General features: G+C 69.9%; 186 protein-coding genes, 2 tRNA genes, 17 pseudogenes and 1 riboswitch (2 of these 206 running past the window's edge). Of the genes and pseudogenes, 93 read left to right on the top strand and 112 right to left on the bottom strand.

All coding sequences use genetic code 11. From position 1 onward, the window contains the following. The 6 genes from OG507_RS37820 to OG507_RS37795 form a co-directional block, all read left to right on the top strand. Positions 1-417 carry the final stretch of an iron-siderophore ABC transporter substrate-binding protein gene (locus OG507_RS37820; RefSeq protein ID WP_327371611.1) on the top strand. The gene continues 633 nt to the left of window position 1, outside the view, so only the last 417 of its 1,050 coding nucleotides appear in the window; the start codon falls outside the window, past its left edge; it ends in the stop codon at positions 415-417. Between the two features lie 17 nt (positions 418-434). Then, on the top strand, positions 435-1,472 hold the full coding sequence (locus tag OG507_RS37815) for a FecCD family ABC transporter permease (protein WP_327371610.1): 1,038 nt from the start codon (positions 435-437) through the stop codon (positions 1,470-1,472). Then, the gene (locus tag OG507_RS37810; RefSeq protein ID WP_327371609.1) at positions 1,469-2,533 is read left to right on the top strand and encodes a FecCD family ABC transporter permease; all 1,065 of its coding nucleotides are present in this window, start codon (positions 1,469-1,471) and stop codon (positions 2,531-2,533) included. The genes OG507_RS37815 and OG507_RS37810 overlap by 4 nt, the downstream gene beginning before the upstream one ends. A gap of 149 nt (positions 2,534-2,682) precedes the next feature. Next, entirely contained in the window at positions 2,683-3,537 is an 855-nt protein-coding gene (locus tag OG507_RS37805; protein ID WP_327371608.1) for a YndJ family protein, read from the top strand. Beyond that, positions 3,534-4,064, top strand: a complete 531-nt coding sequence (locus OG507_RS37800; protein ID WP_327371607.1) for a DUF1990 family protein — start codon at positions 3,534-3,536, stop codon at positions 4,062-4,064. Before OG507_RS37805 ends, OG507_RS37800 begins: the two co-directional genes overlap by 4 nt. Positions 4,065-4,101: 37 nt before the next feature. After that, positions 4,102-5,538 carry a lipase maturation factor family protein gene (locus OG507_RS37795; RefSeq protein ID WP_327371606.1) on the top strand — a complete coding sequence of 479 codons (1,437 nt, stop codon included), beginning with the start codon at positions 4,102-4,104 and terminating at the stop codon, positions 5,536-5,538. Here the strand turns inward: OG507_RS37795 and OG507_RS37790 are convergent. From OG507_RS37790 to OG507_RS37780, 3 genes are all read right to left on the bottom strand, one after another. Beyond that, the gene (locus OG507_RS37790; RefSeq protein WP_327371605.1) at positions 5,516-7,882 is read right to left on the bottom strand and encodes an alpha-L-fucosidase; all 2,367 of its coding nucleotides are present in this window, start codon (positions 7,880-7,882) and stop codon (positions 5,516-5,518) included. The genes OG507_RS37795 and OG507_RS37790 overlap by 23 nt on opposite strands. A 244-nt stretch (positions 7,883-8,126) precedes the next feature. Then, on the bottom strand, positions 8,127-8,303 hold the full coding sequence (locus tag OG507_RS37785) for a hypothetical protein (RefSeq protein ID WP_327371603.1): 177 nt from the start codon (positions 8,301-8,303) through the stop codon (positions 8,127-8,129). Positions 8,304-8,650: 347 nt separating this feature from the next. Continuing rightward, complete coding sequence (locus tag OG507_RS37780; protein WP_327371602.1) at positions 8,651-10,135, bottom strand: SDR family NAD(P)-dependent oxidoreductase; 1,485 nt, start codon at positions 10,133-10,135, stop codon at positions 8,651-8,653. Between the two features lie 306 nt (positions 10,136-10,441). On the opposite strand from OG507_RS37780, the gene OG507_RS37775 reads away from it, so the two are divergent. After that, the gene (locus OG507_RS37775) at positions 10,442-10,897 is read left to right on the top strand and encodes an ATP-binding protein (protein WP_327371601.1); all 456 of its coding nucleotides are present in this window, start codon (positions 10,442-10,444) and stop codon (positions 10,895-10,897) included. A 41-nt stretch (positions 10,898-10,938) separates the two neighbouring features. Here OG507_RS37775 and OG507_RS37770 read toward each other — a convergent pair whose 3' ends face one another. Both OG507_RS37770 and OG507_RS37765 read right to left on the bottom strand, forming a co-directional pair. Beyond that, positions 10,939-13,296: a GH92 family glycosyl hydrolase gene (locus OG507_RS37770; protein ID WP_327371600.1), complete on the bottom strand. Its 2,358-nt coding sequence runs from the start codon at positions 13,294-13,296 to the stop codon at positions 10,939-10,941. A 130-nt stretch (positions 13,297-13,426) separates the two neighbouring features. Next, positions 13,427-16,036 (bottom strand): PA14 domain-containing protein, encoded by a 2,610-nt coding sequence (locus OG507_RS37765; protein WP_327371599.1) that lies wholly within the window; start codon positions 16,034-16,036, stop codon positions 13,427-13,429. Between the two features lie 417 nt (positions 16,037-16,453). On the opposite strand from OG507_RS37765, the gene OG507_RS37760 reads away from it, so the two are divergent. After that, complete coding sequence (locus OG507_RS37760; RefSeq protein WP_327371597.1) at positions 16,454-17,596, top strand: DMT family transporter; 1,143 nt, start codon at positions 16,454-16,456, stop codon at positions 17,594-17,596. Here OG507_RS37760 and OG507_RS37755 read toward each other — a convergent pair. Next, positions 17,566-18,834, bottom strand: coding sequence for a transglycosylase family protein (locus tag OG507_RS37755; RefSeq protein WP_327371596.1), 1,269 nt, complete (start codon positions 18,832-18,834; stop codon positions 17,566-17,568). The two genes, OG507_RS37760 and OG507_RS37755, sit on opposite strands and share 31 nt — an antisense overlap. A 219-nt stretch (positions 18,835-19,053) precedes the next feature. Between OG507_RS37755 and OG507_RS37750 the strand changes: the two genes are divergently transcribed. After that, a complete protein-coding gene (locus tag OG507_RS37750; RefSeq protein ID WP_327371595.1) occupies positions 19,054-20,325 on the top strand; it encodes an alpha-L-fucosidase in 1,272 nt (423 codons plus the stop codon). 2 nt (positions 20,326-20,327) lie between these two features. Here the strand turns inward: OG507_RS37750 and OG507_RS37745 are convergent, their stop codons facing one another. The 8 genes from OG507_RS37745 to OG507_RS37710 all read right to left on the bottom strand — a co-directional run bounded on the left by OG507_RS37745 (position 20,328) and on the right by OG507_RS37710 (position 31,323). Next, positions 20,328-21,122, bottom strand: coding sequence for a helix-turn-helix transcriptional regulator (locus OG507_RS37745; RefSeq protein WP_327371594.1), 795 nt, complete (start codon positions 21,120-21,122; stop codon positions 20,328-20,330). 53 nt (positions 21,123-21,175) lie between these two features. Continuing rightward, a complete protein-coding gene (locus OG507_RS37740) occupies positions 21,176-22,351 on the bottom strand; it encodes a hypothetical protein (RefSeq protein WP_327371593.1) in 1,176 nt (391 codons plus the stop codon). A gap of 138 nt (positions 22,352-22,489) precedes the next feature. Next, on the bottom strand, positions 22,490-25,357 hold the full coding sequence (locus OG507_RS37735) for a hypothetical protein (RefSeq protein WP_327371591.1): 2,868 nt from the start codon (positions 25,355-25,357) through the stop codon (positions 22,490-22,492). 46 nt (positions 25,358-25,403) lie between these two features. Then, the gene (locus OG507_RS37730) at positions 25,404-26,291 is read right to left on the bottom strand and encodes a glycoside hydrolase family 16 protein (protein ID WP_327371590.1); all 888 of its coding nucleotides are present in this window, start codon (positions 26,289-26,291) and stop codon (positions 25,404-25,406) included. A 31-nt stretch (positions 26,292-26,322) separates the two neighbouring features. Then, entirely contained in the window at positions 26,323-27,993 is a 1,671-nt protein-coding gene (locus tag OG507_RS37725; RefSeq protein WP_327371589.1) for an extracellular solute-binding protein, read from the bottom strand. A gap of 74 nt (positions 27,994-28,067) precedes the next feature. Then, a complete protein-coding gene (locus tag OG507_RS37720) occupies positions 28,068-28,973 on the bottom strand; it encodes a carbohydrate ABC transporter permease (RefSeq protein WP_327371588.1) in 906 nt (301 codons plus the stop codon). Beyond that, entirely contained in the window at positions 28,973-29,959 is a 987-nt protein-coding gene (locus OG507_RS37715) for an ABC transporter permease (RefSeq protein WP_327371587.1), read from the bottom strand. Before OG507_RS37715 ends, OG507_RS37720 begins: the two co-directional genes overlap by 1 nt. Positions 29,960-30,186: 227 nt before the next feature. Continuing rightward, a complete protein-coding gene (locus tag OG507_RS37710) occupies positions 30,187-31,323 on the bottom strand; it encodes a substrate-binding domain-containing protein (protein ID WP_327371586.1) in 1,137 nt (378 codons plus the stop codon). Positions 31,324-31,461: 138 nt separating this feature from the next. Here OG507_RS37710 and OG507_RS37705 point away from each other — a divergent pair, with 138 nt between their 5' ends. The 3 genes from OG507_RS37705 (at position 31,462) to OG507_RS37695 (ending at position 35,017) form a co-directional block, all read left to right on the top strand. After that, positions 31,462-32,523: a hydroxyacid dehydrogenase gene (locus tag OG507_RS37705; RefSeq protein ID WP_327371585.1), complete on the top strand. Its 1,062-nt coding sequence runs from the start codon at positions 31,462-31,464 to the stop codon at positions 32,521-32,523. Then, positions 32,520-33,791, top strand: a complete 1,272-nt coding sequence (locus OG507_RS37700; protein ID WP_327371584.1) for an alpha-L-fucosidase — start codon at positions 32,520-32,522, stop codon at positions 33,789-33,791. The genes OG507_RS37705 and OG507_RS37700 overlap by 4 nt, the downstream gene beginning before the upstream one ends. Positions 33,792-33,913: 122 nt before the next feature. Further along, entirely contained in the window at positions 33,914-35,017 is a 1,104-nt protein-coding gene (locus OG507_RS37695) for a substrate-binding domain-containing protein (protein WP_327371583.1), read from the top strand. Between the two features lie 16 nt (positions 35,018-35,033). Here the strand turns inward: OG507_RS37695 and OG507_RS37690 are convergent, their stop codons facing one another. Beyond that, a complete protein-coding gene (locus OG507_RS37690; RefSeq protein ID WP_327371582.1) occupies positions 35,034-36,167 on the bottom strand; it encodes a glutathione-independent formaldehyde dehydrogenase in 1,134 nt (377 codons plus the stop codon). A 166-nt stretch (positions 36,168-36,333) separates the two neighbouring features. On the opposite strand from OG507_RS37690, the gene OG507_RS37685 reads away from it, so the two are divergent. The 4 genes from OG507_RS37685 (at position 36,334) to OG507_RS37670 (ending at position 40,516) form a co-directional block, all read left to right on the top strand. Then, positions 36,334-36,525, top strand: a complete 192-nt coding sequence (locus OG507_RS37685) for a hypothetical protein (protein WP_030931808.1) — start codon at positions 36,334-36,336, stop codon at positions 36,523-36,525. Between the two features lie 405 nt (positions 36,526-36,930). Then, positions 36,931-38,373, top strand: coding sequence for an NADP-dependent phosphogluconate dehydrogenase (gene gndA / locus OG507_RS37680; RefSeq protein ID WP_327371581.1), 1,443 nt, complete (start codon positions 36,931-36,933; stop codon positions 38,371-38,373). Between the two features lie 272 nt (positions 38,374-38,645). Beyond that, positions 38,646-39,719, top strand: coding sequence for a Dyp-type peroxidase (locus tag OG507_RS37675; protein ID WP_327371580.1), 1,074 nt, complete (start codon positions 38,646-38,648; stop codon positions 39,717-39,719). After that, a complete protein-coding gene (locus tag OG507_RS37670; RefSeq protein WP_327371579.1) occupies positions 39,719-40,516 on the top strand; it encodes a family 1 encapsulin nanocompartment shell protein in 798 nt (265 codons plus the stop codon). The genes OG507_RS37675 and OG507_RS37670 overlap by 1 nt, the downstream gene beginning before the upstream one ends. A 7-nt stretch (positions 40,517-40,523) precedes the next feature. Here OG507_RS37670 and OG507_RS37665 read toward each other — a convergent pair whose 3' ends face one another. Next, the gene (locus OG507_RS37665) at positions 40,524-41,972 is read right to left on the bottom strand and encodes a M64 family metallopeptidase (protein ID WP_327371578.1); all 1,449 of its coding nucleotides are present in this window, start codon (positions 41,970-41,972) and stop codon (positions 40,524-40,526) included. Positions 41,973-42,120: 148 nt separating this feature from the next. Here OG507_RS37665 and OG507_RS37660 point away from each other — a divergent pair, with 148 nt between their 5' ends. Further along, positions 42,121-43,533, top strand: coding sequence for a tetratricopeptide repeat protein (locus OG507_RS37660; protein WP_442811077.1), 1,413 nt, complete (start codon positions 42,121-42,123; stop codon positions 43,531-43,533). Between the two features lie 105 nt (positions 43,534-43,638). Here OG507_RS37660 and OG507_RS37655 read toward each other — a convergent pair. After that, positions 43,639-43,824: pseudogene (locus OG507_RS37655) on the bottom strand (alpha/beta fold hydrolase); the annotation flags it as partial. Between the two features lie 73 nt (positions 43,825-43,897). On the opposite strand from OG507_RS37655, the gene OG507_RS37650 reads away from it, so the two are divergent. Both OG507_RS37650 and OG507_RS37645 read left to right on the top strand, forming a co-directional pair. Further along, entirely contained in the window at positions 43,898-44,386 is a 489-nt protein-coding gene (locus OG507_RS37650; protein ID WP_327371577.1) for a MarR family winged helix-turn-helix transcriptional regulator, read from the top strand. A gap of 2 nt (positions 44,387-44,388) precedes the next feature. Further along, positions 44,389-44,835 carry a hypothetical protein gene (locus OG507_RS37645; protein ID WP_327371576.1) on the top strand — a complete coding sequence of 149 codons (447 nt, stop codon included), beginning with the start codon at positions 44,389-44,391 and terminating at the stop codon, positions 44,833-44,835. A 372-nt stretch (positions 44,836-45,207) separates the two neighbouring features. On the opposite strand, the gene OG507_RS37640 is transcribed toward OG507_RS37645, so the two are convergent. The 3 genes from OG507_RS37640 to panD are packed head-to-tail and all read right to left on the bottom strand — an operon-like array spanning position 45,208 to position 46,701. Then, the gene (locus OG507_RS37640; protein WP_327371575.1) at positions 45,208-45,834 is read right to left on the bottom strand and encodes an aspartate/glutamate racemase family protein; all 627 of its coding nucleotides are present in this window, start codon (positions 45,832-45,834) and stop codon (positions 45,208-45,210) included. A gap of 51 nt (positions 45,835-45,885) precedes the next feature. Next, the gene (locus OG507_RS37635; RefSeq protein ID WP_327371574.1) at positions 45,886-46,245 is read right to left on the bottom strand and encodes a GNAT family N-acetyltransferase; all 360 of its coding nucleotides are present in this window, start codon (positions 46,243-46,245) and stop codon (positions 45,886-45,888) included. A 30-nt stretch (positions 46,246-46,275) separates the two neighbouring features. Next, positions 46,276-46,701, bottom strand: a complete 426-nt coding sequence (gene panD / locus OG507_RS37630; protein WP_327371573.1) for an aspartate 1-decarboxylase — start codon at positions 46,699-46,701, stop codon at positions 46,276-46,278. Positions 46,702-46,917: 216 nt separating this feature from the next. Here panD and OG507_RS37625 point away from each other — a divergent pair. Continuing rightward, positions 46,918-47,074, top strand: a pseudogene (locus OG507_RS37625) (transposase); the annotation flags it as partial. An 18-nt stretch (positions 47,075-47,092) separates the two neighbouring features. Here OG507_RS37625 and OG507_RS37620 read toward each other — a convergent pair. From OG507_RS37620 to OG507_RS37610, 3 genes and pseudogenes are all read right to left on the bottom strand, one after another. Then, a pseudogene (locus OG507_RS37620) lies at positions 47,093-47,458 on the bottom strand (transposase family protein); the annotation flags it as partial. 193 nt (positions 47,459-47,651) lie between these two features. Continuing rightward, the gene (locus tag OG507_RS37615) at positions 47,652-49,076 is read right to left on the bottom strand and encodes a family 1 glycosylhydrolase (RefSeq protein ID WP_327372231.1); all 1,425 of its coding nucleotides are present in this window, start codon (positions 49,074-49,076) and stop codon (positions 47,652-47,654) included. 76 nt (positions 49,077-49,152) lie between these two features. Further along, a pseudogene (locus tag OG507_RS37610) lies at positions 49,153-49,383 on the bottom strand (group II intron maturase-specific domain-containing protein); the annotation flags it as partial. A 232-nt stretch (positions 49,384-49,615) separates the two neighbouring features. Here OG507_RS37610 and OG507_RS37605 point away from each other — a divergent pair. Then, positions 49,616-50,239 (top strand): annotated as a pseudogene (locus OG507_RS37605) (oxidoreductase); the annotation flags it as partial. Positions 50,240-50,517: 278 nt separating this feature from the next. On the opposite strand, the gene OG507_RS37600 reads toward OG507_RS37605, so the two are convergent. Both OG507_RS37600 and OG507_RS37595 read right to left on the bottom strand, forming a co-directional pair. Then, positions 50,518-52,929 (bottom strand): proprotein convertase P-domain-containing protein, encoded by a 2,412-nt coding sequence (locus OG507_RS37600; RefSeq protein ID WP_327371572.1) that lies wholly within the window; start codon positions 52,927-52,929, stop codon positions 50,518-50,520. 123 nt (positions 52,930-53,052) lie between these two features. After that, entirely contained in the window at positions 53,053-54,660 is a 1,608-nt protein-coding gene (locus OG507_RS37595) for a phospholipase A2 (protein WP_327371571.1), read from the bottom strand. 431 nt (positions 54,661-55,091) lie between these two features. On the opposite strand from OG507_RS37595, the pseudogene OG507_RS37590 reads away from it, so the two are divergent. The 4 genes and pseudogenes from OG507_RS37590 to OG507_RS37575 all read left to right on the top strand — a co-directional run. Then, positions 55,092-55,394 (top strand): annotated as a pseudogene (locus OG507_RS37590) (transposase); the annotation flags it as partial. Positions 55,395-55,622: 228 nt separating this feature from the next. Then, complete coding sequence (locus tag OG507_RS37585; protein ID WP_327371570.1) at positions 55,623-56,189, top strand: IS110 family transposase; 567 nt, start codon at positions 55,623-55,625, stop codon at positions 56,187-56,189. Then, on the top strand, positions 56,155-56,667 hold the full coding sequence (locus OG507_RS37580; RefSeq protein ID WP_327371569.1) for a transposase: 513 nt from the start codon (positions 56,155-56,157) through the stop codon (positions 56,665-56,667). Before OG507_RS37585 ends, OG507_RS37580 begins: the two co-directional genes overlap by 35 nt. Positions 56,668-56,708: 41 nt before the next feature. Further along, the gene (locus OG507_RS37575; RefSeq protein ID WP_327371568.1) at positions 56,709-57,659 is read left to right on the top strand and encodes an IS3 family transposase; all 951 of its coding nucleotides are present in this window, start codon (positions 56,709-56,711) and stop codon (positions 57,657-57,659) included. Between the two features lie 73 nt (positions 57,660-57,732). Here OG507_RS37575 and OG507_RS37570 read toward each other — a convergent pair whose 3' ends face one another. From OG507_RS37570 to OG507_RS37560, 3 genes and pseudogenes are all read right to left on the bottom strand, one after another. Further along, entirely contained in the window at positions 57,733-58,710 is a 978-nt protein-coding gene (locus OG507_RS37570) for a hypothetical protein (RefSeq protein WP_327371567.1), read from the bottom strand. A 373-nt stretch (positions 58,711-59,083) separates the two neighbouring features. Further along, a pseudogene (locus OG507_RS37565) lies at positions 59,084-59,548 on the bottom strand (IS5 family transposase); the annotation flags it as partial. Between the two features lie 168 nt (positions 59,549-59,716). Continuing rightward, positions 59,717-61,083, bottom strand: a pseudogene (locus OG507_RS37560) (IS1380 family transposase). A gap of 357 nt (positions 61,084-61,440) precedes the next feature. Between OG507_RS37560 and OG507_RS37555 the strand changes: the two are divergent. The 5 genes and pseudogenes from OG507_RS37555 to OG507_RS37535 all read left to right on the top strand — a co-directional run. After that, positions 61,441-61,662: pseudogene (locus OG507_RS37555) on the top strand (IS110 family transposase); the annotation flags it as partial. A 374-nt stretch (positions 61,663-62,036) separates the two neighbouring features. Continuing rightward, positions 62,037-62,282 (top strand): annotated as a pseudogene (locus tag OG507_RS37550) (FAD binding domain-containing protein); the annotation flags it as partial. 131 nt (positions 62,283-62,413) lie between these two features. After that, positions 62,414-64,464, top strand: a pseudogene (locus OG507_RS37545) (xanthine dehydrogenase family protein molybdopterin-binding subunit). Between the two features lie 71 nt (positions 64,465-64,535). Continuing rightward, complete coding sequence (locus tag OG507_RS37540; protein ID WP_327371566.1) at positions 64,536-65,519, top strand: XdhC family protein; 984 nt, start codon at positions 64,536-64,538, stop codon at positions 65,517-65,519. A 306-nt stretch (positions 65,520-65,825) separates the two neighbouring features. Further along, positions 65,826-66,365: a 2'-5' RNA ligase family protein gene (locus tag OG507_RS37535; RefSeq protein ID WP_327371565.1), complete on the top strand. Its 540-nt coding sequence runs from the start codon at positions 65,826-65,828 to the stop codon at positions 66,363-66,365. A gap of 327 nt (positions 66,366-66,692) precedes the next feature. On the opposite strand, the gene mmsB is transcribed toward OG507_RS37535, so the two are convergent. From mmsB to OG507_RS37505, 6 genes are all read right to left on the bottom strand, one after another. Further along, on the bottom strand, positions 66,693-67,949 hold the full coding sequence (mmsB, locus tag OG507_RS37530; RefSeq protein ID WP_327371564.1) for a multiple monosaccharide ABC transporter permease: 1,257 nt from the start codon (positions 67,947-67,949) through the stop codon (positions 66,693-66,695). 4 nt (positions 67,950-67,953) lie between these two features. Continuing rightward, the gene (gene mmsA / locus OG507_RS37525) at positions 67,954-69,495 is read right to left on the bottom strand and encodes a multiple monosaccharide ABC transporter ATP-binding protein (protein WP_327371563.1); all 1,542 of its coding nucleotides are present in this window, start codon (positions 69,493-69,495) and stop codon (positions 67,954-67,956) included. Positions 69,496-69,577: 82 nt separating this feature from the next. Continuing rightward, positions 69,578-70,681 carry a multiple monosaccharide ABC transporter substrate-binding protein gene (gene chvE, locus OG507_RS37520; protein WP_327371562.1) on the bottom strand — a complete coding sequence of 368 codons (1,104 nt, stop codon included), beginning with the start codon at positions 70,679-70,681 and terminating at the stop codon, positions 69,578-69,580. 57 nt (positions 70,682-70,738) lie between these two features. Further along, the gene (locus OG507_RS37515) at positions 70,739-71,704 is read right to left on the bottom strand and encodes a hypothetical protein (RefSeq protein ID WP_327371561.1); all 966 of its coding nucleotides are present in this window, start codon (positions 71,702-71,704) and stop codon (positions 70,739-70,741) included. 202 nt (positions 71,705-71,906) lie between these two features. Continuing rightward, a complete protein-coding gene (locus OG507_RS37510; RefSeq protein WP_327371560.1) occupies positions 71,907-72,962 on the bottom strand; it encodes a zinc-dependent alcohol dehydrogenase in 1,056 nt (351 codons plus the stop codon). Further along, a complete protein-coding gene (locus tag OG507_RS37505) occupies positions 72,959-74,113 on the bottom strand; it encodes a mandelate racemase/muconate lactonizing enzyme family protein (protein ID WP_327371559.1) in 1,155 nt (384 codons plus the stop codon). The genes OG507_RS37510 and OG507_RS37505 overlap by 4 nt, the downstream gene beginning before the upstream one ends. A 216-nt stretch (positions 74,114-74,329) precedes the next feature. Here OG507_RS37505 and OG507_RS37500 point away from each other — a divergent pair, with 216 nt between their 5' ends. Next, positions 74,330-75,106, top strand: coding sequence for an IclR family transcriptional regulator (locus OG507_RS37500; RefSeq protein WP_327371558.1), 777 nt, complete (start codon positions 74,330-74,332; stop codon positions 75,104-75,106). Further along, on the top strand, positions 75,103-75,951 hold the full coding sequence (locus OG507_RS37495) for an SMP-30/gluconolactonase/LRE family protein (RefSeq protein WP_327371557.1): 849 nt from the start codon (positions 75,103-75,105) through the stop codon (positions 75,949-75,951). Before OG507_RS37500 ends, OG507_RS37495 begins: the two co-directional genes overlap by 4 nt. A gap of 19 nt (positions 75,952-75,970) precedes the next feature. On the opposite strand, the gene OG507_RS37490 is transcribed toward OG507_RS37495, so the two are convergent. After that, positions 75,971-76,885: an AraC family transcriptional regulator gene (locus OG507_RS37490; RefSeq protein ID WP_327371556.1), complete on the bottom strand. Its 915-nt coding sequence runs from the start codon at positions 76,883-76,885 to the stop codon at positions 75,971-75,973. Between the two features lie 62 nt (positions 76,886-76,947). Between OG507_RS37490 and OG507_RS37485 the strand changes: the two genes are divergently transcribed. Next, on the top strand, positions 76,948-77,955 hold the full coding sequence (locus OG507_RS37485) for an SDR family NAD(P)-dependent oxidoreductase (RefSeq protein ID WP_327371555.1): 1,008 nt from the start codon (positions 76,948-76,950) through the stop codon (positions 77,953-77,955). Positions 77,956-78,036: 81 nt separating this feature from the next. On the opposite strand, the gene OG507_RS37480 is transcribed toward OG507_RS37485, so the two are convergent. The 4 genes and pseudogenes from OG507_RS37480 to OG507_RS37465 all read right to left on the bottom strand — a co-directional run bounded on the left by OG507_RS37480 (position 78,037) and on the right by OG507_RS37465 (position 81,184). Beyond that, positions 78,037-78,765, bottom strand: coding sequence for an SDR family NAD(P)-dependent oxidoreductase (locus OG507_RS37480; protein WP_327371554.1), 729 nt, complete (start codon positions 78,763-78,765; stop codon positions 78,037-78,039). Continuing rightward, positions 78,708-78,875, bottom strand: coding sequence for a hypothetical protein (locus tag OG507_RS37475; protein WP_327371553.1), 168 nt, complete (start codon positions 78,873-78,875; stop codon positions 78,708-78,710). The genes OG507_RS37480 and OG507_RS37475 overlap by 58 nt, the downstream gene beginning before the upstream one ends. A gap of 153 nt (positions 78,876-79,028) precedes the next feature. Beyond that, a complete protein-coding gene (locus OG507_RS37470; protein ID WP_327371552.1) occupies positions 79,029-80,201 on the bottom strand; it encodes an XdhC family protein in 1,173 nt (390 codons plus the stop codon). 332 nt (positions 80,202-80,533) lie between these two features. Next, positions 80,534-81,184, bottom strand: a pseudogene (locus OG507_RS37465) (FMN-dependent NADH-azoreductase). Between the two features lie 123 nt (positions 81,185-81,307). Between OG507_RS37465 and OG507_RS37460 the strand changes: the two are divergent. After that, positions 81,308-81,679 (top strand): winged helix-turn-helix transcriptional regulator, encoded by a 372-nt coding sequence (locus OG507_RS37460; RefSeq protein WP_327371551.1) that lies wholly within the window; start codon positions 81,308-81,310, stop codon positions 81,677-81,679. A gap of 50 nt (positions 81,680-81,729) precedes the next feature. On the opposite strand, the gene OG507_RS37455 is transcribed toward OG507_RS37460, so the two are convergent. Together OG507_RS37455 and OG507_RS37450 are read right to left on the bottom strand one after the other, a co-directional pair. Then, entirely contained in the window at positions 81,730-82,911 is a 1,182-nt protein-coding gene (locus OG507_RS37455) for a HupE/UreJ family protein (protein WP_327371550.1), read from the bottom strand. Between the two features lie 117 nt (positions 82,912-83,028). Beyond that, positions 83,029-86,919 (bottom strand): metallophosphoesterase, encoded by a 3,891-nt coding sequence (locus tag OG507_RS37450; RefSeq protein ID WP_327371549.1) that lies wholly within the window; start codon positions 86,917-86,919, stop codon positions 83,029-83,031. 505 nt (positions 86,920-87,424) lie between these two features. Here OG507_RS37450 and OG507_RS37445 point away from each other — a divergent pair. After that, the gene (locus OG507_RS37445) at positions 87,425-88,219 is read left to right on the top strand and encodes an SDR family NAD(P)-dependent oxidoreductase (RefSeq protein ID WP_327371548.1); all 795 of its coding nucleotides are present in this window, start codon (positions 87,425-87,427) and stop codon (positions 88,217-88,219) included. Positions 88,220-88,304: 85 nt separating this feature from the next. On the opposite strand, the gene OG507_RS37440 is transcribed toward OG507_RS37445, so the two are convergent. Continuing rightward, positions 88,305-89,300: an aldo/keto reductase gene (locus OG507_RS37440; protein WP_327371547.1), complete on the bottom strand. Its 996-nt coding sequence runs from the start codon at positions 89,298-89,300 to the stop codon at positions 88,305-88,307. Between the two features lie 96 nt (positions 89,301-89,396). Here OG507_RS37440 and OG507_RS37435 point away from each other — a divergent pair, with 96 nt between their 5' ends. The 4 genes from OG507_RS37435 (at position 89,397) to OG507_RS37420 (ending at position 93,990) form a co-directional block, all read left to right on the top strand. Next, positions 89,397-90,098, top strand: coding sequence for a TetR/AcrR family transcriptional regulator (locus OG507_RS37435; RefSeq protein WP_327371546.1), 702 nt, complete (start codon positions 89,397-89,399; stop codon positions 90,096-90,098). A 138-nt stretch (positions 90,099-90,236) separates the two neighbouring features. After that, complete coding sequence (locus OG507_RS37430; protein ID WP_327372230.1) at positions 90,237-90,740, top strand: (2Fe-2S)-binding protein; 504 nt, start codon at positions 90,237-90,239, stop codon at positions 90,738-90,740. An 11-nt stretch (positions 90,741-90,751) separates the two neighbouring features. Beyond that, on the top strand, positions 90,752-91,747 hold the full coding sequence (locus OG507_RS37425) for an FAD binding domain-containing protein (RefSeq protein ID WP_327371544.1): 996 nt from the start codon (positions 90,752-90,754) through the stop codon (positions 91,745-91,747). Next, positions 91,744-93,990, top strand: a complete 2,247-nt coding sequence (locus OG507_RS37420; RefSeq protein WP_327371543.1) for a xanthine dehydrogenase family protein molybdopterin-binding subunit — start codon at positions 91,744-91,746, stop codon at positions 93,988-93,990. Before OG507_RS37425 ends, OG507_RS37420 begins: the two co-directional genes overlap by 4 nt. An 88-nt stretch (positions 93,991-94,078) precedes the next feature. Here OG507_RS37420 and OG507_RS37415 read toward each other — a convergent pair whose 3' ends face one another. Next, positions 94,079-94,606 (bottom strand): DoxX family protein, encoded by a 528-nt coding sequence (locus tag OG507_RS37415; RefSeq protein ID WP_327371542.1) that lies wholly within the window; start codon positions 94,604-94,606, stop codon positions 94,079-94,081. A 238-nt stretch (positions 94,607-94,844) separates the two neighbouring features. Between OG507_RS37415 and OG507_RS37410 the strand changes: the two genes are divergently transcribed. Beyond that, positions 94,845-96,860 (top strand): NADPH-dependent 2,4-dienoyl-CoA reductase, encoded by a 2,016-nt coding sequence (locus OG507_RS37410; RefSeq protein WP_327371540.1) that lies wholly within the window; start codon positions 94,845-94,847, stop codon positions 96,858-96,860. A 62-nt stretch (positions 96,861-96,922) separates the two neighbouring features. Beyond that, positions 96,923-97,462, top strand: coding sequence for a PadR family transcriptional regulator (locus OG507_RS37405; protein WP_327371539.1), 540 nt, complete (start codon positions 96,923-96,925; stop codon positions 97,460-97,462). A gap of 68 nt (positions 97,463-97,530) precedes the next feature. On the opposite strand, the gene OG507_RS37400 is transcribed toward OG507_RS37405, so the two are convergent. Then, a complete protein-coding gene (locus OG507_RS37400) occupies positions 97,531-98,496 on the bottom strand; it encodes a hypothetical protein (protein WP_327371538.1) in 966 nt (321 codons plus the stop codon). Next, positions 98,493-99,374, bottom strand: a complete 882-nt coding sequence (locus OG507_RS37395; protein ID WP_327371537.1) for a phosphatase PAP2 family protein — start codon at positions 99,372-99,374, stop codon at positions 98,493-98,495. The genes OG507_RS37400 and OG507_RS37395 overlap by 4 nt, the downstream gene beginning before the upstream one ends. Before the next feature lie 161 nt (positions 99,375-99,535). Between OG507_RS37395 and OG507_RS37390 the strand changes: the two genes are divergently transcribed. The 5 genes from OG507_RS37390 to OG507_RS37370 all read left to right on the top strand — a co-directional run bounded on the left by OG507_RS37390 (position 99,536) and on the right by OG507_RS37370 (position 103,847). Beyond that, a complete protein-coding gene (locus tag OG507_RS37390; RefSeq protein WP_327371536.1) occupies positions 99,536-100,159 on the top strand; it encodes a TetR/AcrR family transcriptional regulator in 624 nt (207 codons plus the stop codon). Positions 100,160-100,427: 268 nt separating this feature from the next. Next, positions 100,428-101,261, top strand: a complete 834-nt coding sequence (locus OG507_RS37385; RefSeq protein ID WP_327371535.1) for an SDR family oxidoreductase — start codon at positions 100,428-100,430, stop codon at positions 101,259-101,261. A 21-nt stretch (positions 101,262-101,282) separates the two neighbouring features. After that, positions 101,283-102,296: an SPFH domain-containing protein gene (locus tag OG507_RS37380; protein WP_327371534.1), complete on the top strand. Its 1,014-nt coding sequence runs from the start codon at positions 101,283-101,285 to the stop codon at positions 102,294-102,296. Further along, positions 102,293-103,192, top strand: coding sequence for a hypothetical protein (locus tag OG507_RS37375; protein WP_327371533.1), 900 nt, complete (start codon positions 102,293-102,295; stop codon positions 103,190-103,192). Before OG507_RS37380 ends, OG507_RS37375 begins: the two co-directional genes overlap by 4 nt. 154 nt (positions 103,193-103,346) lie before the next feature. Further along, positions 103,347-103,847 carry a nucleotide triphosphate diphosphatase NUDT15 gene (locus tag OG507_RS37370; RefSeq protein ID WP_327371532.1) on the top strand — a complete coding sequence of 167 codons (501 nt, stop codon included), beginning with the start codon at positions 103,347-103,349 and terminating at the stop codon, positions 103,845-103,847. On the opposite strand, the gene OG507_RS37365 is transcribed toward OG507_RS37370, so the two are convergent. Both OG507_RS37365 and OG507_RS37360 read right to left on the bottom strand, forming a co-directional pair. Further along, positions 103,822-105,000, bottom strand: a complete 1,179-nt coding sequence (locus OG507_RS37365; protein ID WP_442811076.1) for a PP2C family protein-serine/threonine phosphatase — start codon at positions 104,998-105,000, stop codon at positions 103,822-103,824. The genes OG507_RS37370 and OG507_RS37365 overlap by 26 nt on opposite strands. 124 nt (positions 105,001-105,124) lie before the next feature. Continuing rightward, the gene (locus OG507_RS37360; protein ID WP_327371531.1) at positions 105,125-106,093 is read right to left on the bottom strand and encodes a DUF4331 family protein; all 969 of its coding nucleotides are present in this window, start codon (positions 106,091-106,093) and stop codon (positions 105,125-105,127) included. 148 nt (positions 106,094-106,241) lie between these two features. On the opposite strand from OG507_RS37360, the gene OG507_RS37355 reads away from it, so the two are divergent. Together OG507_RS37355 and OG507_RS37350 are read left to right on the top strand one after the other, a co-directional pair. Next, positions 106,242-107,018, top strand: a complete 777-nt coding sequence (locus OG507_RS37355) for a metallophosphoesterase family protein (RefSeq protein WP_327371530.1) — start codon at positions 106,242-106,244, stop codon at positions 107,016-107,018. Positions 107,019-107,085: 67 nt separating this feature from the next. After that, positions 107,086-107,778: a formylglycine-generating enzyme family protein gene (locus OG507_RS37350; protein ID WP_327371529.1), complete on the top strand. Its 693-nt coding sequence runs from the start codon at positions 107,086-107,088 to the stop codon at positions 107,776-107,778. Positions 107,779-107,847: 69 nt separating this feature from the next. Here OG507_RS37350 and OG507_RS37345 read toward each other — a convergent pair whose 3' ends face one another. Further along, positions 107,848-109,065, bottom strand: a complete 1,218-nt coding sequence (locus tag OG507_RS37345) for a cytochrome P450 family protein (protein WP_327371528.1) — start codon at positions 109,063-109,065, stop codon at positions 107,848-107,850. 1,019 nt (positions 109,066-110,084) lie between these two features. Between OG507_RS37345 and OG507_RS37340 the strand changes: the two genes are divergently transcribed. The 4 genes and pseudogenes from OG507_RS37340 to OG507_RS37325 all read left to right on the top strand — a co-directional run. Continuing rightward, positions 110,085-110,810 carry an alpha/beta fold hydrolase gene (locus OG507_RS37340; RefSeq protein ID WP_327371527.1) on the top strand — a complete coding sequence of 242 codons (726 nt, stop codon included), beginning with the start codon at positions 110,085-110,087 and terminating at the stop codon, positions 110,808-110,810. Between the two features lie 76 nt (positions 110,811-110,886). After that, positions 110,887-111,741: an alpha/beta fold hydrolase gene (locus tag OG507_RS37335; RefSeq protein WP_327371526.1), complete on the top strand. Its 855-nt coding sequence runs from the start codon at positions 110,887-110,889 to the stop codon at positions 111,739-111,741. Positions 111,742-111,907: 166 nt separating this feature from the next. Next, positions 111,908-112,048: a hypothetical protein gene (locus tag OG507_RS37330; protein WP_327371525.1), complete on the top strand. Its 141-nt coding sequence runs from the start codon at positions 111,908-111,910 to the stop codon at positions 112,046-112,048. 194 nt (positions 112,049-112,242) lie between these two features. Further along, positions 112,243-112,621 (top strand): annotated as a pseudogene (locus OG507_RS37325) (transposase); the annotation flags it as partial. 164 nt (positions 112,622-112,785) lie between these two features. On the opposite strand, the pseudogene OG507_RS37320 reads toward OG507_RS37325, so the two are convergent. Together OG507_RS37320 and OG507_RS37315 are read right to left on the bottom strand one after the other, a co-directional pair. Further along, a pseudogene (locus tag OG507_RS37320) lies at positions 112,786-113,091 on the bottom strand (GNAT family N-acetyltransferase); the annotation flags it as partial. A gap of 278 nt (positions 113,092-113,369) precedes the next feature. Further along, entirely contained in the window at positions 113,370-113,768 is a 399-nt protein-coding gene (locus OG507_RS37315) for a VOC family protein (RefSeq protein ID WP_327371524.1), read from the bottom strand. Between the two features lie 93 nt (positions 113,769-113,861). On the opposite strand from OG507_RS37315, the gene OG507_RS37310 reads away from it, so the two are divergent. Then, the gene (locus OG507_RS37310; RefSeq protein ID WP_327371523.1) at positions 113,862-114,851 is read left to right on the top strand and encodes a helix-turn-helix transcriptional regulator; all 990 of its coding nucleotides are present in this window, start codon (positions 113,862-113,864) and stop codon (positions 114,849-114,851) included. Here the strand turns inward: OG507_RS37310 and OG507_RS37305 are convergent. Continuing rightward, a complete protein-coding gene (locus OG507_RS37305; protein ID WP_327371522.1) occupies positions 114,753-115,166 on the bottom strand; it encodes a hypothetical protein in 414 nt (137 codons plus the stop codon). The two genes, OG507_RS37310 and OG507_RS37305, sit on opposite strands and share 99 nt — an antisense overlap. A gap of 420 nt (positions 115,167-115,586) precedes the next feature. After that, positions 115,587-116,558, bottom strand: coding sequence for a pirin family protein (locus OG507_RS37300; protein WP_442811075.1), 972 nt, complete (start codon positions 116,556-116,558; stop codon positions 115,587-115,589). A 117-nt stretch (positions 116,559-116,675) separates the two neighbouring features. Between OG507_RS37300 and OG507_RS37295 the strand changes: the two genes are divergently transcribed. After that, positions 116,676-117,164 (top strand): carboxymuconolactone decarboxylase family protein, encoded by a 489-nt coding sequence (locus tag OG507_RS37295; RefSeq protein ID WP_327371521.1) that lies wholly within the window; start codon positions 116,676-116,678, stop codon positions 117,162-117,164. A 1,112-nt stretch (positions 117,165-118,276) separates the two neighbouring features. Here the strand turns inward: OG507_RS37295 and OG507_RS37290 are convergent. Next, on the bottom strand, positions 118,277-119,644 hold the full coding sequence (locus tag OG507_RS37290) for a dihydrolipoyl dehydrogenase family protein (protein ID WP_327371520.1): 1,368 nt from the start codon (positions 119,642-119,644) through the stop codon (positions 118,277-118,279). A 243-nt stretch (positions 119,645-119,887) separates the two neighbouring features. Between OG507_RS37290 and OG507_RS37285 the strand changes: the two genes are divergently transcribed. The 3 genes from OG507_RS37285 (at position 119,888) to OG507_RS37275 (ending at position 121,893) form a co-directional block, all read left to right on the top strand. Continuing rightward, positions 119,888-120,466, top strand: coding sequence for a Dps family protein (locus OG507_RS37285; RefSeq protein WP_327371519.1), 579 nt, complete (start codon positions 119,888-119,890; stop codon positions 120,464-120,466). Between the two features lie 153 nt (positions 120,467-120,619). Then, entirely contained in the window at positions 120,620-121,492 is an 873-nt protein-coding gene (locus OG507_RS37280) for a LysR family transcriptional regulator (RefSeq protein WP_327371518.1), read from the top strand. 278 nt (positions 121,493-121,770) lie between these two features. Further along, positions 121,771-121,893 carry a hypothetical protein gene (locus OG507_RS37275; protein WP_327371517.1) on the top strand — a complete coding sequence of 41 codons (123 nt, stop codon included), beginning with the start codon at positions 121,771-121,773 and terminating at the stop codon, positions 121,891-121,893. 250 nt (positions 121,894-122,143) lie between these two features. On the opposite strand, the gene OG507_RS37270 is transcribed toward OG507_RS37275, so the two are convergent. Further along, a tRNA-Pro gene (locus OG507_RS37270) sits at positions 122,144-122,217 on the bottom strand. 50 nt (positions 122,218-122,267) lie between these two features. After that, entirely contained in the window at positions 122,268-124,901 is a 2,634-nt protein-coding gene (locus tag OG507_RS37265; protein ID WP_327371516.1) for an ATP-binding protein, read from the bottom strand. A gap of 109 nt (positions 124,902-125,010) precedes the next feature. On the opposite strand from OG507_RS37265, the gene OG507_RS37260 reads away from it, so the two are divergent. The 3 genes from OG507_RS37260 to OG507_RS37250 all read left to right on the top strand — a co-directional run bounded on the left by OG507_RS37260 (position 125,011) and on the right by OG507_RS37250 (position 126,922). Further along, a complete protein-coding gene (locus OG507_RS37260; RefSeq protein WP_327371515.1) occupies positions 125,011-125,526 on the top strand; it encodes a DUF309 domain-containing protein in 516 nt (171 codons plus the stop codon). A gap of 22 nt (positions 125,527-125,548) precedes the next feature. Further along, entirely contained in the window at positions 125,549-126,304 is a 756-nt protein-coding gene (cobF, locus tag OG507_RS37255; protein WP_327371514.1) for a precorrin-6A synthase (deacetylating), read from the top strand. Between the two features lie 105 nt (positions 126,305-126,409). After that, positions 126,410-126,922, top strand: a complete 513-nt coding sequence (locus OG507_RS37250) for a hypothetical protein (RefSeq protein WP_327371513.1) — start codon at positions 126,410-126,412, stop codon at positions 126,920-126,922. Between the two features lie 7 nt (positions 126,923-126,929). Here OG507_RS37250 and OG507_RS37245 read toward each other — a convergent pair whose 3' ends face one another. The 3 genes from OG507_RS37245 to OG507_RS37235 are packed head-to-tail and all read right to left on the bottom strand — an operon-like array spanning position 126,930 to position 131,048. Beyond that, positions 126,930-128,162: an FAD-dependent oxidoreductase gene (locus OG507_RS37245; protein WP_327371512.1), complete on the bottom strand. Its 1,233-nt coding sequence runs from the start codon at positions 128,160-128,162 to the stop codon at positions 126,930-126,932. Continuing rightward, positions 128,159-129,595: an NAD(P)/FAD-dependent oxidoreductase gene (locus tag OG507_RS37240; protein WP_327371511.1), complete on the bottom strand. Its 1,437-nt coding sequence runs from the start codon at positions 129,593-129,595 to the stop codon at positions 128,159-128,161. Before OG507_RS37240 ends, OG507_RS37245 begins: the two co-directional genes overlap by 4 nt. Positions 129,596-129,614: 19 nt before the next feature. Beyond that, positions 129,615-131,048: an FGGY family carbohydrate kinase gene (locus OG507_RS37235; protein ID WP_327371510.1), complete on the bottom strand. Its 1,434-nt coding sequence runs from the start codon at positions 131,046-131,048 to the stop codon at positions 129,615-129,617. Between the two features lie 442 nt (positions 131,049-131,490). Here OG507_RS37235 and OG507_RS37230 point away from each other — a divergent pair, with 442 nt between their 5' ends. Both OG507_RS37230 and OG507_RS37225 read left to right on the top strand, forming a co-directional pair. After that, on the top strand, positions 131,491-132,498 hold the full coding sequence (locus tag OG507_RS37230) for a hypothetical protein (protein ID WP_327371509.1): 1,008 nt from the start codon (positions 131,491-131,493) through the stop codon (positions 132,496-132,498). A 103-nt stretch (positions 132,499-132,601) separates the two neighbouring features. Next, on the top strand, positions 132,602-134,131 hold the full coding sequence (locus OG507_RS37225; RefSeq protein WP_327371508.1) for an amino acid permease: 1,530 nt from the start codon (positions 132,602-132,604) through the stop codon (positions 134,129-134,131). A 94-nt stretch (positions 134,132-134,225) separates the two neighbouring features. On the opposite strand, the gene OG507_RS37220 is transcribed toward OG507_RS37225, so the two are convergent. Next, positions 134,226-134,993, bottom strand: coding sequence for a sulfite exporter TauE/SafE family protein (locus OG507_RS37220; protein WP_327371507.1), 768 nt, complete (start codon positions 134,991-134,993; stop codon positions 134,226-134,228). Between the two features lie 168 nt (positions 134,994-135,161). Between OG507_RS37220 and OG507_RS37215 the strand changes: the two genes are divergently transcribed. The 6 genes from OG507_RS37215 to OG507_RS37190 all read left to right on the top strand — a co-directional run bounded on the left by OG507_RS37215 (position 135,162) and on the right by OG507_RS37190 (position 142,700). Then, positions 135,162-136,337, top strand: a complete 1,176-nt coding sequence (locus OG507_RS37215) for a substrate-binding domain-containing protein (protein WP_327371506.1) — start codon at positions 135,162-135,164, stop codon at positions 136,335-136,337. A gap of 102 nt (positions 136,338-136,439) precedes the next feature. Further along, a complete protein-coding gene (locus tag OG507_RS37210; RefSeq protein ID WP_327371505.1) occupies positions 136,440-137,798 on the top strand; it encodes an ABC transporter substrate-binding protein in 1,359 nt (452 codons plus the stop codon). A gap of 71 nt (positions 137,799-137,869) precedes the next feature. Beyond that, positions 137,870-138,874, top strand: coding sequence for a carbohydrate ABC transporter permease (locus OG507_RS37205; RefSeq protein WP_327371504.1), 1,005 nt, complete (start codon positions 137,870-137,872; stop codon positions 138,872-138,874). Further along, positions 138,871-139,737 carry a carbohydrate ABC transporter permease gene (locus OG507_RS37200; RefSeq protein WP_327371503.1) on the top strand — a complete coding sequence of 289 codons (867 nt, stop codon included), beginning with the start codon at positions 138,871-138,873 and terminating at the stop codon, positions 139,735-139,737. The genes OG507_RS37205 and OG507_RS37200 overlap by 4 nt, the downstream gene beginning before the upstream one ends. A gap of 24 nt (positions 139,738-139,761) precedes the next feature. Next, positions 139,762-140,802 carry a hydroxyacid dehydrogenase gene (locus OG507_RS37195; RefSeq protein WP_327371502.1) on the top strand — a complete coding sequence of 347 codons (1,041 nt, stop codon included), beginning with the start codon at positions 139,762-139,764 and terminating at the stop codon, positions 140,800-140,802. Further along, complete coding sequence (locus OG507_RS37190) at positions 140,799-142,700, top strand: DUF2264 domain-containing protein (protein WP_327371501.1); 1,902 nt, start codon at positions 140,799-140,801, stop codon at positions 142,698-142,700. Before OG507_RS37195 ends, OG507_RS37190 begins: the two co-directional genes overlap by 4 nt. A gap of 45 nt (positions 142,701-142,745) precedes the next feature. Here OG507_RS37190 and OG507_RS37185 read toward each other — a convergent pair whose 3' ends face one another. The 7 genes from OG507_RS37185 to OG507_RS37155 form a co-directional block, all read right to left on the bottom strand. After that, positions 142,746-143,378, bottom strand: a complete 633-nt coding sequence (locus tag OG507_RS37185; RefSeq protein WP_327371500.1) for a LutC/YkgG family protein — start codon at positions 143,376-143,378, stop codon at positions 142,746-142,748. After that, on the bottom strand, positions 143,375-144,916 hold the full coding sequence (locus OG507_RS37180) for a lactate utilization protein B (protein WP_327371499.1): 1,542 nt from the start codon (positions 144,914-144,916) through the stop codon (positions 143,375-143,377). Before OG507_RS37180 ends, OG507_RS37185 begins: the two co-directional genes overlap by 4 nt. After that, positions 144,913-145,680, bottom strand: a complete 768-nt coding sequence (locus OG507_RS37175) for a (Fe-S)-binding protein (protein ID WP_327371498.1) — start codon at positions 145,678-145,680, stop codon at positions 144,913-144,915. Before OG507_RS37175 ends, OG507_RS37180 begins: the two co-directional genes overlap by 4 nt. Before the next feature lie 153 nt (positions 145,681-145,833). Next, entirely contained in the window at positions 145,834-146,568 is a 735-nt protein-coding gene (locus OG507_RS37170; protein ID WP_327371497.1) for a FadR/GntR family transcriptional regulator, read from the bottom strand. Positions 146,569-146,684: 116 nt separating this feature from the next. Then, positions 146,685-147,731, bottom strand: a complete 1,047-nt coding sequence (locus OG507_RS37165) for a S66 family peptidase (RefSeq protein ID WP_327371496.1) — start codon at positions 147,729-147,731, stop codon at positions 146,685-146,687. A gap of 128 nt (positions 147,732-147,859) precedes the next feature. Then, on the bottom strand, positions 147,860-148,639 hold the full coding sequence (locus tag OG507_RS37160; protein ID WP_327371495.1) for a crotonase/enoyl-CoA hydratase family protein: 780 nt from the start codon (positions 148,637-148,639) through the stop codon (positions 147,860-147,862). Beyond that, positions 148,636-150,168, bottom strand: a complete 1,533-nt coding sequence (locus OG507_RS37155; RefSeq protein WP_327371494.1) for a class I adenylate-forming enzyme family protein — start codon at positions 150,166-150,168, stop codon at positions 148,636-148,638. The genes OG507_RS37160 and OG507_RS37155 overlap by 4 nt, the downstream gene beginning before the upstream one ends. A gap of 78 nt (positions 150,169-150,246) precedes the next feature. Here OG507_RS37155 and OG507_RS37150 point away from each other — a divergent pair, with 78 nt between their 5' ends. The 3 genes from OG507_RS37150 (at position 150,247) to OG507_RS37140 (ending at position 152,259) form a co-directional block, all read left to right on the top strand. Further along, positions 150,247-150,840, top strand: coding sequence for a TetR/AcrR family transcriptional regulator (locus tag OG507_RS37150; RefSeq protein ID WP_327371493.1), 594 nt, complete (start codon positions 150,247-150,249; stop codon positions 150,838-150,840). 70 nt (positions 150,841-150,910) lie between these two features. Beyond that, on the top strand, positions 150,911-151,798 hold the full coding sequence (locus tag OG507_RS37145) for a DUF2510 domain-containing protein (RefSeq protein WP_327371492.1): 888 nt from the start codon (positions 150,911-150,913) through the stop codon (positions 151,796-151,798). 122 nt (positions 151,799-151,920) lie between these two features. After that, complete coding sequence (locus tag OG507_RS37140; protein ID WP_327371491.1) at positions 151,921-152,259, top strand: hypothetical protein; 339 nt, start codon at positions 151,921-151,923, stop codon at positions 152,257-152,259. Here OG507_RS37140 and OG507_RS37135 read toward each other — a convergent pair. Beyond that, positions 152,195-152,827, bottom strand: coding sequence for a class I SAM-dependent methyltransferase (locus OG507_RS37135; RefSeq protein ID WP_327371490.1), 633 nt, complete (start codon positions 152,825-152,827; stop codon positions 152,195-152,197). The two genes, OG507_RS37140 and OG507_RS37135, sit on opposite strands and share 65 nt — an antisense overlap. A gap of 498 nt (positions 152,828-153,325) precedes the next feature. On the opposite strand from OG507_RS37135, the gene fusA reads away from it, so the two are divergent. After that, a complete protein-coding gene (gene fusA / locus OG507_RS37130) occupies positions 153,326-155,425 on the top strand; it encodes an elongation factor G (protein ID WP_327371489.1) in 2,100 nt (699 codons plus the stop codon). A 96-nt stretch (positions 155,426-155,521) separates the two neighbouring features. Here fusA and OG507_RS37125 read toward each other — a convergent pair whose 3' ends face one another. The 3 genes from OG507_RS37125 to OG507_RS37115 all read right to left on the bottom strand — a co-directional run bounded on the left by OG507_RS37125 (position 155,522) and on the right by OG507_RS37115 (position 160,542). Further along, positions 155,522-156,868, bottom strand: coding sequence for an SGNH/GDSL hydrolase family protein (locus OG507_RS37125; protein ID WP_327371488.1), 1,347 nt, complete (start codon positions 156,866-156,868; stop codon positions 155,522-155,524). A gap of 278 nt (positions 156,869-157,146) precedes the next feature. Continuing rightward, positions 157,147-158,601 carry a glyceraldehyde-3-phosphate dehydrogenase gene (locus OG507_RS37120; protein WP_327371487.1) on the bottom strand — a complete coding sequence of 485 codons (1,455 nt, stop codon included), beginning with the start codon at positions 158,599-158,601 and terminating at the stop codon, positions 157,147-157,149. A gap of 126 nt (positions 158,602-158,727) precedes the next feature. Next, a complete protein-coding gene (locus OG507_RS37115; RefSeq protein ID WP_327371486.1) occupies positions 158,728-160,542 on the bottom strand; it encodes an ABC transporter ATP-binding protein in 1,815 nt (604 codons plus the stop codon). 370 nt (positions 160,543-160,912) lie between these two features. Here OG507_RS37115 and OG507_RS37110 point away from each other — a divergent pair, with 370 nt between their 5' ends. Beyond that, positions 160,913-161,062, top strand: a complete 150-nt coding sequence (locus tag OG507_RS37110) for a hypothetical protein (RefSeq protein ID WP_327371485.1) — start codon at positions 160,913-160,915, stop codon at positions 161,060-161,062. Here OG507_RS37110 and OG507_RS37105 read toward each other — a convergent pair. The 3 genes from OG507_RS37105 to OG507_RS37095 all read right to left on the bottom strand — a co-directional run bounded on the left by OG507_RS37105 (position 161,039) and on the right by OG507_RS37095 (position 164,110). Continuing rightward, positions 161,039-161,518: a hypothetical protein gene (locus OG507_RS37105; protein WP_327371484.1), complete on the bottom strand. Its 480-nt coding sequence runs from the start codon at positions 161,516-161,518 to the stop codon at positions 161,039-161,041. The genes OG507_RS37110 and OG507_RS37105 overlap by 24 nt on opposite strands. A gap of 314 nt (positions 161,519-161,832) precedes the next feature. Beyond that, on the bottom strand, positions 161,833-163,341 hold the full coding sequence (locus OG507_RS37100; protein ID WP_327371483.1) for a DUF4246 domain-containing protein: 1,509 nt from the start codon (positions 163,339-163,341) through the stop codon (positions 161,833-161,835). Between the two features lie 695 nt (positions 163,342-164,036). Continuing rightward, positions 164,037-164,110, bottom strand: a tRNA-Pro gene (locus OG507_RS37095). A gap of 127 nt (positions 164,111-164,237) precedes the next feature. Here OG507_RS37095 and OG507_RS37090 point away from each other — a divergent pair. The 4 genes from OG507_RS37090 (at position 164,238) to OG507_RS37075 (ending at position 170,506) form a co-directional block, all read left to right on the top strand. Next, the gene (locus OG507_RS37090; RefSeq protein ID WP_327371482.1) at positions 164,238-164,939 is read left to right on the top strand and encodes a transketolase; all 702 of its coding nucleotides are present in this window, start codon (positions 164,238-164,240) and stop codon (positions 164,937-164,939) included. A gap of 58 nt (positions 164,940-164,997) precedes the next feature. Next, entirely contained in the window at positions 164,998-165,900 is a 903-nt protein-coding gene (locus OG507_RS37085; protein WP_327371481.1) for a transketolase family protein, read from the top strand. Positions 165,901-166,151: 251 nt separating this feature from the next. Next, the gene (locus tag OG507_RS37080) at positions 166,152-169,634 is read left to right on the top strand and encodes a ThuA domain-containing protein (protein ID WP_327371480.1); all 3,483 of its coding nucleotides are present in this window, start codon (positions 166,152-166,154) and stop codon (positions 169,632-169,634) included. A gap of 14 nt (positions 169,635-169,648) precedes the next feature. Beyond that, the gene (locus OG507_RS37075) at positions 169,649-170,506 is read left to right on the top strand and encodes a sugar phosphate isomerase/epimerase family protein (protein WP_327371479.1); all 858 of its coding nucleotides are present in this window, start codon (positions 169,649-169,651) and stop codon (positions 170,504-170,506) included. A 61-nt stretch (positions 170,507-170,567) separates the two neighbouring features. On the opposite strand, the gene OG507_RS37070 is transcribed toward OG507_RS37075, so the two are convergent. Continuing rightward, on the bottom strand, positions 170,568-171,515 hold the full coding sequence (locus tag OG507_RS37070) for an NAD-dependent epimerase/dehydratase family protein (protein ID WP_327371478.1): 948 nt from the start codon (positions 171,513-171,515) through the stop codon (positions 170,568-170,570). Positions 171,516-171,659: 144 nt separating this feature from the next. On the opposite strand from OG507_RS37070, the gene OG507_RS37065 reads away from it, so the two are divergent. Beyond that, a complete protein-coding gene (locus OG507_RS37065) occupies positions 171,660-172,385 on the top strand; it encodes a TetR/AcrR family transcriptional regulator (RefSeq protein WP_327371477.1) in 726 nt (241 codons plus the stop codon). A gap of 139 nt (positions 172,386-172,524) precedes the next feature. Here OG507_RS37065 and OG507_RS37060 read toward each other — a convergent pair whose 3' ends face one another. Genes OG507_RS37060 through OG507_RS37050 form a run of 3 tightly spaced genes read right to left on the bottom strand, consistent with a single transcriptional unit; the run spans position 172,525 to position 175,273 of the window. Continuing rightward, positions 172,525-173,355 (bottom strand): ABC transporter ATP-binding protein, encoded by an 831-nt coding sequence (locus OG507_RS37060; RefSeq protein WP_327371476.1) that lies wholly within the window; start codon positions 173,353-173,355, stop codon positions 172,525-172,527. Then, complete coding sequence (locus OG507_RS37055; RefSeq protein WP_327371475.1) at positions 173,352-174,371, bottom strand: ABC transporter substrate-binding protein; 1,020 nt, start codon at positions 174,369-174,371, stop codon at positions 173,352-173,354. Before OG507_RS37055 ends, OG507_RS37060 begins: the two co-directional genes overlap by 4 nt. A gap of 38 nt (positions 174,372-174,409) precedes the next feature. Then, positions 174,410-175,273: an ABC transporter permease gene (locus OG507_RS37050; protein WP_327371474.1), complete on the bottom strand. Its 864-nt coding sequence runs from the start codon at positions 175,271-175,273 to the stop codon at positions 174,410-174,412. A gap of 245 nt (positions 175,274-175,518) precedes the next feature. On the opposite strand from OG507_RS37050, the gene OG507_RS37045 reads away from it, so the two are divergent. Continuing rightward, positions 175,519-176,541, top strand: coding sequence for a LacI family DNA-binding transcriptional regulator (locus tag OG507_RS37045; RefSeq protein ID WP_327372227.1), 1,023 nt, complete (start codon positions 175,519-175,521; stop codon positions 176,539-176,541). A 235-nt stretch (positions 176,542-176,776) separates the two neighbouring features. On the opposite strand, the gene OG507_RS37040 is transcribed toward OG507_RS37045, so the two are convergent. The 7 genes from OG507_RS37040 to OG507_RS37010 form a co-directional block, all read right to left on the bottom strand. Continuing rightward, entirely contained in the window at positions 176,777-177,364 is a 588-nt protein-coding gene (locus OG507_RS37040) for a GAF domain-containing protein (RefSeq protein ID WP_327371473.1), read from the bottom strand. Further along, complete coding sequence (locus OG507_RS37035; RefSeq protein ID WP_327371472.1) at positions 177,361-178,011, bottom strand: GTP-binding protein; 651 nt, start codon at positions 178,009-178,011, stop codon at positions 177,361-177,363. Before OG507_RS37035 ends, OG507_RS37040 begins: the two co-directional genes overlap by 4 nt. Next, positions 177,989-178,360: a DUF742 domain-containing protein gene (locus OG507_RS37030; protein ID WP_327371471.1), complete on the bottom strand. Its 372-nt coding sequence runs from the start codon at positions 178,358-178,360 to the stop codon at positions 177,989-177,991. Before OG507_RS37030 ends, OG507_RS37035 begins: the two co-directional genes overlap by 23 nt. Before the next feature lie 2 nt (positions 178,361-178,362). Continuing rightward, on the bottom strand, positions 178,363-178,797 hold the full coding sequence (locus OG507_RS37025) for a roadblock/LC7 domain-containing protein (RefSeq protein ID WP_327371470.1): 435 nt from the start codon (positions 178,795-178,797) through the stop codon (positions 178,363-178,365). A gap of 7 nt (positions 178,798-178,804) precedes the next feature. Next, on the bottom strand, positions 178,805-180,877 hold the full coding sequence (locus tag OG507_RS37020; protein ID WP_327371469.1) for an ATP-binding protein: 2,073 nt from the start codon (positions 180,875-180,877) through the stop codon (positions 178,805-178,807). Between the two features lie 405 nt (positions 180,878-181,282). Further along, positions 181,283-182,476 carry an MBL fold metallo-hydrolase gene (locus OG507_RS37015; RefSeq protein WP_327371468.1) on the bottom strand — a complete coding sequence of 398 codons (1,194 nt, stop codon included), beginning with the start codon at positions 182,474-182,476 and terminating at the stop codon, positions 181,283-181,285. 98 nt (positions 182,477-182,574) lie between these two features. Further along, entirely contained in the window at positions 182,575-183,033 is a 459-nt protein-coding gene (locus OG507_RS37010; RefSeq protein ID WP_327371467.1) for a PPOX class F420-dependent oxidoreductase, read from the bottom strand. 406 nt (positions 183,034-183,439) lie between these two features. Here OG507_RS37010 and OG507_RS37005 point away from each other — a divergent pair, with 406 nt between their 5' ends. The 3 genes from OG507_RS37005 (at position 183,440) to OG507_RS36995 (ending at position 189,237) form a co-directional block, all read left to right on the top strand. Continuing rightward, a complete protein-coding gene (locus tag OG507_RS37005; protein ID WP_327371466.1) occupies positions 183,440-184,651 on the top strand; it encodes a Glu/Leu/Phe/Val dehydrogenase dimerization domain-containing protein in 1,212 nt (403 codons plus the stop codon). 165 nt (positions 184,652-184,816) lie between these two features. Beyond that, on the top strand, positions 184,817-188,545 hold the full coding sequence (locus OG507_RS37000; RefSeq protein ID WP_327371465.1) for a S8 family peptidase: 3,729 nt from the start codon (positions 184,817-184,819) through the stop codon (positions 188,543-188,545). 80 nt (positions 188,546-188,625) lie between these two features. Next, positions 188,626-189,237 carry a TetR/AcrR family transcriptional regulator gene (locus tag OG507_RS36995; RefSeq protein WP_327371464.1) on the top strand — a complete coding sequence of 204 codons (612 nt, stop codon included), beginning with the start codon at positions 188,626-188,628 and terminating at the stop codon, positions 189,235-189,237. A 6-nt stretch (positions 189,238-189,243) separates the two neighbouring features. Here OG507_RS36995 and OG507_RS36990 read toward each other — a convergent pair. Continuing rightward, a pseudogene (locus tag OG507_RS36990) lies at positions 189,244-189,498 on the bottom strand (DUF6745 domain-containing protein); the annotation flags it as partial. 98 nt (positions 189,499-189,596) lie between these two features. After that, positions 189,597-190,640, bottom strand: a complete 1,044-nt coding sequence (locus tag OG507_RS36985) for a helix-turn-helix transcriptional regulator (protein WP_327371463.1) — start codon at positions 190,638-190,640, stop codon at positions 189,597-189,599. Positions 190,641-190,740: 100 nt separating this feature from the next. Here OG507_RS36985 and OG507_RS36980 point away from each other — a divergent pair, with 100 nt between their 5' ends. The 3 genes and pseudogenes from OG507_RS36980 (at position 190,741) to OG507_RS36970 (ending at position 192,768) form a co-directional block, all read left to right on the top strand. Further along, entirely contained in the window at positions 190,741-190,935 is a 195-nt protein-coding gene (locus tag OG507_RS36980; protein WP_327371462.1) for a hypothetical protein, read from the top strand. A gap of 410 nt (positions 190,936-191,345) precedes the next feature. Beyond that, positions 191,346-191,780, top strand: a pseudogene (locus tag OG507_RS36975) (STM4012 family radical SAM protein); the annotation flags it as partial. Positions 191,781-191,889: 109 nt separating this feature from the next. Then, positions 191,890-192,768 carry an STM4011 family radical SAM protein gene (locus tag OG507_RS36970; protein WP_327371461.1) on the top strand — a complete coding sequence of 293 codons (879 nt, stop codon included), beginning with the start codon at positions 191,890-191,892 and terminating at the stop codon, positions 192,766-192,768. Positions 192,769-192,832: 64 nt separating this feature from the next. On the opposite strand, the gene OG507_RS36965 is transcribed toward OG507_RS36970, so the two are convergent. The 3 genes from OG507_RS36965 to OG507_RS36955 form a co-directional block, all read right to left on the bottom strand. Next, the gene (locus OG507_RS36965; protein WP_327371460.1) at positions 192,833-193,678 is read right to left on the bottom strand and encodes an SGNH/GDSL hydrolase family protein; all 846 of its coding nucleotides are present in this window, start codon (positions 193,676-193,678) and stop codon (positions 192,833-192,835) included. Positions 193,679-193,865: 187 nt separating this feature from the next. Further along, on the bottom strand, positions 193,866-194,747 hold the full coding sequence (locus OG507_RS36960) for a M23 family metallopeptidase (protein ID WP_327371459.1): 882 nt from the start codon (positions 194,745-194,747) through the stop codon (positions 193,866-193,868). Positions 194,748-194,750: 3 nt separating this feature from the next. Then, a riboswitch (cyclic di-AMP (ydaO/yuaA leader) is annotated at positions 194,751-194,907 on the bottom strand. Positions 194,908-195,194: 287 nt separating this feature from the next. After that, positions 195,195-197,300, bottom strand: coding sequence for an alpha-galactosidase (locus OG507_RS36955; protein WP_327371458.1), 2,106 nt, complete (start codon positions 197,298-197,300; stop codon positions 195,195-195,197). Between the two features lie 213 nt (positions 197,301-197,513). Here OG507_RS36955 and OG507_RS36950 point away from each other — a divergent pair, with 213 nt between their 5' ends. Next, the gene (locus tag OG507_RS36950; RefSeq protein WP_327371457.1) at positions 197,514-198,326 is read left to right on the top strand and encodes a tyrosine-protein phosphatase; all 813 of its coding nucleotides are present in this window, start codon (positions 197,514-197,516) and stop codon (positions 198,324-198,326) included. Between the two features lie 23 nt (positions 198,327-198,349). On the opposite strand, the gene OG507_RS36945 is transcribed toward OG507_RS36950, so the two are convergent. The 19 genes from OG507_RS36945 to OG507_RS36855 form a co-directional block, all read right to left on the bottom strand. Further along, positions 198,350-198,517 (bottom strand): DUF6126 family protein, encoded by a 168-nt coding sequence (locus OG507_RS36945; protein ID WP_327371456.1) that lies wholly within the window; start codon positions 198,515-198,517, stop codon positions 198,350-198,352. Between the two features lie 33 nt (positions 198,518-198,550). Further along, positions 198,551-199,159: a helix-turn-helix domain-containing protein gene (locus OG507_RS36940; RefSeq protein WP_327371455.1), complete on the bottom strand. Its 609-nt coding sequence runs from the start codon at positions 199,157-199,159 to the stop codon at positions 198,551-198,553. A 78-nt stretch (positions 199,160-199,237) separates the two neighbouring features. Further along, entirely contained in the window at positions 199,238-200,635 is a 1,398-nt protein-coding gene (locus OG507_RS36935; RefSeq protein WP_327371454.1) for an aspartate aminotransferase family protein, read from the bottom strand. Beyond that, positions 200,632-202,533, bottom strand: a complete 1,902-nt coding sequence (dxs, locus tag OG507_RS36930) for a 1-deoxy-D-xylulose-5-phosphate synthase (protein WP_327371453.1) — start codon at positions 202,531-202,533, stop codon at positions 200,632-200,634. Before dxs ends, OG507_RS36935 begins: the two co-directional genes overlap by 4 nt. Positions 202,534-202,559: 26 nt before the next feature. Continuing rightward, the gene (gene ispG, locus OG507_RS36925) at positions 202,560-203,726 is read right to left on the bottom strand and encodes a flavodoxin-dependent (E)-4-hydroxy-3-methylbut-2-enyl-diphosphate synthase (protein WP_327371452.1); all 1,167 of its coding nucleotides are present in this window, start codon (positions 203,724-203,726) and stop codon (positions 202,560-202,562) included. Positions 203,727-203,730: 4 nt separating this feature from the next. Then, positions 203,731-204,750 carry an adenosyl-hopene transferase HpnH gene (hpnH, locus tag OG507_RS36920; RefSeq protein WP_327371451.1) on the bottom strand — a complete coding sequence of 340 codons (1,020 nt, stop codon included), beginning with the start codon at positions 204,748-204,750 and terminating at the stop codon, positions 203,731-203,733. A gap of 5 nt (positions 204,751-204,755) precedes the next feature. Then, on the bottom strand, positions 204,756-205,415 hold the full coding sequence (locus tag OG507_RS36915; protein WP_327371450.1) for a phosphorylase family protein: 660 nt from the start codon (positions 205,413-205,415) through the stop codon (positions 204,756-204,758). Continuing rightward, positions 205,415-207,415 (bottom strand): squalene--hopene cyclase, encoded by a 2,001-nt coding sequence (gene shc, locus OG507_RS36910; protein ID WP_327371449.1) that lies wholly within the window; start codon positions 207,413-207,415, stop codon positions 205,415-205,417. Before shc ends, OG507_RS36915 begins: the two co-directional genes overlap by 1 nt. Before the next feature lie 107 nt (positions 207,416-207,522). Then, positions 207,523-208,626, bottom strand: coding sequence for a polyprenyl synthetase family protein (locus OG507_RS36905; protein WP_327371448.1), 1,104 nt, complete (start codon positions 208,624-208,626; stop codon positions 207,523-207,525). After that, positions 208,623-210,011, bottom strand: a complete 1,389-nt coding sequence (hpnE, locus tag OG507_RS36900) for a hydroxysqualene dehydroxylase HpnE (protein WP_327371447.1) — start codon at positions 210,009-210,011, stop codon at positions 208,623-208,625. The genes OG507_RS36905 and hpnE overlap by 4 nt, the downstream gene beginning before the upstream one ends. 118 nt (positions 210,012-210,129) lie before the next feature. Continuing rightward, the gene (gene hpnD / locus OG507_RS36895) at positions 210,130-211,050 is read right to left on the bottom strand and encodes a presqualene diphosphate synthase HpnD (RefSeq protein ID WP_327371446.1); all 921 of its coding nucleotides are present in this window, start codon (positions 211,048-211,050) and stop codon (positions 210,130-210,132) included. Between the two features lie 29 nt (positions 211,051-211,079). Beyond that, positions 211,080-212,000 carry a squalene synthase HpnC gene (hpnC, locus tag OG507_RS36890; RefSeq protein WP_327371445.1) on the bottom strand — a complete coding sequence of 307 codons (921 nt, stop codon included), beginning with the start codon at positions 211,998-212,000 and terminating at the stop codon, positions 211,080-211,082. A 443-nt stretch (positions 212,001-212,443) separates the two neighbouring features. After that, positions 212,444-213,229, bottom strand: a complete 786-nt coding sequence (locus OG507_RS36885; RefSeq protein ID WP_327371444.1) for an ABC transporter ATP-binding protein — start codon at positions 213,227-213,229, stop codon at positions 212,444-212,446. Then, entirely contained in the window at positions 213,222-214,151 is a 930-nt protein-coding gene (locus tag OG507_RS36880) for an ABC transporter permease (protein ID WP_327371443.1), read from the bottom strand. The genes OG507_RS36885 and OG507_RS36880 overlap by 8 nt, the downstream gene beginning before the upstream one ends. A gap of 107 nt (positions 214,152-214,258) precedes the next feature. Then, positions 214,259-215,131, bottom strand: coding sequence for a glycosyltransferase family 2 protein (locus OG507_RS36875; RefSeq protein ID WP_327372226.1), 873 nt, complete (start codon positions 215,129-215,131; stop codon positions 214,259-214,261). Between the two features lie 8 nt (positions 215,132-215,139). Next, positions 215,140-215,925 (bottom strand): CDP-alcohol phosphatidyltransferase family protein, encoded by a 786-nt coding sequence (locus OG507_RS36870; RefSeq protein ID WP_327371442.1) that lies wholly within the window; start codon positions 215,923-215,925, stop codon positions 215,140-215,142. Beyond that, the gene (locus tag OG507_RS36865; protein ID WP_327371441.1) at positions 215,903-216,964 is read right to left on the bottom strand and encodes an iron-containing alcohol dehydrogenase family protein; all 1,062 of its coding nucleotides are present in this window, start codon (positions 216,962-216,964) and stop codon (positions 215,903-215,905) included. Before OG507_RS36865 ends, OG507_RS36870 begins: the two co-directional genes overlap by 23 nt. Next, on the bottom strand, positions 216,952-217,689 hold the full coding sequence (locus OG507_RS36860; RefSeq protein ID WP_327371440.1) for a phosphocholine cytidylyltransferase family protein: 738 nt from the start codon (positions 217,687-217,689) through the stop codon (positions 216,952-216,954). The genes OG507_RS36865 and OG507_RS36860 overlap by 13 nt, the downstream gene beginning before the upstream one ends. After that, positions 217,686-219,464: a DUF5941 domain-containing protein gene (locus OG507_RS36855; protein ID WP_327371439.1), complete on the bottom strand. Its 1,779-nt coding sequence runs from the start codon at positions 219,462-219,464 to the stop codon at positions 217,686-217,688. Before OG507_RS36855 ends, OG507_RS36860 begins: the two co-directional genes overlap by 4 nt. 273 nt (positions 219,465-219,737) lie before the next feature. On the opposite strand from OG507_RS36855, the gene galE reads away from it, so the two are divergent. The 4 genes and pseudogenes from galE to idi all read left to right on the top strand — a co-directional run bounded on the left by galE (position 219,738) and on the right by idi (position 223,676). Then, entirely contained in the window at positions 219,738-220,754 is a 1,017-nt protein-coding gene (galE, locus tag OG507_RS36850; RefSeq protein ID WP_327371438.1) for a UDP-glucose 4-epimerase GalE, read from the top strand. Positions 220,755-220,892: 138 nt separating this feature from the next. Continuing rightward, positions 220,893-221,834, top strand: coding sequence for a cation diffusion facilitator family transporter (locus OG507_RS36845; RefSeq protein WP_327371437.1), 942 nt, complete (start codon positions 220,893-220,895; stop codon positions 221,832-221,834). A 209-nt stretch (positions 221,835-222,043) separates the two neighbouring features. Next, positions 222,044-222,832: pseudogene (locus tag OG507_RS36840) on the top strand (class I SAM-dependent methyltransferase); the annotation flags it as partial. 250 nt (positions 222,833-223,082) lie between these two features. Beyond that, the gene (gene idi / locus OG507_RS36835) at positions 223,083-223,676 is read left to right on the top strand and encodes an isopentenyl-diphosphate Delta-isomerase (protein ID WP_327371436.1); all 594 of its coding nucleotides are present in this window, start codon (positions 223,083-223,085) and stop codon (positions 223,674-223,676) included. A gap of 39 nt (positions 223,677-223,715) precedes the next feature. On the opposite strand, the gene OG507_RS36830 is transcribed toward idi, so the two are convergent. Continuing rightward, positions 223,716-224,171, bottom strand: coding sequence for an ATP-binding protein (locus OG507_RS36830; protein ID WP_327371435.1), 456 nt, complete (start codon positions 224,169-224,171; stop codon positions 223,716-223,718). Positions 224,172-224,448: 277 nt separating this feature from the next. On the opposite strand from OG507_RS36830, the gene OG507_RS36825 reads away from it, so the two are divergent. Next, entirely contained in the window at positions 224,449-225,219 is a 771-nt protein-coding gene (locus OG507_RS36825) for an enoyl-CoA hydratase/isomerase family protein (RefSeq protein ID WP_327371434.1), read from the top strand. A gap of 11 nt (positions 225,220-225,230) precedes the next feature. On the opposite strand, the gene OG507_RS36820 is transcribed toward OG507_RS36825, so the two are convergent. Together OG507_RS36820 and OG507_RS36815 are read right to left on the bottom strand one after the other, a co-directional pair. Then, positions 225,231-225,866, bottom strand: a complete 636-nt coding sequence (locus OG507_RS36820; RefSeq protein ID WP_327371433.1) for a DJ-1/PfpI family protein — start codon at positions 225,864-225,866, stop codon at positions 225,231-225,233. 57 nt (positions 225,867-225,923) lie between these two features. Beyond that, complete coding sequence (locus tag OG507_RS36815) at positions 225,924-226,898, bottom strand: GlxA family transcriptional regulator (protein ID WP_327371432.1); 975 nt, start codon at positions 226,896-226,898, stop codon at positions 225,924-225,926. A gap of 134 nt (positions 226,899-227,032) precedes the next feature. Between OG507_RS36815 and OG507_RS36810 the strand changes: the two genes are divergently transcribed. Both OG507_RS36810 and OG507_RS36805 read left to right on the top strand, forming a co-directional pair. Then, positions 227,033-227,896, top strand: a complete 864-nt coding sequence (locus OG507_RS36810) for an SCO6745 family protein (RefSeq protein ID WP_327371431.1) — start codon at positions 227,033-227,035, stop codon at positions 227,894-227,896. 131 nt (positions 227,897-228,027) lie between these two features. After that, positions 228,028-230,415 (top strand): Tex family protein, encoded by a 2,388-nt coding sequence (locus OG507_RS36805; RefSeq protein WP_327371430.1) that lies wholly within the window; start codon positions 228,028-228,030, stop codon positions 230,413-230,415. A 221-nt stretch (positions 230,416-230,636) separates the two neighbouring features. Here OG507_RS36805 and OG507_RS36800 read toward each other — a convergent pair whose 3' ends face one another. Continuing rightward, a protein-coding gene (locus OG507_RS36800) for an MFS transporter (protein WP_327371429.1) crosses the window boundary here: on the bottom strand, positions 230,637-230,686 show its 3' end. It continues 1,402 nt past the right edge of the window; the window shows 50 of its 1,452 coding nt (coding positions 1,403-1,452); its start codon lies off the right edge, out of view — the gene reads right to left on this strand; the stop codon is at positions 230,637-230,639.

Below are 230,686 nucleotides of genomic sequence, written 5' to 3'. Positions count from 1 at the left end.
AACTACAAGTTCTCGTACATCTACAACACCGGCCCCGGCACCCTCGGCGTGTTCAAGCCCGACGAGCAGCGCGTCAAGATGGTCTCCTCCCTCGGCCTCACCGTCGACCCGGTGGTGAACACCTTCAAGGAGACCGAGGGCACCGACTCGGCGCTCATCGGCCTGGAGAACGCCGAGAAGCTGAAGGACAGCGACCTGGTCTTCACCTTCTACATGGATGACAAGTCCCGCAAGGAGATCGAGGCCCAGCCGCTGTACGCGGCGATCCCCGCGGTCAAGAGCGGCGCCGTGGTCGCCGGCAAGGACAACTCCTTCGTCACGGCCTCCTCGATCATCAACCCGCTCACCGTGCCGTGGGTGATCGACCGCTACCTGCCGCTGATCGACAAGGCCGTCAAGGCCGCCGACAACGGCTGAGGCCGACCACCGCATACATGGCCACCACCACGCACGCACCGCCGAGCGGTGCCGGAACCTCACGGTCCGGCACCGCTCGGCGGGCGTATTCCCTCGTCCTCGCGGTCGCCGTCCTCGTTCTCGCCGTGTTCGCGAGCGTCATGTTCGGCAGCCGTACCACCTCGATCAGCGATGTGCTCAACGTCCTGTCCAGCGCCGCCGATCCGAATGTCACCACCATCGTCGAGAGCCGCTACCCCAGGACCGCGCTCGGGATACTCGCCGGTCTCTGCCTGGCCGTCGCGGGCACGCTCATGCAGGGCGTGACCCGCAATCCGCTGGCCGACCCCGGTCTCCTCGGGATCAATGCGGGCGCCTCCGCGAGCATCGTCGCCGCGACGGCCTTCCTGGGAGCCTCGGGCAGTACGGACACCATGTGGTGGGCGCTGCCCGGTGCGCTGATCGCCGGTCTGCTCGTCCATGCCATCGGATCGGCGGGCTCGGGCAGCGGACCGATACGGCTCGTGCTCGCCGGCGCGGTGCTCTCCGCCGTCCTGATGGCGTTCATCCAGGCGGTGACCCTGAGCCGGCCGCAGGTGTTCGACAGCTACCGTTACTGGGTCGTCGGCGCCCTCGGCGGCAGGGACTTCGACGTCTTCCTGTCGGTTCTGCCGTTCGCCGCGGTCGGCCTGGCGATAGCGGCGGTGCTGGGGCCCGGCCTCAACGCGCTCGCGCTCGGCGACTCCACGGCGGCGTCCCTCGGATCGAATCCCGCCCTGGTGCGGGCGGGCGGGCTGCTCTCGGCCACGCTGCTGAGCGCCGCGGCCACGGCGGCGGTCGGCCCGATCGCCTTCGTCGGCCTGGCCGTTCCGCATGTGGTGCGGGCCCTGGTCGGCGTCGACTTCCGTGTGCAGATCGTCTTCTCGGCGCTGGTCGGTCCCGCGCTGCTGCTCCTCGCGGACGTGGTGGGCCGTGTGGTCATGCAGCCGCAGGAGCTGATGGTCGGTGTCGTGACCGCGTTCATCGGGGCGCCCGCGCTGCTCATTGCCGTACGCAGGATGAGGGGCAACGCATGACGTCGCATCAGGCCGGATTCCGTACCTCCCCGCCCAGGGGGTTCCTGACGATCGGCCGGATTGTGGCACTGCCGCTGCGGCGGGTGTCCCTGCTGACGGCGGTCGTCCTGTTCGTGCTGCTCGTGGTGACCGCCGTCGCCACGCTGTCGCTGGGGCGGCTGGGCATTCCGCTCGCCGAGCTCACCGGGGCGCTGACGGGCGGCGCCGAGGGCAAGAACGCCTTCGTCCTGGAACGCCTGCGCGGCCCGCGTCTGGTCGTCGCCATCGGCACCGGCGGGGCGCTCGGTCTCTCGGGGGCGCTGTTCCAGTCCGTCACCCGCAATCCGCTCGGCAGCCCGGATGTGATCGGGCTGGCCTCCGGCGCCGGTGCGGGCGCCGCGATCACCGCGCTGATGTTCCCGGACACCGTGCCGGTGGCCCTCGGCGCGTTGATCGGTGCCCTCCTTGCCATGGCCCTGGTCTATGTGTCGACCGGCACCGGATTCCGTAACCCGGCCCGGCTCGTCATCGCCGGGATCGGCGTCGCCGCGATCGGCACGGCGGTCACCCAGTACATCGTCTACGCGATGGAACGGGACCGGGCCGCCGTGCTCACCGCCTATGTCAACGGCAGCCTGTCGGCACGGTCCTGGGACGACGCCACCACCATCTGGCTCGTGCTGCTGGTCGCGGCCCCGCTCACCGCCCTGGTCGCACGGCGGCTGGACATCGGGGAGATGGGCGACGACATCGCGGGCGCGCTCGGATCCGAGCCGCGCCGTACGAAATCGATCGCCATCGTCCTCGCGATCGTGCTCTCGGCGGGAGCCGTCAGCGTCGCCGGGCCCATCGCGTTCATCTCGCTGACGGCCCCGCAGATCGCGAAGCGGCTCACCAGGGTATCGGGACCGCACCTGCTGCTGTCGGCCCTGGCCGGCGCGCTGCTGCTGGTGCTCGCGGATCTCTGCGCCCAGCAACTGCCGCTGTTCGAGAACCTGCCCGTCGGCATCTACACGATGGCCATCGGGGGCGTGTACCTCGGCTATCTGCTGGTACGGGAGTGGCGCCGGGGAGTTCTCTGACCCACCGGCAGCCGCCGCCGACCCCCTTCACCGGCTCACCGCCCGTCCCCTTTCCCCCCTCGCCCCACGGCCTCCCTTGAACGTGTTCAAGGGAGGCCGTAGAGTCATCTCCGAGCACAGTTGAACACGTTCAAGTCGGGGGGTTGGCGATGTCCGTACTGGTAGCTCTGATCGTGATGCTGGGCATGCTGGTGGTGGTCCCGATGGGGCTGCGACTGGCCGGAGCGACCGAGCTGGACCGGATGCGCCGCATGTGGCCGCTCTTCGCCGTGCCCGGTGCCGTATCGCTCTGGCTGCCGCGCGGCGTGCCCGCCACCGCCCTCGCCGCCTGCTATGCGCTCGGGGCCGTACTCCTCGCCTTGCACGCCCCACCACGGCTGCTCCGCACCCTCGCGGCGCGGGGAAGCCGCGCCGTGGCGCCTGCCGAGATCGCGCTGGTCACCGCTCTGGTCACCCCGTCGATCGCCGCCCTCGCCCTGGTCGCCGAACGTTCGGGGCACACACTCTTCGGCTTCGGGCTCGGCATCCTGGCGCTGACCGTGCCGCACTTCCACTTCGCCGGGTTCGCCGCCGCGCTGGTCGCGGGGCTCGTCTGCCGGATCGCCGACAGCGCCGCGGGCCGGTTCGCCGCGCTGAGCGTGCCGCTCGGCACCCTGCTCGTCATGATCGGCTACTTCATCGGGGACTGGGCCGAGCTGGCCGGGGCAGTCGTTCTGACGGCGGGAATGTGGACAGTCGCCCTGCTCACCTGGCAGTCGGTCCGCGTCGCGCGGCGGGACCGGATCACCCGGCTGCTGCTCGCCACCTCGTCCGTCGTACTCGTGGTCACCATGGTGCTCGCACTGAGCTGGGCGCTCGGCGAGGCCACCGGGCTCCCGCACCCCACACTGACCTGGATGGCCGCCACCCATGGTCTCGGCAACGCACTCGGCTTCGCACTCTGCTCCGTACTCGCCTGGCGCAGGCTCCAGAACCCCACCGACCACGAAGGCAGGACCGCATGAGCCCCCTCACCTACCCCGAGGCCGGAGCCACCCGACTCGGCCCGCTCCCCGACGGCTACCACCACCTCCACCACCGGACCCGGGTCGGTCGCGGCCGGGCCGACTTCGAGGCAGCGGGCGCGGCGGTCACCGGGTGGCGCATGCACCGCACCAGCGGGGCCCGGGTCCGCGCCTCCGCGGCCCGCGCCGGGGCCGGAGTGCTCCTGCGGGTGTCGCTGGGCATCGGCCCCTTCCGGTTCACCGCACCCTGCCAGGTCGTCTGGGCGGTGTACGGGAAGGACCGCATCGGATTCGCCTACGGAACACTCGTCCGGCACCCCGAGTCCGGGGAGGAGTCCTTCGTGGTGGAGCTGGCGGACGACGGGACGGTGTGGTTCACCGTCATGGCGTTCAGCCGGCCGGCCGCCTGGTACGCCCGGCTCGCGGGGCCCGTCGTACCGGTACTCCAGAAGGGATACGCCCGCCGGCTCGGCACCACGCTGCGCCGGATCGTCGAACACTCCCGGCACTGCACGGCGCACGCCTGAGGGGCTGAGCCGCGCCACCGGGCCGATACTGGAGTCGATGGAGTGGTTCACCGCAGACGGGTACTGGCTCAGCCGGCTGATCTTCCAGCGGGCGCTGGCCGGCATCTACCTGGTCGCGTTCCTTGCCGCCGCGCTCCAGTTCCGGGCGCTGATCGGCGAACGCGGCATGCTCCCGGTGCCCGACTTCCTGCGGCGTACGGACTGGCGCAGCGCGCCCGGCCTCTTCCGGCTCCACTACTCCGACCGCTTCTTCGCCCTCGTCGCCTGGACCGGCTGCGCGCTCGCTGTCGCCCTGCTCGCGGGCGCGGACTCCTACGTTCCGCTCTGGGCGGCGATGGTGCTCTGGGCACTTCCCTGGGCGCTGTATCTGTCGATCGTCCAGGTCGGCCAGACCTGGTACAGCTTCGGCTGGGAGTCCCTGCTGCTGGAGACCGGCTTCCTGGCCGTCTTCCTCGGCAACGCGCACACGGCCCCGCCCGTACTGGTGCTGTGGCTGCTGCGCTGGGTGCTGTTCCGGGTGGAGTTCGGCGCCGGACTGATCAAGATCCGCGGCGACGAGTGCTGGCGCAGGCTGACGTGTCTGTACTTCCACCATGAGACCCAGCCGATGCCGGGACCGCTGAGCTGGTTCTTCCACCGGCTGCCGAAGCCCGTCCACCGGGTGGAGGTCGCGGCCAACCATGTCACTCAACTCCTCGTGCCGGTTCTCCTCTTCACTCCGCAGCCGGTGGCGAGCGCGGCCGCGGGGCTGATGATCGTCACCCAGCTGTGGCTGGTCGTCTCGGGGAACTTCGCCTGGCTGAACTGGCTGACGATCGCCCTCGCCCTGTCCGCCGTCGACTGGTCGCTGGTCTCCGAGCCGCCCGCGCAGTCCGCGCCGCCGCTCTGGTACGAGATCGTCGTCATCGCGGTCACGGCGCTGGTCGTGTTCCTCAGCTACCGCCCCGCGCGCAATCTGGTCTCCCGCCGTCAGGTGATGAACCGCTCGTTCGACCCGCTGCATCTGGTCAACACCTATGGTGCTTTCGGCAGCATCAGCCGGGTCCGGCTGGAGGTGGTGGTCGAGGGCACGGACGAGCGGGAGCTCCACGACGGCACGCTCTGGCAGGAGTACGGCTTCCGCGGCAAACCGGGCGATCCGCACCGGCTGCCCCGCCAGTTCGCCCCGTACCATCTGCGGCTCGACTGGCTGATGTGGTTCGCGGCGCTCTCCCCGGCGTACGCACGCGCCTGGTTCGGCCCGTTCGTGGAGCGGCTGCTGGAGAACGACCGGGACACGCTGCGGCTGCTGCGTCACAACCCGTTCCCCCGGACACCTCCCGCACATGTCCGCGCCAGGGTGTACCGCTACCGGTACACGACCTGGCGCGAACTGCGGGCCACCGGACGGTGGTGGCACCGCACCTATGTGCGGGAGTTCATGCCCCCGGTCTCGCTCGGGCCCTCCTGGCTCAGTCCGACCAGGCGATCTTGAACACCCAGGCGTGCTTCCCGGTCCTGCGGGCCGCCGCCGGTACGTCGATCACCAGCGAGCCGCCCGTGGTGCGCCAGCTGAGCGGCCGGTCGTGGCCGAGCAGGGTGACCCGGTCACCGCTGCGGACCGGCACCGGGGCCTCGACGGTGAGGGTCGAGCCCGGCTGTGCCAGGGAGTGGATGTAGAACGCCTTGTCCGGCCGGACGGTGAACCTCAGATCCTCGCCGAGCTGCGGCATCCGTGCCCAGTACGTGGTGTCGTAGATCGCCTCCCCGTTGGTCTTCAGCCACTCCCCCGTCTCGCGCAGCCTGCGCTGCATGATGTCGGGGATCGTGCCGTCCGCCTTCGGTCCGATGTCGAGCAGGAAGTTGCCGTTCTTGGAGACGATGTCGACGAGCGAGTGCACGATCTCCTCGGCACTCATGTACTTCTCGTCCGGTGTCTGGGCGTTGTAGCCGTAGCTGAACGGGTCGAGGCCGCGGCTGGACTCCCACTTCGCGGTGACGATCTGGTCGTACGTCGTGTACTCGGGCGTCGTGAAGTCGTGCGGCCCGATCCCGGAGCGGTTGTTGACGGTGACCTCGATCGGGCGGGCCCGGTTCTTGGCATGGTTGAAGTACTCGGCCAGCACCCGGTGGCTGTCGTTGTCGCCGCCGATGTCGCACCAGAGAATCTCGGGGTCGTAGCCGTGGATCAGCTCCAGCATCTGCGGGCCCTGGAACCCGGTGACATAGTCCTTGCCCGCCGTGTATCCGGTGTACGGGACCGGCTCCAGGGTGTACGGATTGCGCGGGGCGTGGCCCATCCACGGGTTGTCGGGGTTGAACCACTCGGGCATCGAGAAGTACAGCCCTCGGTGCAGCTGCGGGGTGTAGCGGCGCGAGGCGTCGAAGAGCTCCTTGATCAGATCGCGCTTCGGCCCCATCTTCACCGAGTTGCGGTCGGAGAGCTTGGTGTCCCAGAGCGCGAAGCCCTCGTGGTGCTTGGAGGTGAGGACGTGGTACTGCGCGCCCGCGTCCCGGAAGAGTTCCACCCAGGAGCGCGGGTCGAAGCGTTCGGCGCGGAACTGCGGGATGAAGTCGTCGTAGGCGAAGGACTCGCCGTAGGTGTCGCGGTGGTGGGTGTGGGTGGGGTTGTTGGGGTCCTGCATCTGATTCCAGTACCACTCGGCGTACTGCGTGCCGACCGGAGCCCAGGCCGGTACGGAGTAGACCCCCCAGTGGATGAAGATGCCGAACTTCGCCTCCTGGAACCAGTACGGCGCCTGATGGGTGGTGAGGGAGTCGTCCGTCGGGGTGTAGTCGGGGACGCCGAGGGTGAGCGAGCGCCGGACGGTGGCGGCCTGCTGTCCGCGTCCTCGTGCGACAACGTTGCCGTCGCGGGCGGTGCCGGGTGCGGTGCCCGGTCTGTTGCGGATGCCGATGCGGACGCGGGCCTGGTCGCCCGGGGCGAGCCGGGTGATGCGGGCGGGTGCGACGGTACGGGCTCCGGGCACGTCGACCGAGAGGGTGAGGCCGTCGGCGGCCAGGATGCCGACCGTGCCGGCGTTGACGACGGTGGCCTCGACGCTCTGGGCGCCGGAGTCCAGCAGCGAGGTGGTGCAGTGGGCGTCGCGGAGTGTCAACGCCCTTCCCTGGGCGGCCGGTTGGAGGGAGAGCGCGAAGATGTGCAGGGACGACTTGTTGGCCTCGGCGGGCTGGGTGGTGGGCAGGGTGAGTGCGACGGCCTCCTTGGCCGGGTCGAGCGCGATCTCGCTGATGGCCATGGAGACCTGGTGCTGGTCCTTGTCGCCGCCCGGCGTGTAGCGGTACGCGGCGGTGAGGGCGCCGCTTCCGGAGTACCAGTCGGGGCCGCCGAGGACCGGGGTCGATGTGGTGCCGTCGGCGTAGTGGACCGTGGCCTTCCCGGATGCGGCGCCGTAGCTGCACGCGGTGAGGACGAGGCCGCTGAGATAGCGGCCGGGCGGGAGGTCGATGCGCTGGCCTAGGGCGACGATGTTGTTCTTGGCACCCGCTCCGGAGGCGGGGAAGAGGAACGCGGTGCCGTCGATCTCCCGTTCTCCGGCGGGGAGTTCCTCGCCGGGGAAGGTGTAGCCGGAGCCGTCGAAGTCGCCGCCGCGGGCATCGGCGGTGTCGATGCCGTCGTTGTCGAACCACTGGTCGAGGGGGACGGTGACAGCGGCGGGGACGGGGCCCCAGTCGCTGTCCTGCGCACCGGTCTCAGGGTGTACCTGCACGGCTCCGGCTCGCGGGGCCGCATCGGCGGTGGCGGGGGTGAGCAGGGCGGCGCCGACTGCCGCCCCTGCCGTCATTCCGAGTACATGGCGCCTGGGAAGTTCGGTCATGACGTCCGATGATTGGAGTCCGACGCGAACCTGTCAATGCAATCTTCCAGACAGAAGGAAACCCTTTTCCCGCAACCATCCGATGACTGGGAGGACTTGAGGCCGGCGCCGGGCAACTCCCGGGCTGCGGACGCCGCAAACGGCCGAGCTCCGGCCCACCCCTCGCGAGGGGTGGGCCGGAGCTCGGCCGTAAAAACGTGAAGCTGTGAAGCTGTGAAGCCGTGCGGGCCCGAGACCGGGAAGGTCAGTCGATGCCGGGCAGGATGTGCGGCTCGGCGAGGTCGTCCTCGTAGCCGGCCAGCCGGATCGGTGCGGACCTGGCCCAGACCTCGATGTTCCGGAGCTTCTCGGGCCCGCGAGCCCGTTCTCCGGACCGCTCGGCCGGTTGCTTCTCGTCCTTCGTCAGTTCTGGTGTTGTCACCGCGCACTCCTTCGTGTCGCGTAACCCCCGGCGTCGCCGACGCTCCGGCCTCATTGCCGGAAGTCGACCACCCGCGAGGGCAGGGGCAAGAACAGTTCGGTCGCGGTGGCGCCGGGTACGGGGCGGGACGGCGACTCGGTTGGCAAGCCTGTCCCAGGACGGTCGAGGAGGTTTCGTGGACTCCTCGATGACGTCCGTTCGCATCAGAGTAACCAAATGAGCGCGTTCCCGCTCGATGGAAGGTGTGCGCTGGATCACTTTCGGCCATCGAGCATGGAAAAGACCCGGCCGGGAACGAGTCCCGGGCCGGGTCCACGGCGCCGCACGAACACTGCGCAACCGGTTGACTACCAGTTGGCGGGCGCGTAGTCCTTGAGGAAGCAGCCGTACAGGTCCTCGCCCTCCTCGCCGCGCACGATCGGGTCGTAGACGCGGGCGGCGCCGTCGACCAGGTCGAGCGGGGCGTGGAAACCCTCCTCGGCAAGGCGGATCTTGTCCGGGTGCGGGCGCTCGTCGGTGATCCAGCCGGTGTCGACGGCGGTCATCAGGATGCCGTCCTTCTCGAACATCTCCTGGGCGCTGGTGCGGGTGAGCATGTTCAGCGCGGCCTTGGCCATGTTGGTGTGCGGGTGGCCCGCGCCCTTGTAGCCACGGCCGAACACGCCCTCCATCGCGGAGACGTTGACCACATAGGCACGCTTGGCGGCGGTCGCGGCCATCGCCGGGCGGAGGCGGCTGATCAGGATGAACGGCGCGGTGGAGTTGCAGAGCTGGACTTCCAGCAGCTCGATCGGTTCGACCTCTTCGACCGTCTGGATCCAGCTGTTGGTGTCGTGCAGGTCGGGTACGAGACCGCCCGCGTCGATCGCCGTTCCGGCGGCGATCCGCTCCAGCGAGGCGGAGCCGGTGACCAGGGCGAGCCCGGTGACGTCCTGCGCGCTCAGGCCCTCCTTGCGTGCGGCCGGCAGGGCCGCGACACGGTCGACGGTGCCGCTGCCGAAGGTGCCGATGACCTCGGCGGCGGGCAGCTCACCCGCCGGGAGCGGGGCGGACTCGGCATTGACCAGTTCGCTGTACGCGTTCGCGGAGCGGCGCACGGTCTGTGCCGCGTTGTTGATCAGGATGTCCAGCGGGCCCTCGGCCGCGACCGAGTCGGCGAGCGCGACGACCTGGGCGGGGTCGCGGAGATCGATGCCGACGATCTTCAGCCGGTGGATCCACGCGTCGCTGTCCGGCATCGCCTTGAAGCGGCGGATCGCGTCGTTGGGGAACCGGGTGGTGATGGTGGTGTGCGCGCCGTCGCGCAGCAGCCGCAGCGCGATGTACATGCCGATCTTGGCCCGGCCGCCGGTGAGGAGGGCGCGCCGGCCGGTCAGGTCGGTCCGCGCGTCGCGGCGGGAGCGGTTCTTCGTGGCGCACTGCTGGCAGAGCTGGTGGTAGAAGGCGTCCACCTCGACGTACCGGGTCTTGCAGATGTAGCAGGACCGGGGGCGCTGGAGAACGCCCGCGATCTCGGCACGGGCCGTGGACGAGGGCAGGACGCCCTGGGTCTCGTCGTCGATGCGGTCGGCCGAGCCGGTCGCGGTGGCCTCGGTGACGGCCTTGTCGTGCGCGGTCTTGGCGGCGCGGCGCTCCTGACGGCGGCGCTGCTTCACGGTCCGGTAGATCCCGGCCGTGGCGCGGCGCACGGCGATGGCGTCCGGGTGGTCGACCTCGATCGCGTCGAGTTCGTCGAGCACGCTCAGGCAGACGGCCAGCCGCTCCGGGTCGATACCGGGACCGAACTCCTCAGTACCGGGAGCGAGCTCCTGGCTGTCCTCTGTCACCGTCATTGCCGTTCCTCTGTCGCTTGTCACTCGTGGCGCCGACCGCACACACGGTCCTGCCGGGCCGAACGCCCCGATCAAGTCTGCCATGCACCGGATGCTGCTCCGTTCGCGTGACTTCCCAGGTGTTCGCCGCCCTTCGCGGGCGCTCATGTGCATGGCCGGCGTCCCTGTGCGGCTGCCCGTTGTGAGACGCTCGCTCACGCGCGCCGGAGATCTGCCGGGTTTTCCCGGAGTGGGACCGTTCGTCGCGGGTAGGCGGACGTCGGACAGCTGTCATCGAACACCCCTGCGTCGCCCGGGCTGGAGCACATGAAGGAACAGGTCACCTCGCGAGCGGCCGGCCGACCCTGCGCGGGCCGGCCCATGGAGGTTCTGCACAGCGCCGAGGTGTTCGACGGACGGCCCGGCTGCATCGCGCAGGCCCGGGCCCTGGCCGACCGCTTCCTGGTCCGGCTGGCCGCCGAGCGGCTCGCGGTGTTCGGCGACCGCACCCGGGGCGATCTGATACTGGCCGTGAGCGAACTGGTCACCAATGCGGACCGCTACAGCCAGGGCCCGTATCTGCTGGAGCTGGAGGGCACCGCGGAGCGCGTCAGCGTCACGGTGTACGACTCCAGCACGGCCCTGCCGCTGTTCTGCTCGCCCGACCCGGCGCGCCCCGGTGGCCACGGCATGGAGATCGTCGTGGCGCTGTGCGACCGGCTGACCGCGGAGCGCGTGCCGGTGGGCAAGCGCATCCGGGCCGAGTTCGAGCTGAGCAGCTGAGCTGTGGGGCGGGCGGGACGCCGCCCGCCCCACGACCACGGTCAGCCCAGTGCGGGCGGGGCGTCCGCGGCCGAGGTGCCCCAGGCCGACGGCTCGCTGCCCACCGTGAAGGAGAGCGAGCGGGCCGAGCGGATGTCATCGGTGGTGAGGTAGGTGCGGGACTGCGCCGTGCCGTCGAGCCGGGCCGACTGGATGTAGCGGTCGGTGCCCGAGGTGCCGGGTGCGCTGACGGTCAGCGATCCGCGCGGGTAGTAGCGGCGGTCGAGCGCGATGTCGACGCGTTCGAAGGCGGGCGTGGACAGTCCCCAGGTGTCGGTGCCCGGCTGGACCGGGAAGACGCCGATGGAGGACAGCACCATCCAGGCGGACATGGTGCCGAGGTCGTCGTTGCCCGTCATGCCGGTCGGGGTGTCGGTGAACAGGGTGAGGGCCGCGTGCACCACATCGGTGGTCTTCCACGGCTGGCCGGTGGAGAGATAGGTGTACGGGGCGATCAGATCGGGCTCGTTCTGCGGGTTGTACTTGTCGGCGTTGTAGTACGCGTACGGGCCGTTGACCCAGACCTCGCGGGCGGTCCTCGCAGGATCGGCGAGCAGCTTGTCGTACGCGAAGAAGGAGTCGAGCCGCTGGTTGGCGGCGTCCTTCCCGCCGATCAGGGAGACCATGCCGGGCAGGTCCTGCGGTACGAGCCACTGGTACTGCCAGGACGTGCCCTCGTGGAAGCCCTCGCTCTGGGCCGGGTCGGCGGGTCCGGTGAAGGCCCCGGCGGCGTCGCGGGCGCGGAAGAAGCCGGTCGTGGAGTCGAAGATCTTCCGGTAGTTCTGGGCGCGGTCCTCGTAGCGCTTCGCGTCGGCGTCATGGCCGAGGTCGCGGGCCATCTCGCCGAGCATCGCGTCGGAGAGGGCGTACTCCAGGGTGGCGGAGGCGCCGTGGTCGAAGTCCGAGTCGCCGGGCTTGGCGTGCGGACGGTCCTTGATGTACGGGGCGAAGCCGTCCTTCAGATACTGGACGTTGGCCTCACGGCCGACGGGTGCGGAGTCGGTGGGCGGCACACCGTCGGCGTTCTTCTTCAGGGCCCGGTACGCCTCTTCCTCGTACCCCTTCAGCAGCCCCTGCTGGTAGGCGTTGGTGAGGAAGGGGGTGACCGGGTCGCCGGTCATGATGTTGGTCTCGACCGTGCCGTAGCCCCACTTGGGCAGCCAGCCGCTCTCGGCGTCGATGCGCAGGACCGAGATCGCCATGTCGCGCGATTCGCGCGGGGCGAGCAGCGAGAGGAGCTGGGCCTGGGTGCGGTAGGTGTCCCAGAGGGACCAGTTCTGGTAGTAGGTGAAGCCCTTGACGTGGTGGATCTTCTGGTCCCAGCCGGTGTAGCGGCCGTCGACGTCGCTGCCGATGTTGGGAGCGAGGAAGGACCGGTAGAGGGAGGAGTAGAAGGTGCGGCGGAGGTGGTCGCTGCCGCCCTGCGCCTTCACGCCTTCGAGCCGCTTCTCCCAGGTCTGCCGGGCGGCGCGCTCGACCCGGTCGAAGCTCCGGCCGCCCTCGGCGCGGAGGTTGAGCGCGGCGCCCCTGGCGTCGACGTAGCTCAGGGCGGTGGTGGCCTCGACGGTGCGGTCCTCGGTGGTGTCGAAGCGCAGCCAGGCGCCGTTGCGGGCGCCGGTGGCCGAGGACTCCTTGGAGCCCTCGGTGACGGTGTCGCCGTTCCAGGTGCCGGAGGTGGTGAACGGCCGGTCGAAGCGGGTGATCGTGTAGAGCGTGTACGGCTTGGTGTCCTGGCAGAAGCCGCTGCCGGTGATCGCGGTCCGTACCGTCCGGCTGTCGAGGATCTCGACCCTGGACGAGAGCGTCCGGTGCAGCGACTGGCCCGCGTTGAGCAGGACGTTGGCCTTGTCGGTGGCGGGGAAGGTGTAGCGCTGTACGCCGGTGCGCCTGCTCGCGGTGAGTTCGGCGTCGATCCCGGTCTTCAGCCCGACGCGGTAGTAGCCGGGGCTCGCCTTCTCGTCGTCGTGGCTGAACTCCGCCGCGTACTTGGCGTAGTCGGTCTGCGTGATGTCTCCGGTGGTGGGCAGGGTCGGCAGATCGCCGCCCAGGCCGCAGCCGACGCCGGAGAGATGGACGGCGGAGAATCCGCGGATGTGGTTCTCGCCGTAGTCGTAGCCGGTGTTGTGGCCGGTGTCCGGGGAGAGCTGCACCATGCCGAAGGGCACGGAGGCGCCGGGGTAGGTGTTGCCCTCGTTCTGGGTGCCGATGAACGGGTTGACCAGGTCGGTCAGTTGTCCGTCGGTACGGGGCGCGGCCTGGGCCGTGGCCCCGGTGGTGAGGACACCGCCGAGGAGCGCGACGGCGGCGAGTACGGCCGCCGGGCCGCGCAGTCGCGGCCGTGGGGTCCGAGTCCGGTGCATGGGGTACTCCTCCTTGGACAACGTTGTCAGAGCGCGATCATTCTTGGTTCCGGGGTGGTGCGCGTCAAGGGTTCGGACGAACACGCTCCGGCCCGTCCCGGGCGGGACGGGCCGGAGCACCGTGCACGGGTCAGGCGGCGGGGCAGCCCGCCACGACCGGTTTCGACGCATCGCGGACGAGTGCGTCCTGCGCCGCCCTGATCCGCTTCACATCGGGTTTGACGACCCGTCGGTCATAGGTGAGGAGCCCGTTCAACTCCCCTTCGACGTCCGAGATCTGGGTGTAGACGGCGCCGTTGCTGCCCATGCAGGCGAGCCTGCGCACCTCGTCGAGCTTGACCAGATAGTCGTCGGTGTACGTGGCCGGGTCGACCGCGATGTACGACTGCTGTACGGCCCAGGCGTGTCCCGGAACGGCCAGGCCGAGCCCCCCGTACTCGCCGCTGACCAGGGCGCGTTCGCCGTCCGGCTGGGGAAGCGCGGGGCTCGGGTAGCCGTGCGCGTCGGCGATGTCACCGTTGCCGCCGTCCACCGCACCGCAGCAGTTGAGGCCGCTCATGTTGTTGACCAGCCGGGTCGGGTCCCAGGACTTGGCCTGGTCGGCGATGCGGGCCTGGTCGTACTGGCCCCAGCCCTCGTTGAAGGTGACCCACATGACGACGGACGGATGGCTGGAGTGTTCGTCGATCATCTCCTTCATCTCTCGCTCGTACTCGGCCCGGGCGGCGGTGGACGGGTTGACCGTGTTCATCGCCGGCATGTCCTGCCAGACCAGCAGGCCCAGCTTGTCGGCCCAGTAGAACCAGCGGTCGGGCTCGACCTTGATGTGCTTGCGGACGGAGTTGAACCCCATCGCCTTGTGCATCCTCAGGTCGTACGCGAGGGCCTCGTCGGTGGGCGCGGTGTGCAGCCCGTCGGGCCAGAAGCCCTGGTCGAGGGTGGCCATCAGGAAGACCGGCTTGCCGTTGAGTACGGTGCGCGGGGTGCCGTTCACCTTCTCGACGGCGATGGACCGCATCCCGAAGTAGCTGCCCACCCGGTCCGATCCGACGCCGACCTTCAGCTTGTACAGATGCGGATCGTCCGCGGACCACAGATGCGGATTCGGCACGCGCACGTTCAGCGGCGATCCGGTGCGGCCGGCGGCCGTCCCGACCTTGCGCCCGCCGTCGTACACGGTCGCCGTGACGGGCACCCCGTCCCGCACCCCGCGCACCTCGACGGCGAGCTTCCCGCCCGGGACGTCGGGGGTGAGCTTGAGCGAGTCCGCGTGGTCGGCGGCGACCGGCTCCATCCACACCGTCTGCCAGATCCCGGATGACGGGGTGTACCAGATGCCGCTCGGGTCGAGGCGCTGCTTGCCCATCGGCGGGTTCTCGCCGTTCGCCGCGTCGGTCGGGTCGTAGACGCCGACGATCAGCTCCTGGGTGCGGCCGGGCTTCAGCGCGTCGGTGATGTCGGCACTGAACTTGTCGTAGCCGCCCTTGTGTTCGGCGACCTTCGTGCCGTTGACGTACACCTCGGACTGCCAGTCGACGGCCCCGAAGTTCAGCTGAAGCCGCTTGGCCGAAGCGACCTTCCAGTCCTTGGGGACGGTGAAGGTGCGGCGGTACCACATCCGGTCCTCGTGCCGCTGAATCCCGGAGAGCTGCGACTCGACCGGATACGGGACGAGGATCTTCTCACCGAGCTTCCTGCCGACCGGGGGCTGCTCCCCCGCCTCGGCCGCGGCGAACTCCCAGGAGCCGTTCAGGTTCTGCCAGTCGTCACGGGTGAGCTGGGGCCGCGGGTACTCGGGCAGCGCGTTGCCCGGACCCACCTCGTCGGCCCACTCGGTGCGCAGCTCGTACGTGGAGCGGTTCGGCCCGCTGGACCAGAAGGCCCCGACGGCCTTCTGGTCCTCACCCGCCAGCGCCCCCGCGCCGTCGTAGCGGATGTCGGCAAGCCCCTTGGCGTTTCCGGCCTTGTTGCCGACGACGGGTTCCTTGAGCGCGACGGTGAGGCTGCGCGGGTCGGCCGGGTCCGCCTCGACGCTGCCGAGCGGCCACTTCGCACCGCCGATGACGGCGTCGAGGTGGTTCACCAGCCCGGCGGGCAGCGGCGCGAGCTTCTGCGCGAAGTCCAGCTTGAGGGTGCGGCCGTCGGCGAGCACGGTGGCGCCGATGGCTCCGTCGTACGCGAAGCCGTCGGGGAGCCGGAAGGCCGACTGCGGCACCGGCACCTTGCTGCCGCCGGGTTCGGTCCACTTGAGATGGAGGTTGGAGCCTCCCTGGTGCTCGAAGAACTCGACCTTGAGGTCGTACGCCTGGCCTGCGGTCAACTCGACCGGCTGCGAGGTCTGTTCCTTCTCCCAGTCGTCGACCCAGTGGTCGATGACCGGCTTCCCGTCGACCCAGAGACGGAAGCCGTTGTCCCCGATCATCGAGAAGACATGGGAGCCGGTCTTCTCCGGCACGATCTTCCCGGTCCACCGGACGCTGACGTCGTCGTTCTGCCCGGTGGCCGAACTCAGCCGGGACTCAAGCGTCGGGAAGTCGATGTCCGGGTCGAATCCGGTGGCCTTGAGCTGCCCGAAGTCAAAGGCACCGGGTGCGGACTGGGTGTAGTACTCGCCCTTCAGGCCATGCACTTCGACGGCACTCCCGGGGTCCGGGGCGGCCGAAGCGGTGGGCACGGCGTACAGGCCCGCTGTGCCGAGAACGGCAGCGAGCAGTAGAACCAGTTTCTTTCTGATGCGCACGGATCCTCCTTGCTGAGGAAGGGTGGCGGCTCGTTGCAACAGGATGTACAACGTTGGAAGGAATGGCCGTTGGCATGACAGCACGACACCCGATCCGCTGTCCAGGTGCATGACAAAGCAAGGCGAGAGCCGCCCCGACCACCGACAACCACAGACGCAACACCCACCCGACCGGCCGCCGCGCCGGTCACAGGCCTGCTCCGGAGACCGGGGAAGCGGCCGGTCAGGGCCGCCGGGAACCCGCCACTCACCGTGACTCCTCGCAGTCACCTCTCGGGAGCTCTCCGGAGTTCACCGAAGGGAGGACTACCGTCGGGAGGAGGACATCGGGACCACTTCCGTACTACCAAGGCAGTACGCGGGATTGCCGCCTCAAGGACGACGACGCGGCCGCTTTGAAGGGACATCGTGGTGTACATGAGTTCCCTCGCGCTGTCCGTGCTCCTGTCACTGGTCTCCGCGGTCGCCTACGCGGCCGGGGCGATCGTCCAGGAGCGCGTGGCCACGGCTGGAGACGGCCGCTCGCTCGCTCCCCTGCGCAACCGTGTCTGGTGGGGCGCCGTGGCGCTCAACGGCGTGGGCGCGGTCCTGCATGTCGCGGCCCTGGCCTACGGCCCGCTCAGTCTCGTCCAGCCGCTCGGTGCGCTGACCATCGTCTTCGCCCTGCCGATGGCGGCGCTCTTCGTACGCCGCCGGGCAGGGGCCGGCCCGGATCAGCTGACGCTCGCCGGTGTGACGATCGGTGGCGTCGCGGTGCTCCTCCTGATCTCCAAGGGCTTGCACCGGCCGGTGGTACGGAGCGTGATCCTGGCCGGGGCCGCGGGCATCGCCTTCGGTATCGCCTCGGTGTTCACGAAGACGGTGGCTGTGCAGTGGACCTCCGGCGCGGCGGAGGCCGGAATGCCTGCGCTGCTGGCGATCGCCGGTTTCGCGACTGCCGGGCTGCTGCTCTCCCAGGCCGCGTACCGGGGCGCCGGGCTGACCGCGCCACTGGCCACGGTGACGGTGGTGAATCCGGTGATAGCCGCGGCGGTCGGCATCACCATGTTCGATGAGCAGTTCCGGTACGGCACGGCGGGCACCATGCTCGCGCTGGCCTCCGGCGTGGTCGCCGCGGGCGGGCTGATCCTTCTCACGACGGAGCGGCTCGGCGCGGAGCAGCGGGCCGGGCAGCCGGCCGGGAGTGAGCGCCCCGCCGTTCCGGGGGACGGGACGCAGGGCCCGGAAGCGGAACCCGGCGTCGGAGGTGCCGCGGAACCGGCCCCAGATCCGGTGCTGCCGGCCGGGACGCGGACGGTCGTCGTCCGGCCCGAGCTCGTACCGACGACGCCCGCCGGGGCCGTCGAAGCCATTGCGGAAACGTTCTCGCAGGCCCGGCCGATGCCTGTGACGCTGCCGCAGGAGCGTCGGCTCGGGCAGATGGAGTTCGGGCCCGGGCGGTCGTCCCGCACCGACACCGCACCACGGCGGGGCGGCGTTGCCGCGGGGCCCGTCGCACCGGCGGATGCGGCCGGGCCCCGGGGGACCGTTCAGACGCTGACGCCGCCCGCCCTGAGGTAGGCCAGGGGGTCGATGTCGGATCCGTACCCGGGGCCGGTACGGATCTCGAAGTGCAGGTGCGGACCGGTGACGTTCCCGGTGGAACCCGACCGCGCGATCCGCTGACCCGCGGCGACGTGCCGGCCCTCGCGCACATGAACCGCGGACAGATGCGCGTACTGGCTGTACTTGCCGTCGCTGTGCCGGATGACGATCTGGTATCCGTACGCCCCCGCCCAGCCCGCCGAGACGACCGTGCCGGAATCGACGGCCTTCACCGACGTGCCCGTCGGGACTGGGAAATCGACACCGGTGTGATAGCCGCTTGCCCAGGCACCAGCCTGGTGGTACGGGGTGCCGATGCGCGCCGCGACCGGTGCCACGAGGCCGCCGGAGTGCCTCTCCACCCGCTCCGGCTTGTGGCTCCCGGCCTTCTCGACCTGCTTCGGGTGCTGTTTGTGCTGCTGCTTGGGCTGATGTTTCGGCTCTGCCTTGCGGTGCGGGGCGGCCTGCGCACCCGGCCTCGCCTTCGGCTTCGCTGCCGCCGTCGAGCCCGTCCTGGAGTCCGTCTTGGGCGCCCGGGCCACGTCGAGGCTCAGACGCTGCCCGGGAAGGATGAGATCCGGGTCGTCCCCCACGATCTCGCGGTTGGCCGCGTACAGGTTCTGCCAGCCGCCCCGGACACGCTCGGTCGCCGCGATCGCGGAGAGCGAGTCGCCACGGGCCACGGTGTACGCATCGCGCTTGCCGGGCACGGTGGTCGGCGTGGCGGGCGCGGACGTCCGCTTCGTCTTCGCCTCCGGCTTCCCCGCGGCGGCCTTCCCGGGCGCCTTCGCCCGGCTGGTCCCCTGCGACTGCGGCTCGATGCCGGGGGCGTCCCCGCCCCGGGTCAGCCCCGCCCGTGTCGAGCAGTGCGGCCAGGCGCCGGGCCCCTGCCCTTCGAGCACCTTCTCGGCAATGGCTATCTGCTGGTCCTTGGTGGCCAGATCGGCGCGCGGGGCGTAAACCGTACCGCCGTACGCCGCCCACGTCGACCGGGTGAACTGCAGACCGCCGAAGTAGCCGTTACCGCTGTTGATGTGCCAGTTGCCGGTGGACTCGCAGGCGGCTACCTTCTCCCAGACATCCGTCGACGCGGCGCCTGCCGAGGCGGTGGCGATGAGCGGGAGCGCGATGCCCGCGCCTCCGGCGGTGACCGTGAGCGAGGCACGGTTGAGCCGGCTGGGCTGATATCTGCGGTGCCGTCCGTTCGCGGCCATGACTTGGCTCCCCCACTGGCAGTAGGACACGTCGCAAGCGCCCAACTTATGGGCAGGCAAAGGCCGATGACAAGAGAGCCGCAACAGCCCACCCAACACGGGCGGATCGGCCGACACCGCCTCGCACATCATTCGTCGGTCACCCACAGGGTGAAAACGGACCAGCAGTGGTGACTGCGCCCCACGCGCGGACGGGGCACCCCCGCCTAGCTTGATGGCATGCCGATGCAACCCTGGTTCTCCGATGCCAAGCTGGGCATCTTCATCCACTACGGGATCTACGCCGTCGACGGCGTGCCCGAGTCCTGGTCCTTCTACTCCGGAAAGGTCCCGCACGAGCAGTACATGAGGCAGCTCGACGGCTTCACCGCCTCCAAGTACGACCCGAAGGCCTGGGCCGAGCTGTTCGCCCGCGTGGGCGCCAGGTACGCGGTGCTGACCGCCCGCCACCACGACGGCGTCGCCCTCTGGGACACAGCACACGGCGACCTGAACGTCGTACGGCACACGCCCGCCGGCCGCGACCTCCTCTCCGGGTACGCGGAAGCGCTGCGTGAGCACGGCCTCAAGGTCGGCCTGTACTACTCGCACTCGGACTGGAACCACCCCGACTACGCGAGCACGGTGCACACCGACCCGCCGAACGAAGAGGTCGTCGGCAACCGTTACGCCTCGGCCGCGCCCGGAAAGGAGGACCCCGAGGCCTGGGCCCGCTTCCTCGCGTACCGCAATGCCCAGGTCGGCGAGCTCGTCGAGCGCTTTTGTCCGGATCTCCTGTGGTTCGACGGCGAGTGGGAGCGCAGCGAGCAGCAGTGGAAGATGCGGGAGCTGTCCGAGGAGATCCTGGCGGGCAACCCGGACACCGTCCTCAACGCACGGATGCTGAGTTACGGCGACTACGCCACGCCCGAGCAGGGCGTGCCGCTGCGGGCCCCCGACGGGCCGTGGGAGCTGTGTCTGACGGTCAACGACTCCTGGGGCTACCAGCACCACGACAACAACCACAAGTCGGTGCGCCAGTTGGTGCGCTACTTCACCGAGACCATCGGCACGGGCGGCAATCTGCTCCTCGACGTCGGCCCGATGGAGGACGGCACGATCCCGGCCGAGCAGGTCGAGCGCCTCGAAGGACTCGGCCGCTGGATCGACAGGCACCGCGGCGCCGTGTACGGCACGGTGGCGGGGCTCCCCGCGGGGCACCACTACGGTCCGAGCACCCTGTCCGCGGACCGCCGCACCCTCTATCTGATCTGCTTCGACACGCCGCGCGAGAGCATCGCACTCCGCGGTCTGCGGACCCCGGTCAAGCGCGTGAGCGTGGTCGGCCCCGGCACCGGGCTCGGCCACCGGATCATCGGCGGCCTGGGTGAGGTGCCCGGAGTCCTGTGGATCGACGCCCCGACGGACGCGGATGTGGACGAGTACGCCACCGTGCTGGCCGTGGAGCTCGACGGTGAGCTCGACCTGTACCGCGGCACCGGCCGCGACTGAGGTCAGCCTCCGGCGCGGACCGCGCGCGGTGACGCGCCCAGTTCGCGCCGGCACGCCTTGTTGAAGGCCTGCAGATCGCCGATGCCGACCGAGGCCGCGATGGCGGGGATCGACAGCGTCGACTCGCGCAGCAGGTGCCGGGCCTGCTCCATCCTGCGCCGCCGGATGTACGCGACGACGGTGGCGCCGGTCTCCGCCCGGAACAACCGGATGAGGTGGTTGTGCGAAACCCCGGCGGCCTCGGCGACTTCGGGCACGGAGAGCGGCCCCGCCAGGTTGGCCTCGACATGGGCGACGGCCGCGGCGACCGGGCTGTGCGCCCGCTCGGCATCCCCCTCGCGGGTCGCCGCGAGTGCGGCGACCCGCCACAGAGCGGCCCACACCTCGGCGGAGGCCCGGGCGTGGCTGCGCGGCGCCACCGCGACGGCCTGTTGCAACAGGCCGGACAGCATCGGCGCCTGCGCACCGGCGCTCTGCATCACGGGTACGGTCAACCGATCGCCGGTCCGCGGAAGTTCCAGGTGCGCGTAGAGATGTTCGGACCGCCCTCGGTAGCGGTAGCGCACCAACGCCCCGGGCGGCGTCAGGCTCACGTACCCCGGCCGGATCTCGTGCGCCTCGCCGTCGACGGTCAGTTCGCCCGCGTACCGGTACAGATGCAGTTGCCACAGATCCGGCAGCCGGAACACATCACGCAGGCTCTCCGTTCCGTGCACACCGACGCCGACGCTCGCGACACGGGGCGGCTCGTCCAGGCACACCTGGACGAGCGACCCGGTCATCACAGCTGTGCGCATGATGAAAAACTACCAGCAGGGCTTCGCCTCGATCCGGTTGCTCCGGGCTGCGGTCATTGGACGATCACCGCCCAGCGGGTGTCGCTGAGGCCGGTGCGGATGTGCAGCAGCGCCGTACCGGCCGTCTGCGTCGATGCGATCGCCATGGGCAGGGACGTGGACCAGCTCGCGCCCGGTGCGAGCGAGGGCACGTTCCAGTACTGCCAGCTGCCGGAGAAACCCGCAGTGCCGGCGAAGCTCTGCATCTGGGTGGCGGCGGTGGTGGAGCCGGAGGTGTTGGTGAGGGTGACCGGCACGGTGGTGGTGGTCCCGCGGGTCACTGTGCAGTTGCCGCTCGGTGGTGCGGCCGTGGCCTTCAACGGACCGCTGCTGCTGGTGCCGGTAATGACCCCCATCTCGTACGAATGCTGTGAGATCCATGCGCAGGCATTGGCGTTCTCGACGCTGGGCTCCCAGATGACAACGCCGTCCGCCACTGCCTTCACCTTGGCGAACATGTGCGCCCAGGTGCTGCCGGGCACATAGCTCTCCGACTGGAAGGACGTCGGGTTGACGTACGGGTAGATCGGGTGGCTCGGCGCCATGGCCCGGTCGCGGGCGACGGACTGGTCGAGATTGCTGTCCCAGCTGGTCAGCGCCTGGCCGTCGTAGAAGTACGCCCTGGGTGCGAAGCAGTTGAGCAGGCTGTCCGTGTGCAACTGCTTGATCAGGTTCTGGTTCTGGGTCAGCCAGTCGTAGCCGTAGTGGCAGACCGGCGCCTGTGGGGCGGCGGTGTGGGTCCAGGTCAGCAGCTGACGCCAGAGGTTGTACGCGTTGGTCGCCGCCTGGCCCGTCGGTACCTGGGTGAGCTCGATCGACTCGAAGTCGAGCACGACCGGAGCGGTGGCCGCACCACCGAACTGGCTCGCGCCCATGTACTCCTTGACCTTGGCCTCGTACGTGGCCTCGGACGGGAGCGCCCCGCCGTTCGAATAGCAGCCCGCCGTGTCGCAGGTGAAGGCGAAGACGTCGTACACGACTGTGGAGCGGGTCGAGCCGTACTGCTCCAGGGCCGGCCGGTTCGCGCCGCGTTCGTTGACGAAGACGGGGAAGCTCGCCGCGGCGGCCGCCGGCGTGCTGATGGCGGGCACCGCGGCCACCAGCAGGGCGGCCGCGAGGACCGTGGCCCTGCGGATGAGCGTGGGTATGCGGACGAGACGCCGGATTGACCGGAAGTTGAGGATCTGCAACTTTCCTCCTCGTGTTGGGGTGGGGGGACACCGGCCCGCCGCCGACGACGGACCGGTGGATCGTGGGGGATCGAATCCCGGTCCTGATTCCGCGGGAGCCGCCGATCGTCAGGTATCGGTGACTCCCGCGGAGCTTCGTCAGCCCCCGGCCGGGCTGAAGCCCTTGAGAGCGCCGAGGTCGTAGGTGGTGTCACCGATCGTCAGTGCGTCGCCGACCGTGGTGGCCGTGGGTGGGGTGCCCTTGCCCACGGCCAGAACGATCTTGAAGTCGGCGCCGGTGCCGCTGCGGGTGACCTTGAACGCTCCCTTGTCGGTGGAGAGTTCGGCTCCGTCGGGAGCCAGGACCCAGCCCTTGAGGTACCCCTCCCCCTTCTTGAAGAGGAAGGTCTTCACGCCCGACTCGCTCGCACCGAAGGTGATCGCCGTGCCGGCCTCGGGGGACAGTTGCCAGTCGTAGCGGTGCGAGGCGGAGTCCGCGAACACGTCGTGGACGGCGATGACGGAGTCCGCTCCGCCGACCGGGCGCAGGTCGACCGCCAGGTCGCGGTGGGCCTTGGCCAGCTCGTAGTTGAGGTGGCCGTCGAGCGAGACGAAGCCGCCGCCCTGGCCTGCGTATGCCCGGGACTCCAGGGTCTCGCCCTTGCCCGCGATGCTGTCCGTGCTGCGCTTCTCGGGGAAGCCGTCGATCAGCGGCTTGGAGAACAGCTCGCGCTTGGCGTAGTCCTTGGCGGGCTGCCTGGCCCAGGTCACGTCCTGGCCGACCAGCGACAGGGCGAAGGTGTCGAATCCGCCCCAGCCGATGTGGTTGTCGTTGCGGTTCTGGGCGCCGACCAGCACGTCGTCCCTGTCCTGGTAGCGGCTGCGGAAGAGGTACGAGCCGCCGTGGTCGTCGAGCAGCGCCTGACGAACGGCCGCCGGGCCCTCGTCGGGGTCCTGCGGGGTCACCCCGTACGGGTAGTCCAGCAGGCCGTAGGCACCGCCCCCGCCGCCGACCGTCTTCTCGTACTGCCACAGCCACGCCGCCCGTTGATCCGCGGGTACCTGGGTGAAGATCAGGCCCGCGATGGGCACGGCACCGGTGGCGGAGGCGACACCCCACTGCAGCCGGGCGCCGTCGGGCTGCGCCGAGGCGCTGTGCATCACCAGACCGGCAAATGCGGGCCGCTGCCACTTCGCCCTGAGCACCCCGATCCCGGCGTCGATGGAGCCGACGACACCGGGCGCTCCGACGCCGAGTCCGTACCCGAAGTAGTCCAGGCCCTCCTGGTCCCAGCCCGCGTCGGAATAGGCGGTGTCCAGGTGCCTGCCGAGCGCGTCGATCAACTGCGCAATGCGGTACTCCTGCAGATCGAACGGGCCGTCGCCGCGCACCGCGAGTCGCAGGGACAGCTCGGCGCCGCGCACCACCGCGGTCCAGTTGCTCTGCTTGGTCGGCAGGTCGAAGTTCGGGTGGTACGAAACCTCCAGATAGGCGGCGACGCGTTGCAGCACCCTCTGTGCCTCGGCGCGCTGGCCGGGTGTCCAGCCCTGGTAGGCCCAGTCGTATGCGGCGGCCAGGGGCGCGGCGGCGTTGGCGGTCTCCAGAGCGGCGGCTCCGGCGGCCGAGGTGCCGTTGACGTACGGCATGGTCCGGCCGGACTCGATGAGCGCGTCGTACGCGGTCTGCGCGTAGGCCGGGTCCTGGCTGACCTGGTAGAGGACCGCGGCGTCCTGGGCCCAGGACGCCTGCGCCTCGCCCGGGCGGTAGTTGTAGGCCGGCAGGCCCTTGGCGACCCGGTTCACGATGCTGTCGTACGTCGACTTGGGGGTGCCGTCCTGCTGGATCGCGGCGCGGATCGCGGCGAGCCTGTCGTCGCTGACCCCCATCCGCGGGTGCTGCAGGCTCGCGGCGCTCGCGGTGGCGAGGACCTTGCCGCCCCGTCCGACGACCGCGAACCCGGTGGCGCCGCGTCGGTCCCTGTCCGGCAGCGTGGTGCCGCCGGTGGTGGTGTTGCCGCTGTACGTACCGACCTTGCGGGCCTTGTGGAGCTTGCCCTCGGCGACTTCGGGGCCGCCCGCGTACAGCGTCACCGGGCCCTTGGTTCCGGCCTTGAGCCGCCACGCGAGGCGGACCGCCCGGCCGTGCTCGGTCGCCGTCAGCACATCGGTCTGCTGCTCGTCCAGGAAGGCCGGGGGCGTGGTGATGGTCTCGGGACCGGTGGTGGCCAGCTTCGTGCCGTCCGCGGCGAGGGCGACGGCCTTGTAGGTGTAGCGCCGGCCGGGCCGGGCCGAACCGTCCTCCGCGGTCCACGCGCCGGGGACCTCGCGGATCAGTGTCCTCTCGCTCGGAATGAAGTCCGCGCGGGTCGAGCGGTGCACCTCGTACGAGGCCGGGGTGCCGTCGGTCGCGGCGAAGTGCCAGGTGAGCTGCACGGCGCCGGTGGGCTGCACGTTGGCGCCCACGGCGTTGCCCGCGATGCGCTCGACCTCGACGTTGTCGATGAGCATGCGGCCGGTGGTCTGTTCGAGGGCGAGGAGCAGATTGACGGCCTTGGTGCCGGGCCGGGCGAGGACCACGGCGTTGGCCCTGCGCCAGCCCGTGTCGCCGGTGATCCGGCCGATGACGGCGTCGTGGCCGAAGTTGCGGGCCCACAGGTCGCCGCCGTAGCCGGAGAGGCCGGCGGCGCGTTCGTCGAAGGTGATCCGGTACGCCTGGAGGGTGGTGCTGTCGGCGATGGGGATGTCCTGGCCGACCGCGGCCTTGTCACCCGGGTCGCCGAGGTCGAGGGCAAGGGCCCGGCTGCCGTCGGGGCCCGCGCCGTCCACGATGGTGGCGCGGCCACTGGCCCGGTTCTCGCTCTGCGGCCAGCCGACGATGCTGCCGTCGGCGGCGACCTGCTCGAAGTCGCCGTTGGTGACGAGTCCGGCGGCGTACGAGGGTGCGGGCACGGCCACGGCGAGGGTGCCGGCGAGGGCCGCGCCGACGATGGAGATGCGGGTCAGGCGTGGCGAGGCAGATCTGGGCATGGATCCTCCGGTGCGGAATTTCCTCGGGGGGTGTGGGGACTGTGCGCTACTGCCAGACGCGGATGTAGTCGACGTACATGTTGGAGCGGTAGTCCAGGGGCGCGTCGTAGATGCTGCCGTCCGCCCATTCGGCGGCCTCGTGGGAGATGACCGGGAACATGGGCACCTGGCTGATGAGGGCAGGATCGTTGATCGTGTGGACCACGCCGCCGTCGTAGCGGTAGATGATCTGAGCCGGTTTCCACTCGATGGCGTAGGTGTGGTAACCGCTGTGCAGGCCAGGTGCGCTGACATTGACGGAGGACGCCTTGTGGTCGGCGCCGTAGCCGTCGTAGTGGATGGTGTTGCCGTACGCGTCGGCCTTCTGGGTGCTCTCGATGACGTCGTACTCGCCGCCGTCACGCGCCGTGCCGTCCACGCCGCCCGTGCCGCCGGTCGGCATCAGCCACAGCGCGCCGAAGTGGTCGTCGGTGGGCGGCATTTGAGCCCGCCATTCCACGGTTCCGTAGGTGAAGTCGAATTTTCCGCGGCCCTCGATCTCACCCGTGGCGTACTGGTCCTCGCCCGGCCGGGAGAGCGAGATCCACAGATTGCCGCCGTTGACCGAGTCCGGGTTGGGGTTGACCCTGACGTTGGACGGCTTCCAGTACGCGTCGAAGTACGTGCCGGTTCGGCGCAGGGCATCGACGGAGCTCCACTTCGAGGAGTCGAGCGAGGTTCCCGTGAACTCGTCGCTGAAGACGAGCGTGCCGTGCGAGCTGCCGCCATTGGGCCGTACACCCGCCGGGGTGCTGGGGTCGACGAGGGCGGTGGAGGAAGTCCCGGCCGCGTCCGCGGCCGGGGCGCACAGCAGTGCGGCAGTCAGCAGTCCTGCGACGGCAAGCGCCGTCGGGGCGTGGAGGATGCGGGGGGAGGCAGATCCTGTGGTGTTCACTCAGACTCCTTTGTGTGAGTGATGCGGGCGGCTATGCCTCGGCCGAGGCATACGCCTTGGAGAATTCGTCGGCGGCCCGGTCGCCGCCCCTGGCCTTCCAGTCCTTCGCCATGGAGTCCAGGTACGAGAGGGGCTTGCGGCCCATGACGACCGCCTTGATGGCGTCCTCCTTAAGAAGCAGCAGCTCGTTGTACTTGGCGAGCCAGGTCCTGGACAGCAGCCCCACCGACGGGTCGGCGATGCCGATCTCGGCGATCTCGGCCTGGAAGGCGTGACGGCGTCCGACGGCATCGGCGCCGCCGGTGACACCCGCGGGCATGAAGAGCACCTGCTGGCCGGTCGCGATGAAGGCGATGCCCAGGGTGTCCTTGTTGTCGCCGTCGAGGGCGAGCTGGGTCTGGACCGGGCTGCCGTCGTCCCCGCGGGTGAAGTGGGTGCCTTCGGCGCCGTAGTTGACGAGCTCCCACTCCTTGGTGCCGAACGGTGCGGCCAGGAAGTCCATCACCCGCAGCAGCAGCCTGATGCGCGCCTTCGGGGCCTTCTTCAGCACGGTGAAGTAGTCGGCGCCCGGCGAGAACCAGTGTCCGGGCCGCGCCCCGTTCGACGGCTTGAAGGGGCGGACCGTGTCGAGTGTGAATCCGTCCTTCACAGCGATCTCGAAGCCTGTGAAGGAGACATTGGACTGCGACACGCTCGCGGTGACGCCGGTCTGGAAGTCGGTGCTCAGCGTGGCGTCGTGGGACAGCGGGTCCGCCCGGAACGCGCCCGCCTTCTGCCACTTGGCCAGCTGCTCGATACCGGCCTTGAATTCATCGGACTCCACGGCGCCGGTGAACTGGCCGTCCTTCACCGACCACCAGTTGGGTGCCCCGAACGCGGGTGCCACGGTGTTGTATCCGAACGCGCCCGTGCCGGCCGCGCCCATCGCCCACTTCTGCCTGCCGGAGATCTGCGCCAGGCCCTCGGTGAAATCGTCGACCGCGATCCCGGCCGTCTCCGGCACCCAGATCCCGGCCTGCTTGAACCGCTCCACATTGGCGTAGAGGGAGTGGCCGATGCGTGAGCGCTCGACCGGGAAGCGGTAGAGCCTGCCGCCGATGTGCCCTGCGGCCTTCCACGCATAGGTGGGGATGGCGGCCAGGTTCGGGTATTCCCTGACGGCGTCACCCGACAGGAATTCGGTCAGGTCCTGGCACTTGGCCGCGATCAGCTCGGTGGGGTCGGGCAGATTCTGCGCGACGGCGATGATGTCCGGCAGTTCACCGCCTGCGACCAGGGTCGCGAACTTCTGCTGGCTCTCCATGGCCGGCACCACGACGAGGTCGAGGTCGACGCCGAGCTGCTTGTTCAGCGCCTGCCAAAGCCGGTGCTTCTCCTTGGCCTTCGGCGGCGCGCCCCAGGTGATCGTCCATACCGTCACCCTGGAGCCGTCGCCCGGCTTCTCGGCGACCGACTGCTTCAGCTCGCTCGGATACGCGGTGTACCCGGGCTGTACGCCCTTCTCGCTCGGGGCAAGGTCCGGCTCCGGTGCGTCCGGGTGCGGGACGTAGTCCGGCCACGGTGCCAGCTTCTTCCCCTCGTTGCTCAGGGCCCCGCCGTCCGCCGAGGCGGAGCAGGCGGACAGTGATGCGCCGGTGGCGGCCAGCGCCGTGCCGATGCCTATCGTGCGCAGGACAGTTCTGCGGGAGATGCCGGAAGACATGACGAACCGATCCTTCATGAGGAGCCCCGGACAGGGGCGGGGTGGGCCGATGGCTGAGGAAGCGCGGGAGTCGGTCAGCTCTTGACGGCGCCGGTGAGGACGCCCTTGGTGAAGTAGCGCTGGATGAAGGGGTACACGCAGAGGATGGGCACGGTGGCGAGCACCACGACGGCCATGTTCACGGTCTGCGGGGCGAACTGGATCTGCTCGCCGACGCCGCCCTGGACCTGGATGAGGCTGTTCTGGCTCTGCACGACATAGGTGCGCATCCAGGTCTGCAGAGGCCACATCGTCGACTGGTCGGTGTACAGGATCGCCCGGAAGAAGTCGTTCCAGTAGCCCACCGCGTAGAACAGCCCGACCACCGCGACGACCGCTTTGGAGAGCGGAAGGACGATCGTCAGCAGGATCCGCAGCTCACCGGCGCCGTCGATCCTGGCCGACTCGAAGAGTTCGGCCGGGATGCCCTGGAAGAAGCCGCGCATCACCACGAGGTTGAACGCGCTGATCAGGACGGGGAGGAACAGTGCCCAGTAGGTGTTGCGCAGATGCAGGCCGTTGACCACGAGGAAGCTGGGGATCATTCCGGCCGGGAAGAGAAAGGTGAACAGGATCATCAGCATCACCGGCTTGCCGCCGACGACACCGGGGCGGGCCAGGGCGTACGCCAGCATCACGGTGCACGCCAGGCTGAACGCCGTACCGACCAGGGTGATCAGGCCCGAGACCGCGAGCGCCCGCAGGATCTGTCCGCCGGAGAAGACCAGTTCGTACGCCCTGAGGGTCCATTCGTCCGGCCAGAGCGCGTAGCCGCCGTTGGCGATCACCTGCTGGTCGGGGGCGAAGCTGGTCGCGACCACGACCCAGAACGGGACCAGCACCACCAGGACGGTAACGATCAGGGCCAGTCCCCTGGCCCCCCGGGTGACCGGCTTCGGTCTCTCCATCCAGGCCGGGCGCTCCGTGGCAGCAGCACTCATCAGCGGTACACCCCCTGCTCACCCATGCGGTGGGCGATCTTGTTCGCGGCGAGGACGAGACATGCACCGATCACGCCCTTGAACAGTGCGGCGGCAGCGGCCACCCCCCAGTTCTGGTCGCGGATGCCGTGGTAGAAGACGTAGGTGTCGATGACCTCGGAGACATCGGGCCCGAAGGCGTCACGCTGCAGCAGGATCTGCTCGAAGCCGACCGAGAGGATGTCGCCGAGCCGGAGGATCAGCAGCAGAAAGATCACCGCGCGCAGCCCGGGGAGCGTCACGTGCCAGAACCTTCGCCACGGACCCGCCCCGTCCAGGGCCGCCGCCTCGTACAGGCCCTCGTCGACCTGGGCCAGCGCGGCGAGGAAGATGATGGTGCCCCAGCCGCACTCCTTCCAGATCAGCTCCAGCACCATCAGGGGCTTGAACAGGTCCGGATTGCCGATGACGTCGACCAGGTGACCGTCGGATCCGCCCAGCGCGCCGTTGAGCACGCCGTCCGCCCCCAGCACCTGCTGGAAGAGAGCGACCACGATCACCCATGAGATGAAGTGCGGCAGATACACCACGCTCTGTACGAACCTGCGCACCCGCCCCTGGACCAGGCTGTGCAGAAGCAGTGCCAGCGCCAGCGGGACGGGGAAGTAGAAGACGAGTTGCGCCAGCGAGATGACCACGGTGTTCGACGCCGCGTGCCAGAACGCCGGCTCCCCGAACAGGGCCTGGAAGTTGGCGAAGCCGACCCACGGGCTGTCCTTCACTCCGAGGAACGGCATGTAGTCCTTGAACGCGATGACGTTCCCGAACAGAGCCAGATACTGGAAGACCAGGAAGAAGAGAACGCCCGGTGCCATCAGCAGCAGGAGTGCGCGGTCCCTGCGTATCCGAGTCCACAGACCGGCTGTGGGCGGACTGCTCGTTGCGGGCCGGCCGAGGGCTGTCCGTATTCGCCGGCGCGCCTCCGGTTCCTTGACCGCCACCGACATGCTGCTCCCCTCTCCATGCGTCCGGCGTACTCCGCGTGCCCGGCCCGGCGCACACGTCGGCCCAGGGGGCATGGCGCGTGAGGGGTACGGGAGCACAGGAGCCGCTCGCCGCGCGCTCCGGATGTCGTCCACGTTGCGGCGACGTTCCGAATACTGGCGAGCGTTCCGATCGCAGTCAAGAGGCGAGGATCGAAGTTTCGATCCTTCGATCATTTCGATCGAATTAACTAACGCTTCAGCTCGACTCCACAGGACTGCCGCACACGGAGCTCGGGCAGCAGGGCCAGGTGCCGTCTCGCATCGGTCCGCCTCCCCTGCCGACGCTCCCGTACGCGCCGGAGAAGCAGTTGCACGGCCTCCCGGCCGACCTCGTACTTCGGCGGTGCGACCGCCGTCAGCGGGAGGTCGGAGAGGGCCGCCACATCGTCGTCGTACGCGACGAGGGCCAGGTCCTGCGGTACCTGGAGCTGCGGTTCGAGGCCGCGCAGGATCTGCAGCAGGAGGATGGCATCCGTGTCGCTGAGCACGACCGCCGCACTCACCTTCCCCGCGTCGACGGCCCCGACCAGCCTCTTCGCCGCCCGCTCCAGGCGGTCCCTGTCGAGCGCACCCGCGTACAGCTCGATCGGTTCGATCGGGGGCCGGGCGATCCCGGCGGACCGCAGCGCCGCCTCGTACCCGGCCCGCACCTGCACACCCGTCGCGCTGGTCCCGGCCAGCAGCGCGATGTCGCGGTGCCCGAGCGAGACGAGATGACGCACCGCGAGCCCGACTCCGGCGTAGTGGTCCGAGCAGACGGAGTCGAACTCGGCGGCCTGCGTACCGGCGGCCGCGCGGCGTTCGAGCATGACGGTCGGGACGCCGAAGTCGAGGTCGGGGGCGTCCTCCTCGGAGCCGTCCCGCATCCACCCGGGAGTCAGCAGCAGCCCGTCCACACCCGAGTCCAGGAGCCTGCGCGCCTGTTCCTCGTCCTGGCCAGGAACATAGCCCGAGAAGCCGAGCACGAGCCTGCCGCCGGCCGACTGGACCTCCTCCCGCACACCTCGGACGATCTCCCCGAAGTAGTACTGAGACTGCGGAACCACCAGGCCGAGGGTGACACCCGCGCCGGCGGCCAGGCCCTGCGGCCCCGCTTCCGGAATCGGCTGCGGCCCCGGCACGGACGCGGCGGCCGACGCACCGGGCCATGAGACCGCACCCCGCGTCCGGTCCAGCCGCCCGGCGGCGGCGAGAGCCTCCACATCGCGGCGCAGGGTGACCGTGGACATGCCCAGATGGTGTGCGAGGTCGGTGACCCTCAGGCTGCCGTGGAGACGGACCAGTTCAAGGATCCGCTCATGGCGTTCGTCGACCGTGTACCGCACACCGGGCTCCTGCGCTGGTAGAGACGTCATTCGTACCGCTCAGACTACTCCGGCGATCATGAAGATCGGGTTGAGCTATTTTCGCTTCTTCGATCATTCGATCTTGACGATCGAAATAGTGATCCCTAGGGTCGTCGCATGACCGCCCCGACCACGGACTCCGACGAGTCGTCCTTCCCGGGTCCGCAGCCGCTCCGACGCCCGCGCACCCTGCTGGCGATGGACCCCTCCGTGACCGCAACGCTTCTCAGTCCACGCACGCTCCACAGGCTCGCGCAGACGGCGGAGGTGGACCGGGAACTCATCGTCGACGACTTCTCCCGGGCCGACGCGCTCGCGGCCCTGCGCGACACCGAGGTGCTTTTGACCTTCTGGGGCTGCCCTCCCGTCGACGACTACGTTCTGACCGCGGCGCCCCGGCTGCGGGCCGTCGTCCATGCGGCCGGCTCGGTCAAGTCACATGTCACCGAGGCGTGCTGGGAGCGCGGAATACTCGTCTCCTCGGCGGCGGCGGCCAATGCGTTGCCCGTCGCCGAGTTCACCGTGGCCACGGTGTTGCTCTCCAACAAGCGCCTGCTGGAGGTGCGCGAGGCCTACCGCCGGATCCGTGGGGAACACGACTGGCGCGAGGCCTTCCCCGACGTCGGGAACTACCGCAGGACCGTCGGCATCGTCGGCGCCTCGCGCATCGGCCGTCGGGTGCTCGAACTCCTGCGCCCGTACGACCTTAAGGTCATCGTCCATGATCCCTATCTGGGCGTGGCCGATGCCGACGCGCTCGGCATCCGCACCGTCGGGCTCGACGAGCTCTGCGCGAGCTCCGATGTGATCAGCGTGCACGCCCCCGATCTGCCGGAGACCCGCCGCATGATCGACCGCCGCCGGCTCGGCCTCATGCGGGACGGAGCGACGCTCATCAACACCGCGCGCGGCTCGCTCGTCGAACATGACGCGCTCACGGAGGAGTTGGTGTCCGGTCGGCTGAACGCCGTGCTCGATGTCACCGAGCCCGAGGTGCCGCCCGCATCATCTCCTCTTTACGAACTCCCCAATGTGCTGCTCACCCCGCACTTCGCCGGCTCCTTCGGCAACGAGGTGCAGCGGATGGCCGACTCGGCGGTCGACGAGATCGCCCGGTACGCGGCCGGGCTGCCGTTCGCCCACCCCGTGCACCGCGACGAGCTGGAGCGTACGGCGTGACGATGCAGCCCTGGTTCCCCGAGGCCAAACTCGGGATCTTCGTCCACTGGGGGATCTACGCGGTCAAGGGGGTCGCGGAGTCCTGGTCGTTCTTCGGCGGAGACATCTCCCACCAGGAGTACATGGAGCAGTTGGGAGGCTTCACGGCATCGCGCTACGACCCGGACGACTGGGCGAAGCTCTTCGCCGGGGCCGGTGCCAGGTACGCCGTGCTGACCGCCAAGCACCACGACGGCGTCGCGCTCTGGGACACCCGGCAGACGGACCTGTCCGTCGTCCGGCGCAGTCCGGCAGCCCGTGATCTGGTCGGCCCGTTCGCCGAAGCGCTGAGCCGTCAGAACCTGCGTGTCGGCCTCTACTTCTCGCACAACGACTGGAGCCATCCCGACTACCCCAGCGTCCGGCCCGCGCAGCCGCACAGGCCCTGGGTCGACAACCGCCGCGCGATGCCGGCGCCCGGCCAGGAGGACCCGGAGCGCTGGGAACGCTACCTGGAGACCGTGCACCGCGGGCAGATCCGCGAGTTGATCCAGGAGTACCGGCCCGATCTTCTGTGGTTCGACGGCGCCTGGGAGCGCGACGAGCGGCAGTGGCGGATGAAGGAACTCCGCGAGGAGATCCTCCGGCTGAGCCCCCGGACCGTGCTCAACGGCCGCATGCTCGGCCACGGCGACTACGCCACCGCGGAACTGGGCGTGCCCATCCGGCGCCCGGACGGCCACTGGGAACTCTGCTACACCATCGGCGACATGTGGGGGTACCAGCCCCAGGACGTCAACCACAAGTCGGTGCGCGAGCTGGTGCGGGTCTTCACCGAGACCATCGGCCACGGCGGCAATCTACTGCTCAACACCGGCCCGCAGGAGGACGGCAGAATCCGGTCCGAGCACGCCCGGCGACTGGAGGGCCTCGGCCGCTGGATCCGGCGCAACCAAGAGGCCGTGTATCCGACGGAAGGCGGTCTCCCGTACGGGCATCACTACGGTCCCTCGATGCTCTCCAAGGACCGCCGCACGCTCTTCCTCGTCTGCTTCGACGCGCCCCGTGCCTTCGTCGAGCTCCGCGGCCTGCGCAACACCGTCAAGGGCGTCTCCGTGCTCGGCACCGGCGAGCGGCTCGGCCACCGGGTCGTCGGCGGCTTCCCCAGCCGCGGTGTGCCGGGCGTGGTCCGCATCGACGCACCGGGTGTCTGTGACCCCTACGCCACCGTGCTCGCCCTCGAACTCGACGGCGAAGTCGACCTCTACCGCGGTCACGGCGAGGGCTGACCCGCGCCGGTCTCCCGGCGATCGCGCTGAACGCAATCGATCGAATCGACCGCGGGCCTACAGTGACCGGCGTGGAGTCACGCTCCGCGTTCACCCGGCCCGCCACGCCAAGGGGAAGCCCGATGCGACTGCATGTCGACCAGCGCCACGCGCGGGTGCTCGAACTCGTCCGGGAGCGCGGCAGCCTCCGGGTCACCGAGCTCGTGGCCGAAATCGGGGTCTCCGCAGTGACGTTGAGGCGTGACGTGGAGATCCTGGCGGCCCAGGGACGGGTGCGGCGGCTGCACGGCGCGGTGGCCTGGCCGGGCGAGCGGACCGCCGGGGCTCCGGTGAAACCGGCGCCCGCCGAAAGGGCCGTGATCGGAATGATCGTGCCGACCACCAACTTCATCTTCGCGGACATCGTGCGCGGGGCCCGTGAGGCCGTGGAGTCCCGGGGCGGCAGGCTGGTCCTGGGCATGTCGGGGTACGTCGACACCGAGGACCCGGTGCGGGCGGAGCATCTGCTGGCGGTCGGGGCCGAGGGGCTGCTCGTCGCGCCCAGCTGGTTCGGCGGGGTGCCCGCCGACGGGCAGGAGAGGTGGCTGCTCAAGTGCCCGGTGCCCGCCGTGCTCGTCGAGCGCTCGGCACCGGCGGGCAATCCCGCGGCAGGGCTGGACCGGGTACGTACCGACCGGGCGCACGGCGCCGCGGTGGCGGTCGGTCATCTGGCGGAACTGGGCCATCGGTCGATCATCGCGGTGCTCCAGGAGGGGCCGCACGCCGCGCAGATCACCGCGGGATATCTGGCCGCGTCGCAGTCGCTGGGGCTCGCGCCCGTGACGGGATCCCCGGTGGTCCGCGCCCATGGCGAGTACGAGGGAACGGTCGGCCGGCTGGTGCGGGCCGTCCGGGAGGAGGGTGTGACGGCCGCCCTCGTCCACAGCGACGAGGACGCGATCGTGCTGGTGCCCGGGCTGCGGGCGCGGGGCGTCAGCGTGCCGGGTGATCTGGCGCTGATCGCGTACGACGACGAGGTGGCGGGTCTGGCGGAGGTGCCGCTGACGGCCGTCGCACCGCCGAAGCGGGCGGTGGGCGAGCTGGCCGCGAAGCTGCTGCTGCAGCGGCTCGACGAGCGCGGATCGGAACGGACCCCGGCACCCCGCCAACACCTTGAGCTGCTTCCGGAGTTGCGGGTCCGCGCGTCGTGCGGACCCGCCCCGACGCCAAGGAGAGCCGTCCGTTGATGTGACGGACGCTTCCTCACGGATGCAGCACGACCTTGGTGTAGCCCTCGATCCGCTTGTCGAACTTGTCGTACGCCGACGACGCCTGGTCCAGGGGCAGTTCATGCGAGACGACGAAGCTCGGCGTCGCCCGGCCCTCGATGATCATGTCGCGCAGGTACCGGTTGTAGCGCTTCACGTTGCACTGCCCCGTACCCATCCGCAGGCCCTTTTCGAAGAGCTTGCCGATCGAGACGAGGAGCATGCCGTGCTTGGCCTGCTCGTCGGGGCCTCCGGGGTCGGACGGGACGTAGAGGCCCGGCACGCCGAGCGCTCCGGTGGCGCGGACCGTGTCGACGAGCGAGTTCAGGACGGTCGCCGGTTCCTCGCGGTCCGTGCCCTGCGCCGTCGCCTGGTAGCCGACGGCGTCCACGCCCTTGTCCGTGCCGATGCCCTCGGTCCGGTCCTTGATCTGCTGCACGGGATCGCCCTCGGCGAAGTTGATCGGAATCGCGCCGATCTCCCGGGCCTTCTCCAGCCGCTCGGGGACCCGGTCCACGACGAACACCTTCTTCGCGCCGCGCAGCAGGGCCGAGTAGGCGGACATGAGCCCGACCGGCCCGCCGCCGTACACGGCGACGCTCTCGCCCGGGCGGACGTCGGCGAGTTCACAGCCGTGATAGCCGGTGGGGAAGATGTCGGCAAGCAGCATGAAGTCGGTCTCGTGCTCGTTCCCCGGCGGCAGCTTCAGGCAGTTGAAGTCGGCGTAGGGCACGCGCAGGTATTCCGCCTGGCCGCCCGGCCAGGGCCCCATGGCGACATAACCGTAAGCACCGCCGGCGAAACCGGGATTGACGGTCTGACAGAATCCGGTGAATCCCTCGACGCAATTGATGCAGAATCCACAGGCGACATTGAAGGGCATGACCACTCGGTCGCCCTCCTTGAGCAGGGTGACGCCCTGGCCGATCTCCTCGATGATTCCCATGTTCTCGTGGCCGAAGACGATGCCGGGCTCGGCAGCCGTGCGGCCCTCGTACATGTGCAGGTCGGAGCCGCAGATCGCGGTGGATGTGATCCGTACGATCACATCGTTCGGGTGCTGGATCCTGGGCTTCTCGACGTCTTCGACCGCCACGGTGAACGGTCCCTTGTACACGACGGCCTTCATGGCTGCCTCCTCCGCTCGGCAAAGCACATACGGTTTTCGCGTGACCCATCTCTCATGATTCTCCGGCCGGCACCAACAGACAAGCCGGTAATCTCGGGAGAAATATCCATCCCATATCCGCCCCGGTGTTGCACCGGAAAATGGAAAAGGAAAAGGAGGGCGGGAAGTGGCAGCACAACGGCTCGGGACCCTACTCGTCCCGGTACCCGGTCTGTCCGGTACCACCTACCCGCCCGGAACCACGGTGACGGTCCGTGGTCGTGGCGCGACTGTCGATGCCTTCGTCAACGGAGACTGGCTTCCGCTGTCGTGGTGGGAGTTCTCCGACGGCCTCCGCGAGGACATCGCCGACCGCTGACCCCGGAACACGGCTCGGTCGCGGTCGAAGGCCGTAGGCCGGCAACTTGCCGCCCTGGCAGGTGAGTCAGGGCCTTTCGTTCGGATCGGGCCGGGCTCCGGGGCCATGGCGACCGCCCGTGCGAGCCCGGCATCGACCGAGAGCCCCCCCTGCCCCGTGGCGTCCGCGGCCCGGCGGTGGTGTCACCACGATCTCGGGGTCGACCCCGGACAGTGGTCCGTCGGCATACGGCGTGCGGTCCGTGATGCCATCGTGTCGCCAATGTGGCTCAGTCGACTCTTCCTGGGTCCGGAATCGGGGCGGCGCCCCTGTGGCCTCGTACGGCCCACGCTGAACAGGCCGCCCCCTCTCGCCGTATCCATACTGGAGATTCCGGCATCCCCGACACAGATTGCAGAGCGACAGATGAGCGGCACTGCGCAGATCGGCGTCACAGGACTCGCGGTCATGGGCCGCAATCTCGCCCGTAACTTCGCCCGCAACGGCTTCACCGTCGCCGTGCACAACCGGACCACCGCGAAGACGGACGCCCTGGTCAAAGAATTCGGCGACGAGGGATCCTTCGTGGCCGCGCGCACGCCGCAGGAGTTCGTCGCGGCGCTGGAGCGTCCGCGCCGGCTGGTCATCATGGTGAAGGCGGGCGATCCGACGGACGCCGTGATCCAGGAGTTCGCGCCGCTCCTGGAGGACGGCGACGTCATCATCGACGGCGGCAACGCGCACTTCGAGGACACCCGCCGCCGCGAGAAGGAGCTGCGCGAGCACGGCATTCATTTCGTGGGCGTCGGCATCTCGGGCGGCGAGGAGGGCGCGCTGAACGGGCCGAGTATCATGCCGGGCGGCTCGTCCCGGTCCTACGAGTCGCTGGGGCCGCTGCTGGAGAAGATCGCCGCCAAGGCGAAGGACGGCACCCCGTGCACCACCCACATCGGTCCCGACGGGGCCGGGCACTTCGTGAAGATGGTCCACAACGGCATCGAGTACGCGGACATGCAGCTGATCGCGGAGGCGTACGACCTGCTGCGCACCGTGGCGGGCTACTCCCCCGCGAAGATCGCCGAGACCTTCCGCAGCTGGAACACCGGCCGCCTCGACTCCTACCTGATCGAGATCACGGCTGAGGTCCTCGCCCACACGGACGCGGCCACCGGTAAGCCGTTCGTCGACATCGTGCAGGACCGTGCCGAGCAGAAGGGCACGGGCCGCTGGACCGTGCAGATCGCGCTGGACCTGGGGGTGCCCGTCTCCGGCATCGCGGAGGCCGTCTTCGCCCGCTCGCTGTCCGGCCACGCGGATCTGCGCGAGGCGGCGAAGGACCTGGCGGGCCCGTCGCCCAAGGCCCTCGGCGAGGCGGAGGCGGCCGCCTTCGCGGACCGGGTGGAGCAGGCTCTGTACGCGTCCAAGATCGTCTCGTACACGCAGGGGTTCCACCAGATCCGGGCGGGCAGCGAGACGTACGACTGGAACATCGACCTCGGCGCGGTGGCGTCGATCTGGCGGGCCGGGTGCATCATCCGGGCCGCGTTCCTGGACCGGATCCGGGCGGCCTACGACACCCGCCCCGACCTGCTGAGTCTGCTCTCGGACGCGCAGTTCGCCGAGGAGATCGGGGCGGCGCAGGACGACTGGCGCACGGTGGTCGCCGAGGCGGTGCGGCAGGGGGTGCCGACGCCCGGGTTCGCGGCCGCGCTCTCGTACTACGACGGGCTGCGCGCGGACCGGCTGCCCGCGGCCCTCACCCAGGGGCAGCGCGACTTCTTCGGTGCGCACACCTACCGGCGCACGGACCGCGAGGGCTCCTTCCACACGCTCTGGGGCGGCGACCGCTCGGAGGTCACAGCGGGCTGACGAGTGGGACACCTCTCGTCCGGCCCGCTGGGCTGCCCGGCGTAGCGCTGATCGATTACGCCGAGGACCCGCCCATCGACCGACGCTCCTGGCGGCACGCCTTCGGCGGGCACCGTGTCGCCCGGGCGGGTGCCCCGGGGTGCGGCGGCGCCGCGCGTGTGCGTAAGTAGCAGCGGGCCCTCTTGTCGCCCCGCCCCCGTGAGCCCGCTGCCGTCACATTGATCGTGGGCCCACTGCCGTTCCGCACCGCTGACGCCCCATGGAGCCCTCGTATGCCCGACGCAACGCCGGATCCGGCCGCGGCCCAGCCCGTCGTCGCGCCGCTGACCAGCGCCGCCCTGATCCTGGTCGCCACGATCGAGTCCGGCGGTGAGCCCGTCGTACGCGAAGTGCTGCCGGATCTGGTGGCGATCGCCCGCTCCATCGGATTCCGGTTCCCGGGCGCCGACCTGGCCCCGGTGATCGGCTTCGGCTCCGAGGCATGGGACCGGCTGTTCGCCGGGGAGCGGCCGGCGGGGCTTCACCCGTTCCAGGAACTGCACGGCCCCCGCCACCACGCCCCCGCCACCCCGGGGGATCTGCTGTTCCACATCCGGGCCGAGCGGATGGACGTCTGTTACGAGTGGGCGGCGCAGCTGCTCGACCGCCTCGGCAGCGCGGTGAAGATCGTCGACGAGACGCAGGGGTTCCGTTACTTCGACCACCGGGATCTGCTCGGCTTCGTCGACGGCACCGAGAACCCCTTGGGTGCAGGCGCGCTGTCGGCGGCCCTGGTCGGCGACGAGGACCCGGGGTTCGCGGGCGGCAGCTACGTCATCGTGCAGAAGTACGTACACGACCTCACGTCCTGGAACGCGCTGAGCACCGAGGCGCAGGAGCGGGTCATCGGCCGTACGAAGTTCAACGATGTCGAGTTCCCCGACGACATCAAGCCCGCCGACTCCCATGTCGCTCTCAACACGATCACCGAACCGGACGGCACATCGCGCGAGATCCTGCGGGCCAACATGCCGTTCGGCAGCTTCGAGCAGGGCGAATTCGGCACGTACTTCATCGGCTACGCCGCCGATCCGGGCGTGACCGAGCAGATGCTCCGCAATATGTTCCTCGGCAGTCCGCCCGCCACGCACGACCGCATCCTCGACTTCTCGACCGCGGTCACCGGCACGCTCTTCTACACCCCCAGCGCCGACTTCTTCGACGCCCCGCCGCCTTCGCCCGCCGCGACCGCGGCCGAGGCCCTGCCGGCACCGGCGTCCGCGCCGGTGGCGGCACAGGCCCCGGTCCCGGCCGGTCCGGGCGATGGCTCGCTGCACATCGGCAGCCTGCAAGAAAGCGCCCAGTGATGAACAACCTCCACCGCGAACTCGCCCCTGTCACGGAATCCGCCTGGGACCAGATCGAAGAAGAGGCCCGGCGCACCTTCAGCCGCCATGTGGCGGGCCGCCGTGTCGTCGATGTCGCCGGCCCGGACGGCCCCGAACTGGCGGCCATCGGTGACGGGCATCTGCGCGACATCGATCCGCCGACGCCGGACGTGATCGCCCGGGCCCGCACCTCGGTGCCCGTCATCGACTGGCGGGTGCCGTTCACGGTGACCCGGGCGGCCGTGGACGACGTCGAGCGCGGATCCGACGACAGCGACTGGCAGCCCGTCAAGGACGCGGCCCGCACCTGTGCGTTCGCCGAGGACATGGCGATCATCGACGGGTATGCCTCGGCCGGGATCACCGGGCTCCGGGACGGTTCCTCGCACACCCCGCTGCCGCTGCCGGCCGACGCCCGCGACTATCCGGCCGCCGTCAGCCAGGCGCTGACCCAGCTGCGGCTGGCCGGTGTCGACGGACCGTACCGGCTGCTGCTGGGTGCCGACGCCTACACCGAGGCGACGGAGACCTCGGACCACGGATATCCGGTGGCGACCCATCTGGCCCGGCTGCTCGACGACCAGATCCTGTGGGCGCCCGCCGTCGCGGGCGGTGTGCTGCTCTCCACCCGGGGCGGCGACTTCGAGCTGAGCCTGGGGCAGGATCTGTCGATCGGCTACCAGGACCACGACGCGACCAGCATCCGGCTCTACTTCCATCAGTCGTTCACCTTCCGGATGCTGACGCCCGAGGCCGTGGTCCCGATCATCGCCTGACCGGCTGCTACCGGTGCCCGGTCGCCCTGATGCTCCAGGTGAGGGTGTCGGTGGCCAGGGCGCGGACGGCGGGGTCGCGGATGGCCGCCGTACGGTCCACGGCCTGGGCGGTCACCTTGTGGCCGCGGCCGTCCGCGTGGACCCCGAGCGAGGCCGCGGTGACGGAGGTGCGTCCCCGGGCGAAGACCCTCTCGACGCCGTCCACGTACCAGCGCAGTTCGGTCCTGGCGAGGCCGGTGCCGGTGCCGGGCCGGTGCGCGTGGGGCTTGGCGCCGACGGTCCCGAGAGCGGCCCGGGCCACCGTGATGCGGCGACCGGGTCCGACGGTGACGCCCGTGTCGACGGTGCTGCTCAGTGCGTTGCCCGCGCGGTAGAACCCGGCGATCATCGCCTCGCGTCCCGGCAGGTTGAACTCCGTGTTGCTGAGCTCGCGCATGATCGATGACGTGGTCGGGCGGTAGATGCCGAACGGGTAGTAGGCGCTGCCCTCGTACGTGCCGACGGTGCCGCCCGCCGGATCGCTCTGCCCCAGCCAGCGGTACCACTTGGCCTGCTTCTCGGTGAGCTGCTCGGCTGTGTGGGTGGTGGAGTTGATGCCGCCCGGCTCGCCCCCGGTCCAGGTGCCGTACGCGTCGTAGGTGTACTCGTCTTCGAGCAGGCCCACCGAGTGCCCGATCTCATGAGCGGCGATCAGACCGGACGAGGCGTGGTCGGAGGAGAGCGTGGAGACTCCGTTGAAGGGGTAGCCCTCGGCCTGGAGCCCGGAGTAGCCTGCGCCGCCGTACTTGGTGGAGTTGGCGATGACGACCACGAGATCGGCGGCCGGGGCCATCGCGGCGTACGCGTCCACCTTGTCGATGTCGGTGCAGATCAGCCGCTCCGTGTCCGCGCACCAGAAGTAGCTGCCGAGTGCGGTGTCCCTCACCGTGTCCGCTCCGGGGTCGCCGCTTATGCCGGACTCGTTGGAGACCGCGTCGACGGTCCACACGTTGAACAGGCCCTGATAGCTCTTGTACGGCTCCAGCGCGGTGATGCCGACCCACTTGGCGGTGGCGTCCGCGTGGAAGTCGCCCTGCTGGCCGGCCGTGTAGCCGTCGCCGATGATCACGACGTCCAGGCGGTCGTCGGTGGGGCCGGTCACGGACTGCTTCCCCACCGTGCCGTCGAGGGCGGCCTCGGCGGCGCTCAGCGGGGCGGCGGCGCTAGGTCCCCGCTGCGCGGGCGCGGCGGGGACCTCCACGGTCCGGCCCGGGCCGCCGGGGTCGGGGAAGTACTCGGCCTCGATGCGTCGGCCACCGTCGGTGTCGGTGGGGGTGGCCGACGCGGGGGCGGCGGTCGCCGCCAGGAGGCCGGCGAGAGCCAGTCCCGCCACCGGTCCTGCTGTTCGGCGCGCGTGGGGGCGTATGCGCATGGGGAACTCCTTCGGGTCCTGCGGCAGGACCGTGACATAACTCATGGGGTAAGCAGACTTAAGGTGGCGCTTAACCTAGAAGGATGCGGGCCCTCGAACAAGGCCCGGGAACCGAGTGGTTGAGACTCGTAACCAGGCGTTTACGATGCACGGACCGCATTCCGAGGCCGGGCGAGACAGAAGGGGCTGCGCGATGAGCGAGAAGCGCACGACGGGACGAGGTACCGGAACGGACCCCGCGCACGGACCGGAATCCCCGCACGGCCCGCACGGCGACCCCGGAGCTGTCGGGCGTCGCGTACAACGCCTGCGTACACAGCTCGGATTGACGCAACGCCAGCTCGCCGAACCCGCTTACACCCCCGCCTACATCTCCACCCTGGAGGCGGGCCGGGTCCGCCCTTCGGAAGCGGCCGTGCGCCACCTCGCGGAGCGGCTCGGCGTGACGTACGAGGAGCTGGCGACGGGACGCCCCGCCCATCTCGCCACCGATCTACGGCTGAAGCTCGTCGAGGCCCAGCGGACGCTGGCCACCGGCGCCGCCGAGGACGCCGCGGCCGCCTACACCCGGCTGCTCGCCGATGCCGACCGGCACGGCCTCGACGGCGAACGCGCCACGGCCCGGCTCGGGCTCGGCCAGTGCGCGCTGGAGACGGGCGATCTGCCCGTGGCCCGTGGGCACTTCGAGGCCGCGGAGAAGCTGCTCGCCGACGCACCGCTCCCCCGGCGCGCCCCGGCCATCCGCGGCCGGGCCGTAGCCCACCTCCTGGCCGGTGAACTCCGCTACTCCTGCTACCTGCTGGAGAGCGCCATCGACGAGCTCAACGCCTCCGGACTGCAGGACCCCGGCGCACTCCTGCTGCTGTACACGGCCGCGATCGCGCCGTACATGGACATGGGCGCCCATGCCCGCGCGGCCCAGGCGGGCGAACTGGCGCTGGCTCTCGCCCCACAGGTGTCCGATCCGGAGCTGATCGCCGGGCTGCACCGGAGCGTCGCCCGCACGCTCATAGCGGCGGGCCGCACCGCGGAGGCGGACGCCTCCCTCGCCAAGGCGGCCGAGATCTACCAACAGCTGCAGATCCGTACGGAGTTGGCGCACTGCCACTGGATGCGCGGCTATGTCCACGCACAGGACGGTGATCTGTCCGGCGCCGAGACCGAACTGCGGGCCGCCCGCGACATGCTGGCATCGAAACGGGCCGCCCTGTACACGTCGCAGGTCGAGGTGGAGCTTGCCGATGTGCTGCGCCGGCGCGACAAGACGGCCGAAGCCCAGGAGCTCCTGCACCGCCTCCTCGGCGAACTGCACCCCGAACGGGGCTCGGTCCACGCCGCAGGCGCGCACCGGCTGCTCGGCCTCATCCACGAGGACCGGGGCGAGCTCGATTCCGCCGAGGAGCACTACGTCAACGCGCTGTCCCTGCTGGAGCGGGCGGGAGCCGCGGGTGATCTCGCGGACATCTGCAGGCTCCTGGGCGATCTGCTGCGGCGCCTGGGGCGGACCGAGGCGGCGATGGACGCCTACCGGACGGGGCTCGGACACCGGGCCGCTCCCGGCAGCACCACGCTGGGACCGGCGCCGGTGCGGCCGCCCACCATCTGAGCGCCGTCCGGGTCGGTTCAGCACATCGGTCCGCCGCGATTCGGTGAAGCGGGCCGATGCCCACTCAGCGGTGCGCGTCGCCTCGGGGTCGAAAGCGCCGCCGGACGCGTAGATGTCCGCGACCTGGCGATCACAGCGGTATGTGGCCGGGTCTGCCGGGACGGCGGAGTCACCGGTGCCCCGCAGATCGAGCATGATCAGCCGACGCCGCTTCGACAGTCCATCGAGATCGCCGAGGTGCGCGGTGGCGCGCATGGGTCCGCCGGGAAGGCAGAGCAGCGGCTTCAGCACGCTTCCCGCGCATCCTGCCCTCGCTCAGGGGATTTAATAGCCATGTATATAGTAGCCATGTACTCTATCTGTCATGAGCAACGCTCCTGCGGGACCGACCCCCGGCTTCCTGGTCTGGCGCCTGTCGATGAAGTGGCGGGTGGCCGTCGACCGGGCGATCGGCCCGCTCGGTCTGACACATGCGCAGTACTCCCTGCTGGGGTCACTGCTCGGGATGCAGCGGTCGGGGCTGCGGCCCAGTCAGCGCCGGCTCGCCGACCACACCGGGCTCGAACCGCTCTATGTGTCGAAGCTGGCCCGCACCCTGGAGACCGCCGGTCTCGTCGAGCGCACCCCCGATCCCGGTGACACCCGGGCAGTTCAGCTCTCCCTCACCGAGGAAGGGCACAGGGTCACACTCCGCGCGGTCGATGTCGTACGAGAGCTCCTCGACCAGCAACTGGCCCCGCTGGGCGGGCTGGACGGTGCGGACACCGGGGCGTTCATCCGCACATTGACAACGCTTCTGGACGTACCGGTCCCCGCAGTTGCGAATAAGTCGAAAGTTCCGGACAAGGAGTAGCCATGACTGCCACACCGACCGTCAACGGCCAGGTCATAGGCCAGGCCCACTACGCCACCCGGGCCGTTCTCGAACGGCTGCTAGCCACCACCGAGACCACCTTCCACCAGTCAGTGGCGCTGAACGTCATCGCGGACAACGGCGAGTCGATCGAGCGGGACCGGCTCGTCGACCGTATGACGGGCACGCTGAAGATCGAAGCGGAGGTCGCGGAAGCGTCGCTGGCCGAGCTGACCGCGGCAGGGCTGCTGGAGGAGGATGTGGCGGACGGCGCACCGCGCATCGGCTTCACGCCCGCGGGCCGTGACCGGCAGCAGACACACAGGGCCAAAATCGCCGAGATCACGGCCCGGCTGTACGCGGGCCTGCCTGCCGAGGATCTGGCAGCGGCAGGCCGCGTACTCACCGAGGTCACCGCGCGGGCGAACGCCGTCCTGGCCGGCGGCTGAGAAGCACCGCCCCACCGGACGGAGCCGCCGCGGCGCGTCGGGCGTCGATCATCCGGCCCACCGCGGTGACTGCTCGGGTTCCGGCATCGGCTCGGGCGTGGGCGGCTTCGGAATCGGATCCGGCGCCGGGCCGGGCGGAACGGGTCCGGGCGGCGGAGGCGGCGGTTCCGGCAGCGGTGACGGAGGCCCTGGCATCGGTCCCGGTGTGGGAGCCGGTGGCACGGGGTCGGGGTACGGATTGGTCATCGGGGGCCTCCGGGCGGTTCGGGGTGGATCTCTCATCCACCGTCCCCCGGAGCGGCTGCCCGCGCCTGGTGAGTGCGCACGCGCGGGTTCCGAATGATCCGCCGGGGCCCGAGCCCGTACCGCAGGTCAGCGCGCGACGGCTGCCGCGGCGGCGAGGCCCGGCCGAGGGCTGGAGAGCACCGGGATCCGAGTGGCCGTCCGGGTGACCGCACCGGCCATGGACGTCTGCGCCAGCACGATCACATCGGCGTCCCTCACCGCGTCGGCCGCGGCCGCGACCAGGTCCAGACAGCCGTCGCGGTCACCGGCCTCGAAGCGCGCCCAGGCGCCGTCGACCACGACGGTACGGACCTCGACGGACCGGTCCCCCGCCTCCTCCGCGAGCAGCGCGAGGGTCGGCGCCAGGGTACTGGCGAGCGCCGCGAGGACCACCACGCGTTCCCGTTCCGCCGCTGCGGACGCCATCGGGCGGTCGACACGCAGCACGGGGACGCCGATCGTCTCCGCGGCCGACTCCGCGACCGCGCCGATCGTCGAACAGGTGCAGAGGATGGCGGACGCACCCTCGGCGACGGCTCCGGCGAGCAGCGCCCGGACATCGTCCGCCACCGCTTCGGGGCCCGATTCCCTGGCCCGGGTGAGCAGGTCCTCGTGCACGAGATGGCGCAGGGCGAGTCCGGGATGGTCCGTGTCCCGGAGCGCGTCGAAGACCGGGACGTGGGCCGGGGAGGTGTGCAGCAGGGCGAGTGTCACCGGCCGAACGGTACAGCGCCCGGCCGGTTCGTGGATCACTGCAGTACGTATCTACAGCTCCGGGCGGGACTTCAGCTGCAACTTCGCCTGCTCCACCAGTTCGGCCGGGGGTTCGGGAGCCAGGTCGGGGTGGCGCTGCGCCCACTTCGCGGCGTACGGGCAGAGCGGGACGACGGGAACGCCCTCGCGGCCCGCCATGGCGTAGAACTCCTCGACGAGGGCGCCTCCGATGCCCTTGCCCTCGTGGCCGGGCTCGACGACGGTGTGCACGGCGACGAGCGCGGCGGGGTCGCCGTCCATCACGAAGTACGCGATGACTCCGGCGGCCTTGCCGTTCTCGTACGCGAGCAGATTGCCGCTCGCGCGGTCGTCGCGGATGTCGAGTTCGAGCCGGTCGGTCTGTTCTGCCATGGCGGGTGCTCCCTCAATGGTCGATCCTGATCAGCGCGCCGCGGGGACGGCGTGCGGGCTCCGTTCGGTGGCGGTGCCGGGCACCGGCTCGGAGGCGTCGGCGCCCAGCGCGACGATACGGTTGTCGGCGTCGACGTGCACGATGCGCGGGGCCAGCCGACGGGCCTCGGCTTCGTCGACCTGCGCATAGCTGATCAGGATGACCAGGTCACCGGGGTGGACGAGGTGGGCGGCGGCCCCATTGATACCGATGACACCGGAGCCGCGTTCGCCCTCGATGACGTACGTCTCCAGGCGGGCGCCGTTGTCGATGTCGACGATGTGCACCAGCTCGCCGGGCAGCAGATCCGCGGCCTCCATCAGCTCGGCATCGATGGTGACGGAACCGACGTAGTGCAGGTCGGCCTGGGTCACGGTGGCCCGGTGGATCTTGGACTTGAGCATCGTGCGCAGCATTGGGTACTCCCAGAAGGTCGGCTCCCTGCCTGCTCTTGCAGGTCAAGGGCGTTTTTCACTCTACATCGAGCGGTTTTCCAACGTGTCAATACCCTCGAACCGTGGAGACGATCGATGCGGCCAGTCCCTCGGCGAAGGTGGCTCGGTACTCGCGCTCGTAGTCGATCGGGCCTCTTGAGAAGCCATCTCATGTGGACCGTTGGATAGTCTGCGGACGTGGGGATCGTTGAGCGGCTGGTGCCGGATAAGTTGTGGGAGTTGTTCCAGCGGGTGGCGCCGCCCGCCGACGCGGCCGCAGGGTGGTGGTCGGCGGCGGCACGGGGATCGGGAGGTGCTGGCGGCGATCGTGTTCGTGGCCACGTCGGGGTGTACGTGACAGCGGGCCTTGACCCCGGCCCGCCAACTCTTTGGCCACGGCCTTGACCTGCGCGGTCAGCCGGGCCGTGCGTCGCTGGTATCGCTCCAGCACCCCGGGCACCTGTTCGCGGAAGGTGTGGCGGCAGCCTCGCGTGGGACACACCAGACGTCGTACCCGCACACGGACCACCACCCGTCGCCCGTCGACCGGAACGTCGGCCACCGTCCGCCAGTGATAGCCGTGCACACGACCCGACGAGGCCCCGCACACCTGGCAGACCGCGGTGTCCAGCGGCGTCCGGGCCCGCACAGCGATCCGCTCACCCTCGTCGTCCACATCCTCCATGACCAGCGGAGACAGACCCGAAAACACCATCCGCACAAGCTCGTTGCCATCCATCACATGAAGGTCAACGACCCTCACAACTCTCCGTCACCACCGAATGTGAGACAGAGCCGTTCAATGGACAGACCCCACCCTGGCAAAACGAAGTCAGTAGATTGACACACCCGGCTCCTGCTCGGTCAGCGGTGGCGCTGCGACGCAACACACCGCCGCAGCACCCACCACCAGGGAAGCTGATCCCGCCAGGTCAGATACTGAATCGCTCGCGGGCGAGCAGCGGCCGTACCCGCGCGGCGAAACCGCCGGTGCGGAAAGGCTGCTGAAGGAGGCCGGGTCGCAGGCGCTGTGCGATAGCCGCGCAGATCATGCCCTGGTCGAGTGCGAGGACGGCGTCGCTGACGCGCCCGCCGACGACGTCCACCGAGTCGCGGAAGCCGTACTCCTCGTCGTACGCGCCGAAGTCGTGGGCGAGCGCGGTGAGGTTGCCGACGGCTTCGGCCGGGGCGTACGGCAGCGCGAGGAAGGAGGCGTGCGGGGTGACGACGCCGAGGGGATGGTAGCCGTCGGCCTGCTGTCCGATGGCGTCCACCCCGTACTCGCGGTAGCCGCCCTGGGGGATGCTCGCCGGCGAGAAGCCCCAGTAGCCGTATGCCTGCTCGATCAGGCCGTGCTCGATCTGGCTGCGTACGTAGCGGGAGTGGGTGGTGCCCCACGCGTGCGGTGACCACTCGGACTCGGGCACGAACAGCGGCACCATGAGGGCCTCGAACATGGAACCGCCCCAGGTGGGGACGAGTTTGCGGCCGCGGTGGCTGTAGTTGCCGTTCCAGATCCGGAAGCCGTCGACGGTGACGTACGCGCCTCCGGGACTCTGTTCCTGCTCCCATTCGGGGAGCATCGTGCGGTACATGTGCCAGTAGTGCTCCCCGGGCAGGGTGCCGTCGGCGATGCCGAGGTAGCTCGCCATGCGGGGCTCGGTGTTGAGGGCGCCGTAGTGGTGGCCGGTGGGTTCGCCGTTGTCGGTCCAGAAACCGCCGCGCAACTGGCCCGGGTGGCCGGCCGGGTCGGCGGGGTCGTAGGGCGTGTAGAAGTACGACCAGTCGGCCGCTTCCAGCAGTCGTGCGACACGGGGGCGCAGGGCGGGGTCGGCGTGGGCCGCGATCCGCAGGCCGGTCACGAGCCAGGCGTTGTCGACGGAGGACAGGAAGGGGCGGACCGGGTCGCCGCTCTCGGGCCAGGTCGTGAGGACGGAGCCATCGTGGGCGTCGTACCAGTTGAGCCAGAAGCCGTGGTGCCGCTCCAGCCGTTCGACGGCGCCGTCGGCGGTCCAGCCGCCGCGGTCCTCGAACCACTGCGGCACGGTGAAGTGGTGGAGCGTGACCATGGGGCGCAGTCCGCGCTCGACGGCGCCCTCGACCATGCGGCGGTAGTGGGCCAGTTCGGCGCGGGAGAAGTGGCCGGGAGCGGGTTCGATGCGGGCCCACTCGATGCTGAAGCGGTAGTCGGTGAAGCCGAGTCCTGCGAGCAGGTCCATGTCCTCGCGCCAGCGGTGGTAGCTGTCGCAGGCGTCCAGGCTCGGCTCCTTGACGGCGCCCGCGATCTCCTTGCACCACCAGTCGCTGTTGGTGTTGTTCCCCTCGATCTGGTGGGCGGCGGTGGAGGCGCCCCACAGGAAGCCGTCGGGGAACCAGGTAGGCGTTGATGCGCCGCAGGAGGGGTTTCAGCGCGGAGTGATAGAACGCTCCGTAGTACTGCATCCACCCTCGCACGATCGGGTTGATGATGCGCGCGAGTTGAGCGAAGGTGTGCCCCGTGCGCCGGTGGATCCGCCACCCGCGCAATTCGGAACTGAGCCTCTTCAGGGCGTCCTTGTTGATCGCAGGAAGGAAGCACGGAAATGTCACCCCATGCTTACTGCGCGCTGCGCGCTGCGCGAGCGCGGAACGTGAACCCGAGGAACGTGAACGCTGTGTGCTCATACGAGCCCCGCCTGTTCGCGTCCTTGCAGTAGACGATCCGGGTCTTGTCGGGATGCAGACGCAGCAGGGCCCCGGCGTGTGCCCGGCTCGTCCCGGGTTGGAGTGGTTGATCGCGGCAGCGGGCCCCGGAAGCAGGTGAACACGGCACCTGTGGATCATGGAGTTCTCTACGCTTCAAGATCCACGAAGGTGCCGTGTTCGTCCCTCCATCATCTCCTGTCGCTGTTCCCGCGTTGACCGCGCGTTGTACGGCGAGGCGAAGGTCGCCTGCGAACGGGCGTCGACGACTGTTGTTGGCGACCGCCTTCTCATCGCACGCGCCGGCCTGATCGCTGGCCCAGGGGATCACAGCGGACGCTCCGGCTACTGGGTGGCCCGCGCCGCACGCGACCCACAAGGGCCGATGCTGGTACCCGACGCACCAACCATGCCGACACAGGCGATCGACGTACGGGACCTCACCGCCTGGCTGCTCGACGCCGCCGAGACGCGGACCATCGGCATATACGACGCTGTCGGTCCGATCGTTCCGTTCGGAGAGTGGATCGATCTGTCCCGCGCCGTCGGCAGGCACACCGGTCCGGTGATCACCGCCGACTCGGCATGGCTGCTCACGAACGGCGTGGCCGAGTACATGGGGGCCGAGTCATTGCCGATGTGGCTGGCCAAACCGGGCTGGGAAGGGTTCTCCGCCCGGGACGGGTCTGCGGCTCGCGCCGTAGGGCTGCGTCATCGACCCCGGGCTGAACTGCTGGCCGACACGTTGCTCTGGGAACGCGAACAAGGCCTGAACCGGGCAAGACGTGCTGGCCTCAGCGCACAGCGCGAGCGCGAGTTGCTCGACGCTCTCGGCTGACGGTCGGTCTCCTGCTGGACGCTGCGCGCCCCGATGATGTCGCGGCCCGACGCCTGCTTGACGTGGGTGGAAGCGCAGAGATGCCTCGTGGCCTGACTACCGACAGTGCTGCCGTTGTGCAGGTCCTGGGCCGCAGGCGTCCCTTCGCCTTCGGTTACGGTGTGCCCAAGGACGTGAACCGAGCCGGTTGCCGGACGGCAAGTGACGTGCTTCCCGGCATGCGTGACCGGCCGCCGCCCTCCCCCGGGCGGCGGCCGGTTCCTTACGAGCCGGGGGCGTCAGAGGGTGAGCGTCCAGCTGTCGATGGTGCCTGTGGAGCCCGCGTAGACGTCCGAGACGCGGAGCTTCCATGTGCCGGATGCCGGGGCCGTGCTGGCGTCGACGGTGTAGGTTTTCCTGATGGTCTGGCCGGTGTCCGTCGTCGAAGTCGCCTTCACCACATACGCCTTGTCGTTCGGGTCCAGGAGCTCGATCTTCAGATCGCCGCGCCGCGCATGCTGGGCCTCCACATGGACCTTGAGTTCCCGGGATGCGTTGCCGGGGTAGCCGCTGAGGGTGATCGGCATATCGACGGAGCCGGAGTCAGGGATGGCGCGGCTGGTCTGGTTCTCGATCGACGGGAACCCCAGCGACCATGCGGTGAGGAATCCCCTGTTATTGTCGGCAATGTCGGAGACGAGGAGCTTCCAAGTCCCGTTGGCCGGGGAGTTGCTTGCGTCGACCGTGTAGGTATCGCTGAGGGTGCCGGCGGGCTCCGTCAGGGTCGCCGGCTTGATGCTGTAGGAACGGCCGTCGGGGGCGACCAGGTCGATCTTCAGGTCGCCGATCCGTTCGTGCGTGGCACCGACGTACACGCGCAGGTTGCGCGGGGCCTTGCCGGTGAACCCGTCGACGGTGATCTGCGAGGTGAGCATGCCGTTGGCCTTGTCGATGAAGTAGGACCCGGACTTCTCGAAGGAGGCTTCGGTGACCCCGCCCCTCGATGCGAACATGAGGGACCAGGAGGTGAGGGTGCCGGTGTCGCCGGTGTCGGCGTCCTTGACGTTCAGCTTCCAGGTGCCGTTCGCGGGGGCGGTGCCCGCGTCGACGACGTAGATCTCGTCGAGGGTGCCGCCGCCCTCCGAGGACAGCGGTTTGAGGGGGTACCTCTGGCCGTCCGGGGCGATCAGGTCGATCCTGATCTGACCGAGCGACTTGTGGGTGAGTTTCACGGCCACCTTCATCGCGCTGGAGGCGTTGCCGGGGACGCCGGACAATGTGATCGGCGCCTCGACGATTCCCGCGTCGGGGATGGCGTACGCCTTTTCGCTGATGACCTTGGTGGGGCGGGGCTTGGGGTCCGGTGCGGGTTCCGCTGCCGGTCCGTTGAGCGCCTGGCCGACGTTGATACGGGTAGTGCTGCCGCCGGTGTAGGTGATGGCCTTCCCGGCGTTGGTCAGCCGCAACTCAAGGTCCGTCATGCTCTCTGCGGGGAAAGCCTGTCGGAGGATCGCCAGGGCGCCGGACACGTGGGGGGCGGCCATGGATGTGCCGTTCATGGAGGCGTAGCCGCCGGGAACGGAGGAGACGATGGCGGTGCCGGGGGCGAAGTAGTCCAGCAGCGGGCCGCGGTTGGTGCTGGTGGCCAGCTGGTCGGCGTCGGTGGTGGCGCCGACCGTGACGGCGGAGGGCACACAGCCGGGGGCGCTGACCGCGTCGGTGTAGCCGTTGTTTCCGGCCGAGACGACGGTGGCGACACCCCGCGTGAGCAGGGTGTCAATGATCACCTTGCGCGGGTCGGAGGCGCATTCGGAGGTCCAGCGTCCCGCGCCGAGGGACAGGTTCGCGGCGACGACGTTGGTTCCGGCCGTTCTTAGCGCGGAGACCTTCTCCAGTCCCTTGATCTGGGAACTGGTGAAGCTGAGCACGCACGGGCTCGCCCCTGCTTCGCAGTACTCGTCGGAGTCGAACCGGGAGAACACCTGGATGGCGATGAGGTCCGCGCCGGGGGCGACACCACGTACGGGTGCGCCGCTGATGCCGGCTCCGTTGCCGGCGGCGATCCCGGCGACGTGGGTGCCGTGGAAGCAGGCGTTGCCCATCGTGGCGCACGGCCCCGCTTCGGAGTTCGCGCTGCCGGATCCCTCCTGCTCGGTGGTGCCGTCGGGGCAGAGGCTGGTAGCGCCGTAGCTCTCGTCGTTGACGGAGTAACACGCCTCGGTCTTGACCCGGTTACCCAAGAACGGGTGCTTGGTGGCGACGCCGGTATCGAGGATGGCTATCGCGGTGCCCGCGCCGGTCTTGCCCGCCGCGAAGGCCTTGTCGCCGCCTATCAGGGGGACGCTCTCGTTCAGCATCGGCGGCACCGGTATGTCCTCGGTGACGCTGACCACGCGCGGGTTGGCGGCCAGCTTGTCCAGGCCGCCCTTGTCGACCTTGAGCGTGACCAGCGGCAGCTTGTCGAAGGACTGCGCCCTATTACCGGCGGTCGCGGCGCTGTCCAGGTCCCCACGGCTCTTGGTGACGACATTGACGCGGACGCTCCCACCGCCTCGCATCTTCGCGCGCAGCGGCGCGTCGACCGGGTCGGTCTGCGCAGCAAAGGCCTGCCTGGTGTCGGGAGGGGGGGCGGCGCCCGCCGCCCCCGGTATCGCGGTGAACACGAGGGCAGCCGCCGTGGCGGCGATTATGCCTCGTATGTGTCTGGTCATGTGCTACTCCACCGAGAAGGGATGCAGGGGGAAGGGTGACGCGGGTGCGCGGGCCGCGAAAGGGGCCGGGCGGCGAGGGGTTCTCGCGCCGCCCGACCCCGGGGGCCTTTCTTTCGGAAGGCCCTAGCGCTCAGCAGGTCGAGACACCTGATCGATTATTGGGTTTCGGGTTTTGTTTGCGCCGTTCTTCGGGTTCCCGCCCCACCGGACGGCGTTGTAGTAGATAGCGGCAGTGACGTTACAGAAGCTTCGCATCCGGTAACGCGGGCAGGTTTGGTTCTTGAGCAGTGAGTGGAACTCGGCGTCGCTGGTCCACTTTTTGTCCGGGGACATGTTCTCCGGTTCCTTCTTGTACCAGTTGCCTATGACTCCGTAGGTGTAGTCGTGCGCGTCGCACGAGGGGCGGAAGTCGTAGCCGGCCGGCTGGTCCGGCGCGCTGGTGCAGTGGTCGTAGGTGATACCCAAAATCATGCGTCCGTTGGGGAGTCGCTTCCAGGTCGGACTACGCCAGCCGTAGTGAGCGACCTCCTTCGCCCAGCAGTCGCGGTACTGCAACCAGATCCACCTCATGGCATGGTCGCAGTGCCCCGGGGCGTCGGCCGCAGTGACAGAACCAGGGGCGGAAGGCGGGTCGATGGGATCATTCGGGTCTGGTGTCGTGCCGACAGTCTGCACCGCATCCGGAGCGGCGGCGTCACCGACGTAGTTCAGGTCCCACGCGTAAGCGGGGGTGGCTACGGTGGCCAGCCGTTCGTTGGTGTCGTAGGTGTAGGTGCTCAGGTCGGCGCCCGCGTTCGGGTTGGTGACCTTGCGCAGCAGCCCGGAGCCGTCGTAGGAGTAGCGGGCCAAGGTCTCCACGGTCTCCCCGGAGGTGCGGGTGATGTCCTTCACCCGGCCCGTCACGTCACCGAGGGTTCCACCGGAAGCGGTGGTCGTGGTGGCGTAGTTGACCTTGATCGACTCCGCCGGTGTCTCGGGCGACGCGGGCAAGTTGACGGTGGATACGCGGCCGACGCTGTCGTAGGAGACCGTGGTCAGCTTGTACGCCGCGTTTCCCGTGGCCGTCACACGCCAGTTGTCGCCGCCGCCGCCGACCTGCTTGTACGTGAATGAGGGCTTGAGGTCGGCCGCGGGGATCGGGTTGCCCAGCGCGTCGACAGGGACGTCGTCGCCCTCGACGGACGTCGTCAGGTCGATGTTCAGCGTCTCCACGACGGTCGTCTTCAGCACACCGGCGAGGTCGTCCCACTTGACGGTCTCGACCAGATTGGAGCCGTCGGCGGCCGTGTAGGTGTTGACACCGCCGCCGTTGGGACCGGCGACGGAGTCGGTCAGGTCGTAGCGGGTGGACTCTTTGGCGTCCAGGTCCGTCGTCGTGATCGAGCCCGAGCCCGGAGTCAGCTTGCGGTTGACCTGGCCGCCGAGGAACTCGGCTTCCCAGCTCGGGCCGAACACACCGAGGTCCGACCGGTTGGTGGGGGCGTCCTGCGGCTGCGAGACGCCCTGAACCTGACCGACGACCCTGTGGGAGCGGCCCATCAGGCCCGCCGATACGTCGGTCTCAGGGATGATGAAGCTCTTACTCGCGGACTCATATGTGCCGGGGCCTATTGCCTCGATCGTGCCTTCGGACCAAGCCTGGTCGGGCATCTCGGCGGCTGAGGTGGGCTGCAGTGGCAGCAGCGCCAGCCCCAATGCGGCCGCGATAGTAGGAAGTGCGATTCTGCGCACCGTTTTCCTCTCGTCCCTGTGTGAATGATTCGTGGCTTGGCAATTGCCATGCCACGATCGGCAGGGTCGACCGTAGTGCCGGGAGGGTTCGTGGGGGTTGGACGAAGCCGATGCCCGCCATGGCCTGATCGCGCCAACCTTTTCGTGGCCGGCTTGGCGGGCTTGGCCGGCTTGGCCAGTGCCGGTGGGCCATGGGGCCGCAGGCGGAGCCGAAGACCGCTCAAGGGAGTGGAGCGGACCAGGCCGAAGCCCTCGAAGGCCAGTGAGACGTGGCCGTCGCCCCGGAGAGCGACGCGCTCAACGCCGACACCCAGGGACTCATGCTCGCGGTCGCCGCCCCCCGACGCCGCCCCCGGCGACGCGATCGTCTCCATCGACGCCTGAACCGTTCCGGGTTCGGTGGGGACTCGATCATTTGAGAGGATCGAGTCATGGCACGTCCTTCCCCTTATCCCCTTGAGCTGCGTAAGCGCGCGGTCCGCATGGTCGCCGAGGTGCGGCCCGAGTACGACACGGAGTGGTTTGCGATGAAGGCGGTCGCGGCGAAACTGGGGATCGGGACGACCGAAACGCCGCGCAAGTGGGTCCGCCAGGACCAGATCGACAGTGGTGCCCGGCCGGGCACCACGACGGAGGAGTCGGCCGAGCTCAAGCGCCTACGCAAGGAGAACGCCGAACTCAAGCGGGCAAACGAGATTCTGAAGGCCGCGTCGGCTTTCTTTGCCTCAATGGCAGAGTCTGGGACATGGGCCTACGGGTGCTGACACAGTGACAGATACCGGCGGGGCCGGCTCGTTTCTTTGCTGCCCCAGCCATGGTGGCTTGTCGGCGATGTGCCGCCCCCGCCGGCCCAGGTCTCCGCCACGGAGTGGCCTGATAGGAGCGTGCCGCGCGAGCCCGATTGAGGCGTGCCCCCCGCGGTGGAGATCTCCCATCACTCTCCACCAGTTGCGGAGGTTCCCGTGCACATTGTCGCCATCGATAGTCACAAGAGGACGCACACGCTGGTCGCGGTCGACCCGCTGGGGCGCAGAGCCAGAGAGGCTACGCTCCCCGCCACCGCAGCCGGTCATGCACAGACGATCAAGAGGATCGCCCAGTTCGGCCAGGTCCTGCTCGCTATCGAGGACTGCCGCCACCTGACCCGCCGGTTCGAGGCCGATCTGCTACTCGCCGGCCACGCCGTGGTGCGGGTGCATACGCGGCTCATGGCCGGAGCCCGCCGCTCGGCACGGGAGCGCGGCAAATCCGATCCGATCGACGCTGAGGCGGTGGCACGGGTTGTGCTGCGCGAGCCCGGACTTCCCCGCGCCAGTCTCGCCGGCCCGGCGAGAGACGTGAAGCTGCTCGTCGACCACCGTCGCTGTCTGGTGCGCAACCGGACCGCCGCGGCGAACAAACTGCGCTGGTTCCTGCACGAAATCGACCCTGAACTCCCCGTTCCCTCAGGGGGCTTACGGCGCGCTCGCTGCAGTGCGCGCCGGTCATCAGGGTGTGGTCGTCGAGATCGCGCGCGACCTGGTCAGTGAGTGTCGCCGCCTGACCGAGCACATCAACGCCCTCGAAGCACGGCTGCGCAAGCTGGTGGAGACTCTGGCACCCTCACTACTGGCCATCCCCGGGTGCGGCGTGATCAGCGCCGCCGTCATCATCGGCGAGACGGCCGGAGCCGCCCGGTTCAAGTCCAAGGACGCATTCGCGCACTTCAACGGCACCGCGCCCATCCCGGTCTGGTCCTCAAACAAGGTCCGTGTCCGCCTCAACCGGGGCGGAAATCGGTCCATCAACCATGCGCTGCACATGATCGCAGTCACGCAGGTCCGGCGCGGTGGCCAAGGCGCCGAGTACTTCGCCAAGCAGCAAGCCCGAGGGAAGACACCCAAGGAGGCGATGCGTCTGCTGCGGCGGCGCATCTCCGACCGGGTGTTCCGGGCCCTACTCGCCGACCAGACTGCTGCTCCGCCGGACGTCGCGCCCACTGACCTGGTGGTTCCGCTCGCGGCTTGACATAGGAGCATCGCCGAGCTCGACCGGCCACACACACGCTCGTGACGTTCATCGACGAGTTCCGGAACCGCTTCGGCGGCGTCGAGCCGATCTGCCCCGTGCTCACCGAGCACGGCCTCAGCATCGCCCCCTGCACCTACTACGCGGCCAAGAGCCGCCCACCTTCGCAACGGGCCAAATGGGACGCGGAGTTGAAGGCGCTGATCCAGACGGTGTTCGATGCCAACTACCGCGTCTACGGGGCCCGCAACATGTGGCGCCGCCTACGGCGACAGGGTCATCGGGTGGCCCGCTGCACCGTCGAGCGACTGATGCGGGAACTGGGTATCGCCGGGGCAGTCCGCGGCAAGAAGGTCATCACGACGATCCGGGACCACGCGGCCGAGCGGGTACCGGACCTTCTTGACCGCGACTTCGTGGCTCCGGCCCCGAACCGCTGCTGGGTGGCTGACTTCACGCACATCGCGGCCTGGGCCCGCACCGTCTATGTTGCCTTCGTCGTCGACACCTTCTCCCGTCGCATCGTCGGCTGGTCCGCTGCCACCAGCAAGGAAACCCAACTGGTAGTGGACGCATTGGAGATGGGGTTGTGGCAACGTGACCGCGAGGGCCATTGCCATGTCGCCGGTGAGCTGGTGCATCACACCTCCGCAGTTGAGGTGTTGCGACGACCGGTTGAATCCACCCAATACACGTCCTTCACCCTCGCCGAGCACCTGGACCACGACGGCATCGCAGCCTCCATCGGCTCCGTCGGCGACGCATACGAAAACGCGCTGATGGAATCCACTATCGGCCTCTACAAGACGGAGCTGATCAAGCCCCAGCGGCCCTGGCGAACCCTGTCCGAGGTCGAGCTGGCGACCGCCGAATGGGTCGACTGGTACAACCACCGTCGCCTGCACGGTGAGATCGGCCACGTCCCACCCGCAGAATACGAAGCCAACCACTACCTCACAGCCCACAAACCCCAGGTCACAACCGAGATCTAGAGTCTCCGACCTACCCGGGCGGTTCAGGCATCACCAACAATTACGACACCTACGGAACTTGAACAAGCCCTGCTCACCGAAGCCATCCCCTGCGGGCTGCGTACCATGCCAGCTGCATGCGGTTTGAAGCGCCCGCCAGGGTCATCAGGCGCCCCATGCGGCGTTGCAGAGTTCGCAAGCTCATGCCCAGATATCTGGCCGCTGCTTTCTCTGTTGTGCCCTCTATGAGGAGCGAAAGTATCTTGAGATCGACCTTGTCCAAATGTGTGGGGGGAGCGTCAACCGGGCTGCCGTTGCCAGATTTCTGGATACTCAAGAGGAGTGATATTTCCCACTGGGATTCGAAGAGGAGTCTCAGAGCTTCCAGAGTGCCGTCGTCGCGAACCATGACGGCAGCGGGCTCTGAAGAGCCGTCACCTGGATCCTTGTGGGTGAGTAGCCACAGTCCCACGTTGTGGTCTGAGATGGCCAGGTCCAGCGGTACTTGAGGGAGGAGGCGGAAAAGAGCGTTTCGGGGAGCCGGGTGAGGCCTTGTGGTACTGGGTGCGTCACCGGGAAGTGAGTTCTTGTCGAACAAGACGCGGTGGTGAACCTTGGAAGTAAAGTGGCGGCGGCCGGTGAAGAAATCTTGCGACTTACAGAGCCAGATCATCTCATGGAGGGTTTCTTGCTGCATCCGCACCAGACGCTGACTTATCATGTCAGTGCCGATGAGTACCTCGACGAGCCGGTCAGTCGAATCGTCGACAGCCCTTCGATAAGTTGCCAAGAGAGCATCAACCGTTGTGCGCGCTCGATCCAAAGCCTCCGCTTGCCGCTGTAGCCGGGAAAGGGTCTCACCGGCCGGTTGCAAAGATGCGCTGAACTGAGCGTAATCATCGCCGACACGACCAGCTAATCCCTTCTCGGTAAGGGATGTCAGTACATCCTCCGCCGCCTGGGCGGTAATTCCGGCCTCCGTAGCGACTCGATCCACCGAGACCGTTTCGGACAGCATCAGCAGGCGGTACGCGATAGCCTCCGTCTCCAGGGAGGCGTTTCTTTCAGGCATCTAAGTCTCTCCTGCAGGGGTAAGAAGAATGGGTACGCAGCATTTACGGGCTGTTCCTCGCGAAATGAAGCCAGCGTTTATTTGTATTCAAATTATTTTGGCCGAAGGGTTCGGAATTCGACGGATACCGTTCCAGTAAAGGGCCATTTCACGCACAACGTTGTTGAATTTTGTGGGGGTGTCGCGTGAGCGTCCCTGCCGCTCGATGCCGGTCCAGCCGGGCAACATGCGGGGTCGGACAGCGCGGAATACGGCCGTCTGGTGGGCACGCCAGGACATTGAATTGCTTTGACATTCACGCGCACCCACTTCAAGTATAGTTCGACTTGCGTGCGCACGCAATTCTAGTTGGACCATGCCTTTATTGATCGTTTCAGAATGATGTGCGGAGTCGTCGGAGGCAGATGATGCTGCAGGCGAGTTCCAGGAGACTTTGGTGGAGGTCCACGCGGCGTTCATAGCGGATGCGGAGTCGTTTGAACTGGTGGAGCCAGGCGAAGGTGCGCTCGACGACCCAGCGGGACTTGCCGAGGCCGGAGCCGTGGGCGACGCCGCGTCGGGCGATGAGGGGCTTGATGCCGCGCTGCCACAGCAGTCGGTGGTACTTGTCGTAGCCGCGGTCGGCGAACAGGCGCTTGGGCTTGCTGCGCGGACGTCCCCGCACTCCCCGTATGCGGGGGATTGCGTCCAGAAGCGGGATCAGTTGCGTGACGTCATGCCGGTTCCCGCCGGTCACGGACACGGCCAGCGGGGTTCCGAGGCGGTCGACGATCAGGTGGTGCTTGGAGCCGGGGCGGGCTCGGTCGACCGGCGAAGGCCCGACACGATCCCCCTGACCGCGGTCTTGCGTGAGGGTCAGTCAGCTTGCTGACGGGCCCTTTTGGCTCGTTCGGGGGCCGAGATTCCTGCAGGTGGGCAGGCTGGTGGCCCGTCTGTCGCGTCGGGTGGGCGCCGGGTTCCACGGCTCCGGTGGGTGGTGCTGCTGGTAGGGACGGGAAGTTGCTGGTCAGCCTGGGTTCGGCAGGGCTGCGAGCTGTTGCAGGGCTTGAGTGATCACGTCGGTCCAGGGCCAATGGGCCGCGAGGCGGAGGACGCGGCGCCGCCCGGTGGTTACGAGCTGGGCGGCGGTGGAGAACAGCCGGAGCCGCAGGCGCCGCGGTTCCCACCGACGGACGTCGCCGGTGAGGGCGAGCATCGGCATCCAGGCGGGCAGGTCGAGGGCGATCTGGACGATCTCCAGCCAGATCTGGTTCTGTGCGGCGTCGTGGTGGGGAAGGTTGCGCAGGCCGGTGACCCGTGCGGCACGAATGCGGTCCTCGGCCCGTGCCCGCTGGCGGTGCCGCAGCTCCAGTGCGGCGATCGGGGCGCCGGCGGTGTTGGTGGCAAAGCAGGTGAGCCGCATCCCGCCGGCATCGGTGATCCGCAATTGGGCGCCGGGGTGCGGTCGTTCCGTGCGGACGATCAGTCGCATCCCTGTCGGCCAGCCCTTGAGGCAGTCGCCGGCGAGTTCGGCGACCCAGGCGCCGTCGCGGATCTCGCCGCCCGGTTCTATGGCCGGGGTCCACGCGGTGGGCGGTACCTGCAGTACCGCGTGGTGGATGGAGTCGGTGATGGTCATGCCGACCGAGTACGACAGCCACCGTCCGCGCTGGGCGAGCCAGGCCACAAATACGTGGGTGCCGCCCCCGGAGTCGGTGCGGATCAGAGTCTGTCTTCCGCGCCGGAATCGTTTCGGTAGTTGGGCCAGGGCCAGTTGGGCAGCGGTGATGTGGTCGGCGGCGGTGTTGCTGCCCGCGTTTCCCGGTCGCAGCAGCCCGGCGAGCGGCTCGCCGGAGCCACCGTGTCCGTGGCCGACGAAGCCCATCAGCGGGTGGTGCCCATAGGTCTTCTTCCAGGTCGGCGTCGCGTCCTGCTTGTCGGAGTGCGCGATGACGAGCACGCCCTCCAGGTCCACGGTTATCTGGGCTTCGGCGTTCGGTGCCGCGGGGCCGGCCACCTGCCAGACGTGTTCCCGCACGGCCGCGCGGGCTGTACGGATCGCGGCCAGCGCGTTTGCCGCCCGCGGCGAGTGTGTCGATCAGCCGGGACACGGTCGGGTCGGAGGCCACCGGGCCGAACACCGCGGGCTCGGCCCTCAGCATTCCGACATCGGCCGAGGCAGTCCCCGCCCAGCGCGACCGCGAGCGCGACGTCGAGCAGGATCTTGCCCGGATCGTGCACGGCACGGGCCTTCCGCCACGGCACCAGCGCCTGCGATATCGCCCGATCGAGACCTGTCTTCCGGGCCGTCTCGACCAGCAACACGGCCCCGGCCTGCGAGACCACCCCACGACCGACACGGACGCGGGGGTAGGACCCGATACGCTTCTTCACCTGGGAAGTGCTTCTTTCCTCGCAACCAACAGGACCCTCAGCAAGTCCCATCATTGCAGGTCAGCGGTTCAGCGCACCTTGGGTGTGCGCCGGGGGCGTGGTAAATCCTGTCGCGCGCGCTGGGGATGCTTCTGTCTGCCCTGACGGGGGTTGATGTCGTTTCAGGACGCTGGTGGGGTTCGTTCCGGCCGAAACCGATTGCTCTGTGATGCTGGTGAGCTCGCAGGTCAGCGTGGTGCCGAGGGCCGTCCACGGGAACCGTGGAGTGTTGCTGTGAGCACGTGCGTCAGAATTCCTGATTCACCCTTGGTTCTCCCGGAACGGCGTACCGCTGGGCGTTGAGGGAGGGACCGGGAGATGGATGTGCTGCACGAACGCTGCGCCGGTGTGGACATCAGCAAGAAGGACGCCAAGGCATGCGTCCGCACCCCGAGTGCCAAGCGGCGGGGGGTGTTCACGACGGAGACGACCACGTGGGGATCGACGACGAATGCGGTGCTGGCCCTGCGCGATCACCTGCTCGCCGCCGGGGTGACCCTGGTGGTGATCGAGGCGACCTCGGACTACTGGAAGCCCTTCGTGCGCCACGAGGCGCTTGGAGTCGAGCGGGGGTGAAAGGACCTCGCCGCTGGTCAGTCGCAGTTGGCCAGTGAAGCTGGGAGGCAGTCCGAGCCGGGGGACGCCGGGGAGGGCGGGAGCAGCCTCCGACAACGTACGGGACGGGTTGGAACTGTCAGACGGGCCCGGGTCCGGCAAGCAGTGATGGGAAGGCGTACATGAGGAACCGCTGTCTGACGCCCCGTAAGTTCAGTGCGGGCTCAAATCTGACGGATATGGGCCTGTGTGCAGTGCGTGGCTGTTCTGCTTCGGCGGGTCGGTCAACTCCGAAGCCGGTTGGAGCGGTCCGGTGGAGAGGCCACGGTGAATGCCTGCGGCGTAGGCGTGGCGATGCTGATGTCGACGAGGGTGTCGTGCAAGGTGCCCGCATCGCGCTCGGCGGGCTCGCCTCACGGCCGTTGCGCGCGCACGCGGCCGAGTCCGCCCTGCGGGGCGCCCCCGCCACAGCCGACCGCTTCGGTGTCGCCGCCGATGCGGAGCTGTCCGCCGCGCGGCCGCTGCGCGACAACGCCTACAAGGTGACGCTGGCCCGCAACCTCATCGTGGCCGTCCTGACCGAGCTCGCCCGCCCGGCCGAGTGACGAATCGTTCCCGTCACGCCCCTGAAGGAGATCAACCCATGGCCGCCTCCTCGACCAGTCCGTCCCCGGCACCAGCCGGACACCAGGCCCCCCGGCCGAACACCGCCGGGACGTCCGCGCGGTCGGCCCGCATGAGTGAACCGCCGCTGGGAGCCATCGGCATGGCACGGCCCCGGGTGGAGGGTACGGCCAAGGTCACCGGCGCGGTGCGCTCCGCCGCAGACGAGCCGATGAGCGAGCCGGCGCACGGCTGGGTCGTCACCTCCACGGTGACCCGCGGACGTATCCGCGACATCAACACCTCCGCCGCGCTTGCCATGCCGGGCGTGCTGGGCGTGCTCGACCACAACAACGCACCCCGGCTCAACCTGGATGCAGGATCGTTCACTCCGGCCGGCCGATTGCGCTGGTGGTGGCGCAGACGGCGGAGCAGGCCCGGTCGGCGGCCATGGCACTGCGGGTGACATATGAAGAGGAACCGCACGACGTCGACTTCTCACTCGATCACCCGGCCGCCCGGCCGGCGACGGCGTTCTTCGGCGAGGACGCCACCGTCGGTGACGTGGAGATGGAGATGGCCGCGAGTACGGTGGTCGTCGACGAGCGCTACGTCACCCCCGAGGCGCACGGCGCCGCCATGGAGCCGCACTCCGCGACCGTCTGGTGGGAAGGCGAGCGCCTGCAGGTCGTCGACTCCAACCAGGGGCCCTTCCTGGTCGCCATGACGGTGGCCACGCTGTTCCGCCTCGACCCGAAGCAGGTGCGCGTCCGGTCTCCGCACGTCGGTGGCGGCTTCGGGTCCAAATCGGGGGGCTGCGGCCCTCAACTGGTCCTGGCGGTGATGGCCGCGACGATGTTCAACCGCGCCGTGCGCGTCACCCTGACCCGGAGTCAGATGTTTCAGACGGTCTCGATGCGGCCGGCGACCGACCAGCGCGTGCGGATCGGGGCCGATGCCCACGGCCGGCTGCGCGCCATCGATCACACAGCGGCCTTCGAAGTCTCAAATCTCGCGGATTACCTCAAGAACTGCACCGAGCTCTCCAACACGCTCTATGCGGCACGGGCGATCCGCACCCGGCGCACCGCAGTCCCCGTCGACATCCTGCCGCCGTACTCGGTGCGCGGGCCCGGCGCGACACCCGGCTCGTTCGCGCTCGAATCCGCCATGGACGAGGTGGCGGAGCGATTGCGCATGGACCCCCTTGAGCTTCGGCTGCGCAACGAGCCCCGCGTCGGCCCCGTGTCCGGCCTGCCGTTCAGCCGCCGTAACCTCGTCACCTGCCTGAGAGAGGGTGCTCGCCGGTTCGGCTGGGCCACACGCGACTGCCGGCCGCGGACGCGCAGCGACGGACACCTGCTCGTCGGAACCGGGATGGCGGCTACGTCATTTTCCGCGGGGGCACTGCCCTCGACTGCGGCGATCACCGCCGAGGCGGACGGGGACTTCACCGTGGCCATCGGCGCCAGCGACATCGGCACGGGCGCACGCACCGCGTTGACCGTGGTGGCGGCCGAGGCGCTGCGGGTGGATCCCGAACGGATACGGCTGCTGATCGCGGACAGCGACCTCGGTCCCGCGTGGAGTGCCGGCGGATCCCGGGGCACGACGTCCTGGTCCTGGGCGATCACCGGAGCCGCGGCAAAGCTGCGCCCCCAGCTGGCAGGCGCCACGCTGCCGCTGACCGTCTCGTTCGACACCACCGAGTCGCTCGGTGCGCTGCCCGCCATGGAACGGCATTCCTACAGTGCCGTGTTCTGCGAAGCTGCCGTCGATCCGGCGACCGGCGAGTTGCGTGTGCGGCGGCTGTTGGGCACGTTCGCCGTGGGCCGCGTGATCAACCCGCCGCTCGCACGCAGTCAGCTCGTCGGGGGCATGATCATGGGGTTGTCGATGGCCCTGCACGAAGAAGGCATCCGGGATCCGGCCACCGGCCGCCACGTCAACGGGGACTTCGCCAGCTACCACATCGCCGCACACGCCGACATCCCCGACATCGAAGCCGACTTCGTACCCGACTACGAACCGGGCGACCCCTCCGGCATCAAGGGTGTCGGCGAAATCGGCACCGTCGGCACCGCCGCCGCGATCGCGAACGCCGTCTGGCACGCCACCGGCCGCCGCCACCGAACCCTGCCCATCCGTCCGGACCGAGTGCTTGAGGAACCGCCTCTGCGGTGAGCATCCGCAAGAACGGGCTCCCGGACCGCTGCCGTCACCGCCCCGGCACGGGGTCTGAACAGGAGGAACGCGTGCTACGCGAGGTATGGCCCTTCGTCGACGACCACCGTCGGGCGGGCCGACCCGTCGTGCTGGCCCGGCTGGTGGGCCGCGACGGCCCGGGATCACGGCCGCTCGGCGCCACCATGGCCGCCGCCGAGGACGGTACGTGGCGCGGCTCACTGTCGGGCGGCTGCGTCGAGGGCATCGTCCTGGACACGGCCCGCGCCGTGCTCGCAGGGGCCGCGCCGCATGTGACCGCGGTATCGCCCGGGGACGAGCTCCTGCCCTGGGAGGACACTCCCCTCTGCGCCGGCGAGCTGCGCGTCCTCATCACGCCCGCGCCGCCCGAGCCGGTGCACACCGCCATCACCACGGCCCTGGCCGAAGACCGTCCGCTCACCGTGCGGGTCGGACTGAGGCCACCCCACCGCTGGTCGACGGCAGCCACGGCCGACCAACTGCCCGACATGGGCCCCGCGTTCACCGAGGAACTGACGGCTCGGCCGCGGCTGCTGCTGGTCGGCGCGACAGATCTCGCCGCAGTCCTGGCCACCCTGGCCGGGACCTTGCACCGCAAGGTCGTCGTCCTCGACCCCCGGCCCGGGCATGTCGCCTCCGGGGCCTTCACCGGCACCGCCGACGTCGTCCGTGCCTGGCCCGACGAGTGGATCGCCCGGCATCCGCTCGGCATACGCGACGCGGTCGTCACACTCAGCCATGACCCGCGCATCGACGACCGCGCTCTTCGCGCCGCTCTGGCAGGCCCCACCGGGTACGTCGCCGCGCTCGGCAGCAGGGCCACCCACGCGCAACGTCTGCGGCGCTTGGCCGACGCGCCCGGACTGGACCGGCTGACCGGCCCGGCGGGCCTCGATCCCGGCGGAGCGTCGCTCGCCGGGAGCGCCCTGTCGATCCTCGCCGAGATCGTCGCGGTGGACAACGGCCGCGGCGGGCGCCGCCTGCGCGACGGCGATCTGCCCATCCGGTCCGCGACGGTCGCAGCGCACACCTAGGCCTTTCGTTTGGATCTTGCCGGGCCCGCGTGCCCCGGCACCGCGCCTCGCCGCGTTGTCGTCAGTCGCCATGGCGCCGGAATGCGTTGAGGCACTTCTGCCTTCCTGGGCGAGCTTGTTCAAGGAGACTGGTGCCGGCTGTCTACGTGGACCGCGAGCCCAAGTAGGCGTTCCAGTCGCGGGCGGCCCAACGGGTCCGCTGCAGGGCGGATGTGATGCTGATGCCCAGCGTTCGGAGATCGGTCGTGATCGTTCGGCGGAAAAGGAGCCGTGCTGTCTGCGGCACAGGTGACACCATGCGGTGTCATGGCAGATGACAGCACCAGTGCGTTTCAGGCGGGCCAGACGGCGCTCATCGTCCGGATCCCGGAGGCGGAGCCGTCCGTCCGCGGGTGGCGCGAACGGCTCGACCCCTCAGCCCGGGCCGGGGTTCCAGCCCACGTCACCGTGCTTTTCCCGTTCCTCGATGAGAGCCGAACAGATGCGCTCGTCCACTCCGCTCTCGCGGACGTGCTGGGCGGCCACCAGGCCTTTGACCTGCGGTTCGAGAAGTGTGGACGGCTCCCGGAAGTGCTGTATCTCGCCCCCGAGCCGGACACGCGGTTGCGGCAACTCACGGAGGCGATCGCTGATCGTTGGCCTGAGGCTCCGCCGTATGGCGGCCGGTTTGCCGAGATCGTGCCGCACCTGACCATCGCTCAAAGTCAGGAAGACGCCGTCCTGGAGGAGATCGAGGCCGACCTCGCCGACAGGCTCCCGTTCACGTCTCACATCGCGTCGGTTGAACTGATGGTGCACGACGGCGTGAAGTGGCAAGAGAGGGCGTCGTTCGCACTCGGAGAGTGAAGCAGGTCACGAGCTCCTGCTGGTCCAGCCATCCGGGGCCGGCGATTATCCCTCACAGGAGTTGCCGCTGCCACCTCGCCGTATCCCGTTCCTGCGGAAGGTCAGCAGGTCGGAGGTATTCCACTCACGACCTGCATCCGTCCCTCCACAGCGACGGCGCGCCGGATGTCGAGCCGCCGCTCTCGCCCGCCAGGTTCCGGTGTGCGGTGGTGAACGTGCCGAGCGTGGTCGCGGAGAGTGCCGCCGCGGCCGCCGCCACCGTGCGTCAGCTCGTTTACATGTGCGGCTCCAGTAGGGGGAGTTGGGTATTGGGTACTTCTGGGGGACCTACGAACCGGCCTTGCGCTTGTTCCACACGTCGAAGCCGACCGCCGCGAGCAGGACGAGGCCCTTGATGACCTGTTGCCAGTCCGTGCCGACGCCGACGAGGTTCATGCCGTTGTTGAGCACACCGAGGACCAGGCCGCCGATGATCGCGCCGAGGACGGTGCCGACGCCGCCGCTCATGGAGGCACCGCCGATGAACGAGGCGGCGATCGCTTCGAGTTCGAAGTTGGTGCCCGCCTTGGGGGAGGCGGCGTTGAAGCGGGCCGCGAAGACCAGCCCGGCGAGGGCGGCCATCATGCCCATGTTCAGGAAGACCAGGAAGGTGACCTTCCTGTCCTTGACGCCGGACAGCTTGGCCGCGGGAAGATTGCCACCGATCGCGTAGACATGGCGACCGATCACCGCGTTGCGCATCACATAGCCGAAGCCGACGACCAGGACGGCCAGCATCAGCAGGACCACGGGGGCGCCCTTGTAGCTGGCGAGCAGCAAGGTGGCCGTCAGCAGAGCGGCGACCAGGGCGACCAGCTTGAGCGCGAACATCTTCGCGGGCAGCACATCCAGCGCGAATTCCTGCTGTCGCCCACGGTCGCGCATCTCCTGGATGACGATGAACGCGATCAGGGCGAGGCCGAGCAGCAGCGTGAGGTTGTGGTAGTTGGTGTCTGGTCCGACCTCCGGGAGGAAGCCGTTGGCAATGGTCTGCATGCCCTTGGGGAAGGGGCCGAGTGTCTGCCCCTTCAGGACGATCTCGGTGACACCCCGGAAGAGCAGCATCCCGGCCAGCGTGACGATGAACGAGGGTATGCCGACGTACGCGATGAAGAAGCCCTGCATCGCGCCCGCGGCCGCGCCGAGGGCCAGGCACAGCACGACGGCGATCGGCCAGGACACATGATGCTGCACCATGAGCACGGCTGCGACCGCGCCGACGCAGGCGGTGAGCGAGCCGACCGACAGGTCGATGTGGCCCGAGATGATGACGAGCATCATGCCGATCGCGAGGATCAGGATGTAGCTGTTCTGCAGCACCAGGTTGGACACATTGCGCGGGAGCAGCAGGTCGCCGCCCGTCCACACGGTGAACAGGGCCACGATCAACCCGAGCGCGATCAGCATGCCGTACTGCCGCATATTGCGGCGCAGGCCGTTGAGGACCAGGCCGAGCAGGCCGCCCCCGGTCTTGCCGTCACCGGCGCCGTCACCGGACGGAAGCGGGGCGTCCGCCGGAGTCCTGGCCGTCAGATCCGTACTCATCCTGCTACCTCTTGTCCTTCGTCATCTGACGCATCAGCACTTCTTGCGTGGCCTCCGCCCGCGGCACCTCACCGGTCAGCCGGCCGGCGGACATCGTGTAGATGCGGTCGCACATGCCGAGCAGTTCGGGGAGTTCCGAGGAGATGAAGACGACTGCCTTGCCCTGGGCGGCTAGCTTGTCGATCACTGTGTAGATCTCGTACTTGGCGCCCACGTCGATACCGCGGGTCGGCTCGTCCAGGATCAGGACGTCGGGGCCCGCGAAGATCCATTTGCTGAGGACGACCTTCTGCTGATTGCCGCCCGAGAGCTTGCCGACCGGCTCGGCGACCGTCGGGGCCTTGATGTTCATGCTTTGGCGGTAGCCCTCGGCGACCTGCCGCTCCGCGTGCTCGTCGACGATGCCGCGCCTGGCGACTTTGCCGAGGGCGCTGAGCGAGATGTTGCGGCCGATCGTGTCGATGAGGTTCAGCCCGTAGTGCTTGCGATCCTCGGTGACGTACGCGATCCCGTGCCGCACCGCTTCGGGGACGGTCCTGGTACGGATCTCCTTGCCGTCCTTGAGGACGGTGCCGCCCGCGTAACGCCCGTATGTGCGCCCGAAAACGCTCATCGCGAGCTCGGTGCGGCCCGCGCCCATGAGCCCGGCGATGCCCACGATCTCGCCGCGGCGCACATTCAGCGAGACGTCGTCGACGACCTTGCGGTGCTGGTCGATCGGGTGGTGCACCGTCCAGCCGCGGATCTCCAGGGCCGGTGCCGTGCCGTGATCCGGCTGGTTCGGGGTGCGTTCGGGGAAGCGGTGGTCGAGGTCACGGCCGACCATGCCGCTGATGATCCGCTCCTCGGTGGTCTCCGGGGCCTTCACATCCAGGGTCTCGATGGAGCGCCCGTCGCGGAGGATGGTCACGGAGTCGGCGACCCGGGCGATCTCGTTCAGCTTGTGCGAAATGATGATCGAGGCGATGCCGTGGTCCTTCAACTCCAGGATGAGATCGAGGAGTTTCCCGCTGTCCTCGTCGTTCAGAGCCGCTGTCGGCTCGTCGAGGATCAGCAGTTTCACCTCCTTGGACAGCGCCTTCGCGATCTCCACGAGTTGCTGCTTGCCCACGCCGATGTCGGCGACCCGGGTCTGCGGATGCTCGTCGAGGCCGACCCGGCGCAGCAGCTGCGAGGCGTGCCGCAGTGTCTCGCGCCAGCTGATCACGCCGCGCACGGCGTGCTCATTGCCGAGGAAGATGTTCTCCGCGAGGGAGAGATAGGGCACCAGGGCGAGTTCCTGGTGGATGATCACGATGCCGCGCTGCTCGCTCGCCCTGATGTCCTTGAACCGGCACGGCTCGCCGTGGAAGAGGATGTCCCCTTCGTAACTGCCGTGCGGATGGACGCCGGAGAGGACCTTCATCAGGGTCGACTTGCCGGCGCCGTTCTCCCCGCAGATGGCATGGACCTCGCCCGGGCGAACGGCCAGGGTGACGTCCGAGAGCGCCCTGACTCCGGGGAAGGTCTTGACGATCGAGCGCATTTCCAGGACGGGTCGCGCCATGGTCGTGCCTTTCTCTGTCGCTGATGGGGGCTCCCCGGCCCGGGCGCAGAGGCCCGGAGCGCGGGGAGGCGGACTGCGCCGGTTACTTGAGGTCGCTCTCCTTGTAGTAACCGGTGTCGATCAGCTCCTTCTTGTAGTTGTCCTTGTCGACGCTGACCGGGTCGAGCAGATAGGCGGGGACGACCTTCGCGCCGTTGTCGTACGACTTCGTGTCGTTGGTCTCCGGCTTCTCGCCCTTGAGAGCAGCGTCGACCATGCCGGTGGCGACCTCGGCGAGACGGCGCAGGTCCTTGTACACGGTCTGCCGCTGCTCGCCCGCGATGATCGACTTCACCGAGGCGACCTCGGCGTCCTGCCCGGTGACGACCGGCCACGGCTTGGACCCGGTCCCGTAGCTGTCGCCGCGGAGCGCGGAAAGAATGCCGATGGAGATGCCGTCGTAGGGCGAGAGCACCGCGTCCACGCGCTTGGATCCGCCGTACGAGGAAGTCAGCAGGTCGTCCATGCGCCGCTGGGCGGTGCCGCCGTCCCAGCGCAGGGTGGTGACCTGGTTGAGCTCGGTCTGGTGGGACTGGACGACGAGCTGCTTCTTGTCGATGTACGGCTGCAGGACCTTCATCGCGCCGCTGAAGAAGTAGCGGGTGTTGTTGTCGTCGTTGGAGCCGGCGAACAGCTCGATGTTGAACGGGCCCTTCTCGCCCTTGTCCAGGCCGAGTTGGTCGATGATGTACGTGCCCTGCAGCCTGCCGACCTTCTCGTTGTCGAAGGACGCGTAGTAGTCGACGTGCTCCGAGTTGAGGATCAGGCGGTCGTAGGAGATCACCGGGATATCGGCGTCGGCGGCCTGCTGCAGGACGTTGTCCAGGGACTTGTTGTCGATGGCCGCGATGACCAGCGCGTCCACGCCCTGGGTGATCATGTTCTCGATCTGCGAGACCTGTTGGTCCGGATCGTCCTCGCCGAAAGCGAGCTTCGTCCTGTAGCCCTTGGCCTTGAGGTCCTTGACGACGTTGTTGCCGTCGGAGATCCAGCGCTCGGACGACTTGGTCGGCATCGCGATGCCGATCGTGGCGTCCTTGGTTTCCTTCTTCGTCTCGCTGCCGCCCGAGCTGTCCTGGCCACAGGCGGTCAGGGAGAGGCTGAGGGCGAAGCATGCTGCGGCGGCTGCCGCGGTGCGTATGCGCATGATCAGGAGTCCTTCTCGATGTCGTCGCCTGAAGCGTTGTCGGCGTTGTCAGCGTTTTCAGAGGGATTGGGTCGTGAAGCGGTTCAGCGTGCCGGGCAGGCGGGAGCCGAGCGGCGACATGCCGCCGTCCGCTCCGTGCCGGGCCAGCAGATCGAGGGCGAGACGGCCACGGCGGACGCGCTCGCGGGCGGTGTCGAGAGTGAGATCGCGCAGATGCGCCCCATAGGGGTAGATCCCGGACGTCTTCGACAGGCCGAACTTCAGGTACATGGGTGCGCCGCGCCGGATCAGCTCGGCGATCTCGTACATCCGCACATAGCCGCCGAGGTCGTCCGGCGCTTCGACATACATGTCCATCGGCGCGGCGGAGACCCGGCGGATCTCGGTGAGATGGGCGAGCGTGAGGTCGGAGGGGACGTTGAGCGAGTCGGCGCCGAGCTGCTCGAACACGGCGTACGAGGCGGGGTTCACGGGTCCGATCAGTGCGGAGACCTTGAGCGTGGTGTCGGCCGGGACGACGCCTGCCAGCCGTGCCCGGTGGAGCGCCCAGAGCACGCCCTCGTCCGCGACGAGCAGGCACTTGACGCCCAACTGCGTTGCACGTACGGCGTCTTCGACGCATCCGGCGAGCGCGTCGTGGCCACGGGCGCGCAGCCCGGCGCCGTGCGAGTCGGTGCGCACGGATGCGCCGGTGTCCCAGGTGCCGCGGGGGCCGGTGAAGAGGCACAGCTCGATGTCGCGCTCGCCGGCCGCCTCCACCATCTCGGTGATCTCGGAGTCGGACAGCATCCAGACGCCGCTGCCCTGGCTGATCCGGTGGATCGGTACATCCAGGCGCGAGCTCTCCTTGAGTACGACGGACAGCGCCTCGGGGCCCTCCACCGAGGGGATCTCGGTGCGCCAGCTGCCGCCGTCGGGGAAGGAATGCGCGGAGGCGTCGGCCGGGTCCAGGACGGGTATGGAATGGCCGATGCGGGCCAGTGCGTCGGCGCCGGGGCGGCGGGGTGAGGGCTGGACGATCACGGGACTCCCATGTTCGATATTTCGGACGACGTTCGAGTTGATGGGTGCACGGCGGTACGCGGCCTGTCAGGCGGCTGCATACCGCCGTACGGTCAGAGGTCTGTCCGGCGGGGCGGACCCGGTGGAGACGGCTGGAGACAACGGCGGCTGTGCGGCGGAGCGGATCCGTTCAGCTGGCCGGAAGCCGTCCGGCCGCTCGGGTTCAGGGGCGAAGCAGCACCTTCCCGGTGCTCGGATCACCGCCGCCGACCAGTGCGATGGCCTCGTCGAACCGCTCCAGCGGGAACTCGTGGGTGATCAGCGGTGCGGGATCGAGCAGTCCGAGGCCGAAGGCCCGCACCGCGTCCGACCAGGCGGACGAGGAGGCGCCGAAGACGCTGCGGATCTCCAGTTGGCTCAGCGAGAGGTGCACCGGGTCGATGCCGGTGGCTCCCGGTGTGAACATTCCGGTGAGCACCACCCGGCCGCCCCGGCGCGCGAGGAGGCAGGAGGAGGCGGCCGTGGTCGGCGCCCCCGCGGTCTCGACGACCAGGTCGAATCGGCCCCGCGCCATGTCCCCGGCAGCTTCCGGCGACAGGCTCTCGCTCGCCCCGAACCGCCGTGCCTGCTCGCCGCGTTCGGCCCGCGGGTCGATCACGGTCAGCACGGCGGGCGAGCAGGCGGCGAGCAACTGGACCGCGAGCAGTCCGAGGGTGCCCGCACCGACCACGGCGATCCGCTCGCCGGGGCCGGGGCGACCGGCCCGCACCGCCGCGGCGATCACCGCGGCCGGTTCGAGGAGGGCCGCGGCACGCAGGTCGGCGTCGTCGTCGAGCGGGTGCAGCAGGCGTGCGGGCACGGTCAGCCAGTCGGCGAACGCGCCCGGCTCGGTGAACCCGGTCTCGGCGTACCCGCCGGTGCACAGGCTCGTCTCCCCGTACCGGCAGCGCTCGCAGATCCCGCAGGCCCGGAACCCCTCGGCGACGGTCTTGCGGCCGACCAGCGCGGGGTCGACTCCCTCGCCGACCGCCTCGACGGTCCCGGACCACTCGTGCCCGGGGACCACGGGATAGCTGACATAGGAGGCGTCGCGATGCCCGGCGTAGACCTCGCGGTCGCTCAGGCAGATACCCGCGGCAGCCACCCGAACCAGGACCTCACCGGCCCCGGGAACCGGCAACTCGCCGAACACCAGACGGTGTTCGCCGGGACGCTCGATGACCAGGGAACGGTTGCCCCCGCCGGGGAGGCGGATCGCTTCGCTCGGGGCGTGGCTCACTTGGGTGCCCTCTGCTCCCAGCCGTCGGCCCACAGATCGAATCGGGCCTTCTGCTGCGGAAACTCGGCCGCCGCGTCCACATCGAACTCGACACCGAGCCCGGGAGCGTGCGACACCTCGAAGCATCCGGTCTCCGGGTTGACCTGGGGCGCGCCCTTGACCACCTTCTTGATCTCCGCGTCCGCGAAGTCGTTGAAGTGCTCCAGGATCTTGAAGTTCGGGGTGCAGGCGGCCAGTTGGAGCGATGCGGCGGTGAGCACCGAGCCGCCGACGTTGTGCGGTGCGACCAGCACGTAATGCGTCTCGGCGGTCGCTGCCAGCTTGCGGGTCTCCAGGATGCCGCCGATGTGCCCGACGTCCGGCTGGATGATGTCGGCGGCCTGCGACTCGAAGAGCTCCCGGAATTCGATCCGGTCGTGGATCCGTTCACCGGTCGCCACCGGGATGTCCACCTTCGAGGCGACCTTCTCCAAGGCCCTGAGGTTCTCCGGCGGCACCGGCTCCTCCAGCCAGGCGGGCTTGAACGGCGCCAGCTCGCGGGCGAGCCGCACCGCCGTCGAGGGGCTGAACCGCCCGTGCATCTCCAGCATCAGCTCGGCGTCGGGGCCGATCGCGTCGCGTACCGCCTCGATCAGCGAGACGGCGTACCGGGTCTCCTCGGTGCCGAGCTCGAAGTGCCCGGTCCCGAACGGGTCGATCTTCAACGCACGGTAGCCGCGCGCCATGACCTCCTGGGCCGCCTTGTGGTAGGCCTCCGGGGTGCGCTCGGTCGTGTACCAGCCGTTGGCGTACGCCTTGACCTCGTCGGTCACCAGGCCGCCGAGCAGCTGCCACACCGGTACACCGAGGGCCTTGCCCTTGATGTCCCAGCACGCCATCTCGACGACCGCGATGCCGGACATGACGATCTCGCCGGCCCGCCCGTAGTCGCCGTATTTCATGCGGCGTACGAGATCCTCCACGGCGAACGGGTCGGAACCGGCTATGTGGTTCGCCTCGGCCTCGCGGAGATAGCCGATCAACGCGTCGGTGCGGCCGAGCATGCGGGTCTCACCGACCCCGGTGAGACCCTCGTCGGTGTGAACGAGGACGTAGCTGAGATTGCGCCAGGGGGTCCCGACGACGTGAGTACTGATTCCCGTGATGCGCACGGCAGTTGCCCCTAGAGTCCGGATCCGGTCGTTCGAAATTTCGTCACACGTTCGAAATGTTGGCGTGACCGTATTCAGGCCGTCCGGTGAGTGTCAATGGGGTGCGCGGCAATCGTTTCCGCAGGGCCATTGCCCGGCGAACGGCGCCGTGACTAGCCTGTGTGCGTAATATCGATCAGCGACCGGGATTTCGAACAACAGGGGTGGGTGATGGTCATGGGACGTCTTGTCCCGGCGGTGAACAGAGCGCTGGACATACTCGAACTGTTTCTGGAGGGTGACGGAACCCTCTCCGCGCCGGACATCACGCGCAAGCTCCAACTGCCCCGCACCACGGTGCACGAGCTGGTCACGACGCTGACGGCCCGCTCCTATCTGGTGGCGGTCCCCGAACAGCCGGGCCGCTATCGCCTCGGCGTGCGCAACTACCAGCTGGGCAGCTGGTACGCGGAACGGCTCGACCTCGCCGCCGAAGGCCGGCGGGTGGCCCATGAGGTCGCCGAGACGTGCGACGAGACGGTCCATGTCGCGATCCTCGAGGATCTGGACGTCATCTACATCGCCAAGGTCGACTCGACCCATGCGGTCCGCATGGTCTCGGCGGCGGGACGCAGGCTCCCGGCGCACTGCACGTCGGTCGGCAAGATGCTCCTCGCCGCGCTCCCGGCCGACGAGTTGGACCTCCGGTTCGAGGAGGAGGGCGATCTGGCCGCGATGACCGAGAACAGCATCACCGATCCCGACGAACTGCGCGCCGCCCTTGCCGAGATCCGCGTGCGTGGCATCGCCACCGAACACCGCGAGTCGAATCCGGACGTGAGCTGCGTGGCCGCGCCCGTGCGCGACCGCTCGGGTCGCGTCGTCGCCGCCCTGTCCATCTCGGTCCCCGTGATCCGCTGGTCGAAGGAGCGCGAGGCCGAACTCGCCGAGCTGGCCGCCAAGGGCGCGGGCGAGCTCTCCGTGAGCCTCGGCCACCGCGGCGGCACCCGGTGACGGCGGTCGAGGTCGCGGTCAGGGAGTCGGCCGCACTGGGTGAGGGCCCCACCTGGGACCCGGTGACCGAGCGGCTGATCTGGGTGGACATCCTGGGATCGCGTATCCACACGTACGAGCCGGGCAGCGGCCGCCGTACCGTGCTGGCCACCGAGCAGCACGTCGGCGCGGCCAAGCCACGCGAGTCCGGCGGCCTGGTGGTCAACCTCCGCGACGGCGTCGCTCTGTACGACGCGGACGGCGCGTTCTCCTGGCTCGTGCGCGACCCCGTACCCGGCCGCCGCGGCAATGACGCGGCCGTCGCGCCCGACGGCTCCCTGTGGGCCGGCACCATGCGCTACGACGAGCGGACCGGCGGCGGCAACCTCTCCCGCATCGCCCCCGACGGCACCACCACCGAGCTGTTCCCCGCCGTGTCCGTCAGCAACGGCACCGGCTGGAGCCCGGACGGGAGCCTCGTCTACTACATCGACACCCCCACCCGCCGCATCGACGTGTGCCGGATGGACGGCGGACTTCCCGTCGACCGGAGCCCCTTCGCCACCATCGAGGAGGGGGCCGGGTTCCCGGACGGCCTGACCGTCGACGCCGACGGCTGCGTGTGGGTCGCTCTGTGGGACGGTGCCCAACTGCGCCGCTACACCCCGGACGGAGACCTCGACCGCACCCTCGGCCTCCCGGTCCGCCGCCCCACCGCCTGTGCCTTCGGCGGCCCGGGCCTGCGCGACCTCTACATCAGCACCGCCCGCACCGGCCTGTCCCGGCCACACCCGCTGTCGGGCTCGCTGCTGGTGGTACCGGATGCCGGGGAGGGGCTGCCCGGCATCGCCTTCGGGACTGCCTGACCGCCGCGCCGGCGTGGCTTCACACAGAGCCCAAGTGCCTGCGGTAGTCGCGGGGTGACAGCCCCATGGCCCTCTTGAACGCGACGCTGAGCGCGCTTTCGGATCCGTATCCGACGGTGTGTGCGATGACGGCGACCGTTGTGGTGCTCTGTCGCAGCTGACGAGCCGCGAGTTCGATACGCCATCGCCTGAGGTACTCAAGTGGCCCTTGGCCGATCGTGTCCTTGAAACGCGCGGCGAGAGTGGACCGGGACACCGCGCCGGATCGCGCCAGTTCGGCCACGGTCCACGGACGTGCCGGATCGTCGTGGATGGCGGTCAGGGCCGCGGCCACCGCGGGATCGGCAAGACCGGCCAGCCACCCCGACACGGCCCGGGGCTCGCGCGCGAGGTGGAGGCGCAGCACATGGACGAGCATGACGACGGCGAGATGCTCCGCCACCAGCGTGGAGGCCAGGGGTCTGTGCAGCAACTCGTCACCGATGGCGGTCAGCGCCCACTCCACGGTCCTCGCCTGGCGGGTACCGGCGGGCACGTGGATGACCGGGGGCAGCGCGTCGAGGAGCAGTTCCTGGGCGCGGGCGCCGAAGGAGAAGCTGCCGCCGATGAGCATCACGTCGTCACCGTCACCCGTCCTGGCAACGCCGCTCTCGGCCCTCGCGAAGACCGGGCCCGCCTCGATCGGTTCCGCCTCGGGGCCGCTGCTCAGCGTGAACCGCCGGGGACGGGTGAGGAGATAGCAGTCGCCCTGTGACAGGGCGACCGGCTCGTCCGCCCCTTCGACCTGGAGATGGCAGGCCCCGCGCCGGACGACGTTGAACTTCACTCCGGACGGTGCGTTGAATCGCAGGGCCCACTGTCCTCCCGCCACCAGACTCGTGGACAGATGACTTCGCGTCTCCAGCAGAGCCAGGACGTCCTCCAGCGGATCCATGATCGACCCTCTCGGACGGAGACTAAAGTACCGTGGACGATAAATTATAGATCGTCCACCCCATGGGCCGTAGCGTCGATCCGGACAGCACTCTTCCGGAAAGGCCCGCCGTGCAGACCAACCCGCTCCTCGCAACCCCCTTCGATCACCACGCCACCGCCGCGGAGGTCATCGACGGCGTGGATCTCACCGGACGCCACGCCGTGGTCACGGGCGGCGGCTCGGGCATCGGCGCCGAGACCGTCCGGGCGCTCGCCGCCGCCGGTGCGCATGTCACGGTCGCCACCCGCCGTCCGGAGGCCGCCGAGCCGCTCGCCCGCGAGCTCTCCGCCCTCAGTGGCGGGGGCCAGGTGCGGGCCGCGGCTCTCGACCTGTCCGATCCGGCGTCCGTCGACGCCTTCGCGCGGGCGTGGCACGGCCCGCTCGACATCCTCGTCGCCAACGCCGGGATCATGGCCCTTCCCACCCGGACTCTCACTCCCCAGGGCTGGGAGATGCAGCTCGCCACCAACTTCCTCGGGCACTTCGCCCTCGCCACCGGCCTCTACGCACCGCTCCGGGACGCCGGCTCGGCCCGCATCGTGGTCGTCAGTTCCGGAGCCCATCTCAGCGTTCCCTTCGACTTCGACGACCCGCACTTCGCACAGCGCCCTTACGACCCCTGGGTGGCCTACGGGCAGTCCAAGTCCGCCGATGTCCTCTTCGCGGTGGGTGCCCGCCGCTGGGCAGCCGACGGAATCACGGCGAACGCGCTCAACCCCGGGTACATCCTCACCAACCTGCAGCGCCATCTCGACGACGACACCATGCGTGCCTTCGGTGTCATGGACAGCGAGGGGAACCTGACGCCGCTGCCGTACTACAAGACCCCCGCGGAGGGGGCCGCGACATCCGTGCTGCTGGCCGCGTCACCGCTGCTGAACGGTGTGACCGGCCGCTACTTCGAGGACAACCAGGAGGCACGGGTCGTTGCGGGCAACGAGGGGGAGGACGGTGGCGTGGCCGCCCACGCTCTGGACCTTCGGTCGGCGGACCGGCTGTGGGAATACGCTGCCGACGCCATGCGGTGAGGTCCGGCCCGGCGGTGCGTTCCGCCGTGCGGTCGGCTGATGGTCCGGGTTTCTCGCGCGGTCGGCGTGAATGCGGATCGGTCAGGTGGTGGCGTCATAACCGGTGGACAGAGCCAGCTGACGCCACTGCGCGAGTTCGTCGGCCACCGAAGCGAGCTTGGCCTCGACACGGGCGACGCAGTCCGCGCCGAGCTGGAGACGGAGCGGGGGCTGCTCGGCCTGCGCGAGCTCGACGATGGCGGCGGCGGCCTTGACCGGATCGCCGGGTTGGGCGTGGCTTGTCTGCCGGGCCCAGTCGCGGGTACGTCCCGCTGATTCGGCGTAGTCCTCGATCGTCCGGCCGGTGTCGTGCAGAGAGCTGCTGTCGAGGAAGTCGGTGCGAAAGACGCCTGGCTCCACGACTGTTGTGAAAATGCCCAGCGGGAGAAGTTCGGCCCGCATGGCCTCACTGATGCCCTCTACCGCGAACTTGGTGCCGGCGTAGATACCCCATCCGGCGCCGGCGGCGAACCCGCCGACCGAGCTGATGTTGATCACACGTCCGGATCGCCGACCGCGCAGAACGGGGAGCACGGCCCGGCTGACGGACAGCAGTCCGAAGACGTTGGTGTCGAACACCGAGTGGACCTCGTCCGCGGAGGCTTCCTCCACCGCGCCGAGCAGGCCCCGGCCCGCATTATTGACCAGCACATCGATGCGGCCGAAACGCTCCACCGCGGCCGCAACGGCTGCCTGCACCTGGGATTCGTCGGTCACGTCGACGGCGACCGCGAGAAGCCGGTCGCCCGCGTCGGGCAGCGCCCTGTGCACTGCTTCGGGTTGCGGGCGGTGGCGACGACGGCGTTCCCGGTCTCCAGCGCCCTGCGGGCGATCTCCAGGCCGAAGCCGCGGGATACTCCCGTGATGAACCAAACCTGCATGACAGCCTCCAGTTCAACGGTTCACACGCCCGGCGGGGCGTGATGTCTGCGAGAAATCGACGTACCGCCGTGACATGGGCCCCTCTCCCCGGCGTTCAGCACGCGCGGCAAGCGTCGGTTGCTTCGGTCGTGTGGCTCCTCGGACCGGGTCGATCAGCGAGCACCGGTGGTCGGTACCGGCTGTTGCAGTACGGGCGGCGCGGGGGCAGCCATCGCGTCGCGGTGAATCGGAGTGCGCGTACTCGTCAGCGGCCGACCTGTACCGCCCTGGCGATCGGCGACGAACTCGGCAACGATCGACAGAGCGGTCTCCTCCGGTGTGCGCGCGCCGAGATCCAGACCGATCGGCGAGTGCAACCGGTTCAGCTCGCGGTCGGTGACGCCGGCTTCGCGCAGTCGTCGCGTGCGGTCCTCGTGCGTGCGCCGGGATCCCATGGCCCCCACATAGGCAACCGGTAGCTTCAGTGCGCGTTGGAGCAGCGGTACATCGAACTTGGCATCGTGCGTGAGCACACACAGCACCGTACGGCCGTCGACCTGAGCCGTCTCCAAGTAGCGGTGCGGCCAGTCGATGACCACGTCGTCCGCTTCCGGGAAACGGGCCCTGGTGGCGAACACCGGTCGTGCGTCACACACGGTGACGTGGTAGCCGAGGAACTTGCCCAGCCGTACCAGCGCCGCCGCGAAATCGATCGCGCCGAAGACGATCAGGCGCGGGGGCGGGGCGTTGGATTCGACCAGCAGTGTGAGCGGCTGACGGCAGTGGGCCCCGTCTCCCCCCACCACGACTGTCCCGGTGCGTCCCGCATCGAGCATGGCCCGCGCCTGGGCCGCTGCGGCCCGGGCCGGTTCGAGCCGGTCGCTCAGCGTTCCCTCGAACGAGCCATCGGGCCTGACCACCAGCCCCTTGCTCATCAGCTCGGCAGGTCCGTCGACAACGAGGGCCAGCGCAAACGTCTCACCGGAGCAGGCAGCGGATACGGCGGAGGCGAACACGTCCCGTCCCGGCACACCGGCACTAACCGGCGTGACCAGGATGTCGATCACGCCACCGCAGGTCAGGCCGACGGCGAAGGCGTCTTCATCGCTGTAGCCAAAACGCTCCAGGACGGGTTCGCCGTCGTTCAGCGCCTGTCGGCACAGCTCGTACACCGCTCCCTCCACACAGCCGCCGGAGACCGAGCCGATGACCGTTCCCTCGCCGTTCACGGCGAGGGCGGCGCCAGGTCCGCGGGGTGCGCTCCCGGCGACCGCAACAACCGTTGCCACGGCGAAGTCGTGTCCCTGCTCGACCCACCGGTGCAGTTCTCCGGCGATATCCAGCATGTGTCTCCTCAGGGCTGTTGCACTGCGTGAGGACCGGCGCCCGGGCCGTGGTGGGCAGGGAGCGGATGCGTCGTCCCGTGGCGTGGAAGACCGCGTTGCCGATGGCCGCCACCAGTCCGACCAGTCCGACCTCACCAACTCCCGTGACGCGTGCGTCGACCTGGCCGGAGAGGGAAGCGCCGTTCACATTGAGCGTGATGTCGACCTTCGGCAGCTCGGGAGGCGACCGGCCTGACCCTGATGATAGGGATTGCCCCTTCAGACCGCGACCGCTCTGCTCCGGCGCCCCAGAAAACAGGGCGCCGGACGGCGGTCTCCTCGTCGCTGCCCGGTCAGGCGGCCAGGCGTTCGGCGAGCTGCTTGGCCTTCGCGGACGCGTCCTCGAAGGCGCGGTCGCGGGAGGCTTCGAAGAGCGGGACCAGCTCGGCCATCGCCGGGTTGTGCGGGGCCATGGTGAGTTCCGGGACTATGAAGTCGAGGTCGAGGCCGAGGGTGTCGGCAAGGATGGCCTGCAGGTAGTTCTGCACGTACTCGAAGGGCTCCCTCGGCGTGCCCGGCGCGTAGGAGCCGCCGCGGCTGGCGACGACCGTGACCGGGGTGCCCTTGGCGGAAGGGGCCTCACCGGCGGTGCGGCCGAAGAGGATGACGTTGTCCAGCCACGCCTTGAGGGTCGAGGGGATCGTGTAGTTGTACATCGGGGCGCCGATCAGCACGGCGTCCGCCTGCTCCACCTCCTCGATCAGCTTGACGCGCCCGGCGAAGGCGACGGCCTGCTCGGAGGTGTGGGCAGCCGGGTCGGCGAAACCTGCGGTGTGGGCGTAGGCGGTGATGTGCGGGACGGGGTCGGCGGCGAGGTCGCGGTAGATCACGGTGCCGTCGGGGTGCTGCTCCTACCAGGCCTTGCGGAAGGCGTCCGTGACGGCGCGGGACGAGGACGCCTCGCTCGGGAAGACCGACGAGTCGATGTGCAGCAGGGTGGCCATGCGCTTCTCCATCAGAGCGTGCCTGAGACGAATCGCCAGGGGCTAAATTCCTGTAGCTGACTATTGATAACATATGAGCTTACTTTTTTTCATCCCCGCACGGCGGGGTAGTACCCTGAGGGCATGACGGACACGCAGAGCCACGACACAGGGGCATGCAAGCGGGTGGACGATGGCATCACCCGGGTCTTCCAGCTGCTGGGAAAGCGCTGGACCGGACCGATCGTGGCCGTACTGGTGGAGCAGCCCGCGTACTTCGCCGACTTGTGCAGGGCGATTCCCGGCATCAGCGAGCGCATGCTGTCCGACCGGCTGAGCGAGCTCGGCGCCGCGGGACTGGTCGTGCGCCAGGTCGACGAGGGGCCGCCGCTGCGGGTCACCTACCGGCTGACGGAGCCGGGAGCCGCGCTCGAACCCGCGCTCCAGGAGCTCGGGGAGTGGGCGAAGACGCACCTGCCGGACACGCAGCCCTGCGTGCCCTCAGCCCAGAAGTAGGGGCCCGACCGCTGGCGCATTCCTCCCGGCCGATGCCGCAGTGGCCCGGGTCAGGCCGCGACCGTCACCCGGTCCCAGAACCAGTACAGGCTGACGATCACGATGGGCACGGTCATCGCGGGCAGGGCCCAGCGGTGTGCGGAAGTCCGGCGCAGGAGTGCCAGTAGCGGGAACACCGCGGCGATGATGCTCAACTGCACCACCTCGATGCCGACGTTGAAGCTCAGCAGCGACAGCAGCAGCTCCCAGGACCAGCTCTCGTCGATGCCGAGCGCGCCCGCGAAGCCCAGGCCGTGGACGAGGCCGAACACGAAGACGGTCGGCAGTCGCCAGCGTCCGGTTCCCTCGCGGTCGCGCAGGATGACGTTGGCGAGCGCCACGGCGGCGATGGAGGCCGCGATGACCGGCTCCACGACCGACCCCGGCACGTTCACCACACCCGTGGCCGCCAGCAGGAACGTGACGCTGTGCGCGGCAGTGAAGGCGGTCGCCGTGAGGACGATGTCGCGCAGGCCGCGGGCGCCGATGAGCAGGGACAGCAGGAAGAGGATGTGGTCGAGGCCGAACAGCAGGTGTTCGGTGCCGAGCAGGAAGAACTCCACGATCTGGTGCGACTCGTGGTGTCCGCGGGTCTCCACGGTCGGTTCAGCGGAGGTCAGGACCTGGGAGCCCCGCTGCCCGTCGATGTCGTAGTGGACGATCGTCTCCGTGCTGTGGACGAAGCTCTCGGCGTCGGGGAACAGGGCGCTGGAGATCGTGTACGTGCCGTCGGTGCCGCCCTTGCAGTCGTAGGCCAGAGTGAGGACGGCGAACGGCCGGGTGCCGCGGGTGCGGACGTCCGCGTCGCCGACGCGGCGGGGCGTGCAGGAGGTCCCGTCTCGGGTGACGGCGAACCGTCCGGTGACGTACTCGTCCACCGCGTCGGCGTTGGTGTCGAGCTGGTGCAGCTGTTCCGCGCGGCCCTTCGCGCCGTACGCCTCGGCGTAGAGCCAGGCCGACTTCATGAGCAGGTCGTATTCGAGGTCGAGGGTCGCCTCCACACGGCCTCCGGCGCCCTCCACCTCGACGTACGCGGTGGAGGTCGCGTCGTGCGCGGCGGCCGGGGCCGGGTGGGCGAAGCCCGCGGCGAGCACGGCCACCAGGGCCGCGACGGTGGTGAGGAGCGCGGCGGGCAGCCGGGACGGCCAGGAGGAGTGCGGGGGCGTCGGCAGGGGCAAGGGGGCGGGACGCATGGAGGTCTCGGTTCTCGTCGTCGGGGGCCGGGCAGCGGTGGGCCCGCCGCCCCGGACCGATGGGGTCCGGGACGGCGGGCGTGGGTGCCGGACGGGTGGTACCAGCGGGTCAGGCGGTCAGCGCCGGTCCGCGGACGGTGTGAACCACGGGTAGGCGGGCACACCCGGTCCCCAGGTGCCGGGCCGGCCGTGGGCGTCCTTGGTCACGAAGGCGCTCGGCGTGGAGGCGGTCACGCCGCCGCCGGTTGAGCGCGCCGTGACGAACCACGCGTGGGTCGTGCCGGGCTTCAGTCCCTTCCAGGTCACCGAGGCGACCTCACCGGAGTCGGCCTTGGTCCTCCCGATGACGCTCACGGGGTTGTAGAGCGCCAGCGAGTCGGTCGTGAAGGTCGTCTTGCGGGTGCTGAGGTCGATCGGGAGGACCATGTTGTCCTCGGTGCCGTCGTAGCGGTGGTCCGTGTCGTACTCGGTGGCACCGAACTCGTCGAGCAGCGGCGAGTAGGTGTCCACGGTCAGTTCGGACCTGTCGACGTCGAACTGGAGCATCCGGAAGAAGCTCGCACCGAACTGCAGTTGGTCGTCCGGCTGGTAGCCGCCGATCTCGGTGAGTCCGAGCCGGTCCGCGGACACCGTGTAGAACTGGTAGTCCGCGAGCAGCTCGACGACGTCGTGGGACACCTCGCCCACCCGCGGCTTCACGTTGGTGCCGACGCCGTGTTCATGACCGGCGAGGATCAGGAACACGTTCGGGTTGTCCTGGACCACCGTCTTGTACAGCATCGAGCCGTCCGGCGCGGAGAACGGGGCACCGCGTCCGTCGGGGCTGCCGCTCGGGGCGAGATAGTCGTGCGAGAGCAGGATGCCGTTGCGGTCGGGGTAGCGCTTGAAGATCGAGTCGGCCCATTCGGCTTCCTCGCGCGTCACCCCGTAGGACAGGCCGACCACGACGAAGTCGAGGCCGCCCGCGGAGAACAGGTCGTAGTGGTTCTGGTTGTCGCCCGCGCGCCACGGCCCGCCGTACTCGGCGTGCTTCCAGCCCTTCGAGAGCGCCTGGTAGCGCTCGGGCCCGTAGTACTTGTTGTAGATCGCGTCCGGACCGTTCTCGGTGCCCGACTGGTTGTCGTGGTTGCCCGCGATCACACCGTTGGGGACTCCCGCGTCGTCCAGGATCTTCTGCTGTTTCGAGGACAGCTCCAGCTCACCGGTGATCTGGCGCTGGGTGGCCTCGTCGGCGGGCTTGCGGATGTTGTTCTCGATGATGTCGCCGGTGTGGGCGACGTAGGCGATCTTGCGCTTGTCCTTGTTGTCGGCGACCCAGCGCGAGACGTCGCCGTACGCCTTCTCCCAGACCGCGCGCTCCTCGGCCGTCTCCTGCTCCACCGCGCCCTCGGAGAGGTACTGCGTGTCGGTGTAGTGGACGATCGAGAAGTCGTACGAACCGGGGTCGGCGAACTTGTCCGGGTCACCGGCGTCGATGTCGTCGGCGAACGGGTCCTCGCCGGTCACCATGACGTGGACCCGCTGCCGGTCGATGTACTTGCGGTCGACGACGGTGGTCAGGACGGTGTTGCCCCCGGCGACGCCGCGGGCACTGGTCAGGACGTCCCACTGCTTCGTCCGGGTGTTCCACACGCGCAGCGCGGCGAGCCGCTCGGGGTCGATGACGCCCTCCCAGCGCAGCACCGGCGCGTCGACGTGACCCTTCACCTGGACGTCGAAGCGCTGGTACGTGACGTCCTCGGCGGCCGGGGCGTCGAGCGTCCTGCCGTCGGCGGGGGCGAGGCCGTCGGCCTTCACCTTCTTCTCGCCCTTGACCTTGAGCGTCGTGGGAACGGACGCGGCCGTGCCCACGTACACCTGGTCGGGGGTGAGGATCTCGGCCTCGGAGAAGGTGGCGCTCACCGGGCCACCGTCGGGTTCGGCCACCTTCGCCGACAGCCTGACGTCGCGGCCCGCGTCGGTCGTGCCGGACTTCGGGGTGAGGTCGGCGGGGGTGTCCGGGATGCCGGCGGAGGTGAACTTCACCTCGCGGGTGCCGCTGTTGCCGACGCTGTCGGTGCCGGACACCGACAGCGTGTGCTCGCCTGCGGACAGTGCGGGGCCCACGGGGGCGCCGAGCTGGACCGGCTTGCCGTCGAGCTTCACGTCCGGGCCGTTCACCACGCCGGAGAGGTCGTCGAGCCGGACGTCGAGGACGACCGACGCGGTGATCTTCTGGCCTGCGGCGGGGGTGCTGGCGGCGACGCGGGGCGCCGAGTTGTCGGTGAGCAGGACGCGCGTCGCGGTCTTCCCGGTCTGCGACGTCGCGGCCAGGGTGTGCTTGCCGTCGTCGATCTTCGTGGTGTCGAGGTCCGCGCGCAGGCCCTGGGCCGGGCCCTCGACGAAGAACTCGAGGTCGATCTCCGTCAGCGGGTTGACGTTGTCGCCGCAGTTGCCGTCACCGAAGCCGTACGAACCCTTGAGCATCCGGCCGGTGGCGGTGCCGTTCGCCGGGGTGAGGGTGATCTCGGAGACGGCGAAGTCGTCGCGGTTGTCGCCGCACGACGTGGCGAAGGTGCCGGTGACGAAGTCGATCGTGTTCCAGCCGGGGACCAGCCACTCGTTGGGGAAGGTCAGGCCGACGTGCTGACTGACGAAGTCGCTGTCGAGTACGTGCTTCTGACCGTTCACCAGGATGTGGTTCTGGTAGCGGGCCTCGATCGAGTTGCTGCCCACGGTGAAGCCGAGGGTCGCGTTGCCGGATCCGAGGGTGTCGAAGACGCGCACGGCCGGGGCGTCGATCGTGTAGTGGAGTTCCACCTCGCGCAGTCGGGTGTCGCTGCTGCCGCAGGTGCCGTCGCCCAGGGCGTACGCGTCCGCGATGTCCCGGCCCGTGACGGTCGCTCCGTCGAGGGCGAGGGCGAGCTGTGCGATGTCGAAGTCGTCGCGGTTGTTGCCGCAGCTCTCCTTGTACGGGCTGGTGACGACCGTGATGGTGTTGTCGCCGGGCACCAGGTGGCGCGCCGGGATCGCCACGTCGACCCGCTGGCTCACCCAGGTGCCGCCCAGGTCGATGCGCTTGCCGTTGACCAGCAGGTGGTTGTCGTACCGGTCGTCGATCGAGTTCGACCCGACGTCGAAGGAGAAGGTCGCCGCGCCGTTGCCGAGGTGCGGGACGGTGGCGGGCGGTTCACCGTCCACGGTCAGCGACTTGACACCGCCCTCGGCGCCCGCCGGGAAGTTCGTGAAGACCGGCTGCCGGCCCTTCACCAGCGTGCCGTCCTTGGGCAGCAGCCGGGGGGCGCCCGCCGGGGCGTTGTTCACCGTCACGGTGTTCTTGACGGTCTTGCCCGAGGTGGTCGTCGCGGTGAGGGCGTGCTCGCCGTTGGCGAACTTCGTGGTGTCCAGGTCGGCCTTCAGACCGGTGGTGCCCTGCGGGTCGCCCAGGACGAAGAAGCTGAGCGTCGCCTTGGTCAGCAGCGAGGTGTTGGTGCCGCAGCTGCCGTCGCCGAAGGAGTACGTGTACTCGTTCTCCTCGCCGTCCGCGACCTCGCCGAGCAGGTCCAGGCTGATGTCGGACAGCACGAAGTCGTCGTAGTTGGTGCCGCACGAGCTGTCGACCGTGCCGGCCAGGATCTCGATCTTGTTCTCGCCCTTGACCAGGTGCTGGTTCGGGATCTCGATCGTGCCCCGTTCGTTGACGAGGTCCCCGATGTCGGCCCGGTACTTGCCGTTGACCAGCACGTGGTTGTGGTAGCGGGCCTCGGTGGAGTTCGACGCGACGTCGAAGCTGAGCCGGGACACCCCGACCGTCCGCTCGGCGTCGACCGCCTTCCCGTCGACCGCGAGCCCCTTCACGGAGTCGCCGGCCAGCGTCGGCGTGGCCTCGGCCTTCTCCGTGCCCTCCAGATACGCGCCGTCGCCGGGGGTGAGGGTCGGCAGACTCGTGGCGTCGGCCGACTCGCCGTTGCCGGGTGTGTGCTGCTTGGAACCGGTATCGGCGTACGCCGTCGTCAGGTTGCCACTCACGAGGAGGAGCGCGGTGAGAGCCACCCCCACGATCCGTAGTCCGCCCGATCTGCCACCCGGCCGTATTCGCCGCTCTGTTGGCCGCATCAGCAGCCGTCCTTCCTGATCGCCGCAAGGTGAAGGGCACGCCGTGACGATGTACGGCATGCCCATGCCGAATCCTGAGCAGCGCAGGTGAACGGAGCTGAATCACCCGTGAACGAGCAGCGGAAGGATCACTGTCCACGGCCTCGGCCTCCACGTCGGCCGGACAGCGGACAGCGGACAGCGGAGATCACCGATGGGGCGTTCCGTGCGGGAGGCCTGCCCTCACCCTTCGGGGTCTTTCCCGATCCCCTGCACGCGCCGTGCGGCCTCTGCCTGTCCTGGACGCGGAAGGATCAGCGCCGTGAGCCGTCCCGCCGCGGACGTCATGCCACCGCCGTCACCACCGCTCTCGACCGCGGCTACCGCGGGCAGCGGCGACGGGACGTGTCCGCACCCACCACGTGACTGAGGAGAAACCGTGCTCATCGATCTCACCGGCAGGACCGCACTCGTCACCGGATCCACGCAAGGCATCGGTTTCGCCATTGCGGCGGGGCTGGCCGGGGCCGGGGCCCGCGTGGCCGTCAACGGACGCCGTCGGCAGTCGGTCGACGATGCCATCGAGAAACTGCGGCAGCAGACGGACCGTGACGCCTTCATCGCCGCGCCCGGCGACATCACCGCCGAGGACGGCGCCCGGCAGGTCACCGAAGCGGTCCCGGACGTCGACGTCCTGGTCAACAATCTGGGCATCTTCGGGGCGGTCCCTGCCCTGGAGATCAGCGACGAGGCATGGCGCCGGTACTTCGACGTGAACGTCCTGTCCGCCATCAGGATGATCCGCGCCTACTTCCCGGCCATGAAGGACCGCTCCTGGGGGCGGGTCCTGAACATCGCGAGCGAATCGGCTGTGGTCATCCCGGTGGAGATGATCCACTACGGCATGTCGAAGACCGCGCTGCTCGCTGTCACACGGGGGTTCGCCAAGGACGCCGCGGGTACCGGAGTCACCGTCAACTCGATCCTCGCCGGACCGACCCACACCGGCGGCGTCGAGGACTTCGTGTACGAACTCGTCGGCCCCGGTCTTCCCTGGGACGAGGCGCAGCGGGAGTTCATGGCCAAGCACCGGCCCCAGTCGATCCTGCAGCGGCTGATCGAACCGGAGGAGATCGCGAACATGGCGGTCTATCTCAGCTCGGACCTCGCATCCGCCACGACCGGCGGGGCCGTGCGCGCGGACGGTGGATGTATCGACTCCATCCTCCCCTGAGAGGTCACGGCAATGCGGTCGTCGCCGGTGCGGCGCCGCCCCACGGGGGTAGGGGCGGCGCCGCGGGGGTGGGGGCCGAGGAGTATCAGCGCTCGCTGTCGAGGTGGTGCATCTGGGCCTCGGCATAACGGGTGCCCGCGGCGGCACCTGCTGGGACGGCCTGCTCGATGGCGGACAAATCGTCGTCGGTGAGGGTCAGCCGCTGGGCACCCAGGGCCTCGGTGAGGCGCTCGCGGCGGCGGGCGCCGACGAGCGGGACGATGTCCTGGCCCTGGGCGGCGACCCAGGCGATGGCGACCTGGGCGACACTGGCGCCCTTGGACTCGGCCACCTTGCGCAGGGCGTCGACCAGGGCGAGGTTGTGGTCGAGGTTGTCGCCCTGGAAGCGGGGGCTGATGGCGCGGAAGTCCGGGCCCGCGAACTGCCGGGCCTTGCTCCAGTGGCCGGAGATCAGACCGCGGGAGAGCACGCCGTAGGCGGTGACGCCGATGCCCAGCTCGCGGGCGGTGGGCAGGATCTCGTCCTCGATGCCGCGGGAGATCAGGGAGTACTCGATCTGCAGGTCGGCGATGGGGTGCACGGCCTGGGCCCGCCGCAGGGAGTCCGCGCCGACCTCGGACAGGCCGATGTGGCGGACGAAGCCCGCCTGGACCATTTCGGCGATGGCGCCGACGGTCTCCTCGACCGGCACATTCGGGTCGAGGCGGGCCGGGCGGTAGATGTCGATGTGGTCGGTGCCCAGACGGCGCAGGGAGTAGGCGAGGAAGTTCTTCACCGCCTCCGGGCGGGCGTCGTAGCCGACCCAGCCGCCCTGGGGGTCGCGCAGTGCGCCGAACTTGACGCTGATCACGGCGTTGTCGCGGTTGCGGCCGCGCAGGGCGTCGCGGAGCAGCAGCTCGTTGTGGCCCATTCCGTAGAAGTCGCCGGTGTCCAGCAGGGTGATGCCCGCGTCGAGCGCGGCGTGGATGGTGGCGATGGACTCGGCCTCGTCGGCCGGTCCGTAGAGGTCGGACATGCCCATCATGCCCAGGCCGAGGCCGGAGACAGCGGGACCGTTGCTTCCGAGGATGCGGGTGTTCACAGTGGGTGATTCCTTCAGAGAGATTATCGACGATAACGTCCACGTGTTATCGCTGATGTCATCGATGCTAACAGGCATCGGGTAGCGTTTGTTTCCATGAGTGCGGAAAAATCTCCCGACACCCGCGAGCGCATCCTCGTCGCGGCAGCCGGCCTGCTGGCCGAAGGCGGCGGCGACGCCGTCTCCACGCGTGCCGTCAGCGCGGCGGCCGGCGTCCAGGCGCCCACCCTCTACCGGCTCTTCGGAGACAAGAAGGGACTGCTGGAGGCCGTCACCGTCTACGGTTTCGAGCGCTACCTCGCGGACAAGAAGGCGATGGAAGCCACCGGAGATCCGGTCGAGGACCTTCGCCGGGGCTGGGACCTGCACATCGAATTCGCCCTGACCCACCCCGCGTTCTACGTCCTGATGTACGGAGCCGTACGCCCGGGCGAGCGCCCCGCGGCCTCCGGGAAGACGTACGGCTTGCTGCTCGGCATGCTCGAACACGCGGCCAGGGCCGGCCGTCTGCGTATACCCGTGGACGCCGCAGCCGAGATGATCCAGGCCACCAGCGTCGGCGTGGCCCTCGCGCTGATCACCGCCCCCGCCGACAACCGCGACATGGGCCTGTCCGGCCGCACCCGGGACACGGTGCTGGCCGCCCTCACCACGGACCCCGCACCCGACGGCGGCGACGACACCCTCGCCTCCCGCGCCATCGCCCTGGACGCCGCACTGACCCCCAGGCCCGATTCCCTCACGACGGGCGAGGCCACCCTGCTCCACGAGTGGCTCACCCGCCTCGCATCCGGGTGACCGCGCCGCGGACCGCACGCACCCCGACTGCGTACCGTGTCCGAGCGGGTGCACCGAGTGGCAGTCCACTGTCGCCCGCGACACGATGAACACCACCTTTGGGAGGTAATTCTCGTGTCCGTAAGACAACCGCCCACCATGGAGGCCACCGCTTCCGTTCTGCCGGAACGCGGTCCCGGCCCGCAGAAGGTCACGCTGACGGTCAACGGCGTCGAGCGGTCCGTGGAGATCGAACCCCGGGTCAGCCTGCTGGACGCGCTGCGTGAGCATCTGCATCTCACGGGCTCGAAGAAGGGGTGCGACCAGGGAACCTGCGGCGCGTGCACGCTATGGGTCGACGGGCGGCGCGTCCTGGGATGCCTGACCCTCGCGATCGCCTGCGAGGGCCACGAGGTGACGACGATCGAGGGCCTGGCCAAGAACGAGGAACTCGACGCCATGCAGACCGCGTTCATCGCCGAGGACGCGTTCCAGTGCGGCTTCTGCACACCCGGCCAGATCATGTCGGCAGCCGCACTCCTCAAGGAGGGGCACGCGGGCGACGACGCCGAGATCCGGGAGTGGATGAGCGGCAACATCTGCCGCTGTGCCGCGTACCCGCACATCCGCGCGGCCATCCGCGCGGTCCGCGACGGATCCTAGGGAGACCACAGGTGCGTCCCATCAGCTATTCGCGCGCGCACGACGTCGCCGGTGCCATCGCCACCGTGACCGCCGACCCCACCAGTGACTTCCTGGCCGGCGGGACCACCCAGGTCGATCTGCTGCGCCAGAACGTCCTGTTGCCGCGCCGGCTCGTCGACATCAACGACCTGCCGCTCACACAGATCGAGGACCGCCCGGACGGCGGGGTGTACATCGGCGCCCTGGCTCGTATGAGCGATGTCGCCGAGGCCCCGGCGGTACGGGAACGGTTCCCCCTGATGGCCGAGGCGCTCGTACTCGGTGCTTCGGCCCAGCTGCGGCACATGGCCACCATGGGCGGCAACATGATGCAGAGGGTCCGGTGCGGGTACTTCCGCGACGCCGTCTCCCCCTGCAACAAACGCGACCCGGGGACCGGCTGCAGCGCCATCGACGGCTTCAACCGCGGTCATGCCGTCCTCGGCACCAGCGAGTCGTGCATCGCCACCCACCCCTCCGACGCCGCCGTGGCCCTGATGGCCCTCGACGCCCGCATCCACACCGAGGGGGCCACCGGCAGGCGCGTCTACGACATCGACGACTTCTTCCGGCTGCCCGGCAGCACACCCCACCTCGAACACCCGCTGGGGCACGGCGAACTCATCGTCGGCATCGAGGTGCCGTACACGCCCGTGGCGGCGAATTCGCTGTATCTGAAGGTGCGCGACCGCGAGTCGTACGAATTCGCCCTGGTCTCCGTGGCCGCTGGAGTGACCGTCTCGGACGGTGTCATCAGCGATGTGCGGCTGGCGCTGGGCGGTGTGGCCACCAAGCCCTGGCGGGCACGGCGGGCGGAGGAGATCCTGCGCGGGGCACGCGCCGAGCGCGAGACGTTCGAACGCGCCGCCCACGAGGAACTCGCGCCCGCCAGGACCACACCGCTCAACGCGTTCAAGGTCGAGCTGGCCCGGCGAACCCTGATCCGCGCACTGGAGACCCTCACGAGCCCGGGGAGTGCCTCATGACCACGACAGCCCCCACGGCGATCGGACAGCCCACCGAACGGGTCGACGGCCGCTACAAGGTCTCCGGCACCGCCCGCTACTCCGCGGACTACGTACTCGACAACATGTCGTATGCATTCCTGGTCGGGGCACGTGTGCCGAGCGGACGGATCACCGCGATCGATGCCGCCGAGGCACTGGACTCCGAAGGAGTCCTGGCCGTGCTGACCCATGAGAACCTGCCCGGGATCGCCACGCAGCCCCCGCTGATGCCCTCGCTGGCCGGCATGCCCGCCCCCGGTCAGACCTTCTTCCCCCTGCAGGACGACGTGGTCCACTACACGGGCCAGCCCGTCGCCGTCGTGGTCGCCGACACGCTGGAGCGGGCGCAGCACGCGGCCGCGCTCGTGCGGGTCTCCTACGAGGAGACGCCGTCCGTCACGACGCTCGACCAGGGACGTGACCAGGTCTACGAGCCCGAGGCGATCTTCGCGGACCTCATCCCCGGACGGATCCAGCGCGGCGACATCGACGCTGGGCTCGCCGAGGCCGACGTACGGATCGATTCCTCGTTCACCTACGCGGCCAACAACCACAACCCGATCGAGCCGTCGGCCACCACCGCGGTGTGGGACGGGGACGAACTCACCCTCCATGACGCGACGCAGGGGGTGTCGGCCACCCAGCTGACCGTCGCCACGATGCTGGGGCTCACGCCGTCCAAGGTCCGGGTCATCTCCCATTACGTCGGCGGCAGTTTCGGCTGCAAGGCCATGATCTGGTCGCACCCGGCGCTCAGCGCGCTCGCCGCCCGCCATGTCGGGCGGCCGGTCAAACTCGCCCTGACGCGCGAGCAGATGTTCACCTCGGTCGGCCACCGCGAGGAGCAGGAACAGCACATCACCCTCGGTGCGACCTCACAGGGCCGCCTCACCGCGCTGCGGCACCACAAGCTGTCGCCCACCTCGCACTTCGACAACTGGGCCGAGGCCTCCCTCGGCGTGGCATCCCAGATCTACGCGTGCCCGAACTACGAGGGCGTCTACCGGCTCATTCGCGCCAACACCATGACGCCCACCTTCATGCGGGCCCCGGGTGAGGCGTCAGGCATGTTCGCCCTCGAAAGCACCATGGACGAACTCGCCCACCAACTGGGCCTGGACCCGCTCGAACTGCGTCTGCGCAACCACACCGACGTCGACCCGAACACCGGCAGCCCCTGGTCGAGCGACGGGCTCGTCGAGTGCCTGCGGCGTGGTGCCGAGCGCTTCGGCTGGCAGCGCCGCAACCCCGAACCCCGTTCGCACCGCGACGGGAACTGGCTCATCGGCTACGGCATGGCCACCGCCGGCTATCCCGTCTACGGGCCGAACAACCCGCAACGGGCCCGCGCCCGGATCTACGCCGACGGAAGCGCCGTCGTCCAGGCCGCGACGCCCGACTTCGGCACCGGCGTGGCCACGGTGATGACCCAGGTCGCGGCCGACGCGCTCGGCATCGCCATCGAGCGCTGCCGGTTCGAGGGCGGTGACACCATGCTGCCGACGATCGCCGCCGCGGTCGGCTCGTCCGGCTCCGGCATGATCGGCTCCGCCGTCCACACCGCGGCCACCAACCTGCGCGACCAGCTCGTCGCTCAGGCCGTCTCCGACACGCAGTCCCCGCTGCACGGCGCCGATCCCGCCTCGGTCGTCGTCGGCGGCGGCCGCATGATGCTGCGCGACCGGCCCGAAACCGGGGAGACCTACAGCGATCTGCTGCACCGCAACTTCCTGCCCGACACCGAGGCGATGGGCGCCTGGTCCCCCGCGCCCCGGACCGCGAACTACGGGTTGATGACGTTCGGCGCGCAGTTCGCCGAGGTCGCCGTCGACGCCGACCTCGGCGTGGTGCGGGTCCGCCGCATGGTCGGCGCGTTCGCCCCCGGGCGGGTCCTGAACCCCAGGACGGCCCGCAGTCAGCTGATGGGCGGCATGATCTGGGGTCTCGGCCAGGCGCTCCTCGAAGCGAACTACATGGACCCGGTGCGCGGCCGCTGGGTCGCGTCGAGCCTGGGCGACTACCTGATCCCGGTCAACGCCGACGCACCCGAGATCGACGTGGAGCTCATCGAGGTCGAGGACACGGTCGTCAACCCGCTCGGCGTCAAGGGCGTCGGAGAGGTCGGCCAGGTCGGCGCGGCGGCGGCCATCGCCAACGCGATCCACCACGCCACCGGCCGACGCGTACGCAAGCTGCCCATCACCATCGAGGACCTGCTCTGAGCAGGCCCCCGGCGCGATGAGCACCGTCGGGTCGGGACCGGGCGGCTCCCTCCCTGGGGTGCCGTCCGGTCCCTGTCCTGCCGGGTGGTCAGGTCGCTTCGGGGTCGAACGCGGCCCGGCCCTTGGCGCGTCTGCCGACGACGGCTGCCGCCGCGACCGCGCTGCCCGCGAAGGCGAGGGCGACCATCCATGGCTGGTTGAAGACGTGCCGGGTGGCGTGGTCGAGGGAGTACCGGCCGGGTCCGGTCAGACCGATGGCCGCGGCGGTGAAGCCGAGGAAGGCCGGGTACTCGTAGCCGCCGCCCTGCGCGAAGAATCCGGCGGGGGCGTGCACGGCCACCGCGCCCGCCATCCCCCCGGCCGCGGCCGCACCGGCCACCGGGGTGGCGAGGCCGAGGGCCAGCAGTGCGCCGCCACCCGCCTCGCCGAGTCCGGCCGCGACCGCGCTGTGCTTCGGCGGACGAAAGCCCATGGCCTCCATCGCGGCGGTGGTCCCCTCGATGCCCCCGCCGCCGAACCAGCCGGCCAGCTTATGGGTGCCGTGCGCGGCCAGGACCGCGCCGGTGCCGACGCGCAGGACGAGAAGGCCGAGGTCACGCCGGTCGAGGCAGGCCATGGGTGTCTCCGCAATGGGTTCGGGGGCCGGTGGGCTCCGACGCGCCGCCCGCGCCGTGGCGGACGGGTACCGCGGTTCCACTGTCCGTGGCGCGGGGCGCCGACGTGTCCTGGTGTTACGCCGTCCGGGGGACGGCCGCGATCGCGGCGATGAGACGAACGCCATTGTGCAACTTGTTGCACAATGGCGTTCGTCTCATCTACAACTGGCGCAACGACACTGCGCGAGGAGCCGCCTCATGAGCCCGTACCCGAATCTGCTGAGCCCGCTCGACCTCGGGTTCACCACTCTCCCCAACCGGGTGCTGATGGGGTCGATGCACATCGGTCTGGAGGAGGTCGAGCGCGGCTTCGAGCGGATGGCCGCGTTCTACGCGGAACGCGCCCGGGGCGGCGTCGGCCTGATGGTCACCGGCGGCATCGCACCGAGCGTCCGGGCCTGCTCCTTCCCCGGCGGCGCCAAGATGACCACCGAGGCCGAGGCCGAGCAGCATGCGCAGGTCACCGCCGCCGTGCATGAGGCGGGCGGCCGGATCGCCATGCAGATCCTGCATTTCGGCCGGTACGCACACCATCGCGACCTGGTCGCGCCGAGCGCGATCCAGGCGCCGATCAGCGCCTTCACCCCGCACGCCCTTGACGACGACGAGGTCGAGGAGACCATCGAGGACTTCGCCAGGGCCGCGGAGCTCGCGCAGCGCGCCGGGTACGACGGCGTCGAGATCATGGGCTCCGAAGGCTATCTGATCAATGAGTTCATCGCGGCCGCCACCAATCACCGCACCGACCGCTGGGGCGGCTCGTACGAGAACCGCATCCGGTTCCCCGTCGAGATCGTGCGCCGGGTCCGTGAGCGGGTCGGCAGCGACTTCATCCTGATCTACCGGCTCTCGATGCTGGATCTGGTGCCCGGTGGTTCCTCGCTGGAGGAGGTCGTGCGGCTCGCCCGGGAGATCGAGTCGGCCGGTGCGACGATCATCAATACGGGGATCGGCTGGCACGAAGCCCGTATCCCCACCATCGCCACCTCGGTGCCGCGCGGCGCCTACACCTGGGTCACCGAGAAGGTGCGCGGCGCCGTCTCCGTACCGCTGGTGACGAGCAACCGCATCAACACGCCCGAGGTCGCCGAGGAGGTTCTCGCCTCGGGCCGGGCGGACATGGTGTCGATGGCCCGGCCGTTCCTCGCCGACCCGGACTTCGTCGCCAAGGCGGCCGAGGGCCGCGCCGACGCGATCAACACCTGCATCGGCTGCAACCAGGCGTGCCTGGACCACATCTTCAGCGGCCGGGTCACCTCGTGCCTGGTCAATCCGCGCGCCTGCCACGAGACGGAACTCACCCTGTCGGCGACCCGCACCGTCAAGCGGGTGGCGGTCGTCGGCGCCGGGCCCGCCGGTCTCGCGTGCGCCGTCTCGGCGTCCGAGCGCGGACACGAGGTGACGCTCTTCGACACGGCCGAGGAGATCGGCGGCCAGCTGAACGTGGCGCGCAGGGTTCCCGGCAAGGAGGAGTTCAACGAGACGCTGCGTTACTTCCGCACCCGGCTCGCAGAGGAGAAGGTCGAGCTGCGGCTCGGTACGCGGGCCACGGCCGAGGCTCTCGAAGGCTTCGACGAGGTCGTGCTCGCCACCGGTGTCACGCCCCGCTCTCCCGCGATACCGGGCCTGGACCACCCCAGCGTGCTCAGCTACCTCGACGTCCTGCGCGACGGGGCGCCGGTCGGCGACCGGGTCGCGATCATCGGGGCGGGCGGGATCGGCTTCGATGTCGCCGAGTTCCTCACCGACACGGGCGACGCCGCGAGCCTCGACCCCGAGGTGTTCTTCCGCCAGTGGGGCGTCGACACCGACTACCGCGACCGCGGTGGTCTGCGCGCCCCGGAACGCGCGAGGACACCGCGTACCGTCCACCTGATCCAGCGCAGGACCAGCAAGGTCGGTGCGGGGCTCGGGAAGACGACCGGGTGGATCCACCGCACCGAGCTGCGCCACCGCGGCGTCACGATGATCGCGGGCGCCGCCTACGACCGGATCGACGACGACGGCCTGCACCTCACGGTCGGCGGCGAACAGCATCTCCTGCCGGTCGACACGGTGGTGCTCTGCACGGGCCAGGAGCCGCGGCGCGAGCTGTACGAGGAGCTGCTCGCCGCGGGCCGTCCGGCGCATCTGATCGGCGGTGCGGACGAGGCCGCCGAGCTGGATGCCAAGCGCGCGATCCGCCAGGGCACGGAGCTGGCCGCCGCGCTGTGACCACGGGCCGCCGTGCCCGGGACCACGCTTCCGGGCACGGCGCCGTCCTTAGGATGCACCCCATGTCACTCCCGCACGCGATCCTCACCGCCCTGCTCGAAAAGCCGTCGTCGGGGCTGGAGCTGACCCGCAGGTTCGACCGGTCGATCGGCTACTTCTGGTCCGCCACGCATCAGCAGATCTACCGCGAGCTGGGGAAGCTGGAGCAGGCCGGGCAGATCCGGGCGCTGCCTTCGCCGCAGCCCGCCCGTGGGCAGAAGAAGGAGTACGAGGTGCTGCCGGCGGGCCGGGAGGCGCTGTCCGCATGGGTGGCCCGCCCCGAGGACCCCAAGCAGATCCGTGATCCACTGCTGCTGCGGATGCGGGCCGCGGCTGTCGTCGGAGCACCCGGCCTGGATGCGGAGCTGCGTCGCCATCTGGGGCTGCACCGCCGTCAGCTCGCGGAGTATCTGGAGATCGAGGAGCGGGACTTCCCGCCGGAACGGGACTCCGGGGAGGACCGGCTGCGCCACCTGGTCCTGCGCGGCGGCATCGACCTGGAGAACTTCTGGATCGGCTGGCTGACGCGTGCGCTGGCCGAGGACGAGGAGCCGCGTCCGTAGGCGGCTTCAGGACGGGTACGTGTCAGGTCTTCGCGGCGTACCCCCGGCGCCGAGCGCCGCTCCTTGCGTCACGGTCCGCCGACCGGGGCCCGGCCCAGTTCCGTTCGCAGCGCCGGCGGGTCCACCGGCCCCCGGCTCCCGGCCACGACCCGTGAAGGCGATCCGGCGGCGGGCTTCGGTACGGGCAGGGGCGGGCCGACGACGGCCGAGCTCTCCGCCTGTGCGCGGCTGAGCAGAATCACACCCCGTACCGCCGCGGCCGTGCCGAGCAGCGCCGGGAGCAGGCTGATCGTGCCGCCCTGGAGGCGTTCACCGAGCAGGGCCAGCCCTATGGCGGCCGCGGCCACCGGGTTGGCGAGGGTGACGACGGCCAGCGGCGCGCCCAGGCCGCCCCGGTAGGCGGTCTGGGAGAGCAGCAGCCCGCCCATCGCGAAGGCGGAGACGAGGAGCGCGACGGTCACCAGGTGCCAGCTGAACAACGGGCCGGTGTGGTCGGCGACGGAGACGGTCAGGGTCTGGGTGAGAGCGGAGGCGACTCCGGAGGTGATGCCGGACGCTGCCGCGTGCCGCAGGCCGGGTCGTGTGCCCCGGCGGCTGAGCCCGGCGACCACGGCCATCGTCCCGGCGCCGACCGCCAGGGCTTCGGGGAGGCTGAGCGTCTCGTGCGGGGCGGTGCCGCCCGCGGTCGTCAGCAGCGCGCCGAGGCCGAGCAGAGTGAGGACCGTGCCGCGCCACTCGATCCCGGTGACCCTGCGTCCGGCCGCCCTGGCACCCAGCGGGACGGCGGCGACCAGGGTGAGGGCGCCGAGCGGCTGTACGAGGGTGAGGGGGCCGTACTTCAGCGCCGCGACATGCAGCAGCGCGCCCCCCGCGTTCAGTCCGACCGACCACCACCAGGAGCCGCGCGCGAGCAGCCTCAGAACCCCGGCGTCCGCCGCGGTGCTCCCGGCGAGCCGGGCCTGCGCCACCGCGGCCGAGGCGTACGCGGCGGCGGAGACCAGGGACAGCGCGACGGCTGCCAGGGTGGCGTTCACCTCCGGGTCCCGGACGAGGCGTACGAGGACGCGGGCCGGGCCTGCGGTACGGCGTAGGCAGTCGACACGGCGGGCTCGGCGGGCCCGGGCAGAACCGTCGGCGCGGGCTCATCCGCCGCGGCGGGCCAGGCGATGTGTGCCCCTGCCGGCTCCGTGCGCCTCAGCGGCAGCGCCGCGAACGCCACGGCGAGGAGCGCGGAGACCACGATCGAGTCGAGCCAGTAGTGATTGGCCGTACCGACTATCACCAGCAGCGTGAGCAGCGGATGCAGCAGCCACAGCCAGCGCCACCTGGAGCGGGTGGCGACGATCAGCCCGACGGCGACCATCACCGCCCAGCCGAAGTGCAGCGAGGGCATCGCGGCGAACTGGTTCGCCATCGAGTCGGTGGCCGGCGTCGCCCCGTACACCGTCGGCCCGTACACCTGGCCGGTGTCGACCAGACCGGCGGCGGCCAGCAGCCGCGGCGGGGCGAGCGGGAAGAGCAGATGGAGCGCGAGCGCGGCGCCGGTGATCGCGGCGAGGACGCGGCGCGACCAGACGTAATGGCGCGGGCGGCGCCAGTAGAGCCACGCGAGGAAGAGCAGTGTGGCCGGGAAGTGCACGGTCGCGTAGTAGGTGTTCGCGAGGCGGATCAGCGTCTCGTTGTGCAGGAGCAGACTCTGCACCGCGCCCTCGCCGGGCAGGTGCACGGACCGTTCGAGGTCCCAGACGTTTCCGGCGTTGCGGTACGCCTCTTCCACGTGACCGCTCGCGGCCTGCCGGCCGAGCTTGTAGATCACGAAGAGTCCCACGACGAGAAGAAGCTCGCGGACGAGGGGCGGTCGGGCAGAACTGTCCGGCTCCTGATCTGCGGGCTCGCTACCGGCGTACATCACCCGGTGCCCCTTTGCTGACGAAGCAGTGTTACGGCGGCATGATCCAGTCCATGCCGTATCGATACGCCAGTGTACCGATACGTTCGCGTATCGGTACACGTGTGTTTCGGTACACTGGCGTATCGATGGACCTCGTCGCAGAATCGCTGAGAGGGAAGAGCATGTCGCCGCAGACAGCCGCGCAGGAACCGGCTCACACGCCACGACGCTCCAAGATCACGCCGGAGCGGGCGCAGGAGCTCTACACGGCCGTGCTCGACCTGCTGAGAGAGTCCGGCTACGACGCCCTCACGATGGAGGGGGTCGCCTCGCGAACACGCTGCGGCAAGTCCACGCTCTACCGGCAGTGGGGCTCCAAGCCCGAGCTGGTCGTGGCGGCGCTGCACGGCACCCGTCGGGTGCTCCTTCCCCACATCGACACCGGCACCCTGGCGGGCGATCTGCGCGAGGCGGCCCGGGCGATCGGTGCGGGCTCGGGCCGCGACATCCCGCTGATGCACGCGCTCAGCCATGCCGCGCTGCAGAGCCCCGAGCTGCTGTGCGCGCTGCGCGAGGCGCTGATCCTGCCGGAGATCGCGGCGATCGAGGGGATGGTCCGGCGCGGGGCGGAGCGCGGCGAGATTCCGGCGGACACTCCCGCGGCGGAGTTCGTCACCGCCCAGATACTCGGCGTGATGCGCGCCCGCCCGCTGCTGGAGGGAAAGATCGCGGATGAGGCATATCTCACCCGCTTCGTGGAGAGCGCCATCTTTCCCGCACTCGGACTGGACGCCTCCGCGCCCTAGTCCCCAAGACGTGGGCCGTTGTCGGAGCGGATGACGACGGCCCGCCCGCGCCGCACCGTGGGGACGGGGGCGGCGCACCATCCGACGGCCGGTGGCTCCTGCGGGAGCCACCGGCCGCCCGTGTTTCCGCCCGGCCGCCGATCCTGCCGACCGCCCCTCCCGCCCCGGCCGGAGCAGCGACTGTTCCACCAAACAAACGATTGGTAGCTTTACGGGACCGATTTACCGGACCGATCGGCGCGCACTTCGGCCACAGCAGAGGCGGATCATGGACATCGGCAATCCCATCGACTTCACGGGCCGGGCGGTGATCGTCACCGGTGGCACAAAGGGCATCGGCGCCGCGATCGCCGGGGCCTTTCTCCGCGCCGGCGCGGATGTGCTGGTCTGCGGGCGCAACGAACCGCCGCAGCTGCCGGGAAGCGGCACCCGGCAGGCACACTTCCGCGCCACCGATGTCCGCGACCCGGCGGACGCCGCCGCCCTGGTCGACGCGGCGGCAGAACGGTTCGGACGGCTGGACGTACTCGTCAACAACGCGGGCGGCTCCCCCGACGCCGACGCGGCCACCGTCTCCCCGCGCTTCGTCGAGAAGGTCGTCGCGCTCAATCTGCTGGCCCCGTTCTATGTGGCACAGGCCGCCAACCGGATCATGCAGGGCCAGAGCGGGGGCGGCTCGGTCATCAACATCGGCAGCATCTCGGCGCACACCCCGCAGCCGGGCACGGCCGCGTACACGGCGGCGAAGGCCGGGCTGCTGGCGCTGACCCGGGCGCTGGCTCTCGAATGGGCGCCGAAGGTTCGCGTCAACCACATCACGACCGGGCTGATCCGCACAGAGAGCGCGGCGCCGGTGTACGGGGAGGACGGCGGCACCGCCGTGGCCGGGGTGATTCCGATGCGACGGCTGGCCGTACCGGACGATGTGGCACGCGCCTGTCTGTATCTGGCGGGCGGCCTGGCTCCATACGTCAATGGCGCCGACCTGGCGGTGCACGGCGGGGGCGAGTTGCCGGCCAGGTTCCTGGCCGCGAGAAGCGGGCAGGGCGATCATTCTCGTCCCCTTGACGATATCGATCGCACCCCATTATCGTCTCCATGACGAGAATGAGGGGGCACTCATATGGCCGACATCACCCGGCGCTTCGGCTGGCGCCATCTGCGCTCCGCACCCACCGCCCACATCCGCCACCACAAGCGCGGACGGCTCGCCCACGACGGGCCGGGGCTGAGCTTCTGGTACCGGTCGCTGACCGCAGCGCTCTCCGAAGTTCCGGTCAGCGACCGGGAGTTGGCGATGGCCTTCCACGCCCGTACGTCCGACTTCCAGGACGTCACCGTGCAGGCCACCGTGACGTACCGGATCAGCGACCCGGCCGAGGCCGCCGCCCGTCTGGACTTCTCCGTCGACCCGGACACCGGGGTCTGGCGCGGCGCACCGCTGGAGCAGATCGCCACACTGCTCACCGAGACCGCCCAGCAGCACACCCTGGACGTCCTGGCCCGGACGGCGCTGGCCGAGGCACTGGTCGACGGCGTCGCATCGGTACGCGAACGGGTCGCGGCGGGGCTCGCCGCCGAACCCCGGCTGCCCGCCACCGGAATCGACGTGGTCGCGGTGCGAGTGGTCGCCATCCGGCCCGAGGCCGAGGTGGAGCGCGCGCTGCGCACCCCCGCCCGCGAGCAGATCCAGCAGGAGGCCGACCGGGCCACCTACGAGCGCCGCGCCGTGGCCGTGGAGCGGGAGCGGGCCATCGCGGAGAACGAGCTCGCCAGCCAGATCGAACTGGCCCGCCGCGAGGAGCAGTTGGTCGAGCAGCGCGGCACCAACACCCGCCGCGAGGCCGAGGAGAACGCGGCGGCCGACAAGGTACGCGCCCAGGCCGAGGCGGCACGCAAGGTGCAACTGGCCCGCGCCGAGGCCGAGGCCGCCCGCGAGATCGGCGCCGCACGTGCGCAGTCCCAGGCGGCCTGGCTGCGGGTGCACGGCGAGGTGGACGCCGCGACGCTGCACGCCCTGGCTGCCACCAGGCTCGCCGAGAACCTGCCGCGCATCAACAGCCTCACCCTCTCCCCCGATGTGCTCACCGGCCTGCTCAGCAAGCTCGGCAGCACCGGTCAGGAGCCCCGGGCATGAGCCTGGCCCCGCGCGCCGTGCTGGTCCACCGCACCACCGAGTACGAGGAGTTGCTGGCACGGCACGGCACGCACGGCCAGGCCGCGTTCCTTCTCTCCAGCCGCGGCCGGTCCATCGACGAGGTGGCTCTTCGGCACCGGCACACCCAGCAGGCGCTCGCCGATGTGGCGGCGGCCGTACCGTTGCAGTGGCGGCAGTCGCGGGTGGAGCGCGCCGATCTCGACCGCTTCCTGTTCGCACCCGAGGACGTGGTGGTCGTCGTCGGGCAGGACGGGCTGGTCGCGAACGCCGCCAAGTATCTGTCCGGCCAGCCCGTCGTGGGCATCGACACCGATCCCGGACGCAATCCGGGCGTGCTCGTGCGCCACCGGTCATCCGATGCGGCCGCCCTGCTCCGGACGGCCGCGGCCCCCGGCGGCGCGGCGGACGAGCTCACCATGGTCGAGGCGGTCGCCGACGACACCCAGCGCCTCCTCGCCCTCAACGAGATCTATCTCGGCCCGCCCGGCCACCAGACCGCCCGCTACCGGCTCGGCCCCGACGCGCCGGATGCCGCCGCCGAACCGCAGGCCTCCTCCGGCGTCCTGGTCGGCACGGGCACCGGCGCCACGGGCTGGCTCCGCTCCCTGTGGCAGGAACGCCACAGCGCCCTGCGGCTCCCGGCGCCCACCGACTCGCGGCTGCTCTGGTTCGTCCGCGAGGCCTGGCCCTCGCCCGCGACCGGCACCTCACTGGTCGCGGGCGAACTGGGGCGTGGCGAGGGACTGAGGCTCACCGTCGAGTCCGACCGGGTGGTGGTCTTCGGCGACGGGATGGAGACCGACGCACTGGAACTGACCTGGGGTCAGACGGTACGGCTGGGCATCTCGGCGACATCCCTGCGGCTGGCCGTCTGATCGCGCAGCGGCCAGAACCACGCACCGCGCGAGGGCAGTTGCCGCGCCGGGGCGCCCGGCCCGCGGGGCCGATGGCACTGGTTAGGCTTCCGGGTACACCTGGAAGCCGAGGCCTCGCGCCCGTAACACCCCGTGCCCACCCGCAAGGAGCACCATGGACACCACCCCCACAGACCCTCTCTCCCGCAACTCCCGTCCCCCGCTGGCGCAGGCGGCGCTCGGTGTGGGGGTCATCGTGCAGGACGCCCGGGGGCGCGTTCTGCTCGGCAGGCACCACAGCGGGACCTGGGAGCTTCCCGGCGGCAAGGTCGACCCGACGCACGAGTCCATCGCCGCGGCCGCCGTCCGTGAGCTCCGCGAGGAGACGGGTCTGGAGGTCGAGGTGGCCGACGTAAGGGTGTTCGCCATGCTCCACGACGTGATCGCGGGCATCAACCGTGTGTCGATGGGAGCTGTGGTGAGCCTGGAGTCGGGAAGCCCGCGGGTCACCGAGCCCCATCTGATCAGCACCTGGCAGTGGACCGGGCTCGACGCGCTGCCGGGTCCGCTGTTCGGTCCCTCGGCGCAGGTGCTCGCGGCCTGGCGTCCGGATCTCCCGATCGAGCACCCTCCCGCGCACCGGCTGACCGTCACGGCCGCCGGGGATGGTACGTAGCCCTGCTCCTCCGGCCGCTCGCCCGGTGGTCGTGGGCAGCGTCCGCCCCGTCCGGGCCGGGGGCCGTCTGCCGGGCGACGGCGAGGATGGCCATGTCGTCCTGGTGGCCGTCGCCGGTCCAGCGTGCGACATCCTCGGTCAGCGCGTGGACCAGGTCCTCGGGATCCCTGAAGCGGGCACCGGCGAGCATGGCGGAGGCGCACGGGTCGTAGAAGGTGCCCGTCCGGTCGCGCGCCTCGGTGACACCATCGGTGATCATCAGCAGCAGCGCGCCGGGCGGCATCCGGACGACATCGGTGAGCTCGTCGCCGCCAGGGGCCCGTACCGCCCCCAGCCCCATGCCGAGCGGCAGCTGCGGACGGGTGGCATCGAGCCGTACGACCGCACCGTCGTGGATCAGATACGGGCCGGGATGGCCACGGTTGACCAGGCGCAGCAACCCGCCGTCGCCGGGGACCTCGGCCAGCACGGCCGTGGTGAAGTCCTCGCCGGACGTCTCTCTTCCACTGCGGGCCGCCTCCTTGCTCAGCGCGTCGTCCAGGCGCTGCGCCAGTTCGGCCAGCGTGGGGGCGTTCTCGGCCTCCTGGCGGAACGCGCCGATCGTCACCGAAACGGATGCGACCGCCTGGAGGCCCTTGCCCTTCACATCCCCGATGATCATGCGCACGCCGTACGGAGTCTCCTGCACCGCGAAGAGGTCGCCGCCGATTCTGGCCTCGGCCTGTGCGGGGGTGTACCAGGAGGCGACGGCGAGCGGCCCGGCCCGCGAGGGCGGGGCCGGCAGAACCGCCAGCTGTACCGCCTCCGCGATGACCCGCGCCCGCGCGAGATCCCGCCCCTGACGCTGCAACAGCAGGTTGACGGCGAGGGCAAGAGTTCCGATGAGGCCGACGACCGCGAGATCGACGACGCTCTCCGCCGCGGTGCGCCCCTGGACGATGTCCAGCAGCAGCGAGACCCCGCAGGCAAGGCTCGCGACGAGAACGCCGGCCCCGAACGGCAGCATCGCACCGGCGATCAGCGGGGCGGCGGCCAGCAGCGGGAGTCCCATGTACGGCTGGGGCGCAAGGATGTTCAGCAGCACGCCGGCCACCAAAGCCGGTACGACGAGCATCCAGCCCGCCCACTCCGCTGTGCGCCGGCTCTCCTTCACCTGTGCTCCCTGTCGCTCCCCCTCCTGACCGTGTCTCGAACGTACCATCCGAAATATTCGCATATGCGGCATTCCTGGTCCGTCGAGTACGGCTGTGGCATGGCGGCACCCGGCGGGTGCTGTGCTACCCGGCCTGCGGCGCCGGGTGCGGGTTGCCGAGGTACGGGAATTCGGGGAGCAGGTCGGTGTGGGGGCCGATGCCGTCGCTGCTGACCCTGCCGTTGGTGAGCATGGCCAGGCGGGCGGAGGTGACGTCGTCGGTGAGGGTGCGGCCGTTGGGGTAGGCGGCGGGCCGGCTGCGGTCGTAGCGCAGGATGTCCGGCAGCACGGTGCGCAGGGCCAGTTCGGCGGCCTGCTGGTCGTAACCGCCGAAGTGCTGGAGGGCCGCGGTCCACGGTTCGCGATAGGTCTCCCAGTCCGTCGAGGGTTCGCCCCGGTTGTAGGCCTCCTTGGCGTCCTCGGCGTTGAAGTACGCGGTCAGGGACGGGTGCGCGCCGCGGTCCACGGACGTGAGCTGTCCGTCCCTGCGCAGGCTCACCCGCGCCCACGCCCCGATCACCGGTCCGGCGGCGAGTTCGGCGTCGGGCATCTCCAGCACGATGCCGAGGACGTTCTTGTCGGCACCCCAGTCCGTGCCGGTCCACTGGAACTCCTTGACGATGCCGTCCAGATCGGCGAAGAACGGGTCACTGCGCAGACCGGCGGAGAACATGTAGGGCCCGGCCTCGATCACGACCGGCCCCGCGTCGGAGCCGAGCGGCGCGTCGGCGACGATCAGCTCGCCCGCGGCCTCGTGGGAGCGGGCCTGCGCTCCGGTCGCGCGGCGGACGGCGGCGGTCTGCTTCCCGCCCTGCGGCGAGGAGAACACGAAGCTGAACGCCACATCGGCCCGGTCGTCGCCATCGGTGTCGATGTCGATCCGGTACACCGCGTCCGGGTGGAAGGCGGCGCCGGTGGCAGGCGCGACCGGATGGGCGTTCATGATCAGTACGGTGCGGTCGCCGGGGACACCGAACGCGAAGAGGTCCGTCAGGTCGAGCCGGGCATCGTCCATGGGGGAACGCAGATCGGGCCCACTGAGGTGATGAGACATGGGCCCAGCGTCCGCCAGGCCCAATTGCATCACCCGGCAACGGGCCCGCAGGCGGAGCTGCGGTCATCCACCTGGCCGCAGAAGCTCACGGCTCAGCGTGCGGCGAACGCCCTCACCTCCCGGCCGCCTTCACCCCACAGTTGTGACCATGCTGAATCGAGTAGCCGTACTGTCCGACATCCATGGAGTCCTGCCGGCCCTGGAGGCCGTGCTCGCCGAGCCGGACGTGAGCACCGCGGATCGCATCGTCCTCACCGGCGACATCACCGCCGGCCCGCAGCCGGCCCAGGTTCTCGACCTGCTGACCGGTCTCGGCGACCAAGCCGTGTGGATCAGCGGCAACGCCGACCGCGAACTCCTCGAATACCGGCGCGGACAACGCGAGTCGATCCCCGATCCGACCGCCCCCTGGGCCGCCGAACAGCTGCGTGAGGACCACCTCGACCTGCTCGGCTCGCTGCCGCGGTCGCTCTCCCTGTCCGTGCGCGGCCTGGGAAAAGTGCTGTTCTGCCATGCCACTCCCCGTGACGACGAGGAGGTCGTCCTGGTCGACTCCCGCCTCGATCGCTGGAAGGAGATCCTCGGCGGACTCGATGGCGACGTCCGCACCGTCGTCTGCGGCCACACCCACATGCCGTTCGTCCGCCTCGCCCACGGCAGGCTCGTGATCAACCCCGGCAGCGTCGGCATGCCGTACGGAAGGACCGGAGCCCACTGGGCCGTGCTCGGCCCGGGCGTCGAACTGCGCACCACGGACTTCGACATCGAGGCCGCCACGACCCGGATCGGCCGGGACTGCGACCATTCCGGGATCAGCGAGTGGGCCGACTACTTCCTGCACGCCCGGGCCACGGACGCAGAGGCTCTTGAGACCTTCGGCCCACGGGACGGGCGCGAGGCCGCCGAGCGGCGGCCACCTGCCTGAACCGCCGCGGACAGCCGTGCCGTTCCGGCCGGGTAGGGTCATTCGTTCGAGCACTTGAGGAGCTGTCATGAGCGCTGACGCCTTACTCCGACAAACGGTCGCCGAGAGCATGAGGGACATCCCGGCCGGGGAGATCGTCCTGCGGGACGAGGGCACGAGGAGGAACTGGAACGTCGAGGTCGGGGCGTTCCGGCTGGCGCCGTACCCCGTGACCCGGGAGCTGTACCGCACCGTCCGTGGCGAGGCGCCCGTGAGCACTGCGGGGCCTCGGACACCGGTGACCGAGGTCTCCTGGACGCAGGCCGTCCGGTTCTGCAATCTGCTCTCGCGGGAGACGGGACTCGAACCCTGCTACTCGATCGGGGACGACCCCGACGGCCAGGACGTGGTCTGCGACCGGGACGCCGACGGCTATCGGCTCCCGTCCGAGGCGGAGTGGGAGTACGCGTGCAGGGCCGGGACCTCGGGTACACGCTACGGAGAGCTGGACGAGATCGCCTGGTACCGCGGGAACTCCGGGGGCGCGGTGCATGACGTCGGGACGAAGGCGCCGAACGCTTGGGGCCTGTACGACATGATCGGCAACGTGTGGGAGTGGTGCTGGGACGTCTACGATCCCCGGGTCTACGGCCCGTACCGCGTCTTCCGCGGCGGAGGCGGATACGACCACCCGCGCGGATGCCGGGCGTCGTGCCGCCGCAGGAGTCATCCGACCCTGCGCATCGACGACCTCGGATTCCGGCTCGCCCGATCGCTCTGAACGGCAGACGCGCAACCCGTACCGTCGATGCCGTACATTCCGGGGCCCACCGCACGACGGTCAGCCGGTTCAGAGCCGTGTGAAGGTGACGGGCAGGCACTGCGGGCCGCGCAATCCGCCCGGCCGCCACCGCAGTTCGTCGGCCGGCACGGCCAGGGCGAGGCCGGGAAGGCGGCGCAGCGCGGTGCCGATGGCGATCTGACCCTCCAGCCGGGCGAGCGGCGCACCCAGGCAGTAGTGGATGCCGTGTCCGAACGCGAGGTGGGCGTTGTCCTGCCGGGCGATGTCCAGGCGGTCGGGTTCGGGGAACTGCTCCGGGTCGCGGTCGGCGATGGCGGAGGCGACCAGCACGGTCGCGCCGCGCGGGATGTCCACCCCGGCGATGGTGACGTCCTCGCGCGCGAACCTGGCGATGCCGGGGTTGACCGGTCCGTCGTAGCGCAGGAATTCCTCGATCGCGCCCGGCAGCAGCCCCGGATCGTTCCGCAGCAGCCGAAGCTGGTCGGGGTGGGCGAGCAGTGCGGTGATGCCGCTGCCGATCAGGTTGACCGTGGTGATGTATCCGGCCGCCAGCAGCAGGAAGGCCATCGCGATCAGCTCATCCTCGTCCAGCCGCTGCTCCTCGTCCCGGGCGACGGTCAGCGCGCTGAGCAGGTCGTCGCCGGGCCGGGCCCGTTTGGCGTCCAGGAGTTCGGTCAGATAGGAGCGCAGCTGCTGCCATGCCGCGTCCACCCGGACCGGATCCGGCGGCTCAGTCCCCCGGAGGATCATCTCGTCGGTCCACTGCTGGAAGTCGCGCCGGTCGGTCACAGGCACCCCGAGCAGTTCACCGATCACGGTGACCGGGAGTGGCAGCGCGTAGCTCTCGATGAGGTCGGCGCGGCCGGCCGGCACGATCGCGTCGAGCAGCCGGTCGGCGATCTCCTGGACACGGGGCCGCAGCTCAGCCACTCTGCGCGCGGTGAACGCCTTGGAGACCAGTCGGCGCAGGCGGGTGTGGTCGGGCGGATCGGAGCGGAGCATGGTGCGCAGCACGGACTCGCGGTCGGTGGCGGGCAGCCGCTCGATGAGCCGGGGGTCCGCGGCGTCGCGGACGTCGCTGCTCAGCTGGGGGTGGGACAGGGCCATGAGGCCGTCCTCGTACCGCGTGACCAGCCAGGCTTCCAGGCCACCGGCGATGACGACGCGTCGCACCGGGCCGTCCTCGCGCAGCTTTCGGTAGAGCGGAAAGGGGTCCGCCAGGAAGGCCGGGTCGGCGTAGGGCAGGAGGACTGGCTGCTGACTCATCGTGCCTCCCATAGGGCATCGCAACTCTTCGCATCCATTCACGAAGTTTGCACCATTTCGAGCGGTTACGTACCCCAGCGTAGTGGGCCCGGGGCGCCACCGAAGGGCGGGATCGCCAGAGCTGCCAGTGCGTGAGACACCCCGGCCTCCAGGCCATGGGTACGGAGACGAACAGTGCGGCACGCGCCAGGTCCGCGGTGCTCAGCACACGCCGATGAGGGGGACGGCGACGTAACCGGTGTTGGTGGCCAGCCGGCTCAGGGCGGTCGCGGCGAACAGAGTACGGAAATCCGCTGCCCGGAAAGGAGAGTTGGGCTGCATGGTCCGTTCGTCCAGAGATCGTGGCACGGTCGGGTGTCAGTTCTCCCGCACGGCCTCGGCCGCCGGAGCGGTAGGCGCCGCAGCGGCCGAGGACGCCGGTGGCCGTCGCCGCGTCATGGCCACACCGGTGAGCACGAAGATCATTCCCGCTACGGCACGGAGGCCGATTTCCTCGTTGAGCACGATGGCGCCCAACACCAGGGAGACCACCGGCAGGAGCCGGGGGCGGTGCGGGAATCCTGTATGGACTTACCCCCCAGGACGTCGCCCAGGACCGGGAGGACGCCGACCAGCTCATCGACTGCCCGGTGCTGACCCTGTGGGGCGAGGACTTCAGCGCCGTCGGACAGGCATACGACGTCCTGGACGTATGGAAGGGGATCGCCCGCGACTCGGGGAACCGCAGCGGAACGTGGGCACGCACAGGCCACAGCCAGGGCGCGGAAAGAAAAACACGCCGCTCGGCAGTCCCTAAAGTTGCTCACGTGTCGGCGATTTCCCGCTCGACAAGACCCCCGCGCGGAGTCCGACGGGAACCCTCCGGCAGAGTCCACGGCCGCCCGGTCAGTGCACACCGCACACCAACCGACCCCGAGGCCGGCCCGCGACATCTCACGGCAAAGGGGCCACCACGGCAGCCCCGACTCGGCCGACAGGCCGTGCGACAGCCACCACCCCATTGATGAGGGAGTTTCCCCATGCCCAGTTCCGACAAGCCGACCGTCGTCCTCGTGCACGGCGCCTTCGCCGACGCCTCCAGCTACGCCCAGGTCATCCCCCGGCTGATCGCCCGCGGCCTGAACGTGGTCGCCCCGGCCGTGCCCAACCGCAGCCTGATAGGGGACGCCGCCTACGTCGCCTCCATCGTCCGGCAGATACCCGGTCCGGTCGTCCTGGTGGGCCACTCCTACGGTGGCGCCGTCATCACGGTCGCCGGCACCGAGGACAACGTCAAGGCACTGGTCTACCTGGCCGGTTACGCCTTGGAGAAGGGCGAGAGCCTCGGCGAACTGCAGGGCCGCTTCCCGGACAGCGACCTCGCCGCCGCACTCGTCTACACCCCCTTCCCGATCGAGGGCTCGACCACTCCCGGCACCGACGTCTCGGTTCAGATCGACAAGTTCCCGTCCATCTTCGCCGCCGACATCGATCCGCGTCTCGCCGCCGTCCTCGCCGTATCCCAGCGCCCGCTGGCCGCACAGGCCTTCGCCGACGCTGCCCCGGCCGCGGCCTGGAAGACCAAGCCGTCCTGGGGCCTGGTCGCCTCGTCCGACCACACCATCAACCCCGACGTGGAGCGCTACGGCTACCAGCGGGCCGGCATGACCACCGTCGAGGTCGACTCCTCCCACCTGGTGATGCTCGCCCACCCCGAGCGCGTCGTCGACCTGATCGAGGAAGCCGTACGGGCCACCTCCGACTGACCCCACGCGCACCAGCTCGCGCCCGTCCGACCGGCCGTCACACCACGACCGCCTCCCCCTTCACAGAGAGCGAACGATGAACCCACCGATCTCACGCCGCACCGTCACCGTGTCCCTCCTGGCCGGCGCAGCCGCCCTGGGGACCGCCGGTGTCGCGCGGGCCGCGCAATCGGCGACGGCCGACCGTCCGGCCGAACGGCACGGGCGCCCTGCCGCACCCACCATCGTCCTGATCCACGGCGCGTTCGCCGACTCCTCCAGCTGGAGCGCGGTCGTCGAACGCCTGCAGCGACAGGGCCACCGTGTACTGGCCCCGGCCCTGCCACTGCGCGGACTGGCAAGCGACTCCGCCTACATTCGCAGCGTTCTGGACAGCGTCACCGGACCGATCGTGCTGGTGGGGCACTCCTACGGCGGAGCGGTCATCAGCCATGCCGCGGCCGACGCCCCGCAGGTCAAGGCGCTGGTCTACATAGCCGCCTTCGTTCCCGACATCGGGGAGAGCGCGCTCCAGCTCACCGACAAGTTCCCCGGCAGCACCCTGGGACAGGCCACCGCCACCCAGTACTACCCGTTGCCCGACGGCGGACAGGGGGAGGAACTGGTCATCAAGAAGGACCTGTTCCGCAAGCAGTTCGCGGCCGGTGTCCCCCGACCGACCGCCCAGGTCATGGCCGCGGGACAGCGTCCGATCACCCTGGCAGCTCTCCAGGAGCCGGCCACCGCGGCCGCGTGGAAGAGGATCCCCAGCTGGTACCTCGTGGCCACCGAGGACCGCAACATCCCGCCGACCGCCGAGCGCTGGATGGCCGAGCGCGCCCGCGCCCACACGGTCACTGTCCGCGCCCCGCACGCAGCCGCCGTGAGCGATCCCGGCCCTGTCACCGACCTGATCCTGCGGGCGGTCCGTTCCGTCCGCTCCGACGACTGACCAGACGCATTTCTCGCCCGCGTCGGCGACCTTCCGCAAGAGGACATGGTGCCGGGACCGTGGCCCTCCGGCCGCGGTCCCCCATCGCTTCCTCACGGCCGGCCTCACCCGGCGAAGCGCCGCACGCGATGACGACCGAACACCTCGTAATGGAACGGAGAGCCGTATGGCACTGCTCGATCCGGAACCGGGAAAGCTGCGCCCGCGGCAGGCCCAGGGCCCAGATACCGACCGGGCGCCCGACGAACGGGCGTCGGGTACTCCCGATGCCCTGCGGGAGGACCTGGTCCGCCTGCTGGGCTGCTGAAAAGTGCTGCACACGGCCCAGGGCAACGACATCCTGGCCGACGCGCGCCGCCACTGGACCGGCGTCGAGGTGCTCGACGGCGGGAACGAGGCGGGTGACGGATCCGGTGGCGAGCCAGGGGGTGGTGAAGGGCTGGGTGGCCTTGAGGCAGCCGTTGACATAGAGGCGGATCTGCTCCGAAGAACGCGACGCGCCGGTCGGAGACCTTCAAGCTCTCGACGGACCCCTACTTCGTCGGCAAGGTCCACGACGTCGTGGGCCTGTATGTGGACCCGCCCGAGCGGGCGACCCACGACTGCGTCCGCGCCGGCACCACCACACTGTTCGCCGCCCTCGAAGTCGCCACCGGCAAAGTGATCGGCTCCCTGCACCGCAGGCATCGGGCGGAGGGGTTCAAGAAGTTCCTGATCAAGCTCGACAAAGAAGTGCCCGCCGATCTGGATATCCACCTGATCTGCGGCAACTACGCCGCCCACAAGACCTCTGCGATCAAGAAGTGGCTGTCGGCCCACCCCCCGGTTCCATCTGCACTTCACACCGACCGGCTCGTCCTGGCTGAACCTCGTCGAGCGCTCCCGTTCTCGCCTGCCGGAGCAGCTCGGACCACAGGAAGCCGGACCCGCCAACGATCAGAATTGTCATGTACGTAGCCGTAGCCCCGCGGGCCCCACGCTGACGGTGGTCACCCGGTGTGCGGGTGACCACCGTCATCGTCCGGCCGGACGGGCGGGAAGCGACTACGTCTGCGGCTGCCAGACGTAGCGGACGTCGGGCTCGCGCTCGTGGTTGCGCTGACCGTCGGTGCGCTCGACCTCGGTGAAGCCGTGCCGTTGGTAGAAGCGCCGGGCCGGGCCATTGACCTGGAACGTCCACAGCGACAGGCCGTCCGGCTGCTGCTGCTTGGCCAGGGACACGAACCGGTCGCCGAGGCCCTGTCAGCGCCATTCCGGTTCGAGGTAGAGCTGCTTCAGTTCCTCGCCCTTGAGCACCAGGAGCCCCACCACGCTGTTCCCGGTCACGGCCACCCAGGTCTCGTACTGCGGGCGCCGGTTGAGTCCTCGCCTCACCAGGATGCGGTGGACGGTCGCGGGCGCGAGTGTGACGCCGTGCAGCCGCTGCAGGTCGGCGGCGAGCCGGGCCGGCCCGTGCTTGGTCTGCCGCCGCAGCACCTCCACCAGGTCAGCGATGCCTTCGGGGGTACGGGCGGGGCTGGTGGCGGGGCGGCCGATGTCCTTTGCTGGTGGCGCTCCTGGACTCGGCGGCCGCGTTCACCGGGAGCTCCGGGATCTCGGGGCTCCCGCGTGAGCGGCTTTGCGTGGCGTCAGCGTGCGAACTTTTCGATGGCCGTTGGGGTGACGGGGGTGAAGAAGTTCACGAGGTTGCCGTCGGGGTCACGGAACAGCAGCGACCGGTTGCCCCAGGGCATCGTCGTGGGCTCGGTGACGAAGTCGGTGACGAAGCCCGTCAGGTTCTGGTGAACGCGGTCCACGTCGTCGACGAGGAACTCGGTGATCACGCTGTGGTTGTCCGCCGGGCGGGCAGAGCCCGGGGCGAACAGCGGGACGGTGCGGGTGCCGGCGATCGCGAGGGTGGCGCCCACAGTCTTGAGTTCGGCGAAGTCTTCGGTGGCCCACGTCGCCCGCGCCCCTGTGGCTCGCTCGTAGAACTCGACGAGGCGCGCTACGTCGCTGGTGATGATGCGGATCGAGACGAAGTCCATGGGGATCTCCTTGGCCGTGCTGGAAGCGTGCACTGCGCAGGCTAGGAGAAATAGTGGACAGAATCGGTCCTGTATTCGCGTTAGGTTGTACACATGCCTCGACCCACTGCCCGCGTGCTGACACTCCTGGAGCTGCTGCAGTCGGGCGGCACCCGGACGGTGGCCGAACTAGCCGACCGGCTCGGCGTCGAAGGGCGCACCGTGCGGCGGTATGTGGACCAGCTGATCGACCTGGATGTGCCCGTGGAATCGGTGCGCGGCCGCTACGGCGGGTACCGGCTCGCCCCCGGGTACCGCTTGCCTCCGCTCATGCTCAGCGACGACGAGGCGCTGGCCGTGCTGCTCGGCCTGGTCGCCGGCCGCCGAGCAGGGCTGACGACGACGCAGCACACAGCAAGCGAGACGGCATCGGCGAAGATCCGGCGGGTGCTGCCCAAGCACATCGCCCGTCGGCTCGACACACTTCTGGAGGCTCTCGCCTTCACGGACCAGCCCGGCGAGTTCGACACCCCGGACGCTGGGGTCCTGCTCACCATCGCCGATGCGGTGCGCCACCGCCGACCGGTCTCGATCCGCTACACCGACCGCGACGGGCGGCGCAGCGAACGCACACTGCACGCGTACGGGATCGTCGCCCATTCGGGCCGGTGGTACGTCACGGGCAAGGACGCCCGGATCGGCGAGGACCGAACCTTCCGGCTCGATCGCATCGTGGACGCGCGGACCCTGCCCGGCTCGTTCGAAGCACCCGTGGGGCCCGGTCCTGCACAGCGTGTGTTGTCAGGGTTCGCCACGGCCGAGTACCGGCATCAGGTGACCTTGCGGATCCACGGGACAGTTGAGCAGATCCGCGCCCACCTTCCCGTCAGCGTCGCGAGCCTGGAGGAGTACGCGCCCGTGGCGGGCGAGGACCGGGCGACCGAGCGCTGGATGCGCGTCGAGCTGCGGGCGGAGAGGCTCGATTGGTTGCCTCCGGTACTCGCCTCACTCGACCGGCCGTTCGTCATCGAGCGCCCGGATGAACTGCGAGAACTCGTCATCGCGCTCGCCGGTCGCCTCGCGTCCTACGCCCGCCAGGCCTGACCGCGAGGAACCAGTGTCATGAGATGGCACATCTAGGCGGAACCGCTCGACAACGGCTCTGACACGTTCCGCAGTGATGCCCGTGTGTGCGGCGATATCGTCGATTGCAACCGTGGCCTGGTCGGCATCGGGCTCGGACATCGACATCGGGCTGGTCCTGGCGAGCTCCATCAGCCGATTGTCCGCGTGTTCCTTCGCCATCGCGTCGTGCACGGCGTCGCCCATCGCGTTGAGGGCGGCCAGCGCGTCGGTCCCGTCGAATCCGAGCTGCTTCTGCAATGCCGCGCAGACGTCCGGGTTGCCGTCGAGGAGCATCAGGTTCGTCGTCTCGACCATCTCTGGGTAGGAAGAATTTGCGTATCCACACCTCGGCGCCTCGAACGAGCAAGGACACAAGAGCAGGGTCGTCCGTCGGATCTACGGTGGTGAAGGACCGCAGCTGTGAGAGGTGGCGAACCCTGTCGAGTCCGTCCTTTGCCTCGGAGACGAAGTGGCTCAACTCTTGATCCTCGGCTCCGGGGCCCCCAGCCGTCACCGGACCCGCAGCGAGAGCAACCAGGGCCAAAAGCTCCAGGTACGCGGCCCCGGCCTCTGCGGTAACAGGTATTACGCCGTCGGGCGCCCGCCCGCCGAAGGGCCTTCCCCCAAGGCGCTCTCAGCCGCCTCCACACCTCGGCCACCCGCAGCACGACGCAGGCATGACCGGACGCTCCTCAAAACCCAAGAGTCCGCAGCTCAGCCCACACGCCCACGGGGTTTCAGGGGCATGTTGGGCAGCACAGGAGCCGGGATGGGCGGGCCGTCATAGCCGTGGACAGTTCCGAAGCGATCGCCTGTCATCCAGTCCTCTCTGGCTTCGGCGATGTCTTCGTAGCTCCGGCCGATGAAGTTCCACCACATGACGATCTGTTCCTCGAACGGCGTCCCGCCGAGCAGGACCACCCGAGCGGCGTCATCCGTCTCGTTCACCAGCGTGAGCGTGTCGCTTCCCGTGCCGATGTAGCCCAACTCCGACGGGTGCAGGACTGTTCCGGCGATACGGACGTCCCCGTGGTCGACGAGAAGGCCGTGCTCGAAGCCGGCGTCGACGGCGAGTGTGGTCGTCGAGCGTGGCTCAAGGACGAGTTCGGCACCGAGCAGGGGCGTGAAGGTCCGCACCGGAGAGGTGTCACCTGCCAGCGCCCCCAGGAACACTCTCACTTCGGCTCCGTCCACCCGGACCGGGCTCGGGACGTAGTGCTGGAAGTCACGCCCGGTATGCCGGTGTTCTCCGGGAAGCGCCACCCACAGCTGGACGCCATGGAGGACCGTGGTGCGGGCGGTGGAGACTTCCGTGTGGCTGATGCCGTACCCACCCGTCATGAGGTTCAGCTCACCGGGCCTCACGAACGCATGGCTGCCCATGCTGTCCCGGTGCTCGATCTCCCCGCTGAACAGCCAGCTCACCGTCTGAAGACCCGTGTGCGGATGCGGCGCGACGTCCATACCACCCGTGTCGGTGACGTCGTCGGGGCCGTAGTGGTCGACGAAACACCAGGCCCCGATCAGCGTCCGCGCCCGCTGCGGCAGCGTACGCCGCACCCTCATCGCCCTCGGACCACCCAACGGGACATCCCGCGCGGAGAGGACATCGACCTTCGGCACATACTCACCGTGGCCCGAGACCCCGCGGCCCGGTTCGGCGGGCTCCCTCTCGACGTCGCTCATCGCACGTCCCTCCCAGGGATGATTTCATGTTCAATGATCACGTCTGATGGTAAGCCGACGTCCCATCAAGCAAACGACAGGACGAGCGGGCCCGAGCGTCCCATGAAGGAGTCCAGGTTGAGCGGCACTGTGGCAGGCCCCGTGAGCAGGCGGGTCTTCGTGGACAAGCAGAGTCCGAGTGCCTACCACGCACTGGTCGAGACCTCCAACGCGGTCCGCGCGGTCGCCTCCGACGCGGGGCTGGACCGCACGATCGTGGAGCTGATCAACCTCCGCGTGTCACAGATCAACAACTGCGCCTACTGCCTCAGCCTGCACACCCGGGCCGCGCTGCGTGCGGGCGAGACCACCCAGCGCCTGGGCGTGCTGGCCGCCTGGCGCGACACCGAACTGTTCACGACACAGGAACGTGCGGCGCTCGCCCTGGCGGAGGCGACCACCGAGCCCGCGAACGCTGTCGCACAGGAGAGCGCCTACGACGCAGCCCGCCGAACCCTCACCGACGACGAGATCTCCGCGGTGATCTGGGTGGCGATCACCATCAACGCTTTCAACCGGGTCTCCATCATGAGCAAGCACCCCGTGCGCGGGATCCCCCAGCAGTGATCCGGTTTCTCCCCGGCCGGGCGCCCGCCGAGTCATCGGCCGTACGCAACGGCTTCCACCAACCACGGAAGCCGACCAGGGCGGCCGGGAGGTCGAGGTGATGGCCTCGCGGTTGAACGACAATCGCCGAGCCTGATCAGCAGCGGGTCCGGCACCTGCGATCCGTCGGCCTGATCCATGCCGAATACGCGGCGCAAGGCGTCGCGCTGCCGTGAGGGGAGCCGCTCGACACCGGTGAGTACCGGACGCAACAGCTGGTGCACTCCTGCGAAACCAAGATCCTTCTCGCCTTCGCAGCCTCGTACCCAGAGCACGCGTCGACTGTGGGCCTCGGTCTGCGAGGCGGCCCAGTCCACCAGGGTGCTTTTGCCGCCCCCGGCTCACCGCTCAGCACGAGCACCCTCGGGTCACTCCCGTCCGCGGCGTCGACCAGCTGCCTGATCCGGGACTTTTCGTGATCCCTGCCCAGGGACTGCGGCTCGGCGCCTCGGCGCCGAAGTCCGTGCTGGGACGGCTCCGGACGCCCGGCCGCCGGAGGGAAAGGTGCTGCGCGCCGCGGTCCTGACACTGCAGAGTCATGTCGCGCAGACAAGCCCGGTCCTGCTGACCGTGGACGACATCCAGCACTGTGTCCGTGACTCCATGGGGATCCCCTACTCCGTGACACGACGGTTGACCGACCAGGCTGTGACAGTGCTGTTCGCAGCACGCGGACAGGCTCCACCGGGCGGAGCTCCTACGGATCTCGCTGTCTTGTGTCTCGGGCCGCTGTCCCGGCGGGCGGCGGCCCGATGCGTCTCCCCCTACACAAAGGCACGTTTGCGGGCAGGACGCCGACGGCCGCGACGGGATACGGAATCCACTCGGCCACGGCTCTTTGTGGCGCGGATGCCATGGGGTCATCCCGGCGGACTGCGCCCACACCGGTGGCGTACTCCCCGTCGGTAAGCGCCTCGTGCAGACTCCCGGACGCCTGCACCACCGCGATCACGAAACACAGGTCGAAGAGAAGCTCCAGCGAGGTGGCAGCCCTGTGCGGCTTGCCGAGGTCGCGGCCCGGCTGGTGCGCCACCGCCTGGGCGCCTGGGCCGCGTGGGCGATCGGGGAGCGGCTCAGCGGAGGGCTCCGAGCGCGGCCTCGACCGTCCGGTGGAAGGTGGGATACGTGTAGATCATATGCTGGAGCCGGTCGACGGGTATCTCGGCGTGGACGGCCACGTTCAGCCCGTAGAGCACCTCGCCTCCCGCCGGCCCCGCCGACGTCGCGCCGATCAACACGCCCCGGTCCGCGTCCTCCACAAGCTTGATGAGCCCCTCGTTGCCCGGCCCGTGGATCCAGCCTCGCGTGGAGAAGGCGATGGGCAGCACACTGGTGCGCACCCGCAGCCCCCGCTCACGCGCCTGCCGCTCCGTCAACCCGACGGCCCCGATCTCCGGATCAGTGAAGGTGACGCGGGGCAGCGCCCGGTAGTCGGCGTCGAGGCCGGGCTGTCCGAGGATGTCCCGGACGGCGATCTGCGCCTGGTACATCGACACATGAGTGAAGGCGCCTCGGCCTGTGATGTCGCCGACCGCCCACAGCCCCTCCCCCGCCCGCATCTGCCCGTCCGTGTTCACGGCTCCCGCCGATGGATCCAGCCCCACCGTGTCGACCGCCAGTGCGGCCAGGTCGGCGTAGCGCCCGGTGGCGACCAGAAGCCGTTCGGCACGGAGCGGCTCCCCGTCACCCTCAAGGCGGATGGTGAACTCGGTGCCGTCATGGCTGATATGCCGTGCCCGAGCACCCGTGAGTACGGTGACTCCGTCCGCCCGCAGCACCTCCGCGGCCAGCTCCCCGGCTTCCGGTTCCTCCTGCGACAGCAGCCGGTTCTGCCCCTCGATCACCGTGACCGCACACTTGAAGCGGGCGAAGACCTGGGCGAGTTCGACACCGATGGCGCCCCCGCCGAGCACGACCATCGACTCCGGCAGCTCCTTGGCCGCCATGGCATCCCTGTTGGTCCAGTACGGCGTTCCCTCAAGACCCGGCATCGGGGGGATCCGGGGCCGCGTGCCGGTGGCCAGCACGACACCGCGCCGGGCTTCGAACCTGCGGTCGCCGACCGTCACCCGGCGCGGCCCGGAGAGACGACCCGTCCCCCGGACGAGCCGGCCGCCCTTGGCCGCGAGACGGCCGGCGGCGGCCTGGTCGTTCCAGTCGTCAGTGGCCTCGCCGCGGATACGCCCGGCGACCCTGCCCCAGTCCGGAGTCACGACCGCTTCACCGGCGAGGGCGGACACCCGGCCCGCCTCGGCGAGCAGATTCCCGGCCCGGATCATCATCTTGCTGGGCACGCACCCCCAGTACGGACACTCGCCCCCGACGAGTTCCGCCTCGACCCCCACCACGTCCAGCCCCGCTTCGGCCAGCGTGCCCGCGACGTACTCACCACCCGGCCCCAGCCCGACGACCACCACATCCGCCTGCTCGTTCGCGCTCATGCCTGCCTCTCCTCGTTCCTCGGGCTCCACGGACGTGGGCCGTCCGGCCGAGGCTAGATCGGCCGCCCGAAGGCCCGTGCCCGACAGCGCACGGGGGCTTGCCCGAAAGCGAACGCCTGGCACGGGACACCGCGCACTGTGCACTGGCGGACACCACCGCATGCGCTCGCGGTCAATGCGCCCTGCGTCGGGGCGCCTAGCGTCACTCGGGTACGCACAGCGCGGCACCACAGGAGGCGAACCGTGACCACCAGTACCAAGCCCGTGAGCAGCAGCCAGCCGTGGCTGCACCAAAGGGGCGAGGTGATCCAGGAGTTCGGCACCGTCAAGCAGTTCCCGATCGGCCTGTCCTACGAGGCGCGGATGTACTCCTGCCAGCGCCTGAACAAGGTCCTGGCAGACACTCAGATCCTCTACGGCCTCTACAAGAAGCATCACTGGCTGATGCGCGGCGCGACCTTCTACCAACTGCACCTGGTCCTCGACAAGCACGCGGGGGAGCAGCTGGAAATCGTCGACACCATCGCCGAACGCGTCCAGTCCCTGGGCGGCGTCGCGGTGGGCGACCCCCGGCACGTCGCCGAGATCACATCGATCCCGCGGCCTCCGAACGGCGTGGAGGAAGTGCCGGCGATGCTCTCACGACTGCTGGAAGCCCACGAGACCATCCTCGTCGAGGCCCACGACGCTGCCGCCCGGACCGGTGAGCTGGGTGACGACGGCACCAACGATCTCCTGGTCTCACAGGTGATCAGGACCGGGGAACTGCAGGCCTGGTTCCTGGCCGAGCACCTGGTCGACACCCCGCTCGTCCGCGCCTGAAGGATCCCGCCGGTCCGCGTCCGCAGGTACCGGAGCGCGTGCCTGAAGGAGCATGAGCCGGCCCCCGGACGACGATGTCGTCCGCATACGCCGCAGCAAGGATCGAAGATCGTCGTCTCTGTATTGGACGGAGCGCTGTTTGGTCGGGAGCGGATGATGGATCTGCGGCAGATGGCGGTCGTCGTCGCGGTGGCGGATGCGGGCGGGTTCACGGCGGCGGCAGGGCGACTGCACGTGGTCCAGTCCGCCGTATCCAGCACGGTCCGGGGCCTCGAACGTGAGCTGGGCACGCCGTTGTTCGACCGCACGACGCACCGCGTCGCCCTGACACCGGCCGGCGAGGCGTTCGTCCCCGCCGCACGCGCGGCGCTCCGCGCCGCCGAACTGGCACGGGAGGCGGTCGACGCCGTACAGGGACGGCTGCGCGGGCGGGTGACGGTCGGCACAATGCAGGGGGTCTGGACGGGTCTCCACCACGCCCTGGCCGCGCTGCGGGCGGAGCACCCAGGTGTGGTGGTCCAACTGAGGCAGGCGGCGGTGGCCGACATCCGACAGGCACTGCGTGAGGGCACGGTGGATCTGGCCGTGGTGGCGCTCGACCGCCAACAGCAGCGAGGACTGACGACCCGGCTGCTGTCCCGCGAGGAGATGGTGCTGGTTGCGTCGTCCCGGCGGGTCATCGCCGGGACGACACCGAACGGCGAGGTCCGACTCGCCGACGTCGCCCGGTTGCCGGTAGTGGACTTCACACCCGGCTGGGCCATCCGCTACGCGGTCGATCGGGCCTTCCGTGCCGCAGGCGTCGACCGCAGCACGGCATTCGAGGTGAACGACATCGTCGCGGCAGCCGAACTGGTCCGCAACGACTTGGGCATCTGCATCATGCCCAAGTCGATCGCAGCCCGCTTCCCCGATCTGCCCCAGTACCGGTTCGACCGGCACGCGCCGAACTGGAAGATCATGGTGGTAAGACCTCCCGGCGAGGCACCCCCGGCAGTCGCCGCGCTGCTGCGGCACATCACCTGACGGCGAGGCGACTCACGACCGCGTCGACGGCCATCGCACCAAGAGCCGGGCCCGAGGTCAGCCGGGCCCGCTGGGCGCCAGCACCATCCCGCGGTCGCGGCGTATCACCGCTGCAGCCCCGGACAAGCTGGTTTCCCGGGCACGGGGCGTAGGCAGGCGGTCCGCCCGGCTCCGAATTGGCCGAGTGAGTCGCAAGCACGGTCCCCGTGGCGACGACCTGCGGGTGCGCGGTGCGGGACCAAGGGGCTCACGCACATTGCCGAGGCTCGGTGACCGCCGTGCGGCGGAAGAGAAGACTGGGCTCCACTGCGGTCCTGCGCGACGCGACCCACTGGGACGACGCGGTCACCAAGCTCGGTTACGAGCACGTGCGTCGGCATGACCCCCTGGCACGGGACTGACCTGGTTTGCCGACGCCGGAGTCCAAGTGCACGTCCTGCGCCGCCTCGCCGGCCACGGATCGCTGACCATCGCCCAGCGCTACCTCCACCCGGACGTACAGTCGCCGGAGCAGCCCTCTCCGCGCACCTCGTTCCCTGCCGGCCCGATCGTCATGACTCGCTGACGCCGGTCCCCAACCGGTCCCCGAGAATGGCCGAGGGCCGGTTTCGGATTTCTCCGAAACCGGCCCTGACCTGCGACTGTCTCCAGTCGGGACGACAGGATTTGAACCTGCGACCCCTTGACCCCCAGTCAAGTGCGCTACCAAGCTGCGCCACGTCCCGATGCGATTCCCCCCGGTGTTCCCGGGCGGTTGCGCAGGACAAACATTACCTCACTCCGAAGACCGGATCGACGCTCGTCCCTGGTGGGCGCGGTGTGCCAGGGATTCGGCGCCGCATGCCGTGGCCAGTTTGTGGGCTCTGGCGAGTTCGCGCGGGGAGCGGATCGCGATGCCGTAGTCGACGAGGGCCAGGGCGTGTTCGTACGCGGACGGGGAGGCCTCCAGGTGGCGGACCGCCTCGGCCAGCAGATGGGTGGCGTCCTCGGGGCGGGCGAAGACGGCGACGCAGCGCAGGGCCTCGCCGATCGCCGAGTCCGTGCCGAAGCGCTCGGCGTGCACCCGGGCCGAGGTGGCGAGTTGCGCGGCGCGGCCCGGGTCCTCCTCGGCCAGGGCGCGGGCGAGATCGCCGGCCCAGGGACCCCATACGCCGTTGTACCTGCCGCGGGGTTCGAGTGCCTGACCGGCCGCTTCCAGTTCGCTGATCGCTTCCTTCGTACGGCCTTCGGCCAGCAGCAGCCGACCGCGCACGCACGGTGCGTCGGGCAGCACCATCGCACTGGGGTAGGGCGCACCGAAGTCGTAGCGGTCGGCGATCTCGCGGGCCTCGGTGACACGGCCGCGGGCGACCAGGGTGTCGATGAGCAGACAGGCCGCGTCCCAGTGGACAGGCAGTCCGCTGCCGACACGGTCGGCCAGACGCAGCCCTTCGCGGAGGAAGCCCTCGGCCTCCGCCAGCCGGCCGCGACGGCGGTGGACCAGACCGAGCAGGGTGTGCGCGAACGCGAGGTGCGCCCCGCTCCAGCCGGAGATCTCGAAGGCGCGGACGGCCTCGCCGAAGAGTTCCTCGGCCCGGTCGAGCTGATCGGTGAAGGCGTAGGTGATACCGACGAGGGTCGGGAGTTCGAAGCCCCACTCGGTATCGGTCCAGCCGAGTCCGCGGGCGGGGCGGCCGTCGACCAGGGCGCGTTCACAGAGGTCGACGACGAGCTGGGCGTTCTCGCCGCGCATCATGGCGTCGAAGGCGCGGATGGTGAGCAGGGCACGCTCGGCGTTGTCGCGGCCGGTCAGATGGTCGGCGTTCCTGGCGAGCCGGCCGGAGCGGGCGGGTCCGTCGTCCTCGGAGGCCTGCATGCCCTCCCAGAGGAAGTGGGCGGCCTGGAGCCGCATCAGGCCGGGCCCGGGGGCGGTGCGTGCGGCCTCGGCGGCAAGCGCGCTCGCCGCCTCCGTCAGCTGGTTGTTGTGGGAGTGCGCGGCCGCGAGCCGGTAGGTGGCGTCGACCCGTTGGTCGTCATCGAGTCCGGGCATGTCGAGGGCGTCGCGCAGGTGCTGGACGGTGGTGGCGGGCGAGCTGAGCAGTGTGGCGCAGCCCAGTTCGTACAGCAGGGTGGCCTTCACGCGTTGGCTCGGTGGCTCTTCCAGGGCGCGTTCGAGGCAGCGGCGGGCGGCCTCCGGGGCGCCGACCGCGAGGTGCTGCTTGGCTGCTTCACGGAGCTGCCCGACGAGTTCCTGGTCGTTGTCCGGGTGCACTTCGAGGAGGTGGCGGGAGGCCGCCGCGGGGCCGAGTCCCGCACGGGTGATCGCCCAGGCGGCCCGGCCGTGGAAAGCGGTGCGCGTGGCCGGCGGGATGGAGCGGTACACCGCGGTGGCGATCAGCGGGTGGACGAACTCCAGCGGGTCGAAGCCGGTGACGATACGGGCCTCGCGCAGCCGCGCCGTGCAGTCGGCGGCCTCGGCGGGACTCATTCCGGCGAGAGTGGCCGCGAGTTCCTGCGAGATGTCCGTGCCGAGCACAGCTGCGGCCCAGGCGAACCGGTTGGCGTTGGTGCCGAGCCGTTCGAGCCGGGCGACGAGTCCGCTGCCGCGGGCCGACGCGCCGAGTTCGCGCAGCAGCCCGGCCGACTCCTCCAGGGGTGCCAGTTCACGGTCCTGGACCTTGGCGACGAGTTCGACCGCCTCGTAGGGGTTGCCACCGGTGACGGCCCACACCTCGCGGCAGAACGGGTCGTCGGCGTGCTCGCCGAGGGCCGCGCGGACCAGTTCGGCGGTGGCGTCCGGGGTCAGGGCGCGCAGCGCGACCCGCACCTGGGAGGGGTGGGCGCCGCCCGGTTCGTTCTCCTGCTGCCGCGCCGCGAGTTCTTCCGGCCGGTGGGCCTGGACGACCAGGACGGGCAGTTCGCCGAGGCGGGCGGTGAACGAGGCGAGCCAGGCGAGGGATTCGCCGTCCGCCCAGTGGGCGTCGTCGATGACGAGCAGCAGCGGACGATGGCTCAGCCGGGACGCGAGCCGGGAGACGACCCAGTCCAGGCCGTCCCGCACACCTTGCGGATCGGGCTGGGGGCCGCTGGGTTCGGCGAGTCCGAGTGCGGGCGCGGCGGCCTCGTACCAGGCCCCGAAGAGGGTCCGTACCTCGTCGGGCGGGAACTGGTCGAGGGCGGGCTGCAGCAGTTGGCGTACGACGTGGAACGGCACGGACGTGACGGTTTCGCCGCCGCGTGCGGACCAGACCGTGCAGCGGTCGGCGGCCATCTTCTGGATCTCGGCGAGCAGCGCTGTCTTGCCGATGCCCGCCTCGCCGCTGAAGATCAGCAGCCCGCCGGCTGCCTGGGCGCCGCACAGGGCGTCCACGGCTTGTGCGGCAGCGGCGAGTTCCGGTTCGCGCTCGTACAGCGGCCGAGACTGCTTCATCCCTACCCTCCCCAAAAGTGGTGCGGATGACAGTCGACATTAGTCGTGCGTGGGGGTCCGCGGACAGTGGTTCGGGCAGTTCGCCGCAGGTGCGGGGCACAATCGAGGGGTGGACGAGACTCGCAGGGACCGCGACGCCGAGGGCCGGGCGCGCAATGCGCGCCCGCGTGACGGGCTGGGACGCCCCCTGCCCTACGGGACACCGGGAGTGGAGCGGCAGCCCGAGGGTGTGGTCCGTACCCCCGAGGAGACCGTGCGCGATGCGCAGCGGCTGCTGGACGCGGGGATGCCGTTCCATGCGCACGAGGTGTTCGAGGACGCGTGGAAGTCGGGGCCGGTGGCGGAGCGGGAGTTGTGGCGCGCTCTCGCGCAGCTGGCCGTGGGGCTGACGCATGCGGCGCGGGGCAATGCGACGGGCGGGGCCCGGCTGTTGCGGCGGGGCGCGGTGGCTCTCGCTGAGTTCGGTGACGCCCGGCCTCACGGAATCGCGGTCGGCGGACTGGTCGGCTGGGCCGAGGAACTGGCGGGGCGGGTGGAAGCGCAGGAGGGGCAGGAGGCGCCGGTGGAGCCCGTCGACGCGGCCGACGAGGCACCGCGTCTGCGGCCCGGGGGCGGTGGGGCGTAGGGCATGGGGCAGACTCGGTGCGGTGAGAAAGATCTATGTCATCGGTATCGGGGCGGGCGACCCCGACCATCTGACCCTGCAGGCCGTCAAGGCGCTGAACCGCGCGGACGCGTTCTTCATCCTCGACAAGGGTGAGGAGAAGTCCGATCTGACCGGGCTGCGGCGGGACATCCTCGATGCGCATGTACGCAACACCGCGTACCGGCTCGTCGAGGCACGGGATCCGGAGCGGGATCGCGCGACGTCGGACTATTCACCGGCGGTCGACGACTGGCGCGGGCGCCGCGCGGATCTGTACGAGCAATTCATCGCGCAGGAGCTCGGCGAGGACGAGTGCGGGGCGTTCCTGGTGTGGGGCGATCCCGCGCTGTACGACTCCACGCTCGGGATCCTCGAAGAGATTCTCGACCGGGGTTCGGTCTCCTTCGACCACGAGGTGGTCCCGGGGGTGAGCAGTGTGTCCGCGCTGCTGGCCAAGCACCGCACGGGGCTGAACCGGGTGGCGCGGCCGGTGCAGATCACGACGGGCCGCAGGCTGGCCGAGGGCTGGCCCGAGGGGGTCGACGACGTGGTGGTGATGCTCGACGCGCGGCAGGCGTTCACCCGCCATCTCGACCAGGACCTCCACATCTACTGGGGCGCGTACGTGGGTACCGAGGACGAGATCCTGGTCTCCGGCCGCCTCGCCGAGGTATCGGACCGGATCGAGGAACTGCGGGCCGCGGCGCGCGCCCGCAAGGGCTGGATCATGGATACGTATCTGCTCCGTCGCGGCTGAGGCACGACGGGTACGCCGTTCGCACCCGGGCGGTGGCGCAGGCGGCCCGGTCCGGACGGCCGGAGCGGTGAACAGGGCGGCTCGCAGCCATTACGATCCGCCTTCATGAGCACTTCTGACCAGGACCAGGCCGTGGACACCGCGATAGCCGCCGCCGAGACCGCTCCGGAGACGGATGCCGAGGCCGCTTCCGAAGCCGCCTCCGAGGCCGTTGCGAAGAACGCCCCGGAGACGGATGCCAAGGCTGTTTCCGAAGCCGCTTCCGAGGCCGTTGCGAAGGACGTTGCGAAGACGGATGCCGAGGCTGTTCGCGAGCCCGCTCCCGAGGCGGTCCCCGAGACCGATCCCGAGGCCGGCAAGCGCAAGCTGACGCCACGTCAGGCAAGACGGCTGCGCATCGTTCTCTCGTCGGTCGGCATGGCGGCGATGGCGGTCGTTCTCGCGCTCCGGATCGCCAGCCGGTCGTCCGTGCTGGTGGTCGGGGTGTACGGACTCGCGCTGATCCTGTGCGGAATCGTGATCGAGCTCAGCAGGAACGGCCGCACCCGGCTCGGCAGTTGGCTGCTGGCCGTCGGCCTGCTGGCGGCGATCGGTTCGGACTGGCTGCTGATTCCCTGACGCACGCTCAGCGCACCGCGATCCGCACGGTCGTGCCGCGCGGATCGGCCCGGTCGAGCCAGTCGGCACGCAGATGGAACGGACGGCCCGGTACGGCGGGCAGCAGCAGTCGCTGCCGGTGGAGCACACGGCTGTCCTGGCGGACGACGAGCAGCGGCGCATTCAGTCTGCGGGTGGTGCGCAGGATGAATCGGCCGTGGAGCGGGAAGTCGGTTCCGGGACCGATGAGGTTCGGTGCGATCCACTGCAGCGGGGAATCGACGGCGACGCGCGGCCGGTCCGCGGGCCAGGGCTCCGCCGCCAGGTGGCGCAGTACGGGCGCGGCGACGGCCCGTCCCTCGGCGGCCGCGATCGCGGCGCTCTCCACACCGTGCAGCAGATTGCCGGCGGCGAAGACCCCGGTCTCGGTCGTGCGGTACGAGGCGTCGTACGCGGGGCCGCGGGTGCCGGGGTCCAGGGCGACCGCGCCACGCCGGGCCAGTTCGTGGTCGGGGATCCAGTCGCCGGTGAAGACGACGGTGTCGCAGCGCAGGGTCGTGGTCCGGCCGTCGTGATGCCGCAGCGCCACTCCGGTGAGCCGTTCCCGGCCGGTCAGGGCGGTGACGGTGGCGCGGGTGAGGAGCGGGGTGCGGTCCCGGGGCCCGATCAGCGCGGTGAACCGCGAGGGCGGCTGGTCGGTGACCATGGCGACGACGTCCAGGCCTGCGGTGCGCAGGGTGTCGGCCGCGGCACGGCTGACGGGTTCGTTACCGATGACGACCGCGCGGGTGCCGATCCGCTGCCGGTGGAGGTGGACGGCCTGCTGGAGTTCGCCGGTGGTGTAGACGCCGGGCGGTCGGGTGCCGGGGACGAGGCGGGCGCTGCGGGGACGTTCGCGGGCGCCGGTGGCGAGGACGACCGCGCGGGCGGTGATCCGTTCGAGGCCCGTAGGTGCGGTGGTGTCGAAGGTCAGCGGTCCGGACCGGCCGGTGACGGTGACGCCGACACGCAGGACGGCTCCGGCCCGTTCGGCCGCGGCGACGCATTCCTCGGCGTACGCGGGTCCGCTGAGCCCTCCCCTGCCGCCGCGGGCGCCGAACCCGCCGTGGAAGCAGTGGCGCGGGATACCGCCCGCGGTCTGCTCGCGCTCCAGGATCTCGACCCGGCCCGCACCGGACGCGGCGAGTTCGGTCCCGGCGCCGAGACCGGCCGGTCCTCCCCCGACGACCAGGACGTCGACCGTGCGCTCGCGCCGGGTCATGACCGGGCCTCCTCGAACATGGCGCGGACCGCGGCCCCGCAGTAGAACCCCTGACAGCGCCCGTTGCCGACCCTGGTCCTGCGTCGCAGGCCGTCTCGGGAGAGCGGCGGGATCGTGCCGCTCAGCGCGTCCCTGATCTCGCCCGCGGAGACCCGTTCGCAGTGGCAGACGAGCGTGCCGTAGGCGGGGTCCCCGGCGATCAGTTCGGCGTCCTGATACGGGCGGGGGAATGCCTCGCCGAGGTTGGGCAGGGTGACGGGCGGCAGTTCGCACGGCGTACCGAGATCGAGGCCCGAGGCACTGAGCAGTTCGGTGACGTGGGCGGCGATGGCCATGGATGCGGTGAGCCCGGTGGAGCGGATGCCGCCGACGGTGATGTAGCGCCGGTCCGGGTGGTCCTGGATGCGGTAGTCCTCCTGCCCGGTGGCGGCGCGCAGTCCGGCGTAGACGGCCGTGACCTCCTCGTCGAGCAGTCCGGGCAGGATGCGGCGGCCCATTTCGCGCAGCAGGGCGATGCCGTCCGCGGTCGATCCGGTGGCGGCCTTGTCGTCGAGTTCCTCGGCGGTGGGGCCGAGCAGCACGTTGCCGAAGACGGTGGGTGCGACCAGGACGCCCTTGCCGGCGGCGGTGGGCACGGGGAGCAGGATGTGGCCGACGAGATCGCGGGCGAGCTTGTCGAAGACGATGAGCTGGCCGCGGCGCGGGGTGACGGTGAGGTCGTCGTTGCCGAGTTCCCGGTCGAGCTCGTCGGCGTGCAGTCCGGCGGCGTTGATCAGATGGCGGGTGCGAAGTGTCCCGCGGGTGGTGGTGAGGGTATGGACGTCGGCGCCGCTTTCGACGTGCTGCACACGGCAGTTGAGGTGCAGATGGACTCCGGCCCGCACGGCCTGGGTGGCGTAGGCGAGCGGGGTCGTCCAGGGGCAGATGATGCTTTCGTCGGGGATTTCGAGTGCGCCGAGGGCGCCCGGTCCCAGATGGGGCTCGCGGGCCCGTAGTTCGTCGGCGCCCAGGAGGCGTGCCGCGTGGTATTCGTTGCGTTCGGCCTTCGCCAACAGGGTCGGCAGGGCGGCCAGTTGTTCCTCGTCCCAGGCGACGAGAAGGGCACCGACGCGTTCGACGGGGATGCCGGCCTCGGCGGCGTACGCACGCAGTCGATGCTGTCCCTCGCGTACGAGCCGGGCTTCCAGCGAGCCGGGTACGGCATCGAAACCGGTGTGCAGGATGGCGGTGTTGGCCTTCGATGTGCCGTTGCCGATGTCGTCCGAGGCGTCGACGAGGGCGGTGCGCAGCCGGTAGCGGGCCAGTTCGCGGGCGATGGCGGCGCCGACCACGCCCGCGCCGACGACCGTGATGTCATAGACGGGCGAGCCCGGCGGGCCGGCTGTCGGGTCTCCGGCCGTCAGGTCCCCGGCCGTGGTGATCGTGGGGTTCATCGCGTGACTCTCGTACGTATCAGGCATGTTCCAGCAGGGTCTGCACGGCCGCGCGGAATCCGGCGAGGCGTTCGGCTGCCTCGTCGGCGCCGATCCGGGGTTCGTACACGGCGGCGGGCTTCCATTCGGGTACGGCCTGCTGGAGCGGGAGCCCGGGGTCGAGGCCGATGCGGGCGACCGCTCCGATGCCGAGTGCGGTGACATCGGGCAGCGCGGACACCTCGACGGGGCGTTGCAGCAGGTCCGCCTGGGTCTGCATGAGCAGTGCGGAGCGGGTCAGACCGCCGTCGACGCGGAGCGAGGTCAGCGGGGAACCCAGGTCGGTCGCGACCGCTTCGGTGAGTTCGACGACCTGGGCGGCGATGCCTTCGCACAGGGCGCGCACCAGGTGGCCCCTGGTGGTGTCGAGGCCGAGGCCGGTCACCGATCCGCGCAGATCGCCGCGCCACCAGGGGGCGGCGAGTCCGGCGAGTGCCGGTACGAAGGTGACGCCGCCGGAGTCGGGGACGGTGGCGCCGACCGGGTCGAGGTCGGCCGCGCCGGAGATGACCCCGAGGCCGGTGAGCCAGTCGACGGCGGACGCGGCGGTGTAGACCTGTCCGTCGAGGCAGTAGTTCGTACGGCCGCCGAGCCGCCAGGCGACACAGCTGACCAGTCCGGTGGAGCCGCGGCGCGGCGCGGGCCCGGTCTGGGCGAGCAGGAACGCACCTGTTCCGTAGGTGCACTTGGCGTTGCCGGGATCCAGGGCGTTCTGGGCGAGCAGGGCGGCCTGCTGGTCGACGAGGAGTCCGGTCAGCGGGAGTTCACCGCCGAAGGCGGTTGTCGTACCGACGGTCTTGTCGGAGTCGACGACGGCCGGGAGGCGTTCGTCACCGAGGCCGAAGACGTCCAGGGCCTCGGGCGACCAGCGGACCTGGTCGAGGTCGAGCAGCTGGGTGCGTCCCGCGGTGGCCGCGTCCGTGACGAACGCACCGGTCAGCTGGTGGACGAGCCAGACGTCGCTGGTGGTGACGACGCCCTCGCGGGTCAGCTCCCGGCGGATCCAGGCCATCTTGGGCGCGGCGAAGTACGGATCGAGCGGCAGACCGGTGAGGTGTGTCAACTCTTCGTCGTGTGCGGCGAGTTCAGCACAGATCGGGGCGGAGCGGCGGTCCTGCCAGACGATCGCGTCGGTGAGGGGCCGTCCGGTGTCCGGGTCCCAGGCGAGCACCGTCTCGCCCTGGTTGGCGAGGCCGACGGCGGCCACCGGTTCACCCGCTTCATGCAGAGCCCGCCGTCCGGCGTCGACCACCGAGGCCAGCAGCTCGGCGGGGTCGACCTCGACCGCTCCACCGGCGCCGTGGCGCGGCCGCACCGGGGCCGAAGCGGAACCGATCACGCCACGCTCGGGGCAGATCACCAGAGTCTTGGTTCCCGATGTGCCCTGGTCCACGGCGAGTACCGGGCCTGTCATGTCACTCCAGCCGTGCGGAAGCTCTGTCGCCTGAACGGAATCGTGATCACTGATCTCCGACGCCCAGAGTGGTGCAGACCACCGCGTACGTCAAGGGCCGCCCAGGTGCCCGCCCGGGACAACCGCATGTTGGTCAACGTCCGTACAGATCAGCCGACTTCAGTAAGATCCGCGAATCGGTCCGGAGCGCGGTGCGACTGGCCCTACACTCACCGCCGAGCAACAACCGGACGCTTTCGGGCAGTTCGTTTTTCAACAGCTGCTTAACCCCCCACGTCCTTGAGGATTGATGAGACCGACACCCCGCCCTGAGCGCCGGGACACCGGCTCCTGGGCCATCCGCTTCTGCACGGGTTCCATGCCGCCGCCGGGTTGCGTGACGTGCTGAGGAGATCCCCCATCCGTCGCATGCCGTCCCGCCGTACGGGGGCAGGGCGATTTAATGGCCAACAGTGACTTCCGGCCGGTCTACCACCCGGCCGGCCATGACCACGAACTGCGTGTCGCGTTACAGGACTTGCGCACCGGACGCTGGATGTCCATGCGGAACCTGCTGGAGAGCACGCCGGACTGGACCCTGTGGACTCAGCGCACCCAGGTACTCGGAGCGATCGCAGCCGGTTCGGATGCGGTGCAGGCCTGGCTGACCGAGGAGCCCCGGAGCGTCGCCGCCGCCGTGATGCACGCACGGGTCGTCGTGGAGCGGGCCGTGCGGGCCCACCGTGAAGGCCATCACCGCGCACAGGAGCTGTGGCAGGAGGCCTGGGCGGCCTGCCGGACCGCCGCGCACACCTCGCCCGCGGACCCGGTGCCATGGGTGTGCCTGCTGGCCCTGTCCCAGCTGGACGAGCGGCAGCAACTGGAGGAGCACCGGCTGCGCCCGCCGGGGCCGATGCTCTTTCCCGGCCCGTGGGGGCTGCTGGCGGAGGCCGACAAGCGCGATCCGTACAACCGCGAGGCCTATCACCGCATGCTCCAGTTCGTGTACGCGCGCAAGGCCGGGGGTTCGATCTCGGAGGCGGTCAACTTCGTTCAGTGGGCGGCCTCTTCAGCCCCTGACGGCTCCGCACTGCATGTGCTGCCGCTGTACGTACGGGTCGAGCGCTACCGCCGCGAGCACGGCCACGAGAAGGCTCTGGATCTCCACTGGGTCACCGAGGACGCCGAGCGGGACGCGGCTAGGGCCCTGGAGCTCTGGTTCCGTCGCACGGACCCGATCTCGCACTCCCTGCTCGACCTGAACCAACTGGCCCACGCTCTGTGGGGGGCCCTCCAATTCGCCGACGCCGCACGGGTGTTCCAGGAGCTCGGGCCCTATTTCACGTCTATCCCCTGGGTGTACCGCACGCGTGATCCCCAGGCCTCCGGAGGCGCCGAGGAGGTCTTCCTGCGCGCCAGGAGCCGCTGTCTCGCCGTGTCCCGCGACCCCGGCCGGGGGCCGCACGGCTGAGCCGCGGCGCCGCGGTCCCCGTGCCCCGCCCCCGTGCCTCCTCCCCGTTTCGAACCGACCGGTTTTCGTCCCTTCCCTCTCACCGCTCATGGAGGTTCTTCCCATGTCCATATCCACCCCGACCCAGTCGGGTGCGGAGGCAGCCCCGCCGAAGGACGAGGAGCAGCGGCTGCGTGAACTCGGCTATCAGCCGGTGCTCGCCCGCCGCATGGGTGGCTTCGGCAACTTCGCCATCAGCTTCTCCGTCATCTCGATCCTGTCCGGCTGCATGACCCTGTACGGCTTCGGCATGTCGACCGGTGGCCCGGCGGTGATGCTCTGGGGCTGGGCCGGTGTCGGCCTCTTCGTCCTCTGTGTCGGCATGGCGCTCGCCGAGGTCACCAGCGCGTACCCCACCTCGGGGGCGCTGTACTACATGGCCGACCGGCTCGGCGGCCGCAAGTGGGGCTGGTACACCGGCTGGCTGAATCTGCTCGGGCTGCTCGGCGCGATCGCCGGTATCGACTACGGTGCCGCACTGTTCACCGGTGCGCTGATGAATCTGCAGTGGGGATTCACCCCCACCCCGGGCAAGACAATGATCATTTTTGTCTGCATCCTGCTGCTGCACGCCGTGCTGAACCTCTTCGGTGTCCGCCTCGTCAGCGTGCTCAACTCCATCAGTGTGTGGTGGCATCTCGCCGGTGTCGCGGTGATCGTCACCGTGCTGGCGATCGTGCCCTCGAACCACCAGTCGCCGTCGTTCGTCTTCACCGAGTTCGTCAATGACACGGGCTGGCACAACCCGTTGTACGTGGCGGCGATCGGCCTGCTCCTCGCGCAGTACACCTTCTGCGGCTACGACGCCTCCGCCCATCTGTCGGAGGAGACCTCGAACGCCTCGGTGACGGCGGCCAAGGGCATCGTCCGCGCGATCTGGGTCTCCTGGATCGCCGGTTTCGTCCTGCTCGCCGGGCTGACCTTCGCGATCCAGGACTACGCGGGCACCCAGAACAGTGCGACCGGAGTGCCCCCGGCACAGATCCTGATCGACGCGCTGGGCACATCGGGGGCCACGGCCATGCTCCTGATCGTGATCGCGGCCCAGCTGTTCTGCGGCAACGCCGAGGTCGCCGCCGCCAGCCGGATGGTGTTCGCGTTCAGCCGTGACAACGCGCTGCCGGGCTCGGCGCTGTGGCACAAGGTGAGCGCACGCACCCAGACACCCGTCAACGCGGTGTGGCTGTCGGTCGTCGTCGCAGGACTGCTCGCGCTGCCGTCGCTGTACTCCGCCACCGCGTACGGTGCGGTGACCGCGATCAATGTCATCGGCATCACGCCCGCCTATGCGATCCCGATCTTCCTGAAGCTGCGCTCCGGCGACCGGTTCGAGCGCGGTCCCTGGCACCTGGGCCGGTGGAGCAAGCCGATCGGCTGGATCGCGGTGGTGTGGGTCGCCATCGTGACCGTGCTGTTCCTGCTCCCGCAGTCGTCCCCGGTGACGGCCGACTCGATGAACTATGCGTCGATCGCGCTGCTCGCGGTGCTGGTCCTGGCCACCGTGTGGTGGTTCGTCGCGCGCCGGTCGTACAGCACGCCGTCGGCGTACGGGAACGCGCGCGAGCAGGCGGAGATCGAGGAGGGCATCGTCTGACCCGGCCCCGCCCGCACCTTGTTCTCAGCCCTCCCCGGTCGCAGCGAACAGCGACCAGGGAGGGCTGAGCCGTGTGCCATGAGACGTCGGACGGTCAGTACAGGAGCAGCTGGAGTCCGCCGAGGACCGTCGCGCCGATCACCAGCTGCTCGAAGAGCTTCTGGTTGATGCGGTCCACGCACTTGCGCCCGATATAGGCGCCGGGAAGGACGAACAGCAGCATGCAGGCGTCCAGCAGCAGCGACTGTGCGTCGATCAGGCCGAGGCCCACGCTGAACGGCACCTTGGACGTGTTGACGATGAGGAAGAACCACGCCGACGTCCCCAGGAATCCGAGCTTCCGGAAGCCGGCGGAGAGCAGATAGAGCGACATGACGGGTCCGCCCGCATTGGCGACCATGGTGGTGAAGCCGCCGAGCACTCCGTAGGAACGGGCCTTGAGTCTGCCGCTCGCCGTCGGTGTGCCGGACTCCTCGGACTGCTCCCCGCCCGTGACCGCGGGCCGTCGCCGCCAGATGGTGACGCCCGCCATGAACAGCAGGATCGCGCCGATCGACGTCCGTACGGCGGCGTCGTCGGCCCACATCATGAAGGCCGTTCCCGCCACCACCCCGACGGCGACGGCGGGAAAGAGCCGGAGCAGAGTCGGCCAGTGGGCGTGCCGCCGGTAGATGAGAACGGCGAGCACATCGCCCGCGATGAGGATCGGGAGAAGTACTCCGGTGGACTCGCGGGCCGGTAGTACGGCCGCGAAGACCGCCAGACTGATCGTATTGGCGCCACTGACGGCCGACTTCGAGAAGCCGACGAGAGCGGAGGCCGCGGCGAGCGCGGCCAGTTGCCAGAGTGTGAGAGTGTCCATGCCAGGGACAGATGGTATGCCCATATGTTTTTGCGCCTGCGTGGCCTCCTGAGCCCCTCCCGGTGACCGCCTCCGCAGCAGAGGGGTGATCGCTATGCTGCGACCCAAGCGCTCACAGGAAGCGTTCAAACGAACAGCGCGCAGCGGTACGGCGAGGGGGCCAACAGCATGCGGGAGCCGGTCGAACTCAGGCGGCAGCGAATCCTGTCGGTGGTGGAGTCGCGCGGCGCGGTCAAGGTCAGCGTGCTCGCCGCCGAGCTGGAGGTCTCGGTGGTCACGATCCGGCGGGACGTCGAGGAGCTGACCCGGGTCGGGCGGCTGCGGCGCGGGCACGGGGTGGCCCGGCCGGTGCGGGAGACACAGCCGCCCGCCTCGGTCCCGGCGCCACGGGGCGAGGAGCCCGGCAGCGACGGCGGGGCGGTCGCCCTGGTCGTCCCCGAGCGGCATTCGTACCTGTACGAGACCCTGCACGGCGCCCGGACCGTCCTGGAGGAGTCCGGGATGCGGATCGCCCTGCACATCGCCCCCCAGTCGGCCGGTGCCGAACGTCCGCTGGTGGAGCGGGCGCTGGCGGACGGAGCGCGCGGGCTGCTGATCGCGCCGCGCTGGCGCAACGCGCGCTCGGAGGAGCTGGACTACGGCTGGCTCGCGGACGTGGGGGTGCCGACCGTACTGATGGAGCGGCGACCCCGGCCCGGCAGCGCGCTCCATGCCCTGGACTCCGTCTGTTCCGATCACTGGTACGGGACGTATCTCGCCGTGGAGCATCTGGTGTCGCTGGGGCATCGCCGTATCGTGCTGGCCGCCCGCGACGACAGCCCTACGGCGCGCAGCATCCGTGCGGCGTTCGCCGAGATCGCCGCGGCCCGTCCTGAGGTGGAGGACTGGTCGGTGGTGCTGAGTTCCCCGGATGCGGTGCCCGGCCCCGGCCCGGACTCACCTGCCGCGGAGGTTTCCGTGGCTGCCGCACCGCCCGGCCCCGCGGCCGACGACCGCACCGCTCTCGACCTGGCCGCGCTGCTGCGGGAGCGGAGCGCCACGGCGGCCGTGCTGCACGGCGATGTGGACGCGCTGATGCTGGTGCAGCGGCTGGCCGAGAGCGGTGTCGAGGTGCCGCGGGACTGCTCGGTGGTGGCGTACGACGATGTGGTCGCGGCACTCGGCAGCACCCCCCTTACAGCGGTGGCGCCCCCGAAGGCGGAGATCGGGCGGGCCGCCGCCGAGCTGCTGCTCCACCGGCTGTCCGGGGCCGTCGGCGCGGGCACTCCGGTGCGCCGGACCGAGCTGCTGCCCACGCTCAAGGTACGGGGATCGGCACAGGCGCCAACCCCTCCCACCGAGTGAGCGTTTGACCGCTTTGATTTTCTTCTGATCGATCTATTGACCACTACCGATCAGCCGATCAGGATTCCCCGTGACCCGAATCAGGAGCCGCGGGAGGCGCACATGCCCGGTCGACAGAGTCGTCGATCCGTGCTCGCCACGATCGCCGCCCTGCCTCTGACAGGCGCGCTCAGCGCCTGCAGCGGCAGCGGCGGACCATCAGGGGCGGGAAGCACGAGCAACACAGCCGGAAAGAACGCGAAGCGCTCCACGCACATCACCTTCTGGTCCGCTCTGCGCGGCAGCCAGGAGGTCGTGGACGCGTTCAATCGCACGCACGACACCGTCCAGGTCGACTTCCAGCAGATCCCCACCGGCGGTCAGGGCGGCTACGCGAAGCTCAGCAACGCCGCACGGGCGGGCAACGCACCGGATGTCGCGACGATCGAGTACCCCCAGGTGCCCGGCTTCGCCATCGACGGAGTCGCCCGTGAGATCACCGACATGGTCAGCGACGGTCTGCGCGCCAAGCTGCTGCCGCAGGCCCTCGGCCTGACCACCTTCGAGAAGCGCGTCTTCAGCGTTCCGCTGGATGTAGAGCCGATGGTGCTGCACTACCGCACCGACCTCTTCGAGCAGTACGGGCTCGAAGTCCCGCGCACCTGGGACGAGTTCGAGGACCTGGCCCGCACCGTGCGCCGCAAGGCCCCCGGCCGCAGGCTGGCCACCTTCGCCACGGACGGCGCCCCGCAGTTCGCCGCGTACGCCTGGCAGGCCGGCGCCCAGTGGTTCGACACCCGGGCGGGCGCCTGGAACGTGTCGCTCGCCGACGAACCCAGCCGCCGCGTCGCCGCGTACTGGCAGCGGCTCATCGACCAGGACCTGGTCTTCATGAACGCGGTCGACAGCCGCCAGTACGACGCCCAGGTCAGCAACGGTCTGGTCCTCACCCGGCTCAGCGGCGCATGGGACGCCGGGGCGCAGATGAACGCCAGGCCCGGGCAGAAGGGCAAGTGGGCCATCGCGCCCCTGCCCCAGTGGAACGCGTCCGACTCCGCGCTCGGCACCCACGGCGGGTCCACCTTCGCGGTCACCGCCCAGAGCAGCCACCCGGAGGCCGCGATGGAGTTCATCGAGTGGCAGGTGTCGCACCCCGACGCGCTGCGCGCCAGGCTCTCCAGCGGCACCAGCAGCCAGTATCCGGCCGCCCCGGATCTCGTCGCCGTGGGCCGCGAGGCCTTCGACCGCAGCTACTACAGCGGCCAGGACATCTACACGCTCTTCGAGCAGGAGGCGCACAGGATCAGGGACGGCTGGACCTGGGGACCGCGGATGTCCGCCTCCCAGAAGGTGATGCAGGACGGCTTCGCCCGGGTGGGCGGCGGCCAGGGCTCGCTGATCGATGTCGTGCGCGCGACGCAGCGGGGCACCATGCCGGACCTCAAGGCGCTGGGGCTCGCCACCACCGAGCACAGCAGCTGACCCGAGCCCCCGCCGCCTTCGCATCCGAGCCCCCGTCCCCCTTCCCAGCAGCAGAGAGGCAGGTGACACCCATGACCAGCCCCCTCACCACGCCCGCTTCCACTCCCCTGACCCCCACCGCGCACCCGACGCGCACCCCGTCGGCCGCCGCGCCGGCGCGCGCCACGCGCAGGTCTGCCAGGCGCCGTGAACTCGGCGCGTGCGGCGCCCTGATGACCCCGTTCTTCCTTCTCCTGGTGACGGTCTTCCTGATCCCCGTCGGGACGGCCGTATGGCTCAGCTTCTTCGGCGACGACCAGCCGGGGCTCGGCTTCGGCCCCGAGCGCACGGTCTTCGTCGGACTGCGCAGCTACACCGCCGTGCTGAGCGACCCGACGTTCCTCGGCGGGCTCGGCACCGTCGTCCTGTACTGCCTGATCTACATCCCGCTGATGGTGATCGGCGCACTCGCACTCGCGCTCCTGCTGGACTCCGGCGTGGTACGGCTGCGGTCCTGGGCCCAGCTCGGACTGTTCCTGCCGCATGCGGTGCCCGGCATCATCGCCGCCGTCATCTGGCTGTACCTGTACACGCCGGGACTGAGCCCGGTGATCGACCTGTTCGCCGAGGCCGACATCACCATCGACTTCCTCGGTGTGCACACCGTCGTGCCGTCGATCGTGAACATCGCCCTGTGGAGCAACCTCGGCTACAACATGGTCGTCTTCTACGCCGCCCTGCAGGCCGTGCCGTGCGAGGTCATCGAGGCATCGGTGGTCGACGGCGCCGGACCGGTCCGTACGGCACTCCAGGTCAAGACCCCTCTGGTGCGTTCGTCGATCGTGATGGTCGCCATGTTCACCCTGATCTTCGCCCTGCAGCTGTTCACCGAGCCGATGCTGCTCAGCCAGGCCACGCCGGTGATCAACTCGCGGTTCTCGCCCAGCATGTACATCTACGACGCCGCGTTCACCCGTAACAACTACGGCCTCGCCGCGGCCGCCTCGGTGGTCCTGCTCATCTGCACGATCGCCCTCTCCTACGGCGTCACCCGCTGGACCAACCGCTCCAACGCCCCCGAGGAGGACGCCCGATGAGCACCACCACCAGCGCCGCCGCCCTGCGGCCCCGGCTCCTCGGCCGCTCCGTCGTCAATCTCGTCGTCGGCATCTCGGTGCTGTACACACTGCTGCCCGTGCTGTGGCTGGTGCTCGCCGCGTCCAAGGACCGCGATGCCCTGTTCGGCAGCGATGTGCTGTCGCTGGACCACTTCTCCTTCGCGCAGAACCTCAAGGACCTGTTCGCGATGGACGGCGGACTGTACGGGCGGTGGTACGGCAACAGCCTGCTGTACGCGGTCCTCGGCGCCGCACTCGGCGCGCTGGTGAGCATCGCCTGCGGGTACGCCTTCGACAAGTACCGTTTCGCGCACAAGGAAAAGCTGTTCGCCCTGGTGCTGGCGGCGGTGATGGTGCCGCAGACCGTGCTCGCGCTGCCGCTGTATCTGATGGCGTCAGGCACCGGTCTGGTCAACACCTTCTGGTCCGTCTTCATCCCCGTGCTCTTCAATCCGTTCGGTGTCTATCTCGGCCGGATATTCAGCCAGGGATACGTTCCGGACGAGGTGCTGGAGGCGGCGCGGGTGGACGGTGCCGGCGAGCTGACCACGTACTTCCGGGTGGCCCTGCGCATGCTGGGGCCGGGCCTGGTCACCGTCTTCCTCTTCCAGCTCACCGCGATCTGGAACAACTTCTTCCTGCCCATGGTGATGCTCTCCGACCAGCACCTGTATCCGGTCAGTCTCGGGCTCTACACCTGGAACAGTTCCGCCACCGTGTCCCCCGAGTACTACCCCGCCGTGATCATGGGGTCGCTGCTCGCGGTCCTGCCGCTGATCCTCGCCTTCGCCCTGCTCCAGCGGTTCTGGAAGTCGGGACTCACCGCGGGCGCCGTCAAGTAGCCCTACCCCCGTACCAGGAGAAAGATGCCCAGCACCGCCCCCACCGCCCATGTCATCCGAAACCGGCCACGCGCCGCCGTCGCCATGAAACCGGACGCCGCGGCCGCCCTCCTCGACGCCCGGTCCCTGGCCGCGCTCGCCGAGGTCTGCGACGTCGCTCCCCTGCCCGTCCTCGACGACTTCACCACCGACCGGGCCCGCGCCGTGCTGGCGGACGCCGAGATCCTGGTCACCGGCTGGGGTTGTCCACCGCTCGACGGGGCGGCCCTGGACTCGGCGCCGCGGCTGCGCGCCGTCGTCCACACCGCGGGCTCCATCCGCGGGCACATCACCGAGGCCTGCTGGGAGCGCGGCATCGAGGTGTCGTCCGCGGCCGCCGCCAACGCGCTGCCGGTGGCGGAGTACACCGTCGCGATGATCCTGCTCTCCGGCAAGCGGGTCCTGGAACGGGCCCGCGACTACCGGACAGAACGCCGCCGCGACAACTGGCTCGCCACCCCCGCCCAGGTCGGGAACTACGGCCGCACCGTCGGCATTCTGTCCGCCTCGCTGATCGGCCGGCGCGTCATCGAACTGCTGCGGCCCTACGACCTGCCGGTGCTGCTCCACGATCCGTACGTCTCGGCCTCGGAGGCCGCCGCGCTCGGCGTACGGCCCGTCGGCCTCGGCGAACTGTTCGCACACAGCGATGTGGTGAGCGTCCACACCCCGCTGCTGCCGGCCACCCGCGGGCTCGTCAGCCGTGAACTGCTCATGGCCATGCGCCCGGACGGTGTGCTCATCAACACCTCGCGGGGCGCCGTCGTCGACCAGGACGCGCTCGTGGACGTACTCCGCCGGGACCGGATCCGGGCGGTCCTGGACGTCACGGAGCCCGACACCCTGCCCCCCGCGCACCCCCTCTGGGAGTGCGACAACGTCACCCTCACCCCCCATCTCGCGGGCTCGCAGGGCAATGAGTGGCGGCGGCTGGTCGATCTGGCGGTCGGCGAGGCAGACCGCTGGGCCGCGGGCGACGGATTCGCCCATCCCGTACGACGCGAAAGGCTGGCATTCCTCGCATGACCGCACCCCATCTGCACTCATCCCTCGAACTCCCCGCCGAAGACCGGGCGTTGAGCCCGCACACCGGCTGCACCCGGGCGCACTGGGAGGCCGCGGCGGACGGCATGCTCAAGGCCGCCCGGCAGTGGGCCACTCCGGGCGGCGCACTGCTCGATCTGCCGGGCCGGCCGTCCGCGTCCGGGGTGCGCTCCGACGGTCTGGAGGGGTACGCGCGCACGTTCCTGGCCGCCGCCTTCCGGGTGGCGGGCGCGGACGGCAAGGACCCGCACGGCTGGCTCGACCGGTACGCCGACGGGCTCGCGGCCGGTACCCGTACCCCCGGCCGGGACGATGCCGAGTCCTGGCCGCTGATCCGCGACCACACCGTCTTCGGCCAGCCCATGGTCGAGTCCGCGTCCGTCGCCATCGGTCTGCGGCTGACCCGGCCGTGGCTGTGGGACCGGCTGGACGCCGGGGTGCAGGACCGTGCCGAGGAGTGGCTGCGCGGCGCGCTGCGGCACACCCCCGCCCCCAACAACTGGTACCTGTTCCCCTACTCCGTGGCCGCGTTCCTCGAATCCGTGGGCCGGGGCGACGCGGAGACCGCCCGTGCGAAGGAGCGCGCCCTCGACCTGTTGGAGGGCTGGTACCGCGGACAGGGCTGGTACTCGGACGGCGACGGCCGCGCCTTCGACCACTACAACGGCTGGGCACTGCACCTCTACCCCGTGCTGGACGCGCATCTGTCGGGCGACGCCGGGCTGTCCGCGCACTACGGCGCCCGGCTGCGCGAACATCTGGAGGGCTTCTCGCTGCTCTTCGGCGGCGACGGCGCGCCGATCCACTTCGGCCGCTCGCTGACCTACCGTTTCGCGGCCGCGTCGTCGGTCGCGCTCGGCGCCGTCACCGGGCACACCCCGCTCACACCGGGCGCCTCGCGCCGGGTGATCAGCGGATCGCTGCGCTACTTCCTGGACCGCGGTGCGACCGGTACGGACGGGCTGCTGAGCCTGGGCTGGCACGGCCCGCACGAGGCCACGCTGCAGAACTACTCGGCGCCCGCATCGCCGTACTGGGCGTCCAAAGCCTTCGTCTCGCTGCTCGCCCCCGACAGCCATCCACTGTGGACGGCGACCGAGGAGCCCGCGCCGAGCGAGGGGCCCGACCGGGTGCTCGCACTGCCCGCGCCGGGACTGCTCGTCCACTCCACCCGGGCGGACGGGATCGTACGGCTGCACAACCACGGCAGCGACCATGTCCGCCCGCACGAGGGCGAGTCGGGTGTGCAGGACGATCCGCTGTACAGCCGTCAGTCGTACTCCACGGTGACCGGCCCCACGTCGAGGGCGAACGCGGCGGACAACCATCTGGCCGTGGTCGTCGCCGGTGCGCGCAGCGGCCGCCGTGCCATTCGCCCGCTGGGTGCCGGCGGGGGCGACGGCTGGGGCTGGGCGGCCTCCTGGCACCGCCCGGTGTTCACGTCCGGTGCGCCGATGGTTCCGGGGATGCGGGTGGAGAGCGTGACCGTGGTCCGGGGCCGGTACGAGCTGCGGGTGCACCGGGTGCTCGGCGCACCGGCCGGGGCACGGGTCGAGCAGACGGGCTGGGCGACCGGCCGCGACGACACGGTGGTCTCCGCGCTGCACGGTCTGCACGGCTGGGAGTCGCGGGACGAGGTACGGGCTCCGCAGGGCACGGCGTACACCCCTTGGGCGGTGGTGCCCCGGCTGTCCGCGGCCGCTGAGGGCGCGGTGGTGCTGGTGGCGCTCGCCTCGCTGACCGCGGAGCCCGGCGCGGCGCCGCTCGACGCGACGGTGAGCAGGGTGACGGTGGATGGGGACGCGGTGGAGGTCCGCTGGGCGGAGGATGCGACGACGACGCGGATCGGTTTCGGGCCGCTGACCGTCGAGCACGGCTGAGCGCCGGGGTGTGCGGCCGGGGGGCCGCACACCCCGTCCGTTCCCCTACACGTCCGTCCGGATCACCACCACCAGCGTGCGCGGACCGTGCACGCCCTCCACCCGTTCCAGCTCGATGTCGGAGGTGGCCGAGGGACCGCTGATCAGGGTCGTCGGCCGCTGGGGCACCAGCCGGGCCACCGCCTCCGGAACCCCGGCCTCGACCGTCGACAGATCGACGACACACACATGCAGATCGGGGACGAGGGACAGCGCCCGCCTCCCCTGGTCGGGCGAGCCGTCCAGGAAGATCGTGCCCGTCTCGGCGCAGCTGACGGCCGAGGCGGTGACGACCCCGTCCAGGGCATCGAGCCGGGGAGCCGGGATGGCGGCGGAGTCCGGCTGGATCTCGCCGTCGTACGCGGTGAGCCAGGCCGTATCGAGTCCGGCCGGCACACCGATTCGCTGTGCCCCGTGCTCCCGCAGGACCTCGGCAACGGTCTGTGCCGTGCGGTCGGCGGTGCAGGTGTGCACACGGGCCTTGTAGTCGATGAGCCGGTCGGTGAAGAGAGCGAGGCGCTCGTCGTCGGGGAGGGTGCGGCCGGTGCGGTAGTCACGCGGAACGGCCGTGTCGGGGGTGGGTGCGAGGGCCAGGGCGTCCCTGACCCTGCCCAGCACGGTTTCGCGAGCGGTCGTCACTTCTCCTCCTCCTTCTGCTGATTCTTGTCGTACTCCTCCGCGGCGGCCCGCATCGTCGCGGCGCCCTCGGCCGATGCCAGCCAGGAGCGGAAGGTCTGCTTCGGCGGGGCGGCGGTGTCGCGGCTGTCGCTCCAGCCGTTGAAGGGCGGCGGCAGATGCGAGATCTTCCCGTCCCGTCCGGCGATGACGCGGCCGAGCGCCGCCCCCTTCTGCGCGGCTGTGAACAGCTTCGGCCGCTTCATGACGCCGGCCGCGGCCTTCATGGCCAGCTTCTCCGCCGTCGTACCGGACTGTTCGGTGTGCTGGTGGCGCAGCTCGACCAGCAGCGACGGAATGTCGATCTTGACCGGGCAGGCGTCGAAGCAGGCGCCGCAGAGACTGGAGGCGTACGGCAGCGAGCTGTTGGGGTCGTCCTTGGCCGCGTGCATCCCGGCGAGCTGCGGGGTGAGGACGGCGCCGATCGGTCCGGGGTACGTCGATCCGTAGGCATGGCCGCCCGCCCGCTCGTACACCGGGCAGACGTTGAGACAGGCCGAGCAGCGGATGCAGTTGAGGGCCTCGCGGCCGATCCGGTCGGCGAGCGCGGCGGTGCGTCCGTTGTCGAGCAGGATCAGATGGAAGTCCTGCGGTCCGTCGCCGGGCGTCACCCCGGTCCACATCGAGGTGTACGGGTTCATCCGCTCGCCGGTCGAGGAGCGCGGCAGCAACTGCAGGAACACTTCAAGGTCCTGATAGCGCGGCAGCACCTTCTCGATGCCCATGAGGGTGATCAGCGTGTCGGGCATCGTGAGGCACATGCGGCCGTTGCCCTCGGACTCGACGACGGCGAGAGTGCCGGTCTCGGCGATCCCGAAGTTGGCGCCGGAGACCGCCACCTTGGTCGTCATGAACTTCTCGCGCAGATAGGCGCGGGCCGCGGCGGCCAGATGCGCGGGTACGTTGTCCAGGCCCGGGTCGACGCCCGGGATCTCCTTGAGGAAGATCTGCCGGATCTCGTCGCGGTTGCGGTGGATCGCGGGCACCAGGATGTGCGACGGCTTGTCGTGCGCGAGCTGGACGATCAGTTCGGCGAGGTCCGTCTCGTACGGGGTGATGCCGACCGATTCGAGGTGCTCGTTGAGGCCGGTCTCCTGGGTGGCCATGGACTTGACCTTGATGACGTCGCTGCTGCCTGTCGCCTTGACCAGCCGGGCGACGATCTCGTTGGCCTCGACTCCGTCACGCGCCCAGTGAACGGTGCCGCCGCGCTCGGTGACGTTGCGCTCCAGCTGTTCCAGGAGTTCGGGGAGCCGGTTCATGGTGTCGGTCTTGATGGCCGAGCCGGCGTCGCGCAGTTCCTCCCAGTCGGGCAGTTCACCGGTGACGTTCAGGCGTTTGGCGCGGATCGTGTGGGTGGCCCTGCCGAGGTTGCGGCGCAATTGCTCGTTGCGCAGTTCGTCGTGGGCGGCCGCGGGGAACTTCCGGTCGCCGCGCAGATTGCCCGTTCCGTACGGGGAACGGGGCGGGGTCGCGGGCATGCCGAGGAAGGTGCTGCTCATCGGACGGCCTCCGTCGGGACGTACGGCGAGGTGCGGGTGGAGGAGAGGATCTGCGCGAGGTGCAGGGTGCGGGTGCCCGAGGAGATACGGGAGAGTCCGCCGCCGATGTGCATCAGGCAGGACGAGTCGCCCGCGGTGCAGACATCGGCTCCGGTGGTGGCGATGTTGCGCATCTTGTCCTGGAGCATCGCCGTCGACGTCTCGGCGTTCTTGACGGCGAAGGTGCCGCCGAATCCGCAGCACGAGTCGGCCTCGGGAAGCTCGACGAGATCGATGGAGTCGACGGCACGGAGCAGCCTCAGGGGCTTCTCGCCGACCCTGAGCATGCGCAGGGAGTGGCAGGTGGGGTGGTATGTCACCCGGTGCGGGAAGTACGCGCCGACGTCGCTGACGTCCAGGACGTCGACGAGGAACTCCGACAGCTCGTACGTCTTGGCCTTGACCGTGGCGACGCCCGCGCGCAGCGCCGCGTCCCCGTACCGCTCGGCCACGATCTCGTGCTGGTGGCGCACCGAGCCCGCGCACGATCCGGACGGCATGACGACGGCGTCGATCGACGCGTCACCGAACTGCTCGGCGAAATTGCGCACCAGGGGCACGGGTTCGCGCTGATAGCCGGTGTTGACGTGCATCTGCCCGCAGCAGGTCTGCCCCGGCGGGAACACCACGTCATGCCCCAGGCGGGCGAGCAGGACCGCGGTCGACTTCACCGCCTCGGGGAAGAGCGTGTCTCCCAGACAGGTGGCGAAGAGTCCGATGCGCATGGGTCTCTCCGATCGTTTCTCCATTTTTATGGTCAGACCATACTAGCCTCGGTCCGAAACATGAAGGCTGCCGCGCTTCCCGAGTGGCGCGGGCGAAATGCCATGCCCCTGACAATCGCCGAGCAAGCGTCACCGCGACAGCACCCACCGCCCTTACGACCGGTCGGAGCCCTCGTCGACCAGCGTGCCGTGGAGGCTGCGGATGTGCTGCTCGACCAGATCGGCGGCCTTCGCGCCCTTGCCCGCGCGTACCAGTCGCAGCAGTTCGGTGTGTTCCGCGTTGAGCGCGGCGGCCGTGCCCGGCCAGTCCTCGGCGCCTTCCAGGGCCCGCAGGATCAGCGGGCGCACCGACTCGCGCACGGCGGAGGTGAGCGTGGAGGTCAGTTCATTGCCGGAGCTGCGGGCCATGTGCACATGAAACCGGGTGTCCAGGTCATTGAACTCGGACGCCTCGACATCAGGCTCCCCCATCCGTACGAGAAGGGTCTCCGCCTCGTCGAGATCCTCCGCCGATGCGTGCCGCGCGGCCGCCTCGAAGCTGGACCGCTCCAGCACGACGCGCGCTTCGAGGACGTCGTGGAGGCTGTAGCTGCCGAGGGCGAAGTGCAGTCGCAGCAACCGGCCGAGGGCATCGTCCGGATTGCGTACGATCCGCGCCCCGGAATCCGGGCCCCGGCCCGGCTGGGCGACCAGCACACCGATGGTCTCCAGCACCCTGAGGGCCTCACGCAGCGCGGACCGGCTGACCCCGAGAACCGGCGCCAGCTCGCGCTCCGGCGGCAGCCGGTCACCGGCCCTGAGCTCACCTGCGAACACCCGCTGCTCGATGCTCTGGAGCACGAGTTCATGCGTACGGGACTGCCGTACGGGTTGCCACTCGACAGGCATCCGTCACCCCCTGCCTCGGCCGGAATCGTCCGGTTGCCGTCGCGTCTGCTGCCCGATCTCCAACTATGTCACACATCACGTATGGTCGGACCAAAGGCCGGGCGGGGCGTCCTGGCTCAGTACGTCACGACGATGCGGCGGCTCACTCCGTCCACCTCGATGTGTCCGCCGAACGGGATGATCTGCTGCGGGTCGGTGCGGCCGAGGTCGACATCGAAGACGGCCAAGGCCTCGGGGGCGTACTCACTCAACGCCCTCAGGACCGCCTTGCGTTGCTCCTGGCGATACCGTTCCCCCTCATCGGCGCAGAGCGGCCGGTCGAAGGACCAGTTCCTGGCCCGCCCCATGAGGAGGGCGGGGAACCGGCGCAGCAGCCCCCGCTCCCCCATGTTCCGCAGAATCCGGTAGACCTCGTCGGCGGACGGCATCTCCTCGGATGTTTCCAGGGAGAGCACCCGGCCCGTGTAGGCGGCGACCGGCTGGATCTCACGGGCGGCCATCAGCAGCCAGGACAGGTTCTCCAGGTTTCCGCCCCAGCTCGCACCCTTCACGCTCCGGCCGTCGGCGTTGTGCCAGATCCAGCCGCCACAGGGCCGCATCTCGGGTTCGGCGTCGAAGGTACGGGGCTCCTCCCACCGGCCACCGGCGCCGTGGGTCTCCTTGGACGGGGTGAGCTCGAAGGCGCCGCGGGTGAAGAGCGCCGCCCGCAGGGAGTCTCCGGTGAGAGGGTGCATCGCGCCTGGGCGCCCCATCTCGACCATGACCGTTCCGCCGTGGTAGCCGACGATGCCCAGGCTGTCGAGGAACACCAGCAGGTTGGTGCAGTCGCTGTACCCGAAGAAGGGCTTGGGGTTGGCGCGCAGGAGGTGGCGGTCCAGGTGCGGCAGCACGGTGATCTGGTCGTCGCCGCCGATGCTGGAGATCACGGCCTTGATGTCGGGGTCGGCGAAGGCGGCGTGGATGTCGGTGGCCCGCTCCTGCGGGGTGGAACCCATCTTCCGAGTCGTCGGGTACTCCACCGGATCGAGCCCGAACTCCTCGCGCAGTCTGCGCAGTCCCAGCTCATGGGGCAGGGGCAGGATGCCGGGGAGGCCCAAGGAGGGGGACAGCACGGCAACCCGATCGCCGGGCCGGGGCTTGGCGGGGTACAGAGGCGTCGGCATCCGATGAGGGTAGTTGGCACTGAATGCGGGGTCCGGTGAATTTCCGCGGGGGGCTTCTACGGCCGTGCCCTGACCTGTGCGTTGGGGCTGGTCACTCGGTATCGCGGTGACGCCGGGCGTCTCACCGCTCAGTCGCCGAAGGACCCGTGCCGGCCCGCGCCTCCTCCGAAACGGTCGGCGCCGGCCTGAGTCTCGCCCGCCGACAGCGGCACCAGGCCGTGCCGGTACTCCGCGGCCAGCGCGTCCGGCTCGCTCAGGCCGTGCTGATCGCGCGCCGAGAGCCGGTCGTGGCGCAGGCACAGTTGGGGGAACGCGGCGATCTCCCGGGCGAGTTGCTCCGCCGCGCGGCGGGCCTCGCCCGGCGGGACGATGCGGTTGGCGAGACCCATGGTGTACGCCTCCGAGGCCAGGACGGGGCGTCCGGTGAGGATCATGTCCATGGCCCGGCTCTCCCCGATCAGGCGCGGCAGCCGTACGGTTCCGCCGTCCACCAGCGGCACGCCCCAGCGGCGGCAGAACACCCCGAACACCGCGTCGTCCTCGGCCACCCGCAGATCACACCAGAGGGCCAGCTCAAGGCCCCCGGCCACCGCATGCCCGGCGATCGCCGCGATGACAGGCTTGCTCAGGCGCATACGGGTCGGACCCATCGGCCCGTCGCCCTCGGCCAGGACCTTGTTGCCGCGTTCCGTGCCGATGCCCTTCAGGTCGGCACCTGCGCAGAACGTACCGCCCTCGCCCCACAGCACGGCGACGGCCGCATCCGGATCGGCCTCGAACTCACGGAAGGCATCGGCCAGTTGCTCCGCCGTCGGGCCGTCCACGGCGTTACGGACCTCGGGCCGGCTGAGGACCACCGTGAACACGGGGCCGTCGCGCTCGATCCGTACCGCGGGGTTCTCACTCATCGTTCGCCCTCCCACAGGGGGTCGCGCAGGGCCCGGCGGAGGATCTTGCCGACCGGGGAGTACGGGATCGTGTCCACGAAGTGCACGGTCTTCGGGACCTTGTACCCGGCCAGCCGGGCACGCACGTGGTCGCGCAGAGCGGCTTCGGATGCCTGCGCCCCCGTTCGCAGGGTGACGAAGGCGGTGACGGCCTCGACCCACGTGGGGTCGGGGGCGCCGACGACGGCGCACTGGGCAACGGCGGGGTGGCTCGCGAGCGCGTCCTCGACCTCACGCGGGTAGACGTTGTAGCCACCCGTGATGATCATGTCGCTGCTGCGGTCGACGAGGTGGAGGTAGCCGCGGTCGTCGAAGCGTGCGAGGTCGCGGGTGCGGACCCAGCCGTCGGGGCCGAGGCTCCGCGCGGTCAGCTCGGGCTCGTTGTAGTAACCGGCCATGGTGAACGGGGCCTTGACGCGCACCTCGCCGATCTCGCCGGGCGCGACCGGGGCGCCGCCCTCGTCGGTGAGGACGAGCCGCGCGTCGACCGCAGGATGCCCGGCGGCGCCCAGCAGCGCGCCGCCCTCGGCGTGGTCGTCCTTGTCCAGCACGGTGAGGCACAGCGGCGCCTCGGTCTGGCCGAAGTACTGGACGAACCTGGGACCCCAGGCGTCCAGTGCCCGCTCGATGAGCGGGCGCGGCATCGGGCTCGCCCCGTAGACGACGGTGGAGAGCCGGCCCAGGTCCGCGCGCTCGGCCCGTCCGTCGGCGAAGAGCATGCCGAGCATGGTGGGGACGAGGTTGAGGGCGGTCACCCCGTACCGGGAAACGGCGTCGAGATACTCGTCCGGGTCGAAGCCGCCGAGGACGACCGCCGCACCACCCCGCACCCAGTACGGCAGGACGAAGGTGCCGCTGGCGTGGATGAGTGAGGCGGCATGCAGCATCACGTCGTCCCGGCCCGGCGAGACGAGATTGGACAGGATGTTCGCGGTGATCGCGGCGTAGCTCGCCTGGGTGTGCTGGGCCGCCTTGAGTGTGCCGGTGGTGCCGGAGGTGTAGAGGATCAGGATGACGTCGTCCGGCGCGGCGGGCAGCATCGGGTCGGCGGCGCTCGCCGTGCGCATCGCGGCCATCAGGTCGAGGTGGTCGGCATGCGGGGACTCGCCGAGACAGGCGAGCCTCAACCCGTCCATGGACTCGCCCAGTTCGACCGCCCGCCCGGCAAGCTCGGGTCCGTACACCAGCAGGGTGACGCCGGTGTCCCGGAGCATACGGGTGTGCTCGGCGGCGGAGAGCCTGCCATTGAGGGGGACGCGGACGACGCCCGCCTTGAGGCAGGCGAAGTCGACCGAGACGGACCACAGCCCGTTGCCCAGGAGCAGCCCGACACGGTCTCCCCGTGAGACACCGAGTCCGGCCAGGACATGGGCGAGGCGGTTGGCGGCCTCGTCCACCTCCGCGTAGGTGAGGGAACGGTCTTCGACATGCACGGCGATGCGTCCTGCGAAACGCGCGGCACCGCGGCGAACCAGGTCTACAGCAAGCATGTGCCGGACCCTAGACCCGCACATTACAGTCCGTCCAGACTGTTTGTTGGTTCACTTTCCCTGTCGTAGGCTCGCGCCATGTGCCCCGCCGCGACGCCCACCCGACGCACCCAGCAGCAGCGCAGGGAGGAGACCCGGCAGCGGCTGCTCGACGCCACGATCGACTGCCTGGTGGAGCACGGTTTCGCGGGTACGACCACGCAGCGCGTGCAGGAACGGGCCGGGGTGTCCCGGGGCGCGCTGCTGCACCACTTCGCGTCCAAGGCCGATCTGCTGGCGGCGGCGACCCACCATGTCGCCGAGCTGCGCCTGGCGCACATCCGCGCCGAGACGGACCGGGACGCCCCGGACCCGGAGCGCGGGCTCGCGCTGCTGCGGACCGCGATGTCGGGGCCGTACTTCCTCGCGGGCCTGGAGCTGTGGCTGGCGGCCCGCACCGATCCCGGCCTCAAGGCCGCCCTGCTGCCCGCGGAGCGTGAGGTGGGCGCGGCTCAGCGCGCCGTGATCTCCGGCATCCTCGGGCCGGACGTCGCCGCGCGCGAGGATTTCGCCATGCTCTGCGAATCGCTGCTGGTCCTGCACCGGGGGCTGGCACTGACCAGTGTGCTGCGCGAGGATCCGGCGTTCGAGGACGAGATGCTGCGGCTGTGGGCGGAGCGCTTCCTGATCTGATGCACGCGGCGCATTCACATGATCCTCTGGACTCATCTGATTCTCACGCAACCGTTCTACGGTGGGCCGCGTGACCCAGACGACCCCGCCCGGCTGGCATCCAGACCCCGGGCATACAGGAACCGGCCCCGCTCACGAACGCTGGTGGGACGGCAACCGGTGGACCGATCATCTCCGCGTGCCGCCCGCCGCGATCCGGCGCCGCCGGATGCGCATCGGCATCACCGCGGGCGTGGTCGTTCTCGCCGCCATCGGAAGCGGCCTCCTTCTGCTGTCGGACAACTCCGGCGACACGAAGAAGGACGCGGCCACGGCTCCGTCCACCGCGCCTTCCGACGGACCCGGCCGCATGCCGGGCGCGCCCCGAGGCGGGGGCGGCGGCGAGAGCCGGGCACCCGAGCAACAGATGCCGCAGAGCGAGGACGGCTTCGCCACGGATCTGGCCAGCGGTATCAGTCTCCCGGTGCCCGACGGCTGGACGGGCGAGTCGGCGATCGCGGGCGCGGGAGTGACCACGGGTGAGTACGCCTGTCCCGGCGACACGTCCCAGAAGTGCGTGCGTGGCGGGGTGTTCTCCATGCCGGCGAAGGCGCTGAAGCTGAACACCACGACGGCGAAGGCCACGGCGACGAAGGACATCTCCGCCAACGCCTCGGAGTCGTACGGCGAGAAGATCTACGGCGGCATCACCTCGCATCAGGAGCTGAAGTCGGAGCCGGTCACCGTCGCCGGCGAGAAGGGCTATCTGGTGCGCTGGAAAGTGGTGACGAAGAGCGGCGACGACGGATACGTCCAGTCGCTGGCGTTCCCGTCCCCCCGTTCCAAGGACACGCTGATCGTCGTGCGTTCCGGCTTCGACATCAGTGCCAAGGCGCCTGAGCTCTCCGTCATGGACGACATCACCCGGGGCATCAAGGCCGCTTCGGGTACGGGTTCGGGCCCCGGCACCACCGCGTAGCCGCGCGGCGGACGAACACGGCGGCGGGGCGGGCGTCGCGGACCGGTATGAGTACGAAGGGACGACCGGACTGAGTACGTCGTCCGATTCACCGGCGGGCCGTGGCTGGTCGAATGACCACCATGGCTCCTGACGCACCGCCCCGCCCCCGCATGCAGCACGTCACCACCGCCGGTACGGCCCTGGCCGTGACGCTGGCCCCGCTGGTGATCGGCGTGCTGCTGGCCAAGAGCATGGCGGCGGACCCGATGACGCCGGTGAACGCGATGGTCACCAGGTGCGGGCAGCCCGTCTCCCTCTCGCCCGGGCAGTTGCGCCGGTGCGGCGGTAACGCGCTGCGCAGGTGGAAGGGCCCGCTGAACGCCTGCCGTCGCAGGGGCGCTCTGGTGCGGTATGTCAGGTCCGCCGGCAGTGCAGGAACAACTGGGGCTCGGCCACCGCTGCTTCGTAAGCAGGGGTGAACACGTCGTCCTGTTGCCACAGGACCGTGAATCCGGCCCCGGCGACCAGCTCGGTGAAGGCGTCGGCGCCGAAGCTGGTCGCCCGCACCTTCTGTCCCATGAAGTCGACGCCTACGTCCTCGACATCCAGCGGCACCGTGGCGACGACCAGGTGACCTCCGGGAACCAGCAGGCGTCCCAGCTTGCGCAGGAGCCGTGACTGGTCGTCGCGGGACATCTGCAGCAACGAGAAGTACACACAGGCCGCGTCGAAACTCCCTTCTTCCAGCGGGAGTTCACGAATGTCGGCGCACTGGAAGGACGCACCGGGCACCTGCCGGGCCGCCAGGTCGACCATGACGGGCGAGACATCGACGCCCAGTACGTCGTGACCGGCGTCGGCCAGGATCCGCGCGGTCGGCCGTCCCGTTCCAGAGCCCACGTCCAGGATCCGGCTGTACGGCGCAATGTGCTCCAGCAGCCGGCGCAGCGAGGCGTGATGGGTGGGTGATTCGGCGAACGCCCGCTCGTACGCGGCGCCCAGAGCGTCGAACACCCTCGCGGCCGGGAGGCCTCGGTCCTGATCCATCGGTGTGGGTCCCTCCGTTGCCGCGGCGGCTCCCGGGGATCGTTTCATCATCCGCGGCGGCCTTCAACGCCCGTCAGCGGACGGTCGCGCCGGACCGGGTCGGCGGCGAGAGCGACAGCGCTCTCGGGCGGAAAACACGGTGACCTGTCCGCACCGGGTTCACTACACTCGCCACCATTGGCGCACCGCAACAACATTGCGACGCGCACCGTGACGAGTGAGGGGAGACCGGCCGTGCGCTACCGCACCGCTGTTGTTGTCCCCCAGTCACGGTTCGAGGTGATCCTGGTGTCTTCGTGCGCCCGGTGCCTGCCGCGCGGCCGGCACCGGATGTCCGTGACGAACAACTGACCCTTGACCTGACGGTATTGAGCCGAGCGGGTGGCCGCACACCGATGCGGTCCGTCATAACAGGGGTTGTTGCGGGGCCTGTTATCAGGCCGGTTCGTCCGGGAATCGCGCCGCTCCGATCCGGATCACCCCGAAAGGCCATGGGCCGTGCGCACCGACCTGCACCGTCATCCCACCAGTCCGCTGACCGGCGTTCGTAATCTGGGCATCCTCGCCCACGTCGATGCCGGCAAGACCACCGTCACCGAGCGGATCCTCTACATCACCGGCACCACCCACAAGCGGGGCGAGGTCCATGACGGGACGACCGTCACCGACTTCGACTCCCAGGAACGCGACCGTGGGATCACCATCTTTGCCGCTGCGGTGAGTTGCGCCTGGGACGGGCACCGGATCAATCTGATCGACACTCCGGGTCACGTCGACTTCGCCGACGAGGTGGAGCGCTCGCTTCGGGTGCTCGACGGCGCGATCGCGGTGTTCGACGCCGTAGCCGGGGTCGAGCCGCAGAGCGAGTCGGTGTGGCGGCAGGCCGACCGGCACGGGGTGCCGCGGATCGCCTTCGTCAACAAGCTGGACCGTGCCGGTGCCGACCTCGACGCGGCGGTTGCGTCGATACGGGAGCGGCTGCACACGGTCCCGCTGGTGGTACAGCTGCCGATCGGTAAGGAGGACGGGTTCACCGGGGTGGTGGATCTGCTGCGCATGCGGTCACTGGTCTGGTCCGACAGTCACGGCACGTTCGAGGAGGGGCAGGTGCCGGACGCCCTGCGCGAGGAGGCGCACCGGCGCCGTCGACTGCTTGAGGAAACGGTGGCGGAGCTCCACCCCGGCGCGTTGGAGGAGTTCTGTGCGGAGTCGACGCTCTCCGAGCGGACTCTGGCCGCCGCGCTGCGCGACCTGACCCGTACGGGTGAGGGCGTCGTGGTGCTGTGCGGATCGGCCTATCGCAACCGTGGGATCGAGCCGCTGCTGGAGGCCGTTGTGGCCTATCTGCCCTCGCCGTCGGATGTCCCTCCGGTACGCGGCACCCTGGACGGCGCGGTGCAGGAGCGGGCCGCCGATCCGGCGGCGCCGTTCGCCGCGCTGGTGTTCAAGGTGAACTCGACCGCCACAGGGCGGCTGACGTTCGTGCGGGTGTACTCGGGAACGATCCGGAAGGGGGACGCGGTGCTGGACGTGGGTGCGCGACGCAACGAACGGGTCGGCCGGATCCTGCGGGTCCAGGCCGGACAGCACTCGGACGTGGACGAGGCGGTGGCCGGGGACATCGTCGCGGTGATCGGGCTGAAGGCCGCCCGCGCCGGGGCGACCCTGTGCGCTCCTGCGGCGCCACTGGTTCTCGAACCGCCCTCCGTGGCCGATCCGGTCGTCTCCGTGGCCGTGGAGGCCCGCCGGAGCACCGACACGGAACGGCTGGTGTCGGCGCTGGCACGGCTGGTCGAGGAGGATCCCTCGCTGACGGTCCGGACCGACCCCGAGACCGGTCAGACGGTGCTGTCGGGAATGGGCGAACTGCATCTGGAGGTCGCGGTGGAGAAGATCCGTCGTGCCCACGGGCTGGAGGTCGGCGTGGGCCGGCCGCAGGTGGCCTACCGGGAGACGGTCGTCCGCGGGGTGTCCGGGCTGGTGTACCGGCACGTCAAGCAGGACGGAGGTGCCGGTCAGTTCGCTCATGTCGTGCTGGACGTGGAGCCGTTGGAAGCCGCCGACGGCAACGGCCGGGGCGGTGGCGGGCACTTCGTGTTCCGGTCCGCCGTCTTCGGCGGCCGGGTGCCGCAGGAGTACGTCCGGGCGGTGGAGGCCGGCTGCCGGGACGCCCTGGCCGAGGGTCCTCTCGGCGGACACCCGGTGACCGGACTGCGGGTCACGCTGACCGACGGGGCGACCCACTCCAAGGACTCCTCGGAGATGGCGTTCCGGACGGCCGGCCGGCTCGCGCTGCGGGAAGCGCTGCGCAACAGCGCGATGGTGCTGCTGGAACCGGTGGTGGAGGTCACCGTCACCGTGCCCGATGACGCCGTGGGCGCAGTGCTGGGCGACCTGGCGGCACGGCGCGGCCGGGTCTCGGGCTCGACCGCGCGGGCCGGCACAGCGGTGGTCACAGCGACCGTGCCGCTGGTGGAGCTGTTCGGCTATGCGACCCGGCTGCGCAGCCGGACGCAGGGCCGGGGGACGTTCACCACCCGGGCCACCGGCTACGCCCCGGCACCGGGCGCGGTGCCCCACGGGGCGCCGCCGCGGTAGGAACGTGGATGGCCCCGCCCGTACGCGGGCGGGGCCATCCACAACGCGGGGTCGGCCGGCGCGGGGTCGGCCGGCGTGGAGCCGGCCGACGCGCGGTCAGTTGTAGCCGAAGCCGCTGGGAAGCGGTGCCGGCCGGAACAGCCGGGTCGGTACGGAGTCCGCCAGCGCCTGGTAGCCCGACGGGTTGAGGTGGAGATGGTCACCGACGTCCATCGAGGCCCGCAGCTGCCGGGGGTTGAGCGGATCGCGTGCCACCTTGTCGAAGTCGAGCACGCTGTCGAAACGGCCGCTCGTGCGGATCCAGGCGTTGACCGTCTGCCGGGCCTCCTCCCGGTAGCCGTCCGGATCGTCGTAGGGGCTGTTGGCTCCGAACGGGGTCAGCGTCGCTCCGTACACCCGGATGCCGAGCGTGTGGGCCCGGGTGATGATCTGTTCGTACGCCGCGATGACATCGGCCGCGACCTGCTTCTGGGCCGCCGGTGTGGCATCGGCCGTGCCGATGTCGTTGACCCCTTCGAAGACGAGCAGCCGGTCGACTCCGCTCTGTGCCAGGACGTCACGGTCCAGCCGGGCCAGTCCGTTGGGGCCCAGGCCGTCGTTCAGCAGCCGGTTCCCGCCCGCCGCCTGGTTGACGAGAGCGGTCTGCGCCGTGCCCGGCCGGTCCTCCAGCCGCTTCAACAGCCGGTCGGGCCAACGGTCGTTCATGTTGGTGGTGGATCCCCGGCCGTCGGTCAGCGAGTCACCGAGCACGACGGCCGCCGAGGTGGCGCTCCGGGACCAGACCTCGACGCCGCTGAGGAAGTACCAGTGGTCGGTGGTCGCAGCCCCGGGCAGGTCCGCGTCCGCGACGTGGTCTCCGGTCTTCAGGTAGGAGGTGGTCCGGGAGCCGGGGTGGGAGGTGATCGAGGTGGTCGCCTGACCGGTCGCCAGATAGACCGTCGCGGTGAGGTTGGAACCCGGTTCGAGTGTGAAGTCCAGCGGGTCGGAGACCGCCTGCGCACCGACCGGGACCGACACCGACGAGCGTCCCTGGAAGGTCACTTCGTGCGTGCTCCCGGCCCGAATCGCACCGGTGCCGGCCTTGCCGTCGAGCGGCAGCGCCACGGACACCTTGGTGATCGGCAGCGCCGCCGCGCCGAACGCGTTGGAGAAGCGGAGCCGGATGTGGTCGCCACCGGCCGAGACATGCACGGTCTGGCGGAGCGTGGTGTCCGTCATCACGGAGTCGGCCCGGGTGAACGGCGCCGGGGGCATGTTGGACGGCTCCGTCAGCTGCGGCATCGACGTCCAGGTGCTCACCCAGTGGGCGTTCGCCTCCCTCGGCCCCGGGGCATCGCCCGGGCCAGGGGCGCCCCCGGCTCCGAGCGCCTGGGGTACGGCGGCCACGGTGACGGCGAGCGCCCCCGCAGCGATCAGGCTGATGATCGACGACCTTCGGTTCACGTGGAGTCCCCTTTGGATGGGTGGGGAAGGCAGCAGGGCAGGGCGAACCGAAGAACACGTCCATGCATATGAATGACGTCTTCACTCGTGCCCGGGATTCACGCGGCAGGCTAGTCCCCCCGATAAATTTCGGTCAATGCTTCGAAAGATTTCGTCGAGGTTTCGCGAGACGGTCACCGTCGGCGCGGTGGCCTCCAACCGGGCCCCGGGAACGGCCAAGAGGCCGTACCGACTTTCGTCGGCACGGCCTCTTGGCAGGGCCAGTCGGTCCGCCGGGATCAGACCAGCGGCACCGGGTAGGTCGGGTACTCCACCCCGGACACGTGCTGGACGACGCGGATGACCTGGCAGGAGTAGCCGAACTCGTTGTCGTACCACAGGTAGAGGATCGCGTTGTCGCCGTCGACCTTGGTGGCACCCGCGTCGACGATCGAGGCGTGGCGCGAGCCGATGAAGTCGCTGGAGACAGCGTCGGGAGCCGTGGTGAAGTCGATCTGACGCTTGAGCGGCGAGGTCAGCGACACGTTGCGCAGGTAGTCGAGAACCTCCTCGCGGGTGGTCTCGCGACCGAGCCGCAGGCTGAGGATCGCGATCGAGACGTCCGGCACCGGGACGCGGATCGAGCTGCCGGTGATCGGCGCCTTCAGGTCGGGCAGGGCCTTGGCGACGGCGGAGGCGGCACCGGTCTCGGTGATCACCATGTTGAGCGGCGCGGAGCGGCCCCGGCGATCGGAGCTGTGGTAATTGTCCAGCAGGTTCTGGTCGTTGGTGAACGAGTGGACGGTCTCCACATGGCCGCGCAGGACGCCGTACTCGTCCGCCATCGCCTTCAGCGGCGGCACGATCGCGTTGGTGGTGCAGGACGCGCAGGACAGCACCCGCTCGTCCGGCTTGATCATGTCGTGGTTGACGCCGTGCACGATGTTGGGGACGTCGCCCTTGCCCGGCGCGGTCAGGACGACCTTGTCGATGCCGGGGCGCAGGTGCTTCGACAGGCCCTCGCGGTCGCGCCACTTGCCGGTGTTGTCGATGAGGATCGCGTCGTTGATGCCGTACGCCGTGTAGTCGACCTCCGACGGGTCGTCGGCGTAGATCACCTTGATCTCGTTGCCGTTGGCGATGATCGTGCTGTTCGCCTCGTCGACGGTGATCGTGCCCTGGAACTGGCCGTGGATGGAGTCGCGGCGCAGCAGCGAGGCGCGCTTGACGAGATCCTCGGCGGCCCGGCCGCCGCCCCCGCGGACGACGAGGGCGCGCAGCCGCAGGCCGTTGCCGGAGCCCGCCTTCTCGATGAGCAGCCGGGCGACGAGGCGGCCGATGCGGCCGAACCCGTAGAGGACGACATCGCGGGGCTCGCGGCGCTCCGTCTTGTTGGCACCCGTGGCACCGGAGACGGCCCCGGCCGTGAACTCCGCCACCGACAGACCGCGGTCGTCGCTCTTGTACGTCGCGGCGAGCATGCCGATGTCGATCTGGGAAGGGCCGAGATCGAGTGTGGCCAGAGCCTGCAGGAACGGCAGCGTCTCGGTGACCGAGAGCTCCTCGCCGTCGATCTGCCGGGCGAATCGGTGGATCTTGAGGATGCTGACCACCGACTTGTTCACCAAGGAGCGGCTGTGCAGCAGGACCGTCACGTCCCGCTCGCGGTGCAGCTTCCCGATGACGGGGATCATCGACTCCGCGATCTCCTCGCGGTTCTTCCAGTTGGTGAACGAGTCGTCATTGACAGTCACAGGTTTATCTTTCGAGCTAGGCGGCGCTCATATGCTAACCCCATGGCATTTTGATCATTCAAGCGGTGCCGTTCAAGCATCATGAGAGCCCAAGCAGCATGAGAAGGGCCTGCGACCAGCCCGCGTTCAGTGCAGGTCGGATCGCACGGGGGCGCCGTCGAGGAAGCCGCCCGACTGGTGCCGCCACAGCTTCGCGTAGGCACCGTCCGAGGTGAGCAGCTCCTGATGCGTGCCCTGCTCGATAATCCGTCCGCGATCGAGGACGACGAGCCGGTCCATGCTCGCGACCGTGCTCAGCCGGTGCGCCACCACGAGCGCCGTCCGCCCGTCCATGAGCCGCCACAGCGCCTCCTGGACGAGGATCTCGCTCTCGGAGTCCAGGGCGCTGGTCGCCTCGTCGAGCAGCAGGATCGGCGCGTCGCGCAGGATCGCCCTGGCGAGGGCGACCCGCTGGCGCTGTCCGCCGGACAGCTTGACGCCACGCTCGCCCACCATGGTGTCGAAACCCTCCGGAAGCGCATCGGCGAACTCCGTGACGTGCGCCGCCTCGGCCGCGCGACGGATCTCGGCGCGGGTGGCGTCCGGCCGGGCGAACGCGATGTTGTCCAGCAGCGTGCGGTGGAACATCGCGGGTTCCTGCGGCACGTAGGCGACCAGGCTGCGCAGGTCGGCCTGACACAGCTTGCTGATGTCCTGGCCCCCGATCAGAATCCGGCCGGCGTCGATGTCCGTCATTCGCAGCAGCAGCCGGGTGAGCGTGGTCTTGCCCCCGCCGGACCGGCCGACGAGACCGATCCTCGCCCCGCTGGGCACGGCCAGGTCGAGGCGCTCGAAGAGCGGCTCCGCTCCGGCATGGCCGAAGGTCACCTGATCGAAACACACGTCGGCGGCCCGGGACCGCAGCGGCTCCGGCGACGCCGGGTCGAGCACGGTCGGCGGAATCAGCAGCAGTTCGGTGAACTGCGCGGCCTCCGTCATCGAGCTCTCCAGACGGCGGTAGATCTGGTTGAACTCGAACATGATCCGCGTCGCGTTGGCGTAGTAGGTGAAGGCGACGACGACCGCCTCCACGCCGTGCTCTCCCCCGCCGAGGCCGACGGCGAGCAGCAGGCCCAGCACATTGGTCAGCACGGACATCGGCGCGACGAGCGTATCGATGCGCAGGTTGCCGTAGTCCCACGAGCGCAGCGTGAGCCGCCGCGACTGTGCGACGCGGGACCGGTGCTCGGCGGCCTCGCGTTCCTCGGCGGCGAAAGCCCGGACCGTGTCCATGTTCATCAGGCTGTCGGCGACGTGGCCCGAGACCCGGGCGATCGCCTCCTCGCGTTGGGCGACGAGTGTCTGGCGGCGACGGATCAGGGGCGTCACGCACAGCGCCGTCAGTGCGATCATCACCAGGAGCCCGACCACGAGCAGCGGTTCGTACTGCCACAGCACCACCGATGCGAACACCAGCGGAACGAAGCTGCCCACGACCGAGAACGTCAGCGTGTCAACGAACTCCTCGAAGCGGGAGGCGAAGCTCAGGACCCGCTTGGTCAGGGATCCGGCGAAGTTCTCGTGGAAGAACGCGGCATCCTTGGCGAACAGCTCGTCCATGCCGACCACGTACAGGTTCTCGATGCCCCGGGCGTCGAGCCGGTTCAGGCAGTGCAGTCCGATGCGCCACAGCGTCTCCGCGAGCAGCAGAACGCCGGCAAGGGCGAGAACATAGGGCAGCATCGAGCCGATGCCGATATCGGCGTCCCCGGCGATCCGGCCGACGAGCTTCGCGACGATCAGCGGCGCGATGTAGAGGATGCCGATGTTGCCCAGCGCCGGGAGCAGCATCGCCGGCGCCGTCAGCCAACGGAGCCGGGCCAACTCCCGTCCGTAGTAACGAAGTGCGAGCACCACCGGGCCCTTGCCCGGCAGACCTTGGCGCGACTCGGGCGCTTCCATCCCACCCCCGTGCTGTCATGTGGCAACTCGCCACGTACGCCTCCGAGGAGATACCGACGCGGGGTATACCCGTAGGCCAGGAGTGGAAGTCTCCCGCGACGGCACCCGCGCAGTCCAAGCGTTTTTCCCGGCTGTCGGCGGGGCCGGCCGTCAACCGGTCCCCGAAAATGGTCAGGGGCCGTTTCAGATCGCTCTGGAATGGCCCCTGAACTGCGACTTCGCAAAGTGGGGACGACAGGACTCATCCGAGGGATCTGTGTGAGAGACCGTGAGACGACGAAGCCCCGCCCGGCACGCTGCCGAGCGCGCCGATACGCACGCACGCCCTCCCGGGGCGGTCGATGACGACCCGGATGGTTTCTCTCCGCGCATGCCGAACGGCGTTGGACACCAACTCGGCGATGACCAGGGCTCCGTCGTCGGCAAGGTCGCCGCCGTCGCGTCCGGACCACACCCCGCCGCCACCCAATCCACCACCCCCACTGACCTGGACCGGTCAGGGGCCGGGGAGTTCGGCTGAGGCGTCCCGGCTGGCCAGGGCCGCTTGGCGGGCCTGGAAGAGCACCCGGAGCGCCTCCTGTGCACCGCCATGGTCCAGTTCGGGCTCCTGGGTGAGGAGCAGACGGGCCCCGGCTTCGACCTCGCCCCAGGCACGTCGGCTGCGCCGGTTGGCCGCGCACCTCACGTCGCTGCGGAGGAAGCCGGCGCCGGCCGCGAGCCCGGCGGAGACCAGCGCCAACAGGGCCGCAGGGATGCGGGCGTCCGCCGATGCGAGCCCGGCGGCCCCGGAGACGCCGGCGAGGACGGCCGCAGGAAAACCGAGCCCGATGTCGACGACGGTCCAGAAGCCCACACGCCGGTCGGAATTGCGCACTTCGCGCCGCGCCTCCTCCAACAGGCGTTCCGTCTCGGCCCGCAGGCGTGTCGGCCCGTCCGGTGAGACCCCGTTCCGCTGCTGCGCTCCGGTATCGGCCATTACTCAAGCATCTCACCAACACGCGGACGATCCGAGCGTCAGCCGTCACTCATCGTGTGCGCTTCACGGAAGTTGAACCAGAACCGGAAAGCCGACAGGACCTGTACAGGAGGTTGGCCAGAAGAGAGTTGAAGTGAGCCGGGACCTGTCCTCGATGAACACCATGCTGGTCTACACCGCATACACCAGGAGTTCAACCGCGGTCACGTCTGACTGCGTACTCCTGGAGAAGGTGCCGTCGCACGACTGAGAACCTGGTGACCGCCCCGGCGGGCAGGCGCTCCACCCCGCATCGGCGCCGTCGTCTCGGCCGTTCAGTGCTCGCAAAGGGAGAATTCGCGTTCGTAGAGCTGATCGTTGTGTTCGTCGACGAAGAACTTGCGTTCCTGCATGAGTTGTTCGCGGTAGTTCTTGGCCTGTTCAAGCGTCATGGTCGAGGTGTCGGACCACGGTTGCTGCGGTGGCACATCGGATGTCGAGACGATCTCTTCCGACGGGTCGACCAGGAAGAACGCAAGAATTTTGCGGTGTCCCGGGCGGGCGGGGTCCAAGAGGCGGAATGAGCCGACGCGGTGTTGCAGGATGTTCGGGAATGCCAGGCAGCGGCCCGCCGGCGTCGATGCCGATCCCAGCATCTGGTTCAGTGCGTCTTCGTCCTCCAGGCCGTAGACCTCACGCAGACCGTTGTCATCGTTCTGTTCGTAGTGCGGGTAGTCGAGTGCCGCCCGGAAACTCAGCCGGCTTTCGGTGATGTTCTCGCTGTCCCAGTAGTAGATGCCGGTCGAGACGATCCGCTCGTTCAGCATTCCCTCGACATGCCAGGAACCGCCCGGGTACTCGGGCTTGTCCGGGGTGAGGTGAATGGTGGCGAGCTTGACGATGACCTGGAGACGGCGGCCGCGCAGGTCGACTCGGGCGGATGCATCGGGCAACTCGGGCGGGGTGAAGTCCGGGGCGTCCGGGATGACCGGGCGGCGGTTCTCCCACCAGTCGTCCTGGGCCGCTTCCCATAGGCGAAGGGCCTCCGCATGAGCCTCATCATCGCTGTAGTCAGACTTGTCCGGAAACTCCGGTTCGGAGTCGTACCACCCGAAAGGATCGGCCTCGATCCGCAGGGGCCGCGGATGGCGCAGATCGGTGAGCACGTTCTCGAGCAACGGCCGCATGCGCGCGAACAAGTCCGGCAGGACGGAGGCCAGTTCGCGATGAGTCTCGGGGTGGAGGTTGTTGACGTACGAACGGAAGGCGACATCGCCGTCGTCACTGACGTCGACGTCCGTGGGCAGCCACTGGAACTTCTCCGAGAACTCGTACTTCGAGTAGCGGTCCGTCGGGTTCTGCCAAGCCCGCTCGGGCGCGCCGCTCACCTCTCTCACCATGCAGAACAGTGAGGGATGAACCAGATCCAGTACCTGCCCGTCGGATCCGGGATGCCAGTCCTGTTCTGCCTCGGGGACCTGTTCCAGAACCCGAACCGCCGCGCGCAGCCGGGATCTGAGCTTGTCGTCGACCAGCGTGTCCGACTGCCACACCCCGTCGACGGCGGACACCTCGACGCCGGTTCGTCCGTCCCGCAGCGCGGCGTAATGCAGGAGTTCGGCAAGCACGTAACGAACCTGTGCTTCGGTGAGGCCCTGGGCAACCGCTTCTTGCATCCACCTGGCGACGATGTCGGCATCGTTCATCTTGTCGAACCACCCCGACTTCGCCCGAATGTGTGAGCTGCACTGCATCATCTGAAGTTCGCGCAGGGTTCGGGGTGTCGCGAGCGATATGGAACGGGAAGCGCGAAAGGGCAGCGGGAAAGCAGACAGGCCGGTCAATTCTCGTGGTCCCTACAGTCGGTGTGCGGTGGCGGGAACGATAGCTCAGCAGACTGACACCGCGGCCGGGCCCCTGTCCGCGGGTGCGGCGCTTCGGAGGCTCAGCGGGTGGAGGCGCTCCTGCCCTCACGCGGTGCGGTAGTCCCACTCTCCCGTAGCGGCGGGCTCGTCCGTTCGTGCCCGCGCCTGAATCCGGCAGGGCTGTTCTGTCTCAGGTGACGAGGTACGGCGAAGCTGTGGAGGTGGTGACCGCTTGGCAGGCTGGGCGGGCTGGACCATGTCGTCGTTGGCGAGGGGCTGCGGCCGCGCCACCTCTACCGGTCCCTGGCCACGCTCTCCAGCGCGCTCGGCAACGCGGTCCGGCAGCACCGCCACGACCTTCGTCACACCGGGCTCACCTGGTTCGCCGACGTCGGCGTCCTGGTGTAAGTCCTCTGCGCGAGATCGCCGGGCGTGGGTCGCTCACCGCCACCCAGCGGTACCTCCGCCCCGACGTCCGCCGGATCACCGCCGACGCCGCCGCCGCACTGACCGCCCACCTCAGCGAGCTCCGCGCACCTCGATCGCCGCCGAGCCCGATCGTGGTCGCCCGCTGGCGCGGTCAAGGCGGGTTGATCCCCAACCGGTCCCCAAAAACGATCAAGGGGCCGTTTCAGATCTCTCTGAAACGGCCCCTGACCTGCGACTTCGTAAAGTCGGGACGACAGGATTTGAACCTGCGACCCCTTGACCCCCAGTCAAGTGCGCTACCAAGCTGCGCCACGTCCCGATACCCGCCTGACCTGGGGTTTCCCCCTGGCCGAACGCGCATGAGAACAATACCGCACTTCGACGGGTGGTCACGAACGGCTTTGCCTGCTTGACCTCAACCATGCTTGATGTTCAACGCTGGATTCATGACGAACACGACTGCTGTACGGACGGGCGACTACCGCGACATGAACAGGCTGATGAGCCTGATGACCGGGGACGAGAAGCACGGCCCCGCCGCGACCTCCACGCTCGATGCCCTCTGGGTGCTGTACGACAGGGTGCTGCGGGTGACGCCCGCCACCGTCGACGCGCCCGACCGCGACAGGTTCCTGCTGTCCAAGGGGCACGGGCCGATGGCGTACTACGCGGTCCTGGCCGCGCACGGCTTCTTCGGCGAGGAACTGCTGTCCGGGTTCGGGGCGTACGACTCACTGCTCGGGCACCACCCGGACGGGACGTTGGTGCCGGGGGCCGAGATCGGCAGCGGATCGCTCGGGCACGGGCTGCCGCTGGCCGTGGGGTGCGCCCTCGGGCTGCGGGCGCAGGGGCTGACCGGGCCCAGGGTGTGGGTGCTGATCGGGGACGCCGAGCTGGACGAGGGCAGCAACCACGAGGCACTCGCCTACGCGGGCCCGGCCGGGCTGGAGCAGCTGCACACCGTGGTGATCGACAACGCGTCGTCGTCCTACGGCCTGCCCGGCGGGATCGCGGCCCGGTTCGAGGCCGCGGGCTGGTCGGTCGACTCCGTGGACGGGCCGGACCACGAGGCCTTGTACGCGGCCTTCACGGCGCCGCACCCCGGGCGGCCGCGGGCCGTGGTCGCACATGTCGACCCCAAGAACTGAACACACCGGGCGAGGACCAGGGACACAGGGACCACAAAACGGAAGAGGGGCCTTACTCATGGACACGATGCGTGACCGCTTCATCTCGACCACGTCGCAGCTGCTGGACGAGAACCCCCGCCTCGCGCTGGTGCTGGCCGAGATCAGCCGCGACGGCTTCGACCGGGCCGCGCGGGCCCATCCGGACCGGGTCGTCAATGTGGGCATCAGGGAACAGCTGCTGGTCGGGGCGGGCGCCGGGATGGCGCTCACCGGGCTGCGGCCGATCGTGCACACCTTCGCCAGCTTTCTCGTGGAGCGGCCGTTCGAGCAGCTGAAACTGGACTTCGGCCATCAGGGCATGGGCGGGGTGCTGGTGAGCGCCGGGGGTTCGTACGACTGGCCGGCGGGCGGCTTCACCCATATGTCACCGGGCGATGTCGCGCTCCTGGACACCCTCGACGGCTGGACGATTCAGGTCCCGGGCCATCCCGACGAGGCCGAGGAGCTGCTGCGGCAGGCCGCGGCCGGGGACGGCCGGGTGTACGTACGGCTGTCGCTGCAGTCCAACGAGCGGGCGCGGCCGGTCGGCGCGGGGACCGGGTTCGCCGCGGTGAGGGAGGGCGAGGGCGGGGTCGTGATCGCGGTCGGACCGATGCTCGACAACGTCCTCGCGGCGACCGAGGGCCTCGATGTGACCGTGCTGTACGCGACGACGGTGCGCCCGTTCGACGGGGCCGGGCTGCGCCGCGCGGTCGGTGTTCACGGGTCCGCCGATGTGGTGATCGTCGAGCCGTATCTGGCCGGCACGTCCACGGCTGAGGCCAATGACGCGCTCTTCGACGTGCCGCACCGCGTTCTGGGCCTCGGGGTGGGGCGGGGCGAGCTGCGCAAGTACGGAGAGATGGACGAGCACCTCGCCGCGCACGGACTGGACGCGCGGGGGCTGCGGGAGCGGATCGGCGCGTTCCTCCGGCGGTGACGGGGCGGCGGCCCGGGGGCAGGGTGTCGGCGGGCCGGTGCTGGGGGCCGGGTACTGAATGCTGGGTACTGGATGCCGGGTACTGGATGCCGGGGAAACCGCTCTCCCCCTGCCTGTGCCTGAGGCCCCGACGTCACAGCGTGCGCTCCCGGCCCATTGACCCCATCAAGACCTGAACCTACTCTGAACGATGCACTTCAGAAAGCGCTTTCTAAATCCCGCAGTCGGCATCTACCGCACAGGGAGCGCCCATGAGTCATCGTCCACTGCCCAACCGCCCCTTACTCGGACACCGCTTTCCGTCACCGCTCATCGCCGTCACCGCGCTCCTGGCGCTGGTCGTCGGCCTCCTGGCGGCGTCGCCGCCCCGGGCTCACGCGGCTTCCTTCCGGGTCCTGGTCTACTCCGAGGTCACCAACTTCAGGCACGACTCGATTCCCGCCGGAGTCGAAGCGATTCAGAAGCTCGGCGCCGAGAACGGATTCGAGGTCGAGGCGACCGACGACTCCGCCGTCTTCAATGACACCGATCTCGCCCGCTTCCAGGCCGTCGTCTTCAACAACACCAACTCCACACCGGAGACAGGTGACTTGCTGAGTGCCGACGAGCGGGCCGCCCTGCAGAAGTTCATACGCGGGGGCGGCGGCTGGGTCGGGCTGCATGCCGCGTCCGCCAGCGAGCGCGACTGGGACTGGTACGAGGGACTGGTCGGCGCGATCTTCGACCAGCATCCCGCCGTGCAGACCGGCCGAATCAAGGTCCTCGACCATGCGCACCCGTCCACCAAGGGCCTTCCGGACCTCTGGGAGCGCACGGAGGAGTGGTACAACTGGCGCACCAACCCGACCTCCAAGGTGCACACGCTCGCGCAGATCAAGGTGCGCGACGGCATCAACGGTCTGGACGAGGGCGTGGACCATCCGTGGTCCTGGTGCCAGAACTACGACGGCGGCCGCTCCTGGTTCACAGCGGGCGGGCACGCGTCCTCGGCATTCCAGGAGGAGGGCTTCGTCCAGCATCTCCTCGGCGGTATCGAGTGGGCCGCGGGGGCGAAGCCGGGTGACTGCACGGCCACACGTACCGGTTCGTTCCAGCGGACCGCGCTGGCCACCAGCGATCTCGCCGACCCCTTCGAGCTGGCCGTCGCCCCCGACCGGCGGGTGTTCTTCGCCCAGCGCACCGGGAAGCTGAAGGTCATCGACCAGCAGACGATGAAGGTGTCGACCGCGCTGGACTTCGCGTACACGCCGGAGATGACCAGCCAGTCCGACGGGCTGCTCGGCCTGGCGCTCGATCCGGGCTTCGCGGACAACAACTGGCTGTACCTGCTGCACTCGGACAAGACCGAGAAGCAGCTCAACCTGTCCCGCTTCACCGTCACCGGCAACACCGTCGATCCGGCATCGGAGAAACGGCTGTTGACCATTCCGACCTGGCGGGGCGAGGGCCGGGCCAACTCCCATATGGCCGGTTCGCTCGCCTTCGACAAGGACGGCAATCTGTACGCGGCGACGGGCGACAACACGGACCCGTTCGCCTCGGACGGTTTCAACCCGATCGACGAGGGCGAAGGCCGGCGCGCCTGGGACGCCCAGGGCACGGCGGGCAATACGAACGACCTGCGCGGCAAGATTCTGCGCATCACACCGAAGGACGACGGTACGTACGCCGTTCCCGAGGGGAATCTCTTCGCACCCGGTACGCAGAAGACGCGTCCGGAGATCTACGCGATGGGGATGCGCAACCCCTTCCGGATCACCACCGATCCGCTGAGCGGCGCGCTGATGGTGGCCGACTACGGTCCGGACGCCAAGGAGGAGGTCGCCGATCGCGGACCCGAGGGGACCGTCGAGTACACCCGTATCACGGAGGCGGGGAACTTCGGCTGGCCGTACTGCATCGGCAACAACACCCCCTTCAACGACTACGACTTCACGACGAAGACGTCGGGCGCGAAGTTCGACTGCGCGGCGCTCGTCAACGACTCGCCGAACAACACCGGGCTGCGGGAGCTGCCGCCCGCCCAGCCCGCCACCGTCTGGTACGCCTACTCCGCGTCCGCCGAATTCCCGGAACTCGGCACCGGGGGCGGTGGCCCGATGAGCGGTCCCGTCTACGACTACGACCAGGACAACACCTACCGCACCAAATTCCCCGAGTACTTCGAGGGCAAGTGGATCAACTACGAGCTGACCCGACGGTGGTTCAAGACGTTCTCCTTCCAGCAGAAGGACCAGACGTTCGACGATCCCCGGTTCGCTCCGGTCAAGGCCGGTGAACTCCAGTCCGTCAACGGCATCTTCCAGGACATGGAGTGGAACCAGCCCTTCGACGCCGACTTCGGCCCCGACGGGGCGCTGTACGTCATCGACTTCGGGCTCGGCAGCGGTACGGGCCGTGGTGGCAGCAACGAGGGCGCGGGAATCTACCGCATCGACTACGTCGGTGACGGAAGGCTGCCCGACGCGAAGATCACCGCGAGCCGGGACAACGGTCCGGCGCCGCTGACCGTCGGCTTCTCCAGCGCGGGTTCCGGACTGCCCGGCGGCCAACAGGTCTCGTACGCCTGGGACTTCGACGGGAACGGCAGCACCGACTCGACCGATGCGAACCCCTCGTACACCTACCGCACGAAGGGGCTGGTAACCGCGCGGCTCACGGTCACCGGGCCCGGTGGCCTCACGGCGCAGGCCGTGCAGGACATCACCGTCGGCAACACCCGGCCGGAGGTGACGGTCAAACAGCCGCCGAACGGCGGGGTGTTCAGCTTCGGCGACACCATTCCGTTCACCGTCAAGGTCAAGGACAAGGAGGACGGGAGGAACGGGCCGATCGACTGCTCTCGGGTGGTCGTGCAGTCGCAGCTGGGCCATGACACCCATCTGCATCCGCTGGACAACTACACCGGCTGCGCAGGGGAGATCGTCACGGACGCCGGGGACAGCCACGGCGCGGGACAGAACCTGTACTACGGGATCACCGCCCAGTACGAGGACAAGGGTGCCCCTGGCGCGCCCGCGCTCACCGGCTCCACGTCGCTCACCCTGCGTACCGCATTCCGCGAGGCCGAGCACTTCACGACGACCGGCGGAACACACGGCGGCGCGGTGATCGCGAGCAGGGCCGATGCCTCCGGCGGGAAGCGGCTGACCGAGATCGAGGACGGTGACTGGGTCGGTTTCGATCCGGTGAACCTCAGGAACATCGGCTCGGTGACCGTCGGTGCGGCCTCCGGCGGAATCGGCGGGAGCGTCGAATTCCGGGCCGGGTCGCCGACGGGCCCACTGCTGGGCAAGGTGACCGTCCCCAACACCGGCGACTGGGGGAAGGTCGTCTCACCGACGACGACCCTCACGGATCCCGGCGGCACCACAAAGCTGTACGCGGTGTTCAGCAACCCGGAGTGGAGCAGCGACAAGGCCGATCTGCTCGCCGTCGACTGGCTGCACTTCAACGGTTCCGGCGTCGAGAAACGACCCGGTACGAGGGTCTCGGTGAAGGCGGCTCCGGCGACGGGCACCGCACCGCTCGCGGTGTCCCTGAGCGGTGTCGTCGAGCCGGTGGCCGGGCGCACGATCGCCTCGTACCACTGGGACTTCGGCGACAACACCAAGGCGGAGGGCGCGACGGCCACGCACAGCTATGACCGCAAGGGTGCGTACACCGCGCGTCTGACAGTCACCGACGACAAGGGCGACACCAGCACCGGTTTCATACGCATCGACGTGAGTTGAGAGGGGAGACCCGCATGGACCGCACACGACGTACCTTCCTCGGCGCGGCCGTCGGCGTTGTCGCAGCCGCAGGACTCGGCACCACGTCCGCGTCCGCCGCCGAGGCCCGGCGCTGCCGCCGCATCCCGCCGTCCGGGATCGGCATGCATCTCTACACCATGCGCACACCGTTGGCGACGGACTTCAGGGGCACCCTGGAGCGGCTCGCGGAGATCGGGTATGCCACGGTCGGGGTGAGCGGCCGGCACGGCAACAGCGCGGCCGACATCCGGCGGATGCTCGACGAGACCCGGCTCAAGGCGGTTCTCGAACATGTCGGGTACGACATCGTGAGGGGCGCCGGTCTTCCGCAGGCGCTGGAGGACATCCATACGCTGGGCGGCAAGTGGATCGTCGTTCCCAGCCTGCCGGGTTCGCTGCACAGCCCGGCCGGATACCGGGAAGTGGCCAAGGAGTTCAACCGGGTGGGGCTCGCCGCGCGCGAGTCCGGGCTGAAGCTGCTCTACCACAATCACGGGTCCGACCATCAGGTGGTGGACGGTGTCAGCCTGTACGACATCCTGCTGACCGAAACCGACCCGGAGCTGGTCGGTTTCGAGCTGGATCTGTACTGGGCGGCCAATGGCGGTGCCACGGCACCGGGCGAACTCTTCGTACGGCATCCGCGGCGCTTCCCGGCGCTGCATGTGAAGGACATGGCGCCGGACGGGGACTTCGCGGACGTCGGTTCGGGGGTGCTGGACTTCCCGGCGATGTTCGACACGGCGCGGCAGGGCGGTGTGAAGCAGTGGCTGGTGGAGCACGACGCACCGGCTGATCCGTTCGCCTCGGCGCTGGCGAGCTATACGTATCTGTCCCGGCTGCGCTACTGAGCCGGCAGGTGCGGTGAGCGGCCCCGGGTTGCGCGTGCCGCAGCCCGGGGCGGCTGCGCATTCAGTGGGAGGCGAGCAGCTCCCCGTACCAGGCGAGGGTCGAATCCAGGTTGGTGGACAGGGAGTTGGGGGCGAGTCCGTATGCCTTCTCGATGGCCGAGGAGTCGACGATCTGCGCCTCTGTGTGCTGGTAGAACATCTCGGCGTACTCCGCCATGAAAACCTCGTCGAAGGGGCCGAACGGGCGCGGTTCGCCGACGACCGTGAGGTTCAGAGGGCGGCCGGTGCGTTCCTCCATCATCGCGAAGATCTGACGTGTGGTCAGCGCGGGAGCGGTGGGCAGGTGCCAGACCCGGCCGTCGCCGTCCGGATTCTCGCCCAGCGTGGCGAGCCCGGCGGCGACGTCGCCGATGTAGGTGTAGCTGTGCGGCAGGTCGATGTCACCGAAGGCCGGGACCTCTCCCCCGGTCAGCGCGGCCGGGAAGACGGCTCCCCCGAGGGTGGAGTTGAGGACTCCGGGGCCGACGAAGTCGGCGGACCGGCCGAGGACGACAGGGAGCCGGCCGCCCTCGTGCGCCGCGAGATAGCGGGCGTCCAGTTCGGCGCGCATCCGGCCCTTGCGGGTCGTCGCGTTCCACGGGGTGTCCTCGGTCATGACGGCGCCGTGCGTCTCGCCGTACGGGTAGAGCGTGTCGAGGACGACGAGGCGCGCGCCGACGGCCTCGGCCGCCGCGAGGACCGCCTCCTGGATGCGCGGCATCACCTCGACCTGGAGGTGGTAGCCGACGTTGACGCAGTGATACACGACGGCGGCGCCCCGGACCGCGGCACGGGCACCGTCCGCGGTCGAGACGTCGGCGGCGTACCGCTCGACACCCTCGATCGCGGGTCCGCCGCCGGTGCGGTCCACGAGCCGGACCGGGTGGCCGCGGCGGGCCAGTTCGACGGCGAGCGCGGTGCCGGCCGGGCCGGCGCCGAGAACTGCCTGGAGATCACGTACTTCGGTCATGGCATGCCCCTTGGGTCGACTCGGGATGGACTCTTACTGCTTCTTGCAACTGTTAGAGACCATAACTCTTGCGATGATCCATCACGAGCGCCGCTGTTAGACTCCGTAACAGAAGTGAGTCCACCTAGCGGAGGGGAGCCGGTGATGGTCCGAACCCAGCAGGGGCCGCGCTCCCGGTACCGGGAGCAGACCCGGTCGGAGATCAAGGAAGTCGCGCTTCAGCAGCTCGCCGACGGCGGGGTCGGTGCACTCGCGCTGACCCGTATCGCCAAGGAGATGGGCCTCTCCGGACCGGCGCTCTACCGCTATTTCGCCAGCCGCGACGATCTGCTGAGCGCGCTGATCCGGGATGCGTACGACGATGCCGCGGCGGCGATGACCGAGGCGGCGCAGGGCGCTTCGGCCGCCGCGCGGAGCCCGCGCGCGCGGCTGCACTCACTGGCGGATGCCTATCGGGCCTGGGCGGTCGGGGAGCCGCATCGCTATCTGCTGATCCAGGGCGCGCCGGTGCCCGGCTATGTGGCTCCGGACGACACGCTGGACCGGGCCCGCGCGGTCCTCGGGCCGTTCCTGGCTGTCTTCGCGGACGGCACACCGGGGACCGGGGTCGCCGCGGTGGTGGCGGAGATGACGACGTGGCTGGGCGCGGACGAGGCCGTGGGCGCGTGGGTGGCCACATACGCACCGGCGGCGGCCGGAGACACCGGGAGATCGGCGCAGGCGTTGGCGGGTGCGGTGCTGGCGTGGGCGCAGCTGCACGGTTCGGTGGGGCTGGAGGCCGCCGGGCAGTTCGCGGGGATGGGCCACAGCGGCGCGACGTTGCTGAGGGCTCAGGCGGAGATGCTCGCGGACGCGTTCGAGCTGAAGTGACGACGCCACCGGTGAACCGACCGGCAGCCAGACCCTCCCGTCAGTCGGTCGGAGGTGACACAAGAATCCGCTGGTGGGCGCGGACCCGGGCCGCCCGAGCCCGGGTCTCGCTCCGGCAGACCGGCTGAGTGAGCAGGTCTCAGTCGTGCGCCGAGGCCGCGCCCAGCAGTTCACGGATGCGGGCGGCCGCGTCCCGGAACTCCGGGCGGCCCAGCGTCTCGCCGTATTCGCGTTCCGCGTCCAGCCCCACCTCGATGATCTCGGAGATCGTGCCGGGACGCGGGCTCATCACCACCACCCGGTCGGCCAGGTAGACGGCCTCCGAGATGGAGTGGGTGACCAGCAGGACGGTGGTGCGGGTCTCCCGCCAGATGCGGTTCAGCTCCATGTTCATCTGTTCGCGGGTGAGGGCGTCGAGCGCGCCGAACGGCTCGTCCATCAGGAGCACCGGCGGTTCGTGCAGCAGCGCCCGGCACAGCGCCACGCGCTGCTGCATTCCGCCGGACAGTTCGTGCGGGTACGCGTCCTCGAAGCCGCCCAGGCCCGTCATCCGGATCAGCTCGTCGGCCCTGCCGCGCGCCTGCGCCGGGGGCATCCTCCGGATCTCCGCCTGGAGCAGGATGTTGCGGCGCGCCGAGCGCCACTCCAGGAGGGCGGCGCGCTGAAACACGTAACCGATGTCGTGCCGCACCCCGTTGACCTGATCGCCGCCCAGCCGGACCTCGCCCGAGGACGGCTTCAGCAGTCCGGCGACCAGCTTCAGCAGGGTCGACTTGCCGCATCCGGACGGTCCGACGATGGCCACGAACTCGCCGGGCGCCACATCGAGCGACACCTCGCGCAGCGCGGTGACATCACGCTTCCTGCTGCGGAACCGGACCGCCACATCGGTCAGTCCGACGGCCGCCGCAGCGGTGACGGCAGGGGCCGGTGGCTCGGTCCGTGTCGCGTCCTGCTTCGGCATCGTCATCCCTTCAGCGCCGTCTTCTCGTCCCAGTAGTCCGCGACGGCCTTCGGCTTGCTGACCATGCCCGCCTCGGCGAAGACGTCGATGGTCTGCTGCCAGTCGGCCTCGTTGTTCACCCCCGGAGCCTTTCCTTCGGTCGACGGGGTGTGCAGGAGGGTGAGCGTCGTCTTGAACTGCTCGGCCAGGACGGTGGCCGGCGGCAGCTGCTCCGAGGCCCCGTCCATCGCCGCGACCGCGGGACCGGGGGCCTTCTCGGCGGCCGCCCAGGACTCGCTGACCGCCTGCACCATGCGTCCGGCGAGTGCGGATTTGGTGGTGAGGATCTTCTGTCCTGCGAGCAGTCCGTTGGAGTAGAAGTTCAGCCCGTTCTCGGAGAAGCGCAGATACGAGACCTGCTTCTTGGCCTTGTCCTGCATGGTGGGGCCCTGGTCGCTGGCGTAGCCGAGGAGTCCGTCGGTCTTCCCGGAGATCACCGCGGCGATCTTGCCCGCCGGGTCGGTGTTCTGGACCTTGACGTCCGACTCGTCGAGACCGTTCTTCTTCAGGAAGATCGGGAAGGTCTTGGAGAGCGCGTCACCCGCGGTTCCCGCGATGGTCCTTCCCTTGAGATCCGCGGGCGACTCGATGCCCTTGGCGTCGAAGGACTGCACGGACGCGGGGGTGGTCTGGAGGAAGACTCCGAGACTCTTCACCTGCACGCCCTGGTCGACACCGGCGAGCAGCGCCGGGGTGTCGGCCCAGCCGAAGTCGGTCTGGCCCGCGGCGGTGGCCTGCACCGTCTTCTGCGAGCCCTGGCCCGCCTGGATCGTCAGGTCGATGCCGTGCTTCTCGAAGATCTTCTGCTGCTTGCCGTAGTAGAACGGCGCGTGTTCGCCGTACGGATACCAGTTGAGCGTCAGTGTGACCTTGTCCAGCTTCTTGCCCGATTCGCTGGTGGTGGTCGATGCGTCGTTGCCACCGCAGGCCGTGGCCACCAGGAGGAGGGGTACTGCACCGATCAGGAGTCTGCGCGCATGCATGGGCTGGCCCTTCTCGCGACGAAGTCGGTACGGCGGAGTCAGTACGTGGTGGTGGCGGAGGTGTTTCGGCGGCTGGCGTGCCACGGGAGCAGCAGCGTTTCGGCGATCTCCACGGCGACGAAGAGCACGACGCCGATGAGTGACATCACGAGCAGCCCGGCGAAGAGCATCGGGGTGTCGAGGTTGCCGTTGGCCTGGAGGATCACATAGCCCAGACCCTCGTTGGCCCCGACGAACTCACCGACGACCGCGCCGGTGACCGCCAGGGTGACGGCGACCTTGAGCCCGGAGAAGAGATGCGGGAGCGAGGACGGGAAGCGGATCTTGAGGAAGGTCTGCCAGGGCTTGGCGCCCATCGTCGCCGACAGCTGGAGCATCTCGGGGTCGACCGCCTTGAGGCCGGTGACCATGGAGATCACCACGGGGAAGAAGGCGATGAGCACGGCGATGAGAATCTTCGGCCCGATGCCGAAGCCGAGCCAGACGACGAACAGCGGGGCGATCGCGATCTTCGGCACGACCTGGGCGAACAACAGAATCGGATAGAGCGTGCGCTCGACGGTCGAGGAGTACACCATGACCACGGCCGCCAGGACGCCGACGGCCACGGCGATCAGGAAACCGAGCAGTGTCTCGTACGTGGTGACCCAGGTGTGCTGCCAGAGGTAACTCGTCTTTCCGGTGAGGACGTCGAGCGTCGCCCCGGGTGACGGTACGAGGTAGGGCTCCACCAGTTCCGCCGCCGAGATCACCCACCAGGCGGCGAAACAGGCAAGGAGCAGGGCGAGCGGCCGCCAGCTCTGCTCGGCCACCCGCGCGAACCGCTCTCCCGCCGAGGGACCGGACCGCCGGACAACTCCCTCCACAACGGGGGGACTTTTGGTCAACGCACTCTGGCTCACTGTTGACTCCCTGCGCTTCGGGGGCAGTTGTGGAGAGCTGTGCGATCCTGCGGTGACGAGAAGGCGCTTTCAGAAAGCGCTTTCTGATAGGGTTTTCGCCACGCTAATCACTGCCTGTACGCATGGTCAATAGGTCGTCGGCAAGTTTCGGGCCCGCCACCACCGCACCCTTGGGGGTCGAGTTGAGCGAACGGGGAACACCGCACCACCCGGGACCGCACGAGGACCTCCTCGTGACCACGCATGTGACTCTCGACGCCGTGGCCCGGGAGGCCGGGGTCTCCCCCGCCACCGCCTCGCGCGCCCTCAACGGCACGGCCCGGGTCCGCGACGAACTGCGCGAGCGGGTCCGGGCGGCGGCGGACCGGCTCGGATACATCCCCAACGCCCATGCGCAGGCCCTCGCGAGCTCCGCCAACAACCGTACGGTGGGGGTCATCTGCCATGACGTCAGTGACCCCTACTTCTCGGCCGTCTCCAGCGGCGTGATGCGGGCGGCGGCCGAGCAGGACCTGCTGGTGATGCTGGCCTCCACCTTCCGGGAGCCCGCCCGCGAGATCGCCTACGTCTCGATGCTGCGGGCCCAGCGCGCCCGGGCGATCCTGCTCATCGGCTCCGGCTTCCAGGACCGGGCGTGGGAACGGGCCCTGGATGCCGAACTGGAGCCCTACGTACGCGGCGGCGGGCGAGTCGCCGTCGTCAGCCGGCACCGCAGCCTGCGGGTGGACACCGTACAGCCGGAGAACCGCGCGGGGGCGGCCGCGCTCGCCCGGACGCTGGCGGGGCTCGGGCACCGGTCGTTCGCCGTGCTCACCGGGCCGCCCGCACTGACCACGGTCTCCGACCGGCTCGCGGGCTTCCGGGAGGGGCTCGCGGAGTCGGGGATCGCGCTGGACCGGGTCGTGGAGGGCGCGTTCACGCGCGACGGCGGGTACGCGGCGGCCCGCCGTCTGCTGGCCTGCGACGGGCCGCGGCCGACCTGTGTGTTCGCGGTCACCGATGTGATGGCGGTCGGTGCGCTGGCCGCGCTGCGCGAGGAGGGGTTGCGGGTGCCGGAGGACGTCTCGCTCGCCGGGTTCGACGACATTCCGCTCGTACGGGAGCTGACACCGGCGCTCACCACGGTGGCGCTGCCGCTGACTTCCATGGGCGAGGACGTGATCGCGCTGGCGCTGCGGGAGCGGTCCGCGGGGCGTCGGGCCCGGGTGGTGCGGGTGGCAGGAAAGGTGGTGGTGCGGGCGAGCACGGGAACGCCGCCGGTGGGGTGACCGGCGGCGTTCGGGCGCTGGCTCGGCAGGATCCGGACGAAGGACCCTACGGGTGGACGAGCACCTGGGAGAGTGCCACGCGTCCGGTGCCGGACCTCACGGTCTTCACCGTGCGGGTCCGGCTGTCCAGGTTCCGGACGGCCGGGCGCAGCGCCTTCCCCGGTCGGCTCCCGCTCGGCCTTTGTTCGCGGACCGGCCGCCCGGACTCTCGGACCGGCTGCGCGGACCCGCACGGTCAGATTCCGAAGCTGTTGTCCTCCCGCCGGTGGATGTGCCCGACGAGTTCCTGAGCCAGGGACTTGATCGTGTCGAGGCCTGCCCTGCCCCATGGGCGGGGCACGGTGTCGACCGCGCAGACGGCGCCCAGTGCGATGCCGGTGCGGTCGATGAGGGGCGCGCCGAGGTAGGAGCGGATGCCTATTTCGTCGACCACCGGGTTCCCGGCGAATCGTGGGTAGTCGCAGACGTCCTCCAGGACGAGCGCCTTGCGCCGTACGACGACATGCGGGCAGTAACCGCGGTCCATGGCCACATACCGGCCGCCGTGACCACTGCCCGCGGCCGCGGCGCCCAGGTCGGAGCCCTTGCGTGTGCCGGCCGGGGTGTGCAGGCCGGCGAAGAACTGCCGGTTCCCGTCGATGAAGTTGACCATCGAGAAGGGAACCTCGGTCACTTCGGCCACCCGGTCGGCGAAGGCGTCGAAGTTGTCGAACGAGGCATCGGCACGTTCTCCGAGGCCCAGGGTCCGCAGTCGCTGGGTACGGACGAGGGCGTCGCGGTCGACCGGCGTGAGCAGCAGCCGACCGGAGGCATGCCGGGTCACGGGTGGGCCCCGAAGCCGGACAGCGGGGCCGGGGCGGAGGTGGCGTTGATCAGGTGCTGGACCAGCGTGACCAGTGCGCCGGTGCCCGAGCTCGCGATCCGGGCGTCGCAGAGCACGACCGGCACGTCCGGTCCCAGGTCGAGTGCGCCCCGTACCTCCTCCGGCGCGTAGCGGTAGGCACCGTCGAACTCGTTGACCGCGACGATGAATCCGATGCCGCGCCGCTCGAAGAAGTCGACGGCCGCGAAGCACTCCTCAAGCCTGCGGGTGTCCGCGATCACGACCGCTCCGAGCGCCCCCTGCGAGAGCTCGTCCCACATGAACCAGAAGCGCTCCTGGCCGGGGGTGCCGAACAGATAGAGCACATGCTGCTCGTCGAGCGTGATGCGGCCGAAGTCCATCGCCACGGTGGTGGAGGTCTTGGACTCGATGCCGTCGAGGCTGTCGGTGGCGGCGCTCACCTGGGTCAGCAGCTCTTCCGTGCTCAGCGGTGCGATCTCGCTGACCGCGCCGACGAACGTCGTCTTGCCGACGCCGAACCCGCCTGCGACCAGCACTTTGAGCGCGACGGGAAAGAATTCGGAGCCTGTGCCGCTCTCGTACGCGGCTGAGCTGCCGAATCCGTCAGAGCTGTCGTCGTAAGCCATCGAGCACTGCCTCCAGCAGAGATCGGTCGGTGGGCACGTCATGGAAGGCGGGCGGGTGCGCGGTGACTGCCCCGCAGTCCACCAGGTCGGAGACGAGGACCTTGGTGACGACTGCGGGCAGCCGCAGATGGGCGGCGATCTCGGCCACCGAGGTGGGGCCGCCGCACAGCCCCAGCGCGACGGAGTGCTCGGGACCGAGATGCATCTGCGGCTCGGTCCCCGTGGCCATCACCAGGGAGAGCAGATCCAGCACGGTCGTCGGACGGGTGCGGCCGTTGCTCACGGTGTACGGGCGGATGAGCCGGCCTGCCGCGTCGTCGAGCAACGGCCCGTCCTGCGGAACCGACACCCTCACAGCCCCGTGGCGCTCGGTGTCCCGGCGGTCTGTCTCGCCGGAGTCATCAGATAGGGCCGTACGCTCTTGACCAGCATGGTCATCTCGTAGCCGAGCACTGCCGCGTCCGCCTCGCGGCCGGCGAGCACGGCGAGGCAGGTGCCCGACCCTGCGGTGGAGACGAACAGCAGCGTCGAGTCGAGCTCGACCACCACCTGCCGTACGTCGCCGCTGTCGCCGAAGCGGGCGCCAGCGCTGCGGCCGAGCGAGTACAGGCCGGCGGCCAGCGCCGCCATGTGGTCGGCGCTGTCGGCGTCCATGCCGTGGAAAGATTTCACCAGCCCGTCGGCGGAGAGGAGAACTGCGCTGCGTGTGTACGGCACGCGCTGGACCAGTCCGCTCAGCAGCCAGTCGAGGTCCGGGACCTGACCGGCCGACATATCGGTCGCCATGGTGCATCTACTCCTTGGAGGTATTCGCTTCGAGGGGATCGGTGACCGGGACCGCGTCCGGATCCGGGGCCCGGTCGGGGTGGTGGGCGGCGAGGGCCGTGGTGAGTCCGCGGACCGGCAGTGGGGCGGGCGGGGTCCGGGGCTGCCGGGTCTGCCGGGTCTGCCGGGGAGCCGATTCGAGGCCGGTGTCCGGGCCGCGGTCGGTGTCCGGGCTCTGCTCGGTGTCCCGGCTGCGGTCGATGTTCTGGCTCCGGTCGGTGTCCGTCTCGGATTCGGTACGGGCTTCCGCGAGTTCGATGCCCCGCCGGAAGGCCGCCATGAGTCCCGGGTCGTGCAGAGCCTGTTCGTCCTCGGTACGCGGGGCCGGTGCCTCCCTGAGCTGCGGAACCAGATGCTCCTGGTTGGCGCGCCTGGGAAGTTGGGGACGGCCCATGGTGCCGCGTACGACTCCGGGCTCCGTCCGGAGCATCGCAGGAGCTTCGTCCGTGCGCCGGACTCCGGGGAGGGCCTCGGCCGGTGTGGGGCGGTCGAGGCGCTCGGCGCGCAGGGGAAGCGGCGGGGCCTCGCCCTGGTGTCGCCCCTGCTGGGGCGGCTGATGCAGGCGAAGCGGTTGGCTGGGTACATACGGCTGCTGCCGGTCGGCGCTCGTCTGCGCGGCCGGTGCGGGCGCCGGGGCCTGCGCGGGGCCCGGTGTCCCGCTCGGTCCCTGGCCCTCTGCCGTGCCCGGACCGTGGTGCAGGCCCGGGTTCGGCCTGCGGTGGCCTGCGGTGTCGTCCTCGGCAGGCGGGCGGTGTGCGGGCCCCGGGGGCGGGACCGGGGCGGCGTCGCCCCCGGCCGGCGCGTCCCCGCCCACACCCAGCAGGGACTGCGGGAGGACGAGTACGGCCTGAGTGCCTCCGTAGATGTTGCTCTGCAGCCGGACCGCGATGCCGTGCCGTCGGGCGAGTGACGCGACGACGAACAGGCCGATCCGGCCGTCCTGGAGGAGGTGGGCGACATTGACCTGGTCGGGGGCGGCGAGCAGGGCGTTCATCCGCTTCTGCTCGTTGCCCGGCATGCCCAGGCCCCGGTCCTCGACCTCCAGGGCCAGTCCGGCGGTGACCTGCTGTGCGCGCAGCAGCACTTGGGTGTGCGGGGCGGAGAACACGGTGGCGTTCTCGACCAGTTCGGCCAGCAGATGGATCACATCGGCGACGGCGTGTCCGCGCAGGGTGCCGTCGATCGGCGGTACCAGCTTGACCCGTGGATACTGCTCGACCTCGGCGATCGCCGAGCGCAGGACCTCGGTCATGGTGACCGGGTTGCTCCACTGCCGCCGCGAGACGGCGCCGCCGAGCACGGCGAGATTCTCGGCGTGCCTGCGGATGCGGGTGGCGAGATGGTCGACGTGGAAGAGCCCTTTGAGCAGATCGGGGTCCTCGACCTGGTGCTCCAGCTCGTCGAGCAGCTGGATCTCGCGGTGCACGAGCGACTGCAGCCTTCGGGCGAGGTTGACGAAGACCTCGACCTTCTGGTCCTCGCCGGTGTGATCGAAGAGCCGGGCCGCCTGCACGACCGCGGAGACGGCGACTTCCTGCTGGCGGCCCAGTTCCTGCGCGAGCAGCTCGAAGGCGTCGCTGCCGGGGGCGGCGGGGTGCGCGGGCCTCCGGGCGGGCACGGATTCTCCGTTGCGGAGCTGTTCCACCACCCGCTGGAGCTCGGCCTGGCCCTGTGCGCTGACCCGGCGGAGCGCCAGACAGCGCCCGAAGACGGTGGTGGCGACGCGGTTGGCGGCGAGGTACGCGGCCACCACGGCGGCGACGGCCAGCGCACCTGCCCCGCCCAGCGCGGTCCACAGTTCTGCGGACAGCGGGGCTCCGGTGGAGCGGACGGTGAAGATGACCGCCGCGGCTCCGCTCAGCACGGCAGCAAGGGTCGGCAGCACCGCGGTGCGCAGGAGTTGGGGGCGTATACGCGCCTCGGGGGACGGCTGGGCGGGGCGCGGCCTGGCCGTGGCCGAGCGGGAACGGGCACCCGGTCGGCCGTGCCGTCCGCCCTCTCGGCGTTCCGGTCGCGCTTCGGGTGCGCGAAGTTGAGACATCAGCGTCCTCGGTACGTGGGACACCAGGAATCGGCGTTCATGCGGTGGCACCTACGGTGGTCGGTCAGGCTCGGTTCATCGGTCGGGCAGGCTCGAAGGACATGAGCCCACCGTTGATCACCGGGCACACACGGTAGTCGTCAATCACTCATGTGCGACGGGCAGTTGTCGAACTTGCCCGCCATCCGTCCCGCTCTGGTATGACGTCTCGCACGAGAGACCGATTACGCCGCATTGACACCGGGTCGGCGGACACCCCGAACGGCCTACTTGAGCGAACCCCTGATCGCACACCGGCTCCGGCCCGGCGTGACGGACGTCCCGTTCGCCGAGAGTGTGACCACCGGAACGACAAAGCCCCACCCCGGCCTTGAGCCGTAGGGGTGGGGCCTCGGTGTCAGCGCGTCAACGCTCTCCCGCGAGATCGAGATCGAGGTTCGCCTGCGGTACGTCCGCTGCCCTGGTACGGCGCCAGGGGTGTGCGATCGGGGCGGCCACGGCGCGCCACCAGGGATCGACGGGAAGGATCCCCGCGGGTTCGAAGGGCTCGCCCGGCCGGGGAAACGCGGCCGCCTGCCCGGCTTCCTCGGCGGCATCCCTGGTCCACTCGCCGGGCTCGGCCCATGCGTGCGGCGCGAGGTTGAACGTGGCCCAGTGGATCGGGAGCAGCGCGCCGTGCGGCTTGCCGCCCTGAAGGTCCAGATGGGCCCGCATGCCCTCGGCCGGGGTCATGTGGATGTCGGGCCAGTACTCGGAGTATGCGCCGATCTGGATCATCGTCGCGTCGAACGGGCCGTGCTCGGCGCCGATGTCCTTGAAGCCGGGGAAATAGCCTGTGTCACCGCTGTGGTAGATCCGGTGCTCGGGCCCCGCGACCGCCCAGGAGGCCCAGAGCGTGTGCTGCTGATTGCGCAGGCCGCGGCCGCAGAAATGCCGGGCCGGGGTCGCGGTGAGGCTGATCCCGGCGATCTGCGCGGTCTCGTTCCAGTCCAGCTCGCGCAGCTGGTCGGCGGACACGCCCCACCGCTCCAGGTGGGCGCCGACACCGAGCGGGACGGCGAACACCGTGTCCGTACCGGCGAGGGACCGGATCGTCGGCAGATCGAGGTGGTCGTAGTGGTCGTGCGAGATCACCACCGCGTCGACGGGGCCGAGCGTGGCGAGGGGCAGCGGCACGGGATGCAGCCGCTTGGGCCCGACGAAGGCGAAGGGCGAACAGCGCTCTCCCCACACCGGGTCGAAGAGGATCCGGCGGCCGTCGATCTCGGCGAGCACGCTGGAATGGCCCATCCAGGTGAGCCGCAGCCCGGTCGCGGGCGGCTCGGCGAGGTCGGCGTAGGTGGTGGCGTGGACGGGCATGGTGCCGGCCGGTGCCCTGCGCGCCCGCTCCTCCTTGCGGAAGTAGACCTTCGCGAGCTCCAGAGTGGATCCGGACGGCCTCGTCCGTGCGCCCACCGGGTTCTGGAAGACGCCGTCGGCGAAGTTGGGCGAGCGGCGGATACGCTCCATGCGTGCACCGCCCGGGTCGGCGCCGAATGCGGCGGGTCGCAGCGAACGCAGCCGGGTGCGGAGCGGAGGCAAGGGGTCAGCGCCGGTCACAACATCTCCTGAGGGAGTCGGTGTCATCTCATTATGGGCGGGGGTATGACAGTGCGAGAGCGGAACGGCCGAAGGACCGGCCACCGGGCGCGGCTCCGTCAGCCACGCGGCTGCCCGTACGCGTGCTCGACGTGCAGCCGCAGCACGACACGGCGGTCCCGGACCATCGCGGCGCGGTAGTCGTCCCAGTCGGGGTGTTCGCCCTGGACGTCGCGGTAGAGCGTGATCAGCTCCTCCACCGTCGCGTCGTGCGGGTCGGCCGCGACCGAGGTCAGCTCGGCCGTGCCGTCCACCACCGTCCACGCCCAGCGGTCCGCGCTCGTGACGTGGTAGCTCGCGCGGGGGTCGCGACGGAGGTTCTTCGTCTTCGCCCGGTCCTCGGTGATCGAGACGCGGACGATGCCCTCGTCGGGGTAGTAGAAGTGATTGACGTTGGACAGCTGGGGCCTGCCGTCCCGCTTGAGCGTCACCAGCACGCCACCGCTCTCCTGCGCCAGCAGCCCGAGGAGCCCCGGCTGCCCGGGCAGCGCGTCCTGCGGTGCATCGATTCCCGTCATGCCGAATCCAACGTTCATGCCCGTCACAGGATTCCGCATTCGGCCGGGTTCTCCCCGCGAACCACCGACCGATGCGGTCCGGCCACTGAACGACGATTCAGCAGTGGCCGCCATTGACAGGGGTGCTCCCGCCTCCCGATACTGACCGGCGATTCAGTATCGGGAAGCAGCGGGAGGGAGACGGCATGCCCGAGAAGCCGCGAAGTACGTCGTCGAGCGGCGGCGAGGCCGTTCCTCCCGGCCTGAGCGGCGCACAGGCTCACCAGCGCGTTCGAGACCTGGCGCCGGCCGGCGCGGAGGCCGCGTCCCCGCACCGGCAGGCCGTAGCGCTCGCGCGCCCTGTCCCCGGCCCTGACCACCCCCCGCACCGACCGTGATCACCGACCGTGACCGAGGAGACCCCCCGATGACGACACCTCCGGTGTCCCGCCCTACCGCCCCGCTCATCTCACTCACCTGGACCGACCACGTCACCGGCCGCCAGGGACATCTGGTCGTGGACCGGCTGGTGCGCGGTGTGTCCAGCGGCGGGCTGCGGATGCGGGCGGGCTGCACCCTGGACGAGGTGGCGGGGCTGGCCCGCGGGATGACCATGAAGGAGGCCCTGCACTTCGACGCCGATGACACGGGGGCCCGCTACATACCGCTCGGCGGCGCGAAGGGCGGCATCGACTGCGACCCGCGCGACCCGGAGGCGTACGGCGTTCTGGTGCGCTATCTGCGGGCCGTACGCCCGTACGTCGAGAACATGTGGACGACGGGCGAGGACCTGGGACTCACCCAGGACATCGTGGACCGGGCAGCGACCGAGGCAGGGCTGGTCTCCTCGGTCCAGGCCGTCTATCCGCTGCTCGACGACGAGGCGGCGGCCCGGCAGCGGCTGGCTGACGCGTTCGCCGTCGAGGTGGACGGCATCGGGCTCGACGAACTGGTCGGCGGCTGCGGGGTCGCCGAGTCGGCGCTCGCGGCGCTGGACCGGGCAGGCGTCCCGTACCGGGGGGCAAGGGTCTCCGTACAGGGTCTCGGCACCATGGGCGGGGCGACGGCACGGTTCCTGGCGCAGGCCGGGCTGACGGTGGTCGCCGTGGCCGACGTCAAGGGCACGATCGCCAATCCGGCCGGCCTGGACGTCGAGGCGCTGCTGGCCGCCAGGGACGGGTACGGGACGGTCGACCGCGGCGCGCTCCGGGACGGTGACCAGGAGCTGCCCCCGGACGCCTGGCTGGAGCAGGAGGCCGAGATTCTGGTGCCCGCGGCCGTCTCGTACGCGATCGATGCCGTCAACCAGTACCGGATCCGGGCCCGCTGGGTCGTCGAGGCGGCGAACATGCCGGTGCTCGCGGAGGCCGAGGAGCTGCTTGCGGCACGCGGGATCACGGTGTTGCCGGATGTGGTCGTCAACTCCGGTACGAACGCCTGGTGGTGGTGGACCCTGTTCGGTGACATCGGCGCGGACGCCGACGAGGCGTTCGGGCACACCCGCCGCGCCATGCGGGCCCTGATCGACCTGATGCTGGCCCGAGCGGAGGCCGACAGCTGCACCCCGCGGGCCGCCGCCCACGCCATCGTCGCCGACCGGCTGCCGGTGATGGCCGAGCGGTTCGGCTGGTACCGCTGATCCCAACCGCGCGGCCGGTCAAGGCCGTTCGGGGTGGCCGTCGACGCATGCGGCGTATAGCTGCCATGGCAGCTTCCCGCCAGCCCCGGCCCACCCCCAAGCCGCCATGCTCCTGACACTCTCACCTCACCACCCCCTGAGAACACACGAGTTCACGAGGTGAGAATGAGACGGACCAGATGGGCGGCGGCCTGTGCCACCGCGCTTGCCGCCGCCCTTGCCGGTGGAACACTGCCCGCTGCCGCCGACAACGCACCCGCCTTCGCCGTACCGTCCGCATACCCGGCGACGGCCGGCGGCAGCAGCACCGTCACCCTGCTGACCGGCGATGTGGTGACGTACACCGGCCATGGGGACGGCGTACAGATCAGCTCGATCGTGCCGGGAGACGGCCGTGAGGGCATGGGCTTCACCCGCTTCCGGGCCGGAGGTCACGAGTACGCGGTGCCGATCGACGCCGTCGGCGAGATCTCCCGGGGCCGGGTGGACCAGCGGCTGTTCGATGTGACCGAACTCGTCGCCTCGGGGTACGCGGACGCCGATACGGACTCGCTGCGCATCCTCGTCGCCAGCGCCCCCTCGGCGTCCGGGACGCCCGAAGCCCCGAAGGGCGCACGGCTCGCCGCGGCCTTCAGGGCCACGGAGACCACCGCGCTGGAAGTGCCGAAGCAGTCGGCCGGAACCGTCTGGAAGCAGCTCGGCACTCAGGCACGGGCCCGCACCGAGGGCATCGGCAGGGTCTGGCTCGACGGCCGGGTCCGGGCCACGCTCGACAGGTCCGTGCCGCAGATCGGCGCAGACCGGGCACATCGTGCCGGGATCACCGGGAAGGGCACCAGGGTCGCCGTCCTCGACACCGGCTACGACCGGGACCACCCCGACCTGAAGAGCGCCGTCGTCGCTTCCCAGGACTTCACCGGGGAGGGCGACGTCCAGGACATGCAGGGTCACGGCACCCATGTGTCCTCGATCATCGCCGGTTCCGGGGCCGCCTCGAAGGGCCGGTACGCGGGGGTCGCACCGGGCGCGGAGCTCGTCGAGGGCAAGGTGCTCGACAACAGCGGTCGCGGCTACGACTCCTGGATCCTCGCGGGCATGCAGTGGGCCGTCGACCAGGACGCCAAGGTCGTCAACATGAGCCTCGGCACGAGCGTGGCTTCCGACGGCACCGACCCGCTGTCCACCGCCGTCGACAAGCTCTCCGCCGAGCACGGCACGCTCTTCGTCATCGCCGCGGGCAACAGTGGCGACCGGACGATCAGTGCGCCGGGGGCCGCCGATGCCGCTCTGACGGTCGGTTCGGTCACCGAGTCGGGTGAGATGTCGCCGTTCTCCTCGCGCGGACCGCGCCGGGGCAGGCCCGCCGTCAAGCCGGAGATCTCCGGCCCCGGCAGCGACATCGTCGCCGCGCGCGCCGCCGGGACCCTGGACGACGCCGCCGTCACCGAGCGGTACGCCTCGCTCTCCGGTACGTCCATGGCGAGCCCGCATGTGGCGGGGGCCGCGGCCCTGCTGGCCCAGCGCCACCCCGGCTGGTCCGGCGCCCGGCTGAAGGCGGCGCTGATCGGCAGTGCCGCGCCGGTGGACGGGGCCACGGTCTCCGACACCGGTTCCGGCCTCATTGACGTACCGGCCGCACTGGCCACCGCGGTGGTCGCCGAACCCGCCACGCTGGCCGCCCGCACCCCGTACCCCAACGCATCCGCCGAGCCGCAGAGCCGCGAGCTGACGTGGACGAACACCACCGACAGGCCCGTGAAGCTGAGCCTCTCCGCGGGACAGGGCGGCGCGGTGCGTCTCGACGCGCGGACGCTGACCGTACCCGCGCGTTCCTCCGCCGTCTCGCAGGTCACCCTCGAACCGTCGCGGGTCGAGGCGGGCACGACGTACGGCGGTGCCGTGACCGCGACCTGGCCGGGACGCGGGCGGGCGACCGTACCCGTCTCGATCGAGGCCGATCCGCAGACGTACACCCTCACCCTGAGCGGACCCGCGCCGCGTGAGGGCAGCGAGTCCACCTCGACGGGTGTGGTTCTGCAGAACGAGAAGACCGGTGCGTCGCAGCTGATCGGGCTGACAGGCACCACACCGGAGAAGGTCACGCTGCCGCGCGGCAGCTACCGGGCCATCGGGCACGCCTGGGAGTACGACGAGGTGGGCAACACGGTCGTCGGCACCACGGCGATCCACTTCGCCCGGCGGATGACGGTGGATCAGGACACCTCGGTCGCGCTGGACACCAAGGACGCGAAGCCGGTACGGATCGGGGTGGACGACGGCTCCGCCCGGGTGACCCTCCAGTCGGCAACCGGGCTCGTCTCTCGGGTGGGCACTGGCTCCGGCGCCACGGACAGCGGTCTGGTCGCGCCGAGTTCCGCCGGTCAGTACCGCGTCGAGGCCGTCCCCACCACCGGCGCCGCGCTGGACGGGCTCGCCTTCTTCGGCGGGCTGAGCTGGCAGCAGCGCGAGGTCGACGCGCACGAGCCGGGCTCCTCGGCGAACGCGCTGAAGCTGCTGCTGTCGCAGTACAGCATCTACAGCTGGCTGGGCACGGCCACCGGTGAGGTCGTCGACATCGGCACCGGGGCGGACACCGATCCCGCGTCGATGGACCTCCAGGGCAAGGTCGTGCTGTGGACACCGGCGACCAGCCAGAGCGCGTTCAACAACGCGCTGTACCAGAAGCTGTCCGACGCGGGCACGGCCGCCATCATGTACGTCGGCTACGGGCTCTCCGTCTACAAGCCGACACCGGTGCTCCGGCTGGACACGGACAGCGTGCCCGCGCTGCGGGACCGGCTGGCCCTGGGACCGCTGACCCTGACGCTCGACGGCGTCAGCACCGGCGCGGACGCCTACTATCTGCACCACTCGGTCGACGGCCGGGTCCCGGCCGGGGCCGACTGGTTCGACCGGCGCGCCGATCTGGCGAAGGTGCAAACGACACAGCGCACCCACGGCTACCCGTTCGACCCCAAGGGCATGTACGCCTGGACGACCTGGCACGGACTGACGCTCTATCAGCAGGTCACGCGCTACCGTCCGCCGTCGCAGCAGACGCTGTACTTCACCCCGGGCGTGGCGTGGACGACGGCGACGTTCCACTACCAGTACGACGTCGCCGACCGCGTCTATCCGCTGGGGACGCTGAGCGGCCCGCCCACCGTGTACCGCGAGGACGGTCACTACCGGGACGACTGGATGTCCGCTCCCTTCAACCCGGCGCTCGGCAGCCGGGCCGGTGCCGCCCAGGTCGTCAGGGAGGGCGACAAGCTGAAGGTTGCGCTGCCCGTGTTCTCCGACGCTGCCGGGCACCGGGCCGAGACGGCGCCGGGTGCGGACAGCGGGAGCACGGTCCTGGCGGACGACAGCGGAGAGGTGCTGGCCCGCAACACCGCACCGGGACGCGCCACGTTCGACCTGCCGCGCAAGGAGAGCTGGTACCGGCTGACCGTCGATGCCACGCGTACGTCGCCGGACCCGGTGACCTGGATGCTCGGGACCAGGGTCACCAGCGAGTGGCGGCTGCGCTCCGGTCACGAGAGGTCGGCCGCCGCGGCCCGGCTGCTGGACCTGGACTACCGGCTGCCGCTCAGCGGTGAGAACGCGGCCGACCCCGCGAAGCCGCTCGCCTATACGGTCGGTCTCTCCGCGCAGGGCAGCCGCAAGGCCCTGCACATCGCCTCGCTAAAGGTCTGGTACGCGACGGACGGCACCGACTGGAAGCAGGCCGCGGCGGCTCGCGGAGCGGACGGCCGCTGGAAGGTCACCGTGCCGGCCCTGGGGACCGCCAAGGTCGATCTGAAGTCCACCGTCACGGACGCCTCGGGCGCCTCGCTGACGGAGACCCTGGTCGACGCGTACAACTCCGGCTGCCCCGACATCTGGTGCTGACGGACCGAACCCGGGGGCGGGGCCGCACGCGGCTCCGCCCCCGGCCTGTCCCGACCCCGCTCATTCGTTAGGGTGACGCCGTGGCAAGAGTGCGGTTGGGCGTGGCGGAGCGGCGCGAGGAGCTCCTGCGTGCTGCCGTCGAACAGATCGAGGTGCGAGGAGTGTCGGCGGTGCGGATCGCCGACGTGGCCGCCGTGCTCGGTGTGAGCAACGCGCTCGTGCTCTACCACTTCTCGACCAAGGAGAAGCTGGTCGCGGCCGCCTTCGCGCATGCCGCCGAGGCCGACCTCGCCCATCTGCGCAAGCTGCTGGGCCGCCGCACCAGCGCGGTACGGCGGCTGCGCGCCGCGGTCCGCTGGTACGCACCCACGGGGCAGGCCAAGGGCTGGCGGCTGTGGATCGAGGGCTGGGCGGCCTCGCTGCGCGACCCGGCGCTGCGCAATGTGGCGGGCGATCTCGACCAGCAGTGGAAGGCGGAGCTGGCCGAGGTCATCGAGGAGGGCGCCGCCGCCGGTGAGTTCCACTGCGACGACCCGATGTCCGCTGCGTGGCGGCTGACCGCCCTGCTGGACGGTCTGGCCGTGCAGATGACGTCGTACGCGGGTCCGCTGTCCCAGGCCACGATGCTGGCCTGGACCGACGAGGCGCTCGCCCGCGAACTCGGCATCGACCAAGCCGCGCTGACGGCCTGAGACGGATCAGTTCTGGCGCAGGGGCGCGTACGCCTTGCCCTGGAGTCCGAACGTCCAGGCCAAACCGCCCTTCGCCGTCCTCGTGGTCGGCGGCACCCGCAGCCAGTAGGTGTGGCTCGTTCCGTCCGGCTCCGGGGTGGAGTTGACCACCTCGACCATCACCACGTCCTCGTCGCCGTCCAGCGCGATCCGCCAGAGGGTGCCCATCTCGTCCCGGTGGACCGGCTCGGCGCCGGACTCGGTCAGATAGCGGTCGTAACCGTCGCCCCAGAGCCGGGGCTCGTAGTTGTGCACGATGCGATCAGGACACGCCTCGCCCCGGGCGCTGGAGCGGCCGTCGTGAGCCTGAGGACGAAGGACTAGCTCGCCCGTCGCATCGCATCCTCCATCCGAGCCTGGTAGTAGGCGTGGTCGCGTGGGTAGCCGTCCAGGTTCGGCAGCGCTGTCCGGATGCCGTCTGCTGCGGTCTGCCAGTCCCGACAGGCGTACACGGCATCCGCGGCCTGCAACATGGCACGGGCCGGGCTGAGCCAGTACAGCCAGCCCGGCCGGTCCTCCTCCTCCGGAACTTGCAGAGCGAGTTCGAGCGCCTCGGTGGCCAGGCGCCGGGCGCGGTCCCGCTCGCTCACCGCGGCCGCCGCAATCGCCGCCTGGTGCGCGGCCACCGAAGCCGTCGCCGGGGACAAGCCGATAACGAGCCGCGCGGTCTCCGCAGTACGCAGTGCCCGCACCGGATCCCCGTATTTCAGCGAGTAGTTCGAGCGGATGCGGTGCACCCACGACGCCATATCCGTGTGCCCGCCGTCGACCGCCCACCCGTGCGCCACATCGATCCACGCGATCGCCGCCCCGGTGCGGCCCTGCTTCGCAGTCACCCACGACAGCCAGTGCGCGTGTTCGGCCGCAAGGAGCATCAGCCGGTCGGCAGCCGGCCCCGTGCTGCCGGGGATGAGGAGGGTGACGGCATCGAGCTGGGAGCGGACGACTGGCCACAGGTCCTGGCCGCCGATCTCGTCCTGGGCGCGGCGGTGCTGAGCGAGGACTTCGCCGATCCAGTTCGCGGTCCGCAGGTCGGTGCGCCCGATGGCGTGCCCGTGGGCGATGCGCTCCCGCAGTTCGACGGGCGGCGCCCAGTCGTCGAGGTCGGGGCGGCGGGCAACCATGGTGAGTTCTGGGGGCACGCGCAATCCTTCGGTGATGCGGGCCATCACCTCGGCTGACGTCACCTGCCTGCGGCCCGACTCGATCGCGGAAATGTGGGGCTGCGGCATGCCAACGAGCGGCTCCAGGCCGCGCTGCGACAGGCCCGCGGCGCGCCGGTATTCACGAAGGATGGCAGCCCAGTCCTGGCGCGCCCAAGCAGCGCGCAATCTGACGTCTGCCCAGAGTCCCGGACTACTCATGCGGGGACGATACGCCTGCCTGATACCGCCTGTGTATCGGATCGGCCGGATGTACTCCGGACGATGGTCTCCCAAACCGAGTCGTGTCGGAGAGACCATCATGAACGATTCCACACCAGCGCCACAGCCGGAGTACTGCTGCTACGACGGGCAGCTGACCCGCGAGCCGGTCCTCGTCGATGAGGTGCATTCCTCATCCGGTGCCGGTACCTGCGTGTACGCCTGCCCGCAGCACGCCGCCCTGTACAGCGGTCCGCAGAGTGGCCCGCGTCTCGGAGCGGAGCACTTCGGATGAGCCCCGTATCGATCGCCAAGCAGCCGCCGTCGGACGCCGCGTACAGGACGCTCATCGGCCACACCTACACCTGCGCGGCCTGCCGCCGCTCGCCCTGCCCGACAGCGGTCCGGCTCACCCGCGCGTGGCGGGCGGCCCGCCGGAGATCTGTGACCGCTGCCAGCAGCCAATGCGCGACGAGGAGTCGAAGCCGTACGACGTGCCCGGGGCGTCCGGCGCGGGCATCACGATCTATGTGCACAAGTGGCCCTGCGCCCTGCCCGCGTCGGCCCAGCCGCGGACATACTTGCCGCGCAGGCCCTGAACTCCCGCCCGCGACTGCCATCACGCCGATCGGTCGCGAGCGGGCCGCCCCGGTCGGCCGTCCCCCGTCGGCTGACCGGGGCCTTCTCGTTCTGGTCAGAACACCTATGGCCTCCTGGCCAGCTCCAACACCATTCGCCCGCGAGGTCCGCTGCGGCTTCTGCAACCTCTTCACCCGGATCGGCGCTCCCGACGAGCTGTCGACCCGGTATCTCGACGCGCTGGGCGACGCCGAGCCGGTGCGTTTCGCGGCGGCGTTCGGCAGGGGCACGCCCACGTTCCTGACCACGGCGGAGCTGGAGCGGCTCTGCGACATCGCGGAGAAGCGGATGGGCGCCGACCTGCGGTCCGTTCCACTGTCGGTCGAGACTTCGCCGTCGACCGCGACGGCCGACCGGCCGGCCGTGCTCGCCGACCGCGGGACGACCAGGATCAGCGTCGGGGTGCAGGGCTTCGTGGAGGCCGAGGCGCGGGCCGCCGTGCGGCCGCAGCGACGCGCCGATGTGGAGGCGGCTGCGGACGCCGCCTGGGACGAACAGCTGCTGCGGCTCTCCCCGAGGGTCTGGCCCACTCCGACGCGCTGGGCCCCGAACTCTTCTCCCCCGGAGTGCGGGCCTCGATGGCCGCGTACGAACTGAAGTGAGCGCCCCCATGGACCTGACCATCCTCTACCGCGGTCCGCTCGCCTCCTGCGACTACGACTGCCCGTACTGCCCGTTCGCCAAGCGGCGCGACAGCCGGGAGCAGCTGCGCGCCGACCGCGCCGCGCTGGAGCGGTTCACGGCGTGGGCCGCGGCGCAGACCGGCGACCGGATCTCGGTCCTTTTCACCCCGTGGGGCGAGGGCCTGGTCCGCTCCTGGTACCGCCGTGCGCTGGTCGAGCTGGCCCGGCTGCCGCACATCGGCCGGGACGCGATCCAGACCAACCTCAGCGGCCGTACGGGCTGGCTGGCCGAGGCGGGTGAAGCGGGCCGCGAGAAGATCGCACTCTGGTGCACGTACCACCCCGGGCAGACGCCGTACGAGCGGTTCCTGACCAAGTGCCGGGAGCTGAGCGCGCTCGGCATCCGCCACAGCGTGGGTGTCGTCGGCCTGGACGACCATCTCGACGAGGCGCGGCGGCTGCGTGCCGCCCTGCCTGCCGCGGTCTATCTCTGGGTGAACGCCGCGGAGGGACACACCTATACGGACGAGGAGGCGGGGCGCTGGACCGCCCTGGACCCGCTCTTCCCGTACAGCCGGCATCCGCACCGGTCGGCCGGGCTGCCCTGCCGGACGGGCGAGTCGGTCATCTCGGTGGACGGCGACGGCACGGTCCGGCGCTGCCATTTCGTCCCGGCGGAGCTCGGCAATCTCTATGACGGGAGCTATCGGCTCTCTCTCGGCCCGCGCGCCTGTCCGCTGGCCGTCTGCGACTGCCACATCGGCTATGTGCATCTGGAGACACTGCCGTTGTACGACGTCTTCGCGGGCGGCGTGCTGGAGCGGATACCGGCGCTCCCCTTGTCGCCCCTCGCCGGACGGGCCTGAATCCCGGACCCGTCCGGCGAGCGAGGGCGCTGCGGTGGCGGACTGCCCCCGGACCTGACCGGCCCTAGAGCGGCAGGAGATCCGGCCGCTTCGCGGCGACGTGGTCACCGGAGGACTCGCCGCGCAGCCGTCGGCCGATCCACGGGACCAGGTACTCGCGTGCCCAGTGGATGTCGTCGCGCCTTACTTCGAGCGTGCCGCGCTGTGCCTGCGGGGGCCATTCCTGGTCGGGATCGGCCGGCACATCGAGGCCGAGGACCTGGGCGGCGCGCAGCGCGACCCTGGTGTGTCCCTCGGGCGACAGATGGAGCCGGTCGTCGTCCCAGGCGCGCCTGTCCTGGACGGACCGCAGCGACCACAGGTCGAGGACCGGGCAGTCGTAGCGGTCGGCGATGGACCGCACATGGGCGGTGTAGGTGGCGATCTTGCCGCGCAGATGGCGCAGCACGGGAACGCCCCGGGTGTCGAAGCCGGTGGTGACCATCACGGTGCCGACCGATTCGGTCAACTCGGCGACCGCGCGCTCGAAGCGCTCGGCCACGTCGTCGGGGTCGGTGCCGGGCCTGATGATGTCGTTGCCGCCCGCGCAGAAGCTCACCAGGTCGGGTGCGAGCTTCTTGGCGCGCGGCACCTGCTCCTCGACGATCTGGTCGAGGAGGCGTCCGCGTACGGCGAGATTGGCGTACCTGAAATTTCCGTGGGCGGAGCCTTCGGTGCTCGTCTCCGCATCGGGGTCCGGGAGCTGGTCCGCGAGAAATACCGCGAAACGGTCCGCCCAGCCGACGAAGGTCCCGTCCGGGCCGGGGTCGCCGACGCCCTCGGTGAAGCTGTCGCCAATCGCCGCGTACGACCCGATGACGCCATGTCGATAGTTGACGCCACGTTGATTTTTTCTCGAATCGTCTGCCACAAACGCTTATCCTGCACCGCCGAATGTGACCTACGCGACCGTAATAAGGGGTTGACGGGTGGTGAGATAGACCACCCGGTCAGGTTTTGGTAAAGGGGGAATAAGCAGAAGGGCGGTGCGCCGCCGCGCACCGCCCTTCGGTGTTGCTCAGGTGATGATGTGTGGCTCAACTGCCCGGCCGTTCGGCTCAGACGTCGATGCCGTGCGAGGCCAGGTAGGCGATCGGGTCGATGTCCGAGCCGTACGCCGGGCCCGTGCGGACCTCGAAGTGCAGGTGCGGTCCGGTGACGTTGCCGGTGGCGCCGGAGAGGCCGATCTGCTGACCGGTGCTCACGGTCCGGCCCGCGGAGACGGAGATGGAGGACAGGTGGCCGTACTGCGAGTAGCGGCCGTCGGCGTGCTTGATGACGACCTGGTTGCCGTACGCACCGCCCCAGCCGGCGGTGACGACAGTGCCGGAGGTGATGGCCTTCACGCTGGTGCCGGTGAAGACGGGGAAGTCGATCCCGGTGTGGCTGCCGCTGGACCAGTTGGAGCCGGAGGCGCGGTAGCCGGTGGTGTGGTTGCCGGGGACCGGGTGGGCGTAGTCGGAGCTGCTGGCCGGGGCGGCAGGCTTGGACTCCGTGACCGTCGCGGCCTCGGCCGGGGCGGACTTGACCGGAGCTGCCGGAGCAGCGGCGGCCGGCGCGGAGTCGCCGGACGCCTTGGCGCCGAGCGTCAGCTTCATGCCCGGGAGGATCAGGCCGGGGTCTTCGCCGACGACCGCGCGGTTGTCCTGGTACAGCTTCTGCCAGCCGCCTTCGACCTTGTGGTCGGCGGCGATCTTCGAGAGGTAGTCGCCGGAGACGACGGAGTACGTCGTGGTGGCCGCCTGCTTCAGCGCGACCGGCGTGGCCGGGGCGGCGTGCTTGGCGGCGGAGGCCGCCTTCGGGGCGGCCTGTTCCACGGCGTGGGCGCCGGTGGCACCGAGCAGCGGCAGCGCGAGGCAAGCGCCGCCGGCGCTTGCCACGGCGACGCCACGGGCGATGGTGCTGGACTTCGTACGACGGTGCTTACCCGATGCGGGCATGAACTGCTTCCTCTCCGGCGCCTGCGAGGTGAGCTGTCGGGTTCGGGCTGGAGATGCCCGGTCGCGCAGAGCGCGACTTCACCCCTAGCCGGCCGGATTTCTACGGTCGGCGGCTTACCTGGTTCCCCCGCTCCTGCCACGCGATCAGTGGGTGCGAATTCCGGACGGCGGCAGGATTGGGCGGTCCGTCCGGATTGACGGTGACCGTAAGCGAGCCGGGACGGCGATAACAAGCCTTTGGTTCCGCACCGGAATCCGATGCGGGAAATCGGCGCGGAATTCCGGTCACACTCCGTGGATCAAAGATCTTGAAATTCCGCGCCGCGCACGGAATAGCCGACCGCCCCGTCAGCACACACCGTCACGGATATGATCCCGCTCACGAGAGGGCAACCATCTCCCATACAAGCAGGGCGCATTGGGCTAAATGCACACATTACGGACATGTCACGCCTGTCGGTCACGCCGGAGCCTCAGCACCCGCGCGTCGAGATCCCCCCTCAGCCCGGTGTGCAGCCCCTGGTGCAGCAGTACCGAACCGTGGTGCACCGCACCCGTGTCCAGGCAGGTGTACGTCGCCGCGGGGTCGAGCGCGCGCAGCCTCAGGGCCGGGGGCCGCTCCCCGAATCGCTGCGCCTCCAGCCACATCAGGACCACGGTCTCGTCACCGTGGACGTACTGGACCGCGCCGAGTCCACCGCGCGGGGCGCGCAGCCGGTACAGCGCTCCATGCTGCACCACCGGCCGGATCTCCTTATAGAGATCCACCCAGGTCCGCGCCTCGGCCAGCTCCTCATCGCTCCACTCGGCGAGGTCCCCGCCGACCCCGAGCACACCGGCCATCGCGCTCACGAAGCGGAAGCGCAGCGAACTGACCCTGTCGTTGAGCTGCGTATTCGGACTGTCGGTGACCCAGGCCGCCATCACCCGGGCCGGGTGGATCTGGCCGAAGCCCTCCTGGATGGTCAGGCGGTCGAGCGGATCGGTGTTGTCGGAGGTCCACACCTGGTCCGTACGGGACAGAATGCCCAGGTCGATCCGGCCGCCGCCGCCCGAACAGGATTCGAAGGCGACCGAGGGGTGCGCGGCCCTGAGCCGGTCGATCAGTGCGTACAGTGCGTCCACATGCTCGATCCAGAGCTTCTGCGGATACTCCTCGCCCGGCCAGCCCGCGTCGGTGAAGCTGCGGTTGAAGTCCCATTTCACATAGTCGATGGGCGCGCTGGAGAGCAGCGCGTCCAGTTGCTCCCACAGATGGTCCCGCACATCGGGGCGGGCCAGATTGAGCACCAGCTGATTGCGGAACTCGGTCCGCCTCCGTCCGGGGAAATGCTGCACCCAGTCCGGGTGTGCACGATGGAGATCGCTGTCGGCATTGACCATTTCCGGCTCGACCCAGATACCGAACTGCATGCCGAGTCCGTGCACTTCGTCGGCAAGCGGCTCAAGGCCGCCGGGAAAGCGGTCCGGATTCGGTGTCCAGTCGCCGAGTCCGGCCCGGTCGCTGGTCCGCTGCCCGAACCAGGCGTCGTCCACGACGAACAGCTCGACGCCCATCGCGGCGGCGCGCTCGGCTAGGGCGCGCTGCTGCTCCTGCGAGATGTCGAAACCGGTCGCCTCCCAGGAGTTGTAGAGCACCGGCCGCAGGCGCTGTGCGTCCGGGATCACATGGGCCAGCTGCCAGGCGTGCCAGGCCCGGCTCGCCCCGCCGAACCCCTCCGCGCTCCACAGACCGGCGAAGACGGGGGTGGTGTACGACTGTCCCGGCGCGAGCAGCAGCAGCCCCGATTCGTCGTGCCCTGCGCCGCCGGTGATCTGTACGAGCCCGTCGGGGAGCCGCTGTACGCAGATCCGCCACGACCCGGACCAGCCGAGCGCACAGCCGTACACCTCGCCGCTGTCCTCGGTGGCCGCGCCGTCGGCATCGAGTGCGACCCACGGCAGGTGCTGATGTCCGGTGTGGCCGCGCCTGCTGGAGATGACGTTCTCGCCGTACGTCAGCTCCGCCCGCGCGAGCTGCGACTCCGCAGCCCAGCGGCCGTGCAGCCGGCTCAGCCGCCAGCCGTCGCGGGCGGGCAGCGCCCAGGCGGCCGCGTCGGCGCGCAGCAGTTCCAGCGGCGGGCCGTCCGGCCCGGCGTGGGCAACGGTGGCCCAGCGCTCGATCACATCGGAGTCCTCGCGCATGCGGTAGTGCAGGGTCAGGGCAAGCCGGTGCACGGAGTCGGTGAAGCCGATACGGAGTTCGTCCCCGTCCGCCGCGGCCTCGGCGAAGGCCCACTCGGTGCCGCGGACTTCCGGCGTGCGCACCGAGAGGGCCGGGCGGACGAACCTGGGGCCGCCCTCCACCGGGTACTCCTCGCGGCCGTCGAGCGGGGACTCGAAGCCCCTGGAGGGTGGCTCCGGTGCCGCGGCCAGCGCCTGGGCGGCGGCGAGGGTGATCCGCGGCCCCCAGTGCAGATGGACCAGCTCGTCCCGCCCCGTGAGCCGCAGGGCGTAGCTGCTGCTCGCCCCGGTCAGCAGCCAGGTCCGGCCCTTGTCACCCGTCTCGATCATTCCACCCCCACATTCCAACAGTTCCGCACATCATCGACCGCAGCCGGGCGGGTGGGCAACGGCCTTGCAAGGAATTCACCGCGAGGGCACGGGGGTTCGCGGAAATGTCGGCAGACGAAGGCCGAGACGATTGCCTGAGGAATCGATGTCGTATCGTCGCGGCAGTGGCCTTGTCGGCGATTCGCGCCGGCGCCAGACACTCCAGGAGTCACTGTGACGCAGCAGCTGCCGCAGATCCCGTCGACGGAACCCGAGCTGGCGGGTGTCCGCAACTTCCGCGACGTGGGCGGGCTGCCCACCACGGACGGCCGGCGGGTACGGTACGGACGGCTCTTCCGCAGTGGTCATCTCGCACACGCCACCGCCGAGGACGCCGCCTTCCTCGGCGGTCTCGGTCTGCACACCGTTTTCGACTTCCGCAACGCGGCCGACCACCGGCTCGACGGCCTGGACGTGGACCTGCCGGGCGTACGCAATGTGAACATCCCGCTCTCCGACCCGGCCGACGGCGCCGAGTTCTGGCAGGTGGTCCGCGACGGCGATCTCGCCCAGCTGCGCTCGATCCTGGCCGACGGCAAGGGGACGAACCGGATGATCGCCTCGTACCGCGAGATCATCCGGGACCGTACGGCCGAGCACAGCCAGGTCCTGCACGCCCTGGCCGAGGACAGTGTTCCCGCGTTGATGCACTGCGCGGCGGGCAAGGACCGGGCCGGTCTGTCGATCGCGGTGTCGCTGCTCGCGGTCGGCGTGGAGCGCGATGCGATCGAGGCCGACTACCTGAAGTCGAATGACGCCCACCGCCGCTACAAGGTGCGCCGCAGCGACAGTTCGGCGGCCGGCATGTCGCCCGAGGTGATGGAGCTGCTCAATCCGCTCTTCGGCGCCCGTGCCGACTACCTCGCCGCGGCTTTCGCCACCATCGAGGAGACCTGGGGCAGCACGGACCGCTACTTCTCCGAGGGCCTGAGGCTCGCCCCCGAGACCCGTGAGCGGCTGCGCGAGCGGCTCCTGGACGAGGTGTAGCCGTACGGAGCCGGCGGCGGTGGTCAGCCCTTGCCCGCCACTTCGAAGAGCAGATAGAGGAAGGCCGCGAAGACGTGTCCGGCGACGAGGTAGGCGACCAGCCGGATCACCACGCCGCGCGGAAACCTCCCCTCCTGGGCCTCGTACTTCTTCTTGGAGCCGAGCGGGTCGAAGTTCTCTGAATCGGACATGACAGTCCTCTCTGGCGACCGGACTGGCCGGTCTCAGCGGTGGTGGATGCCGCTGCCGAGGCACAGCTCGGCGGCGGGGCTCTGCAGCAGGGTGTGGACGAAGAGCAGCTCGGCACCGTCGCGGTCGACGGCCGCGATCCGGTGCGGGGTGAGCGAGTCGAAGTGCGCGCTGTCACCGGGCGCGAGATCGTGCACCGTGTCCCCGAGCGTGACCCGCAGGTGCCCGGCGAGCACATGCAGCCACTCCTCGCCGGGATGGACGCGCACGAGATCACCCTGTGTGCCGTACGGAACCCGGACGCGGAGCGCCTGCATCGCCCGGCCGGAGCCGCCGGCCCGCTGGTACGTCCAGCCGTCGGCCTCGGCCCCTTCGAACTTCCCGCCGCGGATGATCGCCTCGCGTTCGGGAGGCGTCTCGCCGAGGAGTCCGGAGACCGTCGTACCGTAGATCCTGGCAAGACCGAGGAGCATCGGCAGCGAGGGCTGGCGACGGCCCGTTTCGAGCCGGGAGAGATGGGCGGGCGAAAGCCCGGCCCGCTGGGCGGCGGTCTCCAGGGTGAGACCACGGCTGCGGCGCAGCTCGCGCAGGCGGGGCGCGACTCCGGGCAGCTCGTCGGCCGCCCCTCCGTCTGGAGTGTTCATGTACCCATTGGGCCAGGAGCTTTCCTTGGAGGCAAATTTATTGCCTCCAAGGCAAAGTCACCGGCAGGAGCCGCAGGCTCAGCGGTTGGCGACGGCCTGCTTCACCAGGGTCCTGCCGAAGTCCCACATCAGCCCGCCACCGCTGTGCGCGTCATCCATCACGGCGGTGAACGCCGTGACGAACCGGTCGACCTCCGGCTCCCCGATCACCAGCGGCGGAATCAGCTTGATCACTTCCAGATGATCGCCCGAGACCTGGGTGAGGATGCGGTGCTTCTGGAGCAGGGGCACCACCACCATCTGCGCGAAGAGACCCTTGCGGGCCGTCTGCAGCATCGTCCAGCGGCTGCGCAGCTTCAGCGACGACGGCCGGCCGAACTCGATGCCGATCATCAGCCCTCGACCGCGCACCTCGTGCAGCAGCTCATAGCGGTCCACCAGCGCCGCCAGCCGCTCGCGCAGCAGATCGCCGGTGCGGCGCGCGCCCGCGACCGTCTCCTCGTCCTCCATCACCGCGAGGACCGCGAGCCCGGCGGCCATCGCCTGGGCGTTGGAGCCGAAGCTCGCGGAGTGCACCAGGACCCGGTCCATCGACGAGTAGACGCGTCTGAAGATCCAGTCCTTGCCGAGGGTCGCCCCGACCGGCACATAGCCGCCGGAAAGGGCCTTGGCGACGCAGACCAGATCGGGTTCGACACCTTCCTCGTGCTGGTACGCGTAGAAGTCGCCGGTCCTGCCGAGGCCGGTCTGCACCTCGTCGGCGATGAGCAGCGCCTTGTGCTTGTGCAGCAGCTCCTGCGCGTCGCGCAGGAAGCCGGGCGGCGCGGCATGGACACCCTTGCCCTGGATGGGCTCGACGACCAGCGCCGCCACGTCGCCCCGCTTCAGCTCGCGCCGCAGCGCGTCGAGGTCACCGAGTTCGATGGCGGTGTCCGGCAGCAGTGGTGCGAAGCCGTCCCGGAACCCGCTCTCCCCGTTGACCGAGAGCGAGCCGGTCGTCAGGCCGTGGAAGGCATGGGTGCAGTAGAGAATGCGCGGCTTCCCGGTGGCGTACCGGGCGAACTTCAGGGCGGTCTCGACGGCCTCCGTGCCGCTGTTGCCGAAGAAGACCCGGTCCAGGTGCGGGCTGTACGCGAGCAGCTTCTCGGCCAGCAGCCCGGGCAGCGGCTGGCAGTCGAAGCGGGTGAGGTCGGCGAGCGAGGCGTCCAGGACGTCGTGCAGGGCCTTGCGTACGACGGGGTGGTGCCGGCCGAGGCCCATCACGCCGAATCCGGCGAGCATGTCGAGGTAGTCGTTGCCGTCCGCGTCCCAGAAGTGCGCGCCCTCGGCCCGTTCGTAGACCTTGTCGAAGCCGATGGTGTGCAGCATGCGGGGCAGCTGATGATTGAGGTGTTTCGTGTGCAGCTCGTAGCGCTCGGCGCCGCGCTCCGCGAGGAGTTGCGCCAGGTCGAAGCCCTTGGGCCCGTCGTCCTTCATTCCCCGCTCTCCTCGGTGCTTGTCGCCGCCTTCCTGGCGGCCAGTGCGGCGCTGATCCGTCCGGCGATCTCGACCGGTGTGAGCCCGATGTCGGCGAGCACCTCGGCGCGCTTGCCGTGGGCGAGGAACTGCTCGGGGATGCCGAACGTCCGCAGCGGTACGTCGACCCCGGCGTCCCGCAGCGCCTGCCCGACCGCCGAACCGACGCCCCCTGCCCGGCTGTTGTCCTCGACGACGGCGACCAGCCGGTGCCGCTGCGCGAGCGGGGCCAGCTGTTCGTCGACCGGCTTGACCCAGCGCGGGTCGACGACCGTGCAGCGGATACCGCCGCCCGACAGCAGGTCGGCCGCCTTCAGACAGACCGGGGCGAGCACACCGACGGCCACGAGCAGCACGTGGGGGTCGTCCGCCCGGTGCAGGACGTCCATTCCGCCGATCCGGTCGACGGCCGGGACCGGCTGCCCCACCGACTCCTTGGGGAACCGGATCACGGTGGGTGCGTCGTCGATGTCGACGGCCTCACGGAGTTCGGCGCGCAGTTCGTCGGCGTCGCGCGGGGCGGCGATCCGCAGTCCGGGAACGACCTGCAGCATGGACATGTCCCACATGCCGTTGTGCGAGGGCCCGTCGGGTCCGGTGACGCCGGCCCGGTCGAGAACGAAGGTCACCCCGCATCCGTGCAGCGCGACGTCCATCAGCAGTTGGTCGAAGGCCCGGTTGAGGAACGTGGCGTATACGGCGACGACCGGATGGAGTCCGCCGGTGGCGAGCCCCGCCGCGGAGACGGTCGCGTGCTGCTCGGCGATGCCCACGTCCCAGACCCGGTCGGGGAACGCCTCGGCGAACTTCGTCAGTCCGACGGGGTGCAGCATCGCCGCCGTGATGGCCACGACGTCCGGCCGCTCGGCGCCGATCGCGGCGATCTCGTCCCCGAACACCGAGGTCCAGGAGGGCCCGCCGGCCGGGACGAGCGGCGCGCAGGTCAGCGGGTCCATCGCGCCGACGGTGTGGAAGCGGTCGGCCTCGTCCTGGAGCGCGGGCGGGTAGCCGCGGCCCTTCTCGGTGAGACAGTGCACCAGCACCGGGCCGTGGAAGCGTTTCGCCCGGTGCAGCGCGGATTCGACGGCCGCGATGTCGTGCCCGTCGATCGGTCCGACGTACTTGAGCCCGAGATCCTCGAACATGCCCTGCGGGGCGAAGGCGTCCTTGAATCCCTTCTTCGCGCCGTGCAGCGACTCGTACAGCGGCTGTCCGATGACGGGGGTCTGCTGGAGCACGCTCTTGCCCCAGGAGAGAAAGCGTTCGTATCCGTCGGTGGTACGGAGGGTGGCGAGGTGGTTGGCCAGGCCGCCGATCGTGGGGCCGTAGGAGCGCTCGTTGTCGTTGACGACGATGATCAGCGGCCGGTCCCGCGCGGCCGCGATGTTGTTGAGCGCCTCCCAGGCCATCCCGCCGGTGAGGGCCCCGTCACCGATGACCGCCACGACATGGTCGCTGCGTCCCAGCACCTGATGGGCCTTGGCGAGGCCGTCGGCCCAGCCGAGGACGGTCGAGGCGTGCGAGTTCTCGATGACATCGTGCTCGGACTCCTCGCGGGAGGGGTAGCCGGACAGGCCGCCCTTGCCGCGCAGCTTGGAGAAGTCCTGCCGCCCGGTGAGCAGTTTGTGCACATAGCTCTGGTGCCCGGTGTCCCACAGGATGCGGTCCACGGGCGAGTCGAAGGCCCGGTGCAGGGCGATGGAGAGCTCCACCACCCCCAGGTTGGGCCCCAGATGACCGCCGGTCCTCGCCACCGCCCGGACGAGGAACTCTCTGATGTCCTCGGCGAGTTCGTCGAGTTGTGCTTCGTTCAGCGCCTTGAGATCGTGCGGCCCCCGGATGTTCTCCAGAATCGTCACGCTCGGGCCCCCTCTCTGGTTCTGTTTCAGCTCACGGTGACGGCCGGAACCCCCGGTGGTGTCCCTGCGTCGTCCATGCCCTCGGCGATCTTCAGGGCTTCCTCGATCAGCGTCTCGACGATCTTCGACTCCGGGACGGTCTTGACGACCTCGCCCTTCACGAAGATCTGCCCCTTGCCATTGCCGGACGCGACACCCAGATCCGCCTCACGCGCCTCACCCGGACCATTGACGACACACCCCATCACGGCCACCCGCAACGGCACCTCCATGCCCTCAAGACCCGCGGACACCTGATCCGCCAGCTTGTACACATCCACCTGCGCACGCCCGCACGACGGACACGACACGATCTCCAGCCGCCGCTGCTTCAGATTCAACGACTCCAGAATCTGCAGCCCGACCTTGACCTCCTCGGCCGGAGGCGCCGACAACGACACCCGGATCGTGTCCCCGATCCCCTCCGACAGCAACGCACCGAACGCCACCGCGGACTTGATCGTCCCCTGGAACGCCGGACCCGCCTCCGTCACACCCAGATGCAACGGATAATCACACGCAGCCGCCAGCTGACGGTACGCATTGACCATCACCACCGGATCGTTGTGCTTCACCGAGATCTTGATGTCCCTGAAACCGTGCTCCTCGAACAGCGACGCCTCCCACAGCGCCGACTCCACCAGAGCCTCCGGCGTCGCCTTCCCGTACTTCCTCAGCAGCCGCGCATCCAGCGAACCCGCGTTCACACCGATCCGGATCGGCGTACCCGCATCCTTCGCCGCCCGCGCGATCTCCCTCACCTTGTCATCGAACTGCTTGATGTTCCCCGGATTCACCCGCACCGCCGCACAGCCCGCATCAATCGCCGCGAACACGTACTTCGGCTGGAAATGAATATCCGCGATCACCGGAATCTGCGACTTCTTCGCAATCGTCGCCAGCGCATCCGCATCATCCTGCGTCGGACACGCCACCCGCACGATCTGACAGCCCGACGCCGTCAACTCCGCGATCTGCTGCAACGTCGCACCGATGTCCGACGTACGCGTCGTCGTCATCGACTGCACCGACACCGGCGCATCCCCGCCCACCGCCACCGACCCGACCTGGATGCGCCGCGAGTGGCGGCGCATCGCTAGCGGCCGGGCCGGCAGCTCGGGGAGACCCAGTGCGACCGGTTCCCCAGCGGTCATGACGTCACCCGTTCCCGGAGACGGTCTCGCGCACGGCGCGCAGGGATTCCTTCAGCGACCCCATGGTGGCGAGCACGGCGGTGGGCTCGTAGCCGCAGTGCGCCATGCAGTTGGCGCAGCGCGGGTCCTTGCCCCGGCCGTACTTGTCCCAGTCGGTCTTCTCGATGAGTTCGCGGTACGTCGGGACGTATCCGTCGCTCATCAGATAGCAGGGCCGCTGCCAGCCGAAGAGCGAGTAGTTCGGGATCGCCCACGCGGTGCACGGGAAGTCCGCCTTGCCCTCCAGGAAGTCCAGGAAGAGCGGCGAGTGGTTCAGCCGCCAGCGGGACCTGTTGCCGCCCGCGAAGGACTTCTTGAACAGCTCGCGGGTCTGCTCGACGCCGAGGAAGTGCTCCTGGTCGGGTGCCTTCTCGTACGCGTAGGCGGGCGAGATCATCATCTCGTCGACCTTCAGATCGTCATTGAGGTAGTTGAGGACCTCGATGACGGTCTGCGGGGTGTCGGTGTTGAAGAAGGTGGAGTTCGTGGTGACCCGGAAGCCGCGCCGCTTGGCCTCCTTGATCGCCGCCACCGCCTCGTCGAACACGCCTTCCTTGGCGACCGACTCGTCGTGCCGTTCGCGCAGCCCGTCGATGTGCACGGCGAAGGCGAAGTACGGCGAGGGCGTGAATTTCTCCATCTTCTTCCGCAGCAGCATCGCGTTGGTGCAGAGGAAAACGTACTTCCGCCGCGCCACCAGCTGACGGACGATTTCGTCGATCTGCGGATGCATCAGCGGCTCGCCGCCCGCGATGGAAACCATCGGGGCACCCGATTCGAGGACGGCACCCACCGCTTGGGCGACCGGCATGCGCTGCTTGAGCACTCCCGCCGGATGCTGGATCTTCCCGCACCCCTCGCACGCGAGATTGCAGGCGAACAAAGGCTCCAGCTCCACAATGAGCGGGAATTTGTCCCGCTTGCGGAGCTTTTGTTCAATGAGGTACGTCGCAACCTTGATGGACTGACGGAGCGGCATGGCCATCTGGCTCACCTCCTGGGGAGCAGCAAAGAACGGTGCCATTCATAGAAAGCCGGCAGGACGGCACGGAGAACACGGAAAGCCGATATTCCTCCGCGTATCGTGCCGATGCGGACGAGCTCATGCTCCGGGGCGTCCACGACCACCCGTACGGCGGCAACCGGGCGTGGCCCGGACCGCAGAGCGGCGCGGAGGGTGGCGGCGGACTCCATGTCCACCGCGATCGCTCCGGTGGCCCGCAGCTCGGCGCGCTCATGTCCGCGTACGACATGGGCGGAGCCGGTCAGCGGACCGGTGTGGACGGTGCGGCCGGGCACCGCCCTGGCGAGGGCCTCGGCGAGCAGGCCCACGCCGGTGCAGACCGTCGAGTCCCCGGCCTCCCGGGTCTCGGCGGCGACCACCAGGTCCCCGGGGTGCATGCCGGGTGAAAGACCGGCGCAGAACCCGGAGGCGAGGACCGCCGTGCCGGGCGCCCGGTCCTCGCCGAGCACCCGTGACACGGCCGTCTCGGCAGCCCTGGGGCCCATTCCCGTACGGAGTACGGTCACCGGTCCCGGGGCGTCACCAGCCCTGCTCCTGCCGCTGCGCAGGGCGAATTTCTCGATGCCGAGCGCGCAGGCGATCAGCAGCGGTGCTGCGGGGCCGGCCGGCCCCGGACCATCGCCCATCAGGCCCCCTTGCGGGTGGCCGTGCCGTCGGCGAACGGATCGCCGTACACGTACCGCCCGAGTGCGGTGAGCGGGAAGACCTGCCGGTAGAGGTGGTAGTTGATGGAGAAGTCCCAGGGGAAGCCGGTGCCGGTGAAGTACGGCTCGTCCCAGGATCCGTCGGCCTGCTGTGTCTCGCCGAGCCAGGACACCCCGCGCTGGACGGCCCTGCTGTCCCGCCGTCCAGCGGCGAGCAGTGCGAGCAGTGCCCACGCGGTCTGGGACGCGGTCGATGCGCCGCGCCCGATCCACTTGTCCTCCTGGTACGAGCGCAGGTCCTCGCCCCAGCCGCCGTCGTCGTTCTGTACGGACTCCAGCCAGCCGACCGCGCGGCGGATCGCCGGATGGGTGACGGGCAGTCCGGCAGCCACCAGTGCGGGCACCACCGACCCTGTTCCGTATACGTAGTTGACGCCCCAGCGGCCGAACCAGCCGCCGGCCGCGTCCTGTTCGGCGAGCAGCCACTCGATTCCGCGCCGGGTGGCGGGGTGTCCGGACCGCCCCTCGACGGCGAGCATCTCGACCACGTGCCCAGTGACATCGGCGGACGGCGGGTCGATGACCTCACCGAAGTCGCAGAAGGGCAGCCGGTTGGGGAACGCGCTGGTGTTGTCCGCGTCGAACGCGCCCCAGGCCCCGTTGCGCGACTGCATACCGAGGTTCCAGCGCACTCCGCGCCTGATGGCGGCCTCGATGCGGGCCGTGTCGGGGTGGCGGACCCGGCGCAGTGCGAGGACCACCTCCGCGGTGTCGTCGATGTCCGGGTAGTTGTCGTTGTGGAACTCGAACGCCCAGCCGCCCGGGTTGAGCCGGGGGCGGCGCACGGCCCAGTCACCGGGCCGGACGATCTCCTCGCCGAGCATCCAGTCCGCGGCCTTCACGAGCGCCGGGTGGTCGGGGCTGACCCCGGCGTCGGCGAGGGCGATGGTGGCGAGGCAGGTGTCCCAGACCGGGGACTGGCAGGCCTCGATCATCCGGGCGCCGTCCTCGCGCCAGACGGCGAACCGGTCGAGCGAGGCGAGTCCGGCCCGCATCACCGGGTGGTCCAGGTCGTAACCGAGCAGGTGCAGGGCGATGACGGAGTACACGGCGGGCGGCTGGATGCCGCCCCAGCAGCCGTCGTTCTCCTGGCGTTCGATGATCCAGCGGGCCGCGGCGTTCATGGCCGTCCGGCGCAGCTTGCGCGGCGCGACCTTGTGGTAGGCGTGCAGCACCTTGTCCAGGCGCTGGAAGACTCCGTCCCAGCTCGCCGCCGGAGCGGGGCGCCCGGGCGGGTTCGGGACGTACGGGTCGGTGTGCAGTTCGTCGAGCGCGAAGGGGGCCGGGCGGACCGGCCGCTTCGCCGAGACGACGGTGAGCGGCACGATGGTCTGGCGGGCCCAGCAGCCGAAGTCGTAGATGTTGAGCGGAACCCACTTGGGGAAGAACATCAGCTCGGGCGGGAGTTCCGGCAGGTCGTCCCATTTCCACCAGCCGAAGAGGGCGAGCCAGATGCGGGTGAAGACGCGGCTCGCCGCGATGCCGCCCTGGTCCCTGATCCATCGGGAGGCCCTGGCCATGTGCGGATCGTCCGGCCGGTCCCCGGCCAGCCGCAGTGCCACATAGGCCTCGATGGTGGTGGAGAGTTCGCCGGGGCCGCCGTGGAAGGTGGCCCAGGTGCCGTCGCCGCGCTGTTCGCCACGGATGAAGCGGCCGGCCGCCTGCACGGTGGCCTGGTCCTGAATGCCGAGGAATTGACGGAGCAGCAGGTCCTCGGCGTCCATGGTGACGTTGGTGGCGAGGTCGCCCTTCCACCAGCCCTGCTCGTCCTGCCTGCCGAGGAGGTGCTCCACCGAGCGTTCCGCGGCCCGTCGCGCGGCGGCGAGTACGTCGTCCGCGACGATGGTTGTGTCGGTCGGATTACTGGCCGAGGCTGCGCGGGGACTCACAGCCCCGGTGCTTCCGTCGGTCGTCGCTGTCATGGCTTCCCCTTCGTGCAGTTGTTCCTCTGCTGTGCTGGGGTCTCCGTCGGCCGGCGCCCGGGACGGACACCGGCCGGCGACTGCGATTCATATGGAGCAGATGGTGATCATCTCTTTCGTACGACGACGAAGTCCGCGAGCGCTGTGAGCTGCGCCCGCACGGTCTGCGGCATGTCGACGCGGTGCAGCGCCTCGATGGCGACCGCATGCTGTCGACGGGCCTCCTGGGCGGTCCATTCGCGGCCGCCCGCCTCCTCGATGAGCGCCGCACGGGCGGCGAACTCCTCTTCGGAGAAGCTGTCGAAATCGGTGCTCTTGGCATCGGCGGCGAGCAGTTCGCCCAGGCGCTGCGAGGCCGGCCCGCCCTCGGCGAGCGCGGCGACGACCGGGAGGGACTTCTTGCGCTGGCGCAGATCGCTCCAGGTCTGCTTGCCGGTGGACTCGGGGTCGCCCCAGATGCCCAGCAGGTCGTCGACGGCCTGGAAGGCGAGGCCGAGGTGGTAGCCGTACGCCTCCAGCGTGTCGGCGGTGCGGTCGTCGGCGCCGCCGAGGACCGCACCGATGGAGCAGGCGCAGGCGAGCAGGGCGCCGGTCTTGTTGCCCTCCATCTCCAGGCACTCCTCGACGGTGACCCGCTCGCGGTGCTCGTAGGAGATGTCCTGGGCCTGACCGTCGATGAGCTTGCGGGTGGCGACGGTCAGGCGGCGGGCCGCGCGGCCCGCTTCGACGGTGCCGAGCTCCAGCAGGATCTCGTTGGCGAGCGCGAAGAGCGCGTCGCCGACGAGGATCGCCTGGGCGGGGCCGTGCACCTTCCAGACGGTGTCGCGGTGGCGGCGCTGTTCGTCGCCGTCCATCAGGTCGTCGTGCAGCAGCGAGAAGTTGTGCACGAGTTCGACGGCCACGGCGCCGGGGATGCCGGCCTCGGCGGCGGCACCGGCCGCCTCCGCGGACAGCAGGGCGAGCGCCGGGCGCACGGCCTTGCCGCCGTCACCGTCGGAGGGCCGTCCCTGGGCGTCGATCCAGCCGAAGTGATAGGCCGCGACGGTGTCCATGGGCGGTGCGAGCCGGTCGACGGCGGCCCGGAGCACCGGCGTGGAAAGGGCCCGTCCGCGCTCCAGAAGCGCGGTGACGTCCGTGGTGTCCGCCACGGTGTCGAAAGCCGGATTCGCCGGGGTCACTGACTCTCCTCTTGTTCCGGTGGTACTGCTCATGCCGCCTCCTGCAGCGGATGTTCGTGGATGCGGCCGAGTGCCCGGAGCGCGGCGTCCGCTGCGCTGAACCCGCTGCGGACGGCACCTTCCATCGTCGCGGGCCAGCCGGTGGCCGTCCAAGCTCCGGCCAGCGTGAGGCCGGGGGCACGGGTGCGGGCTCCTGGCCGCAGTCGGCCGACGCCGGGGGCGGGGGCGAAGGTCGCCGTGCGCTCCCGGGTGACGAAGAAATCCCTGATCCCGGCTCCGCGGGCGGCCGGTAGCAGCCGCTCCAGCTCAGGCAGGTAGCGCTTGCGCAACTCGGCGACGGGGAGGTCGATCTCCTCGTCGGCGGCGGACTGGGACAGGGCGAGGTACTGCCCGGGGCCGGTGAGACCCGAAGCTTGCGTGCGGTCGAAGACCCACTGGACCGGGGAGCCGAGCGCGGCGAAGAACGGGCGGCGCAGCACCTTGCGGTCGTAGACGACATGCACATTGAGGATCGGCGACGTGCCGATGTCGAGCAGCCGGTCCGGCTCGTCGAGTGCGCCCGCGGGCAGCAGGTCGTGGGTCTCGCGCTGCGGTACGGCGAGGACGACGGTGTCTGCCCCGATGCGTTCGCCGCCGGTGTCGACGGCCCAACTGCCATCCTCCGTACGGGTGATGGAGGTGGCTCTGGTACGCAGTTCGGTGCGTACCCCGGCGGAGTCGAGGGCCTTGCGGGCCAGGGTGTCGTGCACCTCGCCGAGTGGCACGCTCGCCCAGCCGATGTCGGCGGCGCCGGGCTCGGAGAGGAGCCCGGTCTTGAAGACCTTCGCGGCGAGGGCCAGCGAGGAGTTCGGCGCGGTGGCGTTGAGCGTGGCGACGCCGACGAGGTCCCAGAGGGCCTCGATGGTGCGGGGCGACTGGCCGTGCCGGGCGAGCCAGCTGCCGAAGTCGATGGCGTCGAGCGCGGGGTCGTCCGGGTCCAGGCGGCCGAGCGCCAGCGCGGCCCGTCCGACGCTCGCCCGCTCGGTGAGCGAGAGATGCGGATAGCCGGCGAGTCCGGCGGCGAGGTGGAACGGTACCGGCAGCGCGTTGCGGCGCAGCCGTCCGAGCCGGGGGCCCGAGGGGCGCCCGACGTCGAGAACGGGCACGTCCAAACGGTTTTGCAGGGGTGCAAGACGCGTCCCGTCGACGCGGTCGAGGAACCAGCGGTAGGCGGTGCAGCAGCGCAGATAGACGTGCTGTCCGTTGTCGACCGTCAGTTCACCGCGCCGGAAGGAGAAGGCGAGCCCACCGAGCCTGGGCCGTCCTTCGAGCAGGGTCACGTCAAGCCCGGCGTCGGCTAGGCGCAGGGCCGCGGTGATCCCGGCAAGTCCGCCGCCGATCACGACGGCGCGGGAGGAACGCGGGGCGTCGTCCGTCATGCGTCCTCCTTTCGCCGGGTCGCTTCAGTCAGGGACGCGCAAGTACACCAGAGGGTTGATCGCAGAGCGAAGCGACGCTCCGTGTTGCACATGTTGCGTGCGATGTCCGTACGGCGCATCAGACACGCCTCCTGGCCGTGCGGCGGGAGATGTACCGGGCGTCGAGACCCGACAGTCCGCGCACCGCGACATAGGCCTTCTCGTGGCCGGGCAGCGAGACCCGGCCACGCAGCACGGCTTCGGGGTCGCGTTCGATCCGGTCGAGCAGCCGCCGGTAGATGCCCGCCATGGCCGCGACACAGGCGCCGCTGCGCCGGTCCAGCATCGGCAGCAGCCGGTAGCCCTCGGCGAACAGGGCGCGGGCGCGCCGCACCTCGAAGTGGACCAGGCCCGCGAAGTCGGCGCCGGGCGGCGGGGTGGCCCGGTGGAAGCCTGCCGAGCAGCCGAACTTGGCGAGGTCGTCGGCGGGCAGGTACGTGCGCCCGTTGCCCGCGTCCTCGCGCACGTCGCGCAGGATGTTGGTCAGCTGGAGCGCGAGGCCGAGCGTGTCGGCGTACTCCGCGGCGCGTTCGGCGCCGGGAGCGCCCGGTTCCGTGCCGAAGACGCCCAGGCTGAGGCGGCCGATGGCGCCCGCGACGCAGCGGCAGTAGGCCTTGAGGTCGTCCCAGGTCTCGTACGTCGCGCCGCGCACATCCATCAGTACGCCGTCGATGAGTTCGTCGAGCCCGCCGAGCGGGAGCGGGAATCTGCGCGAGGCGTCGGCGAGCGCGACGGCCACCGGGTCGGTGTCGTCTTCGTCGATCGCGCCGTCGCGGATCCGGTCCAGCAGGGTGCGGGTGCTCTCCAGGCGGGTCCGCTTGGTCTCCGGCTCCAGTTCGCCGTCACCGATGTCGTCGACACGACGGGAGAAGGCGTACAGCGCCGACATGGCCTGTCGCTTCTCGGCCGGCAGCAGCCTGATGCCGTACGCGAAGTTACGCGCCTGCTGTCCGGTGACCGCCTCGCAGTAACTGTATGCGGCCTGTACCGGTGCCGACATGTACGTCGTCTGTCCCTCCACGGTCCGGCTCACCCCTCTCTACGCGCTTTTCGCAAGACAACTCCCACTTCGCGCAGCAGGCTGGGCTTGGTGGGTTTGGGCGGTCCGGGCAGTACGTCGAACCCGGCGGCCGCGATCGCGGAGAGGGCTGCGCGCCCCCCTCCCACGAATCCGGCGAGAAGCAGCTTGAGCCTGCCGTGGACGCTACCCACGAGGGGGGTACCTTCATTCAGCAGTTCCCGAGCGCGTTCTGCTTCGTACGCAACCAGTGAACGCACCGATGCGCCCCCCGCGGGGGCGGTCAGATCGGTTTCGCGGACGTGGAACCGGGCCATGTCGTCCGCGGGCAGATAGATCCGGTCGCGGCCGAGGTCCTCGGTGACGTCCTGGAGGTGCTCGACGATCTGCAGGGCGGTGCAGACGGCGTCGGAGCGGCGGATGCGTTCGGGGCTGGCGGTTCCGGTGATCTGCAGGACGAGCCGGCCCACGGGGTTGGCGGAGAGCTCGCAGTAGGCGGCCAGTTCCTCGTACGTCCCGTAGCGGCGGACCTTCTGGTCCTGCCGGTTCGCCTCGATGAGGCCGAGAAAGGGCTCGGGGGTGAGCGCGCAGCGCCGCACGGTGGGGCGCAGGGCACGCAGCAGGGGATGGCGCGGGCCGTCGCCGGCGGTGTCGAAGACCCGGTCCAGATCGGCCTCGAAGGCATCGAGCATGGCGAGCCGGTCATCGGTCTGCGCCGGTTCGAGCCCGAGATGGCGGGCGTCCGCCCCGCCGGGGGCGAGGTCGCCGTCACCGATGTCGTCGACGAGACGGGCGTAGCCGTAGACGGCCATCAGGTCGTCGCGCCAGGCGCGCGGCAGGAAGAAAGGGGCTACGGGGAAATTCTCGTCCGCCGCCTTGTCGAGGGTGCCGGGCACGGCGGCGTCGTGGTGCGCCTGCCGGGTAGGGGTCACCACCGACCGCCCGGCGCTGGGACGGCGTGAGCACCTCGGAGCTGGAGATTTTCCGTCATTGCCGTCACATCTCCCGTTCTACACTGCTGACCCAAAACATCCCATTCCGGACACGCCGCCCGCTCCACCGAGTGCGGAGCACGCCTGCAGGCCCTTTGGCCAGGCAGTATCGCCCCACTTGCCACGAATCAGCACCGCTACAGCTTACGTCGTACAACGCTCATCGATACCTCGGGGTGTTACGCGCAGAAGAACAACGCGTCCTGTCCCGCCAACCTTCCCCGTGCGCAAGGAAATTGACGTCATCCGACGGGAGGAGATCTTGTGCGGGACGTACCGCCGGTGGTGCCGGCCACCTCGGGGTGTCCACGATCCGGACACCGGACGGCCTCCGCCGGAACTCTCCGGCGGAGGCCGTCCGGTGTCGCGGTACCGGGGAGCGGCTACTTCCCGGTCTCGCGCTCGTACGCCTTGAGGACCTCGTCCGTCGGACCGTCCATCAGCAGCTCGCCCTTTTCCAGCCACAGAACCCGGTCGCAGGTGTCCCTGATGGACTTGTTGCTGTGGCTGACCAGGAAGACGGTGCCCGCTTCCTTGCGGAGCTCCCTGATGCGCTTCTCGGAGCGGATCTGGAACTTGCGGTCACCGGTCGCCAGCGCCTCGTCGATCATGAGGACGTCGTGGTTCTTCGCGGCGGCGATGGAGAAACGCAGCCGGGCGGCCATGCCGGAGGAGTAGGTCCGCATCGGCAGGGTGATGAAGTCGCCCTTCTCGTTGATTCCGGAGAAGTCGACGATGCCCTGGTAGCGCTCGCGGATCTCCTCGCGCGACATGCCCATCGCGAGACCGCCGAGCACCACGTTGCGCTCGCCGGTCAGATCGCTCATCAGTGCCGCGTTCACGCCGAGCAGCGACGGCTGGCCGTCGGTGTACACCTTGCCGTGCTCGGTCGGCAGCAGACCGGCGATGGCCCGCAGCAGGGTCGACTTGCCGGAACCATTGGTCCCGATGAGGCCGATGGCCTCGCCGCGGTACGCGGTGAAGGAGACGCCGCGGACGGCGTGCACCTTCCGCACCCCGCGCGGCTCGCCCTTGCCGCGGCGCAGTATCCGGCTCAGCGCCGCGGTGGCACTGCCCCTGCCTCCGCCGGCGCCGTTGACCCTGTACACGATGTGCACATCGTCGGCGATGACGGTGGGGACGCGCCCCGGAGTGTTGTCGTCAGCCACGGCCGTACCGTTCCTCTGCCTTCCAGAAGTACACGAAGCCCAGGATGCCGACGAGGACCGACCAGCCGAGCGCCACGACCCAGACGTGCGCGGGCAGATTGCTCGATCCGTAACCGTCGATCAGCGCGAAGCGGATCAGGTCCATGTAGACGGCCGCCGGGTTGTACTGGAGCACGTCGGCGATCCAGGCCGGCTTGTCCTTGAGCATCACCGGGATGGAGAACATGACGCCCGACGCGTACATCCAGGTCCGCATGACGAACGGCATCAGCTGGGCGAGGTCGGGGGTCTTGCTGCCGAGCCTGGCCATGATCAGTGCCAGGCCGGTGTTGAAGAGGAACTGCATGGCCAGCGCCGGAATGATCAGCAGCCAGGAGGGGCTCGGATAGCTGCCGAAGGAGACGGCCACGACCGCCAGCACGATCATCGAGTACAGCAGCTGCTGGAGCTGCTGCAGCGAGAACGAGACGGGCAGCGAGGCGCGCGGGAAGTGCAGCGCCCTGACCAGTCCCAGGTTGCCCGAGATGGCCCGCACACCCGCCATCACCGAGCTCTGGGTGAAGGTGAAGACAAAGACGCCGGTCACCAGGAACGGGATGAAGACCTCCTGGCTCATTCCCTTCCTGGTGCCCAGGATCAGCCCGAAGATCAGGTAGTAGACCAGGGCGTTGAGCAGCGGCGTGGCCACCTGCCACAGCTGGCCGAGCTTCGCCTGGCTGTACTGGGCGGTCAGCTTCGCCCTGGAGAACGCCAGGATGAAGTGGCGGCGGCCCCAGAGCTGCCGGATGTACTCGAAGAGCCCCGGCCGGGCGCCGCTCACCGTCAGGCCGTACTTGGCGGCCGTCTCGGCCGCGCTCAGGCCTTCGTCGGCGGACGGTGCGGTGCTCAGTGCGACCGCGCCGTCGTGGGTTGTGTCACTCACCAGATGAAACTCTCGTATTCAAGATGCGCAGCCAGTCGCGGGCGCGGCTCGGAGCGGACAGGTCCCGTAGCGGAAACATACGACTCATGTTCTCAGAGGAGAGCTTCTCAGATCACGGGAGGTCGGCCCAGTCTGGTCAGCCGCCATACCGTACGCCACCTCATCGGGCGGCGGGTCCCGCACGGCGTGGACCAGCCTTCCCGGAAGCCGCCGAGCCATGCCTTCAGGGCCGGGCCGGAGGGCTTGCGCAGCAGGGTCAGCAGCAGCCACACGCCGAGATAGAGGGGAACAAGCGGCGCGGGCAGATTGCGCCGTGCCAGCCAGACCCGGTTGCGGGCCACCATGCGGTGGTACACCGCGTGCCGCGAGGGGGCGGTCGTCGGGTGGTTGAGGACCATGTCCGCGCGGTAGTCGATCCTCCAGCCGGCGTCCAGTGCCCGCCAGGCGAGATCGGTCTCCTCGTGCGCGTAGAAGAACTGGCCGGGCAGCGGTCCGACCTCGGCTATGACCTTGCTGCGTACGGCGTTGGCGCCGCCGAGGAAGGTCGTCACGTGCGAGGAGCGCATCGGGTCGGAGGCGCGCAGCCGCGGCACGTGGCGGCGCTGGGTGACACCGGTGTCGGGGTCGGCGATGCGGAAGCTGATGATGCCCAGCTCGGGGTCGGCCTCGAACGCCTGCCGGCACAGCTCGGCGGTGTCGTCGAGCGGCAGCAGTCCGTCGTCGTCGAGGAAGAGCAGGGCGTCCACATCGGCGCCGGACGGGCCGAACGCCTCGATCCCGACATTGCGGCCGCCGGGGATGCCGAGGTTCTCGGGCAGCTCGACGGTGCGTACACCTGCGGGGACGTCCGGTACGGGGGCGCCGTTGCCGACGACCACCACCTCGATCCGGTCGCCCTTCTGCCCGGCGACCGAATCGAGGAGGGAGCGCAGCTCCTGAGGGCGGTTGCCCATCGTGATGATGACCGCGCCGAGCTTCATGGGGGTGCTCACTTCAGCCTGCTCGACGCCAGGATCGACACGAGGTGCAGCAGGGTCTGGACGATGGCGATGCCGGCCAGGATCGCGATGCCGAGGCGGCTGAAGAACAGGTCGCCGTGGACCACGTCGAGGATCGCGGCCACCAGGATGAAGAGGCTGGCCTCGATGCCGCCGACGAGACGGTGGAACTTCAGCGCGGCGGCGCCACGGCGGGCGAGCGCCAGACCGGAGGAGCGCGGCACGGAGGCCTCGTCCTTGACCGCGGGCAGTCCGCTGCGCTGACGGGCGACGTCGACCAGGTCGGTCTCGGCCTTGATCAGGATCGCGCCGAGCGCGGCGAGCGTCCCGAGGAACGCCCACAGCCAGTTCGCCGCGGTGCCGTTCTGGTGGAAGACGTCCGCACCCCGGATGCCGAAGCCGACCAGCAGGGCCGCCTCGCAGAGGTAGTGGCCTATCCGGTCCAGGTAGACACCGGTGATCGAGGTCTGCTTGCGCCAGCGGGCGACCTCTCCGTCGACGCAGTCGAGCAGGAGATAGATCTGGAACAGCACGACCGCGAGGATCGCGCCGGTCAGCCCCGGGATCAGCAGGGCGGCGCCGCCGATGACGCCCACGACCACCATGAGGTAGGTGAGCTGGTTCGGCGTGATCTTCGTGTTCACCAGGTACGGGTCGATGTGCAGCGAGATCTCCCGCATGTACATGCGCCCGGCCCAGTGCTCACCGCTGCGCCGGTCCTTCACTCCGTCCGGGTGAACGACCGGACGGAGTTCAGCTACTGATGGTCTTGGCATAGTCGGCGTACGCGTCCCTGATCTGGTCGGTGGACAGGTTGAGGTGTTCCAGGATCGTGAAGCGTCCCGGGCGGGTCTGCGGGGCGTAGTCGACGGCCTGGACGAACTCGTCGGCGGTGAAGCCGATGTCTTCGGGCAGGACGGGCAGACCGTGGCGGCGCAGTACGTGGGAGAACAGCCCGGACTGCTCATGGGCTCCGCGCAGATGCATCGCGAAGGCAGCGCCGAGGCCGACCTGCTCTCCGTGGCTCGCGGCCCGCTTGGGGAAGAGCAGGTCGAAGGCGTGGCTGATCTCGTGGCAGGCGCCGGACGACGGGCGGGTGTCCCCGCTGATCGAGATCGCGATGCCTGAGAGCACGAGCGACTCGGCGAGGACAGTGAGGAACTCGTCGTCGGCAACGGTGCCGGGGTGGCGCAGGACGGCTTCGCCCGCCGTACGGGCCATGGCCGCGGCGAGTCCGTCGATCTGCTCGCCATTGACCTGGTGCGAGAGTTCCCAGTCGGCGATCGCCGAGATGTTGGAGATCGCGTCACCGATGCCGGAGCGTACGAAACGGTCCGGGGCATTGCGGATGACAGAAAGGTCGATGACCATCGCGATCGGCGTCGGGACACCGTACGAGCCACGGCCGTTGTCATTGTCCAGCGTCGCGACCGGCGAGCACAGGCCGTCGTGGGCGAGGTTCGTGGCGACGGAGACCAATGGCAGGCCGACCCGGGCCGCGGCGTACTTCGCGACATCGATGATCTTGCCGCCGCCGAGGCCGACCACGGCGTCGTACCGCTTGCCCTTGATGTCGTCGGCCAGCTTCACAGCCGCGTCGATGTTGCCGCTGGCCACGGAGTACCAGTCCGCTCCGGGCAGGACCGGCGAGAGCTTCTCGCGCAGCGCCCGCCCCGAGCCATCGCTTATGGCGATGGCAAGCCTGCCCGAGTTGGAGATCCGCTGGTCGGCGAGGAGGCCGGCCAGGTCGTCCAGGGCGCCGCGGCGGATGTCGACGACGACCGGGGACGGGATGAGCCGGGTCAGTACTGGCACGCGATCTCACGGCCCTTCGCGAGGTCGTCGTGGTTGTCGATCTCGACCCACGTCACTTCCCCGATGGGGGCCACGTCGACGGTGAAGCCGCGGTTCACGAGCTCCTGGTAGCCGTCCTCGTAGTACAGGTCGGGGTCGCGTTCGAACGTCGCCCTGAGCGCGTCGGCGAGCTCGGCCGCGGCCTCGGGCTCGATGAGGGTGACGCCGATGTACTCGCCGGTCGCGGTGGCCGGGTCCATCAGCTTGGTGATGCTTCGCACACCCTTGTCGCCCTCGGTGATGACCTTCATCTCCTCGTCGGCGAGGTGCTTCACCGTGTCGAGGGCGAGGATGATCTTCCGGCCGTCGCCGCGGGCGGCGAGCAGGGTCTTCTCGACGGAGACGGGGTGGACGGTGTCGCCGTTGGCCAGGATGACACCGCGCGTCAGGACCTCACGGGCGCACCACAGGGAGTAGGCGTTGTTCCACTCCTCGGCCTTGTCGTTGTCGATCAGGGTGAGCTTCACGCCGTACTTCGTTTCGAGCTCGGCCTTGCGGTCGTACACCGCTTCCTTGCGGTAGCCGACGACGACGGCCACCTCGGTGAGACCGATCTCCGCGAAGTTGGCCAGCGTGAGGTCCAGGACCGTCTTGTCGCCGTCTACAGGCACGAGGGCCTTCGGAAGCGTGTCGGTGTAGGGGCGCAGACGCCGTCCTGCACCGGCTGCCAGTACGAGGCCGATCATGCGGGTTCTCCTTCGTCGTGAACGGCGGGTGCTTTGGAGGACACCCAGAAGCGGATGGACTCCACGAGCACCACCAGCGCCACAGCCACCGCGAGGGCGGTGAGTGCCACGGTGAACGCTGAATGCTGAGTGAGTACGGCGGCGAGTACGGCCACCACCAGGGTTCGGCCCTCGTGCCCACCGATCACGCGTACCAGCCACTGGGGCGGCGCGCCGGTGCCGCCGCGAATGCGGTACACCGTGTCGTAGTGATGGTAGGCGACGGCCGAGACGAGCCCGAAGGCCGCGGGAAGGGCTCCGGGGACATCGCTGCGGGCGGCGAGAACGAGGATGGTGCAGTACTCCGCCGCCCTGAATATCGGCGGTACGAGCCAGTCGAGGGCGCCCTTGAGGGGGCGGGCCACGGCGATGCCCGAGCAGATCGCGTAGAACACCGCAGCGAAGATCATCTGCACACTGCCGAACGGCTGCTGCGTAGCGGCGGCGATCAGTGCCCCCGCGCCGACGAGCGCGATCACCGGTGCGCTCCAGGCGCCCCCGATCCGGGGGCCCCGTGCCGCCACGATCTGGGCGACGGGTCCGGAGTCGGCGAGGTCGGCCAGTGCCCGGGCGGCGCGGTCGGTGCGCTCCGCCTTGCGGGTCAGCGAGCGCAGCAGGCGGCCCGCGGTGGTGTAGCAGGCCGCGAAGGCGCAGCCGATGAGCAGGGCGTAGAAGACGATCCGGGGCGTGGTCACCGCGGTCAGCACCGCGATCATCGCCCAGCGCTCGCCGATCGGCAGCACTATCATCCGGCGCAGCCAGACCGTCCAGCCGACGCTGTCCAGCCGGTCGGAGAGGGCCGCCGTGGGGCTCGAATTGGCCACCGCGTCGTGGTTCGCCTCGTTGAACGAGAAGTCAATGACATGGCGGCAGGCCTGGAGCACCATCGCGCCGAGGGCCAGTGCCCAGACGTCGTCGCCGCCACGGGCGGCGCCGAGCGCGAGGCCCGCGTAGTACGCGTACTCCTTGGCCCGGTCGAAGGTGGCGTCCAGCCAGGCGCCCATCGTCGAGTACTGCAGCGAGTAGCGGGCGAGCTGCCCGTCGGTGCAGTCCAGGACGAAGGAGAACAGCAGCAGCAGTCCGGCGGCGATGTAGCCGCCGCGGGTGCCGGTCGCCGCGCTGCCCGCCGCGATCAACGCGGTGAGCAGGGACGCGGTGGTGACCTGGTTCGGGGTGAGGCCGCGGCGGGCGCACCAGCGGGCGATGTAGCGGGAGTACGGGCTGATGAAGAACGTGGTGAAGAAGCCGTCGTGGGCCTTCACGGCGCTGCGCAGCCGTACCGCCTCCTCGTCGACCGCGTCGACGGCGCTCTGCGCGGTGGTGCGCGCGGAGTCGTCGGCCGGCACGGCGGCGACCAGCGAGCCGAGCTCGGGGCGCTGCACGGCGGTGCCCGCGGCGTCCATGGTGGCGGCGAGGCGGCCGGGCACGGTGCGGTCGGTGACCGTCGCCGTCGTCGCGCCGGTGGGAGCGCCCGCGCCGACGGCCGCGGCCGTGGCGCTCAGGGCGCGGACGAGCGCGGGGCGCGCCTCGGGCTGCGCGGTGAGCGCACCGGGCACGGTGGCGGCGGGGAAGCGGGGGTCGGTCAGTCCGAGCCTGAGGGCATGGACGTGGCCGACGAAACGGGGGTCGACCAGTGCGACGCGGCGGTCGGCGGGGACGGCCGAGAGCAGCCGTGCGGCCTCGGTCACATCGGCGGCGATCTGTACGTCGAAGTCCAGTGACCGCAGATCGTCCACGAGTGACGATCCGGGCACCGGCGCACCGGTGAGAATGGCGGTCGACAGACGAACTCACTCCTTGGTGCTGACGGGGTCGGCGCGCGACTGTGCGACCCACAAGCGGGCCGGCGGCACGTCGGCAGAGGCTATCGGATGAACGGAAGCGGGAGTTCACTGCCCGTTTATGCTCCGTTCGGGGTGGACCGGCATCATGCGCGCCGCCCGCGATCATCATCGTCGAACACCGCCTCGCCTGACAAAACGCGGTGTCATAGACCTAGGCTGACCCGCATGACATGGCTGATCACAGGCGGAGCGGGATATATCGGTGCACATGTGGTGCGGTCCATGGTGGGGACCGGTGAGCGGGTGGTCGTCCTCGACGACCTCTCGACCGGTGTCGCCGAGCGGCTGCCGGCCGATGTGCCGCTGGTCCGGGGCTCGGCCGCCGACCGCGGGCTGCTCGACCGGGTGCTGACCGAGCACGCCGTGACCGGTGTGGTGCATCTCGCAGCGAAGAAGCAGGTCGGCGAGTCCGTCGAGAAGCCGCTGCTGTACTACCGGGAGAACCTGGCCGGGCTGACCGTCCTGCTGGAGGCCGTCGTCGCGGCCGGCGTGCGGCGCTTTCTGTTCTCGTCCTCGGCCGCGGTATACGGCGTACCGGATGTGGAACTCATCACCGAGGACACTCCCTGTGTCCCGATCAATCCGTACGGTGAGACGAAGCTCGCCGGGGAGTGGCTGGTCCGGGCGACCGGTAAGGCGCACGGGCTGTCCACCGGCTGTCTGCGCTACTTCAACGTGGCCGGGGCGGCCGCGCCGGAACTGTCGGACACCGGTGTCTTCAATGTGATTCCGATGTTCTTCGACCGGCTGACCCGCGGCGAGGCCCCCCGGATCTTCGGTGACGACTACCCGACGCCCGACGGCACCTGCATCCGCGACTACATCCATGTCGCGGACCTCGCCGACGCGCATCTCGCCGTCGCCCGGAAGATGGCCCGGCAGGACGCCGGGGACCTGACCGTGAACATCGGCCGCGGCGAGGGCGTCTCGGTGCGTGAGCTCGCCGATCTGGTGGGCGAGGTCAGCGGCCGGCCGCAGAAGCCGGAGATCGAGGCGCGCCGCCCCGGCGATGCGGCGAAGGCCGTCGCGTCCGCCGCCCGGATGTCCGAGGAGCTGGGCTGGACGGCCCGGCGCGGGGTACGCGAAATGGTCGAGTCGGCCTGGGAGGGCTGGTGCCTGCACCACCCCCCCAGGCCGACGTGCGCGGCAACTGAGCCGTCGGTGATCGCCCCACAGTCCTGACCTGCAGCCATTTCCGCAGGTCAGGGCATATGACAACGGTGTTCAGTACCGTGTTGCCCGATACCCCCCACCCGTAGTTCACTGACAGTGCTCGGGTCGATCGGGTCCGAGTCCGCGAGACGACCGGGAGGCGTCCCCATGGGGGCAGGGCACGACCACGGGCACACCCACGGCGGGCCGCCACCCACGGGCACGGCAGCCGCCGCGTACAAGGGACGGCTGCGGATCGCACTGTGCATCACGCTCGCCGTGATGGTCCTGGAGATCGTCGGCGGACTGCTCTCCGACTCCCTCGCCCTGATCGCCGACGCCGCCCACATGGCGACCGACGCCCTGGGCCTGGGCATGGCGCTGCTGGCGATCCACTTCGCCAACCGGCCGGCCGGGCTCAACCGCACCTTCGGCTTCGCCCGCGCCGAGATCCTCGCCGCCCTGGCCAACTGTCTGCTGCTGCTCGGCGTGGGCGGCTTTCTGCTCTTCGAGGCGATCGAGCGCTTCATCACCCCGGCCGAGACCAGGGGCGGGCTGACGATCGTCTTCGCCCTGCTCGGCATGGTCGCCAACATCGTCTCCCTGTCGCTGCTGCTGCGCGGGCAGAAGGACAGCCTCAATGTGCGCGGCGCCTATCTGGAGGTGCTCGCGGACACGCTCGGCTCGCTGGCCGTGCTGATCTCGGCGGGAATCATCCTGGCCACCGGCTGGCAGGCAGCCGACCCGATCGCCTCGCTGGTGATCGGCCTGATGATCGTCCCCCGTACGGTGAAGCTGCTCAGGGAGACGCTCAACGTGCTGCTGGAGGCGGCACCCAAGGGCGTCGACATGGCTGAGGTACGGGCCCACATCACCGCTCTTCCCGGAGTGCTGGACGTCCATGACCTGCATGCCTGGACGATCACCTCGGGGATGCCGGTGCTCTCGGCCCATGTGGTGGTGCGCCAGGAGATGCTGGACTCGATCGGTCACGAGAAGCTGCTCCACGAACTGCAGGGCTGCCTCGGTGTCCACTTCGACGTGGAGCACTGCACCTTCCAGCTGGAGCCGAGCGGCCATGCCGAGCACGAGGCCAGGCTCTGTCACTGAACCGCCGTTCGACAGCACGTGTAGGGTGTCCGGCGAGGCAAGTGGGCCTCCCCGTGTCCGATGAGAGGAGCTGAGGTTGATGACCGTCGCGACGGCGCCTGCCCGGCGCAGCATCCGGTCCCTCCTCATCTCCAGGGTTCTCGGCTAGCCCCGGCCCACACACCGGGTCGTCACGTTGGCCGGAGCCCTCTCACACAAGGGTTCCCACGTTGACCGACAACGATCACGCCGTCCGTTACGCGGCGTTCTTCTCCCTGCACCACAACCTGCCCCGGCAGAGCCCGGGCTCCGATGCCACCACCCGGCGGATGCTGGCGCTCGCGGGCCCGTTGCCGCGCCGTCCGCGCGTCCTGGATCTGGGCTGCGGGCCCGGCCGCGCCGCCCTGCTGCTCGCCGCCGAGGCGGGCGCCGAGGTGACCGCCGTCGATCTCCACGAGCCGTTCCTCGACGAACTGCGCGAGGCGGCCGAAGCCCGTGGGCTCGGCGACCGCATCCGTACGGTCCGGGCCGACATGGCCGAACTCACGGGACCCGACTTCCCGGACGGCTCGTTCGATCTCGTCTGGGCCGAGGGGTCCGCGTACATCATCGGTTTCGACACCGCACTGCGTGACTGGAAGCGGCTGCTGGCCCCTGGCGGCTCCCTCGTCGTCAGCGAGTGCGTCTGGACGACGGACGCGCCGACGGACGAGGCCCGCATCTACTGGGAGCAGGAGACGTCGATGCGCCCTGTGGCGGCCAACACCGCGGCAGCCATGGCGGCGGGCTACCACGTCCTGGGAGCGTGGGTGCAGCCCGACAGCGACTGGGACGAGTACTACGTCCCGCTCGCCGAGCGCGTCGCGAACACCGACGCCTCGGCTCCCGGCATGGAGTGGGCGCTCGCGGCGACCCGCGAGGAGCTGGCCATGCGGCGCGAACACGGCACGGAGTACGGCTACGCCTGTTACGTGCTGCGCCCCGCCGGCCCCCGCCCGACGGCCCGGCCGGAGGCATCGCGGCGTTCGCACTGACGAAGCGATGCGGGCGCTGGTGTTCGGCGACTCCGTGCCGGTGGCGCGGGGCACGATCCGGTATCCGGCGGCCTTCGGAGTCTGACGTGCCGTCCGGCCCCGCCACGCCGTGAGGCGGGGTGGCGGGGCCGGACATGCCAGGACCCGAAGTGCGGGCAAGCGGCTTTTGTACGGCAGACTTGACCGGACTCGACGGGACCGGCGCACGAGGCCGGGACCATAGCGAAGGATGGGTATGCCGACCACACCAGCCACCGCGGCGAACAGCTCGTCGAACGGCACAGCAGAAGCGATCATGCTCGAACTGGTCGACGAGAACGGCACCACCATCGGTACGGCGGAGAAGCTCGCCGCCCATCAGCCGCCCGGTCAACTGCACCGGGCCTTCTCGGTGTTCCTCTTCGACGAGCAGGGCAGGCTGCTGCTGCAGCGCCGCGCGCTCGGCAAGTACCACTCCCCCGGTGTCTGGTCGAACACCTGCTGCGGCCACCCCTACCCGGGTGAGGCGCCCTTCGCCGCCGCCGCCCGGCGTACGCACGAGGAGCTGGGGGTCTCGCCCTCCCTGCTGGCCGAGGCGGGCACGGTCCGCTACAACCACCCCGACCCGGCCTCCGGTCTGGTGGAGCAGGAATTCAACCATCTCTTCGTGGGCATGGCGCAGGACGGGCTGCACCCGGACCCGGAGGAGGTCGGCGAGACCGCGTTCGTGACGGCGGAAGAGCTCGCCGAGCAGCATGCCCGGGCACCGTTCTCGGCCTGGTTCATGACGGTGCTGGATGCCGCACGGCCTGCGATCAGGGAGCTGACCGGACCGTCCGCCGGCTGGTGACCGGCGCAAGGCACCGGCCGCCGCCGCGGATCCGGAAGGTCAGAGGTGCGGGCTCAGCGGCAGCGCCGCCCAGATGATCTTTCCGCCGCCTGCGGTGTGCTCCACATCGCAGGCACCGCCCGCCTCCCGGGTGATCTCCCGGACCAGCAGCAGTCCGCGCCCGCCGGTCTGCGCGTAGTCCGTCTCCAGGGCCGTCGGACGGTAGGGGTGGTTGTCCTCGACGGACACCCTGACCCATTCCGCGCCGACGGCCACCTCGACGGCCAGCTCCGGTGAGAGCAGCGCGGCGTGCTTCACGGCATTGGTGACCAGCTCCGAGACGATGAGCAGCAGGCCCTCGGCGATGTCGTCGTCCAGCGGCACGCCCTGGCGGTTCAGCAGATCGCGCACGGCGTGCCTGGCCTGCGGTACGGAGACGTCCACGGCCGGGGCGGTGAACCGCCAGACTCCCTCGTACGACACGGGCCGGGCGGGGACACTCCCGCGGCTCTCCATAGTCCGGTACCCGCTCTCGACTCGTCGGTTACTGCACGTCGAGTACAGAGTGCGGGGCGTAGTTGGTCCGGACCGTGCTACTGAACAAAAGTCGACTTCTATCGACAGCTTTTGACCGGACAAGATCGAATGCATCGGTTCTTGGACTGGTTCTGATCCTCGTCGGTGGGTGTGTCCGGCAGTTCCCCACCGGCCACGCGAAGCCCCTCACGGTGCGTGCCTGTCCGGCTCCCCCTTCTTGATCACGAGTTCGAACCGTACGGATAGCATCCGGCGCATGGACCGTAGGGAACCCCGGCTGGAGCACGCCGTCGCGGACGGTGTCGCCACCGTCGTCATCAGCAACCCCGCCAAACGCAATGCGATGACGGCCGCGATGTGGAGCGCGCTGCCCGGTCTGCTGGCGCGGCTGGCCGCCGACCCGGCGGTCCGGGTACTGGTGCTGACGGGCGCCGGGGACACCTTCTGCGCCGGAGCGGACATCTCCTCGCTCCGCGACCGGGCGGGCGATCCGGCGTACGACCCGCAAGCGCTCGCCGCGGCGGCCGAAGAGGCCCTCGCGGCGTTCCCCCGGCCGACGCTGGCGGCGATCCGCGGCTACTGCGTGGGCGGCGGCAGCCAGCTCGCGGCCGCCTGCGATCTGCGCTTCGCCGAGGAGGGTGCGTCGTTCGGCGTGACTCCGGCGAAGCTCGGCATCGTGTACGGCGGGTCGTCGACCCGTCGGCTGGTGGCGCTGATCGGCCCGGCCGCGGCGAAGCATCTGCTGTTCTCCGGCGAGCTGATCGACACCGCACGGGCGCTGCGCAACGGCCTGGTGGACGAGGTGCTGCCGGCCGGTGAGCTGGACAAGCGGGTCGACGCGTACGTACGGACGCTGGCGGCGCGCTCGCAGCTGACCCAGGCGGCGGCGAAGGAGTTCGCCACGGGGCGCGAGGACCGGGACGCCTACTGGGCGCAGCAGGCCCGGCTCAGCGGCGACACCGCGGAGGGTGTCGCCGCCTTCCTTGAGCGGCGCGCGCCGCGCTTCACCTGGACGACGCAGTCCTGACGCCCCCGCGGCTACTGGAGGATGAAGCGGCTCTTGGCCCGGAACTCCTCGACCAGTGCCGCCGGGGCCTTGGCCGGTGAGCCCGCGTCGTACGGCGGCTGCGGGTCGTACTCGGTCAGCAGCTGTACGGCCATGGCGTGCTCGTCGCCCGCGATCCGGCCGACCAGGGTGAGCCCCATGTCGATGCCGGAGGAGACTCCCGCTGCCGTGACGTACTTGCCGTCGACGACGACGCGTTCGACGGTCGCCTCGACGCCGAAGCCCTTCAGGAAGTCCAGCGCGAGCCAGTGCGAGGTGGCGCGGCGGCCCTCCAGCAGTCCGGCGGCGGCGAGCAGCAGCGAACCGGTGCAGACGGAGGTGGTCCAGGTGCTGGTGGCGTCGGCCGCGCGCAGCCAGCCGAGAAGTGTCTCGTTCTCCATCTGGTCGTGCTGGCCGGGGCCTCCGGGGACGACGATCACGTCCGGTGCCGGTACGTCGGCGAAGGTCTTGTCGGCGACGAGCGCGAGGCTGCCGTTGTCGTTGCACACGGGTCCGGTCCGTTCTGCGACGAACACGATGTCGACGCCGGGAACGCGGGCGAGCATTTCGTAGGGGCCCACGGCGTCGAGCGAGGTGTAGCGCTCGAAGAGGGCGATGGCGATCTGCATGGGATTCCTCGTCGGTCGGTCGATCGGTCAGTCGGGCGTCGGTCGGTCCGGCCTCGGTCAGTCGAAGTCGGGCTGGGTGCGGAAGCGGCGGCGGTATTCGGCGGGTGCCGTGCCGAGGGCCTTGATGAACGCGCGGCGCATGGCTTCGGGGGTGCCGTAGCCGCAGGTGCGCGAAATGCCGCTGACGCCGTCGGTGGTGTCCTCCAGGAGCCGACGGGCCTGTTCGAGGCGTACGCGGTCCACGTATCGGCCCGGCGTGAGACCCGTCTCGGCCTGGAATGCGCGGGCGAAGTGACGGGGTGACAGGCGGGCGCGGGCGGCGAGCGCCTCTACGGAGAGGTCGTCGCCGGGGTGCTCGGTGATCCAGTGCTGCACCTCCCGCAGCGGCTCGCGCCGGGCGGTCTGGGCGGTGAGCTGGGCGCTGAACTGGGCCTGGTTTCCGGGTCTGCGGAGAAAGACCACGAGGTGGCGGGCGACGGTGAGCGCGATGTCCCGGCCGTGGTCCTCCTCGACGAGTGCGAGGGCGAGGTCGATACCGGCGGTGACCCCGGCTGAGGTGGCCAGCCTGCCGTCGCGTACGAAGATCGGGTCCGGGTCTACCTCGACGGCCGGGTAGGCGCGGGCGAGGTGCTCGCAGACCGACCAGTGCGTGGTCACCCGGTGCCCGTCCAGCAGTCCGGCCGCGGCGAGCAGCAGCGCGCCGGTGCAGACGGAGACGAGCCGCTCGACGTGCGGGGCGTGGGTGCGCAGCCAGTCGACCAGTGCCGGGTCGGGGCTGCGGGTGCCCGGGCCGCCGGGGACGAGGAGGGTGTGCGGCGCTCCGGTTTCGGCGTCGATTCCGGCGAGGCTGCCGTCCGGGACGAGGGTCAGGCCGCTGCTGGTACGGACCGGGGCGCCGTCGAGGGAGGCGGTGCGCAGTCCGTACGAGGCCCCGGGGAAATGGGAGGCCCCGGCGAAGACCTCCACCGGACCGGCCACATCGAGGCTCTGGACACCGTCGAAGAGGACGACGACTACGGATCTCTGCGTCATGCCTCCAATCCTGCGCAGTCGGGAGCATGGCCGCAACGACGAATATCCCACCCTTTCTGCCATGCCGGGGTCCGTGCGGATCGAGCGCCACCCCGGGGTTACGGGACGTACCGACCAGTCGGTAACGTGACCGTATGAGTACTCTGCCGGTGCGCGCCGGACGCCGCTGCCACAACGCCATCAACCCGTTGCACTCGACGGTCTACTTCTCCCCCGACCTCGGCAAGGAGCTGGGAGAGCTCGGCATCGACGACTCCAACGCCGCGTACTTCGCCGTCCGCGGGGCGGCCCTGGGCGCCGTCGGCCCCGGCACGGTCACCGCGGCCTTCTACAACTTCAACCACGACCTCGTCGCCCGGCATCTGCCCGCCGTGTGGTCCATCGCCTCACCGCAGGCGGTCCTGGAGGCCCGGCTGCGCGCCGCCGACGCCACGCTGCGCCGCCTGCTGGGCGAGGAGACCATCGCCTCCCCCGAACTGGCCGAGGCGGCCGGACTGGCCCTGCGCGCCGCCGAGGCATGTACCCGACACGCCCGGCCGATCTACGCCGCCCACGCCGATCTGCCGGTGCCCGAGACGCCGCACCTGGCGTACTGGCACGCCGGGACGCTGCTGCGCGAACACCGCGGCGACGCCCACATCGCGGCCCTGCTCGCCGCCGGCCTCGACCCGGTGGAGGCCCTGGTCAGCCACACCGCGACCGGCAAGGGAATGAACCCGCGCTGGGTCCTCGCCACCCGCGGCTGGCGCCGCACCGACTGGGAGGCGGCGTCCGAGCGACTGCGCGGCCGTGGACTCCTGGACGACGAGGGCGAGTTGACGGAGGCCGGCATCGCACTGCGGGCCGATCTGGAGGACGCCACGGACCGGATGGACCTGGCCCCGTACGAACACCTGGGCGAGGAGGGCGTGGAGCGGCTGACCGAGCTGGCGCGCGGCTTCCTGTTCACGGCGGCCTCGGCGGGCGCGTTTCCGGCGGATCTCGTCGGCAAGGGCTGAGCGACACCAGCCGCCAACCGGGGTGGTCGGGCGACACGGCGCCCGGCCACCCGGCACAATGCAGGCGAAGGGGTCCGGCCCCGGTAAGCACAGCCAGTACAGCCAGCATGAGAAGGCGAGTCGGTAGAACCGTGACGACGTCCATCGAAGGCAGGATCGCCGAGGAGCTCGGCGTACGCGAGCGGCAGGTGAAGGCGGCCGTCGAGCTGCTCGACGGCGGGTCGACCGTGCCGTTCATCGCGCGCTACCGCAAGGAAGCGACCGAGATGCTCGATGATGCGCAGCTGCGCACGCTGGAGGAGCGGCTGCGGTATCTGCGGGAGCTGGAGGACCGTCGCACGGCGATCCTCGACTCGGTGCGTGAGCAGGGCAAGCTCGACGAGGCGCTGGAGGCGCAGATCCGGGCCGCCGACACCAAGGCGCGCCTTGAGGACATCTATCTGCCGTTCAAACCCAAGCGGCGCACGAAGGCGCAGATCGCCCGGGAGGCGGGGCTCGAACCGCTCGCCGACGGGCTTCTGGGCGACCCGTCCGCGGACCCGATCGCCACTGCCGCCGCGTTCGTCGACGCGGACAAGGGCGTCGCGGACGCCGCGGCGGCTCTGGAGGGGGCCCGCGCCATCCTCACCGAGCGGTTCTCGGAGGACGCCGATCTGATCGGTGAACTGCGTGAGCGCATGTGGTCGCGCGGGCGGCTGGCCGCCAAGGTGCGGGACGGCAAGGAGGAGGCGGGGGCGAAGTTCGCCGACTACTTCGATTTCGCCGAGCCGTTCACCGCGCTGCCCTCGCACCGGGTGCTCGCGATGCTGCGGGGCGAGAAGGAGGATGTGCTCGATCTGGTCCTGGAGCCGGAGGAGCCTTCCGAGACGCCCGGCCCTTCGACGTACGAGAACATGGTCGCCCGGCGCTTCGGCGTGGCCGACCGCGGCCGCCCCGGCGACAAGTGGCTCGGCGACACGGTGCGCTGGGCCTGGCGGACCCGGATCCTGGTGCACCTCGGGATCGATCTGCGACTGCGGCTGCGCACGGCGGCGGAGGACGAGGCGGTACGCGTCTTCGCATCGAACCTGCGCGATCTGCTGCTCGCCGCGCCGGCCGGGACCCGGGCCACGCTGGGGCTCGACCCCGGTTTCCGTACGGGTGTGAAGGTGGCCGTGGTCGACGCGACCGGCAAGGTCGTCGCGACGGACGTCATCTACCCGCACGTCCCGGCGAACAAGTGGGACCAGGCGCTGGCCAAGCTGGAGCAGTTGGCGAAGGCCCACTCCGTCGATCTGATCGCGATCGGCAACGGCACCGCGTCCCGCGAGACCGACAAGCTCGCGGGCGAACTCATCGACAAACACCCCGAGTTGAAGCTCACCAAGGTGATGGTGTCCGAGGCGGGCGCCTCGGTCTACTCGGCCTCGGCCTTCGCCTCGCAGGAACTCCCGGACATGGACGTGTCCTTGCGCGGCGCGGTGTCGATCGCGCGGCGCCTGCAGGACCCGCTGGCCGAGCTGGTGAAGATCGACCCGAAGTCGATCGGCGTCGGCCAGTACCAGCACGATCTGTCCGAGGTGAAGCTGTCGCGCTCGCTGGACGCGGTCGTCGAGGACTGTGTGAACGGCGTCGGTGTCGACGTCAACACCGCGTCGGCGCCGCTGCTTTCACGGGTTTCGGGGATCGGCTCGGGGCTCGCCGAGAACATCGTCGCGCACCGTGACACGAACGGTCCTTTCCGGTCGCGCAGGGCACTGAAGGATGTGGCGCGGCTGGGCCCGAAGGCGTACGAGCAGTGCGCGGGCTTCCTGCGCATCCGGGGCGACGATCCGCTGGACGCCTCCAGCGTGCACCCGGAGGCGTACCCGGTCGTGCGGGCGATGGTGAAGCGGACGGGCGGCGACGTCGCCTCGCTGATCGGCAACACGGGTGTGCTGCGGTCGCTGCGGGCCGATGACTTCGTGGACGAGAAGTTCGGTCTGCCGACGGTCACCGACATCCTGCGGGAGCTGGAGAAGCCGGGCCGTGACCCGCGACCCGCGTTCAAGACGGCGACCTTCAAGGAAGGCGTCGAGAAGATCGGTGATCTGGCGTCCGGGATGGTGCTGGAGGGTGTCGTCACCAATGTCGCGGCGTTCGGTGCGTTCGTGGACATCGGTGTGCACCAGGACGGCCTGGTGCATGTGTCGGCGATGTCGCGCACGTTCGTGAAGGACCCGCGGGATGTCGTGAAGCCGGGCGACATCGTGAAGGTCAAGGTCATGGATGTCGACATCCCGCGCAAGCGCATCTCGCTGACGCTGCGGCTGGACGACGAGTCCGCGCCGCAGGCCTCCGGCGGCGGCCAGGGTCAGCGCCGTGAGCGCGGCCAGGGTGCCCGCCCGCCCCAGCAGCGCGCCCCGCGCGAGCGACGCGACGGCGGCGGCGCCCGGCAGGCGGCGACGCCGGCTCCCGCGAACAGTGCGATGGCCGACGCCCTGCGCCGCGCGGGCCTGGCGGACGGCGGCGGTGCCACGGACCGCCGCGGCAGGCGCTGACGAGGCCGGGGTCCACCGGGCCGGGCGGCAATGCCCGGCCCGGCCCCGGGTACCCGCCCGGAATTCGCCGCTGGGGCCGGGCCCGCAAGGGTGTCAACGATCCGGACGACGGGCGGCCTGCGCCAAAACTCTCCGGCGCAGGCCGCCCGTCCGGTGTCGCGGGACCGGGAGCCCTGCGGGGCTACGGCCCGGCACGCGCCCGCCGCGCGCGGGATCGGCCGTTACTCCCCGGCCACCCCCGCCGTCTCCTTCCGGTCCGCACTTCCCCCTG

Origin of the sequence: Streptomyces sp. NBC_01217 (assembly GCF_035994185.1) — a bacterium.
Lineage (GTDB): Bacteria > Actinomycetota > Actinomycetes > Streptomycetales > Streptomycetaceae > Streptomyces.
This window is presented reverse-complemented; position numbering and strand designations above follow the sequence as displayed.

What these genes read in the sequence shown, in the direction of transcription:
- gndA (WP_327371581.1), top strand. Translation starts at nt 36,931, where the DNA reads ATGAGCGGCACTGCGCAGATCGGCGTCACAGGACTCGCGGTCATGGGC.
- OG507_RS37475 (WP_327371553.1), bottom strand. Translation starts at nt 78,875, where the DNA reads ATGCAGGTTTGGTTCATCACGGGAGTATCCCGCGGCTTCGGCCTGGAG.
- OG507_RS37745 (WP_327371594.1), bottom strand. Translation starts at nt 21,122, where the DNA reads ATGCGCACAGCTGTGATGACCGGGTCGCTCGTCCAGGTGTGCCTGGAC.
- OG507_RS37360 (WP_327371531.1), bottom strand. Translation starts at nt 106,093, where the DNA reads ATGTCTCATCACCTCAGTGGGCCCGATCTGCGTTCCCCCATGGACGAT.
- OG507_RS37660 (WP_442811077.1), top strand. Translation starts at nt 42,121, where the DNA reads ATGAGCGAGAAGCGCACGACGGGACGAGGTACCGGAACGGACCCCGCG.
- OG507_RS37240 (WP_327371511.1), bottom strand. Translation starts at nt 129,595, where the DNA reads ATGAACCCCACGATCACCACGGCCGGGGACCTGACGGCCGGAGACCCG.
- OG507_RS37190 (WP_327371501.1), top strand. Translation starts at nt 140,799, where the DNA reads ATGACCGCACCCCATCTGCACTCATCCCTCGAACTCCCCGCCGAAGAC.
- OG507_RS37110 (WP_327371485.1), top strand. Translation starts at nt 160,913, where the DNA reads ATGCCGAACGGCGTTGGACACCAACTCGGCGATGACCAGGGCTCCGTC.
- chvE (WP_327371562.1), bottom strand. Translation starts at nt 70,681, where the DNA reads ATGCGCATACGCACCGCGGCAGCCGCCGCAGCATGCTTCGCCCTCAGC.
- OG507_RS37300 (WP_442811075.1), bottom strand. Translation starts at nt 116,558, where the DNA reads ATGAGCGACGTCGAGAGGGAGCCCGCCGAACCGGGCCGCGGGGTCTCG.
- OG507_RS37410 (WP_327371540.1), top strand. Translation starts at nt 94,845, where the DNA reads ATGAGCCCGTACCCGAATCTGCTGAGCCCGCTCGACCTCGGGTTCACC.
- OG507_RS37500 (WP_327371558.1), top strand. Translation starts at nt 74,330, where the DNA reads ATGGGACGTCTTGTCCCGGCGGTGAACAGAGCGCTGGACATACTCGAA.
- hpnE (WP_327371447.1), bottom strand. Translation starts at nt 210,011, where the DNA reads ATGACGGACGACGCCCCGCGTTCCTCCCGCGCCGTCGTGATCGGCGGC.
- mmsA (WP_327371563.1), bottom strand. Translation starts at nt 69,495, where the DNA reads ATGGCGCGACCCGTCCTGGAAATGCGCTCGATCGTCAAGACCTTCCCC.
- OG507_RS36905 (WP_327371448.1), bottom strand. Translation starts at nt 208,626, where the DNA reads ATGAGCAGTACCACCGGAACAAGAGGAGAGTCAGTGACCCCGGCGAAT.
- OG507_RS37230 (WP_327371509.1), top strand. Translation starts at nt 131,491, where the DNA reads ATGGCCAACAGTGACTTCCGGCCGGTCTACCACCCGGCCGGCCATGAC.
- OG507_RS37135 (WP_327371490.1), bottom strand. Translation starts at nt 152,827, where the DNA reads ATGGATCAGGACCGAGGCCTCCCGGCCGCGAGGGTGTTCGACGCTCTG.
- OG507_RS37025 (WP_327371470.1), bottom strand. Translation starts at nt 178,797, where the DNA reads ATGGCGACCGATATGTCGGCCGGTCAGGTCCCGGACCTCGACTGGCTG.
- OG507_RS37790 (WP_327371605.1), bottom strand. Translation starts at nt 7,882, where the DNA reads ATGACCGAACTTCCCAGGCGCCATGTACTCGGAATGACGGCAGGGGCG.
- OG507_RS37245 (WP_327371512.1), bottom strand. Translation starts at nt 128,162, where the DNA reads ATGACCCGGCGCGAGCGCACGGTCGACGTCCTGGTCGTCGGGGGAGGA.
- OG507_RS37720 (WP_327371588.1), bottom strand. Translation starts at nt 28,973, where the DNA reads ATGAGTGCTGCTGCCACGGAGCGCCCGGCCTGGATGGAGAGACCGAAG.
- OG507_RS37535 (WP_327371565.1), top strand. Translation starts at nt 65,826, where the DNA reads ATGGCAGATGACAGCACCAGTGCGTTTCAGGCGGGCCAGACGGCGCTC.
- OG507_RS37010 (WP_327371467.1), bottom strand. Translation starts at nt 183,033, where the DNA reads ATGACGGGAATCGATGCACCGCAGGACGCGCTGCCCGGGCAGCCGGGG.
- OG507_RS37770 (WP_327371600.1), bottom strand. Translation starts at nt 13,296, where the DNA reads ATGCACCGGACTCGGACCCCACGGCCGCGACTGCGCGGCCCGGCGGCC.
- OG507_RS37195 (WP_327371502.1), top strand. Translation starts at nt 139,762, where the DNA reads ATGCCCAGCACCGCCCCCACCGCCCATGTCATCCGAAACCGGCCACGC.
- OG507_RS36860 (WP_327371440.1), bottom strand. Translation starts at nt 217,689, where the DNA reads ATGATCGGCCTCGTACTGGCAGCCGGTGCAGGACGGCGTCTGCGCCCC.
- OG507_RS37250 (WP_327371513.1), top strand. Translation starts at nt 126,410, where the DNA reads ATGAGCACTTCTGACCAGGACCAGGCCGTGGACACCGCGATAGCCGCC.
- OG507_RS37080 (WP_327371480.1), top strand. Translation starts at nt 166,152, where the DNA reads ATGAGTCATCGTCCACTGCCCAACCGCCCCTTACTCGGACACCGCTTT.
- OG507_RS37175 (WP_327371498.1), bottom strand. Translation starts at nt 145,680, where the DNA reads ATGCGCATCGGACTCTTCGCCACCTGTCTGGGAGACACGCTCTTCCCC.
- OG507_RS37665 (WP_327371578.1), bottom strand. Translation starts at nt 41,972, where the DNA reads ATGAGTTATGTCACGGTCCTGCCGCAGGACCCGAAGGAGTTCCCCATG.
- OG507_RS37090 (WP_327371482.1), top strand. Translation starts at nt 164,238, where the DNA reads ATGACGAACACGACTGCTGTACGGACGGGCGACTACCGCGACATGAAC.
- OG507_RS37215 (WP_327371506.1), top strand. Translation starts at nt 135,162, where the DNA reads ATGCGGGAGCCGGTCGAACTCAGGCGGCAGCGAATCCTGTCGGTGGTG.
- OG507_RS37390 (WP_327371536.1), top strand. Translation starts at nt 99,536, where the DNA reads ATGTCGCCGCAGACAGCCGCGCAGGAACCGGCTCACACGCCACGACGC.
- ispG (WP_327371452.1), bottom strand. Translation starts at nt 203,726, where the DNA reads ATGACCGCTGGGGAACCGGTCGCACTGGGTCTCCCCGAGCTGCCGGCC.
- OG507_RS37750 (WP_327371595.1), top strand. Translation starts at nt 19,054, where the DNA reads ATGCCGATGCAACCCTGGTTCTCCGATGCCAAGCTGGGCATCTTCATC.
- OG507_RS37035 (WP_327371472.1), bottom strand. Translation starts at nt 178,011, where the DNA reads ATGGCTTACGACGACAGCTCTGACGGATTCGGCAGCTCAGCCGCGTAC.
- OG507_RS37140 (WP_327371491.1), top strand. Translation starts at nt 151,921, where the DNA reads ATGGCTCCTGACGCACCGCCCCGCCCCCGCATGCAGCACGTCACCACC.
- OG507_RS37020 (WP_327371469.1), bottom strand. Translation starts at nt 180,877, where the DNA reads ATGTCTCAACTTCGCGCACCCGAAGCGCGACCGGAACGCCGAGAGGGC.
- OG507_RS37160 (WP_327371495.1), bottom strand. Translation starts at nt 148,639, where the DNA reads ATGAGTGAGAACCCCGCGGTACGGATCGAGCGCGACGGCCCCGTGTTC.
- OG507_RS37460 (WP_327371551.1), top strand. Translation starts at nt 81,308, where the DNA reads ATGACGGACACGCAGAGCCACGACACAGGGGCATGCAAGCGGGTGGAC.
- OG507_RS37060 (WP_327371476.1), bottom strand. Translation starts at nt 173,355, where the DNA reads ATGACGATGCCGAAGCAGGACGCGACACGGACCGAGCCACCGGCCCCT.
- OG507_RS36815 (WP_327371432.1), bottom strand. Translation starts at nt 226,898, where the DNA reads ATGACGCAGAGATCCGTAGTCGTCGTCCTCTTCGACGGTGTCCAGAGC.
- OG507_RS37415 (WP_327371542.1), bottom strand. Translation starts at nt 94,606, where the DNA reads ATGGCCTGCCTCGACCGGCGTGACCTCGGCCTTCTCGTCCTGCGCGTC.
- OG507_RS37165 (WP_327371496.1), bottom strand. Translation starts at nt 147,731, where the DNA reads ATGCCGACGCCTCTGTACCCCGCCAAGCCCCGGCCCGGCGATCGGGTT.
- OG507_RS37715 (WP_327371587.1), bottom strand. Translation starts at nt 29,959, where the DNA reads ATGTCGGTGGCGGTCAAGGAACCGGAGGCGCGCCGGCGAATACGGACA.
- OG507_RS37180 (WP_327371499.1), bottom strand. Translation starts at nt 144,916, where the DNA reads ATGAGCAGCACCTTCCTCGGCATGCCCGCGACCCCGCCCCGTTCCCCG.
- OG507_RS37235 (WP_327371510.1), bottom strand. Translation starts at nt 131,048, where the DNA reads ATGACAGGCCCGGTACTCGCCGTGGACCAGGGCACATCGGGAACCAAG.
- OG507_RS37755 (WP_327371596.1), bottom strand. Translation starts at nt 18,834, where the DNA reads ATGGCCGCGAACGGACGGCACCGCAGATATCAGCCCAGCCGGCTCAAC.
- galE (WP_327371438.1), top strand. Translation starts at nt 219,738, where the DNA reads ATGACATGGCTGATCACAGGCGGAGCGGGATATATCGGTGCACATGTG.
- OG507_RS36870 (WP_327371442.1), bottom strand. Translation starts at nt 215,925, where the DNA reads ATGCCAAGACCATCAGTAGCTGAACTCCGTCCGGTCGTTCACCCGGAC.
- OG507_RS37340 (WP_327371527.1), top strand. Translation starts at nt 110,085, where the DNA reads ATGCCCAGTTCCGACAAGCCGACCGTCGTCCTCGTGCACGGCGCCTTC.
- OG507_RS37290 (WP_327371520.1), bottom strand. Translation starts at nt 119,644, where the DNA reads ATGAGCGCGAACGAGCAGGCGGATGTGGTGGTCGTCGGGCTGGGGCCG.
- OG507_RS37150 (WP_327371493.1), top strand. Translation starts at nt 150,247, where the DNA reads ATGTGCCCCGCCGCGACGCCCACCCGACGCACCCAGCAGCAGCGCAGG.
- OG507_RS37155 (WP_327371494.1), bottom strand. Translation starts at nt 150,168, where the DNA reads ATGCTTGCTGTAGACCTGGTTCGCCGCGGTGCCGCGCGTTTCGCAGGA.
- OG507_RS37280 (WP_327371518.1), top strand. Translation starts at nt 120,620, where the DNA reads ATGATGGATCTGCGGCAGATGGCGGTCGTCGTCGCGGTGGCGGATGCG.
- OG507_RS37205 (WP_327371504.1), top strand. Translation starts at nt 137,870, where the DNA reads ATGACCAGCCCCCTCACCACGCCCGCTTCCACTCCCCTGACCCCCACC.
- OG507_RS37405 (WP_327371539.1), top strand. Translation starts at nt 96,923, where the DNA reads ATGTCACTCCCGCACGCGATCCTCACCGCCCTGCTCGAAAAGCCGTCG.
- OG507_RS37115 (WP_327371486.1), bottom strand. Translation starts at nt 160,542, where the DNA reads ATGGAAGCGCCCGAGTCGCGCCAAGGTCTGCCGGGCAAGGGCCCGGTG.
- OG507_RS36955 (WP_327371458.1), bottom strand. Translation starts at nt 197,300, where the DNA reads ATGATCGAGACGGGTGACAAGGGCCGGACCTGGCTGCTGACCGGGGCG.
- OG507_RS37690 (WP_327371582.1), bottom strand. Translation starts at nt 36,167, where the DNA reads ATGAAGGCCGTCGTGTACAAGGGACCGTTCACCGTGGCGGTCGAAGAC.
- OG507_RS37725 (WP_327371589.1), bottom strand. Translation starts at nt 27,993, where the DNA reads ATGTCTTCCGGCATCTCCCGCAGAACTGTCCTGCGCACGATAGGCATC.
- OG507_RS37795 (WP_327371606.1), top strand. Translation starts at nt 4,102, where the DNA reads ATGGAGTGGTTCACCGCAGACGGGTACTGGCTCAGCCGGCTGATCTTC.
- OG507_RS37310 (WP_327371523.1), top strand. Translation starts at nt 113,862, where the DNA reads ATGCCTCGACCCACTGCCCGCGTGCTGACACTCCTGGAGCTGCTGCAG.
- OG507_RS37370 (WP_327371532.1), top strand. Translation starts at nt 103,347, where the DNA reads ATGGACACCACCCCCACAGACCCTCTCTCCCGCAACTCCCGTCCCCCG.
- OG507_RS37105 (WP_327371484.1), bottom strand. Translation starts at nt 161,518, where the DNA reads ATGGCCGATACCGGAGCGCAGCAGCGGAACGGGGTCTCACCGGACGGG.
- OG507_RS36845 (WP_327371437.1), top strand. Translation starts at nt 220,893, where the DNA reads ATGGGGGCAGGGCACGACCACGGGCACACCCACGGCGGGCCGCCACCC.
- OG507_RS37490 (WP_327371556.1), bottom strand. Translation starts at nt 76,885, where the DNA reads ATGGATCCGCTGGAGGACGTCCTGGCTCTGCTGGAGACGCGAAGTCAT.
- OG507_RS37470 (WP_327371552.1), bottom strand. Translation starts at nt 80,201, where the DNA reads ATGCTGGATATCGCCGGAGAACTGCACCGGTGGGTCGAGCAGGGACAC.
- OG507_RS36830 (WP_327371435.1), bottom strand. Translation starts at nt 224,171, where the DNA reads ATGGAGAGCCGCGGGAGTGTCCCCGCCCGGCCCGTGTCGTACGAGGGA.
- OG507_RS36875 (WP_327372226.1), bottom strand. Translation starts at nt 215,131, where the DNA reads ATGAAGCTCGGCGCGGTCATCATCACGATGGGCAACCGCCCTCAGGAG.
- panD (WP_327371573.1), bottom strand. Translation starts at nt 46,701, where the DNA reads ATGCTGCGCACGATGCTCAAGTCCAAGATCCACCGGGCCACCGTGACC.
- OG507_RS37335 (WP_327371526.1), top strand. Translation starts at nt 110,887, where the DNA reads ATGAACCCACCGATCTCACGCCGCACCGTCACCGTGTCCCTCCTGGCC.
- OG507_RS37705 (WP_327371585.1), top strand. Translation starts at nt 31,462, where the DNA reads ATGACCGCCCCGACCACGGACTCCGACGAGTCGTCCTTCCCGGGTCCG.
- OG507_RS37780 (WP_327371602.1), bottom strand. Translation starts at nt 10,135, where the DNA reads ATGACGGTGACAGAGGACAGCCAGGAGCTCGCTCCCGGTACTGAGGAG.
- shc (WP_327371449.1), bottom strand. Translation starts at nt 207,415, where the DNA reads ATGACAGCGACGACCGACGGAAGCACCGGGGCTGTGAGTCCCCGCGCA.
- OG507_RS37305 (WP_327371522.1), bottom strand. Translation starts at nt 115,166, where the DNA reads ATGCTCCTCGACGGCAACCCGGACGTCTGCGCGGCATTGCAGAAGCAG.
- OG507_RS36935 (WP_327371454.1), bottom strand. Translation starts at nt 200,635, where the DNA reads ATGAAGGACGACGGGCCCAAGGGCTTCGACCTGGCGCAACTCCTCGCG.
- OG507_RS37330 (WP_327371525.1), top strand. Translation starts at nt 111,908, where the DNA reads ATGGCACTGCTCGATCCGGAACCGGGAAAGCTGCGCCCGCGGCAGGCC.
- OG507_RS36960 (WP_327371459.1), bottom strand. Translation starts at nt 194,747, where the DNA reads ATGCCCGCATCGGGTAAGCACCGTCGTACGAAGTCCAGCACCATCGCC.
- OG507_RS36970 (WP_327371461.1), top strand. Translation starts at nt 191,890, where the DNA reads ATGGACCTGACCATCCTCTACCGCGGTCCGCTCGCCTCCTGCGACTAC.
- OG507_RS37355 (WP_327371530.1), top strand. Translation starts at nt 106,242, where the DNA reads ATGCTGAATCGAGTAGCCGTACTGTCCGACATCCATGGAGTCCTGCCG.
- OG507_RS37675 (WP_327371580.1), top strand. Translation starts at nt 38,646, where the DNA reads ATGCCCGACGCAACGCCGGATCCGGCCGCGGCCCAGCCCGTCGTCGCG.
- OG507_RS37085 (WP_327371481.1), top strand. Translation starts at nt 164,998, where the DNA reads ATGGACACGATGCGTGACCGCTTCATCTCGACCACGTCGCAGCTGCTG.
- hpnH (WP_327371451.1), bottom strand. Translation starts at nt 204,750, where the DNA reads ATGGCCATGCCGCTCCGTCAGTCCATCAAGGTTGCGACGTACCTCATT.
- OG507_RS37455 (WP_327371550.1), bottom strand. Translation starts at nt 82,911, where the DNA reads ATGCGTCCCGCCCCCTTGCCCCTGCCGACGCCCCCGCACTCCTCCTGG.
- OG507_RS37350 (WP_327371529.1), top strand. Translation starts at nt 107,086, where the DNA reads ATGAGCGCTGACGCCTTACTCCGACAAACGGTCGCCGAGAGCATGAGG.
- OG507_RS37075 (WP_327371479.1), top strand. Translation starts at nt 169,649, where the DNA reads ATGGACCGCACACGACGTACCTTCCTCGGCGCGGCCGTCGGCGTTGTC.
- OG507_RS37810 (WP_327371609.1), top strand. Translation starts at nt 1,469, where the DNA reads ATGACGTCGCATCAGGCCGGATTCCGTACCTCCCCGCCCAGGGGGTTC.
- OG507_RS37210 (WP_327371505.1), top strand. Translation starts at nt 136,440, where the DNA reads ATGCCCGGTCGACAGAGTCGTCGATCCGTGCTCGCCACGATCGCCGCC.
- OG507_RS36980 (WP_327371462.1), top strand. Translation starts at nt 190,741, where the DNA reads ATGAACGATTCCACACCAGCGCCACAGCCGGAGTACTGCTGCTACGAC.
- OG507_RS37775 (WP_327371601.1), top strand. Translation starts at nt 10,442, where the DNA reads ATGAAGGAACAGGTCACCTCGCGAGCGGCCGGCCGACCCTGCGCGGGC.
- OG507_RS37645 (WP_327371576.1), top strand. Translation starts at nt 44,389, where the DNA reads ATGACTGCCACACCGACCGTCAACGGCCAGGTCATAGGCCAGGCCCAC.
- OG507_RS37695 (WP_327371583.1), top strand. Translation starts at nt 33,914, where the DNA reads ATGCGACTGCATGTCGACCAGCGCCACGCGCGGGTGCTCGAACTCGTC.
- OG507_RS37435 (WP_327371546.1), top strand. Translation starts at nt 89,397, where the DNA reads ATGAGTGCGGAAAAATCTCCCGACACCCGCGAGCGCATCCTCGTCGCG.
- OG507_RS36820 (WP_327371433.1), bottom strand. Translation starts at nt 225,866, where the DNA reads ATGCAGATCGCCATCGCCCTCTTCGAGCGCTACACCTCGCTCGACGCC.
- OG507_RS37760 (WP_327371597.1), top strand. Translation starts at nt 16,454, where the DNA reads ATGAGTTCCCTCGCGCTGTCCGTGCTCCTGTCACTGGTCTCCGCGGTC.
- idi (WP_327371436.1), top strand. Translation starts at nt 223,083, where the DNA reads ATGCCGACCACACCAGCCACCGCGGCGAACAGCTCGTCGAACGGCACA.
- OG507_RS37420 (WP_327371543.1), top strand. Translation starts at nt 91,744, where the DNA reads ATGACCACGACAGCCCCCACGGCGATCGGACAGCCCACCGAACGGGTC.
- OG507_RS36825 (WP_327371434.1), top strand. Translation starts at nt 224,449, where the DNA reads ATGGACCGTAGGGAACCCCGGCTGGAGCACGCCGTCGCGGACGGTGTC.
- OG507_RS37485 (WP_327371555.1), top strand. Translation starts at nt 76,948, where the DNA reads ATGGGCCGTAGCGTCGATCCGGACAGCACTCTTCCGGAAAGGCCCGCC.
- OG507_RS37735 (WP_327371591.1), bottom strand. Translation starts at nt 25,357, where the DNA reads ATGCCCAGATCTGCCTCGCCACGCCTGACCCGCATCTCCATCGTCGGC.
- OG507_RS37650 (WP_327371577.1), top strand. Translation starts at nt 43,898, where the DNA reads ATGAGCAACGCTCCTGCGGGACCGACCCCCGGCTTCCTGGTCTGGCGC.
- OG507_RS37635 (WP_327371574.1), bottom strand. Translation starts at nt 46,245, where the DNA reads ATGGCAGAACAGACCGACCGGCTCGAACTCGACATCCGCGACGACCGC.
- OG507_RS37315 (WP_327371524.1), bottom strand. Translation starts at nt 113,768, where the DNA reads ATGGACTTCGTCTCGATCCGCATCATCACCAGCGACGTAGCGCGCCTC.
- OG507_RS37600 (WP_327371572.1), bottom strand. Translation starts at nt 52,929, where the DNA reads ATGACCAGACACATACGAGGCATAATCGCCGCCACGGCGGCTGCCCTC.
- OG507_RS37570 (WP_327371567.1), bottom strand. Translation starts at nt 58,710, where the DNA reads ATGCCTGAAAGAAACGCCTCCCTGGAGACGGAGGCTATCGCGTACCGC.
- hpnD (WP_327371446.1), bottom strand. Translation starts at nt 211,050, where the DNA reads ATGTCGGCACCGGTACAGGCCGCATACAGTTACTGCGAGGCGGTCACC.
- OG507_RS37380 (WP_327371534.1), top strand. Translation starts at nt 101,283, where the DNA reads ATGGCCGACATCACCCGGCGCTTCGGCTGGCGCCATCTGCGCTCCGCA.
- OG507_RS37385 (WP_327371535.1), top strand. Translation starts at nt 100,428, where the DNA reads ATGGACATCGGCAATCCCATCGACTTCACGGGCCGGGCGGTGATCGTC.
- OG507_RS37430 (WP_327372230.1), top strand. Translation starts at nt 90,237, where the DNA reads ATGGAGGCCACCGCTTCCGTTCTGCCGGAACGCGGTCCCGGCCCGCAG.
- OG507_RS37220 (WP_327371507.1), bottom strand. Translation starts at nt 134,993, where the DNA reads ATGGACACTCTCACACTCTGGCAACTGGCCGCGCTCGCCGCGGCCTCC.
- mmsB (WP_327371564.1), bottom strand. Translation starts at nt 67,949, where the DNA reads ATGAGTACGGATCTGACGGCCAGGACTCCGGCGGACGCCCCGCTTCCG.
- OG507_RS37345 (WP_327371528.1), bottom strand. Translation starts at nt 109,065, where the DNA reads ATGAGTCAGCAGCCAGTCCTCCTGCCCTACGCCGACCCGGCCTTCCTG.
- OG507_RS37670 (WP_327371579.1), top strand. Translation starts at nt 39,719, where the DNA reads ATGAACAACCTCCACCGCGAACTCGCCCCTGTCACGGAATCCGCCTGG.
- OG507_RS37265 (WP_327371516.1), bottom strand. Translation starts at nt 124,901, where the DNA reads ATGAAGCAGTCTCGGCCGCTGTACGAGCGCGAACCGGAACTCGCCGCT.
- OG507_RS36810 (WP_327371431.1), top strand. Translation starts at nt 227,033, where the DNA reads ATGAGTACTCTGCCGGTGCGCGCCGGACGCCGCTGCCACAACGCCATC.
- OG507_RS37200 (WP_327371503.1), top strand. Translation starts at nt 138,871, where the DNA reads ATGAGCACCACCACCAGCGCCGCCGCCCTGCGGCCCCGGCTCCTCGGC.
- OG507_RS37005 (WP_327371466.1), top strand. Translation starts at nt 183,440, where the DNA reads ATGACGACACCTCCGGTGTCCCGCCCTACCGCCCCGCTCATCTCACTC.
- OG507_RS37805 (WP_327371608.1), top strand. Translation starts at nt 2,683, where the DNA reads ATGTCCGTACTGGTAGCTCTGATCGTGATGCTGGGCATGCTGGTGGTG.
- OG507_RS37065 (WP_327371477.1), top strand. Translation starts at nt 171,660, where the DNA reads ATGGTCCGAACCCAGCAGGGGCCGCGCTCCCGGTACCGGGAGCAGACC.
- OG507_RS36915 (WP_327371450.1), bottom strand. Translation starts at nt 205,415, where the DNA reads ATGGGCGATGGTCCGGGGCCGGCCGGCCCCGCAGCACCGCTGCTGATC.
- OG507_RS36985 (WP_327371463.1), bottom strand. Translation starts at nt 190,640, where the DNA reads ATGAGTAGTCCGGGACTCTGGGCAGACGTCAGATTGCGCGCTGCTTGG.
- OG507_RS37055 (WP_327371475.1), bottom strand. Translation starts at nt 174,371, where the DNA reads ATGCATGCGCGCAGACTCCTGATCGGTGCAGTACCCCTCCTCCTGGTG.
- OG507_RS37815 (WP_327371610.1), top strand. Translation starts at nt 435, where the DNA reads ATGGCCACCACCACGCACGCACCGCCGAGCGGTGCCGGAACCTCACGG.
- OG507_RS36940 (WP_327371455.1), bottom strand. Translation starts at nt 199,159, where the DNA reads ATGAACACTCCAGACGGAGGGGCGGCCGACGAGCTGCCCGGAGTCGCG.
- OG507_RS36945 (WP_327371456.1), bottom strand. Translation starts at nt 198,517, where the DNA reads ATGTCCGATTCAGAGAACTTCGACCCGCTCGGCTCCAAGAAGAAGTAC.
- OG507_RS37070 (WP_327371478.1), bottom strand. Translation starts at nt 171,515, where the DNA reads ATGACCGAAGTACGTGATCTCCAGGCAGTTCTCGGCGCCGGCCCGGCC.
- OG507_RS37000 (WP_327371465.1), top strand. Translation starts at nt 184,817, where the DNA reads ATGAGACGGACCAGATGGGCGGCGGCCTGTGCCACCGCGCTTGCCGCC.
- OG507_RS37800 (WP_327371607.1), top strand. Translation starts at nt 3,534, where the DNA reads ATGAGCCCCCTCACCTACCCCGAGGCCGGAGCCACCCGACTCGGCCCG.
- OG507_RS37170 (WP_327371497.1), bottom strand. Translation starts at nt 146,568, where the DNA reads ATGCCTGTCGAGTGGCAACCCGTACGGCAGTCCCGTACGCATGAACTC.
- OG507_RS37375 (WP_327371533.1), top strand. Translation starts at nt 102,293, where the DNA reads ATGAGCCTGGCCCCGCGCGCCGTGCTGGTCCACCGCACCACCGAGTAC.
- OG507_RS37225 (WP_327371508.1), top strand. Translation starts at nt 132,602, where the DNA reads ATGTCCATATCCACCCCGACCCAGTCGGGTGCGGAGGCAGCCCCGCCG.